This is a genomic window from Novosphingobium sp. ERW19 (assembly GCF_012641315.1).
Lineage (GTDB): Bacteria > Pseudomonadota > Alphaproteobacteria > Sphingomonadales > Sphingomonadaceae > Novosphingobium.
This window is the reverse complement of record NZ_JABAIC010000005.1, coordinates 115,344-346,029: the sequence shown is the minus strand read 5'-3', so window position 1 is coordinate 346,029 and position 230,686 is coordinate 115,344. Positions and strand designations below refer to the sequence as shown.

General features: G+C 64.0%; 203 protein-coding genes and 1 tRNA gene (2 of these 204 only partly in view). 92 read left to right on the top strand and 112 right to left on the bottom strand.

What is annotated here, in order from left to right; genetic code table 11:
* Positions 1-243: the 5' portion of an acyl-CoA dehydrogenase family protein gene (locus HGI46_RS12495; protein WP_168904435.1), read on the bottom strand. The gene continues 1,338 nt to the left of window position 1, outside the view; only the first 243 of its 1,581 coding nucleotides appear in the window; the start codon lies at positions 241-243; the stop codon falls past the left edge of the window.
* A 52-nt stretch (positions 244-295) separates the two neighbouring features.
* Here HGI46_RS12495 and HGI46_RS12490 point away from each other — a divergent pair, with 52 nt between their 5' ends.
* From HGI46_RS12490 to HGI46_RS12480, 3 genes are read left to right on the top strand one after another with little or no spacing between them, the layout of a single operon-like run.
* Positions 296-751, top strand: a complete 456-nt coding sequence (locus HGI46_RS12490) for a MarR family transcriptional regulator (protein ID WP_168904434.1) — start codon at positions 296-298, stop codon at positions 749-751.
* Positions 738-1,808 (top strand): HlyD family secretion protein, encoded by a 1,071-nt coding sequence (locus tag HGI46_RS12485; RefSeq protein WP_168904433.1) that lies wholly within the window; start codon positions 738-740, stop codon positions 1,806-1,808. Before HGI46_RS12490 ends, HGI46_RS12485 begins: the two co-directional genes overlap by 14 nt.
* The gene (locus tag HGI46_RS12480; RefSeq protein ID WP_168904432.1) at positions 1,795-3,315 is read left to right on the top strand and encodes a DHA2 family efflux MFS transporter permease subunit; all 1,521 of its coding nucleotides are present in this window, start codon (positions 1,795-1,797) and stop codon (positions 3,313-3,315) included. Before HGI46_RS12485 ends, HGI46_RS12480 begins: the two co-directional genes overlap by 14 nt.
* 142 nt (positions 3,316-3,457) lie before the next feature.
* Here the strand turns inward: HGI46_RS12480 and folD are convergent, their stop codons facing one another.
* Positions 3,458-4,321 carry a bifunctional methylenetetrahydrofolate dehydrogenase/methenyltetrahydrofolate cyclohydrolase FolD gene (folD, locus tag HGI46_RS12475; protein WP_168904431.1) on the bottom strand — a complete coding sequence of 288 codons (864 nt, stop codon included), beginning with the start codon at positions 4,319-4,321 and terminating at the stop codon, positions 3,458-3,460.
* Between the two features lie 44 nt (positions 4,322-4,365).
* The gene (locus HGI46_RS12470) at positions 4,366-5,856 is read right to left on the bottom strand and encodes a phosphomannomutase (RefSeq protein WP_346766728.1); all 1,491 of its coding nucleotides are present in this window, start codon (positions 5,854-5,856) and stop codon (positions 4,366-4,368) included.
* A gap of 315 nt (positions 5,857-6,171) precedes the next feature.
* On the opposite strand from HGI46_RS12470, the gene HGI46_RS12465 reads away from it, so the two are divergent.
* The 4 genes from HGI46_RS12465 (at position 6,172) to HGI46_RS12450 (ending at position 12,851) form a co-directional block, all read left to right on the top strand.
* Entirely contained in the window at positions 6,172-7,884 is a 1,713-nt protein-coding gene (locus tag HGI46_RS12465) for an ABC transporter ATP-binding protein (RefSeq protein ID WP_168904430.1), read from the top strand.
* A 3-nt stretch (positions 7,885-7,887) separates the two neighbouring features.
* Positions 7,888-9,024 carry an HlyD family efflux transporter periplasmic adaptor subunit gene (locus HGI46_RS12460; RefSeq protein WP_168904429.1) on the top strand — a complete coding sequence of 379 codons (1,137 nt, stop codon included), beginning with the start codon at positions 7,888-7,890 and terminating at the stop codon, positions 9,022-9,024.
* Entirely contained in the window at positions 9,021-10,409 is a 1,389-nt protein-coding gene (locus HGI46_RS12455; RefSeq protein ID WP_168904428.1) for a TolC family protein, read from the top strand. The genes HGI46_RS12460 and HGI46_RS12455 overlap by 4 nt, the downstream gene beginning before the upstream one ends.
* Before the next feature lie 234 nt (positions 10,410-10,643).
* Entirely contained in the window at positions 10,644-12,851 is a 2,208-nt protein-coding gene (locus tag HGI46_RS12450; protein WP_168904427.1) for a TonB-dependent receptor, read from the top strand.
* A gap of 55 nt (positions 12,852-12,906) precedes the next feature.
* On the opposite strand, the gene HGI46_RS12445 is transcribed toward HGI46_RS12450, so the two are convergent.
* Positions 12,907-14,397 (bottom strand): ATP-binding protein, encoded by a 1,491-nt coding sequence (locus HGI46_RS12445; protein WP_168904426.1) that lies wholly within the window; start codon positions 14,395-14,397, stop codon positions 12,907-12,909.
* Between the two features lie 76 nt (positions 14,398-14,473).
* On the opposite strand from HGI46_RS12445, the gene HGI46_RS12440 reads away from it, so the two are divergent.
* The 3 genes from HGI46_RS12440 (at position 14,474) to HGI46_RS12430 (ending at position 19,163) form a co-directional block, all read left to right on the top strand.
* On the top strand, positions 14,474-16,636 hold the full coding sequence (locus HGI46_RS12440) for a sensor histidine kinase (protein WP_346766727.1): 2,163 nt from the start codon (positions 14,474-14,476) through the stop codon (positions 16,634-16,636).
* A complete protein-coding gene (locus tag HGI46_RS12435; protein ID WP_168904425.1) occupies positions 16,636-18,282 on the top strand; it encodes an EAL domain-containing response regulator in 1,647 nt (548 codons plus the stop codon). The genes HGI46_RS12440 and HGI46_RS12435 overlap by 1 nt, the downstream gene beginning before the upstream one ends.
* A 110-nt stretch (positions 18,283-18,392) precedes the next feature.
* The gene (locus HGI46_RS12430; protein WP_168904424.1) at positions 18,393-19,163 is read left to right on the top strand and encodes an SDR family oxidoreductase; all 771 of its coding nucleotides are present in this window, start codon (positions 18,393-18,395) and stop codon (positions 19,161-19,163) included.
* A gap of 144 nt (positions 19,164-19,307) precedes the next feature.
* On the opposite strand, the gene HGI46_RS12425 is transcribed toward HGI46_RS12430, so the two are convergent.
* Both HGI46_RS12425 and HGI46_RS12420 read right to left on the bottom strand, forming a co-directional pair.
* On the bottom strand, positions 19,308-21,563 hold the full coding sequence (locus tag HGI46_RS12425) for a TonB-dependent receptor (protein WP_168904423.1): 2,256 nt from the start codon (positions 21,561-21,563) through the stop codon (positions 19,308-19,310).
* A gap of 218 nt (positions 21,564-21,781) precedes the next feature.
* The gene (locus tag HGI46_RS12420) at positions 21,782-22,438 is read right to left on the bottom strand and encodes a GntR family transcriptional regulator (RefSeq protein WP_240946731.1); all 657 of its coding nucleotides are present in this window, start codon (positions 22,436-22,438) and stop codon (positions 21,782-21,784) included.
* Between the two features lie 124 nt (positions 22,439-22,562).
* Between HGI46_RS12420 and HGI46_RS12415 the strand changes: the two genes are divergently transcribed.
* Complete coding sequence (locus tag HGI46_RS12415) at positions 22,563-24,095, top strand: malonyl-CoA synthase (protein ID WP_240946730.1); 1,533 nt, start codon at positions 22,563-22,565, stop codon at positions 24,093-24,095.
* 27 nt (positions 24,096-24,122) lie between these two features.
* The gene (locus HGI46_RS12410) at positions 24,123-25,355 is read left to right on the top strand and encodes an SLC13 family permease (RefSeq protein WP_168904422.1); all 1,233 of its coding nucleotides are present in this window, start codon (positions 24,123-24,125) and stop codon (positions 25,353-25,355) included.
* A gap of 68 nt (positions 25,356-25,423) precedes the next feature.
* Here the strand turns inward: HGI46_RS12410 and HGI46_RS12405 are convergent, their stop codons facing one another.
* The 7 genes from HGI46_RS12405 to HGI46_RS12380 form a co-directional block, all read right to left on the bottom strand.
* Positions 25,424-26,236 carry a dioxygenase gene (locus tag HGI46_RS12405; RefSeq protein ID WP_240946729.1) on the bottom strand — a complete coding sequence of 271 codons (813 nt, stop codon included), beginning with the start codon at positions 26,234-26,236 and terminating at the stop codon, positions 25,424-25,426.
* 62 nt (positions 26,237-26,298) lie between these two features.
* Positions 26,299-27,384, bottom strand: a complete 1,086-nt coding sequence (locus HGI46_RS12400; RefSeq protein WP_168904421.1) for a DUF1214 domain-containing protein — start codon at positions 27,382-27,384, stop codon at positions 26,299-26,301.
* Between the two features lie 4 nt (positions 27,385-27,388).
* Complete coding sequence (locus HGI46_RS12395; protein ID WP_168904420.1) at positions 27,389-28,141, bottom strand: SDR family NAD(P)-dependent oxidoreductase; 753 nt, start codon at positions 28,139-28,141, stop codon at positions 27,389-27,391.
* The gene (locus HGI46_RS12390; RefSeq protein ID WP_168904419.1) at positions 28,141-30,522 is read right to left on the bottom strand and encodes a TonB-dependent receptor; all 2,382 of its coding nucleotides are present in this window, start codon (positions 30,520-30,522) and stop codon (positions 28,141-28,143) included. The genes HGI46_RS12395 and HGI46_RS12390 overlap by 1 nt, the downstream gene beginning before the upstream one ends.
* Positions 30,523-30,622: 100 nt before the next feature.
* Entirely contained in the window at positions 30,623-30,811 is a 189-nt protein-coding gene (locus HGI46_RS21895; protein WP_206065697.1) for a hypothetical protein, read from the bottom strand.
* A 17-nt stretch (positions 30,812-30,828) separates the two neighbouring features.
* Complete coding sequence (locus tag HGI46_RS12385; RefSeq protein WP_168904418.1) at positions 30,829-33,633, bottom strand: DUF3857 domain-containing protein; 2,805 nt, start codon at positions 33,631-33,633, stop codon at positions 30,829-30,831.
* A 61-nt stretch (positions 33,634-33,694) separates the two neighbouring features.
* A complete protein-coding gene (locus HGI46_RS12380; RefSeq protein ID WP_168904484.1) occupies positions 33,695-34,432 on the bottom strand; it encodes a 3'(2'),5'-bisphosphate nucleotidase CysQ in 738 nt (245 codons plus the stop codon).
* Between the two features lie 107 nt (positions 34,433-34,539).
* Here HGI46_RS12380 and HGI46_RS12375 point away from each other — a divergent pair, with 107 nt between their 5' ends.
* Complete coding sequence (locus HGI46_RS12375) at positions 34,540-35,649, top strand: LuxR family transcriptional regulator (RefSeq protein WP_168904417.1); 1,110 nt, start codon at positions 34,540-34,542, stop codon at positions 35,647-35,649.
* A 14-nt stretch (positions 35,650-35,663) separates the two neighbouring features.
* On the top strand, positions 35,664-36,128 hold the full coding sequence (locus tag HGI46_RS12370; protein ID WP_118075427.1) for a nuclear transport factor 2 family protein: 465 nt from the start codon (positions 35,664-35,666) through the stop codon (positions 36,126-36,128).
* A gap of 2 nt (positions 36,129-36,130) precedes the next feature.
* Here the strand turns inward: HGI46_RS12370 and HGI46_RS12365 are convergent, their stop codons facing one another.
* From HGI46_RS12365 to HGI46_RS12350, 4 genes are read right to left on the bottom strand one after another with little or no spacing between them, the layout of a single operon-like run.
* Positions 36,131-36,808 (bottom strand): SDR family NAD(P)-dependent oxidoreductase, encoded by a 678-nt coding sequence (locus HGI46_RS12365; RefSeq protein ID WP_168904416.1) that lies wholly within the window; start codon positions 36,806-36,808, stop codon positions 36,131-36,133.
* Positions 36,809-36,824: 16 nt separating this feature from the next.
* Positions 36,825-37,601, bottom strand: a complete 777-nt coding sequence (locus tag HGI46_RS12360) for an SDR family oxidoreductase (protein WP_168904415.1) — start codon at positions 37,599-37,601, stop codon at positions 36,825-36,827.
* Positions 37,598-38,167 carry a carboxymuconolactone decarboxylase family protein gene (locus tag HGI46_RS12355; protein ID WP_206065696.1) on the bottom strand — a complete coding sequence of 190 codons (570 nt, stop codon included), beginning with the start codon at positions 38,165-38,167 and terminating at the stop codon, positions 37,598-37,600. The genes HGI46_RS12360 and HGI46_RS12355 overlap by 4 nt, the downstream gene beginning before the upstream one ends.
* Positions 38,168-38,180: 13 nt before the next feature.
* Positions 38,181-38,642: a nuclear transport factor 2 family protein gene (locus HGI46_RS12350; protein WP_118075425.1), complete on the bottom strand. Its 462-nt coding sequence runs from the start codon at positions 38,640-38,642 to the stop codon at positions 38,181-38,183.
* A gap of 412 nt (positions 38,643-39,054) precedes the next feature.
* Between HGI46_RS12350 and HGI46_RS12345 the strand changes: the two genes are divergently transcribed.
* From HGI46_RS12345 to HGI46_RS12305, 9 genes are read left to right on the top strand one after another with little or no spacing between them, the layout of a single operon-like run.
* Positions 39,055-40,266, top strand: coding sequence for an acyl-CoA dehydrogenase family protein (locus HGI46_RS12345; RefSeq protein ID WP_168904414.1), 1,212 nt, complete (start codon positions 39,055-39,057; stop codon positions 40,264-40,266).
* A gap of 12 nt (positions 40,267-40,278) precedes the next feature.
* Positions 40,279-41,109, top strand: coding sequence for an alpha/beta hydrolase (locus HGI46_RS12340; RefSeq protein ID WP_168904413.1), 831 nt, complete (start codon positions 40,279-40,281; stop codon positions 41,107-41,109).
* Entirely contained in the window at positions 41,096-41,890 is a 795-nt protein-coding gene (locus HGI46_RS12335) for a fumarylacetoacetate hydrolase family protein (protein ID WP_118075421.1), read from the top strand. Before HGI46_RS12340 ends, HGI46_RS12335 begins: the two co-directional genes overlap by 14 nt.
* A gap of 10 nt (positions 41,891-41,900) precedes the next feature.
* Positions 41,901-42,842: an acetaldehyde dehydrogenase (acetylating) gene (locus tag HGI46_RS12330; protein WP_168904412.1), complete on the top strand. Its 942-nt coding sequence runs from the start codon at positions 41,901-41,903 to the stop codon at positions 42,840-42,842.
* A 13-nt stretch (positions 42,843-42,855) separates the two neighbouring features.
* Complete coding sequence (gene dmpG / locus HGI46_RS12325; protein WP_168904411.1) at positions 42,856-43,893, top strand: 4-hydroxy-2-oxovalerate aldolase; 1,038 nt, start codon at positions 42,856-42,858, stop codon at positions 43,891-43,893.
* A 58-nt stretch (positions 43,894-43,951) separates the two neighbouring features.
* A complete protein-coding gene (locus HGI46_RS12320) occupies positions 43,952-44,722 on the top strand; it encodes an SDR family oxidoreductase (protein WP_168904410.1) in 771 nt (256 codons plus the stop codon).
* A gap of 14 nt (positions 44,723-44,736) precedes the next feature.
* Complete coding sequence (locus HGI46_RS12315) at positions 44,737-45,267, top strand: SRPBCC domain-containing protein (protein ID WP_168904409.1); 531 nt, start codon at positions 44,737-44,739, stop codon at positions 45,265-45,267.
* Between the two features lie 7 nt (positions 45,268-45,274).
* Positions 45,275-45,808, top strand: coding sequence for a nuclear transport factor 2 family protein (locus HGI46_RS12310; RefSeq protein WP_118075414.1), 534 nt, complete (start codon positions 45,275-45,277; stop codon positions 45,806-45,808).
* A gap of 5 nt (positions 45,809-45,813) precedes the next feature.
* The gene (locus HGI46_RS12305) at positions 45,814-46,287 is read left to right on the top strand and encodes a nuclear transport factor 2 family protein (RefSeq protein ID WP_240946728.1); all 474 of its coding nucleotides are present in this window, start codon (positions 45,814-45,816) and stop codon (positions 46,285-46,287) included.
* A gap of 9 nt (positions 46,288-46,296) precedes the next feature.
* Here HGI46_RS12305 and HGI46_RS12300 read toward each other — a convergent pair whose 3' ends face one another.
* Positions 46,297-47,091 (bottom strand): SDR family oxidoreductase, encoded by a 795-nt coding sequence (locus tag HGI46_RS12300; protein ID WP_168904408.1) that lies wholly within the window; start codon positions 47,089-47,091, stop codon positions 46,297-46,299.
* A gap of 20 nt (positions 47,092-47,111) precedes the next feature.
* Positions 47,112-49,535, bottom strand: coding sequence for a TonB-dependent receptor (locus HGI46_RS12295; protein ID WP_240946727.1), 2,424 nt, complete (start codon positions 49,533-49,535; stop codon positions 47,112-47,114).
* Positions 49,536-50,165: 630 nt separating this feature from the next.
* Here HGI46_RS12295 and HGI46_RS12290 point away from each other — a divergent pair.
* The 3 genes from HGI46_RS12290 (at position 50,166) to HGI46_RS12280 (ending at position 52,829) form a co-directional block, all read left to right on the top strand.
* On the top strand, positions 50,166-51,218 hold the full coding sequence (locus tag HGI46_RS12290; RefSeq protein ID WP_168904406.1) for a hypothetical protein: 1,053 nt from the start codon (positions 50,166-50,168) through the stop codon (positions 51,216-51,218).
* Positions 51,219-51,253: 35 nt separating this feature from the next.
* Positions 51,254-52,105: a hypothetical protein gene (locus HGI46_RS12285; RefSeq protein WP_168904405.1), complete on the top strand. Its 852-nt coding sequence runs from the start codon at positions 51,254-51,256 to the stop codon at positions 52,103-52,105.
* Positions 52,106-52,166: 61 nt separating this feature from the next.
* Positions 52,167-52,829, top strand: a complete 663-nt coding sequence (locus tag HGI46_RS12280; protein ID WP_168904404.1) for a TetR/AcrR family transcriptional regulator — start codon at positions 52,167-52,169, stop codon at positions 52,827-52,829.
* 46 nt (positions 52,830-52,875) lie between these two features.
* On the opposite strand, the gene HGI46_RS12275 is transcribed toward HGI46_RS12280, so the two are convergent.
* Entirely contained in the window at positions 52,876-53,646 is a 771-nt protein-coding gene (locus tag HGI46_RS12275) for an SDR family oxidoreductase (protein ID WP_168904403.1), read from the bottom strand.
* Positions 53,647-53,752: 106 nt separating this feature from the next.
* Here HGI46_RS12275 and HGI46_RS12270 point away from each other — a divergent pair, with 106 nt between their 5' ends.
* On the top strand, positions 53,753-54,292 hold the full coding sequence (locus HGI46_RS12270; RefSeq protein ID WP_346766726.1) for a flavin reductase family protein: 540 nt from the start codon (positions 53,753-53,755) through the stop codon (positions 54,290-54,292).
* A gap of 36 nt (positions 54,293-54,328) precedes the next feature.
* Here HGI46_RS12270 and HGI46_RS12265 read toward each other — a convergent pair whose 3' ends face one another.
* Genes HGI46_RS12265 through HGI46_RS12165 form a run of 21 tightly spaced genes read right to left on the bottom strand, consistent with a single transcriptional unit; the run spans position 54,329 to position 73,008 of the window.
* Positions 54,329-54,688: a nuclear transport factor 2 family protein gene (locus HGI46_RS12265; RefSeq protein WP_168904402.1), complete on the bottom strand. Its 360-nt coding sequence runs from the start codon at positions 54,686-54,688 to the stop codon at positions 54,329-54,331.
* Positions 54,688-55,455 (bottom strand): SDR family NAD(P)-dependent oxidoreductase, encoded by a 768-nt coding sequence (locus HGI46_RS12260; RefSeq protein WP_168904401.1) that lies wholly within the window; start codon positions 55,453-55,455, stop codon positions 54,688-54,690. Before HGI46_RS12260 ends, HGI46_RS12265 begins: the two co-directional genes overlap by 1 nt.
* Before the next feature lie 28 nt (positions 55,456-55,483).
* The gene (locus tag HGI46_RS12255; protein WP_277346321.1) at positions 55,484-57,031 is read right to left on the bottom strand and encodes a FadD3 family acyl-CoA ligase; all 1,548 of its coding nucleotides are present in this window, start codon (positions 57,029-57,031) and stop codon (positions 55,484-55,486) included.
* A 22-nt stretch (positions 57,032-57,053) separates the two neighbouring features.
* Complete coding sequence (locus tag HGI46_RS12250) at positions 57,054-58,256, bottom strand: acetyl-CoA C-acyltransferase (RefSeq protein WP_168904400.1); 1,203 nt, start codon at positions 58,254-58,256, stop codon at positions 57,054-57,056.
* Between the two features lie 12 nt (positions 58,257-58,268).
* Positions 58,269-58,646 (bottom strand): steroid Delta-isomerase, encoded by a 378-nt coding sequence (locus HGI46_RS12245; RefSeq protein WP_168904399.1) that lies wholly within the window; start codon positions 58,644-58,646, stop codon positions 58,269-58,271.
* Between the two features lie 5 nt (positions 58,647-58,651).
* Positions 58,652-59,113 (bottom strand): MaoC family dehydratase, encoded by a 462-nt coding sequence (locus tag HGI46_RS12240; RefSeq protein ID WP_168904479.1) that lies wholly within the window; start codon positions 59,111-59,113, stop codon positions 58,652-58,654.
* Positions 59,113-59,898: an SDR family oxidoreductase gene (locus HGI46_RS12235; protein WP_168904398.1), complete on the bottom strand. Its 786-nt coding sequence runs from the start codon at positions 59,896-59,898 to the stop codon at positions 59,113-59,115. Before HGI46_RS12235 ends, HGI46_RS12240 begins: the two co-directional genes overlap by 1 nt.
* Positions 59,895-61,073, bottom strand: coding sequence for an acyl-CoA dehydrogenase family protein (locus HGI46_RS12230; RefSeq protein WP_168904397.1), 1,179 nt, complete (start codon positions 61,071-61,073; stop codon positions 59,895-59,897). The genes HGI46_RS12235 and HGI46_RS12230 overlap by 4 nt, the downstream gene beginning before the upstream one ends.
* Positions 61,070-62,125 (bottom strand): acyl-CoA dehydrogenase family protein, encoded by a 1,056-nt coding sequence (locus tag HGI46_RS12225; RefSeq protein WP_168904396.1) that lies wholly within the window; start codon positions 62,123-62,125, stop codon positions 61,070-61,072. Before HGI46_RS12225 ends, HGI46_RS12230 begins: the two co-directional genes overlap by 4 nt.
* A gap of 22 nt (positions 62,126-62,147) precedes the next feature.
* The gene (locus HGI46_RS12220; protein WP_168904395.1) at positions 62,148-63,053 is read right to left on the bottom strand and encodes an SDR family oxidoreductase; all 906 of its coding nucleotides are present in this window, start codon (positions 63,051-63,053) and stop codon (positions 62,148-62,150) included.
* Between the two features lie 21 nt (positions 63,054-63,074).
* Positions 63,075-63,515 (bottom strand): nuclear transport factor 2 family protein, encoded by a 441-nt coding sequence (locus tag HGI46_RS12215; protein WP_206065694.1) that lies wholly within the window; start codon positions 63,513-63,515, stop codon positions 63,075-63,077.
* Positions 63,516-63,520: 5 nt separating this feature from the next.
* The gene (locus HGI46_RS12210) at positions 63,521-64,672 is read right to left on the bottom strand and encodes an acetyl-CoA C-acetyltransferase (protein ID WP_168904394.1); all 1,152 of its coding nucleotides are present in this window, start codon (positions 64,670-64,672) and stop codon (positions 63,521-63,523) included.
* Positions 64,665-65,696 carry an acyl-CoA dehydrogenase family protein gene (locus tag HGI46_RS12205; RefSeq protein WP_168904393.1) on the bottom strand — a complete coding sequence of 344 codons (1,032 nt, stop codon included), beginning with the start codon at positions 65,694-65,696 and terminating at the stop codon, positions 64,665-64,667. Before HGI46_RS12205 ends, HGI46_RS12210 begins: the two co-directional genes overlap by 8 nt.
* Before the next feature lie 14 nt (positions 65,697-65,710).
* Positions 65,711-66,856: an acyl-CoA dehydrogenase gene (locus HGI46_RS12200; RefSeq protein ID WP_168904392.1), complete on the bottom strand. Its 1,146-nt coding sequence runs from the start codon at positions 66,854-66,856 to the stop codon at positions 65,711-65,713.
* Positions 66,856-67,611: an enoyl-CoA hydratase family protein gene (locus HGI46_RS12195; protein WP_168904391.1), complete on the bottom strand. Its 756-nt coding sequence runs from the start codon at positions 67,609-67,611 to the stop codon at positions 66,856-66,858. The genes HGI46_RS12200 and HGI46_RS12195 overlap by 1 nt, the downstream gene beginning before the upstream one ends.
* A gap of 11 nt (positions 67,612-67,622) precedes the next feature.
* Positions 67,623-68,717, bottom strand: a complete 1,095-nt coding sequence (locus HGI46_RS12190; RefSeq protein ID WP_168904390.1) for a nitronate monooxygenase — start codon at positions 68,715-68,717, stop codon at positions 67,623-67,625.
* Entirely contained in the window at positions 68,717-69,616 is a 900-nt protein-coding gene (locus HGI46_RS12185) for an enoyl-CoA hydratase (protein ID WP_168904389.1), read from the bottom strand. Before HGI46_RS12185 ends, HGI46_RS12190 begins: the two co-directional genes overlap by 1 nt.
* A 13-nt stretch (positions 69,617-69,629) precedes the next feature.
* On the bottom strand, positions 69,630-70,424 hold the full coding sequence (locus tag HGI46_RS12180; RefSeq protein WP_168904388.1) for a ketoacid CoA transferase: 795 nt from the start codon (positions 70,422-70,424) through the stop codon (positions 69,630-69,632).
* Positions 70,424-71,287: a CoA-transferase gene (locus HGI46_RS12175; protein ID WP_118075386.1), complete on the bottom strand. Its 864-nt coding sequence runs from the start codon at positions 71,285-71,287 to the stop codon at positions 70,424-70,426. The genes HGI46_RS12180 and HGI46_RS12175 overlap by 1 nt, the downstream gene beginning before the upstream one ends.
* A 29-nt stretch (positions 71,288-71,316) precedes the next feature.
* On the bottom strand, positions 71,317-72,240 hold the full coding sequence (locus HGI46_RS12170; RefSeq protein ID WP_168904387.1) for a VOC family protein: 924 nt from the start codon (positions 72,238-72,240) through the stop codon (positions 71,317-71,319).
* Positions 72,241-72,246: 6 nt separating this feature from the next.
* Positions 72,247-73,008 (bottom strand): SDR family oxidoreductase, encoded by a 762-nt coding sequence (locus HGI46_RS12165; protein ID WP_168904386.1) that lies wholly within the window; start codon positions 73,006-73,008, stop codon positions 72,247-72,249.
* 236 nt (positions 73,009-73,244) lie between these two features.
* On the opposite strand from HGI46_RS12165, the gene HGI46_RS12160 reads away from it, so the two are divergent.
* Positions 73,245-74,699 carry an FAD-dependent oxidoreductase gene (locus HGI46_RS12160; protein ID WP_168904385.1) on the top strand — a complete coding sequence of 485 codons (1,455 nt, stop codon included), beginning with the start codon at positions 73,245-73,247 and terminating at the stop codon, positions 74,697-74,699.
* Positions 74,700-74,790: 91 nt separating this feature from the next.
* Entirely contained in the window at positions 74,791-75,753 is a 963-nt protein-coding gene (locus HGI46_RS12155; RefSeq protein ID WP_168904384.1) for an aldo/keto reductase, read from the top strand.
* Position 75,754: 1 nt separating this feature from the next.
* Here the strand turns inward: HGI46_RS12155 and HGI46_RS12150 are convergent, their stop codons facing one another.
* Positions 75,755-76,555: a TIM barrel protein gene (locus HGI46_RS12150; protein ID WP_206065693.1), complete on the bottom strand. Its 801-nt coding sequence runs from the start codon at positions 76,553-76,555 to the stop codon at positions 75,755-75,757.
* 291 nt (positions 76,556-76,846) lie between these two features.
* Between HGI46_RS12150 and HGI46_RS12145 the strand changes: the two genes are divergently transcribed.
* On the top strand, positions 76,847-77,482 hold the full coding sequence (locus HGI46_RS12145) for a hypothetical protein (protein ID WP_240946726.1): 636 nt from the start codon (positions 76,847-76,849) through the stop codon (positions 77,480-77,482).
* Positions 77,483-77,499: 17 nt separating this feature from the next.
* On the opposite strand, the gene HGI46_RS12140 is transcribed toward HGI46_RS12145, so the two are convergent.
* Positions 77,500-78,744, bottom strand: coding sequence for a cytochrome P450 (locus HGI46_RS12140; protein WP_168904382.1), 1,245 nt, complete (start codon positions 78,742-78,744; stop codon positions 77,500-77,502).
* Positions 78,741-78,959, bottom strand: a complete 219-nt coding sequence (locus HGI46_RS12135; RefSeq protein ID WP_118075380.1) for a ferredoxin — start codon at positions 78,957-78,959, stop codon at positions 78,741-78,743. The genes HGI46_RS12140 and HGI46_RS12135 overlap by 4 nt, the downstream gene beginning before the upstream one ends.
* A gap of 188 nt (positions 78,960-79,147) precedes the next feature.
* Between HGI46_RS12135 and HGI46_RS12130 the strand changes: the two genes are divergently transcribed.
* The 4 genes from HGI46_RS12130 (at position 79,148) to HGI46_RS12115 (ending at position 84,037) form a co-directional block, all read left to right on the top strand.
* Positions 79,148-80,743 (top strand): choline dehydrogenase, encoded by a 1,596-nt coding sequence (locus HGI46_RS12130; RefSeq protein ID WP_168904381.1) that lies wholly within the window; start codon positions 79,148-79,150, stop codon positions 80,741-80,743.
* Positions 80,744-80,747: 4 nt separating this feature from the next.
* Positions 80,748-81,836 (top strand): zinc-binding dehydrogenase, encoded by a 1,089-nt coding sequence (locus HGI46_RS12125; protein WP_168904380.1) that lies wholly within the window; start codon positions 80,748-80,750, stop codon positions 81,834-81,836.
* 111 nt (positions 81,837-81,947) lie between these two features.
* On the top strand, positions 81,948-83,120 hold the full coding sequence (locus tag HGI46_RS12120) for a sulfotransferase (RefSeq protein ID WP_168904379.1): 1,173 nt from the start codon (positions 81,948-81,950) through the stop codon (positions 83,118-83,120).
* 59 nt (positions 83,121-83,179) lie between these two features.
* Positions 83,180-84,037 carry an AraC family transcriptional regulator gene (locus HGI46_RS12115; protein ID WP_168904378.1) on the top strand — a complete coding sequence of 286 codons (858 nt, stop codon included), beginning with the start codon at positions 83,180-83,182 and terminating at the stop codon, positions 84,035-84,037.
* 2 nt (positions 84,038-84,039) lie between these two features.
* Here HGI46_RS12115 and HGI46_RS12110 read toward each other — a convergent pair whose 3' ends face one another.
* The 3 genes from HGI46_RS12110 to HGI46_RS12100 are packed head-to-tail and all read right to left on the bottom strand — an operon-like array spanning position 84,040 to position 87,280.
* Positions 84,040-85,125 carry a Rieske 2Fe-2S domain-containing protein gene (locus tag HGI46_RS12110; RefSeq protein ID WP_168904377.1) on the bottom strand — a complete coding sequence of 362 codons (1,086 nt, stop codon included), beginning with the start codon at positions 85,123-85,125 and terminating at the stop codon, positions 84,040-84,042.
* Positions 85,126-85,139: 14 nt separating this feature from the next.
* Positions 85,140-86,336: a flavin-dependent monooxygenase gene (locus HGI46_RS12105; RefSeq protein WP_168904376.1), complete on the bottom strand. Its 1,197-nt coding sequence runs from the start codon at positions 86,334-86,336 to the stop codon at positions 85,140-85,142.
* A 23-nt stretch (positions 86,337-86,359) separates the two neighbouring features.
* Complete coding sequence (locus HGI46_RS12100) at positions 86,360-87,280, bottom strand: VOC family protein (RefSeq protein WP_168904375.1); 921 nt, start codon at positions 87,278-87,280, stop codon at positions 86,360-86,362.
* A gap of 236 nt (positions 87,281-87,516) precedes the next feature.
* On the opposite strand from HGI46_RS12100, the gene HGI46_RS12095 reads away from it, so the two are divergent.
* The 7 genes from HGI46_RS12095 to HGI46_RS12065 are packed head-to-tail and all read left to right on the top strand — an operon-like array spanning position 87,517 to position 95,610.
* Positions 87,517-89,256 carry a D-aminoacylase gene (locus HGI46_RS12095; protein ID WP_168904374.1) on the top strand — a complete coding sequence of 580 codons (1,740 nt, stop codon included), beginning with the start codon at positions 87,517-87,519 and terminating at the stop codon, positions 89,254-89,256.
* A 60-nt stretch (positions 89,257-89,316) separates the two neighbouring features.
* A complete protein-coding gene (locus HGI46_RS12090; protein WP_240946725.1) occupies positions 89,317-90,372 on the top strand; it encodes a zinc-binding dehydrogenase in 1,056 nt (351 codons plus the stop codon).
* 2 nt (positions 90,373-90,374) lie between these two features.
* The gene (locus HGI46_RS12085) at positions 90,375-91,634 is read left to right on the top strand and encodes a sulfotransferase (protein WP_346766725.1); all 1,260 of its coding nucleotides are present in this window, start codon (positions 90,375-90,377) and stop codon (positions 91,632-91,634) included.
* A gap of 1 nt (position 91,635) precedes the next feature.
* A complete protein-coding gene (locus HGI46_RS12080) occupies positions 91,636-92,868 on the top strand; it encodes a DUF1214 domain-containing protein (RefSeq protein ID WP_168904373.1) in 1,233 nt (410 codons plus the stop codon).
* The gene (locus HGI46_RS12075; protein ID WP_240946724.1) at positions 92,868-93,740 is read left to right on the top strand and encodes a sugar phosphate isomerase/epimerase; all 873 of its coding nucleotides are present in this window, start codon (positions 92,868-92,870) and stop codon (positions 93,738-93,740) included. Before HGI46_RS12080 ends, HGI46_RS12075 begins: the two co-directional genes overlap by 1 nt.
* Positions 93,737-94,858 carry a Gfo/Idh/MocA family oxidoreductase gene (locus tag HGI46_RS12070; protein WP_168904372.1) on the top strand — a complete coding sequence of 374 codons (1,122 nt, stop codon included), beginning with the start codon at positions 93,737-93,739 and terminating at the stop codon, positions 94,856-94,858. The genes HGI46_RS12075 and HGI46_RS12070 overlap by 4 nt, the downstream gene beginning before the upstream one ends.
* Entirely contained in the window at positions 94,858-95,610 is a 753-nt protein-coding gene (locus tag HGI46_RS12065; RefSeq protein WP_240946723.1) for an SDR family oxidoreductase, read from the top strand. The genes HGI46_RS12070 and HGI46_RS12065 overlap by 1 nt, the downstream gene beginning before the upstream one ends.
* Here the strand turns inward: HGI46_RS12065 and HGI46_RS22380 are convergent.
* The gene (locus HGI46_RS22380; RefSeq protein WP_168904371.1) at positions 95,592-96,257 is read right to left on the bottom strand and encodes a TetR/AcrR family transcriptional regulator; all 666 of its coding nucleotides are present in this window, start codon (positions 96,255-96,257) and stop codon (positions 95,592-95,594) included. The two genes, HGI46_RS12065 and HGI46_RS22380, sit on opposite strands and share 19 nt — an antisense overlap.
* Before the next feature lie 108 nt (positions 96,258-96,365).
* Between HGI46_RS22380 and HGI46_RS12055 the strand changes: the two genes are divergently transcribed.
* Complete coding sequence (locus HGI46_RS12055) at positions 96,366-97,448, top strand: hypothetical protein (RefSeq protein WP_168904370.1); 1,083 nt, start codon at positions 96,366-96,368, stop codon at positions 97,446-97,448.
* Positions 97,449-97,531: 83 nt separating this feature from the next.
* Here HGI46_RS12055 and HGI46_RS12050 read toward each other — a convergent pair whose 3' ends face one another.
* Together HGI46_RS12050 and HGI46_RS12045 are read right to left on the bottom strand one after the other, a co-directional pair.
* Positions 97,532-97,852 carry a hypothetical protein gene (locus tag HGI46_RS12050; protein ID WP_240344990.1) on the bottom strand — a complete coding sequence of 107 codons (321 nt, stop codon included), beginning with the start codon at positions 97,850-97,852 and terminating at the stop codon, positions 97,532-97,534.
* Positions 97,853-97,927: 75 nt separating this feature from the next.
* On the bottom strand, positions 97,928-98,608 hold the full coding sequence (locus HGI46_RS12045) for a TetR/AcrR family transcriptional regulator (protein ID WP_168904369.1): 681 nt from the start codon (positions 98,606-98,608) through the stop codon (positions 97,928-97,930).
* Positions 98,609-98,767: 159 nt separating this feature from the next.
* Between HGI46_RS12045 and HGI46_RS12040 the strand changes: the two genes are divergently transcribed.
* Both HGI46_RS12040 and HGI46_RS12035 read left to right on the top strand, forming a co-directional pair.
* Positions 98,768-100,987, top strand: a complete 2,220-nt coding sequence (locus HGI46_RS12040) for a glycoside hydrolase family 3 C-terminal domain-containing protein (protein ID WP_168904368.1) — start codon at positions 98,768-98,770, stop codon at positions 100,985-100,987.
* A 31-nt stretch (positions 100,988-101,018) separates the two neighbouring features.
* The gene (locus HGI46_RS12035; protein WP_168904367.1) at positions 101,019-104,132 is read left to right on the top strand and encodes an alpha-L-rhamnosidase; all 3,114 of its coding nucleotides are present in this window, start codon (positions 101,019-101,021) and stop codon (positions 104,130-104,132) included.
* Positions 104,133-104,138: 6 nt separating this feature from the next.
* Here HGI46_RS12035 and HGI46_RS12030 read toward each other — a convergent pair whose 3' ends face one another.
* From HGI46_RS12030 to HGI46_RS12020, 3 genes are all read right to left on the bottom strand, one after another.
* Positions 104,139-105,104, bottom strand: coding sequence for an acyl-CoA dehydrogenase family protein (locus HGI46_RS12030; RefSeq protein ID WP_168904366.1), 966 nt, complete (start codon positions 105,102-105,104; stop codon positions 104,139-104,141).
* 14 nt (positions 105,105-105,118) lie between these two features.
* Positions 105,119-106,264 carry an acyl-CoA dehydrogenase family protein gene (locus HGI46_RS12025; protein WP_168904365.1) on the bottom strand — a complete coding sequence of 382 codons (1,146 nt, stop codon included), beginning with the start codon at positions 106,262-106,264 and terminating at the stop codon, positions 105,119-105,121.
* A gap of 118 nt (positions 106,265-106,382) precedes the next feature.
* Positions 106,383-107,258: a LysR substrate-binding domain-containing protein gene (locus tag HGI46_RS12020; RefSeq protein ID WP_168904364.1), complete on the bottom strand. Its 876-nt coding sequence runs from the start codon at positions 107,256-107,258 to the stop codon at positions 106,383-106,385.
* 100 nt (positions 107,259-107,358) lie between these two features.
* Between HGI46_RS12020 and HGI46_RS12015 the strand changes: the two genes are divergently transcribed.
* The 4 genes from HGI46_RS12015 to HGI46_RS12000 are packed head-to-tail and all read left to right on the top strand — an operon-like array spanning position 107,359 to position 111,756.
* Positions 107,359-108,165, top strand: coding sequence for a crotonase/enoyl-CoA hydratase family protein (locus HGI46_RS12015; protein WP_168904363.1), 807 nt, complete (start codon positions 107,359-107,361; stop codon positions 108,163-108,165).
* A complete protein-coding gene (locus HGI46_RS12010) occupies positions 108,162-109,400 on the top strand; it encodes a CaiB/BaiF CoA-transferase family protein (protein WP_346766724.1) in 1,239 nt (412 codons plus the stop codon). The genes HGI46_RS12015 and HGI46_RS12010 overlap by 4 nt, the downstream gene beginning before the upstream one ends.
* Positions 109,400-110,836, top strand: a complete 1,437-nt coding sequence (locus HGI46_RS12005) for an aldehyde dehydrogenase family protein (RefSeq protein ID WP_168904362.1) — start codon at positions 109,400-109,402, stop codon at positions 110,834-110,836. Before HGI46_RS12010 ends, HGI46_RS12005 begins: the two co-directional genes overlap by 1 nt.
* 20 nt (positions 110,837-110,856) lie before the next feature.
* On the top strand, positions 110,857-111,756 hold the full coding sequence (locus tag HGI46_RS12000; protein WP_168904361.1) for an NAD(P)-dependent oxidoreductase: 900 nt from the start codon (positions 110,857-110,859) through the stop codon (positions 111,754-111,756).
* Positions 111,757-111,763: 7 nt separating this feature from the next.
* On the opposite strand, the gene HGI46_RS11995 is transcribed toward HGI46_RS12000, so the two are convergent.
* Genes HGI46_RS11995 through HGI46_RS11980 form a run of 4 tightly spaced genes read right to left on the bottom strand, consistent with a single transcriptional unit; the run spans position 111,764 to position 114,847 of the window.
* On the bottom strand, positions 111,764-112,729 hold the full coding sequence (locus HGI46_RS11995) for an AEC family transporter (protein ID WP_168904360.1): 966 nt from the start codon (positions 112,727-112,729) through the stop codon (positions 111,764-111,766).
* Between the two features lie 24 nt (positions 112,730-112,753).
* Complete coding sequence (locus HGI46_RS11990) at positions 112,754-113,599, bottom strand: SDR family oxidoreductase (protein WP_240946722.1); 846 nt, start codon at positions 113,597-113,599, stop codon at positions 112,754-112,756.
* On the bottom strand, positions 113,574-114,428 hold the full coding sequence (locus HGI46_RS11985; protein ID WP_346766723.1) for an SDR family NAD(P)-dependent oxidoreductase: 855 nt from the start codon (positions 114,426-114,428) through the stop codon (positions 113,574-113,576). Before HGI46_RS11985 ends, HGI46_RS11990 begins: the two co-directional genes overlap by 26 nt.
* Positions 114,429-114,451: 23 nt before the next feature.
* Complete coding sequence (locus tag HGI46_RS11980; protein WP_118075357.1) at positions 114,452-114,847, bottom strand: VOC family protein; 396 nt, start codon at positions 114,845-114,847, stop codon at positions 114,452-114,454.
* A gap of 176 nt (positions 114,848-115,023) precedes the next feature.
* Between HGI46_RS11980 and HGI46_RS11975 the strand changes: the two genes are divergently transcribed.
* Together HGI46_RS11975 and HGI46_RS11970 are read left to right on the top strand one after the other, a co-directional pair.
* Positions 115,024-116,577 (top strand): AMP-binding protein, encoded by a 1,554-nt coding sequence (locus HGI46_RS11975; protein WP_168904358.1) that lies wholly within the window; start codon positions 115,024-115,026, stop codon positions 116,575-116,577.
* A gap of 27 nt (positions 116,578-116,604) precedes the next feature.
* Positions 116,605-117,600 carry an alpha/beta hydrolase gene (locus HGI46_RS11970; RefSeq protein ID WP_168904357.1) on the top strand — a complete coding sequence of 332 codons (996 nt, stop codon included), beginning with the start codon at positions 116,605-116,607 and terminating at the stop codon, positions 117,598-117,600.
* 28 nt (positions 117,601-117,628) lie between these two features.
* Here the strand turns inward: HGI46_RS11970 and HGI46_RS11965 are convergent, their stop codons facing one another.
* Entirely contained in the window at positions 117,629-118,741 is a 1,113-nt protein-coding gene (locus tag HGI46_RS11965; RefSeq protein ID WP_168904356.1) for a flavin-dependent monooxygenase, read from the bottom strand.
* A gap of 230 nt (positions 118,742-118,971) precedes the next feature.
* Positions 118,972-121,443 (bottom strand): TonB-dependent receptor plug domain-containing protein, encoded by a 2,472-nt coding sequence (locus HGI46_RS11960; RefSeq protein WP_240946721.1) that lies wholly within the window; start codon positions 121,441-121,443, stop codon positions 118,972-118,974.
* 442 nt (positions 121,444-121,885) lie between these two features.
* Between HGI46_RS11960 and HGI46_RS11955 the strand changes: the two genes are divergently transcribed.
* On the top strand, positions 121,886-123,817 hold the full coding sequence (locus tag HGI46_RS11955; protein WP_168904355.1) for an NAD(P)/FAD-dependent oxidoreductase: 1,932 nt from the start codon (positions 121,886-121,888) through the stop codon (positions 123,815-123,817).
* Between the two features lie 48 nt (positions 123,818-123,865).
* Here the strand turns inward: HGI46_RS11955 and HGI46_RS11950 are convergent, their stop codons facing one another.
* On the bottom strand, positions 123,866-125,296 hold the full coding sequence (locus HGI46_RS11950; RefSeq protein ID WP_346766722.1) for an NAD(P)-dependent oxidoreductase: 1,431 nt from the start codon (positions 125,294-125,296) through the stop codon (positions 123,866-123,868).
* Between the two features lie 139 nt (positions 125,297-125,435).
* Between HGI46_RS11950 and HGI46_RS11945 the strand changes: the two genes are divergently transcribed.
* From HGI46_RS11945 to HGI46_RS11915, 7 genes are all read left to right on the top strand, one after another.
* The gene (locus HGI46_RS11945; RefSeq protein WP_168904354.1) at positions 125,436-127,361 is read left to right on the top strand and encodes an NAD(P)/FAD-dependent oxidoreductase; all 1,926 of its coding nucleotides are present in this window, start codon (positions 125,436-125,438) and stop codon (positions 127,359-127,361) included.
* 65 nt (positions 127,362-127,426) lie between these two features.
* Positions 127,427-128,080, top strand: coding sequence for a TetR/AcrR family transcriptional regulator (locus HGI46_RS11940; protein ID WP_118075351.1), 654 nt, complete (start codon positions 127,427-127,429; stop codon positions 128,078-128,080).
* A gap of 110 nt (positions 128,081-128,190) precedes the next feature.
* Positions 128,191-129,099 (top strand): ThuA domain-containing protein, encoded by a 909-nt coding sequence (locus HGI46_RS11935; protein ID WP_346766729.1) that lies wholly within the window; start codon positions 128,191-128,193, stop codon positions 129,097-129,099.
* Positions 129,044-130,429, top strand: a complete 1,386-nt coding sequence (locus tag HGI46_RS11930) for an MFS transporter (protein ID WP_346766721.1) — start codon at positions 129,044-129,046, stop codon at positions 130,427-130,429. The genes HGI46_RS11935 and HGI46_RS11930 overlap by 56 nt, the downstream gene beginning before the upstream one ends.
* A gap of 3 nt (positions 130,430-130,432) precedes the next feature.
* Positions 130,433-131,290: a sugar phosphate isomerase/epimerase family protein gene (locus tag HGI46_RS11925; RefSeq protein WP_168904352.1), complete on the top strand. Its 858-nt coding sequence runs from the start codon at positions 130,433-130,435 to the stop codon at positions 131,288-131,290.
* A 60-nt stretch (positions 131,291-131,350) separates the two neighbouring features.
* Entirely contained in the window at positions 131,351-131,965 is a 615-nt protein-coding gene (locus HGI46_RS11920) for a gluconate 2-dehydrogenase subunit 3 family protein (RefSeq protein WP_118075348.1), read from the top strand.
* A gap of 14 nt (positions 131,966-131,979) precedes the next feature.
* The gene (locus tag HGI46_RS11915) at positions 131,980-133,665 is read left to right on the top strand and encodes a GMC family oxidoreductase (RefSeq protein WP_118075347.1); all 1,686 of its coding nucleotides are present in this window, start codon (positions 131,980-131,982) and stop codon (positions 133,663-133,665) included.
* A 49-nt stretch (positions 133,666-133,714) separates the two neighbouring features.
* On the opposite strand, the gene HGI46_RS11910 is transcribed toward HGI46_RS11915, so the two are convergent.
* Both HGI46_RS11910 and HGI46_RS11905 read right to left on the bottom strand, forming a co-directional pair.
* The gene (locus tag HGI46_RS11910) at positions 133,715-134,494 is read right to left on the bottom strand and encodes a glucose 1-dehydrogenase (RefSeq protein WP_168904351.1); all 780 of its coding nucleotides are present in this window, start codon (positions 134,492-134,494) and stop codon (positions 133,715-133,717) included.
* Between the two features lie 37 nt (positions 134,495-134,531).
* Positions 134,532-135,611, bottom strand: coding sequence for a Rieske 2Fe-2S domain-containing protein (locus tag HGI46_RS11905; RefSeq protein WP_118075968.1), 1,080 nt, complete (start codon positions 135,609-135,611; stop codon positions 134,532-134,534).
* A gap of 324 nt (positions 135,612-135,935) precedes the next feature.
* On the opposite strand from HGI46_RS11905, the gene HGI46_RS11900 reads away from it, so the two are divergent.
* The 9 genes from HGI46_RS11900 (at position 135,936) to estDL136 (ending at position 143,525) form a co-directional block, all read left to right on the top strand.
* Positions 135,936-136,697 (top strand): SDR family oxidoreductase, encoded by a 762-nt coding sequence (locus tag HGI46_RS11900; protein WP_168904350.1) that lies wholly within the window; start codon positions 135,936-135,938, stop codon positions 136,695-136,697.
* 14 nt (positions 136,698-136,711) lie between these two features.
* A complete protein-coding gene (locus HGI46_RS11895) occupies positions 136,712-137,482 on the top strand; it encodes an EthD domain-containing protein (RefSeq protein ID WP_168904349.1) in 771 nt (256 codons plus the stop codon).
* 20 nt (positions 137,483-137,502) lie between these two features.
* Complete coding sequence (locus tag HGI46_RS11890; protein WP_168904348.1) at positions 137,503-138,378, top strand: SDR family NAD(P)-dependent oxidoreductase; 876 nt, start codon at positions 137,503-137,505, stop codon at positions 138,376-138,378.
* Positions 138,379-138,523: 145 nt separating this feature from the next.
* Positions 138,524-139,942: a cytochrome P450 gene (locus tag HGI46_RS11885; protein ID WP_168904347.1), complete on the top strand. Its 1,419-nt coding sequence runs from the start codon at positions 138,524-138,526 to the stop codon at positions 139,940-139,942.
* Between the two features lie 10 nt (positions 139,943-139,952).
* Entirely contained in the window at positions 139,953-140,285 is a 333-nt protein-coding gene (locus HGI46_RS11880; protein WP_168904346.1) for a 2Fe-2S iron-sulfur cluster-binding protein, read from the top strand.
* Positions 140,286-140,402: 117 nt separating this feature from the next.
* On the top strand, positions 140,403-141,275 hold the full coding sequence (locus HGI46_RS11875) for an SDR family oxidoreductase (RefSeq protein ID WP_168904345.1): 873 nt from the start codon (positions 140,403-140,405) through the stop codon (positions 141,273-141,275).
* Entirely contained in the window at positions 141,272-141,691 is a 420-nt protein-coding gene (locus HGI46_RS11870) for a nuclear transport factor 2 family protein (RefSeq protein ID WP_168904344.1), read from the top strand. The genes HGI46_RS11875 and HGI46_RS11870 overlap by 4 nt, the downstream gene beginning before the upstream one ends.
* Complete coding sequence (locus HGI46_RS11865; RefSeq protein WP_168904343.1) at positions 141,688-142,587, top strand: NAD-dependent epimerase/dehydratase family protein; 900 nt, start codon at positions 141,688-141,690, stop codon at positions 142,585-142,587. Before HGI46_RS11870 ends, HGI46_RS11865 begins: the two co-directional genes overlap by 4 nt.
* A 14-nt stretch (positions 142,588-142,601) precedes the next feature.
* The gene (gene estDL136, locus HGI46_RS11860; RefSeq protein WP_168904342.1) at positions 142,602-143,525 is read left to right on the top strand and encodes a chloramphenicol hydrolase; all 924 of its coding nucleotides are present in this window, start codon (positions 142,602-142,604) and stop codon (positions 143,523-143,525) included.
* 67 nt (positions 143,526-143,592) lie between these two features.
* On the opposite strand, the gene HGI46_RS11855 is transcribed toward estDL136, so the two are convergent.
* On the bottom strand, positions 143,593-145,563 hold the full coding sequence (locus HGI46_RS11855; RefSeq protein WP_168904341.1) for an EAL domain-containing protein: 1,971 nt from the start codon (positions 145,561-145,563) through the stop codon (positions 143,593-143,595).
* A 251-nt stretch (positions 145,564-145,814) separates the two neighbouring features.
* On the opposite strand from HGI46_RS11855, the gene HGI46_RS11850 reads away from it, so the two are divergent.
* Positions 145,815-146,243: a hypothetical protein gene (locus tag HGI46_RS11850; RefSeq protein ID WP_168904340.1), complete on the top strand. Its 429-nt coding sequence runs from the start codon at positions 145,815-145,817 to the stop codon at positions 146,241-146,243.
* Positions 146,244-146,300: 57 nt separating this feature from the next.
* Here the strand turns inward: HGI46_RS11850 and HGI46_RS11845 are convergent, their stop codons facing one another.
* The 6 genes from HGI46_RS11845 to HGI46_RS11820 all read right to left on the bottom strand — a co-directional run bounded on the left by HGI46_RS11845 (position 146,301) and on the right by HGI46_RS11820 (position 154,978).
* Positions 146,301-147,044, bottom strand: coding sequence for a DUF3142 domain-containing protein (locus HGI46_RS11845; RefSeq protein WP_346766720.1), 744 nt, complete (start codon positions 147,042-147,044; stop codon positions 146,301-146,303).
* Positions 147,014-149,146: a hypothetical protein gene (locus HGI46_RS11840; protein ID WP_168904339.1), complete on the bottom strand. Its 2,133-nt coding sequence runs from the start codon at positions 149,144-149,146 to the stop codon at positions 147,014-147,016. The genes HGI46_RS11845 and HGI46_RS11840 overlap by 31 nt, the downstream gene beginning before the upstream one ends.
* Before the next feature lie 54 nt (positions 149,147-149,200).
* Complete coding sequence (locus tag HGI46_RS11835; RefSeq protein WP_168904338.1) at positions 149,201-150,856, bottom strand: choline dehydrogenase; 1,656 nt, start codon at positions 150,854-150,856, stop codon at positions 149,201-149,203.
* Between the two features lie 78 nt (positions 150,857-150,934).
* A complete protein-coding gene (locus HGI46_RS11830) occupies positions 150,935-151,693 on the bottom strand; it encodes a glucose 1-dehydrogenase (protein ID WP_168904337.1) in 759 nt (252 codons plus the stop codon).
* Between the two features lie 23 nt (positions 151,694-151,716).
* Complete coding sequence (locus HGI46_RS11825) at positions 151,717-152,220, bottom strand: nuclear transport factor 2 family protein (RefSeq protein WP_168904336.1); 504 nt, start codon at positions 152,218-152,220, stop codon at positions 151,717-151,719.
* Between the two features lie 187 nt (positions 152,221-152,407).
* On the bottom strand, positions 152,408-154,978 hold the full coding sequence (locus tag HGI46_RS11820; RefSeq protein ID WP_240946720.1) for a TonB-dependent receptor: 2,571 nt from the start codon (positions 154,976-154,978) through the stop codon (positions 152,408-152,410).
* Between the two features lie 324 nt (positions 154,979-155,302).
* Between HGI46_RS11820 and HGI46_RS11815 the strand changes: the two genes are divergently transcribed.
* Positions 155,303-156,061 carry an SDR family oxidoreductase gene (locus HGI46_RS11815; RefSeq protein WP_168904335.1) on the top strand — a complete coding sequence of 253 codons (759 nt, stop codon included), beginning with the start codon at positions 155,303-155,305 and terminating at the stop codon, positions 156,059-156,061.
* Positions 156,062-156,066: 5 nt separating this feature from the next.
* Positions 156,067-157,362: an MFS transporter gene (locus HGI46_RS11810; RefSeq protein ID WP_168904334.1), complete on the top strand. Its 1,296-nt coding sequence runs from the start codon at positions 156,067-156,069 to the stop codon at positions 157,360-157,362.
* Here HGI46_RS11810 and HGI46_RS11805 read toward each other — a convergent pair.
* The 6 genes from HGI46_RS11805 to HGI46_RS11780 all read right to left on the bottom strand — a co-directional run bounded on the left by HGI46_RS11805 (position 157,359) and on the right by HGI46_RS11780 (position 161,519).
* Entirely contained in the window at positions 157,359-157,703 is a 345-nt protein-coding gene (locus tag HGI46_RS11805; protein WP_168904333.1) for a type II toxin-antitoxin system RelE/ParE family toxin, read from the bottom strand. The genes HGI46_RS11810 and HGI46_RS11805 overlap by 4 nt on opposite strands.
* Positions 157,696-157,974, bottom strand: a complete 279-nt coding sequence (locus HGI46_RS11800) for a type II toxin-antitoxin system Phd/YefM family antitoxin (protein ID WP_168904332.1) — start codon at positions 157,972-157,974, stop codon at positions 157,696-157,698. Before HGI46_RS11800 ends, HGI46_RS11805 begins: the two co-directional genes overlap by 8 nt.
* Positions 157,975-158,037: 63 nt before the next feature.
* Positions 158,038-158,613, bottom strand: coding sequence for a GTP cyclohydrolase I FolE (gene folE / locus HGI46_RS11795; RefSeq protein WP_118075329.1), 576 nt, complete (start codon positions 158,611-158,613; stop codon positions 158,038-158,040).
* Positions 158,614-158,617: 4 nt separating this feature from the next.
* Positions 158,618-160,096 (bottom strand): NAD(P)/FAD-dependent oxidoreductase, encoded by a 1,479-nt coding sequence (locus tag HGI46_RS11790; RefSeq protein ID WP_168904331.1) that lies wholly within the window; start codon positions 160,094-160,096, stop codon positions 158,618-158,620.
* A gap of 105 nt (positions 160,097-160,201) precedes the next feature.
* The gene (locus tag HGI46_RS11785) at positions 160,202-160,756 is read right to left on the bottom strand and encodes a nuclear transport factor 2 family protein (protein WP_346766719.1); all 555 of its coding nucleotides are present in this window, start codon (positions 160,754-160,756) and stop codon (positions 160,202-160,204) included.
* Positions 160,749-161,519 (bottom strand): SDR family oxidoreductase, encoded by a 771-nt coding sequence (locus tag HGI46_RS11780; RefSeq protein WP_168904330.1) that lies wholly within the window; start codon positions 161,517-161,519, stop codon positions 160,749-160,751. Before HGI46_RS11780 ends, HGI46_RS11785 begins: the two co-directional genes overlap by 8 nt.
* Before the next feature lie 175 nt (positions 161,520-161,694).
* Here HGI46_RS11780 and HGI46_RS11775 point away from each other — a divergent pair, with 175 nt between their 5' ends.
* Entirely contained in the window at positions 161,695-162,603 is a 909-nt protein-coding gene (locus tag HGI46_RS11775; protein ID WP_168904329.1) for an SDR family NAD(P)-dependent oxidoreductase, read from the top strand.
* A gap of 69 nt (positions 162,604-162,672) precedes the next feature.
* Here the strand turns inward: HGI46_RS11775 and HGI46_RS11770 are convergent, their stop codons facing one another.
* Positions 162,673-162,963, bottom strand: coding sequence for a DUF2218 domain-containing protein (locus HGI46_RS11770; protein WP_168904328.1), 291 nt, complete (start codon positions 162,961-162,963; stop codon positions 162,673-162,675).
* A gap of 162 nt (positions 162,964-163,125) precedes the next feature.
* Between HGI46_RS11770 and HGI46_RS11765 the strand changes: the two genes are divergently transcribed.
* Positions 163,126-163,199 (top strand) — tRNA-Gly (locus HGI46_RS11765).
* A 311-nt stretch (positions 163,200-163,510) separates the two neighbouring features.
* Here the strand turns inward: HGI46_RS11765 and HGI46_RS11760 are convergent.
* Positions 163,511-164,890, bottom strand: a complete 1,380-nt coding sequence (locus HGI46_RS11760; RefSeq protein ID WP_168904327.1) for a nicotinate phosphoribosyltransferase — start codon at positions 164,888-164,890, stop codon at positions 163,511-163,513.
* Positions 164,891-164,949: 59 nt separating this feature from the next.
* Positions 164,950-166,014 carry a bifunctional nicotinamide-nucleotide adenylyltransferase/Nudix hydroxylase gene (locus tag HGI46_RS11755; protein WP_168904326.1) on the bottom strand — a complete coding sequence of 355 codons (1,065 nt, stop codon included), beginning with the start codon at positions 166,012-166,014 and terminating at the stop codon, positions 164,950-164,952.
* A gap of 93 nt (positions 166,015-166,107) precedes the next feature.
* On the opposite strand from HGI46_RS11755, the gene HGI46_RS11750 reads away from it, so the two are divergent.
* On the top strand, positions 166,108-166,755 hold the full coding sequence (locus HGI46_RS11750; protein ID WP_168904325.1) for an NUDIX domain-containing protein: 648 nt from the start codon (positions 166,108-166,110) through the stop codon (positions 166,753-166,755).
* Here the strand turns inward: HGI46_RS11750 and HGI46_RS11745 are convergent.
* Complete coding sequence (locus HGI46_RS11745; protein ID WP_240946719.1) at positions 166,746-167,453, bottom strand: TetR/AcrR family transcriptional regulator; 708 nt, start codon at positions 167,451-167,453, stop codon at positions 166,746-166,748. The two genes, HGI46_RS11750 and HGI46_RS11745, sit on opposite strands and share 10 nt — an antisense overlap.
* A gap of 73 nt (positions 167,454-167,526) precedes the next feature.
* Between HGI46_RS11745 and HGI46_RS11740 the strand changes: the two genes are divergently transcribed.
* From HGI46_RS11740 to HGI46_RS11710, 7 genes are all read left to right on the top strand, one after another.
* Positions 167,527-170,976, top strand: coding sequence for an acyl-[ACP]--phospholipid O-acyltransferase (locus HGI46_RS11740; RefSeq protein ID WP_240946718.1), 3,450 nt, complete (start codon positions 167,527-167,529; stop codon positions 170,974-170,976).
* Positions 170,977-171,060: 84 nt separating this feature from the next.
* Positions 171,061-172,053 carry a 3-oxoacyl-[acyl-carrier-protein] synthase III C-terminal domain-containing protein gene (locus HGI46_RS11735; RefSeq protein ID WP_168904324.1) on the top strand — a complete coding sequence of 331 codons (993 nt, stop codon included), beginning with the start codon at positions 171,061-171,063 and terminating at the stop codon, positions 172,051-172,053.
* Complete coding sequence (locus tag HGI46_RS11730; protein WP_168904323.1) at positions 172,050-173,057, top strand: NAD-dependent epimerase/dehydratase family protein; 1,008 nt, start codon at positions 172,050-172,052, stop codon at positions 173,055-173,057. The genes HGI46_RS11735 and HGI46_RS11730 overlap by 4 nt, the downstream gene beginning before the upstream one ends.
* A gap of 53 nt (positions 173,058-173,110) precedes the next feature.
* Positions 173,111-173,905 carry an MBL fold metallo-hydrolase gene (locus HGI46_RS11725; protein WP_206065692.1) on the top strand — a complete coding sequence of 265 codons (795 nt, stop codon included), beginning with the start codon at positions 173,111-173,113 and terminating at the stop codon, positions 173,903-173,905.
* Entirely contained in the window at positions 173,892-175,124 is a 1,233-nt protein-coding gene (locus HGI46_RS11720) for a hypothetical protein (RefSeq protein ID WP_206065691.1), read from the top strand. The genes HGI46_RS11725 and HGI46_RS11720 overlap by 14 nt, the downstream gene beginning before the upstream one ends.
* Entirely contained in the window at positions 175,117-176,280 is a 1,164-nt protein-coding gene (locus HGI46_RS11715; protein WP_168904320.1) for a hypothetical protein, read from the top strand. Before HGI46_RS11720 ends, HGI46_RS11715 begins: the two co-directional genes overlap by 8 nt.
* On the top strand, positions 176,280-177,293 hold the full coding sequence (locus tag HGI46_RS11710; protein WP_168904319.1) for an aromatic ring-hydroxylating dioxygenase subunit alpha: 1,014 nt from the start codon (positions 176,280-176,282) through the stop codon (positions 177,291-177,293). The genes HGI46_RS11715 and HGI46_RS11710 overlap by 1 nt, the downstream gene beginning before the upstream one ends.
* 236 nt (positions 177,294-177,529) lie before the next feature.
* Here HGI46_RS11710 and HGI46_RS11705 read toward each other — a convergent pair whose 3' ends face one another.
* The gene (locus HGI46_RS11705; RefSeq protein ID WP_240946717.1) at positions 177,530-178,315 is read right to left on the bottom strand and encodes a helix-turn-helix domain-containing protein; all 786 of its coding nucleotides are present in this window, start codon (positions 178,313-178,315) and stop codon (positions 177,530-177,532) included.
* 148 nt (positions 178,316-178,463) lie between these two features.
* Here HGI46_RS11705 and HGI46_RS11700 point away from each other — a divergent pair, with 148 nt between their 5' ends.
* The 3 genes from HGI46_RS11700 to HGI46_RS11690 all read left to right on the top strand — a co-directional run bounded on the left by HGI46_RS11700 (position 178,464) and on the right by HGI46_RS11690 (position 183,767).
* The gene (locus HGI46_RS11700) at positions 178,464-180,206 is read left to right on the top strand and encodes a D-aminoacylase (RefSeq protein ID WP_168904318.1); all 1,743 of its coding nucleotides are present in this window, start codon (positions 178,464-178,466) and stop codon (positions 180,204-180,206) included.
* A 108-nt stretch (positions 180,207-180,314) separates the two neighbouring features.
* Positions 180,315-181,193, top strand: coding sequence for a Coq4 family protein (locus HGI46_RS11695; RefSeq protein ID WP_168904317.1), 879 nt, complete (start codon positions 180,315-180,317; stop codon positions 181,191-181,193).
* Positions 181,194-181,331: 138 nt separating this feature from the next.
* Positions 181,332-183,767, top strand: a complete 2,436-nt coding sequence (locus HGI46_RS11690; RefSeq protein ID WP_168904316.1) for a TonB-dependent receptor — start codon at positions 181,332-181,334, stop codon at positions 183,765-183,767.
* 77 nt (positions 183,768-183,844) lie between these two features.
* Here HGI46_RS11690 and HGI46_RS11685 read toward each other — a convergent pair whose 3' ends face one another.
* Genes HGI46_RS11685 through HGI46_RS11675 form a run of 3 tightly spaced genes read right to left on the bottom strand, consistent with a single transcriptional unit; the run spans position 183,845 to position 188,205 of the window.
* Positions 183,845-184,663 (bottom strand): Coq4 family protein, encoded by an 819-nt coding sequence (locus HGI46_RS11685; RefSeq protein WP_168904315.1) that lies wholly within the window; start codon positions 184,661-184,663, stop codon positions 183,845-183,847.
* Between the two features lie 4 nt (positions 184,664-184,667).
* Positions 184,668-186,473 carry an acyclic terpene utilization AtuA family protein gene (locus HGI46_RS11680; RefSeq protein ID WP_168904314.1) on the bottom strand — a complete coding sequence of 602 codons (1,806 nt, stop codon included), beginning with the start codon at positions 186,471-186,473 and terminating at the stop codon, positions 184,668-184,670.
* Positions 186,466-188,205, bottom strand: a complete 1,740-nt coding sequence (locus HGI46_RS11675) for an FAD-dependent oxidoreductase (protein ID WP_240946716.1) — start codon at positions 188,203-188,205, stop codon at positions 186,466-186,468. The genes HGI46_RS11680 and HGI46_RS11675 overlap by 8 nt, the downstream gene beginning before the upstream one ends.
* Before the next feature lie 256 nt (positions 188,206-188,461).
* On the opposite strand from HGI46_RS11675, the gene HGI46_RS11670 reads away from it, so the two are divergent.
* From HGI46_RS11670 to HGI46_RS11630, 9 genes are all read left to right on the top strand, one after another.
* Positions 188,462-190,597, top strand: coding sequence for an FAD-dependent oxidoreductase (locus HGI46_RS11670; protein WP_168904312.1), 2,136 nt, complete (start codon positions 188,462-188,464; stop codon positions 190,595-190,597).
* Positions 190,597-191,124 carry an Lrp/AsnC family transcriptional regulator gene (locus HGI46_RS11665; protein ID WP_168904311.1) on the top strand — a complete coding sequence of 176 codons (528 nt, stop codon included), beginning with the start codon at positions 190,597-190,599 and terminating at the stop codon, positions 191,122-191,124. Before HGI46_RS11670 ends, HGI46_RS11665 begins: the two co-directional genes overlap by 1 nt.
* Complete coding sequence (locus HGI46_RS11660) at positions 191,121-191,750, top strand: nuclear transport factor 2 family protein (RefSeq protein ID WP_168904310.1); 630 nt, start codon at positions 191,121-191,123, stop codon at positions 191,748-191,750. Before HGI46_RS11665 ends, HGI46_RS11660 begins: the two co-directional genes overlap by 4 nt.
* Before the next feature lie 5 nt (positions 191,751-191,755).
* A complete protein-coding gene (locus tag HGI46_RS11655) occupies positions 191,756-192,826 on the top strand; it encodes an alkene reductase (protein WP_168904309.1) in 1,071 nt (356 codons plus the stop codon).
* A gap of 11 nt (positions 192,827-192,837) precedes the next feature.
* Positions 192,838-193,638, top strand: a complete 801-nt coding sequence (locus tag HGI46_RS11650) for an SDR family oxidoreductase (RefSeq protein ID WP_168904308.1) — start codon at positions 192,838-192,840, stop codon at positions 193,636-193,638.
* A gap of 491 nt (positions 193,639-194,129) precedes the next feature.
* Positions 194,130-194,915 (top strand): SDR family NAD(P)-dependent oxidoreductase, encoded by a 786-nt coding sequence (locus tag HGI46_RS11645; RefSeq protein WP_118075305.1) that lies wholly within the window; start codon positions 194,130-194,132, stop codon positions 194,913-194,915.
* A gap of 10 nt (positions 194,916-194,925) precedes the next feature.
* Positions 194,926-196,098, top strand: coding sequence for an acyl-CoA dehydrogenase family protein (locus tag HGI46_RS11640; RefSeq protein ID WP_168904307.1), 1,173 nt, complete (start codon positions 194,926-194,928; stop codon positions 196,096-196,098).
* A 78-nt stretch (positions 196,099-196,176) separates the two neighbouring features.
* The gene (locus HGI46_RS11635; RefSeq protein WP_118075303.1) at positions 196,177-196,668 is read left to right on the top strand and encodes an AsnC family transcriptional regulator; all 492 of its coding nucleotides are present in this window, start codon (positions 196,177-196,179) and stop codon (positions 196,666-196,668) included.
* Positions 196,665-197,189 (top strand): Lrp/AsnC family transcriptional regulator, encoded by a 525-nt coding sequence (locus HGI46_RS11630; protein WP_118075302.1) that lies wholly within the window; start codon positions 196,665-196,667, stop codon positions 197,187-197,189. The genes HGI46_RS11635 and HGI46_RS11630 overlap by 4 nt, the downstream gene beginning before the upstream one ends.
* An 87-nt stretch (positions 197,190-197,276) precedes the next feature.
* On the opposite strand, the gene HGI46_RS11625 is transcribed toward HGI46_RS11630, so the two are convergent.
* From HGI46_RS11625 to HGI46_RS11485, 29 genes are all read right to left on the bottom strand, one after another.
* Entirely contained in the window at positions 197,277-198,782 is a 1,506-nt protein-coding gene (locus tag HGI46_RS11625) for an amidase family protein (RefSeq protein WP_168904306.1), read from the bottom strand.
* The gene (locus HGI46_RS11620) at positions 198,782-199,855 is read right to left on the bottom strand and encodes an aromatic ring-hydroxylating dioxygenase subunit alpha (protein WP_168904305.1); all 1,074 of its coding nucleotides are present in this window, start codon (positions 199,853-199,855) and stop codon (positions 198,782-198,784) included. Before HGI46_RS11620 ends, HGI46_RS11625 begins: the two co-directional genes overlap by 1 nt.
* A gap of 90 nt (positions 199,856-199,945) precedes the next feature.
* Positions 199,946-200,812, bottom strand: coding sequence for an amidohydrolase family protein (locus tag HGI46_RS11615; protein WP_168904304.1), 867 nt, complete (start codon positions 200,810-200,812; stop codon positions 199,946-199,948).
* A 1-nt stretch (position 200,813) separates the two neighbouring features.
* On the bottom strand, positions 200,814-202,520 hold the full coding sequence (locus tag HGI46_RS11610) for a class I adenylate-forming enzyme family protein (RefSeq protein ID WP_168904303.1): 1,707 nt from the start codon (positions 202,518-202,520) through the stop codon (positions 200,814-200,816).
* A gap of 145 nt (positions 202,521-202,665) precedes the next feature.
* A complete protein-coding gene (locus tag HGI46_RS11605; RefSeq protein ID WP_168904302.1) occupies positions 202,666-203,805 on the bottom strand; it encodes a helix-turn-helix transcriptional regulator in 1,140 nt (379 codons plus the stop codon).
* A gap of 39 nt (positions 203,806-203,844) precedes the next feature.
* Positions 203,845-205,008: an LLM class flavin-dependent oxidoreductase gene (locus HGI46_RS11600; protein WP_168904301.1), complete on the bottom strand. Its 1,164-nt coding sequence runs from the start codon at positions 205,006-205,008 to the stop codon at positions 203,845-203,847.
* Positions 205,009-205,110: 102 nt separating this feature from the next.
* A complete protein-coding gene (locus HGI46_RS11595; protein ID WP_168904300.1) occupies positions 205,111-206,490 on the bottom strand; it encodes an efflux transporter outer membrane subunit in 1,380 nt (459 codons plus the stop codon).
* A complete protein-coding gene (locus HGI46_RS11590) occupies positions 206,487-207,599 on the bottom strand; it encodes an HlyD family secretion protein (RefSeq protein ID WP_168904299.1) in 1,113 nt (370 codons plus the stop codon). Before HGI46_RS11590 ends, HGI46_RS11595 begins: the two co-directional genes overlap by 4 nt.
* Complete coding sequence (locus HGI46_RS11585) at positions 207,596-209,296, bottom strand: MFS transporter (RefSeq protein ID WP_168904298.1); 1,701 nt, start codon at positions 209,294-209,296, stop codon at positions 207,596-207,598. The genes HGI46_RS11590 and HGI46_RS11585 overlap by 4 nt, the downstream gene beginning before the upstream one ends.
* 486 nt (positions 209,297-209,782) lie before the next feature.
* Entirely contained in the window at positions 209,783-210,943 is a 1,161-nt protein-coding gene (locus HGI46_RS11580) for a M20 aminoacylase family protein (protein WP_240946715.1), read from the bottom strand.
* Positions 210,936-211,433 (bottom strand): Lrp/AsnC family transcriptional regulator, encoded by a 498-nt coding sequence (locus HGI46_RS11575; RefSeq protein WP_039335969.1) that lies wholly within the window; start codon positions 211,431-211,433, stop codon positions 210,936-210,938. Before HGI46_RS11575 ends, HGI46_RS11580 begins: the two co-directional genes overlap by 8 nt.
* Before the next feature lie 15 nt (positions 211,434-211,448).
* Entirely contained in the window at positions 211,449-212,849 is a 1,401-nt protein-coding gene (locus HGI46_RS11570; protein WP_168904297.1) for an aspartate aminotransferase family protein, read from the bottom strand.
* A 172-nt stretch (positions 212,850-213,021) separates the two neighbouring features.
* Positions 213,022-214,224 carry a heparan-alpha-glucosaminide N-acetyltransferase domain-containing protein gene (locus tag HGI46_RS11565; protein WP_206065690.1) on the bottom strand — a complete coding sequence of 401 codons (1,203 nt, stop codon included), beginning with the start codon at positions 214,222-214,224 and terminating at the stop codon, positions 213,022-213,024.
* 50 nt (positions 214,225-214,274) lie between these two features.
* Positions 214,275-214,880: a hypothetical protein gene (locus HGI46_RS11560; protein WP_168904296.1), complete on the bottom strand. Its 606-nt coding sequence runs from the start codon at positions 214,878-214,880 to the stop codon at positions 214,275-214,277.
* A complete protein-coding gene (locus tag HGI46_RS11555) occupies positions 214,877-215,617 on the bottom strand; it encodes a HupE/UreJ family protein (RefSeq protein ID WP_168904295.1) in 741 nt (246 codons plus the stop codon). Before HGI46_RS11555 ends, HGI46_RS11560 begins: the two co-directional genes overlap by 4 nt.
* A gap of 7 nt (positions 215,618-215,624) precedes the next feature.
* Positions 215,625-216,008, bottom strand: coding sequence for a hypothetical protein (locus tag HGI46_RS11550; protein ID WP_118075293.1), 384 nt, complete (start codon positions 216,006-216,008; stop codon positions 215,625-215,627).
* 23 nt (positions 216,009-216,031) lie between these two features.
* The gene (locus HGI46_RS11545) at positions 216,032-216,784 is read right to left on the bottom strand and encodes a DUF4198 domain-containing protein (RefSeq protein WP_240344978.1); all 753 of its coding nucleotides are present in this window, start codon (positions 216,782-216,784) and stop codon (positions 216,032-216,034) included.
* 160 nt (positions 216,785-216,944) lie between these two features.
* Complete coding sequence (locus HGI46_RS11540; protein ID WP_168904294.1) at positions 216,945-218,024, bottom strand: tartrate dehydrogenase; 1,080 nt, start codon at positions 218,022-218,024, stop codon at positions 216,945-216,947.
* 19 nt (positions 218,025-218,043) lie between these two features.
* On the bottom strand, positions 218,044-219,498 hold the full coding sequence (locus HGI46_RS11535; RefSeq protein WP_168904293.1) for an NAD-dependent succinate-semialdehyde dehydrogenase: 1,455 nt from the start codon (positions 219,496-219,498) through the stop codon (positions 218,044-218,046).
* A 2-nt stretch (positions 219,499-219,500) separates the two neighbouring features.
* Positions 219,501-220,358 (bottom strand): GNAT family N-acetyltransferase, encoded by an 858-nt coding sequence (locus HGI46_RS11530; protein WP_168904292.1) that lies wholly within the window; start codon positions 220,356-220,358, stop codon positions 219,501-219,503.
* A 144-nt stretch (positions 220,359-220,502) separates the two neighbouring features.
* The gene (locus HGI46_RS11525; RefSeq protein ID WP_168904291.1) at positions 220,503-221,828 is read right to left on the bottom strand and encodes an FAD-binding oxidoreductase; all 1,326 of its coding nucleotides are present in this window, start codon (positions 221,826-221,828) and stop codon (positions 220,503-220,505) included.
* 28 nt (positions 221,829-221,856) lie between these two features.
* Entirely contained in the window at positions 221,857-223,317 is a 1,461-nt protein-coding gene (locus HGI46_RS11520; RefSeq protein WP_206065689.1) for an aldehyde dehydrogenase family protein, read from the bottom strand.
* Positions 223,314-224,594: an FAD-binding oxidoreductase gene (locus tag HGI46_RS11515; protein ID WP_168904289.1), complete on the bottom strand. Its 1,281-nt coding sequence runs from the start codon at positions 224,592-224,594 to the stop codon at positions 223,314-223,316. The genes HGI46_RS11520 and HGI46_RS11515 overlap by 4 nt, the downstream gene beginning before the upstream one ends.
* Positions 224,595-224,636: 42 nt before the next feature.
* Positions 224,637-225,812, bottom strand: coding sequence for an alanine racemase (locus tag HGI46_RS11510; RefSeq protein WP_168904288.1), 1,176 nt, complete (start codon positions 225,810-225,812; stop codon positions 224,637-224,639).
* 25 nt (positions 225,813-225,837) lie between these two features.
* Entirely contained in the window at positions 225,838-226,695 is an 858-nt protein-coding gene (locus tag HGI46_RS11505; protein ID WP_206065688.1) for a GNAT family N-acetyltransferase, read from the bottom strand.
* Between the two features lie 171 nt (positions 226,696-226,866).
* Entirely contained in the window at positions 226,867-227,583 is a 717-nt protein-coding gene (locus HGI46_RS11500; protein ID WP_168904287.1) for a cupin domain-containing protein, read from the bottom strand.
* Positions 227,580-228,527, bottom strand: a complete 948-nt coding sequence (locus HGI46_RS11495) for an ornithine cyclodeaminase family protein (RefSeq protein WP_168904286.1) — start codon at positions 228,525-228,527, stop codon at positions 227,580-227,582. Before HGI46_RS11495 ends, HGI46_RS11500 begins: the two co-directional genes overlap by 4 nt.
* Before the next feature lie 14 nt (positions 228,528-228,541).
* The gene (locus tag HGI46_RS11490) at positions 228,542-230,350 is read right to left on the bottom strand and encodes an ABC transporter ATP-binding protein (protein WP_168904285.1); all 1,809 of its coding nucleotides are present in this window, start codon (positions 230,348-230,350) and stop codon (positions 228,542-228,544) included.
* Positions 230,347-230,686: the final stretch of an ABC transporter permease gene (locus HGI46_RS11485; RefSeq protein ID WP_118075283.1), read on the bottom strand. The gene runs 482 nt beyond the window's last position; only the last 340 of its 822 coding nucleotides appear in the window; its start codon lies off the right edge, out of view; its stop codon occupies positions 230,347-230,349. Before HGI46_RS11485 ends, HGI46_RS11490 begins: the two co-directional genes overlap by 4 nt.

Genomic DNA, 230,686 nt, shown 5'->3' with positions numbered 1-230,686 from the left:
GCCGACGAGTTGGCCCAGCGTCTCGGCAAAGGCCAGCCGGGCTACTGTTTCATCGAGCGCGCCACCGGTGCATTCGGCCCAAGCCGCCACCGCCTCAAGCGCGGCAACGCTCGTCGCGATCCAGGCAAAGCCGTGCGCCGCACGCTGGTGCTCGTCGATCCGCGCACCTTCCAGCCGCCCGGCCAGCGCCGCCTGCGCCGCTGCTTGATAGCGCCGCGCCGCACCCAATTCCTCCTCAAACATCCTGTTCTTTTTCCGGATTGTAGAATGTAAGCATTGCTATTATCGCCATGCCATGAAAGTCAACGTGGCCTTCTTGTCATCTGACGTCGGACGCCTGTTCCGCAAGCGCTTTGCCGCCAGTGCCCAGCACTTTGGCGTGACCGGGCCGCAGTGGCGCATGCTGGCTGCGATCCAGCGCGATCCCGGCACCAACCAGGGCGCGCTGGCCGGATGGCTCGAGGTTGAGCCGATCACCGCCGGGCGGATGATCGACCGGCTCGAGAAGCTGGGTCTCGTCGAACGGCGCGACGATCCGGCGGACCGGCGCTGCTGGTGCCTCTACCTCACCGCCAAGGGCGAAGAGCTGATCCGGTCGATGACACCGCTGGCGCAGCAAGCCATTGGCGAGGCGGTTTCCGGCCTGACCGACGACGAACATGCCCAGCTCCTCTCGCTGCTCGAACGCGTGCGCATGAACCTTTCCGATGATACCACACCTGAAGCGAACCTGATCCATGGCCGAGGCTGATCCTTTTCCCCCCCAGAATGCGCCCGCTGCCCAAGCCGCGAAGGAGCACGTTGGCGAGACGCGTTCCAGGCGTACCCGCACGATGCTGATGGTGCTTGGACCGGTTGTCATTGTTGTCGGGGCACTGTGGTACTGGTTCGGCAACCAGGGCACGGTCGAAACCGACAATGCCTATGTCAAGACCGACATCGTCGCTGTTGCGGGCGAAGTCAGCGGCCTGATCACCAAGGTCAACGTGCGCGAGAACCAGCACGTCAAGGCGGGCGACGTGTTGTTCACGATTGACCCCGCCACTTTCGACGCCACGATCCGCCAGGCCGATGCGCAGATCGCCACGGCGCAGGCCAGGGTCACTGCGCTGAACGCCGACGTTGCCGCCAAGGCCGCCGATCTTGCTGCCGCCAACGACGACCTTGCCCTCGCCCAGGCGAACTTCGCGCGCGAGAAGGCGCTGATGGACAAGGGGTTCAACACCCGCGCCCGCATGGATGCGGCGGAGCATGCCGTTGCCGTGGCGCGCGACCGCATCGTCTCGATCCGCGCCGAGGTGGCGCAGGCCCGCTCGGAACTGGCAACCGGCGCGCAAGTGCCCGGCGTCAATCCTGCCATCGCTGCGGCGCAGGCCAATCGCGCCAAGGCGACGCTCGACATGGAGCGCACCGTCGTGCGCGCGCCAGCCGATGGCGTGGTCACGCAGGTCACGCGGCTTCAGGTGGGGCAGATGGTGTTCCCCGGCGTGCCGATGGTCTCGATCGTGCGCGATGGCAGCGCCCGGGTCGATGCAAACTTCAAGGAAACCGATCTCAACCACATGCGGCCCGGCCAGCCCGCCGAGATCGAGATCGACGCCTATCCTGGCCTGAAGCTGAAGGGCCACGTCGAATCCATCGGCGCGGGCACGGGTTCGGAATTCTCCGTGCTTCCGGCGCAGAACGCCACCGGCAATTGGGTCAAGGTGATCCAGCGCGTGCCGGTGCGCATCGCCATCGACAGCAAGTCGGAGCGTCCACTGATCGCCGGTCTAAGTTCCGACGTCACCGTCCATGTCGGCAAGTAGCGCCGAACAACCACCGCTGGTCTCGCGCAACCGGCCGCTGATGCTGGTCGGCGCGATGGCGGCGATGGTCATGTACACGCTGGACACCACGATCGCCAACGTCGCCCTGCCGCACATGACGGCATCGTTGAGCGCGACGCAGGACACGATCACCTGGGTGCTGACGAGCTATGTGCTTGCCTCGGCCGTGGCGCTGCCTCTGGCGGGCTGGCTGGTGGACAAGTTCGGCATCCGCACCATGATGCTCGCCTCGGTGCTGCTGTTCACGGTGGCATCGATGCTGTGCGGCGTTGCCCAGAACCTTGAACAGATGGTGCTGTTCCGCGTGTTGCAGGGACTTGGCGGGGCGTTCCTCTCGCCGCTGGCGCAGACAGTGACTCTCGATTCCAGCACGCCTGCAGAACGGCCCAAGATGATGGGGCTCTATACCCAGGGCGTCATGCTCGGGCCGATCACCGGGCCGATCATCGGCGGATTCCTTACCGACAATTACAACTGGCGCTGGGTGTTCTACGTCAACCTGCCGGTTGGCCTGATCTGTTTCCTGCTGCTGTGGCTCTACCTGCCCAAGACGCCGACCAGGCACCGGCGCGTGGACATTACCGGCTGGGTACTGGTCGCGCTGACGGTGTCGGCGATCCAGCTGATCCTCGACCGGGGCCTGACGCTCGACTGGTTCGCGTCGGCCGAGATCGTCGCTTACGCGGTGGTGGCGCTGGCCGGGGCGTGGCTGGCGATCTTCCACCTTTCCGGCACTGCGCAGCCGCTGTTTCCGGCGGCGCTGTTCCATGATCGCAATTTCACCGTAGGCCTTGCCTTCATGTTCCTGATCGGCCTGGTGATGATGTCGGTCATGGCGCTGCTGCCGGGGCTGCTTCAGCAGATCTACGGCTACACACCGTTGCAATCGGGCATGTTGCTGGCCCCACGCGGCATCGGCATGCTGGCGTCGATCACTCTGTTCGGGCGGTTCATGACCAAGATCGACGCTCGCGCCCTGCTCGCGCTCGGTCTGCTGCTGATGGGCGGCTCGATGTGGCTGATGACCGGCTGGTCGCTGGAGATGCCGCGTGGCCCGATCATCATGGCCGGGCTGCTGCAGGGGCTGGGCCTGTCGTTCACGTTCATGCCGATGAACCTGATCTCCTTTGCCACCTTGCCGCCGCACTTGCGCACCGATGCCTCGAGCCTGGGCAACCTGATGCGCAACCTCGGCTCCTCGATCGGCATTTCCGCCGCCTCGGTGGAACTGGCCCGCAACATTCAGGTCAACCATGCCGAGCTTGGCGCGCATGTCACGCGCACGCTGGTGCCGTTCGATCTCGACCGGATCACTGCCTATGGCGGCACTGGTGAAACGATGCTCCGGGTGATGGATGGCATGGTCAACCAGCAAGCTGCGATGATCGCCTACATCAACGACTTCTATGCGATGGCGATGGCCTGCGTGGTGGCGATCCCCCTGCTGATGCTGGTGAAGCCGGCCAAGCCCGCGCCACCGCGCTGACTCTGCCAGCGCTGGACAAAAAAATGGGGCCGACTTGCGCCAGCCCCTTTTGAAGTTTGGGAGAGGATGCCTGAAAGGCCTTTTCGGTATGCGCATTTTGCCGGATTCCCGCAAATGAGAATAACGCTTCTAAATTTGCGTTTTATGCAACTGTCGCGCGTTTTGCCGCCAGAACCGTATTGCTGAGCAGGCAGGCGATGGTCATTGGCCCCACCCCGCCCGGCACCGGAGTCACCGCCTTGGCGTGATCGAGTTCATGCGTCGCGCAATCGCCGACGATCTTCGTGTTGCCATCATGGTCGACCACGCGGGTGATACCCACGTCAATCACCACGGCGCCCGGCTTCACCCAATAGCCCCGCACCAGATGCGGCGCACCGGCGGCGGCAACGATGATATCGGCCTTGCGCGCGACATCGGGCAGGTGCTTCGTCTCGATGTGGGTGACCGTCACGGTCGCCTCGCGTTCGAGCAGCAGCATCGACACCGGCTTACCGACAATGTTCGACTTGCCGATCACCACCACGTTCAGGCCGCGATAGTCATCGATCACGCTGTCAAGCAGCAGCATGACGCCCAGCGGGGTGCACGGCACGAGGCCGCCGGTTCCGGTCGAAAGACGACCGACGTTGACCGGGTGGAACCCGTCGACGTCCTTGCCCGGATCGATGCGATCAAGCACCAGCGAGGCATCGATGTGCTTGGGCAGCGGCAGCTGGACGAGGATACCGTGGACTTGCGGGTCGGCGTTGAGTTCTTCGATCAGGGACAGCACAACGTCCTGCGCCGTGTCTGCGGGCAGGCGATGTTCTATCGAGCGGATACCGGCCTTGCGGCACTGCGCGATCTTGCGCCCGACATAGACCTCGCTCGCCGGATCATTGCCGACGAGGATTACGGCAAGCCCGGGCGCATCGCCACCTGCGGCAACGATGTCCGCCACGTCCGCGGCGGCGCGTGCCAGCACTTGCGCAGCCAGCGCCTTGCCATCGATAATCTGGGCCATCGCCTGTTCCTCAACCGCTAATATTGTATGTGTTGCATACAATATTAGCGGTGAGACGCTCTGAATGCAACCGCTTCGGGCACGACGTCGGCCAGCACATGAGCCAGTGCCCGTGCATTCAGATCGCGTGCCTTCTCCTCGGTCTCCGCCTCGCTATAGCAGCGCAATTCCGGCGCATTGCCCGAGGGACGGAAGTGGATGATCGCACCATCGGCAAAACTCATGCGATAGCCATCGGTTGTGTCGATGCCGGTGGGGAAGCCGGCGATTTCGCCGAACAGGCGGGCGATGCGGGCAAGCTGCTCGTCCTCCTCGCCGTGGCTGAGGAACGCGATCAGGGCGGCGCTGTGATCCTGCGGAAAATCGGCAACGCGATCCGAGAAGGTGAAGCGCGGCGGCAGTTCGGCCACGACTTCGGCCAAGGGACGGGTCTTTGCGTTCAACACCACCGCGATGATCGGCAGCAGGGCATCGCGCGTCGGCAGTGGCGCAAGATCGTCCACCGCGCTGCCCAGCAGGAAGCCGCCATTGGCTTCATAACCGCAGACCCGCGCTGCAGGGTCTGCCTCAGCCGCGTCCATCATCGCCCGGATCACATAGGGCGACCCGATGCGGGTGCGCACGACCTTGGGCGCGGCCCCGCTCAACTCCAGCACGGTGTTGGAACTGACTGGGGTGACGACCACGTCCGCCGAGACGGCACGCGCGCACAGCAGGCCGACGATGTCGCCGCGCAGCCAGGTGCCATTCCCGTCAGCCACCAGCGGACGATCGGAATCGCCATCGGTCGAGATGATCGCGTCCACCTGGTTCTCCGCCGCCCACATGGCGGCAAGCGCAATGTCCTCCTCGCGGATCGCTTCGGTGTCCACTGGTACGAAGACCGTCTCTCGCCCAAAAGGCAGGGCTTTGGCTCCCAGCGCCTCGACTGCCCGGACCAGCACGTCGCGCCCGACCGCGGTGTGCTGATAGACGCCGACGGTCAGCCCTGACAGCGCATCCGGGCCGAAATGTCGGACGTAACGGGCGATGTATTCGTCCTCTACCGGGGTAACTTCGGGTAGGGCAGCGGGGCTTAACAGGCTGTCGTCATTACCGAAGCGGGCCGGGTCAATCGTCACGCGCTGCCCGACGATGCCCGCCTCGTCGCTCTTCAGCACTTCGCCATGGGGACGATAGAACTTGATGCCGTTGCGGTCTGCCGGGATGTGGCTGCCAGTCACCATGATCGAGGGGATGCCCAGACCCATCGCGTGGAAGGCAAGCGCGGGGGTGGGCGTGAGGCCGCAGAAAACCACTTCCCCGCCACAATCCTGCACGGCGGTGGCGCAGGCAGCGAGGATGCGTGGCGTGCTGGTTCTGAGGTCTCCGGCAAGGGCTACGCGATCCCCGCTCGAAAATTCTCCAATCTGGCGCAGGTACTGCAGAAAGGCGCTGGCATAGGCGTGACAGAGCTTGTCGGTCATGGCCGAAGCGAGACCGCGCACGCCGCTGGTGCCGAAGGGAACCCCGCTCGAGGCCATCAATTCCGACACGGAGACACCCGATTCAGAACCTATTGCGTTCATTTGCAAAGACTTTTCCTTCCAATCGCGAGCCTGCGCCGCCTGGCCGACCCTGCCCATACCGCACAGGCGAAAGCTGGCAAAGCACGTTAGCTCGTTTGGCTTGGAACCGGGGCAAGCACGTTACGTTCCCCCGGGAAAAGCCGATCTGAGCATACTTTATCGTCCATCGTGCCAAGGGCACATCTTGCAGGACAGCAAAAAAAGTTCACACAACATTGGCACAAAGATACCGAACCCTCCCCATTTGTGCTGCAACTGCGAAGAACGGATTCTCTAAAAACGATGGCAGCCGCCCGAACCGACCCGTCCGCTCCTGCGGCGCACCACCCCGTACCCACGATCCGTGACTTCTTCCGCTGGTCGCGGCAGGTTCTCGGGCCGGATGCGTCGTTCGTGCGGCTCGCGCTGCTATTTGGCGTTGCGATTTCGCTATTGTCGCTGGCCACGCCGATCTCGGTGCAGTTGCTGATCAATTCGGTTGCCAATACGGCCCTGCCCGCGCCGCTGCTGACGCTGGCGGCGATCCTGTTCGTGCTGCTGCTGATCTGGGGCGTGCTGAGCGCGTTTCGCGTGCATTTGCTGGCCCGGTTCGAAAGGCGATTCTTCGCCCGGCTCGTGGCGGAAATAACGCTGCGCGCGGTCCATGCGCAGAATCCGTTTTTCGTGGACGCCCGCCGCGGTGACCTGTTCAACCGCTTCTTCGACATGGGCATCGTCCAGAAGACGCTGACCAGCCTGCTGATCGGTGGCTTTACCATCGTTCTGCAAAGCTTTGTCGGGCTAGTGGTGACAAGTTTCTACCACCCGTTCTTCCTGGCCTTCAATTTGGTGCTGGTGCTGCTGGTGGTGATCATCTGGCGCATCTGGGCAAATGCCTCGATCGCCAGCGCGGTGGCCAAGAGCCATGCCAAGCATGCGACGGCGCACTGGCTCGGCACGGTCGGCGGTTCGAACGGTGTCTACAAGTCCAGCCGCCACATGGCCTATGCCATCAACCGTTCGGAAGAGATGACTGCGGGCTATGTGGCGGCGCATCGCCACCACTTCCGCTATACCTTCGGCCAGACGCTGGCGCTGCTGCTGCTCTACGCCCTGGCCAGCGCCGGTCTGCTGGCAATGGGCGGCTGGCTGATCCTGCAGGGCGAGCTTTCCATCGGACAGCTGGTGGCTGCCGAGCTGATCCTGTCCGGCGTGTTCTATGGCGTGGCGCAACTCGGAACCTATCTTGAGGTGTTCTACGAATTGTCCGCCAGCCTCGAAGAGCTGCACCTGTTCTGGGAAGTGCCGCAGGAAGCGGCGCCCAGAGACAACGCCGCCTGCCCACCCGATGGCGCGATCCGCCTGCGGCAGGTCCATCACGGAGATCACGTTCTCGATTTCTCGGTGCCGAGCGGCGCGCAAGTCGGCGTGCTCGCCGCGCCGGGGGTGGAGCGTACGCTCGCCACCTTGCTCAAGCGGCTGGAAGTGCCGCGTTCGGGCATCGTCGCGGTGGGCGGGGCAGACCTTGCCACGCTTGACATGTACCGCCTGCGCTCGGACGTGATCGTGCTCGACCGGCCGACCATCGTCGAAATGTCGGTGCGCGAATATCTCAGCCTTGGTGATCCCTCCCGGCCCGAGGCGCAGATCGATGCGCTCGCGCTTGTCGGTCTGGATCGCCGCGTGGGCTCGCTGCCGGGTGGCCTTGATGCGCTGCTGTCAAGCTCTGGCTATCCGCTCACCGTGGGCGAGACCATGGCGCTGAAGCTTGCTGGCGCGCTGATCGCCCGCCCGCGCGTGCTGATGCTTTCACCGATCTACGACATGCTGCCGCCGGCAAGGCTCGAAGCCGTATTCGCGGCGCTGCGCCCGTATGGTACCACGATCCTGCAGTTCACCAACCGGCCCGAGGGACTGAAGCGCGACTCCTGGCTGTGGATCGGGCCGGACAGCCAGGCCGAGGGCCTTACCGTCGATGACGTGATGCATTTCGCCTATAACGGAAGGGAGGGCTGAAGCATGGCTGCCAAGGCCTCTCCCCGTTCGCACGATCTTACGGGATTCACCACGCTAGCCAGTCTGCGAGTGCCGCGCACCACGCGCACGCTGGGGCGGATGATTGCCATCAGCATACCGCTGCTGCTCGTCCTGCTCTTCGCGGTGAAATGGGTGCAGACCGCGCCCGGACGGGGCGATGTCATCGCGCTAAACCCCGAAGACCGCGTGCAGCAGGTCACCGCACTGGTCCCGGGCCGCGTGGAGCGCTGGTTCGTGGTCGATGGCCAGCAGGTCAGGAAGGGCGATCCGATCGCCCGGATCATCGACAATGACCCCGACCTGCTGATCCGCCTGGCGGCCGAGCGGGAGCAGGTGGTGGCGCAGATCAGCGCGGCCGAGCAGGCCATGGCAACCGCGCGGCTGGACGTTAACCGTTCATCGCAGCTCTATGCCGAGGGGCTGGCGGCGCGGCGCGACTACGAAGCGACGCAGATCAAGGTGGCCGAACTCAACGCCAAGCTGGCCGAGGCCCGCGCCAAGCTCAGCAAGGTGGATATCGCGCTCAACCGGCAGTCGGCGCAGCTGGTGCGGGCACCGCGCGACGGCCGCGTGCTTTCGCTCAATACCGCAGCCGGGGCCACTCTGATCAGCGCCGGCGATCTCCTCGCCACGATCGCACCCGAGCGGCAGCAGCGCGTGGTCGAACTGCTCGTAGATGGACGCGATGCCGCGCTGGTCCGCAAGGGTCAGCCGGTGCGCCTGAACTTCGAAGGCTGGCCGGCCATCCAGTTCAGCGGCTGGCCCTCGGTTGCGCAGGGCATGTTCGATGGCCGGGTGCTGACGATCGACCCTTCGGCCCAGCCCAGTGGCCTGTTCCGCGTGCTCGTGGAGCCAATGCCGGGCAAGCCTGCCTGGCCGAACGACAATTACGTCCGCCTCGGTTCCAAGGTGCGTGGCTGGATCCAGATGGAGACCGTGACGATCGCCTACGAACTGTGGCGCCAGCTTAACGACTTCCCGCTGGAATTCCCGACGCCGGTGGACGCCGGTCCGCGCAAGGGCAATGGTCTCAAGGCCCTTTCTGACAAGGACGCGAAAAAGGCAAAGAGCGGGGCGAAAGCCGGGGAAGGCTACGGCGAGGAAGAGGAAGCGAAGTGATCGCGCGTCTCTTCGTGGCACTCCTCGCGCTGCTCGCCCTTGGGGGAGCGGCGCGAGCGGAGGAGCTGACGCTGCGTGAGGTGCTGCAGTCCTCTGCCACCCATGCGCCGCAGATCCTCGAGGCGATGGCGCGTCAACGGCAGGCCGATGCCCGCCTGCTCAGCGCCGAAGGCCAGTTCGACCTTGTCTTCAACGCCGAGGCCACTGCCCGTCCGCTGGGATATTACAACGGCTCCACCGCCGAGGTCTCCGCCTATCGGCCGCTCCAGAACAACGGCGGTCAGGTCTATGGAGGCTACCGCAAGTCGATTGGCGATTTCGCCTCGTACGAAGGCAAGTCGGTCACCAACGAATTCGGCGAGATCAAGGCCGGCATGTTGTTTTCGCTATTGCGCGACCGGGTGATCGACGAGCGGCGGGGACGGCGCGAACTGGCAGGCTTCGACATCGAACTGGCCGAGCTTGATCGGGATCTGGTGGCCATCGGGGTGCAGCGACGCGCGATCGAAGCCTACCAGCTGTGGGTCGCGGCGGGGCTGCGTGTGAAGATCTACCGCGAGATCTATGATCTGGCGAAGGAACGGCAGGATTCGATCGAGCGGCAGATCCAGCTGGGCGCGCGGCCTGCGATCCTGGGGACCGAAAACCAGCAGAACATCGTGCGCCGCCAAGCGCTGCTCGTGCGTGCTGAGCAGGACCTGCAACTGCAGGCCAATGCCCTGTCGCTGTTCCTGCGCGATGGCCTCGGGCAGCCGGTCGTCCCGTCGTCAGACCGATTGCCGCCGCGCCTTGTCGATGGCGTCATGCCGCGTCTGGTCGACCAGAGCACGGCGATTGCCGCCCGACCCGATCTTCAGGCTCTGCTGACCCGGATAGAACAGACCGGCATACGGGCTCGACTGGCCGAAAACGAGCTGAAGCCCCGGCTGGACGTGCGCGTGGAAGCCTCGAAAGACATCGGTGACGGTTCGCCGATCCGCCGCCCGACAGAGGGCATTCTTGGCCTCCGCTTCTCGGTCCCGCTGGAACAGCGCGCGGCCAAGGGACGTATTGCCGAGGTTGCCGCCGAGCAGGATGCGCTGTCGCTGCGTCTGCGCCTGCTTGAAGACCAGATTGGCGTGGAGATCGCCAACTTGCGGACGCAGGTGACCGGTGCGGAGAAGCTTGCAGGCCTGGCCATCGCCGAGGCCGCGCTCGCCCGCAAGATGGCGGAAGCGGAACGCCGGCGCTTTTCGCTCGGTGCCAGCGACTTCCTCGTCGTCAACTTGCGCGAAGAAGCGCTGGCCGATGCCACGATCCGCGAAATCGACGCGAACTACCGCCATGCCGCTTCACAGGCCGAACTCGTCGCCGCCTTGGCCGACCGGGAGCAACTCGGCCTTTAGGCGGCGTGGACAACCCCTGCGGGGCTGGACCAAAACCGCCATTTCGGCGTCGGCTCGTCGCACAATATTCCCGATATTGCGCTTCCTCGCCTCCTTGAGCGGGCGGTTTTTGCCTCCAGCCGTGGCGCCGTGGAATTTGTCCACGCCGCCTAAGGACAACTGCGGATGGCTTCCCTGCGAAGGTGTAAACCACACCGCGCCTAGTCCGGGGCTCCCCTTCCCCGGAGCCTTCGAATGTCCCTTGTTGCCGCTGGCCTTGCCGCCGTTCTTCCTGCCCCTGCGGCGGAACTGCCAGCACCGTCCGAACCGCAGGACGAAATCGTCGTCACGGCCCAGAAGCGATCGGAGAAGGCGAGCGATGTGCCGATCTCGCTTTCCGTGCTTGGAGGCGAGAACCTTGAAGCTGCGCGCCTGACTCAGGCTGACGATCTCGCCGCGCGCATACCAAATTTGCGCTTCAGCGCCACGGTCGGTGAGAATACCCCGATCTTCGCGCTGCGTGGCGTTTCGATGTCGGACTTCAGCCTGAACCAGGCTGGGCCTGTCGCCGCCTATTACGACGAGGTCTACAAGGGCAACTTCGCCTTCCTCGGCCTTGCACTCTACGATCTATCGCGCGTCGAGGTGCTGCGAGGCCCGCAAGGCACGCTCTATGGCAAGAACACCACCGGTGGCGCGATCAACTACGTTTCGGCCCGTCCGGTATTCGCCAGCGAGGGCTACTTCAAGCTGGGCGCGGGCAATTACAATCGCCTTGAAGCACAGGGCGCGCTGAACATGCCGCTCGGGCCCACTCTCGCCGCGCGCGTTGCCTTCACCGCCGCCCGTGCCGATGGCTGGTTCCGCAACCGTCTGCCCGGTCAGCCGGATCTATCCTCGACGCGCGAATACGGCGTGCGCGGCACGCTGCTGTGGCAACCGTCCGACAGTGCCGAGCTGATCCTGCGGCTTTCGACCAGCCTGCAGCGCCCGCAGAACTACGGCAACTATTCCAAGCCGCGCCCCGATGGTGTCGGCAACGGCGCTTATGAAGCCTATGGCCAGGGCAGCAGCTACTTCCGCGATGGGCTGGGCATTCGCGAACTGGAAGCGAACTTCACCGCCCGCCGCCTTGCCCGCACCTGGTCTGCCGCGCTCACCGGCACATTCAAGCTGTCCGACACGCTGACGCTGATCTCTGTTACCGGCTGGGACAAGGGCAGCCTCTACGTGCCCGAGGACACCGACGGCAGCCCGCTTCAGGTGCTCGAAATCCCCTACACCGATCGCGGCACCCAGTTCGGCCAGGAACTGCGGCTGGCGTGGGAGGGCGATGGCCCGCTCAGCCTGATCGTGGGCGCGCACCATCATCGCGAAGACCTGTTCAATTCGACAGACCTCAACTTCTGGACCGATCTTGACGTCGACGGCAATGGCCGCGTCGATGTGGACGATTGCACCGCTAACACCAGCCTGTTCGCCTGCGTCATCTCCAACCGCTTCGATCAGGACAAGCGGAGTTGGGCGCTGTTCGGCGATGCGCGGCTGAAGCTGGGCGGCGGCACCACCCTGCGCGGGGGCTTGCGCTTCACCCACGACACGGGCCTGCAAGCCGGGCTGACGTCCGAAATCCGCGGCGTCGATGGCGTCCTCGTCGCCACGCCGATTGCCCCGCTTGACCGGCGCTTTTCCGGCAACAACCTTTCGGGCAAGCTCGCGCTCGATCACAAGCGCGATGATGGCACGCTGATCTTCGCCAGCTACAGCCGCGGCTATCGCGCCAGCGGGTTCAACGCGCAGGCCTTTTTCGATCCGTCGGAGGCAGGCGTCGCCAAACCCGAAATTCTCGACGCTCTCGAAGCCGGGGCCAAGACGCGGCTCGGCGGCATGGCCTCGCTCTCGCTCACCGGGTTCTGGTACGATTACCGCAACCAGCAGTTCCTCTCGGTCAACCCGGCCGACGCCACGCAGACGCTGGTCAACCTCGACCGCTCGCGCATCTATGGCGCGGAGCTGGAAATCGACGCGCGGCCGCTCCCCACCCTCTCGCTCAACGCCGGGCTCGGCCTGCTCCATGCACGGGCGACGCGCGGCGTGATCAGCGGCCTCGACGTGCGCGGCCACCACCTGTCCAACGCCCCTGCCCTCACCGCCAACGCCGCGATCGACTGGACCGCATGGGAGGCCGGCAGCGCCCGCCTCACGCTGCGCGCCGATGCTTCTTACGTCTCTTCGCAATACTTCGAGATCGTCAACATCCCGCGACTGCGCCAGGGCGGCTACGCCCTGCTCGGCGCCGGGATGGATTACGTGCGCGGCGACTGGACGGTGTCACTCTGGGGCCGCAACCTCACCGACCAGACCTACTTCACCTCACGCATCGACCTTTCGGGATTCGGCTTCGACTACAACCACGTCGGCACCCCGAGGACTTGGGGCGCGAGCGTGAAGCGGGCGTTCTGATCGTGTTGGGGGACTAGCGCGGGGCCGACAGAAGAAGTGGCGGTGCGGCTACTGCCTAACCTTTGGCCGGCACCGGAAACGCCAGCGTGAACGTCGAGCCCTTGCCCTCGGCCGACTTCACCGAAATTCGTCCGCCGTGGAGTTCCATGTAGAACCGTGCGGCGTGCAGGCCCACACCGCTGCCCTTGAAACGGCGGGCGTTGCTCGAGCGAAAGAAGCGGGTGAAGAGCTTTGACAGCTCGTCGGAGGGAATGCCGATCCCCTCATCGCTGACCGAAATCAGGACCTCACCGTTGCGGGCGAAGCAGCGCACCCGAACCGGCTGTTCTTCGGGCGAATACTTGATCGCGTTGCCGATCAGGTTGTCGAGCACGCGCAGTACCAGAACCTGGTCGAGCATCAGGTCGGGCACATCGTCAAGCTCGGCCACGAACGGGCGGTGCGGATGGACCGAGCGCTGGCCGAGCAGGGCGCGTTCCACCATAGGCCTGACGTTCGCTCGCTCAGGCTGGAAATCGACGCGGCCTTCCTCGATCGAGGCCCAGCCGAGCGTGCGATCCACTGCCTCGGTCATGCGGCGCGCGGTATCGCGGATCGTTTCCGCGCGTTCGGCAATTACGCTGCCGGGCTCCGCGAGACGGGCGATACGGCGCGCCGAACCGTCGATCACGCTGAGCGGCGTGCGGAAATCGTGGCTGGTGACCGAGAGGAACTGGCGCTGCGTCTCGGCAATCGCGCGTTCCCGTGCCAGCGCCTTGTGCAGGCGGCGCTCGGCGCGGTAGGCGCGGGTCACGTCGGCCTGACTGACCATCAGCGACAGGCGTCCGGTCACCGGATCGGTCAGGCGGCGCAGCGTTACCTCATGCATGCGGAAGGACGGGCCGGCCATGCGCAGGGTCGCTTCGACACTGCCGCTTTCGAGCGCCCGCGCGCGCAGGGAAACCGCCTCGTCGGGATGGGCAAACAACGTGGCGAAATTGTCCAGCCCCGGCAGATTGGTGCCCTGCAGCCGGTTGATTAGCGCTTCAGCGGCCGGGTTGTGCATCAGCCACTGCCCGCCTTCGCCCAGCAGCGAGATCATCAGCGGCGATTGCCGCACCGCCTCGATCGCGCGGGTCTCGAACGAGCTGTCGGCTACCTGCATGGGTGCATCGGCGGCGTCGACCAGCAGCCCCAGGCGCCCGTCTTCGAGCGCCACGCCATGGAGGCGGCAGTCGCGCTGGAACGGCTGCCCTTGCGGATAGAAGGTCCAGCGCTCGTTGCGCACCTCGCCTCTTGCCAGCGCAAGGCGCAGGTTCTCCAGCCGCTCCGCCGTTCCCAGCGCTGTAGGGTTCAGATCCCGGGCACGAAGCGCGTCGACAGATTCGGCCCGCCAGAAGCGCAAACCTGCGGGATTGGCCCAGACCATGCGTGCCTTGTCGAAATCGTAGATCCACACTGCACGCTCGACCAGCGCGAGCAGGCACAAGGCCGGACCGTGGCCGGGCGGCAGGCCGGCTGCCTGGCGAGAGGATTGCTCGTCCGCCCTGTGTCTGTGCGCTCGCATATGGGATTCTGCTTAGAGCTGACAATCTAAATTTAGTATTTCCAAGGATATACGGCAGGTCAGCAAGGAACAACGGGTGTTCGCAGGACTCGCACGAAAAGGTGAAGGTAAGCAGACCACGCTGGCCCGCTGGCTCGGCGCGTCCTATCTGCGCACCGCTGTCATACCGCTGTGCCTGATCGAACTGGGCTTCCTGCTTAGCTACTGGGCGACCGGCAATTTCACTTACCAGCAGAACGTCGCCACGGTGACGGCGGTCTCGGAGAAGTACCTGACCGACATTGCTGCGCGTGAATCGGCAAACATCACCGCCACTCTCGGTGGTGTCGAAGGAATGACCCGCCTGCTGGGCGCGGAGGCTGGCGAAGCGCTGGCGACGCCCTACGATCCGCCATCATCCGAAAAGGCACGGTATCACGTCGGCTCGGACGGCGTGTTCCACACTACACGAGGCAAGCCCGACGAAGTGGCCGCCTTCTACAGCGGCTTTCATCGGGTTGGGCCTCAAGAGATCGACAAGGTCTGGCGAACGGTCCGGCTTGATCACACGATGCGCCACATCAAGGCGGCATCGCCGCTGGTGAGGCAGGTCTATCTCAACACCTGGGACAGCTACAACCGCATCTACCCCTACTTCGATGTGCTGACCCAGTATGCGCCGAAGATGAACATCCCCACGTACAACTTCTATTACGAGGCGGATGCCCGGCATAACCCGCAGCGCAAGGTCGTATGGACCGATGCTTATGTCGATCCGGCCGGTTCGGGCTGGATGGTTTCGGCGATTGCGCCGGTATACAGCGAGAAGCGGCTGGAGGGCGTCGTGGGGATCGACATGACGCTCGATACCGTGGTCAGCCGCATCCTCTCGCTCAACCTGCCCTGGCAGGGCTACGCGATGCTGGTGGGGCGAGACGGAACCATCCTCGCCCTCCCCCCGGCTGGCGAAAAGGATCTTGGGCTGACCGAACTCAAGGACCACAAGTACGCCGATGCAATACGGTCCGATACGTTCAAGCCCGACCAGTTCAACATCACCCGCCGACCCGAGCTGAAGGCACTTGCGCAGGCGGTCGGCAGTGGCTCCTCCAGGATAAGCCACGTCATGCTGGGCGACCGGGACATGCTGGCGACCAATGCCCGGGTCGTTGGCCCAGGCTGGACGCTGGTAGTGCTGGCGCCGGCCTCGCAGATCCTCGCCGACGCCAATTCGCTGCATGACCAACTGATCACGGTGGGTGTCATCATGCTGCTGATCCTGCTCGCCTTTTACGTGGTGTTCTTCGCCTTCCTCGTCTGGCGCGCGCGGGCGATGAGCCGGCGCCTGGCCCGGCCCTTGCGCGAAGTGGAGCAACTCATGGACCGGATCGGTGCAGGCGAATACAACCAGACCGCGCCAAAGTTCGGCGTGAGCGAAGTCGACAACCTTTCAGGCCGTTTGGTGGAAATGGGCCAGAAGCTTGGCGAAGCGCATCATCGGATCGTGGCCCAGGAAGCCGAAGTGCGTCGTTCGTATGATACCGAACGCCGCATCACCACCGGCCAGCGCCGCTTCATCAACATCCTCAGCCACGAGTTCCGCACGCCGCTCACCGTGATCGATAGCAGCGGCCAGATTCTGAAACGGCGGGCGACACGCCTTACCGAAGATACCGTCGTCGAACGATCCGACATGATCCGCCGCGCTGTTTCGCGCATACGGGATGTGATGGAAAGTGCGCTGCAACTGGTGCGCATGGAGGAAGGGCAGACAACGTGCCGTCCCGCTGCGGTAGCGCTGGGCAGCATGCTGCGCGAAGCGGTTGCTTCGGCGGGCGGCGAACGCGACATCGAAATCCGGCTCGACGGCGAGGTCGAGCGTGCGCCTTTGTTCATCGACCGCCAGCTGATCCACTCGGCGCTGGTCGCCATCATCGAGAACGCCTGTCGCTTCTCGCCCGTTGAAAACAAGGTCTGGGTTGAGGCGCGAATTCATGAAGGGCGTTGCAGCATTTCTGTCCATGACGAAGGCCCCGGCATCCCTGCGGAAGAACTGCCGCTGGTGCGTGAACGCTTTTATCGCGGATCGAACAGTACGGCCGTCCCGGGCGCCGGGACCGGCCTCTATCTTGCCAACAGCCTGATCGACGCCAACGGCGGGCTGCTCGATATCCAGTCCGTGCCGGGTGAAGGCACGGTGGTTACCGCCAGTCTGCCGCTGGCCACGACCACGACCACCGAATTCTGGGAGGCAGCGTGATGAGCGCATTTTCACCCCGGGACTTCCGCGTTCTCTGTGTCGAGGACGAACCGGAAATCTTGCGCGACATCGCCGAGGAACTGGCCGAGCACGGTTTCCAGATCGACAAGGCCGAGAACGCCGAGGCCGCACTTGCGCGGATGGACGAAGCACTGCCCGACCTGGTGCTTTGCGACGTGCAGATGCCGGGAATGACGGGCATCGAGCTCCTTGAAACCCTGCGGGCGCGCCGCAATGCCCAGTCGCTGGTGCCGTTCGTGTTTCTCACCGCGTTCAACGATCGCACGACGATGATCTCGGGGCGGCGCGCGGGAGCGGATGACTACCTGGTCAAGCCGGTGGACTATGACCTGCTGATCGCCACGGTCGAAAGCCATCTGCAGAATGCCGCCCAGCGCCATGCCGCAGCCCGGGAAGAACCCGACAGGAACGGACGGGCGATGTTCCTCGCGCGCCTTGTCCGCGCCAGACCGGGCGAAGCGGTGGCGGTGGTGAAGATCGACAGCCAGCCCGAATTGGCGAGCAGGTTCGAAGGACGCGGCGAAAGCCGGATCCAGACCCTGATCGACAGGATGGCAAGGCGGGCCGGTCTTGAAGTCCACAAGTTGCACGGCCACGCGTGGGGCGTGATCGGTAGTAGTCTGGCCACCATCGAACAGGCTCTGCAACCGCTGGTCGAACTCAAGGTTCGCGATAGCCAGTCCATGACCTGGGTGCGTGCACGTCTTTCCCTTTCGGCAGTGACGGCAGAGATCGGCAATGCAACGTCCGGGGAGCTTCTCCTGGAACGGCTGTTGGAAGCCGCCAGGCTTCTGCGGCGCGAGGGCGGTGGGAAGCTGCTGCAGCTCGAAGGCGCAGCCATGTCGGACATGCGGCTCGCCAGCTCGATCCGTGCCGAACTGATAACGGCGTTGCAACAGGGCCAGCTACATGTCTGCTATCAACCCAAGGTTTGCGCGGAAAGCGGACGTCCGCTATCTGCCGAGGTGCTGGTCCGCTGGGAAAGCCCGCTGCTTGGACATCTCTCTCCGGCGACGTTCATACCCGTAGTGGAACGCGCCGGTTTGCTCTCGCATCTGACCGACTGGGTCCTGCGCGAAGCAGCCGTTGCGCAACTTGCGCTTGTGAAGAAGAATCTTCCCTCGCGGCTCGCAGTCAACATCGGCGCATCCGAATTCACCCCTGATTTGCCCGCCAGGATCTCACGCATTTTTGCCGATTATGGTGCGAGCGAGCACCTGCTTGAGGTCGAAGTTACCGAAACTTCGGTCATCGCCGATACGCGACAGGCCGATTCCATCGTCAAGGCCCTGCACGCTCGCGGCATCGCCGTTGCTCTGGACGATTTCGGCACGGGCTATTCCTCGCTCGCCCACTTGCAGGCCTGTACCGTGGATACGATCAAGATCGATCGCAGCTTCGTGCAGCGCGTCGCCGAATCCGGTCCTGACCAGAAGATCGTGCTTGGCATTATCGGTCTGGCGAAGATGCTGGGCCTGGAAACGGTAGCCGAAGGTGTCGAGCTGGAGTCACAGCGGCGCTGGTTGACAGAGAACGACTGTAACACGTTGCAGGGTTTTGTAATCTCGAAGCCGCTCCGTTTCGACGAGTATTGTCGTCTGTTGCAGGCATGGCCATCGCGCTGATGCGATGGACGCTGGCTAAAGCCGGTTGATCGGGGAAACCAACGTCGCTCTCAAGCAATTCTCCTGCAAACGCCCGGCACTTTGCCGGCGCGACCTACGCGGAGAATTTCATGGCGGGCCACAGCGCACCAAATCTCGACGATGCGCACACCGAGCAACCGAGGCTCGATGGCAAGCGTGTGGTTGTTACAGGTGGCACAACAGGAATTGGCCGTGCGATCGCGATCCTGCTGGCTGGCGAGGGCGCTTCTGTCTTCGTCTGCGGGCGCGACGAGCAGCACCTTGCCGACGCGCTCAAGCGCATCAACGAGGTTGGTAAAGGTGATGGTGTTGCATTAGATCTCGCCCGTCCCGAGGGAATGCGCCGGTTCTGGAGCGCTGCTGACGCATCGTTGGGCGGTGCGATCGATGTTGCGATCATCAATGCTGCGGTGCCGGCCCAGACACCGATGGAGGTCAACGAAGAGGACCTGCGCTATCAACTGGAAACCGACCTGGTGGCCTATGTGATCGCATCACGCGAAGCGGCGCGACGGATGAGCAAGGGTGGCGATGTCGTGTTGATCGGATCGATGTCGGCAGTGTCACGCGGCAAGGGAAGTTCGGTCTATGTCGCGGCAAAGTCTGGCGTTCAGGGGTTTGCCGCCGCTTTCCGGGAGGAGATGGCTCCCAAGGACATCAAGGTCGGTCTGATCGAGCCCGGGCTGACCGGCGCTGATTTCCAGTATCCCGAGTACTCCGATCAGGAGCAGCGTGATGCAATCAATGCTGAAAAGATGCTCCGGGCCGAAGACATTGCGGTCGCCACGCACTTCATGCTGACGCAGCCCCGCCGCGCAGCCGTTTCGCTGATCCAGGTGGAGCCGCGGTTGGAAAGCTGAAAAGGTTTTGCCACGGATGCTGCAGCGCATGGTTGCAGCATCTGCTTGTGACGTAATCATAACAGGCGAACGGGCGAGGCCAAATGACCCCGCCCGCCCGCTTGCCGACTTGCCCTCATGCCGGTCGGCGAAGGAACTTTCTGGTCAGAACTTCACGCCGGCGCGTACACCATAAATGCGCGGATCGGCGAAAGTGACCGCACCGAACAGGCCGGTAGTAGCGCCAGTAACCACTAGGTTGTTCTCGAGGTTTTCAGCGAATGCAGCGAAGTAGAAGCGGTCTTGCGGCGCGTTGTATGTGACGGACACGTCAGTCTTCGTTGCCGCCGGCTGGTAGAAGTAAGCGAAGTTGGCGAGGTCGGTCACTTCATAGCGGCTGCGGGCCGCTGTCTGCGCGTCGAACACGATGCGCCCTTCGCCCACCGGCAGGACATAGTTCGCCCCGGCAACCCAGCTCCACTTCGGGCTGCGATTCAGCGCACGACCGGCGAAATTCACCGAGCGGCGTACATTCGGCGTGACCGAAGTATCGTTGTAAGCAGGAGCATATTCGTCATAGCGGGCATCGAGCCAGTTCAGTGCCAGCCTGACGGTAAAGCGATCCGAAGGCTGGATCTGGGCATCAAGCTCCACGCCATCAACCTTAGCCTTCGCAGCGTTGGTCGTAACCTGGCACGGCCCACCGCAGATGTCGGACAGCTGCGAAAGCTGCAGGCCTGCGTAGTCATAGTGGAAGATCGTGCCGTTGAGGCGGAATGCCGGGCTGAAGCGGAACTTGAAGCCCGCTTCGTAGGCGGTCAGCGTTTCCGGATCATAGTAGAGCGCATTCGCGGGCAACTGACAGTTCTGCGGATTGGGCTGCCCGGCGGGCGGAGTCTCGCAGCCATCGTTGAAGCCACCGGCCTTGTAACCCGTGGATACGGACGCGAAGATGAGGCCGAGGGACGTGTCGTAATCAACGCCAGCGCGCCAGGTCACGCGGCTGAACGTGCGCTTGGCATCGTTGTTCTGGTTGATCTGGCGGCGAATGAAGTTGCCGATACTGTAGGACGTGCCGATGCGGTCGTAGAAGTCGACGACAGTGTTGCCCACGCGCGACTTGAGATCGTGCGAATAGCGCACGCCGCCGGTGATCTTGAGGTCAGGAGCGATTTCATAGGTGGCTTGCCCGAAGACCGATTTGTTTTCGGCAATGGTCGGGTCCTGCGGGAAGCCGAAGCGCGTGTTGGGGCCGAGCAGGTTGTTCAGGAAGAAGGCGATGCCGGACTTTTCCTTGAAGTAATAGCCGCCGACCTGCGCCTGCAGCGGACCGTCGCCGCCATAGGCAAGGCGCACTTCCTGCGAGGTCTGCCAGTAGGAACCGGCAAAATCCGCCGAGAACGCGCCATTGGCCGCGTTGCTGAATTCGCGGCGTTCCGATTCACGGTAAGAACCGAGGTAGGTGAGTGTGACGTTGCCCATCGTGTAGTTGAGCTCGCCCATCACGCCTTTTTCCTCGTTGTCGCGGAAGGCCTGCTGGGCCTGCGTGCGGCTCAGCGTGCGGGCCACGTCTGGGTCAGCGCCAAGATAGGTTGGGGCGCTGAAATTCTGGCGACCGCCGCTGGTGATGTTGCTGTAGAACTGGGTGGTAGGCACGCCGTTGGTCGGGTTGCCCTTGACCTTGCTGTAATCGCCGACGAGCAGGAGGCTGAGGTCCGGCGTTGGCTTGAACAGGGCTGACAGGCGGACCGACTTGTTATCCTTGAACTTGTTGAGCGTTACGCCGTCGTTCGGCGCGCCATCGATGAGATAGCTGTCACGCTGGTCGATGTTTGCGGCCACGCGAAAGGCAATCGTTTCGCCAGCCGGTATATTGACCACGGCAGTGCCATTGAGGGCGTTGAAATTGCCGTACGAAACGTCGGCGCGTGCGCCAAATTCGAACTTGGGCTGGACCGTCAGAATGTTGACGACGCCAGCTGTCGAGTTGCGGCCATAGAGCGTGCCCTGCGGACCGCGGAGGACTTCGACGCGCTCGATGTCGAAGAACGAGACTTCCTGCGCCTGCGGACGCGCCAGATATACGCCGTTGACCATGAATGCTGCCGAGGGATCGCCCTTCTCGGTGCCGTCGGTGCTGGTCACGCCGCGAATGGTGATCTGCAGGCCGTTGCCGCGCACGATCGACAGGTTGGGCACGCTTTCTTCAAGCTGGGTCGGGTTGGTGATGCCTGAAGCTATGAGGTCGTCACCTCCAACAGCGGTCATTGCGATTGGGGTCTTTGACAGCAGCGATGACGTGCGGTTCGCAGTGACGACGATGTCACCGTCCGCAGGCGCTTCGCTCGCATCCTGAGCGTAAACGGACGTGGCCGCCAAAGACAGTGCCGATGCCAGGCACGCGAATTGCAGTTTTCTCATCGTAATCCTCCCTCTTGAAACCTGCACCCTTATCGACAGCGCTGTCAGCAGAGGTGGTGCCGGACCCGACAGTTCGTCCGAGCGGCTTGGTTCCGGCATCCCTCTCCGCCGCTGCAATGTATGCGCGCGGTCGTTATGCCCTCTGCCTTGCATACTTGATCTGACAGCGCAAGCCAAAATTGTCGGCGTATCGACTGGCCTTTTTGAGGGGTGAGCGGTTAGCCTTGTGCGTCGCGCCCTGTGAACAGGCGAGCGTATCCTTCGAGCGCGTTCGAGGCATTGAACATATGCGCACGCATCAATTTCGAGGCTTCCTCACCATCTCCTCGCATTACGGCCTCGACCAGTTCGCCATGTTCGTGCCGGGACCGGGCGGGTCGCCCACCCTGGCGTAACTGAGCCCGACGAAAGGCCGCCATCCGCTCCCGAAGGAGTTTCGCCTGCTCCACGATGAAGGCGTTGTGCGTCCCCTCGTATATTGCATCGTGGAAGCGCCAGTTTAGCCGATCGTACTCGTCCACGTCGCCATTCTCCACCAGAATGGCGGATTCTTCGTGGATTTTCCGCAGTGCACTCCGTTCAAGCGGGGTCATCCGCCATGCGGCAAGCCGCACGCACAGCGCTTCGATCTCGGCCGAAAGCTCGAACATCTCGAACACCCGCTCCGCCGTCATCGCGGCCACGACAGCGCCGCGCCGCGGCCGCATTTCCACCAGTCCCTCGGCGGCAAGTTGGCGCAGGGCCTCCCGGACCGGCGTGCGCGACGCGCCGAAGCGGTCTCCGAGCTGCTGCTCGTCAAGTTGCGTGCCGGGCGCCAGCATGCCGCTTGTGATCTCGTCCGCAAGTGCGAGGCGGATGCGTTCTGAACGGAGCATTCCGGAGGCGTGTTCGTTCTCGGAAATCATATTGATGCATGCCCGATAGTGTGATTATTGGCTTCTTGCATACACACACTCCGGAAACAACCAGTTCCCGAGTTCTTCTCAAGGACATGTCAACTTGCCGCACGGTGCCCCGCACGACATCCTCAGCCTGTTTCTGGACCATTGCGAATCTCGACCGGACGCCCCCTTCCTGATTGGTCCGGATGGTGCCGAGTTAAGCTACCGCGGCGCCGCATTTCGCGCTGCGCAGATTGCCCACGCATTTCGCGCGCAGGGCGTGAAGCCGGGTGACCGGGTGGCGGTCCAGATCGAGAAATCGCAGATGGCGTTGCTCACCTGGCTGGCCGCGCTGCATGTGGGAGCAGTCTATCTGCCACTCAACACTGCGTATACGATCGGCGAACTGCGCTACTTCCTCGGGGATGCGCGTCCAGCGCTTGTTCTTTGCCGCACTGCAGACGAACCTTCCATGTCCGAACTATGCAGCGAACTGGGCGTGCCTGCGCTGCTGACGCTCGACGCCGAAGGCACCGGCGGAACGTTGGTCGAAGCGGCGGCGGGCGCACCTGAGGTTACCGCGCGTCACATTCCGCGAGCAAACGACCTCGCTGCAATCCTTTATACGTCCGGCACAACCGGGCGCAGCAAGGGGGCAATGCTGAGCCATGCCAACCTTGCCACCAACGCGCTGACTCTGCGCGATTACTGGCGCTTTACCAGCGCTGACAGATTGCTGCATGCCCTGCCAATTTTCCATACGCACGGGCTGTTTGTGGCAACCAATGTCACCATCGCGGCGGGTTCGGCGATCATCTTCCTGCCGCGATTTGATGCTGACGAACTCGTCAGGCTGATGCCGAGGGCAAGCGTGCTTATGGGGGTGCCGACGTTCTTTTCGCGGTTGCTGGGCCATGCCGGTTTCACGCGCGAGCTTGCCAGCCATATGCGCCTGTTCATTTCGGGTTCTGCGCCTCTTTCCGCAGAGGTTCACAAGGACTTCGCTGCGCTTACCGGGCAAGCGATCCTGGAACGCTATGGCATGACCGAAACCAACATGAACACTTCCAACCCCTACGACGGCCAGCGCAAACCGGGGAGCGTCGGGTACCCGTTGCCGGGCGTCAGCTTGCGCATCGCCCAGCCCGAAAGCGGAGGCGCATTGCCGCAGGGCGAAATTGGCGTAATCGAGGTCAAGGGTCCCAACGTCTTTCGCGGCTATTGGCAAATGCCGGAGAAGACGGCCGAGGAATTCCGTAACGATGGCTACTTCATCACCGGCGACCTCGGCTACATCGACCCGGAAGGCTATGTGCACATCGTGGGCCGCGCCAAGGATCTGATCATCGCGGGCGGCTTCAATATCTACCCGGCGGAAGTCGAAGCCGCTCTGGACGAGATCCCCGGAATTGCCGAAAGTGCGGTGATCGGCGTGCCCCATGCCGATATGGGCGAGGCCGTGGTCGCGGTGGTCAAGGCAACCGATCCAGCGCTCGATGCCGATGCGGTGATTGCTGCACTGGCAGATAGGCTGGCCCGCTTCAAGCAGCCACGCGCGGTCGTGTTTGTCGATGAACTGCCACGCAATACCATGGGCAAGGTGCAGAAGGCACTGCTAAGACAGGAACATGCCGCACTCTTCGCCAACTAGCGCGAGCGTGTGGGAGGGGAAGAGACGATGTTGATCCTGTCGATCGCGATTCTGGTCGCGATCTTTGTGGCGGCAGTGTGGTTGCCGGTGAACATGGGGCTGATCGGCTTTGCCGCTGCCTTGGCGCTGGGCGTGTTCGTTGCCGGACTTCCGGTGAAAGAGGTGCTGGCGGGCTTTCCGGCTGACCTGTTCCTGACCCTGCTCGGCATCACTTATCTGTTCGGAATCGCCAGCCGTAATGGCGCGATAGACTGGCTTGTGGCGCGCGCAGCCGGCCTGCTCGGCGGCCATACTGCGCTGTTGCCGCTGCTGGTGTTCCTAGTTGCCGGCGTGCTGACAGCGCTTGGCGCGGTCGGGCCGGCTGCGGTTGCCATTGTCGCTCCGATCGCCATGCGCTTTTCGCGCAGCCACGGCTTTTCACCGCTTATGATGGGCCTGCTCGTGGTCCATGGCGCTCAGGCAGGAAGCTTCTCGCCCATCTCGATCTATGGCGGCATCGCCGCAAAGGTACTCACCGGCAGCGGGATCGAGCCTGACCCGCAGTATCTTTTCATCGCCAGCGCGGCCTTCAACGCCGCAATGGCCCTCATGGTCTGGCTGTTCTATGCCCGGCGCGAGGCGGTGGCAGGCACGAACCATGAGGGCCATGTCGATGTGCCGGCGCTCGATCGTGACGGGGCCTGGACGCTAGTCGGCCTGCTGGCCCTCGCCATCGGCGCACTGCTGTTCAAGGTCGAGATCGGCTTCATGGCGCTCATGGTCATCCTCGCGCTCGCGATGGTTGCGCCGAGCACGCAGCAGGGCGCGCTCAAACAGGTTGACTGGTCCACTATCCTGCTGATTTCGGGAATTGTGATTTACGTGACCCTGCTTGACCGGCTCGGCACGCTCGATGCGATCAGCGTCATGATCGGACAGGTCGGATCAGCCAGCCTTGCCGTTCTCCTGCTGTGCTATCTTGCGGGCGTGGTCTCGGCCTTTGCGTCGTCGACAGCACTGCTGGGGGTCATCATTCCGCTCAGCCTGCCCATTCTGGCGGGCGGGCACATCGCCGTGATGCCCGTTGTTGCAGCTATCTGCATTGCCAACACTATCGTCGACACTTCGCCGTTTTCGACAAATGGCGCGCTGATCGTCGGGAACGCACCCGAAGAGGATCGCCCTGCAGTTCTGCGCAAGCTGTTGGTCTATGCAGCGATCGTCGTCGGCGTCGGACCACTATTGGCGTGGGCCGCCTTCGTCGGGCTGCCGGGGCTTTGAACACTCCGGACTCCTGTCTTACCGCGTTTTCCGAGCCACAAGATGATTCCATCCGGTTCGAAAACGCTCTAGCCAAACCTGAAACTGGTCACGGCAAGGCCACCGAAGAAGTCGTCCTGATGAAACTGGACGCTGCAAGAATCTACCTCGGCCGATCCGGCGATGACCATAAGCGGTAGCAGGTGCTCAGGCCGCGGATGAGCCTGCATGGCTGCAGGCGCATCCATCCACCGCTCCAGCGCTCTTGCTCCCTGATTGCCCTCGAAGCCCACAAGGCTTTCGCGCAACCAGCGATCGAAGGCATGTGACGCCGCTCTCCCCTGCGCTCCGAAAGCGCGCAGGTTGTGATATGACAGACCGGACCCCAGCACGAGCACCCCCTCTTCGCGCAGGGGGGCAAGGATGCGGCCCATCGCGATGTGTTCGGCAGCGTCAAAGCTGGTGAGGACCGAAAGCTGGACAATCGGAATGTCAGCCTCGGGCCGGATAGGCTGCATCATCGAAAAGGTGCCATGGTCAAAGCCCCGCTCGCTGTCCTCGCGACAGTCCATGCCGCCCGCCAGAAGCAGATCCTGCACCCGCGCCGCCAGTTCCGGGCTGCCCGGCGCGGCATAGCGGATGTGGTATGTGTGCTCTGGAAAGCCGTAGTAATCGTAGAGCATCGGCGGTGCGGCGCTGGTCGAGACGTGCGGCACCGCCTCTTCCCAATGTGCCGAGACGACGAGAATTGCCTTGGGCATGGTGCCGAGCGAGGGAATAATGGCCTGAAGCGAAGCCTCAAGCTGATCATAGCCCCGGCGCATAGGGCCATCCATCCACGGCCAAGGTCCACCGCCATGGTTGAGGAAGAAGGTCGGCAGACGTTCAGTCGTTTCGGTCAAGGCTCATTCCCGGGGTGGTCTGGCCGTTCAGATGGGCCTTTCCGTAACGTCCGGCAAGACTGTCAAAGCTTTACCACGCGCATTCTGGGCACGACATTGTGGGCCGCGTTGAACCAGCGCCACAGTCCCGTGCCTGATCTGTGCCCAGCTAGATCGACCCAGTTTCCGAAGCCTGGATCGCGCTCGGCACAAACCACAACCACGCTGCCGTCCGCCTCCAGCTTGGCCATCGAATTGTTGAGCCAGACCTTCTGGTGCACGTGATCGAGCGATTCCATCCACCAGTTGTCGATCTGGACGTTCCACATCCGGCAATCGGGCACGGGAGTTTCGATCACCAGCGCCTCGCCCGGCTGCAGGTCGAAGTAGAAGTGGCCGTACCAGATATTGGGATCGCCGCCCGCCTTCCAGAAGATCTCCTGCGGCGCATCGTAGAACTGGTTGGGATGCGCCTTGAACCATTCCGACCAGTTGGCGAAGGTATTGGCCGTGCCCCGCGCCCATGCGGCAGAGGCCATGAGTTGCTGTTCGATCAATTCGGGCGTGAGCAGCGCGGGCGCTGTCGGACCATCACTGATCCGCTCCACCTTGATGTTGGCAGGGGTCTGCGTCTGCTTGTCGTCAAAGGTCTGGCGCACGATCAGCAAGGTGGTGTCGTCTGCCATCGGCAGCCAGTTGCCCGGCTGCGGATCGCGGCTGACCACGATCTCGAAGGTGCCGTCAGGCCCGAACTCCATCTGCGCGAATTCGATCTCGCCAGTCGAAGCCATCGTCCCGTCGATGGCATAGCGGTTGGCCTTGCTGCCGATCGAGAAGTAGGGGACCGTATTGCGCTTGCCGGTGATGCGGTAGGTACGATCGCCCCGCACCACGCACTGCTGGTAGAGGTTGTCGGGGTTGTCGGCGCCGATCTTGATCTTGTCGTCGCACAACAGGAACAGGCGCGGAAAATCCGGGTCCGCGCTGTCGACCAGCATGTTGAGCGCGGTACGGGCAAGGCGGCTGAGGTAACGCAGGCCTTCTGCCTGATCCAGCGCGTTGGTGGGGCTCGACGGCCGCGCCAAGACCTCCCCCGCCTCAGCCAGTTCATTGCAGAACCTGCGCCAGACATGGTTCAGGTTGCCGACTTCGGCGGAAGTGTCCGTCATGCTTTCATCCTGCCAGTTGTCCACCGTCCACAGTGAAGAGCGATCCGGTGATCTTGCGCGCCTTGTCGCTGGCAAGGAACGCGAACATTTCCGCGATGTCTTCCGGCGCGCACGAGCCATCGAGCAACTTGGGCGCGTTGCGCATCATCAGCGCCCAGTCCACGCCTTCGGGCGGAGGCGTGTTCTCGGTCATTGGCGTGATCACGTGCCCGGGGCAGATCGCATTGATGCGCACACCCGCGGACGCGTATTCGATTGCGAGGCCCTTGGTGATCGCTGCCACCGCGTGCTTTGAGGCCGAATAGGCCGCATTGTAGGGCTGGCCCTGCAGCGCTGCGGTCGACGCGGTGTTTACGATGTTGCCCTTCGACTTGAGCAGATGCGGCATCGCCGCCTGGCAAATCACGAAAACGCTGGTGGCGTTGACGTGCATCAGCAGGTCGAAGTCCTCGGCAGCGAAGGTTTCGGAGCGCCCCCACTTCAGCAGTCCGGCGATGTTGCAGACGATGTCGAGCCCGTCGCGTGCGGCAGTGTCCACCAGCGCGCGGCATGAGACATAGTCTGTAGCGTCATAGGCTTGCACCACCGGCGCAGTGTGGCCAGCGGCGGCAATCATCCCTGCCGTGTCCTCAAGCCCGGCAATGTTGCGGTCACCGATGGTCAGCGATGCACCCTCGGCGGCGAAGCGGATGGCCGTGGCGCGACCTATGCCTGAGGCCGCGCCTGTCACCAGCGCCTTTTTCCCGGCGAAGAGCATCAGAACCTCACTCCCAGCGTCAGGCCGTAAGTGCGCGGATCGGGGAAGTATCCGACTGTGAGGCCGCCGAAACCCGGGCCGAAGTCGATGAAGTTGGAGGGATCGCTTTCCTTGGTCAGGTTCTTGACCCACAGCGCAAGTTCGGCCTTCGCCCCACCCAGCGGCACTTCCGAAACCGCCGCGCGCAGATTGACGATCGTGCGGCCCTTCGAGCGAGTGTTGTTGGCGTTCTGCGCCGAGGCATTCGGCGTCACCAGTGCATAGGGGAAGGTGTAATAGCTGGAGACGTAATTGATATCGCCATTGACGTTCAAACGGCCCCAGTCTCCCTGCGCCACGCGAAGATCGACGCCGGCGGCTGCCGTGGTCTTGGGAGTGTGCGGGAAGGCGCGGTTGTTGGCGACGTTGGTGTCAACGCCGTTCACGGCCTCGATGTAGCTCTTGTACTTGGGATCGAGGAAAGCGAGCGATCCATTGATCGTCAGCACGTCGACCGGGCGGATCACTGTTTCGATCTCGAGGCCACGGATGCGTGCGGCCGCCGCGTTCTTGACGACGGAAGCAGCCGCGCCATTTGCCGTGAACACCGAAAGCTGGATGTCCTTGTGCTCGTCCCAGAAGCCGGCGACGTTGAAGATCACCTTGCCGTCGGCCAGCTTGGTCTTGATGCCGACTTCGTAGCTGTCGACCGTTTCCGGGCGATAGGGATTGCACAGTTCGATCGCGCCGGTGGGGCAGGCTGCGGTCGGCGCGCGGAAATCGTTGGTCTCGCCGTTGAAGCCGCCTGACTTGAACCCTTGTGCGAAGCGAGCGTAAAGGTTGATGTTCTCGTTAGCCTGATAGGCCAGCGTGATTGCCGGATTGAACCTGTTGAAGGTGGCATCAGGGACGCCGCCATAGGGGATGTTTGCCACCACGGTCGGCGCGAAAATGTTGTTCGCTGCGTCGAAGTTCACCCGCAGGAAGCGGCGCACGTCCTTCTTCTCGTGCGTGTAGCGTCCACCCAGGGTCAGCTTGAGGGCATCAGTGATGTCGTAATCGACCTGCGCGAATACGGCGAACGCCTCGGTGTTCGATCCGTAGTCGGACTGGTAGGACGCACCGCCGCCGAAGAAGCTTTGCGGCCCAAGCGTTTCGGCCTTTTCCTTATAATAGAATACGCCTGCCACGTACTTGAACTTGTCACTCAGCGTCTGTCCGGACACCTGCAGTTCCTGGCTCCAGCTGTGGAAGCTGGTATCACGCTGGGTCAGCGCCACCGGCAGGGGCGAACCATCGAGGTCAAGCGAGTCTGCCCACTTGAGGTTGCGATAAGCGGTGATCGACTTGACCGTCGCTCCGCCGAGATCGAGCGCAAGGGTCAGCGCGTGACCGTAAGTGCGCGAACGTTCGTATAGGGGATTGGCATCGAGCGACGCGGTCGATTGGCGGTCGGCCCGGTCATAGAGGTTCAGCGGGAAGAACGCGCCGCCGAAGGCATAGCCTGGTGAGTTGGGATCGAAGATGTCCTCGGGCCGGCCATTGCGGTTGACGCGGACAAGCTGCGCATAGTCCGGGCGCTGGTCGAACTTCGAATAGTCGAACATGTAGTCGGCGGTGAAGTTGCTGCCTTCAGGCTTGAAGCGCAGCTGGACCATGCCGCTCTTGCCGTCGAGATCGTTGGTGCGGCCCGTCCGTGCCGAGCCAGCGGCAACCGCCTGCGGATAAGGGTTGGGCGTCAGCCTGATGAAGCCGTCACGCTTCTGGATCTGGCCCGAAAGCTTGAGCGAGAACGGCCCCATTGCCGGAAGGTCGATGACGGCGCGGCCCTTCCAGTAGTCATAGTTTCCATAGGTCAGCTCGCCCTTGACCCCCAGTTCGCCGCTCGGCGCCTTGGGTACGAGATTGACGGCACCGGCCAGCGCGTTGCGGCCATAAAGCGTGCCCTGCGGACCGCGCAGGATTTCGACGCGCTCCAGGTCGGCAACGTCGAAGATCGAGCCTTGCGCCTTGGCGATGTAAACGCCGCCCAAGTAGAGGCCGACAGCCGGCTCCCAGGTCACGGCCGGGTTGATCGTCACCGACCCGCGGATGGCGATCTGCGAGATCGTCTTGTTCGAAGGCGCGCGTTCGAACTTCACGTTCGGGGCGATCGAGCCGAGGCTGTCGATCGAGGTGATGCCGCGCGTCTCGAGGAACTGGCTGCTCACGGCCGAGATGGCGATCGGCACGTTCTGGATGTTCTCGGCCCGCTTCTGCGCGGTAACGACGATCTCACCGATGCCGGCGTCATTCTGGGCAGCGGAGTCCTGCGCAGATTCTTGCGGCGTGGCCTGCGCGAATGCCGGTGCTGCAACAAAGGCGAGCGAGCTCAATGCCGTAGCGGCGAGCAGTTTCCTCACGATGTCCTCTCCCTCTCCAGGATACTTTCCGATGCGCTTTCGCGCAATCAATTCGGACTTAAGCTACGCATATGTAGCGAGGATGACAACTGAAAACTCATTATATCGGATGAATGCGTCGCATTGCATGGCGAGTGTTGCGCAAAGCGCGCATCTTTGCATTGCCGGGCTTGTCCCCGGTGAACGCGCGACGACGCGCCACGCCGCGCCACGCCGCGCCACGCAGCGGCAGTTCCGTCTTCATCGAGAAAGGCAGGCACGCCAGTGCCGCGTCAGCATTGCGCGGCACTCGCTTGGACTTGTGCGTTACTTCAATCCGTAGCGCGCGTAATCCTGCACCAGACCGGGCGTGACCTTGCGGAAGTAGGCAAGGTCGGCCTTCGCTTCGGGCTTGCCCATGGCATTGCCGATCCACGCCCTGAGATAGAGCGACGCCAGTTGCGACGGCGAGATCTTCAGAGCGGATTCGACGTCGGCCAGCGCGTTCTGCAGATTGCCTTGCGCCACCCAGGCCAGTGCCCGGCTGTCCAGCACGGCAGCAGCATTGGATGCGCGCTCTACCGCCTGATTGCACACCTCGATCGTGCGGTCGGCATCCACCCGGAAGCGCGCCCGATACCAGCACGCTGCATTGAGCAGCGACGTGTCTCCCGGCTTTTCCTCGATCAGCGCGTCGACCTCTTTCAGACCATCGGCACCCTTCCCTGCATAGGCAAGGATGTCTGCACGGGTCAGGACGATGCCGGTATGCTCGTCACCCATGTCGTCGTATTCGGTCAACAGGGCCAAGGCTTCGTCGGTCTTGCCTTCACGTCCAAGCGCCCCTGCAAGCGAGATGGCATTGGACACCGACGGCGCCAGCTTCAATGCCTCGCGGTGATCCGCGATCGCATCGGTCCAACGCCCCATCTGCCGCTTGGTGAAGGCCCGCCTGCCAAAGGTCCAGGCATCGGGCGCCATCGCAATGACCTTGTCCCAATCGGACAGCGCGCCCGCCAGATCGTAAACCGATTCCCGCAAATCGGCGCGGCGCGCCAGTGGGTCGCTTTGTGCATCCCCGGTTTCCCGCGCCAGCGCCTTTTCATAGGCCGCCTCAATCGGCGCAATGCGCGCCTTGAGCGAAGGCTGCTGATAACGCCATGCGCGTGCTGCGGTGGAGGGGGCAACAAGGAAGGGGACCGTGTTGCGCAGGCGCAGTGCCTTTGCCTTTTCGACAGGGATTTCCGCCGCAGGCAGTTCACCACCAAGCGACGCGCGCTCTTCGCTGACGCTGAAGCGCTGGCCTTCGAGCGCGCCCTTGCGGGTAACGGTCGTGCCAGCGAATGTTGCCTCGTAGTCGGCTTTCCCGCCCAACTTGAAGCCCGGCTCGTCAGCCGGAAGCAGAACTTCCATTTCCTCGCGCACCCGTTCGGCGCGGCCAAGGTTCACCGGAATCGCTTTCCAGTTTGCCCGGCTGCGGTCGTAATCGAACGCGGCGCTGGCACTGCCCAGGCCACGCATATCCATGCGCTTGGTGCCGTCACGGTCCTGAAACAGGGAAATGACCATGCCTTCGATCGTTACGGTCGCCGTTCCGGTTTCGCTGTCAAACGCGGTTGTTCCTCCAGTGATGATGCCGCCATCATCGGTCAGATCCTTGAAGATCGAATCCCCGATGGATTTGATCATCTGCTTTTTCTGTTCTTCGCTGGCCTGTCCGAACGCCGCACCAAGGTTGCTGCCCAGCATCCCCGCGAAAGTGGACGTCGCCGAGATCAGTGCCGGCATCTCGACCCCGGCGCGCTGATCGATCGTCAGCTTGACCGAAGCCATCGCAGCTTGGGGCACGCGCGGTTCCATCGCCATGAGCGGCGCGCCTTCCGCCCGGATCGGCAGCGCATGACGGAACGGCGGGACGTCGGCCAGCGTCTGCAGCCGCGTGCCGGTTGCCGTGCCGTCGAGCCAATAGGTCGTCCCGGCGATTTCGGCCCGCACGATGACATGATCGAATGCCGCCGGCATCGGCAGTGAATCCGGCACGGCATCGCCGGTCTGGCTGTTCACGGCGACGACCTCGGCCTTGATGCCCAAGGCTTCCAGCAAGGACAGCAGCAGCAGGGATTTGGCCTTGCAATCGCCGTAGCGCGAAGTCCAGGTCAGCGACGGGGCCTGCGGCACGTAGTTCCCGCCCGCCATGCCGTTCAGCAGGTAGCTCACCTGATCCTGCACCAGCCGCGTGGCCAAGGCAGCGCGGGTCAGCGGGTCAGCGCTCTGCTTCTCGATCTTCGCCACTTCTGCTGCGAGCGGGCTGCCCGCAGCGATCGCGTCCTTCGTGGAATAGAGCGGTGCGAACACCCTCGAGACTTCTTCCCAGCTGCCGAACGTGGTGGCTTCCAGCGTGGGCGCCCGGGAAAAGCGCGATGGCGCGCCTTGCGGCATTTCCTCGCGCTTTGCCAAGGGCAGCGCCACGTTCACAGTGTGCCAGCCGTCCTTGATGCTCTCGGTTGGACTGCCCGCCGAAGGGCCTGCCTGCCATTTCACGGCAAGGCCTTCGGGCCAGGAGACGCTGGTGCGCGCAAAACCAGCCTCCAGCGGCAGGGTCAACAGTCCGCTGTCGATTTGCACTTTCCCCTGCAGCGCCTTGTCGCGCATGGTCTGGCTATAGGCAATGCGCAGCACGTCCCCGACCTGCAGGCCGGGAATGGCTAGGGTCGCGGTCAGCATGCCGTCGATCTGGCGCTGTTCCAGCCCGCGTTCGCGCCGCAACACCTGATAGCGCGCGCCGCCCTTGAGCACGTCAACCACCTTGCCCGCACGCAGGATCTCGACGCGGTGGACCGTCAGATCGCCCTTGTCAGGCATCCAAACGGCAGAACTCGTGCCGCTCTGCGTCAGCGATTCCGGGCTACCCAGCTTGAAGGCCTGGTCGACATAGACCCGCAGCGTTTCGCCCTCGATCCGCTGTTGCACGTCCAGCAGAGCGATCGGGGTGCTTGCTGCGGTGTCAATCCTTGTCGAATCGCGCACGTCGGCCCATTTGGGAGCAGGGCCGTAGAGGACATTGTCTCCAGCAAGTGCCGGAGCAGTAGTGGCAAGAAGACCGACAACGAACAGCGCGAATCTATTGCGCACGCAAACCCCCTGAAATTGAGGGGATTACCTGCCTTCTATTTGTAACGCTGGCAATTGCCGTTCAAGCCGGCTGCACAGCCTTTATGCGCGATAGCACCATTTCGGCATGTTCCTTCCGGCAGATCAGCAGGTCGGGCATGTAGGTGTCGGCCTGGTTGTAAACCAGCGGGCTACCGTCGATGCGGCTGCAATGCAGGCCGTGCGCCAGCGCCACTGCGACCGGCGCACAGCTATCCCATTCAAACTGACCGCCGGAGTGGAGGTAGATGTCGGCATCGCCCAAGATCACGGCCATCGCCTTGGCCCCGGCGCTGCCCATCGGCACAAGTTCGGCCCCGATCGCTTCGGCCACGGCCACTGCTTCATGCGCCGGGCGCGTGCGGCTGACGACCATGCGCAGACGCTCGGGCGCCGGGGGAATCTGGCGCGGTTGATCGGTGCGCAGCACAATGCCGGCGCCGGGCAGTGCCACCGCGCCAATCGTTGCCACACCGTCGATAGCCAGGCCGACATGGACCGCCCAGTCAGTTCGCGCCTCGCCATATTCGCGCGTGCCATCGACCGGGTCGACGATCCAAGTGCGCGAGAACTGCAGCCGGTCGAGATTGTCCTTTTCCTCTTCCGAAAGCAGGCCGTCTTCCGGCCGCTGTTCGCGCAAGGCGTGAACGAGGAACTGGTTGGCCGTGGCGTCACCCGCCTTGCCCAGCTGCTTGAGGCTCAGCATACCGCTTTCGCGCACCGTCAGCAGCAGCTTGCCCGCCACTTCAGCAAGATGGGCGGCAAGTTCCGCATCGGTCATCGCAGGCGCAGCGGTCACGGCATCGGTCATTCGGAGAGGCTCCCTCAGGCTCGGCTTGCAATTCAGACCATCGCCCGTAAACCAAAGCTCCCATATGGGAGGAAACGGTGGCCTTTACGCATACGGATCAGCAGGAGCTTTTCCTGCCGCTTGTCGAAGGTGTGCACCAGACGCCGCCGTGGGGTGCCTTCATGCGCAACCTCGTCGCGCGCACCTATGCCCGCCGCGCGTTTCTCATCATTACCCTGGCTAATGCCATGTTGTCGCAGGAACCCACTGTCATCCACGTTACTGCGCCGCGCGCCGTGCGCGAACCGCAGCTCGACTTCCGCCGCATCAACGCACTAGGCCTGCACCCATATGGTCAACTGCGGCCAGGCCGCGTCTACGCCATCGACGAGATGTTGGATTTCGACAACCCCACGCGCCTTGCCCTGCAGCGCGGCGCGCTGGCGGAAATGGGCATCCGCTATGGCCGCTGGCTCCGCGTGAGCGCGGGCGGCGCGGCCGACGCCTGGCTGCTGCTGGTGCGCGAGCGTGAGGATTTCAGCTCTGCTGCCGTATCGACCCTTGCGGCGATCGGCCCACACCTTGCCGCCTCGCTGCGCACGCTTGCCGGGCTTGCCGAACAGCGCCTGCAGACCGCGATGGCACAAGCCGCCCTCGCCCGGCTTGGCGCGGGTCAGCTCGCTTTCGATGCCGGGGGGCGGGTCATGGCAACCGACCCGCAAGCGGAGCGGATGCTGACTTTCGCCCCTGCCCCCGATCCCCGCGGCGGACGCCGGCTGCAGCTTCTGCCCGCTGCTGCTGGCGCGCTTGAAAAGGCCTGCAGCGCAATCGCCGAAGGTAGCATCGAAGCGACCGCGGTCCTGCTTGACCCGGCGCGTGACCTGCACATGCTCCTGCGCAAATGCGACCTTGTCCTGCCCGAACCGCACGCCCGCCCCGCCGTGATCGGAACGCTGCGTCTGGCCGTGCGTGAAGACGAGCGCGCGGGGACCCGCATCCTGCGCGAATTGCACGGACTTTCGGATCGGGAGGCCGCGCTTGCCGAGAAGCTGAGCCGTGGCGAGACGATCATTGAAGCAGGGCGTGCCCTGCGCCTGACCGACGAGACCGCACGGAACTATTCCAAGCGCATCTATGCCAAGACGGGTACGCGCGGACAGGGTGACCTTGTTCGCGAGGTGCTCGGCGGCCTGACCCCCTTCGCCTGAAAGTGCCGGAACCAATGACGGAAGTTCCTGATCTATCCGCCCGCCTCACCGCTCTTGAAGATCGCGAAGCTGTGCGTGAGCTTATTGCGCGATATGGGCCACTTGCAGATTGTGGCGATGCCCGTGCCCTTGCCGAACTGTGGACCGAGGACGGCGAATATGTCGTCACCGGTTTTGCCACGGCCAGAGGACACTCTGAGATCGCCGCACTGATCGATGGCCCGGTCCACCGTCAGCTCATGGCCGATGGCTGCGCGCACATCCTTGGCCCTGCTGTTGTCACGGTCGCAGGCGATGCCGCCACTGCGCGCTGTCATTCGTTGGTGCTGCGCCACGAAGCGGGCAGCTTTGTTGTCCACCGTGTTTCGGCCAACCGCTGGACTTTCCGGCGCACCCCACAAGGCTGGCGTGCGGTGCGCCGCGAAAACGCCCTGCTCGATGGCGCGGAAGCAGCGCGCGCGCTCCTGCAGGGCGTGTAGGTTCAGCCCCCGCGCGATACCGGAATCAACGCGCCGCTCAGGTTCCGCGCTTCGGGCGATGCAAGGAAGACGATCACCTTGGCGAGAGATGCAGGCTGCACCCACTGCGAGAAGTCGGCATCGGGCATGTCGGCCCGGTTGGCCGGCGTGTCGATGATGCTCGGCAGTACGGCATTGACCGTGCAGTCAGTGCCGGCGAGCTCAGCAGCAAGACTCTCGGTCAGCTTGTGGACGGCTTGCTTGGAGGCGGCATAAGCCCCCATCCCGCTGCCCGCCACCAGCGCGCTGCCCGCACCGATATTGACGATCGCCGCGCCCGGCGTCGCGGTAAGCGTCGGCAGCGCGGCCTTGGTCATGGTCACGCAGGTCGTCGCGTTCATTGCGAACATTTTCGCCCAGGTTTCCGGTCCGCCATCGGCGAGCGTCTGCCACACGAAACCGCCCGCCACATTGACCAGCACGTCAATGCCGCCCAAGGTCGCCTTGACCTGCTCTACCGCTGTCGCTGCAGCTGCGGCATCGGTCAGGTCCACCCCGCCGATGTCGAGCCCGCCGGGGTTTGCATCGGCCGCCGCAGTCGTGAAATCGATCCGCGCCACCTTGTCGCCATTATCGCGGAACGCCTGCGCCACCGCGCGCCCCAGCACGCCGAAACCCCCTGTAACGATTACCGAACGCATCGTGTCAAAAACTCCTTCAGGGCCGTTGCGAATGGCGTATGCCACCGTCGACCACTATCTCAGTCGCCGTAATGTAGCTTGCTTCATCAGACAGGAGGAAGCGGATCGTCGTTGCGATTTCTTCCGGCTTGCCGAACCTGCCGAGGAATATGCGCGGTCCGTAAAGCTGCGCCATCCCATCCCTCATCTCGCCAAGGATCGGCGTGTCGATCATGCCGGGGCTGAGCGCGTTGATGCGGATGCCATCGTGCGCAAGCTCGTCCGCCATGGATCGCACCAGCGATATGACCGCACCCTTGGCCGCCGTGTAGATCGGGATCATCCCGTTGCCAAACCATGCGTTGATCGAGGATATCGCCACCACCGCACCACCCGGATGCGCCTTCAGGTCATCGCGGAAGGCCTGCACCAGTTCGATCACCGCGCGCACGTGGAGGGCCATTCCAGCGTCGAAGTTTTCGGGTGTGACTCCGCCGATCCCGGTTTGCAACGCCGTGCCTGCCCCGTGGACGATACCGCCAATGCTGCCAAGCGTAGCACGCGTCTCGGCTGCGGCAGGGGCAACTGCCTGTGGATTGCGCAAGTCCACCGCCTGCCCCACAGCCGAAACGCCATATCGCGCGGCGATGTCGGCCGCCGCAGCTTTTGCGCCATCGGCATTGATGTCCCATAGCGCCACCGGTCGTCCCACTTCGGCCAGCGCATGGGCCGCGGCCAGGCCGATGCCCGATGCCCCACCGGTAATCACCACGCCCGTCCCTGGTGCGCCCAGCCGCTCGTCACTCACGCTCATGCCGATTCCTTGCTTGATGGATTTTTAGCGAGACACACCGTGTCAAACCCCAGAACATGCGCCACGCGGCCAAGGCCGACCCAAGCCGCCACGCAATGCGCCAGATCGACGATCTCGCCATCGCTGAAGACCTCGTGCATCCCGGTCCAGAAATCCTCGTCAGCGGCCAGCCCTTGCGGATCCGTGCCGAAGCGTTCGGCAAAGGCCATGGCGAGCCGTTCCCGCACGGAAAACAGCCCGGATTCCCGCCAGTTCTCGACCGCCGCATAGAATGCCTCGTCAGGCGCCGGGCCATTTGCCGTTACCAGTCGCTCGGGTGTCTCGCCGCCCACCGAAAACGTGCGCTCGGCATCGCGGGCTGCGCGGAAGTCCTGGCAGATCATGCAGCCGTTGATCTGCGCCGTGCGCATTCGCGCCGCCTCGAATTCGCGCATCGAAAGGCGTGTCTCGCGATAGACCGCAGAGGAAAATCCGGCAGCCGCAGCCATGATTTCGCGCGCATGGGTTCGCGCAGCAAAGCCATAGGGATCGCCAGCCTCCTCAGTGGGCACGGAAATGCGCAACATCGGCAGACACTCCTCAGTTATCAGGAATTTCGGGCACGGCGGCCATCGGCGGCACGTTGTGCGACCAGCCCATGTCCTCGTGGCGTTCGGCAATTCGCCAGCCATCGGGCGTGCGGACAAGCCTGTCACGATACCACAAGCCGATGAAGAAGACCTGCTCCTCGCCAGCAGTGTTGCGATGAACCATCGGATTGAACAGGATTGTGCGCGCTCTGGCTTCGTCGCCGTCAAGGTCAAGCTTGGTCGTTGCCACCATGTGCTGGAACATCGGGAAACGCTCGAGCGCCACCGGCAACCACGCCTTGATCTGCGCAAGGGTCCCCGCGGCGCCCCCGGTTTCGGAATAGTCGATGCGCGCATCAGGCGTGAATACGCCGTCAAGCGCGTCCCAATCGCGTTCGTCGATCGCGAAGCAATAGCGCGCGAAGAGATCCTGGATTTCAAGCCTGTCCGAGATTTCCTGAAGCGACATCATAGCGCTTTCCTCTCTGCCCCATGCCAGGCTGCGAATCATGCGCAACAGCCCTATTATTGACCTTTACCGTCACACTTATCGCAGAACTTGTCCAAATTTTTTACGCAAGTTGGCTTGAAGTCATGAGGATAGCAGTTGCCGCTGCTCTGGCTGGTGTGGCAAGAATCATCAGGATAGTCGCCTGCGACGAAACTGACACACCGGAGCATACCCCCGCAGATCGCAGCCGTGCACCGGCAGCAGGTGAACGCCGCTAGTCCTTCACGTGCAACGAGCCGCAATTTTATCAAGATCAAAAGCCGATATGCTTTTTGATTGACGATTTGCGTATCTGTTGCGATATCTTTTTACGAATGCATTGCCACGTCAAGCATTGCGTGAGTCGAAAGTCGTACCGGAGGAGAGGCCGCTCATGGCCAGCGCAGCTGCAATTTCGCTCGAAAGCTCGATCCCGTCGGGCGAAGAGCTCGTCGCCCGGGCAAGGGCCATGATCCCCGCCTTGCGCCAACGCGCGGCTGAATGCGTCGCCGGGCGCGACGTTCCGGCAAAATCCATTGCCGAATTCCACGAAGCCGGTTTCTTCCGCATCCTTCAGCCCAAGCGCTGGGGCGGCTACGAAATGCACCCTAACGTGTTCTACGACGTGCAGAGGGCGCTTGCCGAAGGCTGCATGTCCACCGGCTGGATGTACGGCGTGGTCGGCTGCCATCCTTACGAAATCGCGCTGTTCCACGAAGAGGCGCAGGCCGAAGTCTGGGGCGAGGATAGCTCGACGCTGGTCTCGTCGTCCTACCAGCCCGTCGGCAAGGTCACCCCGGTCGAGGGTGGCTATCGCCTGTCGGGCCGCTGGGGCTTCTCCACCGGATCGGTCCACTGCCAGTGGGTCGTACTGGGCGCGATGGTCCCGCCGCGCGAGGCAGGCGGCGCGCCGGACATGCGCGCATTCCTGCTGCCGCGTGCGGACTATACCATCGATACTGACACCTGGCATGTCTTCGGCCTCCAGGGCACCGGCAGCCATGACGTGATCGTCGACGACGTGTTCGTGCCCGAACACCGCACGCACCGCTCGATCGACGGCTTCCTCTGCGCCAATCCGGGGCAAGAGACCAACCCCGGCCCGCTCTACACCCTGCCCTGGGCGCAGGTGTTCATGCGCTCGGTCTCGACCGCGGCCTTCGGCGGCGCGCGCGCGGCAATCAACGCCGCTGTCGAGATCTCGCAGAGCCGCGTCTCGACCAATACCGGCAAGGCATCAAAGGACGATCCCTTCATGAACGCGGCCATCGCCCGCGCCCACGCCGAGGTCACCGAGATGGAGCAGACCCTGCGCCTCACCTTCGAGGACCTCATGGCCCATGCCGAGCGCGGCGAGTCCATCCCGATGGAGAAGCGCACGTTCTACGCCTACAACTCGGCCAGCGTGGTGCGCCGCATGGCAGATCTGGTCGATGACATGGTCAAGCTGCTCGGCGGCCGGGCGATCTACATGTCCAGCCCGATCCTGCAGCCATGGCTCGATCTCCACGCAGGCCGCGCCCACGTCGCCAACGATCCGGCCAACCGCACTGCCGATCTCGTCGGCGGCATGCTCGGCCGCGAACCTTCCTTCACCTTCCTTTGAGCGAGCGCGCCCATGGCTGATCTCAAGACCGCCAGCCACAGCGTTACCGGTGGCTACGATATCGTCATCGCCGAAGCGGGCGATCCTTCCGCGCCTGCGGTCGTCTTCCTGCACGGCAGCGGCCCCGGCGCATCGGGCGCATCCAACTTCCGCCAGAACATCGATGCCTTTGTCGATGCTGGCTATCGTGTGATCCTGCCCGACCTGATCGGCTACGGCGGCTCGTCGAAGCCGGAAGGACTCGACTACACGCTGCAGCTGTTCACCGACACGGTCTACGAGGCACTCGTCGCGCATGGCGTGACCAGCGCGAGCCTCGTTGGCAATTCGCTCGGTGGCGGCATTGCCCTGTTGATGACGCTCGACCACCCCGGCTTTACCCGCAACCTCGTGCTGATGGCGCCGGGATGCGTGGCCGAGCGCGAGGCCTACTTCGTCATGCCCGGCATCACCAAGATGGTCTCCAGCTTCGGCGGTCCGGACTTCGACCTGGCCGAACAGAAGCGCCTCGTCTCGAACCTCGTCCACCCTGATTTTGCGCCGAACATTCCCGACGCATTGGTGGAAGAGCGTTTCGCCGTCGCCCGCACCCAGCCCAAGGACGTGCTCGTGCGGATGCGCACGCCCGACCTTTCGCCACGCCTGCCCGAGATCACCCAGCCGGTCTTCGTGCTGTGGGGCCTCAACGACGAGTTCTGCCCGGAAGCGCACTCGCGCCTGTTCCTCGATCACTGCCCCGATGTCCGCGCCATTATCTTCGGGCGTACCGGCCATTGGGTGCAGGTCGAACGCGCCGCCGAATTCAACGCCTATGCCATCGAGTTCCTCAATGCCCGTCGATAAGATCCAGCACTATGGCGCAGCGCTTTACGACGCACTGCGCGCCCGCAAGACCATCGCCCCGCTTATCGAGCAGGACCCCTCGCTGACGATCGATGACGCCTATGCAATCAACCTCGATTTCCTGTCGCGCCGCGTCGCCGATGGCGAGAAGGTCGTCGGCAAGAAGATCGGCGTGACCAGCAAAGCCGTGCAGGACATGCTCGGCGTGCACCAGCCAGACTTCGGTTTCTTGACCGACTGGATGCATGTCGAAGGCGATATCGACGTCGACGCCAAGGCGCTCATCGCCCCGCGCGCCGAGGCCGAGATCGCGTTCATCCTCAAGAGCAGCCTCAACGGCCCCGGCATCACCGCCGCCGACGTTCTCGCCGCGACCGAGAGCATCGCACCCTGCTTCGAGATCGTCGACAGCCGCATCGACGACTGGAAGATCAAGATCGTCGACACCGTCTCCGACAACGCCTCCTGCGGCGTCTACGTGATCGGCAAGGAACGTCTCGATCCCGCAGGGTTTGACCTGCCGAACCTCCACGTCGCCGTCACCAAGAACGGCGCGCCCCTGTCCGAAGGCTATGGCCATGCCGTGCAGGGCGATCCGGCGCAGGCGGTGGCCTGGCTCGCCAACACCCTCGGCGCCTATGGCGTGACGCTCGATGCGGGCGACGTGATCCTGTCAGGTTCGCTCGTCCCGCTCGCGCCCGCCGTGAAGGGCGACCGCTTCGAAATGACGCTCAGCAACGATGCAGGGCCGCTCGGCACCTGCGTCGCCAACTTCGTTTGAGGAACACTCCATGGCACGCGTGAAGGCCGCGATCATCGGCTCGGGCAATATCGGCACCGACCTGATGATGAAGATGATCAAGTACCCGCAGAACATGGAGCTGGCCATCGTCGTCGGCATCGACGAGAAGTCGGAGGGCCTCGCCATGGCACGCGAGCACGGGATTGCGACGACGCATGAAGGCCTCGAAGGCCTGCGCAAGCATCCGCTCTACAAGGACATCGGCATCGCCTTCGATGCGACCAGCGCCTACGCCCACAAGGTCCACGACGAGGCCCTGCGCGCCGACGGCATTCAGGTTGTCGACCTTACCCCCGCCGCAATCGGTCCGTTCACCGTGCCGCCGGTCAACATGGGCCAGCACCTCGATCAGCCCAACGTCAACATGGTGACCTGCGGCGGTCAGGCAACGATCCCGATGGTCGCCGCCGTTGCCCGCGTGTCTGAAAAGCTCCACTATGCCGAGATCGTCGCCTCGGTCTCCTCGCGCTCGGCCGGCCCCGGCACCCGCGCCAACATCGACGAGTTCACCCGCACCACCGCCCGCGCCATCGAGCAGGTCGGCGGCGCGACCAAGGGCAAGGCGATCATCATCCTCAACCCCGCCGAGCCGCCGATGATCATGCGCGATACCGTGTTCACCCTGTCCGAGGGCGGTGACGAGGATGCTATCCGCCGTTCGGTGGCAGACATGGTAGCCGAAGTGCAGAAGTACGTCCCCGGCTACCGCCTCAAGCAGGAAGTCCAGTTCGAGCGTTTCGGTGACAACAACAGGCTGAAGATCCCCGGCCAGGGCGATTTCACCGGCATCAAGTCGATGATTATGCTCGAAGTCGAAGGCGCGGGCGACTATCTGCCCAGCTATTCCGGCAACCTCGACATCATGACCGCCGCCGCCAAGGCCACCGGTGAACTGCTCGCCGCGCGCCGCATGGCCGCTGCTGCTGCCTGAAGGAGACCGGACGATGACTGCAACCTTCAACGTCGAACGCGGCGACAAGCTCTACATCCAGGACGTGACCCTGCGTGACGGCATGCACGCCGTGCGCCACATGTACGGCATCGACCACGTCCGCGCGATTGCCGCGGCCATCGAGAAGTCAGGCGTCGACGCCATCGAGGTCGCCCATGGCGACGGCCTTTCTGGCGCCAGCTTCAACTACGGCTTCGGCGCGCACACCGACTGGGAATGGCTCGAAGCCGTAGCCGACGTGCTCGACAAGTGCGTGCTGACCACGCTGATCCTGCCCGGCGTCGGCACAGTCGAGGAACTCCGCCGCGCCTACGATATCGGCGTCCGCTCGGTCCGTGTCGCCACGCACTGCACCGAGGCTGACGTTTCGAAGCAGCACATCGGCATTGCCCGCGATCTCGGCATGGACGTCTCGGGCTTCCTGATGATGAGCCACATGATCGAGCCCGATGCCCTGGCCAGCCAAGCCCTGCTCATGGAAAGCTACGGCGCGCAGTGCGTCTACGTCACGGACAGCGGCGGCGCGCTCGACATGGATGGCGTGCGCGCGCGCTTCGAAGCCTATGACCGCGTGCTGAAGCCCGAAACCCAGCGCGGCATGCACGCGCACCACAACCTCGGCCTTGGCGTCGCCAACTCAATCGTTGCCGCACAGTGCGGCGCGGTGCGCATCGACGCTTCGCTTACCGGCATGGGCGCAGGCGCGGGTAATGCCCCGCTCGAAGTGTTCATCGCCGCCATCGACCGCAAGGGCTGGAACCACGGGTGCGACGTGATGATGCTGATGGACGCCGCCGAAGATCTCGTGCGCCCGCTGCAGGACCGCCCGGTCCGCGTCGACCGCGAGACGTTGGCATTGGGCTATGCCGGGGTCTACTCCAGCTTCCTGCGCCATGCCGAGAAGGCCGCCGAGACCTATGGCCTCGATACCCGCGCGATCCTCGTCGAACTCGGCCGCCGCAAGATGGTCGGCGGACAGGAAGACATGATCGTCGACGTCGCGCTCGACATGCTCAAAGCGCAAGCCTGACTTTAAGCAAGCAAACGGCGAGAGGGCCATTAGCCCCCGCCCTACCGGGAGAAGTGCCATGATCCTCAAGGACAAGGTCGTCATCATCACCGGCGCCGGCCCCGGCATGGGCCAGGCCGCGTGCCGGGGTGCGGCAAAGGAAGGCGCCAAGGTCGTAGTCACGGCGCGCTCGAAGCAGGCGATCGAGGAAGTGGCGCACGAGATCGTGGCGGCGGGTGGTGAGGCCATCGCCGTCCCGCTCGACGTCACGCAGATGGATCAATGCCAGGCCGCCGCCAAGGCTGCGCTCGACCAGTGGGGCCGCATCGACGGTCTGGTCAATTCGGCCTACTATCACCCTGATTGGGGCCCGCTGATCGAGCATGACATCGACCAGGTGCTGCAAGCGTTCGATGTCGGCGCGGCAGGCGCGCTGCGCATGGCCATGGCCGTCTTTCCCACGATGAAGGCGCAAGGCGCTGGCTCCATAGTCAACATCTCCACCCTCTGCACCCGCAAGCCTATGCCGGGCGAAGGAGGCTATGGCATGGCCAAGAGCGCGCTCAATCACATGACCCGCCACCTCGCGGTCGAGTTCGGCGGCACCGGCGTGCGCGTGAACACCGCGCTGATGGGCTGGATGATGGGCGCTCCATTGGAAGGCTTCATCCAGGGTCTCGGCGAAGGGGCCGAAGCCTTCCGCAAGCAGCGCGCCAGCGAGATCCCGGTGGGCCACATTCCGCCCGACGCCGATTGCGCCAAAGCGGTCTACTTCCTGCTCTCGGACTATGCTTCGGAAGTGACCGGCGCGATGCTCGACGTAAACGGCGGCGATTGGGTCGCGGCATAAGGGAGGGCACTGAGATGCTGCTCGACTGGATGAAGAGCCACCCCACCCTTGCCGACGATCCGGTCTCGGGCTTCGATCCCGATGCCGTGACCGTCAGCGAGACGGTAGAGATCGCCGCCCCGGCCCGCTTGGTCTGGGCCGTGCTCACCGACATGCCGCGTTACGCCGAATGGAACCCCTTCTGCGTGCGCGCGGTCTCCACGCTCGAGATGGGCGCAGCGGTCGACATGACGCTGATCAACTATGCGGTGCCCGGCACGCTCGTGCCCAACTGCGAATACATCTGCGCGTTCGAGCCCGAGCGCATGATCTCGTGGGAAATGGTCCACTCGGACTTCTGGCCCTACCCCGCCCGCCGCGATCAGGTGATCGAACCGACCGGCGATGCTTCATGCCGCTATTTCTCGACGGACGCGTTCTTGGGGAACAACGGCATCCACGTCTTCCGCTTTGCCGGACCATGGGTAAAGCGCGCCTTCGACGACAGCGCCCGCGCTCTCAAGGCCCGCGCCGAATTGCTCTACGCGCAAGAACAGAAAGCCTGATCCCGCAATGCCCTACACGCTCCAGCAGCTCTCCGACATGGAAGAGATCAAGGTGCTCAAGCACCGCTACTTCCGCGCCATCGACACCGGCGATTTCGCCGCCCTGCCGGCGCTGTTCACGGCAGACGTCGCCTGCACCTACAACGGCGGCACCTACAAGGTCTCGCTCAAGGGGCGCGAGGCGATGGTCGAGTTCCTGTCCAACTCGTTCCATTCGGGCGCGCTGGCCATGCACATCGGCATCATGCCCGAGATCAGCGTGACTGGCGACAACAGCGCCACCGGCCTGTGGTACCTGCAGGACGTGTTCATCGATCTCGAGAAAGACGCCCACACCTTCGGCACCGCGATCTATACCGACGCCTATCGCCGCGAAGGCGGGGTGTGGAAGATTGAATCCACTTACTACGACCGCGTGATCGAAGTCTTGCGCAAGTTCAGCGAGATGAAAGGCAACCCCAGCGTCCAGCGCCTCGCCACCACCGGGCGCAAACCGCACGAGCGCACCGACATAAGCCACCTGATCCACTGGGACGAATAACCGGTTTGCGCAAAGAACCTGCCACCCTCCACGAGACCATCGCCGAGCTTCAAGCCGAGCGCGCGATCCGTGAAGGCCTCGCGCGCTTCGCTCGCGTGCTGGACACAAAGCAATGGCACGCCCTGGCAGACGTTTTCGCCGCCGACCTCACCTTCGACTACGGCCTCGGCGAACACTCCGGGATAGCGGCGCTTGAAGCCAACATGCGCCGCTTCCTCGATGTCTGCGGGCCAAGCCAGCACCTGATCGGCAGCATCACGGTCGACGTTGCGCCCGGCAGCTTGACCGCCACCAGCCGCGCCTATGTCCAGGCCCGCCACCAGCGCCCTGGTGACACGGGCGGTCCGGTGTTCGACACGAACGGCGAATACATCGACCGATGGACCTTCCGTCCCGAAGGTTGGCGGATCACCCGCCGCGATGCCCTGTGGCAGACCAACAGCGGAGACGCCGCAATCATCTGGAGTGGCGCCAACTGAGGCGACGCTTCAGTCGTCCCCGAAATCCGGCGCCCACGGCACGCCGTTGATATGGCCACCACCGTCGGCAAACAGGGTGTTGCCGGTCAGGTACCGCGCGTCCTCGCTGGCGAGGAATAGCGCGACGCCGCCAATGTCCGCCTCGGGATCGCCCATGCGGCCCATCGGGTTTGCGGCTGCAGTCGCCTTCGCCACGTCGGGTGCCATTTCCGCGAAACGACGATAGGCGGCCGAGACCGCTGCCGGGCAGATCACGTTGACGCAGATGCCATAGGGCGCCCATTCCCGCGCGGCTGTGCGTGAATAGGCCCGCACCGCCTCCTTGGCGACGTTGTAGTCTGCGCTGCCCATGTGGGCGTTGACGCCGTTCAGCGAGGCCATGTTGATCACCCGGCCCCAGCCCCGCGCCTTCATGTGCGGCAGCGCCCGCTCCATCGCCCACTTCGTGGCGTAGAGGCACATCTTCAGCGCATCATCGAAGCGCTCGTCGGTCTTGCGCTCGATCCGCACCGGACCCTCGCCGCGATAGGCGTTGTTGACGAGGATATCGACGGCTCCGAACCGCTCGGCGCATAGGTCCACCGCCGCGAACACATCGTTGCGACAGGACACATCGCACTTGATGAACACCGCCTGCGCCCCGCCTGCGCATAGCTGGTCTACCACCGCTGGCCCGCGCTCGGCGTCGTAGTCCGCCACGACGACGCCCGCCCCTTCCCTGGCGAAGCGGCGGGCAATTCCCTCACCGATGCCATCGGCACCGCCGGTGATGACGGCGGCGCGCCCAGATAGTCTTCCCGTCACGCCGCCATCTCCTTCACTCGTCAGTTGCCGAAGCTGTAGCGCAAGCGCAGGCCGAACATGCGCGGCTCGCCATAGATCACGCTCTGCGCGCCGATCGTCTGGAAGATGCCGGTGTTCGAGATGATGTAGTTCTTCTTGGTGATGTTGGTGGCGAACAGGCTCAGGTCTACAGGCGCGCCCATCACGCCCTTCCAGTCGATCGTGGCGTTGAGCAGGCCATAGCTCGGCAGCAGCACGCCCGGTTCGTTGATCGTCCCATCCGGGAAGCGCTCGGTCGAAAACGGCGCGGTCGGCTGCTTGTCGGTCCAGTTGTAGCTGAGGAACAGGCTGAAATTGCCGACATCTTCCGAAACCGGCAGCGAGAAGCGGCCATAGACCGACAGGATGTTAGGCGAGAGGTACTGCAGTGGACGGCAGGTCATGTCCGCCCCGGCAAAGACCTTGGGCGAAGTGATCGACTGCGCGGTACAATCCCACACGCCCGAGCTCGAATCGAACTTGAAGGATTTGTACTTGGCGCTGAGGTGGCTGTAGTTGCCGCCCAGTTCGATGTTCTGCGTCGGCTGGATCATCGCCTCGACTTCGACGCCCTTGATCTCGGCCGAAGCGTTGTTCAGCGTGATCGCGCCATTGCCGCCGGTCGCCCGGTTGAAGTCACCGGCCGCGCGCTGGATGTTCTTGTAGTCCAGCCAGAAGCCGTTGACATTGAAGCGCCCGCGCATGCCGCCAGCGTTGAAGTCGGTCTTGAAGCCCGCTTCGTAGTCAGTCACGGTCTCCGGCCCGAAGGTGCGGGTGTTCTCGAACACGGCATAGCTGTTGAAGCCGCCCGCCTTGTAGCCGCGCGTGACCTTGCCATAGACCATGATGTTGTCGTTCGGGCGATAATCGAGCCCAATCGTCCAGTTGGGCGAGGAACTTTTCAGCTTTGCGCCGAACAGGCAGGTATTGAGCGGATCGGCGATGGGCTGCGTCGGGTTCGGATTCGACTTCCACGAGCAGGCCGTGACGAACTTCGCCCCGCCCGGCAGCGGCACGTAGCTGAACGATGTCGTGGAGCCCTCCACGGTGTCCCAGGTATAGCGATAGCCTGCCGTCAGCCGCAGGCGGTCAAGCGCGGGCGAGAACGCGCCGAAATCCAGCGAGCCTTGCGCATAGAGCGCCTTGGATTCGTTGGTCACGCGAATCTGGCTCTGGCCGATCGGGCAACCGGCTATCGTCTGCAAGCCGCAGACGTTGATCGAATAGGATTCCATCGTCCCGCGCGGGCTCTGCTTGTAGTAGAAGCCGCCCACGGTGTAGGTCAGCTTGTCGTTAAGGCCGGTGCCTTGCAGTTGCAGTTCCTCGGTCACCTGCTTGTACCAGTCGCGCGGCGCAGTGCGGCTTTCGACCGTGGTGCCGGTGTCATAGACTGGGGCGATGGTGCCGTCCTGATCGTTGGCGTAATAGGACTTCAGCTCGGCATAGCTGAAAATGTTGCGCAGCTTCAGTGTGCTCGAAAGTTCGATGTCGGTTGTGTTGTTGATGCCCCACGATTCCAGCTTGGCAAAACTGTCGAGCCCGTGCGCCGTCTGGCGGATGCCGCGTGCATTCTGCTGGTTGAGCAGGTTGGTATAGAAGCTGCAGTTGGCAGGGCCGGTACCAGCACCACAAAAATTGAACGTCGGCGCAATCGCGCCCAGCGGCAGGGACACGCCCGGAGCGACCGGGATCGGCCGCGTTGCCAGACCGACGAAGTAGTTGGTGTTGAAGTTCTTGGCGATCGAACCGGTGCCATTGCTGTGCGACTTGCCGTAGTAGCCCAGCGTGTAGTTGGTGACGCCCTCGACCGGTTCGATCCACAGCCCGACGCGGCCCATGCGCCAGTGCTGGTCGTCGCGATCCTTGTTCCAGTTCACGTCCCGCGTGAAACCGTCACGATCGCGTGATGCACCGACAAGGCGCAGGCGGACCTTGTCCGAGATCGGCAGGTTCAGCACGGCTTCGGTTTCGACCATGCTGTAGTTGCCGAAGCCTGCCTGGACATAGCCTTCCAGCTTGTCGGTCGGCTTGGCCGGGGTCAGCAGTATGGCGCCGCCGGTGGTATTGCGGCCGAACAGCGTGCCCTGTGCGCCGGCCAGCACCTGCACGTTCTGCAGATCGACGAAGCTGCCCGGCCCGCCCTGTCCGGAAAGCGTAATGGCAGATACCAGCGGCACTTCGTTCATGTAGACGACGACGGCAGGTGAACCCTGGAAAGACGCGCTCTGGCCACGGATCGATGGCGACATCACGTCACGCGAAGCCTGGCCGTTCGGCCCCACCACCAGCGAGGGGACCGAAGCCTGCAGGTCCTGCAGCTGTGTCAAGCCGCGTTCGCGGATGCTCTCGGCACTGATTGCGGTGATCGAGATCGGCACGTCTTGCGCGCGCTCTTCGCGGCGGTTGGCCGTAACGATGATCTCCATGTTGTTGGGAGCAACACCATCGGTAGCCTGCTCATCTGCAGCATTATCTGCAGCATTCGCGATTTGCGGCAAGGCAGCGCAGCAAAGTGATGCACCCGCCAGCAGTGCGGTTGTGAAGCGACGACCTACATCGGAACGCATGCGGCTTTTTTCAGACATTGTCCTCTCCCTCCAAGACCAAACCTGCAAGGCGTCCGGCAGAACGCCACGCATAGCTGGAATGAGAGAAGTGCTGCACGCACCCCAAGTGCGCACGCCTGCCTCTTGCAAAGGCGGCTGCAGGCCCCTCATCCCAGATTCTCTTTTGTTTGCTGAAGAAGCGTACCAACTACGCAAAATAACTGCAAGAGCGTAAATCATACGAATGTTGCGTAGCATTGTCGGCAGATAATTGACCGCCGCTACTCTACGCGATAGGTATATGCCTCATCGATCGGTTTCACCTCATACGGTGCGCGCAAGAATCGATGTTCAATTGAAAACAAAGCCAAGAAGCAGCCAGATCCGCCTACCCTGTCGGCCAGCAGTGCCCCGGAAATCGTGTTGACCGACCTAGATGCCATCCGTCCGTCCACACACACTTTAAACGATCGTCCCTGGCGTTCGCTCGCTCATATTGGAGAGATGCCCATGTCAACCGACAGCGTTTTCAGGCCTGTCGCCGCGCCGCGTGTCATCGAAAATGCCTATTCTCCAGACCAGCATGCGCGAATGCTGGAGATCGTGCGCAGCAATGGGCCATGGTCATTGATTCTTGCGCAGCATTTCAAATCGCCCGAGGAAGTCGTCGCCACGACGTCTGGTGCGGTCCCGGAAGGTTTCAAGCCGACCTGGGACATGTTCCTGTCACCGGTGTTCCGCGGCTATTTCGGCACCGCAGCAACCGCATTTTATCCCGAGATCGAGGACTGTTTCTTCAACAGCCACTTCCTTGCCCTCGTGCGGGATTACTGGGGCGCGCGATACGCGACGCCAGAAAACATGCTGTTCAACATTCAGGGGCCATGCTCGGGCGGCGACAACCCGCATGTCGATGCCACGCGCTTCCGCGGCGCGTCGATGCACAACACGCCGATCTGGCTGATGAACACCATGGTCAAGTCAAACCTGTTCGAACGCTGGCGCGCCAAGAAGGCACAGGTCATCGCCTGGTACTACAGCGGCAGGACCGGTGGCGGCTTCACATATTGGCCCGAAGGACCGCAGCAACCGCCGCAGCAGATCCATGCGCCGATGTGGGGCCGCGCCGTCGTGGTCGAAAACGAGAAGATGTATCACACTGCGCAGTCCAACGGTCCCGCCGCCCTGCGGCGTCCTGAAGGGCTCGCGATCAACTCCCTCATGTCGGCTGATCCCGAAGACCCCACCGGCTGGCAGATCACAACAGATGGCAAGGTGATACAGAAGATCCCCGAGGACGAATTCCGCTTCCTCGTTCACTGGGGCGCCGACATCTACATGGACATGGCCGAAATGAAGCGCGCGCTCGACCATACCGACGACCTTAGCCACGAGATGATCTTCGACATCATCATCTCGGACCTGCGCAAGCGTGGCGAAGCGTTCCGGATGCCCACCGATCCGCTGACCGATCCCTCCTTCATCGGCCTGCTCACCCGGATCTATGATCCCGGCCAGCCCACGATCTTCCCGCCCGAGCCCGAGGAACACTTCGCCGCCTGATCGCTCCGCAACAGATAAGCATCGGACCAGAACCAATGCCAGACATGCCCTATCTCGCCCGCGGCATCATGCCGGTCGAAACGCCATCGAGCGTGCTCGTGTCGTCGTCTAAGTATCTCAACAACCCGCGCTTGCGCGATTGGCTGGCAATGATCCTGCTGCGCCGCAACGGGCCGGACCTGCCGCCCCCTGCCGAAATGTATGAATTCCTGCCGATCCTCGAGGAACTGCGCGATCACGATGCCATAGAGGAGATGTTCACGGCAGAGCGGCAGATCAATCCCGAGCTCGATGCCTGGCTCTCCGAGGGTTTCTACTCGACATACGCGATTGAGGACTTCGCACAGTATGCACCAGGCTCGCTTGGCGGGATATTCTATCAGTGGATCACCGAAGGAAACTACGAGATCCAGATTACCCCGTGGCGCGAACCGAAAAGCCAGCTGGAGTTCTACAACCTCCGCTCCGGCCAAACGCACGATTTTGAACACATCCTGTGCGGCGGCGGGTTCAATTTCATGGGTGAGCTCGTCCCCTACTGGTACCGCCTGACCAACGTGTTCAAGCACATCCGCAATCCGGAGCTGGCGGCCGAGCTGAGCCTGATCCAGATCTTCGGATCGTTGCGCTACACCGTGCGGACGATGCTGCATTATCCGCAAGTATGGAACACCTGCACCGATGCGATCCAACGCGGCATGGTAGTCGGCAAGGCCAGCGACGCATTATTCATGAAGAAGCTCGAGCCGTGCTTCCATCTGCCGCTGGCGGAGGCGCGCGAAGTCCTCGGCGTGCGCGGCGCGGTCGATGTCGATACCGACCTCGAAGGCGCTTTCTGGGCAGAACGTGTCCCAGCCTCGGCGCTGGTGAAGCCCGACCTGCATTAGCCCGGTCCACGGTTGGTTCTGCGCGATTGACTCACTGCACCGCCCAAGTAAGTGAGCAATCATGACGAAGACCCGAATTCCGGCCGTGCAGCGCCGAGGCCAGATCGTTGCTGCCGCGCGGCGGGTCTTCTCGCAGCATGGCTACGACGGGGCCAAGACGCTGCAGATCGCGCGCGAGGCCAAGGTCTCCGAAGCGCTGGTGTTCCGCCATTTCCCCAGCAAGCTCGCTCTCTACCGCGCGGTTCTGCGTCAGGTGTTCCTTGAGCAGGACGAGCGCTGGCGCGAACAGGGCGTAAACGGCGAAGGGCCGATGGGACTTGCCGCCGCGATCCACACCTTCATCACGGCTTGCGCCACCGATGCGGAAGAGCCTGCGCGCGACGACACGCACCGCATGATGCTGGCGAGCCTTGCCGGAGATGGCTCTTACGCCAGCCTGATCTACCGTCGTTCGCAAAGGCGCAACGCCGCCACCATGGAAGCTGCCTATGCCTCTGCGCGGGCCGAGGGTGGCCTCGTTGGCGAAGCGCTCGACGTGCCAGCCTCAGCCATGTTCATCGAGCACGTCGGCACCATGCTGGCGGCGATAGGGGGCTTGCCCAAGGCTGCGCGACCATACGGCATCGAGGGTGACGAGCTTGTCCGGCAGGCAACATGGTTCTGCCTGCGCGGGATCGGCATGCCCGATGCAGTGATCGAAAGCTATTTCGACAGCATCGCCTGATCGCGATTGGGCAGTCCAGGCAGGACCTGCAGCCCCATCCGAAGGCTCAGGTCAGCATGGCGCCACCGTTCACATGGATCACCTGCCCGTTGATCCACCGGCCGTCTTCGGACAGCAGCAGGGCGACCATCGCCGCAACGTCCTCCACCTGCCCCAGGCGCGTGCTGCGGGTTGCAGCGATGCAATGGTCGATCCAGTCCGGGGGAACGGCCCCGCCCGCAATCATTTCGGGCGTCATCACGAAGCCGGGAGCGACGCAGTTGGCGGTAAGCCCCTGCTTCCCCCACTTGCTTGCGACATGGCGCATCAGCGCATTTAGGCCGGCCTTCGACGCTGCATAGGAGGGGCGCTCCGGCTCCCCCGCCCCCGACGCATCCGAACTCGTATAGACAATGGCGCCGCGCCCGCTTTCCAGCAAATGCGGCAAGGCGGCGCGGGTGGCGAGCAGGTGCCCGCGCAGGTTTACCGCCATGGTCCGGTCGAACGTTTCCAGTTCAAGCGCCAGCGCATCCGAGTCCGAAAAGATCGTCTTGAGGTCTGCAGCGTTGATGTGCGCTCCATCCAGTCGCCCGAGCCGGGCGATTGCTTCGGCAAAGCATGCCTGCACCGCAGCCTGGTCGGTTATGTCCACCTCGATGGCGTGGGCTTCGTGTCCGGCGTCGACCATGCGGTCTGCCACGGCCTGCGCTGCAGCAAAGTTCAGGTCGGCCACGCAAACTCGCGCGCCTTCGGCGCAGAGGCGTTGCACCGTGGCTGCGCCAATACCGGTACCGGCGCCAACAACGATAATCGCGCGATCCTGGATCCTGCCCTGCATTGCTCACCTTCCTTTTGGCTTTGCGTAGACATCTTGCTATGCAACAGCGCAAATAACAATGCGGAAGCAGAATAACCTCTGATTCCGCGCAGAAAGGGGATTATCTGTGACAGATGCTGTCGCGGCCGCACCGCACGACACCTCACCGCTCGATGCAAGATTGAAGAGCGTCCTGCGGATCATGCCCGCGCCCGTCGGCATCGTCACCAGCTTCGATACGGACAGCGGTGAGCCGGTCGGCCTCGCCATGTCCGCGCTCATGCCCGTCTGTCTTGACCCGCCATCCATGGCCATCTGCGTCAACCGTTCCGGCAGCGCACACGCGGCGATGATGCGTGCTGGCCGCTTCTGCATCAACCTGCTGCACAGCCGGCAGGATGGTCACATGGCACCCTTTGCCGATCCCGCCGCCCGCGCGGCACGCTTTACGCAGGACGACTGGCGGCAACATGTCCATGCCGTGCACCACGGCGTGTGGTACATCGAAGGCGCCCCCGCTGCGATTTTCTGCACGATCCGCGAACATATCAGCTACGGCACGCATGATCTTCTGCTCGGCGAAGTCGACGATCTGATCACGACTGCGAGCGAAGAGATCGTCGGCTGGGCCAACGGTGCACTCTACCGCCCGGCCCCGCTGGGCTGAAGCCACCCATCACGCGGGCTGGATGTCGTCCGGCCCTCAGAATGCCCGCAGGCTTATGATCCTGCCTTCTTCGTCGAAACGGCAGGCATCGGCCGAGCGGATGCGCAGGCGCTGGCCGCCCGGCGGCGTGAACTCCACGTCGAAGATCAACAGCGCCTCGTTGGCGTGGGATCCGCGATGGGGTGCCACCGGCGTGATCCGGGTCTGGTAGGCAACGGTATCGGCGAACCACGCGGCGATCGCTGGCCCGCTGCGGGGTTCCGACCCTATCGGATCCTCGATTACCGCATCGGGCGCGAACAGCGCCATCACCCCGGCCACATCGCCAGCATTGATCCGGTCGACGTAGGCCTGCAGTGCGGCCTTCATCCTCGCCTGTGCGGCATCCGCGCCCATCAGGGGCCTACGGGCAGCGTCACTGGTGCAAAGGTCGAAAGCAGTCCTGCGTCAAGCACTTGTGCCTGCCCGGTGATGAAGCCCGAGGCCGGACTGCACAACCACAGCGCCACTTCGGCAACATGCTGCGCGCGTCCCATGCCGCGCAAGGGCACGCGCGGAAGCTCCTGGCCACCGACGATCGCAACATCGGGCGCGCCGATCAGCGGCGTCTCGACACCGCCGGGACACAGCGCGTTGATCCGCGCGCCACGCGCCGCAAATGCATCGATGCAGGACTTCACCAGCCCGACCACGCCGTGCTTGGCCGCGCTGTAAGCCGGGTTCGCCGGATGGCCGACGACGCCTGCCGCCGAGGCCGTGACCACCACCGCGCCGCCCTGCTCGATCACCGGTTGCACCGCCTTGATGCCGTTGAACGCGCCTTTTAGATTTACCGAGACCAGCTTGTCGAACAGCGCTTCGTCAACCGTGTCGAGGCCTTCGGCAGCACCGTAGAGTCCGGCGTTGAGGAAGGCGAAATCCAGCCGGCCGGCCTCGGCCAGGACCTGCGCCACCATCGCAACGTTGCTGGCATGGTCGGCCACGTCGACCTTTACCGCGCTTGCGCTCTCACCGATCTCAGCCACGACTGCCTGCGCCGCCGCAAGATTGAGATCCGCGCAGAATACTCGCGCGCCCTCTTGCGCAAAGCGGATTGCTGCGGCGCGGCCGATGCCCGATCCCGCTCCGGTGACAATTGCAACCTTGCCGACAAATCGCTGCATTGCTCTCTCCGTTATCTCTGCGCCCTGATCAGCGCAGTTCCGTCTTCAGCACCTTTCCGGCAGCATTCCTCGGCAGGTCATCAACGATCACGAAACTGCGGGGCACCTTGTAGTTGGCCATTTCCTGCCGCGCCCAAGCGGCAATTTCCGCTTCCGAAGGTGCCTCGCACCCGGTTCGCGGCAGGATGAACGCCTTGCCCTGCTCGCCCATGCGCTCATCGGGCACTCCGATCACCGCGGCCTGCGCAATGGCGGGATGCTTGGCAAGTATGGCTTCGATCTCGGCGGGATAGACATTGAACCCGCCTGAAATGAACATGTCCTTCTTGCGGTCGGTAATCTTGAGGTAGCCGCGGTCATCGATCGTGCCGATATCGCCGGTATGAAGCCAGCCATCGCTGTCGATCGCGTCAGCCGTGGCTGCCGGATCGTCTAGATACCCGCGCATGACACCATAGCCACGCACCCACAGCTCGCCCGCTTTCCCGGTGTCCACATCCTGCCCGTCGTCACCAACGCACCGCACCTCAAGTCCGGGCAGCGGAACACCGCAGGTGTTGGAAACCGTCAGCGCATCGTCGCCCTGTCGCGTCATCGAAATGCAGCCGCACTCGGTCATGCCATAGCCGTTGACGATGTTGGACATGCCCAGTTCGCTGCGCATCCTCTCGACCAGTACCGGCGGCACGGGTGCAGCCCCGGTCACGGCGACCCGGAGTGACGAGAAATCGCGCGGCCGGTCGCCCGCCAGTTCCTGCAGCAGCGACTGGTAGATCGTTGGTGGACCCGGAATGAAGGTAATCCGGTTCTGCTCGATCTGGCGGACCATTTCAGCGACATCGAAAGTCGCCATCGGCACGATCGTTGCGCCTCGAACAAGGCAGGCCGACCAACCTGCCTTATAGCCGAACGTATGGAAAAACGGGTTTACGATCAGGTAGCGATCGCCGGGGCGGAGATCGACCCGTACCGCCCAGTCGCCAAAGATCTGTGTCGCCTGGCAGTGAGCGGTCAAGGCTCCTTTCGGCCTGCCAGTTGTGCCCGAGGTAAAGATAATGTCGCAGATGTCGTCCGGGGAAACCGCGGCAAATGCATCGTCAACCGCTGGATCATCCGCCCCCTTGCCACGCGCCACAAAGGCGTCGAAATCCCGGTCGATGTGAACCGTTTCGACCAGATCGGGCAGGTCCTCGCCTGCGATCAGTGCGGCATAGTCCTGACCCAGAAAACCGGCCGGGGCAAACAGCAGTTTCACCCGTGCGCGGCGAAGGATATCGGCGGCCTCCCCGCCCTTGAAGCGCGTGTTCATTGGCACGATTGTCGCGCCAACGGCCTGTGCGCCCAACGCCGCGAGAATCCATTCGCGCGTGTTCGGCGCCCAGATGCCCACACGGTCGCCATGGGCGATGCCACTCGCCAGCATGGCCGAGGCCGAACGGCGGGCATCGGCCCACAATTCGGCGAAGGTCCATTGCCGCGCGCCGACGATCAGCGCAGGCACATCAGGCCACTGCTCGGCTGCCGCCTTCGCTGCGCCGGGGATCGAGCCGGGCCAGTTGCCCATTGCCTCGGTCATGGGATTGGGCCTCTCAACCAGCTCAAGCCACTTCGAACAGGCCGGCAGCGCCCATGCCGCCCGCCACGCACATCGACACGACGACGTACTTCACGCCGCGGCGCTTGCCCTCGATCAGAGCGTGGCCGACAAGGCGCGACCCGGTCATCCCGAAGGGGTGGCCGATAGCAATGCCGCCGCCGTTGACGTTGAGCTTGTCGGGATCGATCCCGAGCTTCTGCTGGCAATAGACGGCCTGCGACGCAAAGGCCTCGTTGATCTCAAACAGGCCGATGTCCTCGATCTTCAAGCCCGCCCGGTCGAGCAGCTTGGGGATCGCGAAGACCGGGCCGATACCCATTTCCTCGGCCCCGCAGCCCGCCACCTGAAAGCCGCGATAGATGCCCAGCACCGGGCGGCCTTCAGCCTTGGCGGTGTCGAGGTCCATCAGCACTTGCGCTGATGCACCGTCGGAAAGCTGGCTGGCGTTGCCTGCGGTAATATGCTTGCCCTCGGCAATCACCTGACCGTTCTTGAACACCGGCTTGAGGCCCGCCAGCGCCTCATAGGTCGTGCCCGCGCGCACGCCTTCATCCTTGGCGAGGGTGACTTCTTCCTTGCTGGTCTCGTTGCCTTCCTTGTCGAAAAGCGCCTTGGTGACGGTGATCGGCACGATCTCGTCATCGAACTTGCCAGCTTCCTGCGCCGCCGAAGCGCGCTGCTGCGATAGTGCGGCAAAGCGGTCCTGCTCCTCGCGCGTCACGCCATAACGCTCGGCCACGATCTCGGCGGTTTCGATCATCACCATGTAGGCGTGCGGATCCGCTGCCTTGATGAATTCGGAACGGTTGCGGAAGGCCGGGGCGTGCTTGTTGATGGTCAGCGAGATGCTTTCCATGCCGCCCGCTACGGCAACGTCGATCTCGTTGCACATGATCCCGCGCGCCGCGAGCGCGATGGCGTTCAGGCCGGAAGAACACTTGCGGTCGAGCGTGAAGCCGCCAGTCGTGTCGGGCAGGACCGAACCGTGCACGGTCAGCCGTCCGAGATTGTAGCTCTGCGTGTTCCAGTGGTTGCCGACGCCGAGGTAGACATCGTCCACCCGCGCCGGATCAACTCCTGCGCGCGCGATGGCGGCGTTGACAACGTGGCTGGAGAGCACCGGAGCTTCGGTGTCGTTGAAGGCCCCGCGATAGGCCTTGCCCACGCCAGTACGGGCGGTCGAAACGATGGCGGCTTCACGCATGTCTATATCCTCTCAGCCGAAGCCGTGCATGTTGGAAGGCCCGAAATAGGCCCGCATCTCAACGACCTTGCCGTCGTCGTTGAACTTGAAGGTGTCGATCACCTCGACCCGTTGATCCTTGCCCTCCCAGTGGAGGTGGACCGTGAACGCGAACGCCGCATAAGGGCCGCACAGACGCACCGCGCCATCGAGCGCGAGCTTGGCACCGGTCTGCATCGAGGCGGTGTAGAATTCGAGAATCGCCGCCTGGCCTACCTTGGGTTCAGTCCCCACCGGGTCTTCGACCGTGGCGTCTTCCGCAAACAGCGCAGCAACCCGTTCGGGCGCACCGGCATCGAATGCGGCGACATACTCGTGGACGGCAGCTTCCATCACCTTAGGATCAGGCATCGCATTCACTCCGGAAAATAGCGGCTGATGGTATCGAGCACGCAGGCGGGCTTGTCCTGTCCCTCGATCTCGACGGTGACGCGCACGACCGACTGGATGGCGCCCTTCACTTCCTCGACCGAAACCACTTCGCCCACCCCGCGAATGCGGCTGCCGACCTTGACCGGCGAAAGGAAGCGCAGGCGATCAGCGCCGACGTTCACCGCATGGGCAAAGCCGCGCACTTCGATCAGTTGGGGTAGGAAGTAGTTGACCAGGCTCATCGTCAGGTAGCCATGGACGATGGTGCCGCCGAACGGCCCCGCCTTGGCGCGCTCGACGTCGACATGGATCCACTGGTGATCGCCAGTCACATCGGCAAAGCCGTTGACGCGTTCCTGATCGATCAGCAGCCACTCGGTCGGCGGCAACAGCGTGCCTTCCTTGCCGAGCAGATCGGCGGGCTTTTCGAACACCACCGCCACGATCAGGCCCTCTGGCTGGAGACCGGGACGATTTCGCCGGTCATGTATGAGGACAGGTCCGAGGCGAGGAACAGCATGACATTGGCCACTTCCCACACTTCGGCGGGGCGACCGTAGGCCTCGGTCTTGACCAGTTCGGCAAGACGCTCCTCGGTGGTCACCTTGGCGAGGAACGGGTGCATGGCAAGGCTCGGCGCGACGGCATTGATGCGCACGCCGTGGTCCGCAGCTTCCAGCGCGGAACAGCGGGTGAAGGCCATGACGCCGGCCTTGGCCGCGGCATAATGCGCCTGGCCCTTCTGTGCCCGCCAGCCCAGCACCGAAGCGTTGTTGACCATCACGCCGGACTTGTTTGCATACATCGAAGGCAGAAACGCCCGCGTCATGCGAAACAGGCTTGTCAGCGTCACATCAAGCACGCGGCTCCACTGCTCGTCGGTCATGTCGACGACATCGACCTCGCCGCCAAGGCCGGCGTTGTTGATCAGCACGTCGACCTTGCCGAGCTTTTCCAGCGCCGCATCGCGCAAGTCCTGCACTTGCGCCTCGCTGGTCACGTCGCAGACCTGCGTGAACGGACGCTCGCAACCGACTTCTGCCGCGATGCGATCCGCTGCCTCGCCCAGACGCCGTTCGTGGAAGTCGCTGATCAGCAGACGCGCACCCTCTTCGGCGGCGCGCTTGGCCACGGCAAAGCCGATGCCGGTGCCGGCGGCGGCGGTGACCACGACCGTCTTGCCCTTCAGCATGCCCAGCGGGGTCGGATAGGGAGGAACGGGAACGCTCATGCTTCGCCTCTCGGTTCGCGCGGGAGTCCCAGACCGCGCTCGGCGATCAGGTTGCGCTGGATCTGGTTGGTGCCGCCGTAGATCGTGTCGGAACGGCTGAAGAGAAACAGGTTGGGCAGGGTCGGCCAGGAGTAGTGGTCACCGAGGGCGACTTCCGCCGCCTGTCCGAGCACCTCCATGCCCAGCTCGCCAAGGTTGCGCCGCCAGGTTGCCCACTGGATCTTGTAGGTCAGCGCCGCGCCGTCGATGGCGGCAAGATCGGTGCCCGAAAGCATCCGCAGCGCACCATAGCGCATCAAACGCAAGCCAGTTTCCGCCCGCGCGATCTTCTGGCGCAGTACCGGATCGGCAGCCTTGCCGTTGGCCTTGGCCGCATCGATCACCGCATCGAGTTCGTTGCGGAACTGCATTTGCTGGCCGAGCGTGGAAACCCCGCGCTCGAACGCCAGCAACGCCATGGCCACCTTCCAGCCCTCGCCTGCCGCGCCGAGCATGGCATCGGCGGCACAGCGCGCGTCGGTGAAGAAGGTCTCGTTGAACTCGGCCTCGCCATTGATCTGGCGGATCGGGCGGACCTCGATGCCGGGCTGGTCCATGTCCATCAGCAGGAACGACAGGCCCTTCGGTCCGGCCGAACCTTCCTCGCTGCGCGCGACGACGAAGATCATGTCCGAATAATGGGCAAGGCTCGTCCAGACCTTCTGGCCATTGACCACCCACTGCCCATCTTCCAGACGCGCCTTGGTCTTGACGTTGGCAAGGTCGGACCCGGCATTCGGCTCGGAATAGCCCTGGCACCAGATCTGCCGCCCCGCCGCGATTTCTGGCAGATAGCGCGCCTTCTGCTCCTCGGACCCGAAAGCGAGGATCGTCGGCCCGGCCAGCTCCACGCCGATGTGGTTGATGCGGTTGGGAGCGCCCGCCCGCGCGTATTCCTCGGCGAAGATCACCTGCTGGGCGATGGTCGCATCACGCCCACCCCATTCGCGCGGCCACCCAATGCAGCTCCAGCCCGCCTCGCCCAGCCGCTGCTCCCACTCCTTGCGGCGCGGGATCGCGTCACACAGGTTGGGGATGCCGCGGATGTCGGCGAATGCCCCGGTCATTTCCGCCTGCAGCCACTCCGCGAACTCGGCGCGGAAGGCCTCGTCGGCGGGGGAGAATCCGAGCTTCATGCAGCCGCCCCGAGAACCGCCGAGGCAACCTGCTCGCGGTGCCACTGGCCATCGCCAAGCAGCGTCTGGATCGAGCGCGCGCGCTTGAAGAACAGGTGCGCGTCATGCTCCCACGTAAAGCCGATGCCACCGTGCAGCTGGATCATGTTGCCTGCGCACATGAAGTAGGTGTCGGCACAGAACGCCTTGGCCGAATGGAGCGCCACCTGCGCCTCGTCCGACCCCTCGTCCACCGCGCAGGCCGCCCAATAGACCGCCGAGCGCGCCTGCTCGATCTCGATCATCATGTCGGCAAGCCGGTGCTTGTAGGCCTGGAACGAACCGATCTGCCGACCGAACTGCACGCGCTCCTTGGAATAGGCCACGGTCCGATCCAGCGTCGCCTGCGCTCCGCCCAGCGCCTCGGCGGCAAGGCAGATCCACCCGGCGGCAAGAGCGCCGGCAATCGCCGCGTCGCCATCGGCCAGCTGTTCGCCCTGCGCGCCATCGAGCGTCGCGGTGGCGAAGGGCCGGGTCTGGTCCATCGTCACGTGCGCCTGGACACTCACGCCCGCGCCCTTGAGGTCGACGATCCAAGCCTCACTGCCAGAATGGACCAGCAGGAGGTCAGCCGAAGCGCCGTGCGGCAGGAACGGGAAAGTGCCGGAAATCCGGCCATCGGCAACGCTCAACTTGGGCGCCCAAGCCACCGTCGCGATCAGTTCGCCCGCAGCGAGCCGCGGCAGCCACTCCGCCTTCTGCGCCTCCGAACCACCACGCGCGATGGCCTGGCCAATCATCACATGTCCTAGCAGCGGCAGCGCCGCCACTTGCGCCCCTGCAGCTTCGGCGACCAGCGCCATTTCGACCATGCCGAGGCCTGCCCCGCCATGCTCTTCGGGCAGGCCGATCCCAGCGAGGCCCAACTCGTTCGCGAACGAGGACCACAACTCGCGGTCAATCCCGTCAGCCGCCATGGCCAGCCTCGTGCGCTCGCTCGTCGCGTTCTCGGCAAAGAACCCGCGCACGGTCTCGGCGATCATCGCCTGTTCGTCGGTGAAGGCAAATTCCATCGTCTCTACTCCGTCTGGGCCTTCAGGCCGTGCCCCATACCTTGCGCGGCGGCAGGCGCGCTTCGATCAGCTTGTCGACCACTTCGCCCACCTGCGCAGGCTCCCAGCGCGCCTGTTGATCGACGAACGGCCCTTCGCGCCAACCGTCCTCCAGCATGATCTTGCCCCCTTCGAGTTCGAAGACACACCCGGTAACGTGGGCGCTGTGCGCGCTGCCGAGCCAAACGACGGTCGGCGCGACATTGGCCGGGTCCATCACGTCGAACCCTTCTTCCACCGCCTTCATCTTCTCGGCAAAGGCGCCTTCGGTCATGCGGGTACGGGCCGAAGGGGCCAGCGCATTGGCGGTGATGCCATAGCGGCCAAGCTCTGCCGCCTGGACCAGCGTCAGCGAGGCAATGCCGCCCTTGGCGGTCGAATAGGCGGCCTGGGCGATCGAGCCCTGCAGGCCTGCGCCGCTCGAGGTGTTGATGATCCGCGCATCGGGATCGCGCCCGTCCTTCTGCTTGGCCCGCCAGTAGTTCACGGCGTGGCGCGCAATGCAGAAATGGCCGCGCAAGTGGACATGCATCGTCGCATCCCATTCCTCGACCGTGGCCGAGACGAACATGCGATCACGCACGATGCCGGCGTTGTTGACGACCACGTGCAGGTCACCGAACGCCTCGATCGCGGCATCGACGATGCGCTTGGCCGCGTCCCAGTCGGTGATGTCCTCGTAGTTGGCGATGGCCTTGCCGCCCGCCGCCTTGATCTCGGCGACCACGGCGTCAGCCGCGCTGGTATCGCGCCCTTCACCGCCGAGCGAGGTGCCGATGTCGTTGACCACGACGTTTGCGCCTTCCGCGCCGAAGGCCAGCGCATAGGCGCGGCCAAGCCCTCCGGCGGCTCCGGTGATGATGACAGTGCGATTTTCGCAGATGCCCACTTGTATCTCCTGTGAAGTTCCTCATCCGACCGGCAGCAGCAGGTGCTGCGAAAGGTCGCCGATGTAATCGAGCATGGAATAGTCGCGCGTAGCGAAGCGCCAGATGCCTTCCACGCGCTCAAACGTGTCGTGATAGCGGCCCGAAGCGATGGCCTGGAGCGGCAGCTCCGGCGTCTGCTGGAACACTGTGTAGACCGACCGGCAGCTCGCCCTTCCCACCGCCTCGTCGATCTCGACAATCGGGTTGGTGATGACGTGGCGCGTGCGCGGCGTGCCGCAGGGGTGGATGCGCACGAACGCCCGCCACTGTTCGAGCATGGGAGCCGCGCCCTCGATCACCTTGCCACCGCCGAGGGTGACCCGCGCATGTTCGAACATCGCGGCGACCTCCTCCAGCTTCCCTGCATCCATCAGTTCCGCGTAGCGGTAGAGCAGGTTGGTGATGGCGGTTGCGGACCCCATGATGATCAGAGCCGCTCGATGATCGTGACGTTGGCCTGCCCGCCGCCTTCGCACATCGTCTGCAGGCCATAACGGCCGCCGGTGCGCTCCAGCGAATTGAGCAGCGTCGTCATCAGCTTGGCACCGGTCGATCCGATCGGATGGCCCAGCGCAATCGCGCCGCCCTGAACGTTCACCTTCTCATGCGGGATATCGAGTTCCTTCATCCACGCCATCGGCACGGAGGCGAAGGCCTCGTTGCATTCGAACAGGTCTATGTCGGAAAGCTTCATGCCGGATTTCTGCATGGCATAGCGCGTGGCATTGATCGGCCCGGTCAGCATCCACACCGGATTGTCGGCGCGGACCGACATGTGGTGGATGCGCGCGCGCGGCTTGAGGTTGTGCTCCTTGAGTGCTCGCTCGCTCACGATCAGCAGCGCGGCTGCACAGTCGGAGTTCTGGCTTGCGTTGCCTGCCGTGATCCGCCCGCCCTCGCGCACGGGATTGAGCGAGGCGAGGCCTTCGAGCGTCGTACCCGGACGGATCGTCTCGTCGCGGTCCAGCCCTTCGAGTGGCACGATCTCGTTCCCGAACCAGCCCTGCTCGGTTGCGTGCTGGGCGCGGCGGTGGCTTTCATAGGCGAAAGCGTCCATTTCCTCGCGGGTGATGGCCCACTTCTCGGCAATCATCTCGGCCGAGCGGATCTGGTTCACTTCTTCGTCGCCATAGCGCGCGTCCCAGCCCTTGGCGCCAAGGAACGGGCTTTCGAAGCCATAGGCCGCGCCAGCAGTCATCGCCGTCATGATCGGAATGCGGTTCATCGCCTGGCTGCCACCGGCAACGACAATGTCCTGCGTCCCGCTCATCACGCCCTGCGCGGCAAAGTGCACCGCCTGCTGGGCGCTGCCGCATTGGCGGTCGATGGTCACGCCCGGCACATCCTCGGCAAGACCGGCGACGAGCCAAGCGGTGCGGCCGATGTCGCCCGCCTGCCCGCCGATGGTCTCGGTGCAGCCCCACACCACGTCCTCGACCAGCGCCGGGTCGAAATCGTGCCGCGCCATCAGTTCGCGGATGGGATGCGCGGCAAGGTCGGCCGGGTGGAGGTGGGCAAGACTGCCCTTCTTGCGCCCGACAGGCGCGCGCACGGCGTTGACGATATAGGCTTCAGGCATGTTCTGTCTCGCGGGCAAAGGTCTGGTCGGCGCCAAGCGGCTGGGTGAAGATGCGCGTGGCAACGCGGCTGCGATGGAACGCGGGCGTGCCCCATGCCGCCTTCAGCGCCAGCGCACGCTTGAGGAACAGGTGGACGTCCACTTCCCACGAGTAGCCCATCGCACCGTGCACCTGGATCGATGCCCGTGCGGCCTTTTCTGCCGCTTCCAGCGCCACGATCTTGGCCTCGGACACGCGCGCCCGCGAATGAACGTCGCCATGGCCGATCTCGGCGGCAGCGGCGAGCACCACGGGCCGGGCGAACTCGATCGCAGTCTGCGCGCTGGCAAGGTGATGTTTCACCGCCTGATAGGAACCGATCGGCTTGCCGAACTGCATGCGGTCCTTGGCATAGGTGACGGCGAGGTCGACCGCCCGCTGCGCCAGCCCCAGCCCTTGCGCCGCCGCGAACAGCGATGCGCGGTCGAGCGCCAGCGTCCAGTCGGCAGGGCCAAGGTCTTCGGCCTTGCTTGCGTCCCACTCGATGCCGAACAGGCGGCGGAACGGGTCGATGGTTTCGGCAGGCGTCAGCGTCACCTGATCCGGAGTGACGAGATAAGCCCGCCCATCCTTCTCGATCAGGATAGCCGCCGCAACGTCGGCATTGGCGACGACTGGATTGATCGTTGGCGCCACCGCGACGATCGCCGCCGGATCGGCCAGCACCGGATGTTCGGACGCAAGGCTTGCCAGCAGCGGCGCACCAACGCCGGCGCTTTCGGCAAGCGGCTCGGGCAGTGCGACATAGCCTGCCTCGATGGCAATCAGCGCGAGGTCCAGCTCGGTCAGCCCCATGCCGCCTGCCGCTTCGGGCAGGAGCAGCAGGGTAAAGCCGTTCTCGACGATCTGCGCCCAGCGCGCGGCATCGAAGGCCACGCCCTGTTCCATCATCTTGTGCCAATGATCCGGCGTGCAGGTATTGCCCAGCAGCGTCCGCGCCGTGTCGGCAAACATCAGCTGTTCGTCGTTGAGGGTGAAGTCCATGTGCCTGTCCCTCCTCAGCGCGGCAGGCCGAGCATGCGCTCGGCAATGATGTTGCGCTGGATCTCGTTGGACCCGGCATAGATCGGCCCGGCCAGCGAGAAGATGTAATCGTCCAGCCACTCGTGCTCGCCTGTGGGCGGCAGCAGTTCCGCCTCGGCCCCGAGGATCGCCAGCGCAGTCTCGTGCAGGTGGATGTCCATCTCCGACCAGAAGATCTTGTTGGTCGAAGCCTCTGGCCCGATCTTCGCGCCCGCCATCAGCCGCGATGCGGTCTGGTAGATGTTGAGCGCATAGGCCTCGGCATTCATGTGCGCCCGCACCACATCCGCCTCGAGCGCGGGATCGCAACTCTCCTTGCGACTCTGCCACAGCGCAACAAGAGCCGCGGCGGCTTCCTGAAACCGCGCCGGGCTGCGCAGCATCAACCCGCGCTCGAACCCGGCGGTCGCCATGCAGATGTGCCAGCCCTGCCCCTCCTCGCCCAGCCGGTTGAACGCAGGCACGCGCACGTTGTCGAGGAAGATCTCGGCAAAGCCGACATGCCCGTTGATCTTGCGGATCGGATTGCGGGTCACGCCTTCCTGATCGAGCCGGAAAAAGATCAGGCTCATCCCCTTGTGGCGCTCGCTGCCCGGCTCGCGGAACAGGCCGAAGGCCCAGTCGGCAAAGGCTGCGCGGCTTGACCAGATCTTGTGGCCGTTGAGCACGTATTCATCGTCCTCACGGACGGCTGTGGCGCGCACACCGGCGAGGTCGGACCCCGCTTGTGGTTCGGACCATGCCTGCGCCCAGATTTCCTCGCCGCTCGCCATCGGCGGCAGGAAGCGCTGCTTCTGCTCGTGCGTGCCGAACTCCATCAGGGTTGGGCCGAGCAGGAAGATGCCGTTCTGGTTGACGCGGCCCGGAGCCCCGGCGCGGTAATACTCTTCCTCGAAGATCAGCCACTGGATCAGGTCGAGCCCGCGCCCGCCGTATTCCTTGGGCCAAGTCACCATGCCCCAGTCGCCGCTCTTGAGCGTCGCTTCCCACTGGCGGTGGGCCTCGAAGCCCTCGCGCGTCGCGTCATAATGCTCGAGCGGCGCCGTGGGCACGTGCGCTTCCAGCCACGCGCGGACTTCGGCGCGGAAAGCCTGCTGTTCGGGAGTGTACGTCAAGTCCATCAGAACTTCGCCGCCTTGCCGGTTTCAACAAAGGCATCGCGCGCGCGCTGGCTGTCCTCGTGCATGTACATTTCCAGCGTGAAGCCCTGCTCCCAGCGATACCCGCGATCCACGTCGCGCGCCTCGAGGCCGTTGAGCGCTTCCTTGGCGATGACCAGCGCCTTGCGGCTCTTCGAAGCGATCACGCCGCAGAAAGCGTGCGCCTCGGCCACCAGATCGGCGCGCGGAACCACCTTCTCCACCGCTCCGAGGCGGTAGGCTTCCTGCGCCGGGATGTTGCCACCGGTGAAGAACGCCGCGCGCACCTTGTGCAGCGGCAGCATGCGCGACATGTGGCTCGCCCCGCCCATCGCGCCGCGATCGACCTCGGGCAGCGAGAAGAAGGCATCGTCCGCCGCGATGATCACGTCGCTCGCCCCGCAAATGCCGATGCCACCGCCGATCACGAACCTGTGCGCGGCAACCACCACCGGGATTTCCGCCTCGTGGATCGCCTTGAAGGTCAGGAAATTGCCGCGATTGAGCACTGTGATGCGTTCCGGGTGGGCCTGCATCTCCTTGATGTCGACGCCGCCGCAGAACCCGCGCGAATCCTCGGCCGCGCGGATCAGCACGACATTGGCTTCCGGGTCCGCCGCCGCCTGCTTGACGATCGCGGGCAGCGACATCCAGGTCTCGCTGTCGAACGCGTTGACCGGCGGCACGTCGAACACGATCTCGGCGATGCGGTCCTTGACGGTAAGCGTGATCGGCATTGTTCTTCCCCTCAGGCCGCGCTGGCCGCAGCGGCGTTTGCACCGGGCACGCCAAGCGCAACCAGGCGCTGCTCGGCTTCGGCCATGATGCGTGTCACAAGTTCCTGGCAGGTCGGTATCTCGGATATGCGCCCGCCGACGACGCCGGTCGCCATCACGCCGTTCTCGATGTCGCCATCGACCACGGCCTTCTGGATCAGCATCGGCATCGTCGCAGCCATCATCGCCTGCTTCAGCGGCACGTCACCATGACCGGTCATGCCCTTGGCGGCCTTGATGAAGTGCAGCCACGAAGCCCCGGTCTGGCGCTTCATTGCCGCGCCGGCCTCGAACGCGCGCAACCACATGGCCAATGAGCCGGACTTCTCGATGCGGTCCATCATCCGCGTGCGCACCATGCGCTGCGGAATGCCGTCGAGCTTGGTCGTCACGATGATCTGGTCGGTCCCGGCCTTGAGGTAGGCCGCCTTGGCGCTGTTGGGCACCGGGCTCTCCTGCGTCAGCAGGAAGCGCGTGCCCATGGCAATGCCTACCGCGCCATAGGCCAGTGCTGCCACGAGCCCGCGCCCATCGGCAAAGCCGCCGCTGGCGATGACCGGCACCTTCACCGTATCGAGCACTTGCGGCAGCAGGATCGTCGTCGGCACCGAACCGGTGTGGCCACCGCCCTCGCCGCCCTGGACGCTGATCATGTCGACGCCCAGTTCTTCCATCTTCTTCGCGTGCTTCACCGCGCCCACGGTCGGGATGCACAGGATGCCGGCGTCCTTGAACCGACCGATCATCCTGGCATTGGGCCCGCGCCCGAAGCTGACCGCGCGCACCTGCTCGGCATTGGCAAGGATCAGCTCGACGATCTGCTCCGCCCCAGGCTGAAACGAATGGAAGTTCACCCCGAACGGCTTGTCGGTGCCCTTCCGCACGGCAAGGATCTTGCTCCGGCATTCATCGGGCGTCATCACCGCCGCGCCAAGGAAGCCGAAGGCCCCTGCATTGCAGCTGCCGATGACAAGGCTCGGCTCTGCCACCCAGCCCATCGCGGTCTGTATGATCGGAGCCTTGCAACCAAGGCGCTCGGTCAGGACGGTGTGAAGCGCGCTTGCCATCAGCCTTCGCCCGCGTCCTTTTTATTCGCGGCAGCGGCGGAAGTCCCGCTCACGCCCGCAATCGAATTGCCGGTGACGATATCGTTCTGCGCGTGGGCGAAGTGGTGCATGTGATAGACCGCGTCCATCGCCGCACGCTTGCCGCGCAGTTCCTCGACGTGGTTGACCGATTGCTTGGTCAGCCAGTTGCCAAGACGGCCCTGCTTGGCGAGCTTGTTCGCCCACGCCGCAGTCGATTCGCGAAGCTGTTCGCGCGGCACCACCTTGTTGACCATGCCGAAGCTGTAGGCGCGCGCCGCCGGCATGCGCTCGCCCAGCAACAGGAATTCCTTGGCCACGCGCGGCGGCAGTTCATAGGCATGGGCGAAGTATTCGACGCCGGGAATGCCCATCAGCGGATTGACCGGGTCCTGGAAGAACGCATCTTCCGAAGCGACGATCAGGTCGCACACCCATGCCAGCATCAGCCCGCCCGCCACGCAGGCGCCCTGCACCATGGCAATGGTCGGCTTGGAGATGTCGCGCCAGCGGCGGCACATGCCCAGATACTGCTCCTGCTCGCGGGTATAGAGCAGTTCGGCACCCGGCTTGTTGGTGTGCGGCGGGAACATCAGCCGCTTGTCGAACTCGTGGTGCAGGTCGCGCCCCGGCGTGCCGATGTCGTGGCCTGCCGAGAAGTGCTTGCCCTCGCCCGCCAGCACGATGGCGCGGACGTTGTCGTCCTGCACCGCGCGGTTGAAGGCATCGTCGAGCGCATAGGTCATCTGCCCGTTCTGGGCATTGTTGAACTGCGGCCGGTTCATCGTGATCCAGGCCACGCTATCGATCACTTCGTAACGGACGGGCTCTTCCGTCTCGTAGACGATGTCGACTTGCTTCGGCTCGACGAGGTCGGTCATGGTGTCATCTCCCTCAGGCAGCGGCGCGAATGGCGGGCGGGTTGTCCTTGAGCACCGAGGCGCGGACGTTGTGCGGATCGAGGCTGGCAATCACCGCCAGTTCCTCGGCCGTCGGCAGACGCGTCGTTTCGACGTTATCGGCCTGGCACAGCTCGAACCCGGTTGCCGCCTGCACTTCCTCGAAGGTCACGCCCGGATGGAGCGAGATCACGCGGATCGCGTTGTCCGGGCCGCCGAAGTCCATCACGCACAGGTTGGTGACGATCCGGCGCAGGTTCACGCCCGAAAAGTTGCCACCCGCCACGCGCTTGGCCGGGTTGTACCCCACGCCCGAGATCATATCGACCTGAGGCACGAACACTCGCGGCCCATGCGCCGGGAAGAAGAACGAATTGGGGTGGTAGATCGTGTTGCCAGGAAAGCCGCGCACACCCAGCATCTGGGTCTTGGGCTTGTCGTAGGTCCCGCCCATGTAGGACAGGTTGATCTGGCCGAAACGGTCAAGCTGCGTCGGCGTGACCATGGCATGACGCCGGCCCGACCACACCGCGCTGTCGAAGAAGCGCGAGAACGGCAGGTAGCCCGCCGGCTTGCGGTCGTCGTACTTGCGCGGGCCCAGCGGCACCGGCTGTTCGACCAGATAGGCCTCGCCATCGGTCATCATCAATTCGGGCGTATGGGTCAGCTTGGCGAGGCCCGCTGCCACGCGCGGCACAGGGCCGACGCCGGTCGCCACGATTTCGCCATTGCCCCGGAACGCTTCCGAACAGGCGACGATGCACAGGTCTACAAGAGTGATGTCGCTCATCAGAAAATCGGCAGCGAGAGAGCCGCTACCGCCTCCTTTCCGCCAATGGATTCAAGATATTCGGCTTCCGAAGCGCCGACGAAGCGGCCTGCCACCGCCGACCAGTCGCCCGGATCGCGGGCGGCATCGGCGTAGGCTTTGAACGCCTTCATGTCCCAGCCATAGTGCGGGGGCATCGAGCTTGGATGCGCGCCGCAGGGCATTTCGACCACGCCCGAAACGAAGCAGCGCTCGAACAGGTTGTCCTGCGCGCCTTCGGGGTAATGGTCCTCCATGCGGTCGACCAGTTCCTCGCAAGAGACGTAGGTCTTTGCCGCCGCCTTGGCGAACCACTCGTCGTAATAGACGTCGGCGCCGAACACCTGCACGTTGCCGCGCCAGTCGCTACGGTTCACATGGATCAGCGCTGCATCAAGCTTGAGCGCGGGCATCGCGATCAGCGTCTCGCCATCATCATAGGGCGACTGCACGGTCTTGAGCCCGCCCAGTTCGGCCAGATCGGTGCCCAGGCCGACCCGCGTCGGCAGGAACGGCAGGCCGAATGCGGCGGCCTTGAGGCCCCACTGGAACATGCCTTCGTCCAGCTCCAGCACCTGCAGCGCGCCGCTCTCGCGGGCTTTGCGGAACCACGGCTCGAGCGGAATGGCATCGAGGCTCACGAAGGCGAAGACCAGCTTCCTGACCTTCCCCGCCGCGCAGAGCATGCCGACATCGGCGCCGCCATAGGCGACCACGGTGAGGTCCTTGAGGTCGGAGCGCATGATCTCGCGCACCAGCGCCATCGGCTTGCGCCGCGGGCCCCAGCCGCCGATGCCGATGGTCATGCCATCGGAAAGCTGCGCGACGATCTCCGCCGCAGTCATTCTCTTGTCCAGTATTCTGCCAGCGGGGCTCACGCCTGTTCTCCTGCCTGTTCTTCAAGCGCCTTCTGCCATGCCCAGACATGGCCCCATTCGCTGGGGATCAGGTGCGCGGTAGGTGTCCAATTCGTCGGGTCGATCACCAGCGGATCGGCTCCGATCTCGATGTCGAAGCCAGAGGGCGTCTGCATGTAGAAGCCGAAGGTCTGGTCATTGACGTGCCGTCCGATCGAGGCGCTTTCGGGCACCTTGTTGAGGCGCATCCGGTCATGGCACTTACCCACGTCGCTCTGCGTCTTCATCTCCAGCATCAGGTGGATGCAGGCCGAAGGCGGCACCGGCATTTCGGCAATGGCGACCGAGTGGTGGCGACCGTTGTCGGCATGCATGAAGGCAAAACCCATGCCCGGATCGTTTGGATCGTCCGAAAAGTGGAAGCGCGGGATGTCGGTATCGTGGAAGCCGATGGCCTTGTAGAAGGCATGGGCCTCGTCGAAGTTGGGCGTGGCGAACACGGCATGGCCCATGCCCATGTCCCCGGTAACGAAGCCGCTGACGCCAGCTGGCGAAACGAACGCCACGTCGTCGCGGACATCGCCGTGGAAGAACTCGAGGCCGTTGCCCGAAGGATCGCTCGTCGCAAAGAACGCCGCCACGCCGCGCGCCTTTGCTGCATCCGCATCGCCATCGACAATCTCGCGCCCCAGCCCGGCAATCGTCTCGCGCAGCGCGGCCAACTCCGCCGCATCGCCGACCTCGTAGGCTGCTGCAACAAGCCGGTCGCTCTCGCCACGTTCAACCCAGAAGCGGAACGGGCGGTCGTCGATCCGGTAGGCCGCCACGCCATCGCGCGGAGAATCCGCCCGCATCGTGCCGACCACCTGAGTCATGAAGTGGTCCCAGGCCTCCGCCCTGGCGGTTTCGATCCTGACATAGCCTAAAGCCTTAATGCCCATGGCCGTTTATCCTTTCACGAGGTCGAGGAAGTAGGGCCGCTCACCCCCGCCATCGACATTGATGCGTGCGCCGCTCACCCACGAGGCGAGGCTGGAGCTCAGCCACAGCACGGCACCGGCGATGTCTTTGCCGGTGCCCATGCGCTGCAGCGGCAGTGACTTGGCGACAGCGGCCTGCGCCGCCTCGTCGCCATAAGTTTCCTCTGAAGTCTCGGTCTGCATAAGGCCGACGATGATCGCGTTCACGCGCACCCCGTCAGGGCCCCATTCCTGCGCAAGGCTCTGCGTCAGGCTCAGCAACCCGGCCTTGGCCGCGCCATAGGCCGCCGTCATGGGGGAGGGCCGTATGCCCGATACGCTGGCGATGTTGACGATGCTGCCAGCCCCGGCCTTCGCCATGTGGGCATAGGCATATTGCGACATGTACATCGCCGAATGCAGGTTCAGCTTCACGATGGAGTCGAAGAAGCGCGGGCTCGCCGTGGCGGGGGCTTGCGGTGAACCACCGGCGTTATTGACGAGGATGTCCAGCCGCCCATGGCGTTCCACCACGCCATCGACCAGTGCCTGCGCCTGTTCGGGATCGCGGATGTCAGCCGCCCGGAACGTCAGGCCTTCGGGCAGATCGTCAGGCTCGGTTCGGCCGCACACTGTCACCGCAGCCCCGGCGCGCAGCAGGGCTTGCGCAATCTGCCGCCCCAGCCCGCGTGTGCCCCCGGTGACGATCGCCACCTGGCCGCCCAAGTCAATGTGATCAGTGCCCTGCACCGCGGCTGCTCTCCCATCCCATGCCGCAGGTGCCGAAAGTTGCACCGCAGCAGATTCGAAATCGCCAATATCCAAAGGCGATTGCCTTTTCAATTGACGATTTGCGTATCCAATGCAATCGTAAATTACGAATGCGGCCCAGATTGATGCGAATAACGTCAAGCGGGCGTTCAAATGACAGCCACAGGCAGCGGACACTCCAGATCCGCGCACGGGCATGGGAGCGGAAGGCCGGAATGACAGGATATTCGCAGTATCGACCTTTGCCGATTACGCAGGTCGAAAAGTGGGATTTCGAGACTGACGTCGCCGTGATCGGCTTCGGCGCAACCGGGGCTTGCGCCGCGATCGAGGCCCGCGTTGCGGGTGCAGAGGTCCTGCTGTTCGAACGCAGTTCCGGCAGCGGCGGTGCCTCGGCGCTCTCCGGTGGCGAGATTTACGTCGGCGGCGGTACCGATGCACAGAAGGCCGCAGGGTTCGACGATACGGTCGAAGACTTCACCGCCTACCTCAAGCTTGCAGGCGGCCCCTGCGTCGATGAGGCCAAGTGCGAGATCTATGGCCGCGAGGCGCTGGCCCATTACCAGTGGCTCAAGGATCAGGGCGTGCCCTATCGTGGCAACTACCTGCCCGGCAAGGTGATCGAACCGACCGACGATTCCACCCTGATCTGGTCGGGCAGCGAAGCCGCCGCGCCCTTCTACAAGAGCGCCAAGCCCGCGCCGCGGGGCCACGTCATCCAGCACATGGGATGGGGCGGCGGGCGTCCGCTGGTCGACATCCTCGAGACACGCGCCCGCGATCTCGGCACCGAGATCCACGTCGATGCCCGCGCCGTCGCGCTAATCGTCGACGACACCCGCGTGGCGGGCGCGGTCGTGCGCATCGACAACAAGGATCGCTTCGTCCGCGCCCACAAGGGCGTCGTCCTTGCCACCGGCGGCTTCGTCTTCAACGAGGCAATGCGCCGCAAATACTGCCCCGAGAGCTTCCGCGTGAACAGCCCGATCGGCGACAAGGACGATGGCATCGGCATCGAACTCGGCGTCTCGGTCGGGGGCGATGCGATTCACATGGATCAGTTCTTCACCACCTGCCCGTGGACGATCCCGGCCGAACAGGCCCACGGCGTCTTCGTCAACGTCGCCGGGCAGCGCTTCATCAATGAAGACTGCTACCACGGCCGCGTCAGCCGCTGCGCGGTCGACCAGCCGGGCGGCAAGGTCTACCTGCTGCTTGACTCTGCGCACTTCACCCAACCGCTCGACCTTGCCGGCATCACCATTGCCGGCACCGGCGAAACCTGGGAGGAAGTCGAAGCCGAACTCGAAATGCCCGCAGGCACGCTGTCGGCAACCATGCACTTCTACAACGAACATGCCCGGGCCGGGGCCGATCCCCTGTTCGACAAGCAGCCCCCGATCCTCAAAGCGCTCGACCAGTCGCCTTTCGTTGCGCTCGAATGCAATTTCCAGACGAGCTATTTCAGCTTCTTCACACTGGGCGGCCTCAAGACTTCGGCCGACGGCGAAGTGCTGGGCCGCTCCGGCACCCAGATTCCGGGCCTTTACGCGGCAGGCCGCTGCACTTCGGGCTTGCCGGCTTGGGGCCATGGCTATTCCTCAGGCCTAAGCCTTGCCGACTGCACGTTCTTCGGGCGCCAAGCCGGGCGCCGCGCCGCAAGAGGCTAGGTAGGCAAGCGCTTCGGGAAACTTCGCCCAAGCGCTTCCCTTCCGCGCAGATTGCTATAAGTCAGCACTTACATTTCCAAGGAAGCGTACAATGCTCAAAAAGGTCACCCTCAACAACACCGACCTCACCGTCAGCCGCCTGTGCTATGGCACGAACATGCTCGGGTGGATGCTCGACCAAGGTAAATCGAATGCGATCCTCGATGCATTCGCAGGCCTTGGCGGCAACTTCATCGACACCGCACGCTCCTACGGCGACTGGATGCCGGACGCGCCCATCGGCGCGAGCGAGCGTGCGGTCGGCGCATGGCTCAAGACACAGAAGCGCCAGGATTTCGTCATCGCCACCAAGGGCGGCTTCTTCGACATGCGCGTGGGCGACTACCGCAACCGCGTGACGCCGGAAGACATTGCGGCCGATCTGATGCAGAGCCTCGACCACCTCGGCGTCGACACGATCGACCTCTATTTCCTGCACATGGACAACCCGGAAAGCCCCGTCGAACCGATCATCGATGCGCTGATCGCCCATCGCGAGGCAGGCCGCATCCGCCACTTCGCAGCCTCCAACTGGGCCGCTGACCGCATCACCGCTGCCAACGCCTATGCCGCCTCCATCGGCAAGGAAGGTTTCGTTGCCTCGGAGACGTTCTGGGGCCTCGCCGTGCCCGATGCCGTCGCAGCCGCGCAGCAAGGCTACCAGCATTACTACGAAGGCGAATACGAAGGCCTTCACGCCGCCGGCCTGCCGATCATTGCCTATGCCGCGCAATCGGGCGGGTACTTCACCAAGCTCGCTTCCGGCTCGGTCAGCGAGCAGCTCGCCGCGCGCTATGCCAACCCCGCAAACGAGCGCCGCCTCGCCGTAGTGCAGTCGCTCGCGGCCAGGCACGGCGTCTCGATCAACGAGATCGCGTTGTCCTACTTGCTGAGCCAGCCCAACCAGACGGTCGCCATCTTCGGCGGCTCGTCGCCAGAGCAGATTGCAGACAGCGCCAAGGCCGATGCCCTGACCCTGTCGGCAGAGGAGCTGACCGCTCTGCGCGAAGCCTGACTTACGCCATCGCCGCGCGCGCGCTGTCCACGGCGCGTCGCGCGCGCATTGCAGTAGTCTCGGTGCCAACGGCATGATTGCGCGGGATCTCGACGCTCACCGGGCACTCTTCCGGCAGCGCCCGCAAAAACCCCGCCACGTCAAAGTCCCCTTCGCCGCAGAGCATGCGCTCCGACGAAGCCTCTAACTCGGCATCGTCGAGCGCTGTTGCCGGTCCATCTGCAACCTGCCCGTAAAGCACATATTCCCGCGGAGCATTTCGCAGTTCGGCCAGCGATCCACCTGACCGCATCAGATGCAGCAGGTCAGCATTGACGCCGACCCTGCCCGGCCTCCCGATCTGCGTGACCAGTTCCAGCGCCGCCGCCAGCGAGCCGACCTGGCTCGGTGGGTAGAACTCCACCGCGACGTTCAGACCGAAACTGCCAGCCAGATCGCAGAACTCTCCGAATTTTGCCAGGCGTCGCGCGGGCTCGCGGTCATATAGAAGGGCATTGATCAGCCCGGCCCCCAGTTCAGCCGCGCATTCCATCGCCGGGATGAAGCCGGCGATCTCAGTCCTGCCGGCCAGCGTGAACGGATAGGCCAGATCAAGCGCGACGCCGAGATCGTCCATCACGCTGCGTAGTTCTGCACGAGCGGCGCGACCGGCATAGAGGTCAAACTTGGGCATCAATGGCAGAACGTCCATCGGTTCCATGAACAGGCACATGCCATCGCAGCCCGCGGCGCGCGCAGCCTGCGCAAGTTGGACCGGCGTCGTATCGATGACCGTGATATGGTCGAGCGCAAGATGCATCATGCCTAACGCTTAGCTTCGATCGCACAAGCTTGCCACTACTCTGTCATGCGCAAACGTAATTCATACACTCACGTGACTGGCATCATGCGGAGCCTTGCGCGTAAAACCATGCGCATTTCAGTGTTAGTGGATACTCACAAAGGTTGCGGTCTGGCTGGACCCTTGATAGGATCTGGCCAAACACACTGCCTCGTCAGGCAAGACGGCGCAGCTTCGACGAGAGGATAGGCCGAAATGGCAACCACTGCACCCGAATCTGCCACAGCCGTTATCTCCGATGGCGCCCTGTCGATGGGCCACCTCGCCCTGCATTACGGCACCCCGGAAGACGGCCCGCTCGCCGCGCGCCTGCTACAGATCGCAGGGCTGAAGGAAACGCAGGTTCTCCCGCTTCCCGGCGGCAACTTCTACCGCTTCGTCGTCTCGGGGAATCACTTCGCGCGCGGCGATGGCATCGTCTATCTTTCTTGTCTTCCTGAGCCCCAGCAGCAGCTGATCGCCGCCATCCACGCCGCCCTTCGCGTCGGCACCGATAACGAACACGATGCGGTAAAAGCTTACCGCGCGATGATGGCACAGGATTTCGAGGCGAGCTTCCACTTCGGCTTTCTCGTGGAATCACTTGAAGAACTGGAGAACATGGTTCTGACCCTGCAGGATCTGAACGCGAACGATCCTTCCTTCAAGGGCCGCCTGAACATCGGCATGAACCGCGCCCGCCGTGGCGACGATGCCGTCGACGCTCGTCTGGATGCGTCACCGGTCTTCGGCAAGGCCACGCGCTACGCCTATGGCGCGGCCGGGGTACAGGTCTTCGTCGAGACCGATCTGATGTGCGCAGGCCAGCTCGGCGAAAACATGTACCTCGAATTCGACTACGTTTTCCCCGACAAGCAGAGCCACATCCTGTCGGTGGTAGAACTCTGATCCTGCCAGCCGAGAGGTCAGGCGGCGGCAGGTTCCGCCGCCACCTCCCATTGCAGCCGCAGTGCGGTAAAGCCCATCACCGACCCGCCAAAGACAGAACCCGCAGGCTGTTCGTTCGCCAGCGAAAATTCCGGAATCCGCCGCAGCCACTGCTGCAGCGAAACCATCACCTCGCGCTTGGCCAGCACCGATCCGATGCAGCGGTGCGGCCCAACGCCGAACGTCAGGTGCACGTTCACTTCGCGGTCGAGGTCGATCACTTGCGGCGCCTTGAACACGCGCGGATCGCGGTTGGCCACGGTGTTGGGCAGGACCACGCGGTCATTGCGGCGAAACTGCAACCCACGATATTCGCAATCGTGCGTCACGCGGCGAAACAGGTTCGAAACCGCGTTGATCCGCATCAGCTCCTCGATTCCGCGCAGGAAACCATCGGGATCGTCCAGCCGGTCGCGGAAGTGTTTCTGCGCTGCCGGCGTCGTGGCCAGATAGCGCCAGATATAGGCCATGGTGTTGGTCACTGTATCCAGTCCGGCCACGAACAGAAGGAACCCGCAGTTGAGGATATCCTCCCAGCTGTGCTGCGCGCCGTTCTCGTCCCGCGCCATCACGATCTGCGTGGCGATGTCGTTGCCCGGATTTCGCTCCTTCTCGCGGAACAGTTGGTCAAGCACGGCATAGATCTCACCAATGTTCAGCGCCCGCGCGGCCGGATCGGTGCTGCGGAAGAACGTGTTGGCGAGTGCCAGAAATTCGTCCAGCCGCTCTTCGGGCAGACCAAACAGGTAGAGGAAAGTTCCGGTCGGATAACGCTCGGCAAAGTCCGAGATGAAGTCGCAAGCGCCCCGCTCGGCAAAGCCGTCGATCAGCACCGCTGCGCGCCGCTCCAGCTCGTCGATCATCCCCCGCACTGCCGTCGGCGTGAACATCGGGGCGAGCAGGCGGCGGAACACGTTGTGCGCCGGCGGGTCGACACCCTGCGGCTGAACTACCGGGAACGGCTCGATCGGCGGAACGGGGGTCTGGTAGGTCGAAAAGATCGAGTGGTCGCGATAGGCCTCAACGATATCCTCGTAGCGCAGGAACACCCAATGCCCGCCGTTGTGCGGGGTGTAGAAAATGTCCGGCACGCCGCGCCGAACCAGATCGTGCCAGATCTCCGCAGGGTCGGAAACGCCCTCGGGAATGTGGAACATGTCGAAGTCGACCATGCGCGCGGTCGGCACGTGATCGGGCGGCGAAGGCTGGAACAGCAGGGTCATGCTGCACCTTCCGCAGCAGCGGACTTCGCAACACGCAGCGCGCCTTCGGGGCAATTGCGCACGGCAAGGCGCGCCTTGTCCTCCAACGCGGCAGGCACTGTCTCCACCAAGATTACCACCTTGCCCTCCACGGCATCGGTTGCGAAAACCTCGGGGCACAGATCCTCGCAGCGAGCGTGGCCCTGGCAGAGTGAATGGTTGGCTATGACTCGCATCGAGCGGTCTCCTCTCCCCTTCTGGCTAGACTGCAAGAGCACGCAGACCCAAGCCCTGCGAGCAAACCGAGGGCGACAGAACGCACCCTTCACGCCATCAACGTCATCACCCCAGACGGTCCATGTTGCGGCCATGCTGCACCAGCGGCACGATGCAACACGACAATTTCACTGGTGATCGTGAGAATATGGACAGGCTTGATTTCGACTTCGTGATCGTTGGTGGCGGCGTCGCGGGATGCATCCTTGCCAACCGTCTTTCCGCAGATCCACAGTGCCGTGTCGCCCTCATGGAAGCGGGGGGCAAGGACAGCAGTCCTCTGATTGCTGCGCCTGGAGGATTGCTTCCGATCATGATGTCAGGCGCCCACGCCTGGCGCTACATGTCGGCACCGCAAGCCCATCTCGATGGCCGCGTGCTCTACCTGCCGCGGGGTAAGGTGCTGGGCGGCGGCTCCTCCATCAACGGCATGGCTTACGATCGCGGCTTCCACTCGGACTATGATCGCTGGGCGCAGGCCGGCAATCGCGGCTGGTCATTTGCCGATGTGCTGCCCTATTTCCGCAAGCTTGAAAGCTTCGGCCCGGTGCAGGACGAATGGCACGGGATCGACGGCCCGATCCAGGTCACCCGCGCAAGGCAGGACCATCCTTTCGCCCAGGCTTTCCTCAAGGCGGGAGCGCAAGCCGGCTACCAGCTCACCAATGATCTCAACGGCGAAACACGTGACGGTTTCGGCGCGGTCGACCTCACCGTCGGCAAGGGCCGCCGCTCCAGTGCTTCGTCGGCCTACCTGCGGCCGGTGAGAAGGCGGTCAAACCTGACTGTCCTCACCAATGCCCAAACCCGCCGTGTGGTCTTCGACGGCACCCGCGCCACCGGCGTGGTATTCCGCCGCGACGGCAAAGACATGCTTGCCACCGCCACGCGCGAAGTCATCCTCTCGGCGGGCGCGATCAACACGCCGCAATTGCTGATGCTGTCCGGTATCGGCCCCGCCGCGCACCTTGCCGAACACGGCATCGCGCTGGTCCGCGATCTTCCCGGCGTCGGCCAGGGCCTGCAGGACCACCTCGCCGCGCATGTGAAATATCGCTCAACCAAACCGTGGTCGATGCTGCGCTTCGTCAATCCGTTGCGCGGCGCGCTGGCGATGGCGCAGTACCTCGCCTTGCGCACCGGCCCGCTGGCCGATCCCGGCATGTCGGTCGCCTGCATGGTCCGTTCCGATCCAGCGCTTGCCGAGCCCGACATCAAGATGTTGCTCGTTTCCGCCCTGTTCGGCCAGAATGGGCGCAAGATGGTGCCGATGCACGGGTTCTACGCCCATATCAATGTGGCGCGCCCCGAATCGCGAGGGAGCGTCATGCTCGCCAGTGCCGATCCCGATGCCCCGCCGGTGATCGATCAGAACTATAACGCCACTGAGAACGACCGCCGCGTCATGCGCGAAGGCGTGCGCATCGCCCGCCGCGTGTTCGCCCAGAGCGCGTTCGACGAGATGCGGGGTGAGGAACTCGCCCCCGGCGCGCAAATCCAGTCAGACGAGGAAATCGACACCTATATCCGCGCCCATGCCGAGGCCGATTACCATTCGGCCAGCACCGCGCGCATGGGCTCCGATCCGATGGCGGTGGTGGACGATGCCTTGCGCGTCCACGGCATACAGTCGCTGCGCGTGGTCGATGCCTCGATCATGCCGCACCTGCCCGGCGGCAACACAGCAATTCCGGTGGCGATGATTGCCGAAATGGCTGCCGACCTGATCCTTCAGAAGGTCTGATCCCATGAAAACCAGAGCAATGGTCTGCCACGCTCCCGGTGCCCCGCTGGTCGAAGAGCTGCTCGATCTCTCGCCGCCCGGCCCCGGTGACGTGCTGATCGAGATCATGGCCAGCGGGCTGTGCCACACCGACCTCAGCCAGATCGAAGGCAAGGCCGCGCCCTACCCCTTCCCGGTCGTCGTCGGACATGAAGGCGCAGGGATCGTCCGTGAAGTCGGCGCCGAGGTCACCTCGGTCAAGGTTGGCGACCATGTCATCCCGGTCGGCATCGGCGAATGCGGCACATGCGGCAACTGCCGGTCGGGCAAGACCAACCTGTGCGAAGCCTTCCTCGGCGACATCGCCCTCCAGCCCAGCCCATTCTCGCTAAATGGGATGCCGGTCTCGGCCTACTCGGGCGTGGGCAGCCTCGCACAGTTCATCGTCACGGCTGAGCGCAACGTTGCGGTAATCCGCCAGGATGTGCCCTTCCACCTCGCTTGCACCGCCGGCTGCTGCGTAGCCACAGGCGTCGGCGCGGTGATCAACACCGCGCACGTCGAAAGCGGCGCGACCGTCGCCGTCTTCGGCCTCGGCGGCATCGGTCTCAACGTCGTGCAGGGCGCGCGCCTTGCCGGAGCCTCGCGGATCATCGGCGTCGACATCAACCCCTTGCGCCACGAACAGGGCCAGCGCTTCGGCCTGACCGACTTTATCGACGCGCGCGAGAGCGATCCCGTCGCCGCCATCCAGGCGCTGACCGGAGGCGGCGTCGACTACGCCTTCGAATGCGCCGGCAACGTCAAGCTGATGGGTCAGGCGTTCGAATCGACTCGCATCGGCTGGGGCTGCACCGTCGTCCTCGGCGTGCCGCCCGATGGCCAGGCGATGGAGTTGATCCCCTTCCAGCTGCAGCTCGGGCGGCGGGTGCAAGGTTCGTTCATGGGCAACATCAAGGGGCGCAGCCAGCTGCCCGGACTGCTCGATCATTTTGCCGCCGGTCGCCTCAACCTGGCCGATCTCGTCACCCACCGCCTGCCGATGCGCGAGGTCAACGAGGGCTTTGATCTGATGCGGCGCGGGGAGTCGTTGCGAGCGGTGGTCGCATTCTGATTTGCGTTTGCATTATCAGGGCCATGATGACAAAAGATCAAGAATTGCGAAGCTAATGGCGCAATTTATTACGCATGACACAAATTAGTCCCTGTGAGAGGTCAGATCGACATGGCAACTGCCGCCACCCGCTCCGCCCCGGTGTTCGACCGCGAAACCCTGCTTGCTGCCGCGCGCGAACGTACTGGACTGTCGGACTTCGGCGACACCTGGTTCTTCGAACCGATGGACCACTACATCGCCGCCGCCAATGCCGAGGGCAAGCTGACCGAGGCAGGGTTTGCCGGGCAGACCGAATCGATCCTCAAGGGCCTCGCCAGCCGGTTGCGGATGGTCGAGGACATCAAGCGCCACCCCGAAATCCTTGACGAGGAGGTCGAAGTCGCCGCGATCATCCTCGGCCTGCCGCGCACCGGCAGCACGATCTTCCACCGCCTGCTGGCCAGCGCGCCGGGCATGACCGCGATCCGCTGGTACGAGGCGCAGAACTACGCTCCGCTCCCTGGCGACGAACCCGGCAATCCCAAGGCTCGCCGTGCCTATGCCGAGGCGATGATCGAGGGCTGGCTCAGCCTCTCGCCCGAACTCGCCTCGATCCACCCGCTCGATCCCGATGCGCCGGACGAGGAGATCATCATCCTCGGCCAGCTGTTCATCACCACCATGGTCGAGGCGATGACCTTCATCCCTTCGTTCGCCAAGTGGCTCAACGGCTATGACCAGGCCAAGGGCTACGAGGATCTCAAGACGATCCTCAAGTACCTGCAGTGGCAGGACCCGACGCGGCGCGGCAAGAAATGGATTCTGAAAAGCCCGCAGAACCTGCCCTATACCGAGGTGATCGCCAATGCCTTTCCCAAGGCGGTGCTGGTGATGACCCACCGCGATCCGCTGGAAGTCGTGCCCAGCTACGTCAGCATGGAGGCCGCGCTCTACAAGCTGAACTCGGTCCATTCCGACGAGGCGGTGGGCGCATTCTGGTTTCCCCGCCTTGCCGAATGGATGCACCGTTTCGAGGAGGCCCGCGCCCGCATTGGCGAGGACCGCTTCATCGACATCGACTACCGCGAGGTGGCCAGGGAGCCGCTAAAGCAGGCGCAGCGCGTCCTGGCCCACATCGGCGTGCCGCTCGACGACAAGATCGAGGCGGCGCTGACCGAGTTCATGGCCGGTAACAAGCGCGAACAGCGCCCGATGCACGATTACTCGCTCGAACGCTTCGGCCTGAACGAGGCCGACGTGCGCGAGGCCTTCGCATCGTACAGAGCGCGCTACATCAGCTGACGTGGTGTTCCCGAAATGTTTCGCCGGGGAAACATCCAACACGTGAAAGCCTGATCAGCATGACTGACGATACGCCGAAGGTCCTCGCGCAGGTTGAGACTCCGCTGGGCCAGGCGGAGATCGTGGAGTGGCGCTGGCCGGGCATGCTCGATTTCACACGGCGCGAAGAGGCGCTGATGGTCGAGATGTCGATCCCGCCGACTTCAGCCGACGCATCGGCGTGCCTGCCCGAACTGGACGACGAGCGCCACTGCTTCATGGGCACGCTATTCGTGCGCTGGCCCGGCGTGCTCGTGACCGGGCGGGCCGAGGCGGGGCTCATACGTGTGGTGCGCTGCGTGTTCACAGCGGAGGAAACTCAGCGTTTCAAATCACTTCGATCTGATCCAGACCTTGCCTTTCTGCAAGGCATGCTCGCTTTGTCGAGCGAGACCATGCGCAGCCTGTTCGGGCTGTTAAAGCGCGAACTCGAACAGACGGAACCCTCGCTGCGGGCAGTGTCGTCCCTCGTTGATCTGATCGCGATCGAAACCGAGCGCGTCATCCTGCGGGACAGCGCACCCTCGGTCTCGGGCCGCCTTGCTCCGTGGCAATTCCGCCGCATCCGCCAGCGTCTGTCTGCGCGGGGACCGGTGCCGTCTCTGGCAGAGCTTGCCAGGCTCTGCGGCATCAGCCCGCGCCATCTGCAGCGGCAGTTTCACGCCCTTACCGGACGGACCGTCGCAGACTATATCGAGACTACTCGAATGGAACAGGCGAAGGATTTGCTTGGTGGTAGCGGCCAGCCGGTCAAGGCGGTGGCCGAGGCCTGTGGCTTTGCCCACCCCAACAGCTTCCGCCGGGCATTCCAGCGTTCCACCGGGATGACACCGCGGGCTTGGCGACAAGCTTCAGGCCAACGGCATACTTTTTCCTGAAATCAAGCCACTTGCATCACCTCGCCCTTGCCACGAAGCGTCACGTGCGAACCGTTGACCCGCGCTTGAAATTCGGCGGCCCGAGCACGTGGGTGGAAGAACTGACGGTACCAGATGCGGCCCTTGTGGAACGGGCCATCATCGGGGATCTGCAACACGCTGATCGCCGGTTCCTTGTGCTGCCATAGTTCGAAGTCCTGGGCGAAGGCGGCGAGCCCGGATTCGTGGTAGGCACGGGCGATGGCGGCTTCCTCGCAGGTTGGCTGGTGGTTGTCGGCGGTCTTGGCCATGACCGCGAACCACACAAGCACCTCGCCATCCTTGACCGGCGTGTTGCAGATCATCATCAGCGAGGGGTGCTTGCCCTCCATGCGGCACAGCAGGATGCCGGGGCCGGTGTACCAGGTGTCGGTCTCGAGCAGCGCTTCGCTGTCGACCAGCGTGCGGTGGCCCGAACCGAAGCGTTGGCGCATGATCGGACCGTCATAGACATTCTCGAAATAGACCGTGCCGGTGCTGCCGTGGACCGGCGCGAAGTGCGCAATGTCTGACATGTTGTCGAGGATTTCCTGCGGGTGGATAGGCAGGGTGCCCAAGTGATCGGGTGTCCAGCGCACCCAGCCCTCGCCCGTGCGATCCCACTCTGACAGCGCAGGCAGATCGAAGTCCGGCGCGCCGCCTTCCATGTCGTGCCACATGAAGATGCAGCCGGCGCGCTCCTCCACGGTGTACGATTTGAGGCATGCGGACTTGGGGATGCCGTGCGTGGAATAGGGGATGTCGTCGCACTGCCCCTTGGAGTTGTAGCGCCAGCCGTGCGCCGGGCAGCGGATCGAATCGCCCTCCACCTGCATCCCGTCGCGCACGATGTACGACGTGGTGTTCTTCGCGATGTGCACCCGCATGTGCGGGCAGAAGGCGTCGAGCAGGATCGGCCGGCCGCTGCCTTTGCCGCGATAGAGCACCATTTCCTTGCCGAAGAAATGCACCGCTTGAGGGGTGGACGAAACGTCCGCTGCAACGGCGATCATGAACCAGCCGCGCGGAAAGGCATTGGGGCCAAGCCCGTAGTCTGCCGTGGTTGCCATGGGATCGGTCCTTCTCAGATGAAGCTGTCGGCGTTGGGGGCGCCGAGCAGGACGTTGCCGAAATTGCGGCCGACCTTGGCCGGGTTGTTGGCGACATGGGTGCGGCCGGCATGGATATCGCAGAAGATCCGGGCGATAGGTCTTCCGCGGAAGATCCCTTCCGCGCCCGAGGCATGGAAGATGCGGCTGATGAGGTCAGCGCAGCGGCCCGAGACCTGCGCCGACTGGTAACGGAAGGTCAGCCGCGTCTCGACTTCGGCTGCCTGCCCGGTGCGGGCGCAGGCGTTGAGGTGGTCGAAGTTGCGGTTCAGCGTCGCTTTCATCTCGTCGATTGCGGCGGCGGTCTCGGCGATCAGCTCCTGCGTTGCCGGGTCCTGTGCCGCGCTGGAAGCATCGTTGTGCGAAACGCGCTTGGCCCCTGCGTCGCGATAGATATCCAGCGCGCCCTGCAGCGCGCCGATCGAGGACGAGGAAACGGCGCGGACGAAGACTTGGCCGAATGGCAGCTTGAACAGCGGCGCATCGTTGACCTTGAGGCCGGGGCTGGTCACCGCGAAGCCGTCCTTGGAGCGGTGGACGCGGTAGGCAGGCACGTAGACGTCCTTCACCGTCACGTCATGGCTGCCAGTCGCGCCGAGGCCGATGGTGTCCCACACCGGCAGCACGGTGAAATCCTTGCGCGGGATCAGGAAGGTGACGAAATCGGGCTTGCCGGTTTCGGGATCGATCAGCTGGCCACCGAGGAAAGCCCATTCGCAGTGGTCGACACCGCTGGAAAAGCCCCAGTGTCCGGTCACACGGTAGCCGCCTTCGACCGGAGTCGCCTTGCCCTTGGGCATGTAGGAGGAGGAGATCAGCGTGGCCGGGTCGGAACCCCAGACGTCCTCTTGCGCGCGGGCATCGAACAGGGCGAGTTGCCAGTTGTGCACCGCGACGACGCCGAGCACCCAGGCCGAGGACATGCAGCCTGCGGCCACTTTCATCTGCACCGCATAGAAGGTCTGCGGGTCCATCTCGTAGCCGCCATAGCGGCGCGGCTGGAGGATCTTGAAGAAGCCGGCATCCTGAAAATCGCGTATCGTCTCGGTGGGCAGGCGGCAAAGGCGGTCAGCCTCTTCGGCGCGGGTGCGCAAGGCCGGGATCATCGCCTCGGCGCGGGCGACAAGCTCGGCTTCGGTCGGCATGGTCAACGCTGGTTGAGCAAGGGTCATTGTCCGTCTCCTCGTTCTGCATTTCAGGCAGCTGCAGCCAGCTGGGCCTTTTCATCGACACCGAAGCCCACGCTGAAATCGTGGCCCCACAGACTCACCTCAGTGAATTCGAACTCGCTGTGCGTGTCCCAATCGAGCTGCAGGCCGCCAAACCCGTATTCGAGCGCGAAGCCGCCCGGCGTGGCGACATAGAAGCTGGTCATGCGGTCGTTGGTGTGTTTGCCCAGTGTCGCCATCAACCGCGCGCCGGAGCTGAGCATGCGATCGTAGGCGCGGCCTACTTCGTCGAGATCGGGAACTTCGACCATCATGTGCACGCAGCCCGCTGGTACTTCGGCTTCGAACAGGGCCAGACTGTGGTGGCGGGCATTGGCGCAGTGCATGAAGTCTATGCGCATGGCAGGCCCATCGGGGCCGAGGGGACGGTGGACCATGAAATCGGACACCCCGAAGCCAAGCACGTCGATCAGGAAATCGCGGGTTGCATCGATCTGGGGCGCAGGCAGCACTACGTGGCCGAAGCCGAGATCGCCGGTCACGAAGCCGCGCACCGCCTGCGGGGAAACGAAGCGGGAGAAATCGGAGATTGCCCCGCAGCAAATTTCATGGCGATTGCCTGCAGGATCGCGGAACCACGCCATCTCGGCGACGTGCCGCAGAGCGCGTTCTGCAGGCGTGGATGCGGTTACCGCGATGCCCTTGGCGGCGAGTTCCGTAAGCGCGGCATCGAACTGGCGGCGCGTGCGCAATTCCCAACCGCTGGCAAAGTAGCAGTCAGCCTGCCCTTTCTCGACAAAGATCCGCCCGGCCCGTTCGTCCATGCGCAGAGCGAGGCCGCCGGGCAAATCATGCGCGGAAAAGCCAGCGAATTCCTCGCCGAAACGCGACCACGCGGGCAAGCTTGTCGCTTTGACGACGCTGTAGGCAAGGCCCGCGATATCCATTTCCTGCTCTCCTCGTCCCGCTGCTGCTGATTGGAGCAGAGTGGCAGGAAGCGAGAGGACGGAAATTGATGATTATCAAATATGCGTAATAGTTATCACATTCCGATACGCATGAACGGCAATAAATGGCTTTCTTTGGCGATATGGCAATGCTTATTGCCATTGGAAATGACGCATATGACTTGCAAGATACCCGATCGGTCGATACCCTTGCCTCAAAACATGGGAGACGAAGGATGATCACGCAGGCTGATCTGCTGATTCGTGGCGGGTTGATCGTCGATGGGTCAGGCAGCAAGACCTTCGTCGGCGACGTTGCCGTGCGCGGCGACGAGATCATCCACGTTGGTGGTGCGTTCTCCGGCAGCGCCAGGGAAACCATCGATGCCACCGGCTACATCGTCACCCCCGGTTTCGTCGACATCCATACCCATTATGACGGGCAGGCGATCTGGTCCGATACGCTGTCGCCGAGTTCAGCGCATGGCGTGACCACGGCGGTCCTGGGCAATTGCGGCGTCGGCTTTGCGCCGTGTCGCCAATCCGATCACGAAGCGCTGATCCGCCTGATGGAGGGCGTCGAGGACATTCCCGACGTGGTCATGGCCGAGGGCCTGCCGTGGGACTGGGAGACCTTCCCCGAATACCTCGACGCGCTCGCCCGCCGGCCGCGCGATATCGACGTCGCCTGCCTCCTGCCACACAGCCCCTTGCGCGTGTGGGTCATGGGCGAACGGGCCATCGCGCGCGAAGCTGCAACGGAAGACGACCTTGCCCGGATGCGCGTCATCGCACGCGAGGCGATGGACGCCGGGGCCATCGGCTTTGCCACGTCACGGCTCAATATCCACCGCACCAAGGCGGGCGACCTGATCCCGACCTTCGGCGCCGATACGCACGAACTCATCGCGATCACCGAGGCCCTGGCCGATGCCGGCACCGGCGTGTTCCAGGCCGTGCTCGATGCCCCGTTCGAAACGTGGGAGAGCGAAATGGGACGGCTCATTGCCGTCACCCGCGCCTCGGGTCGCCCGTCGACTTTCACGCTGGGCCTCGTCAACCACGGCCGCCCAAATTGGGAGGATGCCCTCCATCTGGTTGATCAGGCGCGCGCCGAAGGGCTCGAGATCTGGCCGCAGGTCCTGCCGCGTCCGATCGGCATGGTTTCGGGCTGGGCGCTGTCGACCCATCCGTTCTGCCTGTGCCCTTCGTACCAGCCGCTCGCCAACCTGGCGCTCGACCAGCAGCTTGAACGCCTGCGTGATCCGGCATTCCGGGCGCAGCTGATCGGTGAGATGCCGCAGGAGGGCCACCCGCTGGCCATGCTCACCCGCATCTGGGACTGGATGTTCCCGTTCGGCGATCCCCCGCAGTACGAACCTGCGACCGAGAACAGCATCGGTGCCCTGGCCCGCACGCAAGGGCGCACGCCCGAGGAAGTTGCCTATGACGTGCTGATGGAGCGCGACGGCACCGGCATGATCCTCAATACGCTGGGCAACTTCCACGAAGGCAGGCTCGATGCCCTGCTCGGCCTGATGCGGCGCGAGGATACCGTGACCGGTCTTGGCGATGGCGGTGCGCACTATTCGGCGATCTGCGATGCCAGCTACCCGACCTTCATGCTGACTTGGTGGGTGCGCGATCGCGACGGCGAACGCATGAGCCTGGCCGAGGCAGTGAAGATGCTGTCGTCGCGCCCGGCTCGCGTCGTCGGCCTCGAAGACCGCGGCCTGCTGCGTACCGGCTACAAGGCCGATCTCAACGTGATCGACATCGACCGACTGACGCTTCACGCACCGGTGGTGCGCCACGATCTGCCGGGCGGCGGGCGCAGGCTTGACCAGACGGCGAGCGGATACCGCGCCACCGTCGTCAGCGGACAAGTCATCCGTCGCGATGACCAGCCAACCGCACTGCGGCCGGGCCAGGTGGTCCGCGGCATGCAGAAGGCGCGTGTGGCCGAAATGCTCTGAGCGCGCTTGGCACGATGCCAGACCGGTGACGCAAGCCGGCAGGAGGGAGAGGAACGGCCAATGAACGCGCCAGCAGGATCACCCGAAACGATGCTTGCCGCCCGGGTACACGGGCCGCGCGATGTGCGGCTCGACGAGATCACGGTTCCTGCCCCCGGGCTTGGCGAGGCACTGGTCAGGATCGGCGCCTGCGGCATCTGCGGCAGCGATCTTGGCTATATCGCGCAGGGCGGGCTGGGCGGGGTGGAGCCGCTGAAAGCACCGCTGCCGATCGGCCACGAATCTGCGGGCACCGTCGTGGCTGTTGGCGATGGAGTGCGCGGTGTTTCCCCGGGAATGCGCGTCGCGATCAACCCTGACCGCGCCTATATCGGCGGCGGCGGGCCCGACGGCGCGATGGCGCCGTTCCTGCGCGTCCAAGGCGCCGAGATCGGCGAGACGCTGTTTGCGCTGCCTGACGGATTGTCGTTTGCCCACGCCTCGCTGGCCGAGCCGCTGTCGGTCGGCCTGCATGGCTTGCGCGTCGCCAATGCCTGCGCGTCGGACAGGATCGCGATCCTTGGAGCCGGTCCCATCGGCTTGTGCACGCTGGTCATGGCGCAGCATCTGGGCGCGCGGGACATCGCCATTTTCGACCGCGTGCCCGAGCGGCTGGAGCGGGCTCGCGCCTTGGGCGCCGGGCTGGCCATCAACGTTGCCGAGAAAAGCCTGCCCGATGCGCTGGGGCGCTTCCATGGCGCAGGCGAACGCTTTGGCGCGCCGTTTGTCGGCACCGATGTCTTCGTCGATTGTGCAGGTTCGGCAGCAGCGCTGGCCGAGGTGGTTTCGGTCGCCAAGTACCGGGCACGGATCTGCGTGATCGCCCTGCACCACAAGCCGCTCGCGCTCGACCTGTGGCGCGTCATGGCCAACGAGCTTTCGCTGAGCGGCTCGATCGCCGATTCCCGCGCGGCCGAGTTCGGCGAGACGATTGCCATGCTGGCCGAAGGCGGACGCGATCTGTCTGCGCTGGTCAGCCACGCCTACGACTTTTCCCATTTTCAGGAGGCGCTGGAGATGGCCGCTGATCCGGCCCGCGCGGCCAAGGTCGTCCTCACTTTCGGCGAAGGACTGTGACCGTGGCCGCTCCCCTGATCCACATCGACGACATGGCCGATCCGGTGGTGACGCCCGAGCTTGCCGCGTGGCGCGCGGGCCCGCCCGACTTCCCATGTCCGATGAGCGCCGATGAGGTGCTGGCCCGCGCCTGCGCCGCAACCGGGCTTGAGGATTTCGGCGAGGACACCGGCTTTCGCCAGCGGCTCGGGGTGATCCTCGATGCGCTTTATGCCGACGCCGGCCTTACCCGCGGCGGGCAGGTGTTCGTACTCGGCCAGGCCGTGCGGGCCATGGCCAACCGGCTGCGGATCGAGGATCTGGTCAAGCGTCATCCCGAGATCCTCGACATGCCGGTGGAGCGCCCGATCTTCATTGCCGGCCTGCCGCGTTCGGGCACAACGCATCTGGTCAATTGGCTGTCGCGCGATGACCGGCTCAATTCGTTGACGCTGTGGGAATCGGAGGAGCCGGTACCGGCCGCACCGCTTACCCCCGGCGAAGAAGACCCGCGCATTGCCCGCTCGGCCGCGTATTGGGGGGCGTTCGGCGCGCTGGTGCCGCACATGGCCGCAATGCACGAGATGGCGCCGCACGACATCCACGAAGACAACGAACTGCTGTTCATGGACATGAACTGCTACAACTGGGAATTCTCCGCCCGCCTGCCCGGCTGGACCGACCACTACCTCGCACACGACCGCACCGTGTCCTACGCCTACGAGAAGAAGGTGCTGCAGGTTCTCGCCTGGCAAAGGGGCGAACGCGGCAAGCGGCGCTGGCTCCTCAAATCGCCACAGCACATGGAAAACCTTGCCGCGATCAAGGCGGTGTTTCCCGATGCGACAATGGTGGTGACCCACCGTGACCCGGTTGATGTGCTGCGCTCGCTGACCACCATGCTCGGCTATTCGGACCGCACCCGCAGGAGCCGCATCGACCCGCCTGCGCTGGCCGCACTCTGGGCCGGCCGGATCGAGAAGCTGCTGCTAGAGTGCGTGGCCCAGCGTGACGCCTTCGGCCCGGACCAGTCGTTCGACGTGCTGTTCCACCAGTATATGGCCGATCAGGAAGGCACCGCCCGGCGCATCTACCGCCTCGCCGGGCTGGACCTCTCGCCCGAGACCGAGGCCCGGCTGCTGGGCTATCTCGCCGAGAACCCCCGCCATGCCCACGGTAAGGTCGTCTACGATCTGGAGGGGGTGTTCGCCATGGACACGGCTGCGCTGCGCGAGCGCTTTTCCTTTTACTATCAGCGCTTTGCAGTAAAGCAGGAGAACTGACATGGACCCCGCCGAAACCGCGCGACAGCGCCTGATCTCCGGCCGGGCCTGGGACGACTTCTGCGATACGCTCAAGGTCGCCGGTCGCCATATCGAAAGCTTCGCCAGCCCGCTATCCGATCTCGACCGCGCCGAATGGTACCGCTTCATGAGCCGGCTGGCGCGTTCCAGCATGGAGCGCCTGATCGAGAATGCCGAGCCGACCCGCCCCCGCCTGCGCGACATGGTGTGGCGGCAATCGATCAACGTGCAGACCGTCGATCAGGACCACCTGATGTGCCAGTTCGACGAAGCGCGCGACTACGTGATCACCGGCACGCGCGGAACGATCCCCTACTTCGTGATGGCGCTGTGCACCTGCCCCGCGCCGGATTTGCCGGGCGCGCAGGATTGGGCGGCGCAGGGCGTCGCCGGTCTCGAACGGTTCGATCCGTCCAACCTCAAGACCACCGGCTTCCTCCATTCGCGCCAGATCCGGTTCGAGGACGACGGCTCTTTCGAGGTCGTGCTTTCGCAGAACGATCCGGGGGAGGGTCGCAACTGGCTGCGTCTAGCGCCCGAAACCAACTGCATCCTGATCCGCCTCGTGTGGTCGGACCGCAGCAGCGAGCGCGCGCCGGTAATGACTATATCGCGCACCGACAATGCCCCGCCCGAGCCGGTCAACCCTGCGCTGATTGCCGACAATCTCGCGTGGACCGCGCAGGCGGTGCTTGGCTACGCCGAGCTGGTGCGCAACTGGTGGGAGGGCACGCAGGGCAATTTCTCGGACAGGCTCAACCGCCTCGATTACAGCCGCGCGCAGTACCTTTCCAATGGCGGCGTGCCCGACAGGCACGTGGCGTTCGGCGGGTGGGAGAAGGGGCTGGACGAAGCGCTCGTCCTCGAATTCACGCCGCCGCCGTGCGAGTACTGGAACTTCCAGTTGTGCAACGTGTGGCAGGAGAATCTCGACACCTTCGAGGACGGCAACGGCTGGATCAGCAACTATCGCCACAAGGCCGAAGCCGATGGCCGCGTGCGCGTGGTGATCGCAGAACGTGACCTTGGCATCGGTGGCAACTGGATCGACAGCTATGGCCACGAACGCGGCATCTGGGGCCTGCGCTTCGTCCTGACCGAGACGACCGCGCCGGTCGCGCTGTGGCGCCTGCCGCTGGCGGTGCTGGAGGCCAAGGGACTGGGCGCGCTCGATCCGCAGGCCGCGATTGCCACCGGACAGTTCGTGGACTGATGGCGATGACGCGCGCGCTGACAACCGCAGACCTCGTGCTGTCCTCGCCACCGGTCTCGCGCTTTCCCTTGCTCGAACGGCTGGGTCCCTTTGCTGCGGCAGGATTTCACGGCATTTCGATCCAGCCGGGTGATGTCTGGGCGCTCGAAGCGCAAGGCATGAGCGCGGCTGAAATCGCTGGCCGGATTGCGGATGCAGGGCTGGTCATCACAGAAATGGACTGCACCGCTTGCTGGATGGAGCACCAGACGCGGACGGAACAGGCGGGGGGCCTGACCGCGTTCCTGCGCCAGCTGACGCCTGAGCCGATCATTGCCACGGCGGCGCGGGTGGGGGCGCAGTCGGTCTCGGCCATCGATCTGTCGGTCGAGCCCGCTTCGCTGGATGAGGCGGCCGAAGGTTTCGCCCGGTTATGCACGATGGCGGCAGACCACGGCCTGAAGGCGCAGATCGAGTTTCTCCCCGTCGGCGGCATCCGTTCGCTGGGCGAGGCCCTGCGCGTGGTCGAGGCGGCGGGCTGTGGCAACGGCGGGATCACGCTTGACGCGTGGCATTTCTTCCGCAGCGGATCGACGCTTGAGGAACTGGCCGAGGTTCTTGGCGAGCGCATCCACGCGGTGCAGTTGTGCGATGCCCCGGCACATGCCTCGGCCGACCTCTGGTCTGAACTGATGACAGCGCGGCTCCTGCCCGGCGAGGGCGAGCTCGACGTCATCGGCCTGGTCTGCACGCTCGATGCCATCGGCTGCACCGCGCCAGCCGGAGTCGAAGTGTTCAACACTCGGCAGGACACGATGCCCTTGGCCGAGATCGCCCGCGATTGGGCGCGATCGACCCATTCCCTTCTGGCCACAGCGAGGACTCCAGCATGAGCGAGACACCCCTCGGCGCCGTGGTGGTCGGCACCGGCTTTGGCCTGTTCACCCATGTCCGCGCCCTGCGCGATGCTGGGTTCGCAGTGCGCGCCATCGTCGGCCGCGATCTCGAGAAGACCCGCACCCGCGCCGCGCCGCTTGGCATTCCGCTGGCCGCCAACGATTTGGCGCAAGTGCTCGCGGACGATCCGGCCATCCGCCTCGTCACCGTCGCTACGCCGCCGCATGCGCATTACGCTCCGGTCATGCAGGCCATCGCGGCAGGACGCGCGGTAATGTGCGAGAAGCCCTTCGCCCGCGATCTGGCGCAGGCGCGCGAGATGCTGACAGCGGCAGAGGCGGCAGGCGTCGTCCACACGCTCGGCGCGGAGTTCCGCTTCGATTCCGCGCAAGCGCTGCTGACCCGCATGGTGCAATCGGGTGCCATCGGTGAGCCGCTGATGTTCCATCGTATCTACCAGCAGCCCGGTGGTGACCCTAACGAGCCGCTTGCCGACTGGTGGCTCGACGCGGGACAGGGCGGCGGCTTCCTTGGCGCGTTCGGCACGCACATGATCGATCAGGCGCGGGTCACCGTGGGCGAGATCGTGGCGGTGAGCACGGTGCTGCGCAAGCTTTCCCCCGGAAGGCCGACGCAGACTTCGGACGATTACTATACGCTGCAGTTCCGTACCGCGTCAGGCTGCATGGGGCTGCTTGAAGCGGCGCTGTGTTTTCCGGGACCGTTCGTGATGTCGACCAAGGTTGCGGGCAGCAAGGGCGCGGCTTGGATCCAGTCAGGCGCGGCGTTCGGCGATCCCGAGCAGGTCTGGGTGCAGGACGCAGCAGGGGCGCGCATGATCGAGATGCCGCCGGAACTTGCCAACCCAGCGCCTGCGCCTTTCCCGATCAGCGACCTCGTCCAGACCGAGATGGACCGCTGGCACAGCCAGGGCTTCGACGTCGCGCCCTATGCGAAACTATTCGCACAGATCGGCGCGAAGATCGCCGGCGCCGAGCCGCCGTTGCCGGACCGGGCCGGCGATTTCCGCGATGCCGCGGCCAATCAGGCGATCCTCGATGCTGCGCGGCTATCTCACGCCGAACGGCGTTGGGTTGATGTGGAGGCGGTGTGATGATGGGGCCGAAGCACGATTTCTCCGGCGCGCATGTGCTGGTGACCGGCGGCACCAGCGGGATCGGTGCGGCCGCCTCTGCACTGTTCCGCGATGCCGGGGCGCAAGTGACGATCACCGGCACGCGCGGCAGCGCCAGCGAGTATGAGGCGGACCTTTCCGGCTATCGCTATCTCTCGCTCGATATCGAGAACAAGGCGCAGATCGATGCCGTTGCAGCGGCCCTCCCCCGCCTCGACGTGCTGGTGAACAACGCCGGGATCGCCCTGCCCTCGCTCGGTCTTGATGAGTGGGAGCCCGACGTTTTCGACCGCGCGGTGGCCATGCTGCTCAACGGTGCGTTTCGCATGGCGCGGCGGACGGTGGACCTGCTGGCGCAAAGTGCGATCCCGGGCGGCGGATCGGTCATCGGCATCGCATCGATGAGCAGCTTCTTCGGCATTCCGATCGTGCCGGGATACGGCGCTGCCAAGACCGGGCTAATCGGCCTGACCCGGACCATGGCCGCGCACTGGGGCCCGCGCGGCGTGCGCGCCAATGCGGTGGCGGCAGGGTTGACTCGTAGCGGCATGACGGCCGGCACTTTTGCGCAGGAAGCATGGACCGCGCCGACGCTCTCCCGCACCCCGCTTGGCCGGTTGGGCGAGCCGGACGACATTGCGCAGGCCATCGCCTTTCTTGCCAGTCCGGCTGCCAGCTGGATTACCGGACAGACGCTGGCGGTGGACGGGGGTTATACCGTTTCTGGCTGATCCGGCCGCTGTTGGCTGGTTCCCGAAAGGCTGCCCACGAAGCCGCGCAGCAGGCCCTTCTGGATCGCCATGGCGGGAGCGTCGGTGGCCTTCATGCCTGACAGGCTTTCGATCAGCGGTGATGCCCAGAAGAAGCCGAACAGCATGTTGAAGATCGCCACAATCTGCACCGCCAGACTGTCGTCCGATGACGGCAGGCCCGCCTTCTCATTCATTCTCCGGCCATAGCTGACCATCCGCGCCAGCCAGTCCAGTCCGATGGTATCGGGTTCGCTGTCCGACGAGATTGCCGCGCGGATCAGCAGCCGGGCGATATTGGGATGTTGCGCCAGAAGGTCGGTCATGCCGTCTGTCAGGTCGGCGAAGTCGGCTTCGGGGCGCGCCAGCACTTCGTCCATGAGATCGGTCATCGGCTTGAGGGCGCGCTCGTAGACCTGGCGGTAGAGATCGTCCTTGCCGGCGAAGTGCTTGTAAAGGGCGGGCTGCTGGAGGCCGACCTTGGCGGCAATGTCGCGCAGTGAGGTGGCGCCATGGCCGTTCTGGGCGAACAGCTCTTCGGCCGCGTCAAGAATGCGGTTTGTGGTGCGCCGGCCCTTGGTCATCACGCTGCCTTCCGCGCGCGCCTGCAGATCAGATGTTCCGTCCATCGCCTGTCCATAGCGAAGTTCGCGCGAAGTTGCTTGCCAAAAAAGTTATCACCTTATAACTTCCTGCAAGAAAGCCGTGAAGGCGCGAATCCCAGACAGGAGACAGCGATGCTCGATGAAGCCCGCAGGAAGTATCTTTCTGACATACTCAAGCCCGCCTCGCCCCCGCGCGAGATCAGCAACCCGTTCACGGAGGAGCAGAAGCGCCTGATGCTCGACGTTGTGCACGATGAGGGGCCGTGGAAGCTGATCATCGCACAACACTTTCCCACGGTGGAATCGCTGATCGCGACGTTTGCCGGCGGCTTTCCCGAAGGCTTCACTCCCACGCTCGACATGTTCCTGACGCCGACGTTCCGGGGCTATCTCGCGAACTATTCTACCCCGCTTTACCCCGAACTGCACGACGTGTTCTACAACGAGGCGTTCCTGAACCAGGCTAAGTCATACTGGGGAGCACAGTATGCCAAGCCGCAGATGATGCTGTTCAACGTCAACGGGCCTTGCGGCAACACCGACCCCGGCCACCTCGATTCCCCGAGCTTCCGTGGCGTGAGGCACGAAAATTCACCCACCTGGCTGTGTTCGATCATGGGCCGGTCGGGCCTGTTTCAGGACTACCTGATCAAGATGGCGCAGGTCATCACTTGGTTCAGCCACGATCCTTCCAGCGGCTTTACTTACTGGCCGAACGGCCCGCTGAACAAGCCGGCGCGCGTGCAATCGCCGATCTACAACCGCGCCGTCGTCGTGCAGAACGAGATGCTTGTGCATCGCGGCGAGGCGAACGGCCCGGTCGAGCGCCGTCGTCCTGAAGGCCTCGGCTTCGACAGCGTGTTCACCGGCGACGCCGCCGACCGCGATGGCTGGCTGGTCAAGACTGGCGATCGGGTGATCGAACGCTATCACACCGATGACCTGCGCTTCCTCGTTCACTGGTCGGCCGAAGTGTTCAGCGATTATGCCGAGCTCAAGAAGAATATGGACGGCAGCGACAACCTGACCCACGAACAGGCAATCGACATGCTGATCAAGGACGTCCGTTCGCGCGGGATCGAGATCGAGACGCCGAGCGATCCGCTGAACGATCCGGTGTTCATCGCCACGCTGAATGCAGCCTACGACTACGGCGGTCCTGCGGAGTACCCCGCAGAAGCGCCGGTCGATGCACCTTATGGCATGGCCGCCTGAAGCTGCTCAGGAAAACACAGGAAAGGGCCGCGATCAGGGTGATCGCGGCCCTTCTTTCTATCCTGCGAATGTCAGCGAGAAGTTTACTTCAGCTTGGCAAGATCGGCATCGATCTGCGCGAGGCGCGCGTCGGTCACATCGTCGGGTGCATAGGTCTGGATGGCCTTCAGCGTCATCGAGCGGGCCATTTCGATCTGCTCGTTGCTGGTCATGCCGGGGATGTACTTGTCGATGATCGCCTTGGCGGCAGGGTCATCCAGCAAGGTGCCGATATCAGTTTCGGCGGTGGTGTACTTGGGTTTGGCCGCAGGAGCGGTGGCTTCCGGCTTGGCCGGTTCTGCAGCGATGGCCGAGACGGGGAGCGCGGCAGCGGCCAACGCGACGATAAGGGCAGTGCGGATCATGGGCATCCTTTCAGATTACGACACTTGAATCGTTTGCCCGAGTATTAATGCACACATGTGTTCGAATATCAAGGCTTACCAGGCGCTGGTGCCCCACAGGATTACATCGACGGCCCGTTGTGCAAAGCCTTGGAGGTCTTCGTCATTCTCATGCGCCGTGCCGCGCTGCATCTGCGCTCCGCTGATCGCGGCGACCAGCAATCGGGCGACTGCATGGGCATCGCGCAAATTGCGCCGGTCCCGCGCGGCCGCTTCCTCGATATCCCGGGCGATCAGGCCGACGATGTAATCGTTTCCTCGGCGCTGCATGACTTCAGAGAGCTCGGGAAAGCGTTCCTGCACCGATAACAGCAGACGCTGGAGGGCAAGAACATCCGGCCTGCCCAACCACGTGGCAATGATCGTGGCGTGGTGGCGCAGGCGCTGTTCGATATTGTCGGTAAGCGCCGCATCCTGCAGCGAGGCTTCGGCCGACCAGTCAGCAATCGACTGCTCGATCACCGCCTTGAACAGCGCCTCCTTCGAGGGGTAGCGGGCATAGAGCGTGCCTTTCGAGACCCGTGCGGTCTCGGCCACCTGCTTCATGCCGACAGCATCAAAGCCATCGGCAAGGAACATCGTGCGCGCGGTGTTGACAATGGAGCGGTCAATCGAGTTGGCCTGGTCCGCCGTCGGCCTGCCGCGCACCGGCTGGTGCGGCTGGGGCGCAGCCTTCCTGGCCGGGGAAGTGCGAGTTTTCTGGGGGCTGGCGTCCATCGCGCTGTCTTGTTCCACAGGGGGAGAATGCGCGCAAGTCACCTCGCATAATCGAACTCATGTGATCTATTACTTGACTTGAAGGCTGGTTTGGTGAAGCTTGCCGGTCTGAAATCACGCAGCTGACCAAGCTGCGCCGGATCATCCGAGGACCCTGGAATGAAGCCTGCCGCGCGCGTTATCTATTCTGCCGCGACGATCGCGCTCGGTTGCGCCGAAGCCAAGGCGGAACCGGAGCGGGCACAGCGGGATGCTGCCGAGGTTCGCGCGGAACGGACCTTGGCGCAGATGACGCAGGAGGAGAAGATCCAGCTCCTGCATGGCACGATGCCCCTGTTCATTCCCGCAGCCAAGCGCGCGCCCGGCATGCCGGTTGGTGCAGGCGTCATCGCCGGGATAGAGCGCCTTGGTATCCCGCCCCAGTATGCAACCGATGCCAGCCTCGGCGTTTCCAATATCATGGACATGCGCAAGGGCGACGTTGCCACTGCCCTGCCCTCGGGCCTGTCACTGGCGTCGAGCTGGAACCCGGCCTTGGTCCGGGAGGGCGGACGGATGATCGGTTCGGAAGCCGTTGCCAAAGGCTTCAACGTGATGCTGGCAGGCGGCGTCAACCTCGTGCGGGACCCGCGTGCCGGGCGCAATTTCGAGTACCTCGGCGAAGACCCGCTGCTCGGCGGGGTCCTCGTCGGCGCGCAGATCGCGGGTGTCCAGTCGAACGGCATCATCGCCACGATCAAGCACTTCGCGCTCAACGACCAGGAGATCGGCCGATCCTCGGCCTCGGTCGAGATGGATGAGGCGGCAATGCGCGAGAGCGACCTGCTGGCCTTCCAGATCGGCATCGAACGCGGCAATCCCGGCTCGGTCATGTGCTCGTACAACAAGGTGGGCGGGACATATGCCTGCGAGAACCGCTTCCTGCTGACCGATGTGCTGCGCCGTGACTGGGGGTTCAAGGGCTATGTCATGTCCGACTGGGGCGCGGTTCATTCTACCGAAGCCCTGCTGGCCGGGCTGGACCAGCAATCGGGCGAAATGCTTGATCGCAAGCGCTGGTTCTCGACCGAACTCAAGCCGAAGCTGGTCGATGGCAGCATCCCGATGTCAGCGGTCGACACGGCAGCAAAGCGCGTCCTCTGGGCGATCTATGCCAATGGCGTGGACAGGACCGAGATCACGCCAAAGACCATCGACTATTCCCGCAATGGCGAAGTGGCACTGCAGGCGGCGCGCGAGGGTACGGTGCTGCTGCGCAATGAAGGCGGTCTGCTGCCGCTGGCCGGTTCGGTGCGATCGATCGTGGTGATCGGCGGCAAGGCCGATCTTGGCGTCCTGTCCGGCGGCGGGTCGAGCCAGGTCGTGCCCGTGGGCGGCTTTCGCGCCGTGGAAAAGATCGAAAGCGGACCGGCCGCCACATTTGCCCGCCGCGCCTGGGGCGGAACGCCGCCGCTCGATGCGCTCCGCCAAACTTTCGGCAATGCACAGGTGACGTTCGTTGATGGCAATGATCCGACAGCAGCGGCAGCTGCGGCGAAGGCAGCAGACGTGGCCGTGGTCTTCGCCACGAAGTTCGCGACCGAGGCTGAGGATCAGCCCGACCTTTCGCTCGACGGGCAGCAGGATGCGCTGATCGCTGCGGTGGCCAGCGCCAATCCGCGCACGGTGGTGGTGCTGGAGACAGGCAATGCGGTGGCGATGCCATGGCTGGCCAAAGTGCCGGCAGTGCTCGCCGCGTGGTATCCCGGCCAGCGCGGCGGCGATGCGATTGCCGAGATCCTTTCAGGCAAGACCAACCCATCGGGTCGCCTGCCGGTGACCTTTCCGGCGGGCGTAGACCAGCTGCCCAATCCGGTCCTGCCCGGATCGGACCTGCCGCCGCCATCGAAGGACGACAAGGCCAGCTATGGGCTGCAGACGAACAGCCCGCCGTTCTCGATCACCTATCCCGAAGGTTCAGACGCTGGTTATCGCTGGTTCGACCGCAAGGGCGAGAAGCCGCTGTTCGCGTTCGGCCATGGCCTGTCCTACACCTCGTTCCGCTATTCGGCGCTCAAGGCCAAGGGCGGGCGCACCGTGAGCGCCAGCTTTACCGTCACCAACACGGGCACGCGCAAGGGGGCCGATGTGCCGCAGGTCTATGTGACGCTGCCCGGCAAGGCGCGGCGCCTGATCGGGTGGGACAAGCCGCTGCTGATGCCGGGGGAAAGCCGGATCGTGACGATCGAGGCCGACCCGCGCCTGCTCGCCAGCTTCGATGCGGCCCGGCAGCGCTGGGTGGTGACGTCGGGCAAGGTGAGAATCGAGGTGGCACGCTCAGCCGGTGAGCCGGTGCTGGCCGCCCGGGTTTCGCTGGCGGCGCAGACGATCAAGCCTTGATGGCAACAATAACGATTGCGGGAGAGAGTCGATGAAGGTCAATCGGCGTGAAGCCATTGTAGTGGGCATCGTCGGCACAAGCGCGGCGGCGGTCCCGCTGCGCGCATTGGCCGCAGCGCAGAAAGACAGCGTCGAATCCTTGCGCGTGTGCGGTCTCGAAAACCCGCTGGCGTTGGGCGATGCAACGCCGCGCTTTTCGTGGAAGCTGGGCGATACGGAGCGTGCCGGACAGGTAGCCTGTCGCGTCAGCGTTGCCCGCAGTCCCGAAGACCTCGCCGCTGGCCGGGACCTGGTCTGGGACAGCGGGCGCGTTGCAGGCACTTCGGCGGTCGACATCGCCTATGGCGGACCGGCCCTACCCTCGCGCAGCCGCGTGTGGTGGCAGGTCGAAAGCTGGACCAAGGGCAGCCGCACGCCGCTGCGCAGCAAGCCGGCGATGTGGGAAACCGGCCTTGCGCCGGCCGACTGGCAGGCCGAATGGATCGCCAGCGAAACGCTTGTCGCCAAGGCTGACCGCGAGGCCGGGCTGCACTGGATTTCGGGGCCGGACCGGCAGAACGTCGGCCAGCCCCGCGCCTTCCGCTGGACATTTGACCATCCCGGCGGTGCAGCCGAGTTCTGCGGCACGCTGCACGAGCTGACCGGCGTGTGGATCAACGGCGAGCCCGCGCCGACCCCGCGCGATGGCCCGGCGCGCCATACCGAGATGGCCGTCTGGCCCATCATACTGAAGAAGGGCCGCAACGTCATTGCCATCGAAGGGCGGCGCGTCGGCAGTTTCGGCCAGCCACCTTGCGTGGCTGCTGCGCTTTTGCGCCATGGCGATGGGCTGAAAGAGCGCATGACTTCGGCCAGCGTCGGTTGGAAAACCCTGGTGGCAGCGCCCGCCGGGTGGCAGCTGCCTGATTTTGACGACACCGCATGGCATTCCGCCGAGCGCGCCAAGGGCAGCCTGCCCATCGGAGAGCCGTGGCCGCTGACGCCAGCCAGCCGCCTGCGTCGTGGTTTCAGCATAGACAAGCCGATCCAGGCCGCGCGGCTTCACGCCACGGCGCTGGGCATCTACCAACCGTGGATCAACGGCGCGCCGCTGGCCGACCGCAAGCTTGCGCCCGAGTTCACCGACCCTTCGAAGCGCGTGCTTTACCAGACCTACGACGTGACCGCCCTGCTCAAGCCCGGCGCCAACGTGCTGGGCATGGTCGTCGGCGATGGCTGGTACGGTTCGCGTTTCAGCACCTCGGCGCGCTTTGCCTTCGGCCCTGCGCCGTGCCGCCTGCTGTGCCAGCTCGAGATCGAGCATGACGACGGTTCGCGTACAGTGATCGGCAGCGGCAAGGGCTGGGAGATTGCGGACTCTGCCCTGCTGGAGCATTCGCTCTACGATGGCGAGATCCATGATGCGCGGGCCGAACAGTCCGGCTGGGCAAGCGTTGGCGGCACGGCGGCGGGCTGGCGTCCGGCCAGCGTGATCGCCGCCCCGGCCATCCCGGTCGAACCGCAGCGCTGCCCGCCGATCCGCGTGCGACAGACCCTTCAGCCGAAGTCGGTGACGCGTCTGGGCGCCGGGCATTACGTGCTCGATTATGGCCAGAACTTTGCCGGCTTCCCCCGCCTCACCGTCACGGCACCCGCAGGTGCGCGGATCGAGATGCGCTTTGCCGAGATGCTCAAGGCCGATGGCACCGTCGATCAGGCCAACCTGCGCACCGCCAAGGCGCGGGACATCTACATCGCCGCCGGACGCGGGCGCCAGGTCTATGAGCCGCGCTTTACCTATCACGGCTATCGCTATGTCGAGATCACCGGCGTGCCGGACGATGCGGGCGCATGGAGCCTCGAAGGACTGGTGGCGCATCAGGATCTCGCCGAGACGGCGGAGCTGCGGGTCGGCGATCCGGTGATCGAGAAGTTCTGGCGCAATTCGGTATGGAGCCAGCGGGCGAACTTCTACGGGCTGCCCACCGATTGCCCGCAGCGCGACGAGCGGCTGGGCTGGATGGGCGATGCGGCGGTGTTCTGGCCTGCCGCGGCGTGGAACATGGACGTGACCGCCTTCACCGCCCGCGTGATGGAGGACGCCCGCGTATCGCAAAGCGCGAAGGGTGCCTTCCCCGATTGCATCCCGCCCTTCGTGCCGACGATGAAGCTGTCATCGCCGGGGTGGGCCGATGCCGGCGTGATCCTGCCGCATACCTCATGGATGCAGAACGGCGATACCGGGGTGATCCGCGCCAACTGGCAGGCGATGGAAGCCTACATGGCGTGGATCGAGGCGGCCAATCCCGACCATGTCTGGCGCAAGCAGCGCGGCGCGGATTATGCCGACTGGCTTTCGGTCGATGCGCCGACCACCAATCCCGGCGCGGCGACAACGCCCAAGGACCTGCTTTCTACAGCCTATTGGGCGCAGGATGCCACGATGATGGCTGCGATGGCCTCGGCAATCGGCAACATTGAGGCTGCCGCCAGGTATCGCAGCCTGTTCGACGCGATCCGCACCGCGTTCAACGCCGCCTTCGTCGTTGATGGAAAGGTTGGCAACGGCAGCCAGACCGGCAACGTCGTGGCAATCCGCTTCGGCCTGCTCTCGCCCGAAACCATGCGCGCAGCAGGTGTGGCGCTGGCGGCGGACATTGCGCGGCGCGGCAATCACCTCTCCACCGGCTTCCTCGGCACGCCGCACATCCTCGATGCGCTGGTCATGTCCGGGCAGGAGCCAGCGGCGATCACCCTGCTCACCCAGCGCAGCTACCCGTCATGGGGCTACATGGTCGAGCAGGGCGCGACGAGCATGTGGGAGCGCTGGAACAGCGACCAGGGCGATGTCGGCATGAACAGCCGCAACCACTATGCCTTCGGCGCCATCGGCGATTTCCTGTTCCGCCGCATCGCCGGGATCGCGCCTGCCACGCCGGGCTTCGGACGGGTACGCATTGCGCCGATCATGAGCCCCGTGCTCGGCAGCGGCGGTGCGACCTATCAGAGCGTGCGCGGCACGATCCGCACGGACTGGACGGCCAGGGACGGCGCATTCCGGCTCGACGTGGAACTGCCTGCCGGGGTGGAGGGCGAGGTCATCCTGCCGGGCGGACGCAAGGCGCGCGCAGTGGCAGGACCGAACCGCTACTCCGGCAAGCTCTGACCCGGATCAGGCAAACACGGTCTCGCGGATCCAGTCGACCGTGGGCTGAGGCGAGGCCAGCCGTGCGGTGCCCAGCACCTGCGACCAGTAGCCTTCCGAGCCGTCGGCCAGGCGCCATTGGTGGAGGCGGCGGGTCAGGAGTTGCAGGTCGTATTCCTCGCTTATGCCGATCGCGCCATGGACCGCATGAGCAGAGGCAGCGATGCGTGGGGCGGCAGCGGAGGTGGTGATCTTGGCCGTCGCGGCGGTGGCGAGGGACACTGCAATCCCCTGCGAAGCGCCAAGCTGCGCGGCGATGCGGCAGGCGATCATGTCCTCGGCCATCAGCGCCAGCATCTGCTGCAACGACTGCTGGCGGCCGATCGGCTTGCCGAACTGCACGCGCTCCGACGCATAGGCAGTGGTCACGTCGCACAGGCGCGCGGCGGCCCCCGCGATCAGCGCAGCGCGCTGGACGGCAGCGATGGCGCGCAGGCCGGAAGCGGGACGCGGCAGGCGGACGCCATCGGGCTTGCTGGAAATGCGCGCGGCCAGCGCGTTCGTCACGCCGGTCGGCGCGGGCGAGAGCTGCGCCATGTCGCACAGGACAAGCTCATCGCCGCAATCGACCAGCGCGGCTTGAGCGACAAGTCCGCAGGGAACGGGCTGCGCAAGAGAGGTGACCAGCACGACGGGTCCCTCGGGCGCGGTAACGCCGGCCTGCGCCAGAAGGGCGCGCGCCACCATCGTCTCGGCCACCGGCAGCGGCACGGCGCGAGCGCCCAGCGCCTCGATCAGCGGCTCGATGTCAGCGAGGCTCAGGCCTGCGCCGCCATGCTCCTCGGCCACGAGTGCATCGAGGAAGCCGGACTCGGCAATCTCGCTCCACAGCGCGTCGGGGGAACCGCCGTGCTCGATGGCGCGCACAGTCGCCGGGGTCGCTGCCGTATCCAGCATACGGACGAAGGGTTCGAGCAGTTCGTTCATGTCCATGGTGTCCTCTCCCCTCACCGTAGGCCCATGCCGCGCGCGATGATTCCGCGCAGGATCTCGCGCGTGCCGCCGCGCAGGCTGAAGCTGGGCGCGATGTGCGTGACATAGAGCAGCGTGCGATACAGCTCCTCGCTCACCGCCTCGTCGGGGTGCGCGGCAAGATCGTCGCCGATCACCACTGGGAGTTCCTGTTCGAAGCCGGTGCCTCGATCCTTGACGATGCTCGCCTCGACCACCGGGCTTTCCCCTGCCGCCAGTCGCGCGGTGCAGGCGATAGACATGGCGCGCAGCGTGGCGAGTTCGGCGGTAAGACGGCCGACCAGCGCCGCGCAATCGCTGCGACTCACGGACTGCAGGTGCCGGATCCACGCATCGAGCAGCACGGCGCTGGAATAGATCCGCTCCGGCCCCGAGCGTTCGAACGCCAGTTCGGCGACGACCTGCTTCCAGCCCTCGCCCTCTGCGCCGACCAGCGCATCCTCACCCAGTTCCACGTTCTCGAAGAACACCTCGGCGAAGTGCGCATCACCTGTCAGGTCGACGATGGGCCGCACGGTCACGCCGGGTGCCTTGAGGTCGATGATCAGCTGCGACAGGCCTGCTTGCCGGTCAGCCGAGGTGCCGGAAGTGCGGATCAGCGCGATCATGTAGTCCGAATACATCGCGTTGGTGGTCCAGATCTTCTGGCCATTGACCACCCAGCCCTTCTCGGTGCGATCCGCGCGTGTGCGCACGCTGGCAAGGTCCGATCCCGAACCCGGCTCGCTCATGCCGATGCAGAACAGCTGCTCGCCGCGGCAGATTGCCGGGATGTGCTTCTGGCGCTGCGCCTCGGTGCCGAAGTTCAGGAGCAGCGGCGCGCTCTGGCGGTCGGCGATCCAGTGTGCGGCCACCGGGGCACCGGCCGTCAGCAGTTCCTCCACCACCACGAAGCGGGCGAAGGGTCCCTTGCCGTGTCCGCCGTATGCCTTGGGTAGCGTCAGGCCGAGAAAGCCGGCCTCGCCAAGCGCGCGGCTGAATTCGGCGCTGAAGCCCTGCCATGAGCGCGCGCGGCGATCGAGCGGGATTGTGGCGATGTGGCGCTCGATAAAGGCGCGGACGGCGGGGCGCAGCGCCTCGTCCTCGGGCGGAAGTTGGGCAAGCGTCAGTGTATCGAACACGAAAGGGCAGCTCCTGTCCCGGGCGGCGCGCTTCGTCGCCACGTCTCGGTGCTATGGATGCGCCCACACGCCTTCTGCTTCAAATATTTAATTTTCCGATTTTGATATTAATTACCTATCAGTGCGGGCCGGTAGCGAGCGCCGCCTGGACGAAGTTACGCGCCAACACCGATGCATCCTGCGCCCGCGCGATGCCCATGGCGATGGGCACCCGCTCGGCCAGAGTCACGATGCGCACACCGGCCCCAGCGAAGCGGGCGCTGCGGGCGGGCACCAGCGCGACCCCTAGCCCTGCTTCGACAAGGCTGAGGATGGTCTGCACCTGCACCGCTTCCTGCGCGACCCGGGGGGCAAACCCGGCGCGATGACAGGCGAGGCGGATCGTGGCGTGGAGCACGCTGACCGGGCTGTAGATGATGAACGCCCGGTCGGCGAGCGCGCCCAGGTCGAGCGTCTTGCGCCGCGCCAGCACGTCGCTGGCAGGCAGCACGGCCACGAGTTCGTCTTCCTCGATCACGTCGATGGCGACGGGTGCCGAATCCATCACCGGCAGGCGCACCAGCCCGATATCCAGCCTTCGCGCGGCAATCGCGCGCACGATCTCGACGCTGTTCAGCTCTTCCAGCGCCAGCTCGACCTCGGGATAGGCCTTGCGGAAGGGCGGGACGATGCGTGGCAGCAGATCACCGATGGCCGAGCCGATGAAGCCAACCGACAGCCGCCCGCGCAGACCCGCCGCGCCTTGCCGCACGGCCTCGCGCACTTTGTCGGCCGCCGCCAGCGCCTCCCGCGCTGGAGCAATCGCGGCAAGGCCGGCGGTCGTCAGCCGCACGCCGCGGGGATCGCGCTCGAACAGGGTAACGCCCAACTCGTCCTCCAGCTTGCGAATGGCCACCGTCAGCGGCGGTTGCGAGATGTGCAGGCGCTCTGCCGCACGATGAAAGTTCAGCGTTTCGGCAAGAGCGTTGAAATAGCGCAGCTGGCGCAGGTCCACGATACATACTCACTATCAGAGCCAGAAAATTCAATATTAGCCCGAAAGGGCATGGTGGCCTAGATGTTTCGCACAACACAGAACCGACGGAGAGCGCGCGATGTCCGATACCCCCTTCCTCCTGATCGAACGCGATGGTCCGGTGGTCATTGCCACGCTGAACCGCCCGGACACGCGCAACGCCATTTCCGAAACCGCGCACAGCGAGGAAATCGCGCAGTTCTGCGCCGACGTGACGCGCGATCCCTCGGTGCGCGCGGTCGTGCTGACCGGCGCGGGCAAGGCGTTCTGCGCCGGCGGCAACGTCAAGCACATGGCAGAGAAGACCGGCATGTTCGGCGGCTCGCCCTTCTCGATCCGCAACCAGTATCGCACCGGCATCCAGCTTATTCCGACGGCGCTCTATGATCTCGAAGTGCCGGTCGTGGCGGCGGTCAATGGCCCGGCCATCGGCGCGGGTCTCGATCTTGCCTGCATGACCGACATCCGCATCGCATCCGACAAGGCACTGTTTGCCGAAAGCTTCGTCAAGCTTGGCATCGTGCCCGGCGATGGCGGGGCGTGGCTGCTGCCGCGCGTAATCGGCATGGCCCGCGCCAGCCTGATGACGTTGACGGGCGATACCATCGATGCCGCCAAGGCGCTTGAGTACGGCTTGGTGAGCGAAGTCGTCGCGCCTGAGCATGTCCTGCCGCGCGCTCTGGAAGTCGCCTATGCCATCGCCGCCAATCCCGGCCACGCCACGCGCATGGCAAAGCGGCTGCTGCGCGAGGGGCAGGACATGAAGCTGGCCCCGCTGCTCGAACTCTCGGCCGCCTATCAGGCACTCGCCCACCACACCCATGACCATCACGAGGCGGTCAGTGCCTTCCTCGAAAAGCGTACGCCGGAGTTGAAGGGCGAGTGAGCGAGCCTCAGGCTACCGGCCCGCTTGCCGGCATTACCGTCCTTGATCTTTCCCGCGTGCTGGCGGGCCCGTGGTGCTCCCAGGTCCTGGGCGATCTTGGCGCTGACGTGATCAAGGTGGAGCAACCGGGCCAGGGCGACGACACGCGCAAATGGGGCCCGCCGTTCCTTGACGATGGAAGCCGCGACGCCGCCTATTACCTCTGCGCCAACCGCAACAAGCGTTCGGTCGCGATCAATATTGCCGATCCCGCGGGCGCCGACCTGATCCGACAGTTCGCCGCACAGGCCGACGTAGTGATCGAGAACTTTCGCGTCGGCGGCCTTGCCAAGTACGGGCTCGATTATGACTCGCTGCGCGCGATCAAGCCGGACCTGATCTACCTTTCGATCACAGGCTTCGGCCAGACCGGCCCCTTGCGCAACAATGGCGGTTACGACTTCCTTGTGCAGGGGATGAGCGGATTGATGAGCGTGACCGGCCTGCCCGATGGCGAGCCGGGCGGCGGGCCGATGAAGGTCGGCATCCCGATCAGCGACCTGACGACAGGCCTTTATGCTGCGATTTCGGTGCTGGCAGCGTTGAACCACCGCCATGCCACCGGCGAGGGGCAGCGCATCGACCTTGCCCTGCTCGATACCCAGGTGGCGTTGCTCGCCAATCAGGCATCGAATTGGATGAACGGCGGCATGCTGCCACGCCGCTTGGGCAACCAGCATCCGAATACCGTGCCTTATCAGGATTTTGCCTGCTCTGACGGAAGCATCCTTGTGGCGCTGGGCAACGACCGTCAGTTTCGTGCCTTCACTGCGCTGATTGGCCTGCCCGAGCTGGCTGACGACGAGCGCTTTGCCATCAGCGCGGGTCGCAGCGTCAATCGTGATGCCCTGTTTGCGCTGATGCGTCCGGCGATTGCGAAGTGGACGTCGGCAGACCTTATCGCGGCGATGGAGGCGGCCAAGCTGCCCGGGGGCAAGGTCAACGAAATCCCCGAAATCCTTGACCATCCGCAGATCGCCGCGCGTGGGCTCGTACGTGGAATGGCGCGGTCAGATGGGACGCCGGTCAAGGTGCTGGGCTTTCCGGCGCAGCTTTCCGCTTCGCCCGCGACATATCGTCATGCCCCACCCCGCTCTGGCGAGGATACCGCCGCCGTGCTGGGCGAAAGACTGGGCCTCGACCGGACTGAAATCGATCGCCTGGTGGCTGCGGGCGTGATTGCGGAGACATTGTAATGAAGGGCGCGAACTACATCGACGGACGCTGGCTGGATGGCGCAGTGCCGTTCACCACGCAGAACCCTTCCGACCTGGACGAGACGGTTGGCTGCTATACCAAAGTTGGCGAGGCCGAAGTGCGCGAGGCCATGGCGGCTGCGCGCAGAGCGCAACCGGCGTGGGCCGCTTTCAACATGCAGGCGCGCGTCGACATCCTCTACAGGATTGCCGAGCTGTTGAAGGCCCGAGCGCCCGAGATCGGCAAGCTGCTCAGCCGCGAAGAAGGCAAGACCTTGCCCGAAGGCATTGGCGAGGCCTTGCGCGCCGCACAGTGTTTCCAGGCTGCAGCGGGCGACGTGATCCGCGCGCAGGGCGAATGGTACAATTCCATGCGCGACGGTTTCAACGTGCTGGTCACGCGCGAGCCGCTGGGCGTGATCGCTGCGATCACGCCGTGGAATTTCCCCATCGCCCTGCCTTCATGGAAAATCGCAGGCGCGCTCGCCTATGGCAATTCGGTAGTCCTGAAGCCCAGCAGCTTCGTGCCGGGATGCGCGGTGATGCTCGCGCAGATCATCGAGGAAGCGGGCGTTCCGGCGGGCGTGTTCAATCTGGTCATGGGCGACGGCCGCGCCACCGGCAACGTGATGATCGACGAGGCCGACGGCCTGACCTTCACCGGCGGCACCGCCACGGGCCGTGCCGTGCTGACCCGCGCGGCCGAGACGATGACCAAGTGCCAGTTGGAACTTGGCGGCAAGAACGCGCTGGTCGTGCTTGATGATGCCGACCTGGATCTGGCGGTGGAGATCGCCAGCAACGGCGCGTGGATCCAGACCGGTCAGCGCTGCACTGGCACTGAGCGCCTGATCGTCACGCGCGGCATCCACGATGCCTTTGTCGAGCGCATGGCCAAGGTTGCGGGTAGCTATCGCGTCGGTCACGCGCTCGATCCCGAGACCCAGATCGGTCCGGTCGCCAACGTGCAGCAGTTCAACGAGAACCTGCAGTTCGTGGTCGATGCCCAAGGTGAAGGCGCGGAACTGGCAGCGGGTGGCGAGGCCGTGGAAGGACGCACGCGCGGCCTATTCATGGCGCCGACGCTGCTGACCGGCACCAAGGCGGAATGGCGCTGCAACCAGCATGAATCGTTCGGCCCTATTGCCTCGGTTATCAAGGTAGAGGACCTCGACGAGGCGATCCACGCTGCCAATGCCTGCGAATACAAGCTGTCGTCCGGCATCGCCACGACCAGCCTGAAAAGCGCCGAGCGCTTCCGCAAGGCGTCGCAGGCCGGCATGGTCATGGTCAACGCGCCGACGGCCGGGCTTGAATACCACGTGCCGCTCGGCGGACGTTCACCCTCGGGCTACGGCGCGCGCGAGACTGGATCGACTGCCGCAGAATTCTTTACCGAGAGCAAGACCAGCTACATCAATCACGGCGCGATCTGAACGCCGAGGGAGAGCATATCATGACGACTGTCGCCTATATCGGCCTTGGCGCGATGGGCTTGCCGTTGGCCAAGCATCTCGTGCGCAAGGGCTTTGACGTCACTGCCTATGACATCGACCCGGCTCGTGCCGACGAGATCGTGGAACTGGGCGGGCGCAAGGCTACTTCAGTGGCCGAAGCCGCGCGCGATGTCGAGGTGGTGATCACCTGCCTGCCAGCAACGCCCCATGTCGAGGCCGTCGTGCTCGGCCCCGATGGCGCGCTGGCGCAGATGAAGCCGGGCACCTTGCTGCTCGACATGTCGACGATCGATGCCAACGGCACCGACCGCGTCGCCAAGGCTTGTGCCGAGAAGAGCGTGGCCTTCGTCGACAGTCCTATCGGTCGCCTGGTGCTTCATGCCGAGCGCGGGGAGTCGCTGTTCATAGTCGGCGCCAGCGACGAGGACTTCGTCCGCGTCGAGCCTCTGCTGAATGCCATGGGCAAGGACATCATGCGCTGCGGCGGCCAGGGCATGGGCAGCCGGATGAAGCTGGTGAACAACTTCCTGCTGCTGACCATTGCCGAAGTCAGCGCCGAGGCCGTGGCGCTCGGCACCCGCCTCGGCCTTGATATCGATACGATCCTGAAGGTTACCGGGAGCACGACGGCGCAGAACGGCCAGTTGCACACGCTGATGGTCAACAAGGTGCTTAAGGGCGATACTACGCCCGGCTTCACCATCGATCTCGCCTTCAAGGACATGACCCTGGCCATGACTGCTGCGGCGGAATACCGCATGGGCCTGCCGGTAGGCGCGGCAGCACATGCGGTCTATGGCGGGGCGCGTGCCGTGCCCGAATTTGCGAAGAAGGATTACTCGGCCCTGCTCGAATGGGCCTGCCGTAATGCTGCGGTAGAAACGCCGCGCACCGACTGATGGCTGATCATGGCAGGGGTGCAGGGCCAAGGTCCACCATGCCTGCCATCGCCAGCGCAGCAACGATGACCGGGATCGTCAGCGCCGAAAGGCCGACGGTCCAGACGATGATCGCAGCGCCAATCCGGCGCGCCGCGCGGTCCTCGGCAACGATGAACACCGAGGATGCCGCAGGAACGCCCGCCATGATCAGCGCCGTGGCAGTCCACATGCGGTCCATCGGCGGTAGGATGGCAAGAAGACAAAGCGCAACGAGTGGGCTAAGGACCAGCTTCCCAGCCACCCCGCGCCAAACCCCGGCGCCCGCGCCACACTCTATCGGCTTTGTCAGAAACATCCCGATCGCTACCAGCGCGCAAGGGGCGGTTGCTGCAGCGAGCGAGGACAGCAGCACCTGCAGTGGCCCCGGCATCGTCCACCCCGACATTGCGACCACGACGCCTGCGACACATGACAAGATTAACGGATTGCCGCCCACCGCAAGGCACACTGTGCGAATGCTCTCGGCACGGCTATGGTCGCGCGGCGTCACAAGCTCCTGCAGAAGGATGTACGGCGCGAAGACCAACGCGGTATTCAGTGCCATGACCACTGCCGATGGTCCGAGCGTTGCCTTGCCGAGGATGGCGAGGCAGATTGGCAGCCCGACGAAGCCGCTATTGCCATAGGCTGCTCCAAGCGCAATGATGTTTGCCTCGGCCTGCGGCTTCTTGAAAAAGCGCTCGATACTCAGCTGCACCGCAAAGGTCGTCCATGCGCCCGTCACGACGACAGTGGCCATGACCGGTTCGGTCAATTGTTCGATCGTCAAGCCAGCGATTGCCAGAAATGTTAGCGCAGGCAGGGGCACGAGCGCGACGAAACGGCTCAGCACCGCCTCGGCCCCCTCGCCCAGAAGCTTGAACCGTCCCAGCCCGATGCCGAGCGCGATCAGTCCGAACACCGGAAACAGGGCACCGATAATGGCAAGCACTTCAGGTTCAGTATCTCAAAGGAATCAATATCTCAGGCCGATCGCGCCATCGTGATATATCGAAGCACCGGTAACGAAGCGGGCATCATCGCTGGCGAGATAAACGAAAGCATGCGCGGTGTCTTCAGGCTCGCTTGCCACGCCCAGCGGGTTCATTGCGGCGAGGGCTGCTTCGGCCGCCTCGGTCGTTTCCCACATGCCTTGAGCCACGTAGTCTTCCAACCCTTCGCGCAGGATCGGGGTCATCGTTACGCCCGGATGGATCGAATTTACACGGATTTTCTGAGCGCCGTATTCGAGCGCCGCACAGATCGTGAGCATGCGCCCAGCCGCTTTGGAGACATGATATCCGATGTTGGTAGCGTTGGGCATGTATGAGGCCATCGACAGGTTGTTGATGATGGAGCCACCGCCGCCGAACCGTTCAACTGCGCTTGTCAGGTAAGGCACGCAGGCCTTGATCCCGAGGAACAGGGCATCGTGGTTCACCGCCATGACTTTGCGCAGGTCATCCAGCGAAGTCTGCGCGATGCCCCCGTGGATCGAGATGCCGGCGTTGTTCACCAGCACGTCAATCTGGCCGAAGTCTGAAACCGTTGCCTCAGTCACCCGCGCCCAGTCGGCCTCGCTGGTCACGTCCTGCTCCAGCAGCACGAAGCTGCCGGAAGCCCCATCGGCGCGGACAAGCGCTTCGATTTCTGCCGCCTGTTCCCGGCGGAAATCGGTGCCGACCACCGCTTTTGCACCTTCGCGCAGGAATGCACGCGCAACGGCCACGCCAATGTTGCCGATGCGACCTGCGCCGGTAACGATAGCGACCTTGCCCTCCAGACGGCCCATCGCCTCAGTCGACCGCAATCTGGCGAGCAAGGTCTGGCATGATCGGTGGGATCTGTTCCTGCAAGAACTTCACGCGGCCGCCGATGATCTGCTCGCTCATTTCGGGCTGGCTGTGTACCCAGAACCTGTTCTCGGCCATCTGTTCGAGGAACAGGCGGCAACCCTCGTCAAGGTCCATGCCATAATCGCGCATCATCTCGAACATCGCGCGGCGGTGGGCGGCGGCATTGTCGGGCTCGCCGGCTCCGGCCTCGGCGTTGAAGATGTTGGTGCGCAACATGCCCGGCACGATCGCCGAGACATGGATTGGCAGGTTCTTCAGTTCCATCTCAAGATAAAGACATTCGCTGAATGCCTGCACTGCGTGCTTGGTAACGGTATATGCAGTTTGTCCCGGCATCTGGCCGAACGCGCCGACCGAGGAGAGGTTTCCGATCCAGGCTTCCTTGCCGCTGGCGATGATGCGCGGCACAAAGGCGCGCACGCCGTGGATCACGCCATGGACGTTGATGTTGAGCGTGGCTTCCCACCGCGCAGCCGGAACTTCCCAAGTATAGCCGACTGTTTCGATCCCGGCATTGTTGATCAGCAGGCGCACTTCGCCATGCCGATCAAACACGAGTTCGGCCAAGCGGTCGAGTTCTTCCGGGATCGAGACATCGACCTTCTCGGCCTCGGCCTTGCCTCCGGCGGCTTCAATCGCCGCAACGGTGTCTGCCGCTGCCGCCTCGTTGATGTCTGTCACCACCACGATCATGCCGAGCGCGCCTGCTCGACGGGCAAGACCTGCGCCGATGCCCGAACCCGCTCCGGTTACGACGGCAACGCCGCCTGCGAATACGTCCTTGTCGAGTGCCACCTGGTTTTGCTCCTGCTTCGCAATCAGTGGGCCAGCATCTGCACGTTTTCGCACAGCGCGCCTTCGGGATCGGTAGAGAAGACCACACGCACGCCGTGATCGGTTTCCTCGCGGATCGGGCCGATCAGCTTGCCGCCGTTGGCGGTGATCTTGGCAACCAGTGCGTCGAGGTCCTCTACGACGAAGCCGAGGATCACCTGCTGGTCACGCGGGGCATTGCGCCCGGTGAAGTTGAACATGACCAGCGAGCCCTTGGTCCAGTCGCCACCGGGGGCGAGGATCACTTCGCGGAAAGGTTCGCCATCGCTGCTGCCAGCCACACGCTGGACAATGCCGTAGCCGTAGACCGATGCGTAGTAGGCGGCCATCGCCTCTTCATCGCGGCAGATCAGCTTGGTGAAACCGGACAGTGCAGTCATCTTGTTGATCTTCCTTCCATCGTGCCGGAGTTATGCCCGGCGCTGAGTGCTTGTCTTAGGCCACATTTCGCAAGGAAAGTGAATCAGCACTCACTATCATTGATTATCGTAGCGTCTTCGCGCATATGCTACGCAATGACAAGCCGAAAGGCGCTTGAGGAGAGATTGGCCGAGGCATGAAAGGCGTGGGCGATGCAGATCTTCGTCACGAGGTCCATCACGGCCGCGTCGTGCGGTGCTTCGCTGATCGTCCGCGCAGCCTTGCTGAATGCCTTGCCGCAGCCGTGGCCTGCACGCCCGATGCCGAAGCCGTGGTCGACGGGCAGCGACGCCTGAGTTATGCTGGCCTGAATGAGGCGGTCCATACCCTTGCAGCAGCCCTCGCCTCACAAGATCTAGCCCGCGGGGATCGCGTGGCGATCCTGCTCGCCAATCGGCTCGAATATCAGGTAATCGTCCTCGCTTGCGCCCTCGGTGGATGGATCGCAGTTCCTCTTAATATACGCCACACCCCCTCTGAAATTGCCCAAGCGCTCATTGCTTGCGGCGCTGCGGCGCTGTTTCACGAAGCTGACGCACCGCTTCCCGACCTCCCGGCCGCAGTGAAGCTCCGCTTTGCCGTGGCCGACGACATCGCCCTTCCTTCTGCCCCGCCACGCGCATTCGCTCCCGTGGACGAGGACGATCCTGCCGTCATTCTCTTCACCTCCGGCACGACCGGCAGACCAAAAGGTGCGGTGTTGACGCACTGCAATCTCGTTCATTCGGTCCTGCACTACCGGCATCATTACTCTTTGCGCGAAGGTGAGCGTTGCTTGCTGGCCGTCCCGGCAAGCCACGTCACCGGCCTCGTCGCGCTGCTTGGTGTCAGCGTGGCTATGGCCGGTTGCCTGATCATCATGCGCGAATTCAAGGCCGCAAGGTTCCTTGAAGTCGCCGTGCGTGAAGGCATGACCTACACGCTGATCGTCCCGGCAATGATCGCGCTGCTGCTGATGGACCCGCACTTTGATGGTCGGGCCTTGCACAAGTGGCGGATTTGCGGGTTCGGCGGAGCGCCCATGCCCGTTTCTACGATTGCCCAGCTTAATGCCGCTTTGCCTGGCCTTGCCCTGCACAACACTTACGGAGCGACCGAGACAACCTCGCCCGCGGTGATCATGCCCGCGACCGAGGCCGCTGGGCGCTCGGATCAACTCGGCCGGCCCGTCGCCTGTTGCGACCTGTTGGTCATGGACGCGCAAGGCCACGAACTGCCGCCGGGCGAACAGGGCGAGATCTGGATGGCAGGCCCAATGGTCAGTCCAGGCTACTGGAATGATCCAGATGCAACCGCTGCCGAGTTCGTCCACGGCTTCTGGAAATCCGGAGATGTCGGCTCACGCGATGCGCAAGGCTACGTCGCGTTGCACGACCGGCTCAAGGACATGATCAATCGCGGCGGGTTCAAGGTCTGGTCGGTCGAGGTGGAGAACGCGCTCTGCTCTCATCCCGCCGTCATTGAGGCTGCCGTTGTTGGCAAGCCTTGCCCTTTACTGGGGGAACGTGTCGTCGGCTTTGTCAATCTGCGCCAGACGGTGACGGCGGACGAACTTCGCCAGCACCTCGCTCCACTGCTGTCTGACTACAAGGTGCCCGATGAACTCCACGTCGCAGCTGCACCTCTCCCACGCAACGCCAACGGCAAGCTGCTGAAGCGCGACCTACGCGAACGGCTCGCTGCTAGCTGATCGAACACACATAAAGGAACAAGCCGAATGCGTAGCTACAAGGTCGAAAACGGGGTCGTGGATCTGGGCCGGATCAAGCTCGACGTACCTGACACGATCAGCGAGGAGGCCAAGGCCTATCTGCGCTTCGATCCCAATCAGGAGATGCCCGAGGACGCGCCCCCGGTGCCGATGTGGCTGATGCGCGAACCGCTGGCGCCGATGTTCGAATGGCTGAACCAGCAGGCGCTTGAAGCCTATCCCTGCGCCATAGAAGAAACCGCGATCGACGGCGTGCGGTGCCACCGCATCACGCCCGAGGGCGGCGCGCGCCATGCGGACAAGCTGCTTATCAACCTGCACGGTGGTGGTTTCGTCATGGGTTCTGGCTCACTGGTGGAAGCCATCCCGATTGCCGCCGAAACCGGGTGCGAGGTAATCGCTGTCGATTACCGCCTTGCCCCGGAGCACCCCTTCCCCGCAGCAGTCGACGACATTCTCGCCGTATATCGCGATGCCCTGAAGACCCACGCCGCCGAGGACGTGGTCCTGTTCGGCACTTCTGCCGGTGGCTTCCTTACGGCCATGGCGATCATGCGCTTCAAGAAGGAGGGTTTGCCCCTTCCTGCCGCGTGCGGCGTGTTCACGGCGGGCGGAGATGTGACGCAGCTGGGCGATACCTTCAACTACCTGACGCTTTCCGGCTTCTACGGCCACCTCGGCGCCAAGCTCGACAATCCGCAGTGCGAACGCGGGGTATTCGTTGGAGATGCGGACCGCAACGATCCGTTGCTCGCTCCGATCAAGGGCGACCTGTCGGACTTTCCGCCGACGCTGCTTGTCACCGGCACGCGCGATGCGGTGCTGAGTTCTGCGGCGATGTTCCACCGCGCCCTTCGCAAGGCTGGACGCGATGCCGACCTTCACGTGTTCGAAGCTATGCCCCATGGCTTCTGGTTCAGCGTGGCCCTGCCGGAATCGCGCGAGGCGATCGACCTCATGGCCCGCTTCTTCGAACGCCACCTCGGAATCGGCGCAGCGTAATCGGCGCTGCGCCTGCGGGAACCGCGACTTACAGGAAGAAGTCGCGGTTCTCTGCGCCCATCAGCACGCTGGCATAGTTGCGCGCGAAGCCGACCGGGTTGTTGGCAACGTGCGCGCGCGACATGCGCACGTCGTGCCACAGGTCCTGAAAATCGCTGCCGAGATAGACCGAGCGGCCACCAGCGACATCCATCAGCAGGTCCATCGCCTCGATGCAGCGATCGGCCACGAGGCTGGCCTGATAGCGATAGCGGACGCGGTCCTCGATGCTCGGCTTCCAGCTGGCCTTCTCCATCGCCTCGAAGTTGCTGACCATGATCGCCAGGCATTCCTCGGCGAGGTTCGATGCACGCGCGATGCGTTCCAGCACGTCCGGGTCCGTTGCCGACTTGGTCATGTCGGTGGAGTTGAGGCCGACGCGGTCCCTGAACAGCGCGATGGCGTGGCGCACCGCACCAATCGCGCTCGTATTGACCACGCGGATGAAGACCTGCGCCCACGGAAGGTCATAGACGCCGCTGCCTTGGTGGTGGACACCATGGAAGCCGTCCATCTGCTTGTGGGTACGGCGATCGGGCACGAACACCGGCGTGTCGATCACGATATCGTTCGATCCGGTGCCCTGAAGGCCCATGGTGTGCCAGGTGTCGTCGATGCGGTAATCGCCTGCAGGCACGAGGAATGTGCGATGGCCTTCCTCGGCCACCATCCCGCCCAGCAGTACCCAGTTGCAGTGGAGGCATCCGCTCGACCAGCCCCAGCGCCCGGAGAGAAGGAAGCCTCCCTCGGTGCGCTCTACCTTCGCGCCCACGGGATTGTAGGAACTCGAAATCATCGCATCTGGGCCATCGGCAAAGACCTCGGCCTGCGTTTCGGCGTCCATCATCGCGATCTGATAGTTGTGAACCGCAACAATCCCCAGCGCCCAGGCCGTGCTCATGTCCCGCTCGGCAATGGCGATCTGGTCGAGGAAGAAGTCCTGCGGGGTTCCTGCAAGCCCGCCGTGGCTGGCCGGAGTAAAGTGCCGGAAGAAGCCATCCGCGCGCAGCGCTTCCACCACCTTGTCCGAAATGCGCCGCGCCTTGCGCCCTTCTGCGGCATGAGCCGCAACAAGATCGAGCGTGCCTGCTGAGATCGACATTCAATGCCCCTTGAAATTCTTTGTTTTGCGCAACCCCATGCGTAACGCAACGATTCTTATGATACGCATTTGACGGCTTGCAAAGAGTTTAGGCGAAACTTTGCCGCAAAATCACTGCTAAAACCGATCATTTGCCCCAAAGTGCATCGCACAAGCATTGCACGCACCGACACGAAGCAGGGGCCACCTTGCGAGCAGCCCCTGCAAATTTCGCCAAGTAGGATAAGGAATTACCAGTTGAACTTCAGCGTAGCGCCGAATTCACGCGGATTGGTCATGTTGACCTGACGGTAGCCGGAATTGAACGTGCCGGCGATAAGTGAGTCGACTGTTCCGAGACCAAGGCCGCGCACGGTGATGCGACGTTGATCGAGCAAATTGCGGGCAAATACATCGAGTTCCCACTTGCCATCGTTTGTGCGCACGCCGACGAACATGTTCAGTAGTTCTCGTGACTGGTACGTAAACTGGGCTCGCTCCGAGTCAAAGCCCGGCCGGTAAGTAAACAGCGCGCGCACGAACGGTGTGAAGCTGTCCATTGGCAGCCGCAATTCGGTGTTGGCAGTCAGGCTGAAGTCGGGAACCTCGGCAAGACGCCCCTTGGCGATGCAATAGCTGACATTGCCATTGCCCGTGACCTTGGGTGTGCCGTTTTGATTGGGCACCCCGGTCCCGGCAAAGTCGGTGCAAGGCACACGGGCGTTGTCGAAGCGCGCCTTGGTGTAGGCGGCCGAAACACCAAGATCCCAATTGTCGGATACGCGGCCGTCGAACGAGGCCTCAACGCCCTTGATCGTGGCATCAGCGTTATAGTTGAAGTCGAAAAATCCGGTCTGCGGCTGGTTGGCAGGCGCGTTATAATAGATCCCGGAGAAGCGTGACAGGAAGTTGTCGATCTTCTGGTAGTAGCCCGAAATCGCATAGTTTACCCGGCGATCGAATATGGTGCCCTTGATGCCCGCTTCGAATGAATCGCTCTTTTCCGGGTTGGTGCGGATGAGGTCATTCGAGAGGCCATTCGGCAGAGCAACGCCCGTGCTGCCCGCCCGGAAAGAATGGCCGTAGGCAGCAAACACATTGAGGTCAGGCATGATCGCGTAGGAAATGTTTACGCCACCGGTGATCGGCTTGTTGGTGTTGCGCTGCAGGTTGACGGGAATAATCTCGCGCGGACCATCCTGAACGGCGCCAGTCAGGGTAAGCTGCGTCGTCTGTACGTTTTTGAGGATGGAGTAACGCACGCCGCCCTCAATCGAGAGCGGTCCTGAGCGATAGCGCAGGTTGGCATTGAAAGACCACGTCTGGCTGTACACAGGTACGTTTACGCGGGTTGCGATGCCAAGCGTGTTTGGCAGCGGGAACGGCGTAAAGCCTGGAACATTCGGCAGGCCGATCGCTGCGAATGGCAGGTTGACCAGCGCATTCGGGTTGACCGCATACCAGAACTGCGAAGCGTCCTGGTTTACGACAGTCGTCCCGGTCTGCTTGGTATAGAACGCGCCCAGACCCCAGCCCAGACCCTCGGTGTTGTTCGCGCTGAGGCGAAGTTCACCGGTCACCACCTTGTACGGCACATCAACGTTCGAATACTGGACAAAGCCCGGCAGGGCATTGGTGACGTCCAGATCGCGCTCGGTCTTGATGTTGCTCGACTGGTAGGCCCCCACAAACGACGCAGTGGCCGCGCCGAGATCATATTCGAGGTTGAGGTTGACCAGATGCGACTTGTTGACGCTGCGGAAGCGGCCGTCCTGCACCGAGGCGTAGTCATCAGTAGTAAGCGCCGGCCCTGAACGGATTGCCGTGTCTGGAATGAATACGCCCGCGAGAGGGGCCGGAACGTCGCCAACTCCTGGAACCGGGATGTTGAAGTACTGGCTATATGGGGCGTTTCCGGAACCGATGACCTGCTGGAACTGACGGTTGTCGGCTTCGAGATACTGGTACGTCAGGTAGCCCGTAAAACTGTCGGTCGGCTTCCAGCCCAATGTGATTCGTCCGCTCTCGGTGCGGCTCTGTGAGCGCTGGCCAGTCTGAATGTTGGTCACGTTGTTGAGTCGATTGCCATCGACCAGTGCGGCGACTCGAATGGCAAACTTTTCCGAGAAGGGCAGCGACGCACCCATCTGCGCGTTATAGCCGTCGCGTGTGGTGCCGGTTAGCTCGGCGTAGCCCTCCGGCTTGGTGAAGTTTGGGCGGCGTGTGGCGATGGTAATTGCACCAGCCGGGGCAGAAAGACCACGCAGCAGGCCCTGTGGCCCGCGCAGTACTTCGATCTGCTTGATATCGTAGATCGCAGTGTAGACGGTCTGGGCGTCACTAGGAATTTCGTTGTAATAGACTTGGACGGCTGGCCCAGTCCCCTGATCGGGATCGAAAGTGATGCCCCGCAAAGTGGTCGTATTGTTGCGGCCTGTCGTGTTGGTCAGTTCAAGGCCGGGGGCGAGTTGTGCCACATCCTTGACGTCGAAGATCTTGAACTTTTCGAGTTGCTCGCCTGTTGCGACGTTTACCGTCATCGCCACATCCTGCAGCTTCTGCGACTGGCGGGTGGCGGTAACGATGATCTCGTTGCTCAGGCCTTCCTCTGCCGCCTGCGGTGGGGCTTCTGCAGGTTCTGAGGCCATCGCAGCAGCTGGCACGGTCATCGCGGGCATGCTTGCTCCAAGCAGCAGCACGAACTTAAGGTTGTCAAACTTCATATTTCCTCCCCTCAACGGCCGAAGCAGCAAGTTCGACTCGCCACAGTTCGTGCCCGGTGTTGCGCCGATTGCTCGGCTCGATTTCGGCGCGGATCGCGTGAAGCGGCTTCGATGGAGGGAGCGCGCAAAGCGGGATTTTGCCGGCAATGGTGCCGTGCCCGCATCTGCAAACAGAACCGCTCTCCCTCGGTCGCCGCGATACGAACACGCCGAAGTTAGTTTTAACTAACAAGTTGAAAGGGGTGCGTCAAATCAGATTCGCTCAAAAGCAATCTTCTGCGGTACAAGTATCAAAAAAGCTTCGGATTTGCGTAGCGATGTGGCCTTTTCGCAACGCATACCTCATCCGCAGTCAGCGCTGATCTCGCTCTCTCGATGATGCCGCTTGACTGCCGGCGGTTATCAAGTAAGTGTTCACTCACATCAAGATCCGGAGAGTCATATGTCTGATGCGAATTCAGCCACGCCAGCTTCGTTGCCGATCAAAGATCATGTCGGCCTGCGGCTGGCACTGCGCGATGCCAATTTGCCCACGCTCCTTATGGTCTATGTGACGTTCACTCAGGACCGCGTTTATCTCGATCGCTTCGCGCCTTATCTGGCGGCAGCATACGCCGCCGATGCGCCGAGCAACGTGCCCGACACGATGGCACAGGACCTGCGCGACCGGCTGTTCGCGCTGCTAACGCATGAGCTGCCGCCGCTGGTTCGCCCTCTCGATCCGGAATTCCTACGCCACATGATGAGCGTCAGCGTTGGCGAAAACGTCGATCCGGGCCTGATCCCCGTTTTGTACGACCAAATGGGCTTCGAACCGCCTGTCCCACGCAAGTGTATTCCCGGTCGTCCCACGCCTCCGTCGGATTTCGACGTGATCGTGATTGGTGGCGGGATGAGCGGGATCGCAGCGGGCATCAAGCTTTCAGAAGCCAACTATTCTTACACGATTATCGAAAAGAACGCCGAACTGGGCGGAACCTGGTGGGAAAATCGCTACCCCGGCGTCGGTGTGGATACACCCAGCCATTTCTACAGCTATTCCTTTGAACTCAACCCCGAATGGAGCCACTACCACCCCAAAGGTCAGGAAATTCAGGATTATCTGGTTGGCGTGGCGGATCGCCATGGAGTGCGCAGCAACGTTCTGTTCGAAACACGCGTAACTGGCGCCATCTGGGACGATGTGAGCGCCAAGTGGATCGTCAAGCTGCGGCACAAGGACGGCACGACGAGCGAACGGGCCGCTAGCGCCGTGCTCCTCGCCCATGGCGTGCTCAACCGCTGGTCCATGCCGAAGATTCCCGGCCTCGAAACATTCGCCGGTCCGAAAATGCACACTGCGGGATGGGACACATCGGTGGATCTGAAGGGCAAGCGCGTTGCCGTGATCGGTACCGGCGCCAGTGCGGCGCAGCTTGCGCCTGCCATTGCCGACGAAGTCTCTCATCTGACGATCTTCCAGCGCTCGAAGCACTGGGTGCTGAACAATCCAGACATCAATGTGAACGTCAACGACAATGTCCGTTTCGCTCTACGTGAGATTCCGCACTACAAGGAATGGTTCCGCTTCCGCGTCTATTGGTTTTCGGGCGACGGACTCTATGGCAATGTCAAGGTGGAGCCCGATTGGCCTAACCAGGACGTCTCGATCAGCGCGCAGAACGATGCCGTGCGAAACTACGCCTTGCAGTACATTCAAACCAAGCTGGCAAGCCGGCCCGATCTGATCGAGAAGATTGTCCCTGACTACCCCATATTCGGCAAGCGCATCGTGCTTGATGCCGACGGGGGATGGCTCGATACGCTGGTAAAGCCCAATGTCACGCTGGAGACGCGCGGGATCGATCACATCGAAAAGGATGCGGTTGTCCTCAAGGACGGTACCCGCGTCGAGGTTGACGTGCTTGCACTGGCCACCGGGTTCGAGATTACCAAGGTCGCAGGCGATCTCGAAATCGTTGGCAAGGGCGGATGTCGCATTCAGGAGGACTGGGGTGAGGATGACCCCTACAGTTATCTCGGCGTGATGGCGCCGGGCTATCCCAATTTCTTCTTCGTGCTAGGCCCCAACAGCGCGCCCAATCATGCTGCAGGCGTCAACATGGTGATCGAGGCGCAGATTAACTGGATGGTCGAAACGCTCGACATGATGGTCGCCGAAGAGGCTCGCAAGGTGGAGCCGACGATCACAGCCTATGATGCCTGGAACGCGAAAGTTGCCGCACAGATGAGTCAGATGATCTGGGCCCACCCCAAGGCCAAGAGCTATTACCTCAACTCTGCGGGTCGCAACATCATCTCCTGCCCGTTCCGCCTCGCCGACTACTGGAAATGGACCCGTCATCCTGCGCGCGAAGACCTCACCCTGTCTTGATCCGCGCAAACCTTGGACGCGGCGGTCAATGCGACCGCCGCGTCTCTTTCAATCCATGTCGGGCCAAACTTGCGCAAAGAAAGGATTTGCGGTTTTGTTCTCGTCGTAACTGGTCTGATGGACCATGCAGGTCGGGCACCAGTGCCCACCCTTGAGATATAGCCGAGGCGTCATCGTGAAATCGTGGCCGAGCGCGCAACGGAACGCGGCCGGCTGATCCGGCTCGCAGGAATCCCCCTGGAACGAACCGCCACGGAATTGCGCAGCACCCTTGAGGTCTGTGGCCGTCCAGTCCCCTTCCGGCATGTCGGTGTTGTATCCATGATCGAGGAGCGAAACCTCTCGCGAAGGCTCGCGGAACTGGAAATCCGCCCAGTGGCGCGGCAGCTTCTCCCACGCCTCGCGCGATCCGAAGTAGGCTTCGATATGTTCGCGGTCGTCATTGGCGATCCAGTTGAGCGTGCCGCCCGGCCCTTTCGCCAATTTCTCCATCCGGCTGCGTCCCGCGCCCGGAAACCACCGCGCGATCAGGCGCACCGGCGCCGGCATGCTCGCCACCATGCCGCGCGCCCAATCCTCGAGCGTCTCCGAACGGAACGGCACCGCCTCCTCCAGCCTGTCGGAATCGGCATACCACTGGCCATGGAAGTTCCGCGTGGCGGACCAATGCGGGCGGAAGCTGGCGAAGGCATCCTTCTGCCCCAGCGCGCCTGCGGTAATGCGGGCGAACTCATGATTTGTGACGCGCAGCTTCTCGCCGCCGCCGATGTTGTAGAACCGTTTCCAGAAAGTTTCGGGCACGGCATCCTCGCAGGCGTTCGCTGCCAGCCGCGCCGAATCCCCGACCGTGACCCATTCGAACACGCCGTTGAACGGATTGTGGAAGATGATCGGGTCGAAGATCTTCCAGATTCCCGGATGCGCGATGCCGGTCTGGCGCAGCGAAACCCAGCGCTTCAAGCCGCTCTGCGCGACGATGGCTTCGGCCTGGGTCTTGCTCACTGCGTACTGGTCGAACCGGCTGATCTTGATCGGATCGCCGGTGCGGCCCCAGTGCACCGGCGCATTGCGGTGCCCGGTCTGCGCGACCGTTCCGATATAGACCAGCGCCGTTGTCTCAGCCTGTCCGGCCGCCTTGATCGCTTCAACGATGTTGCGCGCGCCGCCGACGTTCACCTGCATCGTCAGTTCGGGAAAGCGGTCGGCAAAGGGCGACACCATGCCGCCGATGTGCAGCACCTGATCCACACCCTCGATGCCTCGACGCATGTCCTGCGCGCTTGTCAGATCGCCGATTAGCCATTCGACGGCAGGGTGCTTGGCGAATCGTTTCACCACCGGGTGGCCCTGCTCCTCCGGCCGCACCAGAGCGCGGACCCTGAACCGGTCGGCCCTGGCCGCCAGTTCCGCCAGCGTCGCGCTGCCCATGTTGCCGGTCGCGCCGGTCAGGAAGATGGTTTTCTTGGTGCAAATCGCCACTTCACGCCGCTCCGGCCGCTATAATCGCCCCCTACTGTTCAATTATTTTCACGCTCCGGTCAACCACTGCCGCACAAACCATCTTCCCGATGTCCGGCGAACAATGTAAGTGCCCACTTATCACAACGGGAGACATTGCATGGCCGCGATTCTGGAAGAGCGAACCAATTTCACGACTCTGGCCAATGACCCCGAGCTTGCCCGCGCGCTTGACGAAGCCAATGTGCCGACGTTGCTCGCCGCCTATGTTCACCTTTCGCACGATGTGGACATGCTGGAGCGGTTCGCACCGCATATCCGTCCCGCGTTCTCCTATCCGCCAACCGAAATCCCTGACGACCTCGCCGACGCCCTGCGCCTCAAGCTGCGCCACCTGCTGACCACCGGCGAAGGCCTCGCCAGCAACGAGCCGTCAGATGAACTCGTGCAGCGCATCATGTCGGTCACCGTGGGCGAATCGGTCGACACCGAATTCGTCGAACTGGTGAACGACCAGTGTGGCTTCCGTCCATGGATCGACCGCAGCAAGCTGGCCGACCGCCTTGCCCCCAAGGCCGGGTTCAAGGTTCTGGTCATCGGCGCGGGCATGACCGGCATGGCCGCCGCCACCAAGCTGCGCGAGGCGGGCTACGACTTCGTCGTGATCGAGAAGAACCCCGAAGTCGGCGGCACTTGGTACGAAAACCGCTACCCCGGCGTCGGTGTGGATACGCCCAGCCACTTCTACAGCTTCAGCTGGGAAATCTGGCCCGATTGGCAGCACTATCACCCGCATGGCGCCGACATGCAGCGCTACATGACCGGGGTTGCCGATAAGTACGACCTGCGCCGAGACATCCGCTTCAACACCACGGTCGAGAAGCTGGTCTGGGCCGAGAAGTCCTGCACATGGAATGTCACTGTCCGCAACGCTGATGGCACCAGCGATAACCTCGTTGTCAATGCCGTCATCAACGGCCATGGGCCGGTCAATCGCCTCAAGATGCCGGACATCGCCGGGCTGTCCGACTTCGCAGGACCAGTTGTCCACACCGCCGCCTATCCCGCTGACCTCGATCTCAAGGGCAAGCGCGTTGCCGTGATCGGCACTGGGGCGAGCTCGGCCCAGCTCTGCGGCGCCATCGCGCCGGAGGTTGCCGAACTCACCGTCTACCAGCGCACCAAGCACTGGGTGCTCTACAATCCGGAAATCGCCCACGAGGTGAGCGAGGGCATGAAGTGGGCCTTGGCAAACATCCCCACCTTCAAGGAATGGTTCCGCTTCCGCGTTTACTGGGCCGCGGCCGACGGCCTCTTCTCGAACGTGCTCAAGGACCCGGAGTGGGAGGGCAACATGCTCGCCGTTTCCGAAGGCAACGAGATGACGCGCCAGTACGCGCTCGGCTACATGCAGCAGCGCTTCGCCGACCGGCCTGACCTGATCGAGAAGCTGACGCCCGATTTCCCGATTTTCTCGAAGCGCATCATTCTTGACAATGGCTGGTTCGATGCGCTTGCCCGGCCCAACGTCCACCTCGAAACACAGGGTATCGCCCGCATCCTGCCGAATGGCATCGAAGCCAAGGACGGCTCTGTCTTCGAATGCGACGTGATCATATGCGCTACCGGCTTCAACGTCGCGCAGATGGTCGGAAACCTGGTGATAAAGGGCGAAGGCGGGCGTGAACTGGGCGAAGAATGGGGTGCGGAAGATCCACGCAGCTACCTCGGTATGTGCGTGCCGGGCTACCCCAACTACTTCCACACCGTCGGCCCCAACAGCGCGCCCAACCACGCCGCCGGCCAGAACCTGATCTCCGAAGCGCAGGTCAACTGGATCATCGAGGCGCTGGACCGGATCAACGAAGCCGGCGCCCGCGCGTTCGAAGTGGAAAAGAACGCCTTCGATGCCTGGAACCGCAAGGTGGACGAGCGTATGCCCCAGATGATCTGGACCCACCCCCGTGCCAACTCGTACTACAACAACTCGAAAGGCCGCGTCTTCCTGTCGTGGCCGTGGCGTCTGGTGGACTTCTTTAATGCCACCCGCCGCCCGGAACCCGGCAGCTACCGCTTGATCCCGTAATCGCAAGAGGCCGGCTCTGCGCAATGGCCTTGCGCGGAACCGGCGTTTCGCCCTAGTCGGTAGGCGTGACCAAACGCACCCGCCTCCCCGCGAAAGACCGCAAGGCGCTCATTCTCGCCAACGCCCGCGCCATCTTCGCGCAGAGCGGCTATGAAGCGGCGCGCACGCAGGAAATCGCCAAGCGGTCGGGCGTCTCCGAGGCGCTGATGTACCGGCACTTCCCCTCAAAGGAAGCGCTCTACCGTGCCGTCCTGCGCGAGGTGATCCGCGAACAGGACGCAAGCTACGAAACCCTGACACTGCAAGAGCTTAACGGACGCGCCATCGTCCGCAACCTCAAGGCCTATTTTACCATCGTGGTCGGATCGAGCGAGCCGAGCTTCAAGGAAGGCTTCCGCCTCCTGCTCGCCAGCCTCGTCGGCGATACGAACTTTGCGACGCTCGTCTACCGTCGCGCCCAGCGACTGATGAACCACCGCATTACCGCCGCGTTGCAGAACGCGCGCGATGCTGGAGAAGTCATCGGCCGGGAAATTTCGCCGGCCAACACTTCACTGTTCACCGAACACGTCGGCACGGTGCTCAACGTGCTGGCCACCAATGTCGAACGTTCGCCCTACCATGGCAACGAGGCAGAGCTGATCCGCGACGCCGTGTGGTTCTGCTGCCGCGGAGTCGGCTTCACCGACGAGGCGATCGAACGCCACTTGCGCGACTGAAGCGCATGCTATTGCGTCCGCCGCTGCTGCGGGCTACCAACTCGATTGACAGCGCTATCTAAATCAGGTCCAACAGGATCGAAAGCGCGGGGAGAGTGGTTTTGCGTAAGGTGCTGAAGGTGCTTGGCCTGTTGCTGCTGGCCGCCTCCGTGGTGTTTGCGGTCATCGCGTGGCGCAACTGGGACCTGATCCAGCGCGTGTTCCTGGGCGGTGTCAAAGTTTATGAGACGGTTCCGCCGCAGATCCCCGCCAATATCCCGCGTCCCGCCGTGCTGGTCTTTTCAAAGACCAACGCGTTCCGCCACGAAGAAGCGATCCCTGCTGCTGCCAAGATGTTCGATACGCTGGCCAGGCAGAACGGGTGGGGCCTCTACCAGACGGAGAACGGTGCGGCCTTCAGCCCTGAAATCCTGTCCCGCTTCGATACCGTGGTGTTCTCCAACGTCACCGGAGACGTTTTCACACCCGAACAGCGCGCTGCGTTCAAGGCCTATCTCGAGAATGGCGGCGGCTATGTCGGCATCCACGGCGCGGGCGACAATTCGCACAAGGCCTGGGACTGGTACGTCAAATCGGTGATCGGCACGAACTTTATCGGCCACCCCATGGACCCTCAGTTCCAGAGCGCCGCGGTCAACATCGAAACCCATGAACATCCTTCGACCGCGTCACTGCCTGACAGGTTCGCTCATGTCGATGAATGGTATTCCTTCGACAAGTCGCCACGCGGCATTCCGGGGCTGACCGTTCTCGCCACGATCGACGAGAGCAGCTACAAGCCGGGGTCGTTCATGGGCACAGAGCTTGCCATGGGCAAGGACCATCCGGTGGCGTGGTGGCGATGCGTGGGCCAAGGGCGCGTGTTCTACGCCGCCGCCGGGCACACCGCCCAGACTTACGATGATCCCAAATACCGCCAGTTCCTCACTGGCGCGGTACAATGGGCGATGAAGCGCGCTGGCAATGGCTGTGGCAGCGATGCCGGCAACGCCACCGGGTCGGCGCAAGCAGCCGAGTGAAACAAAGCAACTTACGGAACGGGCGGGGAATACTTTGATGGCAATCACATCCCAGAACAGGAAATCGATCTTCTGGATCTGCGTCCTTGCACTGTTCTGTGCGGCACTGGCCAACGCCGTGCGCGCAGGCGCGGCCGGAGCAATGAAAGCCGCCCTGCTCGATCCGATCGATCCGCAGCATTCGGGCGAACTGATCGGCGTCGTGCTCGGCAACTCTTTCCTTGGCTTCGCCATCAGTCTGCTGGTCATCTCGCCACTTCTCGACCGGTTGGGCGCCAAGAAGGTGATCCTGTTCGCCTCGGCCTGCTTTATCCTCGGCCCCCTGCTCGTCCTGCTGGCTGGAAACGCTCCGCCCGCCTCGATCATGCTCGTGCTCAACCTCGCCATGGTGCTGTGGGGTTGCGGCTGGGGAGCGACCGAAGCTTCGATCAATCCCGTTGTCGCCTCGCTCTTTCCTGACCAGAAGACCGGCAAGCTCAACGAACTGCACGCCTGGTGGCCGGCAGGGCTGATCCTTGGCGGCCTGCTTTCGGTCCTGTTCTTCAAGTCGCTCGACCTGCCATGGCAGGCGCTGGTGGGGCTGTGCCTAGTGCCCGGAGTGGTCCTGGCCATCTGGGCGTCCCGCCATCAATTCCCGCAGACCGAAAGCGCGGTGGCGGGTGTCTCCTTCGGCGAGATGATGACCGAGCCGTTCAAGCGGCCGAGCTTCTGGGTCTTCTTCGCGATCATGTTCCTGACCGCGTCGAGCGAACTGGCACCGGGCGCCTGGGTCGATGTGACGTTGACCAATACCGTCGGCATGCCGGGCATCCTTGTGCTGGTTTATGTCTCTGCAATCATGTTCGTAATGCGCCATTTCGCCGGTGCGCTTGAACACCGCTTCTCCGACATGGGCCTGCTGCTGATGTGCACCGTGCCTGCGGCCTTGGGACTCTACCTGCTGTCGGTGGCCAATTCGCCGGTCACTGCGGTATTGGCGGCAACGGTCTGGGCGTTCGGCGTATGCTTCATGTGGCCGACCATGCTGGCGGCAGTATCGCGGCGCTATCCGCGCTCTGGCCCATGGGGCATCGGCCTCGTCGGCTTTGCCGGTGCGCTGGCGATCTACTTCGTTCTGCCCGAACTCGGCGCGATCTACGACAGGGCCAAGCTCGCAAAGGCCGGCGGCGAAGAAGCCTTCGCTGCGCTTCAGCCCGGCAGTGATGCCCTGCAGCAGGTGCTTGCCTACGCGGCCGAGCAGAGCTTCCAGACCATTGCGGTCATTCCGGTGGTGCTGTTCTTCATCTTCCTTGCTGTGCGCCTGGTCGAGCGAAGAAGCGGAAAGGCCTGATCTGTGAAAGTCGGCATCAACCTGATGCTGTGGACGGGGCATGTCACGCCAGCTGACGCGCCCCTGCTGCAGACACTGAAGGATACCGGCTTTGATGGCGTGGAAATCCCGCTGTTCGATGTCTCGAACAGCACGCATTACGCCGAACTAGGCCGCATCCTTGCCGACATCGGGCTGAAGCGCACCACCACGGCGATCATTCCGGATGAGGCGCACAACCCGCTTTCACCCGATCCCGCAGTGCGCGCCCGTGCGATCCAGCATCTTGAGCGTGTGATGGATTGCGCGGCAGCGCTGGCCGCGCAGGTTCTGGCCGGACCATTGTTCCAGCCGCTCGGGCTGTTCAGCGGGGCCGGGCCGACCGAGGCCGAGCTTGAGCGTTGCGCCGAGGTGCACCGAGCAGTGGCCGAACGCGCCCGCGCGGCAAACCTGCCTTGCGCGCTCGAACCCCTCAACCGCTTCGAATGCTACCTGCTCAACACCTGCGAGCAGACCAGCGCCTATCTCGACCGCCTGGATGAACCGGGCTTCGGCATCCTTTACGATACGTTCCATGCCCATATCGAAGAGAAGGACCCGGTCGCGGCGCTGCGCACGGCACTGGCGCGTGGCCATGTCGCCCATGTCCACATCAGCGAGAACGATCGCGGCACGCCGGGGCGCGGACATGCCAGGATTGCCGAGAGCATCGCGGTGCTCAAGCAGACGGGCTACGATGGCTGGCTGACGATCGAGGCCTTCGGCAAGGGCTTGCCTGAACTCGCCGCCGCCACCCGCGTCTGGCGCGATTTCTTCAGCAGCCCCGAAGAGGTCTACACCGAAGGGCACCGCTATATCCGCGAATGCTGGGATCAGGCCTGATGTCCACACCTGTCATTTCCGACCGGCGCCAAGAAGCAAGCCAGAACACGGAGACTGCCGATGATTGACCTCCCCCAAACCGATCGCCGTGGCATGATGGCCGGCTTCGCTGCCCTGCTCGGCGTGGCGGCGCTTCCGGTCGAGGCACTTGCGGCACCTGCCGGCAAGACAGCGCCCTTCCTCCCTGCCCCTCGCTTTGCGCTGCTTTCCAGCGTGGCCGACACGATGCTGCCCGTAACCGACACCCCGGGCGCACTTGCGGCGCAGGTCCCTGCCCGGCTTGATGCGATGCTGAAGAACTGGGCCGCGCCTGCCACCCGCGCCGAAATCCTCGCAGCGCTCGACCGCATCGATTCCGCTGCCAAAGCAGCCAAGGGCCGCAGCTTCGCCGCGCTTTCGGCAAAGGAGCGCGAAGCCGTGCTGCGTGCCCACGATGCCGCTGCCCTCAAGCCGACAGCCCCGCTCGACGCCAACAAGGCGGCATTTCTCCAGACCGGTACCGTGCCAACCGACGCCGGTTACAAGCGGCTCAAGGAACTGGTCATCGGCCTCTACTACTACAGCCCGACCGGCAGCGAGAATGAGCTGGTCTACGATCACGTGCCCGGCCCCTACCAGGCATCGGTCAAGCTTACCCCGAAATCCCGGCCCTACCTCGGCCTTGGTCCGTTCTGAGCGGAGATTGATTCATGTTTGACGCCATCGTTATCGGCTCGGGTATCAGCGGGGGCATTTCCGCCAAGGAACTGACCGAACGCGGCCTGAAGGTCCTCGTGCTTGAGCGCGGCCGCAAGGTCGAGCACGTCACCGACTACAACGACACCCAGATGCCTTGGGAGCTGCCCAACAACAACGAAGTGCCCGAAGAAGAACTGGCACGCGACTATCCGGTGCAGAGCCAGTGCTATGCCATGAATGCCGCGACCAAGCAGTTCTGGGTCAAGGATAGCGATCATCCCTACACCACCCCGGAAGACCGCCCGTTCAGCTGGATTCGCGGCTATCACCTCGGCGGTCGCTCGATCATGTGGGGGCGGCAAGCCTATCGCCTTTCGCCGATGGACTTCGAGGCCAATGCCAAGGACGGTCACGGCGTAGACTGGCCGATCCGCTATGACGACCTTGCGCCGTGGTACAGCCATGTCGAAAAGTTCATCGGCGTGGCAGGATCGAAGGAAGGCCTGCCGCAACTGCCCGATGGTGAATTCCTGCCGCCATGGGAAATGAACGACGCCGAAAAGCTGTTCAAGGCATCGGTTGAGGCAAAGTTCTCGGGCCGCAAGGTGATCATCGGGCGCAATGCCAACCTCTCGGTCGCCCAGCCGCACCACGAGGAATTGGGCCGCACCAGCTGCCAGAACCGTTCGATCTGCGAACGCGGCTGCAGCTTCGGGGCGAACCACACCAGCCTGTCCTCATCCTTCCCCGCGGCTGAACGCACCGGCAACCTGACCATCGTCACCGATGCGATCGTGCACAGCCTGGTGCAGGACCCGGCCAGTGGCAAGATCACGGCCGTGCGGGTGATCGATGCCAAGACCATGGAAGGGCGGACCTACGAGGCCAAGCTGTTCTTCCTCAACGCATCGACCATCGGATCGGCGCAGATCCTGCTCAATTCGGCAAACGAGGCCAACCCGCGCGGGCTGTGCAACAAGTCCGATCAGGTCGGGCGCAACATCATGGACCACATGTATGCGCTGGCGACGGCCGGCCTGATGCCGCACTACCCGGCCGACAGCTACTATCATGGCCGCCGTCCCACCGGCATCTACATCCCGCGCTATCGCAACGTGACCGAGGAAGGCGAGGGCTTCGTGCGCGGCTACGGCTATCAGGGTGCAGTTACCCGGCAGGGCGGAAAGCCCGATGCTACCGTGGGAATCGGCCAGGACATCAAGGAGCGCAACCGCAAGTTCGGCCCGTGGATGGCGTTCATCTCGGGTTTTGGCGAGATGCTACCCCATCCTGAAAACCGGATGACGCTGCACCAGTCGCGCAAGGACAAGTGGGGCATTCCGCTGCTCCACATCGACGTCCAGCTGCGCGAGAACGAGAAGAAGATGGCCAAGCAGATCCAGGCCGACGCGCGCACCATGATCGAGGCGGCAGGCGGCACGGTCGTATACCAGCGCACCGAACCCGGTCCGCCGGGTCTGGGCATTCACGAGATGGGCAGCGCCCGCATGGGCCGCGATCCGTTGACTTCGGTGTTCAACGGCCTGAACCAGGCGCACGAGGCGCCGAACCTGTTCTGCACCGATGGCGCGGTGATGACCTCGTCGGGCTGCCAGAACCCGTCGCTCACCTACATGGCGATGTCAGCCCGCGCCGCGCACAATGCGGTGCAGATGCTGAAGGAAGGCAAGATCTGATGTGGACGGGCTGCCTGCAAAGGCAGCCCGTCAGCCGCAAGGGCTGGTGCTACATTCCCGGTGAACCGGGGAAGCCCATGTAATAGCTGCCCACGGTCATCCCGCCGTCAACGACGATCTCGGCGCCATGGATATAAGACGCCTCGTCGCTGGCGAGGAAAGCGCTCGCCGATGCCACTTCTTCCGGCCCGCCGATGCGCTGCAGCGGCACGTTGGCATAGCCCTTGTCCACTTCCTCACGCGCCGCGCCGGAGTGGTTGGACATCACCGTATCCACCCCGCCGGGGTGGACCGAATTCACCCGTACGCCCTTGTGGCCCAGCTCCATCGCCGCCACCTTGGTCAGGCCCCGGACGCCCCACTTGGACGAGGCATAGGCGACGAGGCTGTTCGCGCCCTTCATCCCGTCCACTGACGAGATATTGACGATCGAGCCGCGCCCGCGCGCGATCATGCCCGGCGCCACCGCCTTGATGCCCAGGAACTCGCCGACGAGGTTGACGCCCAGGACCTTCTCGTAATCAGCCTTGGAGGTCTCGAGCAGGCTCTTGAACATCAGGATGCCGGCATTGTTGACCAGCGCATCGACCGGCCCCAGCGTCGCTTCGACGTCGCTGACAACCGCGGCCCAATTGGCCTCGTCGGTCACGTCGAGATGGAAGAACCGCGCCGCATCGCCCAGCTCGGCGGCAAGCGCTTCGCCCGCCTCGTCCAGCACGTCGGCAATCGCCACTTTCGCGCCCTCGGCCACGAACAGCCGGCTCGTCGCCGCACCCATGCCCCGCGCGCCCCCGGTGACGAGCGCCACCTTGCCTGCAAGCTTTCCCATGATCTCTCCCTTGGCTCCTGCCTGAAGCCCTGTGTTCTCAGGCCACCTTCTGCCCCGGCCGCTTGTCGAGCGTGACGTGCAGACCGTTGACCCGGCCCTGGATCTCGGGCGCCTTGTCGCGCGGGTTGTAGAACTGTCGGTACCACAGGCGAACCTTGGCGTAGGGGCCGTCCTTGGGGATCGCCAGCGGGTTGATGCAGGCGCGCTTGTTGGCCCAGATCTCAACGTCCTGCGCAAAGGCGAGGCGGCTGCCTTCCTGATAGGCCAGCGCCATCTCGCGGTCTTCGGCTGTCGTCTCGCGGCTGCCGTCGTGGACCTTGACCATCAGCGCATGCCACGAACGCGAAACGCCATCCTCGATCGGCGTGTTGGCAATCATGATGAAGCTGTCGAACGTGCCGGCCATTTCCGACTGGAGGAAGCCCGGCCCTTCGTACCAGGTGTCCAGCACCAGCGCGTCCTCGGGGTTCGCCGTCAGCGTGCGGTGGCCGGCGCTGTAGTACTGGTGCAAGTGTGGGCCCATGAACTCGTTGGCGAAATACTGCCAGTCGGTCGCGCCGTGGATCGGCACGAAGTGACCGAAGTCGGCCATGTTGTCGACGATCTCGATGCCGTGGCTGTTGAGGTCGCCCATGTAGTCGATCTTCCATTCGACCCAGCCCGGCTCGCCATAATGGCCGCCGAAGTTGGCAAGTTCCACGTCAGGCTCCAGCCCTTCGGGATCGTGCCACATCCAGATGATCCCGGCGCGCTCGAGCACCGGATAAGTGCCGAGCTTCGCCGCCTTGGGGATGAAGTCCGAATAGGGAATGTGGTTGCACGCGCCATCGGTGCCGAAGCGCCAGCCGTGGAACGGGCAGCGGATCGACTCACCTTCGACATGCTCTCCATCGCGGACGATGTAGGACGTGCTGTTCTTCGCCAGATGCGCGCCCATGTGCGGGCAATAGGCATCGACCACGTAAGGCTTACCGCTCTCGCCCCGGTAGATCACCAGATCCTTCCCGAAATAGCGGATCGGCGCCGGGGTGCGCGTGGCATCGGCGGCAGTTCCGATCATGAACCAGCCGCGCGGAAAATCGAATTCACCCAGGCCATACTCTTTCGAGGTCGCCATCTGCATCACTCCTTTTGATCACCGCGCCGTTCTGCCTTGTTCGGGACAGCGCTTTCGTGATCCTGAAAACCGAATCGCGAGCGATTTGCGGACCGATCGCGATCATCTCCCACGCCCTCAGCATGGCACGCCAAGGCGCATTGGGCAAGCCCAAGCCGACCTCGCTTTGCGTCACACTATTGGCAATGTATTACGCAAACAAAGCAACATAACGCAATTAAACTATAAGGTGCGTTCAGATTTTGGTTTGCAGTTTGCATGAGGCCGTGGCAACAACCCGGTCTGCGAGAGGCCGCAAGACGCTTCGCGCCACTGGAGAGAAGCATGACCGATCTTGACCGCAAAGTCGTCCTCATAACCGGAGCCGGGCAGGGCATCGGACAGGGCGTTGCGCTGGCAATGGCCGGCGCCGGGGCCTCTGTCGTCGTAACCGGGCGCACGCTGGCCAAGGTCGAGGCAACGGCGCGGATGGTCGAGGAACGTGGCGGCCAGGCGCTTGCCGTCGCGTGCGACGTGAAGTCCGCCGCCGACCTTGCCGCGACGGTTGAGCGCACCGTCGCCAGCTTCGGCGGGCTCGATATTCTCGTCAACAATGCCCAGGAAGTGCCGCTCGGCAAGCTCGAGGACGTGACGGACGAGGCGTTCCTGGCGGGGTTCGAAAGCGGCCCGCTGGCCACGCACCGCCTGATGAGGCTCGCCCGCCCGCACCTCGCCGCGCGCGGCGGCGGCACGATCTTCAACTTCTGCTCGTCGGCGGGCATCCGCTGGGACATGACCGGCTATGGCTGCTACGCCGCAGTCAAGCAGGCGATCCGTTCGCTCACCCGCGCCGCCGCCGCCGAATGGGGCGGCGAAAACATCCGCGTGCTGACCATCGCGCCGCACGCGGAATCGCCCGGCCTCAAGTGGTGGATCGAGAACAATCCCGAAGAAGCGCAGGCCTTCTTCCGCACGATCCCGCTGGGCCGCGTCGGCAGTCTTGAAGGCGATATCGGCCGCGCGCTGGTCGCGCTCGCCGGGCAGGACCTTGCCTACCTCACCGGCGCGACGATCCCACTAGACGGCGGACAGGCAAACTTCGACTGAGGAGGGACCGCCCCATGGAAAAGGTCATCGCCGCCCTCTGGGCGCCGCGGCACCAATCGCGCGAGGACTTCGGCGCCGCACTGCTCGGCACCCTGCCCCAAGCGCTCGTCGCTGCGGGAGCGAGCCGGGTTCGGCTCAACCTGCGCGATGCCACCGTCGCACCGGGCGAAGCGCTGGTCCAGCAGTGGCAGGCGCCGCAGCAGGCCGCCGTCGTCCAGTTCTGGATGCCCTCGGCAAACGCCCGCTTCCGGGGCGATGTCGATGCAGCGCTCGCCGCGCGTTCGGCATGGTTTGCAGCGTGGCTGGTCTGTGAATCCGAGATCATCCCGAACACCGCGCATCCGTGTTCTACAAATGTTTCCCCGGGGAAACGAAGCGAAGCGAAGTTCAGCGAAGCTAAACACGAAAGCACCCGGCGCACATGGGGCTGGAGCCAGGCCAGCTTCATCACCTTCCGCTCCGACATCACCCGCGGGGAGGCCGTCGCCCACTGGCATTCGCACCACACGCGCGTGGCGATCGAGACGCAATCGAACTTCGAATACGTCCAGAACCTGATCGTCCGCCCCCTCACCGAAGGCGCGCCGGCCTACAGCGCATTCGTCGAGGAATGCTTCCCGCTGGAAGCGCTCGAACGGCCGGAAGTGTTCTTCGATGCCGTGGGCAATCCGGCGAAGTTCAAGGCCAATCTCGATGCGATGATGGACAGCTGCCACGCCTTTCTGGACTTCAGCCGCAACGATATCATCCCCACCAGCCAGTTCGATTTCGCCCATCTGGGCTGAGCATTCGCGAGGAATCCACCATGTCCGAACAACCGAAAATCGCACTGGTCACTGGCGCCAGCCGGGGCGCAGGCGCCGGCATCGCGCGCGGCTTTGGCGAGATGGGCTATACCGTCTACGTCACCGGCCGCACCGTCACGCCCGGCGATGCCAAGGGCTGGGACGGCACCGTGCTGCCGGGCACCGTCTCCGAAACCGCGCAGAAGATCACCGAGAACGGCGGCAAGGGTATCCCGGTCGTGTGCGATCATGCCGACGATGCCAGCGTTGCCCGCGTGTTCGAACAGATCATGGACGAGCAGGGCCACCTCGATGTGCTGGTCAACAATGCCGCCTACATGCACCATCAGCTGATCGACAAGGCGCCGTTCTGGGAAAAGGAGCTGGATGCGCAGAAGATCCTCGATGTCGGCCTGCGCAGTGCTTACGTGGCCAGCTGGCACGCGGCGAAGATCATGGTGCCGCAGAAGTCGGGCCTGATCGCGATGACCTCGTCGTTCGGCGCGACCTGCTACATGCACGGCCCCGCCTACGGCGCGCAGAAGGCCGGGCTCGACAAGCTGGCGCATGACATGGAGCACGATTTCCGGGGCACCGGGGTGATCGCGGTCTCGCTCTGGCTCGGCCCGCAGTTGACCGAGCGCGCGCTGATCGCGGCCAAGACCAACCCGGAGCAGTACGAGGGCTTCCTGTCGATGGCCGAGAACCCCGAATTCTCCGCCCATGTCCTCGCCGCCATCGACAGCGCGCCCAATCGCAACGAGCTTTCCGGCCAGACGCTGATCGTGGCCGAGATCGCGAAGGAACTGGGCGTGACCGACCGTGGCCACGACCGCCCCTCGCACCGCGAGATGCTCGGCAGTCCGCGCCCGAAGAATCCGGCGGCGGTTTATTGATCAAAGGCCGATGGGAGGTTCGTCCGATGATCCTGCAAAGATCATCGGGCGATACGTTTCCATGCGCGGGACTTGCACCGCCCCCCGCGCACCATACCCTTCGCCCGTTGGAGCCGGAGCAACCGGCCGTGCGGGGAGATGATCGATGGCGAGTGCAGCACCGGGTGCAGACGGCCTTCCCTTGCTCGATGGCGGCGTGCCGCTGCTCGGGCATCTGGCGCAGTTCTTCCGTGATCCCGTTTCGGTCCTGAAACGCGGCTACCGTTCCAAGGGGCGGATGTTCGCGATGAACTTCATGGGCCAGCGCATGAACGTGATGCTGGGGCCGGAACACAACCGCTTCTTCTTCGAGGAGACCGACAAGCTGCTCTCGATCCGGGAGTCGATGCCGTTCTTCCTCAAGATGTTCTCGCCCGAATTCTACTCCTTCGCCGAGATGGACGAGTACCTCCGCCAGCGCGCCATCATCATGCCCCGGTTCAAGGCGGCGTCGATGAAACAGTACGTGCCGGTGATGGTCGAGGAATCGCTCAATCTGGTTGAGCAGCTGGGCAACGTAGGCGAATTCGACCTGATCCCGACGCTGGGGCCGGTGGTGATGGACATTGCCGCGCACAGCTTCATGGGGCGCGAGTTCCACGAGAAGCTGGGGCACGAATTCTTCGAGCTGTTCCGCGACTTTTCGGGCGGCATGGAGTTCGTCCTGCCGCTGTGGCTGCCGACGCCCAAGATGGTGAAAAGCCAGCGCGCCAAGAAGAAGCTGCACGCGATCCTGCAGTCGTGGATCGACAAGCGCCGTGCGAGCCCGCTCGATCCGCCCGACTTCTTCCAGACGATGATCGAGACGAAGTATCCCGATGGCCGCGCCGTGCCCGACGAGATCATCCGCCACCTGATCCTGCTGCTGGTCTGGGCGGGGCATGAAACCACCGCCGGGCAAGTCAGCTGGGCGCTGGCCGACCTGCTGCAGAATCCCGGCTATGCCAAGGTCCTGCGCGACGAGACGGCGGGGCTGCTGGGTGGCGGCAACGGCGGCAACCTCACTTGGGAACACGCCATCGCGATGGAGAAGATGGACCTCGCCCTGCGTGAGACCGAACGGCTCCACCCCGTCGCCTACATGCTTTCGCGCAAGGCCAATGCCGATATCGAACGTGAGGGCTATCGCATCCGCAAGGGCGAGTTCGTGCTGCTTGCGCCGTCGGTCAGCCACCGGATGGAAGAGACGTTCCGCAATGCCAATGCCTATGATCCGGAGCGCTTCAACCCGCAAAACCCTGAAGCACAGATCGAGAGCAATTCGCTGATCGGCTTTGGCGGCGGGGTGCATCGCTGCGCGGGCGTGAACTTCGCGCGCATGGAAATGAAGGTGCTGGTGGCGATCCTGCTGCAGAACTTCGACATGGAGCTTATGGACGAGGTGAAGCCCATCGCCGGCGCCTCGACCTACTGGCCCGCCCAGCCCTGTCGCGTGCGGTACAAGCGGCGCCAGCTGGACGGCGCGGGCGCGAGTGCCGACGTGGCGGCGCTGGCGAAGGCGGCCGGTTGCCCGGCGCATGCATAAGGCGCACTGAATGGCCAAGGTGACTTTCGTCCAGCCGGACGGCTCGGCGCGGACTTGCGTGAACTTCGAGGGCATGACCCTCATGCAGCTCGCTGTCGGCAACCTTGTCGACGGGATCGACGCGCTGTGCGGCGGCATGATGCAGTGCGCCACTTGCCACTGCTACATCGACCCGGACTGGCTTGACCGCACCGGCCCGGCCCGGCCGGAAGAGCGCGAGATGCTCGAGGCGATCGAGGGTGTCGAGATCCGCCCCAACAGCCGCCTGTCCTGCCAGGTCCAGCTTGGCGAGGAGCTGGACGGGCTGGTAGTGCACATTCCGGCGGACCAACCGGGAATCTAGCAAAAACAAGACCCTCTTCCTACGCATCCGGTTGACACTTCAAGAAAGTGAAAACACTATGCGTAGCAATTGAAGCGATAATCACCGAATCATCGGTGTGGAGAGGGAAGTGACCGTATGACTGCGGCAGACAATGCGTTGCTCGCTTCGCAGGCTCTGGATTTCACCGGAAAGACCGTGCTGGTCACTGGGGGCGGCGTGGGCATCGGGCGCGCCATTGCCGAAGCCTTTGCCGGAGCCGGCGCGCAAGTGGTGATCGCCGAGATCGACCCCGCCAATGCCGATGCCGCCGAGGCCGCCATGCCCTCTGCCCGCGTGATCCGCTGCGACGTGCGCCAGCGCGGGGTCGGCGCGATGCTGGCCGAGCGGATCGCTGCCGAAACCGGCAGGCTGGACGTGCTGGTCAACAATGTCGGCCATTTCGTCCACGCGCGACCCTTTGCCATGCTGGCGGACGAGGAAGCCGAGGAGATCCTCGACGTCAACCTTGGCCAGCTGCTGCGCATGACCAAGGCCATGGTTCCCCTGCTGCGCAAGGGCGCGCCGGGGTCCTCGATCATCAACGTCACCTCGATCGAGGCGCATCGTGGCATCCCCTATTGCTCCGTCTATGCTGCCGCGAAGTGGGCGGTGACCGGCTTTAGCAAGAGCCTTGCGCTGGAATTTGGCCCCGAGGGCATCCGCGTCAACACCATCGCGCCCGAAACCACCGATACCCCGCAAGTGGCGCTCGACTACATGATCCCGCCCGAGAACCGCACGCACGAGGAGCGGTGGATTCCGCTGGGCCGCTTTGGCCAACCCAGCGACTGCGCGGGCGCGGCGCTCTACCTCGCCAGCCCGCTGGCGGCGTGGGTGACGGGCAGCACGATCAACATCGATGGCGGCGCGCTGGCGGCGGCAGGGTGGTATCGCACGCCGCAGGGCGAATGGACCAACGTGCCGCTGATTTCCGGCAATGGCCTCGTGATTCCGGGCACCGTGGCATGAGCGACCTCGCCGCGCTTCGGCGCACCGCCGAACGCTATGCCGTGGGCGCAGATCGCCGCGACAAGGCGCTGTGGCGCGAGGTGCTTGCCGAGGATGTCGAGATTTCAGGTCCGGGCTTCAGCATCGCGGGGTTGGAGGCGAACCTCGGCTCGATCGACCACCTCGCCCACGCCTTCACCATGACGCGCCACGTGGTCCATGACATGGACGTGATCGTGGAGGGTGACAGCGCCCATGGCGAGACCCGCTCCACCGCAGAGCATCGCATTGCCGCGCCCGAGGGCGACAAGCTGCTGGTCTGGGCGATCCGCTACCAGGACCAGTGGAGGCGCGAGAACGACTGCTGGAAGTTCACCCGCCGCACCCTGATCGTCGATTGGGAAGAGCTGCGGCCGATCAAGGGAATTGCGACATGAAGGTACTGGTCATCGGCGGCACGGGTGCGCTTGGCGGCCATGCCGCGCTGCATCTGGCGGCACAGGGGCATGACGTGACGATCACCGGGCGCTCTGCCGCGCCGACAGGTACGCCGCTCACCGAACTCGGCTTCCTCAAGGGCGATTACGTGGCGGGCGATTTCACCGCCGAGAAGCTGAAGGGCTTCGACTGGATGGTGTTCGCGGCGGGCAACGATCCGCGCCACGTGCCGCAGGGTGAAGACTTCGGCGCCTGGCTGAGACGCGCCAACCACGAAGCCCTGCCCGCCGTGTTCGCCGCCGCCCGTGAAGCCGGGGTCAAGCGCGCGGTGCAGCTCGGCAGCTTCTACCCGCAGGCCGCGCCGGAACTGATCGCGGGCAATGTCTATATCCAGTCGCGCCTTGCGGCATGCCAGCTTGCCCGCAACGAGGCGAGCCACGATTTCGACGTGGTCAGCGTTAACGCGCCGTTCATGGTCGGCGCGGTGCCGGGCCTGCCCAGCGCGATCTTCGAACCCTATGTCGCCTGGGCCAAGGGGCTGATCCCGATCCCGTTCTTCGCGCCGACGGGGGGCACCAACTTCATGTCGTTCCGATCATTGTCCGAAGCGATCGAAGGCGCCCTGCTGCGGGGCGAGCCGGGCAAGGCCTATCTGGTGGGCGATGAAAACCTGACCTTCCGCGAATACTTCCAGCTGTTCTTCGATGCAGTTGGCAGTGACGTAAAGCTGGAGGAGCGCGACGAGGAACTGCCGCTTCTGCCCGACATCGCCATCCCGCAAGGGCGCGGCAACACGATCAGTTATGAACCCGACGCTGGCGAAACCGCGCTGCTCGGCTATCGTCGCGGCGACGTGGCGGCGGCGGTTGCCGAAATCGCCGCCCAGTACGGCTAAGGGAGAGACAAAGGATGACGCTCAATCCGCAGGTCGAGGCGCTGCTCGGCTTCTTCGCGCAGATGCCGCCGATCGACTACGAGACGATCACGCCCGAGGCCCTGCGCGAGGCGAACCGGCCGATGCAGATGGGCCCGCCACCCGCCGTTGCCGAGGTGCGCGACCTGACGCTGGACCTGCCCGGCCGCACCATCGCCGCGCGGCTCTACAAGCCCGAGGGCGCGGGCGAGAACGTCCCGCTGGTGCTGTTCTACCATGGCGGCGGCTGGGTGATCGGCTCGATCGAGACGCACGATGCCTCGGCGCGCGCCTTGGCCGTGGCGAGCGGCGCGGCGGTGCTGTCGGTCGACTACCGTCTCGCCCCGGAAACGCCCTTCCCCGGCCCGCTCGACGATTGCCACGACGCCCTGCTCTGGGCTGTGGACCATGCCGCAGACCTCGGCATCGACAAGGGCCGCCTCGCGGTGGCCGGTGACAGCGCGGGCGGCAACCTCGCCGCCGCCGTCGCTATACGCGCGCGCGATGCGGGCGGGCCAAAGCTGGCGCACCAGCTGCTGATCTACCCTGTCACCGACACCAACTTCGAGAACGGCTCCTACACCGAGAATGCCGAGGGATACTTCCTCACCACGCGCATGATGCAGTGGTTCTGGATGCACTACGTCGGCGATCATGGCGATCCCCACCCCGAGGCTGCTGTGCTGCGCCATGACAATCTCGCGGGGTTGCCGCCTGCCACGGTGCTGGTCGCGCAGTATGATCCCTTGCGCGATGAAGGGCTGGACTATGCCGAGGCGCTGAAGAAGGCAGGCGTTCCGGTCGAGACCGAACTCGCTCCCGGCATGATCCACGGCTTCTTCTCGATGTTCGAAGCTGTGCCCGATGCCATGCCCTATATCGAACGGGCCGGCGCACGGCTGAAGGCGGCCCTGGCCTAGACCCCGGGCACGGACGCAAGGTCGTGGGCCCCGGCCTGCGCCGGGGCGACGCTCCATTTCCCGGGGATCAACCGACGAAGCGCGCCGATGCCTTGAGCACGGTACGCTCCGAGCGCTCCCACGCGGCGATGAAATCGGGCAGGGGCATCGGCTTGCCGAACAGGTAGCCCTGCAGCTTGTGGCATCCGGCCTGCCGCAGCAGCTGCGCCTGCTCCTCGGTTTCCACGCCTTCGGCGATCACCCGCATGTCCAGCCCACAGGCGAGCATGATCGCCCCGGTCACAAGCATCGCGCCCTTGCTCCCCGGTGCGAGGCCCTCAAGCAGCGACTTGTCGATCTTGATGTGGCTGAAGCCATAGCTGCGCAGGTAGTGGATGCTGGTGAAGCCGGTGCCGAAATCGTCGAGCGCGATCGACATGCCGCGCTGCTTGAACGTCTCCACCGCGCGCACCACGCGTTCGGGGTTTGAAAGCAAATAGCCTTCGGTAATCTCGAACTGCAGCCGCTCGGGGGGAAAGCGGGTCTGCTCCAGCACGTGGGCGACCTGCCGTTCGAAATGCGAATCCCGGAACTGCGCCGGGCTGACATTGACGCTGAGCCGCAAGTTCTCCAGCGGCCCGATGTCGCGGCAGGCGCGTTCCAGCACGAACATCCCGAGCGGGTGGATCTGGCCGGTGGCCTCGGCAGTCTCGATGAAATCGTCGGGCGGCAGCGGGCCTTCGGGGCGTCGGGGCCAGCGCAGCAGCGCTTCGACCGCAACGATCCGTCCTGTCTGGGCATCCACCTCGGGCTGGTAATAGACCTCGAACTCATCGCGGGCGAGGCCGCGACCGATCTGCGTTTCGACGGCCAGGCGATGTTTTCGGCCTTCATCGAACGCGGCATCATAGACGGCGACCTGGTTCTTGCCCGCCGTCTTGGCGTGGTACATCGCGGTGTCGGCGCGGCGCAGCAGTTCGCGCGGCGTGCCAGCCACATCCGTATTGGCAGCTACGCCGATGCTGGCACCCACCTGCAGCACGTGGCGTTCCACCAGTACCGGTAGCGAGATTTCCTCAAGGATCGTTGCGGCCAGGCGTTCCGCCTCAGCCTGCGCCTTGGGCATTTCCAGCAGCACCGCGAACTCGTCGCCGCCAACACGGGCCAGGCGGGCATGAGCGGGGCAATGCTGGCCAAGGCGCAGGCAGATGCTGCGGATCAGGGCATCGCCGGCCTGGTGGCCGTGCTCGTCGTTCACTTCCTTGAACCCATCGAGATCGATGAAGATCACCGCAAGGCTATCCGGCAGGGGATTGAGCCGCGCTTCCAGTCGATCAAGCCGCGTCAGAAGTTCGCGCCGGTTGGGCAGACCGCTGAGCGGATCGCTGAAGGCGATGCGCCGGTTTTCCTCGGAAAGCTTCTCGGTTTCGAGCTGGCGCGCGCGCAGGATGCTCTGCGACCGGATCAGTTCGGAAAACGAGATGTTGTAGCTGTGCGTGACAACAATCATGCCGATGCACACCAGCGTCAGCACGATAGACTGGCCGAGCAGCTGGCCGCCGTCGATCCACGAGAAGTAGAACACGAACGACAGCGTGCTGACCAGCGCGACGCGCATTGCGGCGGCGCGCAGAGTCATCAGGCAGAACACGCAGCTTACTTCGGTCAGGCCGAGGAAGAAGGTCAGGTTGCTGCGCGCATAGGCATCACCATCGGGATAGACCCAGATGCACCACGCTTCAAATGCCATGGTCATGATAATGGCAAGCCAGCAGGTGCGGCGCAGGCAGGCGGCGATATAGGCGTCGGAGTGCGTGCCGACAGAGCGCTGCTGCCACCACCAGATCCCGCGCCAGACGGCGACCGCACAGATGAACAGCGGGGTCAGGATGGTCTTGAAGGAATTGCCCGGATCAAAGAACGAAAACCCGATGGCAAGCGCGTTGCAGACCAGAATCGCATAGAGCAGCGGCATCTGGCTGGAGAACGAGCGGAACTGCGCCCGGGTCAGCTCCGGGTCGTCGGTTTCCAGCTTCAGGATGTTCGCAAAGGCCTGCATCCGGCGCGTTTTCCGCCCTAAGTCCTTGAATCTTGGTTAAGATGCGGATTTTAGGCAGAAAGCTTGAAGATGCGGGGTTAGCGGGGGCTGCGTAGGATTGCTTAGGCCGCACGGGATGCTGCAAATCCCTGTCTCTTTTGAGTGACACGCTGGCCGGGGAGGATCGGGAGCTATGGGGCGTTCCCAGTTAAAAACCGCCGTTCCGGAAACGACGCCATTGCGGACGTCTGGATTCAGGCTAACATTGCTTGATGAGCGACAGATCCGACCGACTTTTCAGCCGCGCTGAAGCAATTTTGGCCGGCAAGTCAAATGGCTTTGGAATGCCGATTTTGCAAATGCTTGCTCACAAGCGATACGGTCCTGCAATGCTTAGCCTTGCGGCTCGCAAGACGGATACGGGAAAGAGAGCAGACCTTGGGCGCTTCAGCGACGCGACCAGTCCAGCCGGTTTGATGTATCGCGCTTTCCAACAGGGCGAAGTCAACGCTGCCCAAAATCTCGCTCTCACACTCTTCTATGCAGGTGACCTTCCTGGATACCGTAAATGGCTGCGACGTGCTGCAAGGGGCGGCGACAAGGATGCTGCTAAAGAATTGAGCAGGTTCGAGGTGCGGAAACCTTACCCTCTTGCGCGGCGTATTAAGCGGATTCGCCCATTCCGGCGCGATGGCAGCTGACCACGCCAAACCAGCCATTCAGCCCGAACTGCGCCGCGTCCGAAACCAGACCTTCCCCTACCGCCGCTCTCGCGCCAGCAGGAACACCGCGTAGCCGCGGAACTGAGGGTGGGTCTCAAGTCCCGGTGGGGCTTGCCATTCGCCGCCTTCGACCAGCGCCACCCGGAAGGGAATTGGGAAATTTCCCAGTTTCGCGAACCAGGCTTCGTAGCCGGGGATGGTGGTGCGGGCCTGGTAAGTCTGGATCACCACTTCGTCGACCGTTCCGGCCAATTGGGCGAGCGCGTGGGGATCGCCATTGGCGCTCCAGTCCATCAGGCCGGTGATCGAGAGGCGCACGTCATCGGGCAGGCGCGCGCGCAGGTCCTTGAGGAACGCGGCGTAGCCTGACAGGCCCTTGGTCGCGGCATCGAAATCGACCTGCAGGCCCTCGACCGTGTTGCCCGCCGCGCGCCACTGCGCAAGATCGGCGAGGATTGCGGCGCGGGTGGCGTCGGTCCAGTCCAGCCGTTCGCTGCGCACCACCAGCCACAGCGTTCTCCCGGGAAGGCGCGGCGTGCCCATGCGCAAGGCATGGAGGCGGGCCGGGCCATCGCGCCGCACTTCGCCATCGAGCAGGTAAACGGTGGGCGCCTTGACCTCAGGCGCAGGATGGACGCCGGGCCAGACGAACACCGCCTCGGCCGTATCGGCGCGCACGCGCGGGACCTCAGGCTGACGCTCACAGGCGGCGAGCAGCAGCGAGGCCAGCAAAGTCAGCGCCCGCCGCTTCACCAGTAGAAGCGCAGTGCCTTGGCCCACTGGCTTTGCGGGTAGCGCTTCTTGAGCTCGTCGTACCAGCCCTTGCGCACCGCCAGCGGCACTTGTGCGGCTTCAAGTTCCGCCGTGGTCCGGGCAGGCCCCGCGCAGCCATTGTAGCCCGACGGCGCATAGCACCGCACCGCGCGGTAGAGCGCATAAGCGCGCAAGTCTGGCGCTGCCGCCTTGTCGGCGATGATCGCGGAGTAGATTGCGTCGCGATAGCTCGTCTTGCCGGGGAACAGGTCTGGCGCATTTCCGAGAACATTCGCGCCCTCGCCCGCCGTGTGCAAGGCAAAGCCATCAAAGCCGTTGAGCCGCCAGAAGTCACCGAGGCACAGGCGCGCGCGCTGGTCAGCCGGATTGCGGGCGAGTGTGGCAGCGGTCTGCGCGATGGCGGGACAGGCGAAGCCGTCCGACCATTGGCCCTTGGTGAACAGGCCCACTGGCACGCTCTGCTGGCTGGCAAAGCCCCACAACCCGCCATCGATCTTGGCATCGCCCGGAACCAGCGCCACGTCACGCGCGAAATCGCCGAATGCGCCGCGCGTCAGGTCCTTGTGGAGCAGCGAGAACCGCGCAACATCGCGCTCATGCCCGGATCGGGAGGCATCCCCCGCACTGGCGCGCAGGATCGCCGGACTGGCGATGGTCTGCAGCAGCACCTCGCGGATCGATTGCTCCTGCACCGGCGATCCGGGGGCGAAGACCTGATCGACCCGGCCATCCCTCTGCCAGCGCAGGGCAAGGCCAAGCTCGGCGAGCGGGCGCTGGTGGAAAGGGCTGGCCGCGCCGATCAGTTCGCGCCAGAACCCCGCCTCGTTGGGATCGCGCAAGGCAGAGAGCGCCTGCCCACGCACGATCTGGCGGCTGAAGGCCAGCGGCGTCATCCCCTTGGCCCGCGCCGCATCGGGCAGGATCGAGAGGATCGGCTTTACATTCTCGCCGGCGTAGGAAATCCGCGTTGCTTCCAGCAATCCGTAGACATCGGGGTAGGTCGCCAGCTGCGGCTTGTGCGCAGCAAGCTCTGCGGCAGACAGCCCCACAGTTGGCCCATCGTAGACCGGGCGCATCTTCTTCATGTCGGCCAGCGCCAGCAGCAGGGGCGCCTTGCCCTGCTTTGCCACGACCGCCGCCGCATCCTCGCGTTCAAGCAGCTTGCGGTCGATCTCCTCGACAAGATAGGCCGCCTCGACGCTGGAAGCCGGTGTTGCCTTGAGCAGCGCCTCATAGGTGGCAACCAGCGTATCAGTATCGCCGCCCATCCACGCAACACGCCGCTTCAGGCCTTGCGCGGAGTCTGCATAGCGGCCCTTGGGATAAGCAGCCAGATAGGCATCGATCGCCTTGGCCGCAGAAGTCAGCGCCGCGCGGTCAACTTTCTCCGGCCCGGCAAAATCGCCCCATTCGTCCAGCGAAGTTGCTGTGGCCCGGCGCAGACCGATGCGGATCGGCATGTAGCGCGCCGTCTCGGCAATCCACGGATTGCCCGACCTTGCCAGCGCGGCAAAGCCCGCTTCCGCTGCCGCATAGTCTGCCTTGTGGAAGGCATCGGCGGCTTTCAGGTAAGAGAGGAAGGCGCGGCCCTGCTGGCTGGAAATGCCCGCGTCGTTCCATTCGCCGTCATGGCAGCCCGCTATTGCGCGCAGCGTGGTCAGCGTGGCGCGTTCCGCCGCGGGCACGCCCTTGTCTGCCGCCAGCGCGTCTAGGAAATCGGCGATGCCACCTTGGGCCTCGGTGCACTTGCTCTCGTCGTACTCAGGCTCGGCCACCTCCGGCTCTGGCCACAGCGAAGCGCGCAGGCCTTCCCACGACAGGAACACCTTGCCGAACTGCGGATCGTTCACGTCGACCTTGGCCTCCGCCGGCAGGGCCGCGCCCGGCTGAATGCTGTGCATCAGCATGACCATGTTGATGCGCGTATCGTTGCCGGGGCTGATCAGCGCGCGCCCGGCGCAGTCATACTCCAATGCGCCCAGTTGCCAGCCAGGATAGCACGACGAATCCGCGCAGGCCCACAGCGCCGTGCCAACGCCAAGGCTTCCCAGCGCCACGGCGCCGGCGGTGGAAAGGACGGGATGCTTGGCAAACAGGCGCTTGATCATGCGAGGCAAGGTGGCCCAGCCGCTAACCGCTGCGCAATGGTCTTCATCACATTGTCACACGAACTCGGCCACTTTCGTCTCGGCCGGAGCGAGCGGTGGCCGCCCCCGGATCACGTCGGCGATCTTCTCGGCGATCATGATCGTCGGCGCATTGGTGTTGCCACCGATCAGCGTCGGCATGACCGAGGCATCGATCACCCGCAGGCCGTCGAGGCCGATGACCTTGCAGTCCTTGTCGACCACGGCCATCGGGTCTTCGCGCGTGCCCATCTTCGCGGTGCCGACGGGGTGGTAGATCGTCTCGCCCTTCGCCCGCACCCAGGCGTCGATGTCCGCATCCGACTGCACATGCGCGCCCGGCCAGATCTCTTCGCCGCGATAGGGAGTTAGCGCCTGCTGCCCTGCCACGTCGCGGGCGATGCGGATGCCTTCGCACACCACGCGGCGGTCTTCCTCGGCGGCAAGGAAGTTCGCCAGGATCGCAGGATCGGCGTAAGGATCGGCGCTGCTGAGCGAGACCTGCCCCCGGCTTTCCGGGCGCAACTGGCAGACGTGGATGGTAAAGCCATCGCGCTTGGCCTGGACCTTGGCATGTTCCTGCATGATCGCGATGACGAAGTGGATCTGCAGGTCGGGCCGGTCGAGATCGGGGCGCGACTTGAGGAAAGCGCCGGCCTCCAGCCCGTTCTGCCGCCCGGTGCCCTTGCCGCTCAGCAGATACTGCAGCCCGACCTTCAACTGCCGCAAGCCCTTGATCTCGTTGTAGAGGGAGATCGGCTGCGTGCAGGCCCAGTTGAGCGTGACGTCGAGGTGATCCTGCAGGTTCGCGCCCACGCCCTTCAGCGCATGGACCGGCGCAACGCCCTTCGCCTTCAGCGCCTCGGGATCGCCGATGCCGGACAGCTGGAGAATCTGCGGGCTCTGGAACGCGCCAGCGCAGAGCAGCACTTCGCGCCCTGCCAGCACGCTTTGCACCGGTTTTCCCTGACCAAGCGAATATTCCACGCCTACGGCGCGCCCGTTCTCCACCACGATGCGGTGGACCCGCGCGCCGGTGACGACCGAAAGGTTGCTGCGCGTGCCCGCAATCGGCGCGAGGTAGCCGCGCGCCGCGCTCCAGCGCTGGCCGTCGTGGATGGTCAACTGGTAGCGGCCGAAGCCTTCCTGATCCGCCCCGTTGAAATCGGGCGTAACCTTGTGACCCGCCTGACGCCCGGCCTCGATGATCCCGCGATAGAGCGGATGGTCCGAATTCTCGCCCCAGCTGACCTTCAGCGGCCCGCCTGCACCGTGGAAGGCATCGGCCCCGTCGCAGTTATCCTCGGCCTTCCGGAAATAGGGGAGAACGTCGGCCCAGGACCAGCCCTCCAGCCCCATCTGCCGCCACTGGTCATAATCGCGGGCGTGGCCGCGGATATAGACCATGCCGTTGATGGCCGAGGAACCGCCGAGGCCCTTACCACGGGGATGCCACATGCGGCGGTTGTCCATGTGCGGCTCCGGCTCCGACCAGAAGCCCCAGTTGTGCTTGCTCTTCTGCTTGATCAGCGTGCCCACGCCGGCCGGCATCCGCACCAGCACCGACGTGTTCGCGCCGCCTGCCTCAAGCAGCAGCACCCGCACCTGCGGATCTTCGGAAAGGCGGGCGGCGAGCACCGAGCCCGCGCTGCCCGCGCCGATCACGATAAAGTCGAAAGCGCCTTCGGCCATCATCCACCTGTCCCGATTCCGCATTCATTGCGGTTACTGAGACCGGGGGTAATTAATCGTACGGTTAAACGCAAGTGATCAGAAAGCGGTAGCTCCCCCGTCGACCACCATCGCATGGCCGGTGACGAAGCTTGCCGCGGGAGAGCACAGCCACACCACCGCCTCGGCGATTTCGCTCGCTTGTCCCATGCGGCCCATGGGCGTCATCCCGTCGATCAGCGCCTTCATTTCCGGGTTCTGCACCAACGGCGCGGTCATCGGCGTTTCGATCACGCCGGGACAAACGGCGTTGACGCGAATGCCGGCCTTGGCCCAGCGCAGCGCGCCGTGGCGGGCAAGGCCGACCACGCCGTGCTTGGCGGCGGTGTAGGCTGGCTGTCCGCCATTGCCGACAAGGCCATTGATCGACGCGGTGTTGACGATCGCCCCGCCGCCGCGCTCAAGCATCACCGCCGCTTCCTCGCGCATGCAGCGCATCACGCCGGAAAGGTTGATCGCGATATCGCGCTCCCAGATCGCGTCGTCGTACTGGTCGTCGGTAATGCGGTTGATCCCGGCATTGTTGAACGCACAGTCGAGCCCGCCGAACGTTGCGACCGTGGCCGCGACCATCGCCTTGACTTCGCCCGCGTTGCTCACGTCGCAGCGCACGAACGCGGCCTTGCCGCCTGCGGCCTCGATCAAAGCTACTGTCTCGGCACCGCCTGCCTCGTTCACGTCGCTGACCATGACGCTCGCGCCGGAACGCGCGAATGCTTCTGCCGCCGCACGGCCGATGCCGCCGCCCGCGCCCGTGACGAGTGCCACCTTGCCATCAAGGCCGTAATTGATTGCCATGTCTGGATTTCCCTTTCGAAGGTTCAGGCTGCCGGCGGCTCGGCCAGCGCGATCACCGTCACGCTGCCGTCCTCAGCCACCTGTTCGGTCAGCATCGAGGTCACGCGGCTGACCGTCTCGACGATCCACCAGCGCCCGTCGCGCTTTTCGTAAACGTCGTCGTATTCCACCGCGAGGCGGACGACCTGACGCGGCCCGGTCAGGATCGTGCGGAAGTTGAGCGACCACTGCCCCCTCGCCCGCGTGTCGCTTTCCAGGTCGATCTGCCAGTTGGTGGCGTGGTGGATGTCATAGACGCCCCCGTTGCAAGCCATCTGCTGATAGATGGCGACGAAGGCATCACGATCGTCAAACTCGGGGAAGTTCTCATAGGCGATGCAGATCTTGCCTGGCGCAAAGCAATCGCGCACGTCTTCAACCTGCTTGAGATCGCAGGCCCGCAGGTAGCGCGCCTTCAGCGCCCGGATCGCTTCTTTGTCCTCAAGCGCGCCCAGCCGGCGGGCAAGGTCTTCAAGGCTGGTCGTCATCGCGGCTCTCCCGGGCACAACTTGCATGATTCGGTTTGGGGAAAGGTATAGAGATACGCATTCCTTTGTGAAAGATGCGTTTTGACTATCTGAACGCGTAATAACGGAAAAGCCCCGCCCCTGCGTTTGCAGAAGCGGGGCTACCCAAGGATGGTGCCAGAGGCGGCAGGCCCATCCTCCCCAAAGATCAGAACCTCACGCCCACCGTCACACCATAGGTGCGCGGATCGGCGTAGTAGCCGCCGCCATAGCCGAGCTGGCCGAAGTCGATCGCGCGGACTAGGTTGTGCTCGTCGGTCAGGTTCTTGACCCAGAAGCGCACCGCCGCCTCGCTCCCGGCCAGCGGAATGCGATCGATCGCGACTTGTGCGTCGACAATGTTGCGGTTGTCGCCCTTCAGCACCTCGTTGAACGGCGAGGACAGCACATTCGAGAAGCTGTACTTGCCGTCCTCGTAGGCATAGCTGACGCGGCCGGTCAGGCGCATGCCGTTGTCCGAAAGCGGGAACTGCGCGTTCATTGCGACATTTGCGGTGAACGGCGAGGTGTAGCCCGGCGTGGCATACGCCGCGATGTTGACCAGCGGCTGACCTGCAGCGACCGGAAGCCCGGCGAGGAACTCCTTGTACTTGATGTCGACGTAACCGGCGTTCGCCTCGAAGGTGAAGTTGTCGGTCAGCACGGCCATCAGCTCGGCCTCGATGCCGGTGTAGGTGACCTTGCCGGCGTTCGTCACCTTGGTGGCGAAGGTCCCCGGAGCCAGGTTGGTGATCGGCACAGCGATCGCCAGATCCTTGTACTCGTTGTAGTACCCGGCGAGGTTGAAGCGGACCTTGCGGTCGAACAGTTCCGACTTCAGGCCCACTTCGTAGCTGGTCACGTTCTCCGGCTTGAACGAGGGCAGCACGCCCGCCACTGCCGGGTCCTGCGCGTTGAAGCCGCCCGAACGATAACCGGTGGCGATCCGGGCATAGACGTTGATCTGGTCCGACAGGTCATAACCCAGCATCAGGTTCCAGGTGAACTTGCTGTAGCTGGCGCGGCCCTGCTCGGGCGTGGCAAGCGGGGCGGTGCCGTTCTGGCGGCGCACCATCGACTTGGTATCCCAGGTGTAGCGACCGCCCGCCGTCAGCCGCAGCCCGCTGTCCTTGCCGCCGGGGTAGAACGTCGCCTGCCCATAGACCGCAGTGCTCTCGGCCGTCGCGGTGTAATCGAGCACCGACAGCGTCTGCACCAGACGGTAGCGCGCCGGGTTGGCGGCGACGAACGAAGGGCCGAGCGGGCCGAAGTTGCCGAGGAAGATCGAGTTGGTATCAAGCACGAAGCCGCTGTTCTGCGGGTTGTACTCCGAACCCTTTTCCCAGAAATAGAAGCCGCCGAGCACCCAGTCGAGGCTGTCGCTCTCGTTGCCGATTTCCACTTCCTGGCTGAACTGCTTGTGGCGGCGCTTGTTGTTGGTGTCGAACAGGTTCTGCTGCACGGTCGGCACCGGCGATGCCGCAATGAACGGACGGAAGTTTGCCGGGATCGACGGAATGAACTGGAGCAGGCTTGCCGGCATGCCGTTGAACAGCGACGCCTGCGTGAAGCGCGGCGCGGTGAAGGCCCCTATGCCGTCAAGGTCGGTGACGCTGTCGTTGTTCCAGAAGCGGTAGCCGGTGGTCGACTTCAGGTGGAATACGCCGAAGTCGTTCTGGACCTGCACGTTGTGGCCCCAGGCCTTGTCGGTCGAACGGCTGTTGATGTCATTGCACACCGTACGGCGCCAGTCACGCGTGGGGGTGGCAAGCGCGGCACAGCGCGGATCAAGGAAGTTCACGGTGTTGAGGAACGGCGCGACCGGGGCCTGCTGCGTCACCACAACCGGCACGCCGCCTACCACTTCGGGCGGGCGCACGGCTCCGCTGGCGGCATTGGTCAGCTGGAAATTGATCGGCGAAGCATCGATTTTGCTCCAGTCGAAGATGTACTGGATTGACCCCGTGCCACCGATATCGGCCTTGGCCGCGACGCGGAAGGAATCGCCCTTGCGCGCGCCGGGATCGCGCGCATCGTCGGGCTCGTTGAGGTTGTCGACTGTGCCGTTACGCTGGCGGTGGCTGTAGGTGAAGCTGGTCGAGATGCCGGCGATCTCGCCCGGATCGAGCGTGATCTTGCCGTTGAAGGCGTTGTAGTTGCCGTAACCGGCCTCGGCGTTCAGCTTGAAAGTCTTGGACGGCGCGCGCGAGATGAAGGCGATGCCGCCGCCCGTGGTGTTGCGGCCGAACAGCGTGCCCTGGGGCCCACGCAGCACTTCGACGCGCGCCACGTCGATCACGTCAAGCGCGCTGCCGCCCGAGCGGGCGATGAACACGCCATCGACGTAAAGGCCATTCGCGGTGTCGAGGCCGAAGGTCTCGGTCGCGGGGGTGGGAATGCCACGGATGGAGATGACAGCGGCGTTGGCGTTGGTGGTGCCCTGAACGATGGTCACGTTGGGAGCAAGGCCCGAAAGGTCCTTGGCGTCGCGGATGCCCAGCTTCTCGACCTTGTCGGCGCTGATCGCGCTGATCGCCAGCGGCACGTCCTGCAGGTTCTGCTCGACCTTCTGCGCGGTGACGACGATCTGCTCGAGCTGGCCCTGCCCGTCGACTGCCTGATCGCCAGCGGTCTGCGCCTGTTCCTCGGCTGCGTAGGCAGCGGAACCCAGAGTCATCGTCGCGAGGCTGGCGCCGAGCATGAGCCGCACAGACAGCCGCGCGCAAGTGGTGACCTTCATTCTTACTCCCCTCGAAACCGTTGTTGGCGCGGAAAATAGCTAATGCGTAGAATTTAGCAAGTCGAAATACGCAATCATGCCATATGGCTTAGAATTGCGCCACTTGTAAGAGATATGAGGCCGGTCATTCGCGCAAAAACGCAGTACGCCGATGCGCCACAAGGAAGCCTTGTCAGCGGCAGCCGCGAATCGAAAAACTGGTCCTATGCGGAGTTGAAAGCCGGAAATATCCCACGTTGCACGATTATATTTCCGGTGATATGCAGGTTTGCATAATTCTCGCGGCAATATGATCCGCAAATCGGCAATACGGGAGATTCTGGAATGAAGGGCCTCAAGGGCAAGGTCGGCATCGTTGCCGGCGGCGGGCGCGGCATTGGCGCGGCAACCGCACGGCGCCTCGCCGAGGAAGGCGCCCACGTCGTCGTCGGTGACCTCATGGGCGACTGGGCCCGCGAAGTGGCGGAAAGCATCCGTTCCACGGGCGGCACCGCCACCGGCATCGAGCTTGACGGCACGAAGGCGGATTCACAAGCCGCTATCGTCGCCTGCGCGGTCGAGACCTACGGTGGGCTCGACTTTTACCATTCTAACCTCGCCGGCGGCACCGGGGGCGACAACGACATCCTCGATTGCCCGGAGGAGGTGCTCGACCTCAGCTTCGCCATCAACACCAAGAGCCACTTCCTCGCCACGCAGGCCGCGCTTCCGAAGATGCTCGAACGCGGCGGCGGCGCAATGATCTACACCTCCTCGGGTGCGGCATCGGGCGGCGCTCCATGGCAGGTCGCCTATCCGATGACCAAGAACGCAATCCACGCGCTCGCCCGCCACGTTGCCGCAAAGTTCGGCAAGAAGGGCGTGCGCGCCAACGTGATCTGCCCCGGCCTCGTCCTCACCGAAGCGGTCAAGCAGCACCTGACCGACGAGTATGTCGAGCGTGGCCTTGCCGCCGTGCCGCACCTCCGCCTCGGCCAGCCCGAAGACATCGCCGCCGCCGTGACCTTCCTCGCCTCCGATGACGGCGCTTGGGTCAACGGTCAGGTCTGGCATGTCAACGGCGGCGCGCAGATGCGGGATTGAGCCGCATGGCCGCGACCATGCCGGCAGGCGCCGCCGCCACCCTGTCCACCAGCGGCAAGCCGCTGACCAACCGCTGGCTGGCGCTCACGCTGCTGGTCATGGTCGCGGTGCTCAACTATGCCGACCGCTTCCTGATCCCCGGCCTTGCCCAGCCAATCAAGGCGCACTTCGGCATAAGTGACACGGTGATGGGTGCGCTGATGGGCCCGGCCTTTGCGCTGCTCTACAGCGTCTTCACCCTGCCCATCGCCCGCGCCGCCGACCGCCGCTCGCGCGTGATGATCATTGCGCTCGGTTGCGGTTTCTGGAGCTTCTTCACCCTCCTGTCGGGCCTTGCCACCAGCGCCGAAATGCTGGCTCTGGCCCGCGTCGGCGTCGGCATCGGCGAGGCCGCCTACCAGGCCCCTGCCGCCGCCCTGATCGCGGCCTACTTTCCGGCCAACGAACGCGGGCGCGCCTTTGCCCTGCTCGGCACGGCAATCTATGTCGGCCAGATGGCCGGCCTTGCTGGTGGGCCTGCCATTGCCGCCGCCTCGTCCTGGCAGACCGCCTTCCACGCCCTGGGCATCGTCGGCATCGTCATCGCTATCGCCACATGGCTGCTGGTGCGCGAACCGGCGCGCGACCGCGTTGACGCCGCCACCCCCGCGCTCCCCCTCAAGGACACGATGCGCCTGCTGATCGGCACGCCGTCAGTCATGCTGCTGGCCACGGTGATGGCGCTGGGTTCGCTTTCGGGCGTGACCTTCGGCATGTGGGGGCCTGCCCTGTTCGAGCGCGCCTATGGCCTGTCGACGCAAGCCGCCGGTGCCACGTTCGCGCTGTCGTTCGGGCTGCCCGGCCTTCTGGGCGTGCTCGGCTTTGGCTTCCTCTCGGACAAGCTCGGCAAGGGCGATGCCACCGTCCAGCTCCGCCTTACCGCGCTTGCATTGGGCGGTGCAACGACGACCATCCTGCTTGTCACCTGGAGCGACAGCCTGACCATTGCCCGGTTGCTCGCGGTGCCCTCGGGCCTACTCGGTGGCGGTTGGTCGGTCGGCGTGCTCGCTGGCCTGCAATACATCCTGCCCAACGCCCACCGCGCCACCGGCACCGCGCTGGTCCTGCTGATCTCGAGCATGTTCGCCAACGTCCTCGGTCCGGTCCTTGCCGGCCAACTGTCCGACTGGATCGCCGGAGCCGGCCCGCACGGGTTGCGCATCGGCCTCTCGGTAGCCATCCCCACGGGCTACATCGGCGTCTGGGCCGCCCTGCGCGCCATGCGCTCGCTGGAGCGGGACAAGGCGGCGCTGGCGGGTTAGCGCCGCAGTGCAAGCAGGCGGCGCTGCAACAGGGTCGAGAAGTCGCGCCGCCCGTCTGCGACGATGGCAACCGTCACAATGTCACCCTCAAGGTGGTAAACCACGCGATAGGGGGCATGAAGCACCTGTCGCCAGCGCTTGTCGCCCAGATCGACCAACTCGGGCACTTGCGGCCCGCGCTCCGGATAGTCCGCCAAGCCGTCGACCGTCGCAAGAATCTCCGCGATCAACGCGCGTGCGCCGTCCCACCCTTCGGGCCCTCGCTGCGCCAGACGCTGCTCGAAAATCTGCCTGAGATCGACCCGCGCCTGTTCGGTATAGCGGATCTTCACCTCAGGCATCAGTTGGCCGCTCACCCGTGATGAGGTCAAGCATCCCTTCGGCGGGATGGACGCGGCCCGCCTCCATGTCCTCCTTCGCCAGCGCCAGCAGCTTCAGCAGCGCCAGCGTCTCCTGCATCCGGTAGTAGCTTGCCGCATCCTGCAGCACGGCCTTGGCCTCGCCGTTCTGGGTTATCACCAGCGGCTCGGCACCCTCGTTCAGTTCGCGCAGCACCTCCGCGGCGTTGGCCTTCAGGTAGCTGATCGGCTTGATGCGGCTTTCCAGGCCCATGACACGGCTCCATCCATATTCGGACCGAATGTAGTCCGAATATGGATGGCCAGCAAGCCGCTCTCAATATCCCATCAGGCTCAGCACTTCCTTGCGGCTGCGGTTGTCCTCGAGGAAGGTGCCCATCATCCGGCTCGTCACCATGCCCACGCCAGGGGTGCGCACGCCGCGGCCGGTCATGCAGCCGTGCTGCGCCTCGATCACCACCGCCACGCCGTGCGGACGCAGGTTGTCCCAGATGCACTGCGCCACTTGCGCGGTCAGCCGCTCCTGGATCTGCAGCCGCCGCGCATAGGCGTGAAGCACACGGGCGAGCTTCGATATGCCCACCACCTTGTCACGCGGCAGGTAGGCGATGGCTGCCTTGCCGATGATCGGGGCCATGTGGTGTTCGCAGTGGCTCTGGAACGGGATGTCCTTCAGCAGCACGATATCGTTGTAGCCACCCACTTCCTCGAACTGACGCGCAAGGTGCGCCGCCGGGTCTTCGGCATAGCCCTGGCAATATTCGCGCCACGCCCGCGCCACGCGCTTTGGCGTATCGAGCAAGCCTTCGCGGGCGGGGTCATCCCCCGCCCAGCGGATCAGCGTGGCAATCGCCTGCTCTACCTCGGCAGGTACCTGCGGTTTCTTTCCCATCGCCTCAGGCCGCGAACGCGAACTCTTCGGCCACCGGCTTGGCCATGGCATTGGCGAAGTCGTGGTAGCCCCACGGCCAGGTGGCGGGAATGCCGGTCTTGTCGAGATACCAGCTGGTGCAGCCCGATCCGAAGATCGTCTTCTTCGCCGCCGCGATGCGCCGCGCCTCATAGGCTTCGTATGCCGCTGTCAGCGGCTCCACCGTGCGCGCCTCGCCGCTGCGGACGGGCTCGAGCAGCTGTTCGATGTACTCCCACTGCCGCTCGGCAATGTCGATCAGCGGGAAGTTGCCGACCGGCGCCCCCGGACCGTTGAGCATGAAGAAATTGGGGAAATCGGGCATCGCGATGGCGTAGTGCGCGGTCGGCCGCGTCGCCCAGAATTCGTCGAGCGAACGCCCCTCACGGCCTGTCACTACCGCCGGGCGAATGAAGCTGTCGGCGCGGAAGCCGGTCGCCAGCACCAGCACGTCAAGCTCATGCAGCGTACCGTCCTTCATCAGCACGCCTTCCGGTACGATCCGCTCGATCGCACCCACTTCCACCGAAACGCCGGGGCTCTGCACGCACTCGTAGTATTCCCACGAGTAGATCAGGCGCTTGCACGCGGCGTGGTAATCGGGCCGCAGCTTCTCGCGCAAGATCGGGTCGCGCACGCTCTGCTCCAGGTTCTGGCGGCAGTATCCCTCGATCTCCTGCATCTGCGGGCTGGTGAAGTCGGTCACGCCCTCGGTAAAGCGATAGACCGCCTCCCAGTACTGCGGATCGTTGCGGATCGCCTCGATCAGCGAAGGATCGGCGGCAAAGGCGGCGCGCTGTTCGGCGGTGTATTCGAACTGCACCACCGGCATGATCCATTGCGGCGAGCGCTGGAAGTGCACCAGCTTTGCAGCGCGGCTGCTCAGCGCGTTGACGATCTGGATTCCGGTCGATCCGCAACCGATCACGCCGACGCGCGCCCCGTCGAGCACGGCGCTGTCATCCCAGCGCGCGGAATGGAACGCCTTGCCGGCAAACGTCTCCAGCCCCGGCAGGTCGGGCATCTTCGGGTGATGCAGCACACCAGTGGCCACGATCACCACGTCCGCCTCGTAGGTCGAACCATCGACGATGCCGAGCGTCCACACTTTCGTTGCATCGTCGAAAGTGCACGACGTCACCTCGCTGTTGAACCGGATATGCGGCATCACGCCGAAGCGCTCGGCCACGCCCTTGAAGTAGGCGTGGATCTCGGGCCCGGTGGCGTAGTAGGCGCTCCAGTCCGGGTTCAGGGCAAAGCTGTAGCTGTAGGCGTGCGACGGGGTGTCGCAGGTCAGGCCCGGATAGCGGTTGTCGCGCCAGGTCCCGCCCAGTTCCGCGCCCTTCTCGAACACTGCGAAATCGGCATCGCCGCGCTGCAGCAGCTTGATCGCCGCCATCACGCCGGACATCCCGGCACCAATCACCGCATAGCGCAGCCGCGCCTTCCCACCCGTCTCGCTCATTCTCTTCCCATTCTCGTGAGTGCTTGTTTCGTGCCCGCCAGATCGCCCAGCCCTGCGCCGGCGTCATCACCCAAACGTATTATGCGTATCGGAAGCCGCCATTGATTACGCATCCGTTCGCGCAAACAGCGTAAGCCGTGCATGGACCGGATCGTCCGCCCCGGCCCGCCCGGTGCCCACGCCGTCACTGCCGAAATCATCGCCCTGCGCGGCAGGCAAGTCCTCGGCATGGTCGAGGATGAACGAGCGCCGGGCAAACCGCCACACCCCACTGCGCTGCTCGTAATGGTCGGCATAGCGTCCCCACGCCACGAACTGCCGCTCGCCGTCCAGCGTCAAGTGCCAGGCGCGCGCGGTGATCTCCCCCTGGGCGCGGGTGCCATCCACCGCGAACAGCGCCGACAGCGCGGTGTGCATCGTCGCCTTCCAGTTCGCCATCATGCCCGGCAGCCACGCGATATAGCCATCGACCGGCCCACAATAATACGGCGTGTGATCGTCCACCGCGTCGTCATGGTAGAGCGTGCGCAGGAGTTCCCAGTCGCGCCGGTCGATGCAGTGGCCATAAGCGGTGACGAGATGGCGCAGCGCCTCACGCGTTGCCATCTCGTCCACTCCGATCGGACGCGGCGCCAGCGCCCGCGCGCCAGCCTCAGACACCGAAGCCGCCGCCGACCGAGATCGTCTGCCCGGTCACGTAGTTGCCCCGCGATGATGCGAAATAGACCGCGGCCTGTCCGATGTCCTGCGGCGTGCCCCAGCGCTTCAGCGGCAGCATCGCCTTTACCGCCGCTTCCCATTCCGGGGTAAAGGTGCCCGCCTCCTGCCCGATCTTGAACTGCCCGGCATCGATCACGCCAACCAGGATGGAGTTGGCGCGAATCTCGTGAAAGCCCTCCTCCTTGGCAATGCCCTTGATCAGCGCCTCGTTACAGGCCTTGGGCGCCACCGACAGGCCATCGAGCTTGGGCCACCAATCGTGCCCGGCCGAGCCGAGATGGACGAAGCTGCCGCCACCGCTTGCCCGCATGTGCGGCAGCGCGGCGTGGACGGCGTTGTTGAAACCGAACGCCTCGATCTCCATCGACGTGCGGAACATTTCCTCGGTCCAGTCGGCAATCGCCACCTGCGGCACCACCGGCCCTGCTCCCCACACCACCGTATGCACCCGGCCATGCTGCTCGACCGCATCCGCCAGCGCTGCCTGCACCTGCCCGCGGTCGCGCACGTCGGCGCGGTGGATCGTCGCCTTCCGCCCGAGGGCGGCGATCTCGTCTGCCACCGCGCGGGCCACGTCCTCTTTCGAGCGATAGACCACCGCTACATCGCTGCCCTCGCGCGCGAATTCCAGCGCCACGCCGCGGCCGATGCCGCCGCTGCCGCCGAACACGATCGTCGCTCCGGCCGGAAAAATCTCGCCCATACTCTCTCCCGTTTTCACTTCGCGCTGCACACGCATTATTCCGTTACGCATTTTGTGCATGGTATCGCGGCTGCGGTCAATCATGCGCATTGCAAGCGCATTGCCGGTGGCGCTTGCCCTTGCCGCGCGGTTTTTGTAAGTAACACTAACAATATCATGCAGAGGAGCCGCACAGGTGCAAGACTTCAACGATCAGATCGCGTTCATCACCGGCGGCGCTTCGGGCGCGGGGCTGGGGCAGGCGCAGGTCTTCGGCCGCGCAGGGGCGAAGGTCGTCATCGCCGATATCCGCGCCGAAGCGGTGGAACAGGCCGTCGCCGCCCTCACCGCCGAGGGCATTGCCGCCCACGGCCTGGTGCTCGACATCATGGACCGCGCTGCCTATGCCCGCGCCGCTGACGAGGTCGAAGCCGTGTTCGGCGCCGCGCCCACGCTCCTGTTCAACACCGCCGGCGTCAACAGCTTCGGCCCGGTCGAGAATACTTCTTACGACGATTTCGACTGGATCATCGGCGTCAATCTGGGCGGTGTGATCAACGGCATGGTCACCTTCGTGCCGCGCATGATCAAGAGCGGCAGGCCCGGCCACATCGTCACCACCTCGTCCTTGGGCGGCCTGATGGGCAGCGCTCTTGCCGCGCCGTACTCGGCGGCAAAGGCTGCAGTGATCAACCTGATGGAAAGCTACCGTCAGGGCCTCGAAAAGCACGGCATCGGCGTATCGGTGCTGTGCCCGGCCAACATCAAGTCCAACATCGCCGAAGCCAGCCGCCTGCGCCCCGCCCAATTCGGCCAGAGCGGCTACGTCGAGAACGAGGACTCGATCGCCTCGCTCCACTCGATCCACCAGCACGGCATGGACCCGGTCGAACTTGCCGAACACGTCAAGCGCGCGATCGAGGCCAACCAGCTCTACGTGATCCCCTATCCCGAAGCCAAGGACGGTCTGCGCGCCCACTTCGACCAGATCGTGGAATCCGTTCTCCCCCTTGAAGCCGACCCCGAAGGCGCCCGGCTACGCACCGAAGCCCTGCAGAACTGGGCCGCCGACCGCGCCCGGGTGTTCATGGAAAGGCAGGAGTGACCGGGCAGCTCGAACCTCGAGGCCCCGTTTCCTTGAAAGGAAGCGCGGGGCTGTTCGCGCTTTGAGGCATCAGTCCATCGGCTGCCAGTCGAACGTCAATTCGCCTTCACGGTGGGCGAACCGATTCAAGTGATCGGCGACCACCTGCTGCATCCGCGAGAGATCGCCTTCCCCCGTGATCGTGCAGGTTACCTCGAGGGCCGCATCATCGGCCTTCAAGTCTACTGGCCCGAACGGCAGAGCCACGCGCCCCTGGGTAGGATCGAAAGAGACTTCGAACTTGTGGCCCCAATGCTTGCAGAGTTGCTGCAAGTAGCGGCTGGCGTTTGCGGTTGGGACGGTGGCGCGGCTGGAGGGCATGATGACTCGCTTTTCAAGACTGTTTTCAGTGCATCTAAGATATATCTTTATAGTGCGGTGTCAACCGCCGGTGTGAATTGATGCATGATCCGAGGTTGACGAGATCGCCAAGTCCGTGGCAAGCGCGCCTGCACCACCGGCCAATCAGGCCTGCTGGCCCGAGCGGGTATAGCTTAGTGGTAAAGCTCCAGCCTTCCAAGCTGGCTATGCGGGTTCGATTCCCGCTACCCGCTCCATTTTACATTGCACCCACATGCGCCGACGTCAGCGAAAATCCTGAACTACAGGAGGATGTTCGCGCCTGCTGGCCACTGGCGTTCGCGGCTATCCAGCCGCAGCGAGGTAAATTGAGGTTTTTGGGGCGTATGCTCCGTCAAGTCTATCCGGTTGAGGGCAAAGCCAAAGTTTGCGCTGCTGTCGAACGACTGCTGGATCCGGCAAAAACGCATCATCGCGTATCAGCAGCGGCCTTACGTCCAACGCTTGCAGATAGCATTCAACAGCCCATTCTGAATGGAGCGACAGGTCCTGCCGCTCCATTACTCCTTCAAACCGCCCTCACCCGCAGTTCGTCAAAGCTGTGGCGCACCAGCAAAGTCCCATTCCGCCAGACCGGGCGGAGCAGGTTGGCGGCGTCAGCCACTTGCTCCATCCGCCGCGCCACCATGCGGCCTGTTTCGAGCACCACAGCCTGTCGTCCCGCCTTGCTTGCCTTGCCTGGGTCGGTGGCTGGCGCCTTGGCCACATCATGCCAAACACCGGCGGCATCAAGCATAGCGTTGGCCTTCATCGCAAAGCGCAAGGTGTCGCGGTTGACCTGCTGGAGCAGGCCACCACCCATGCCGAAGGCGATGTTGTCGATGGCGAAGCCTTCCTCGATCAGCCGATCGATCAGACGGGCAATCGTGGCAGGCGTCATGCCATCGCCCTGGATCACGCGGACGTGGGGATCGAGCACGCGATAGCCCTTGGCGTTGACCGTGCCGCCGAAGGCCTCCCACAAGGTCTTGACTGCCCGCACCGGGGTTTCCACCGGGTCGCCACTGTCGGGCCGGACGACGAGCGTGCCCTTGCGCGCCAGCACCTTGTCGCGCAGGCTCCCGCCCCAGATTCCAGTCAGCGCCGCATCGAGGTCGTAGCTGTCCGAGACCACGGCGACGACCTTGCCTTCACCCTCGAAGGCGTCGAGCATGTTGGCATAGGCCGCTTCCTCGCGCTCGCGCCCCCAGCTGGTCATCGTGCTGTGCTCGGCCGCCGGGATCGAGAAGCCGGCCATGTCCGCGCCGTAGTAGCGACGGGCGGCGATCAGCCCTTCCATGGTGTCGGTGCCCATGAAGTTGACAAGGTGGGCCATCCCGCCAAGGCCTGCACTCTCGCCGCTGCTGGTGCCGCGGGCGCCGAAGTCGTGCAGCTTGAATGGAAGCTGGCCGTCCACATCCTCGCTGGTCTTCTCGAGGCCCGCGCGGATGATCAGCCGGCACTGGCGGCTGAGCGTGGCGACTGTGGTCGGATACCAGATGGCGCGGAGCAGCGCGGTCTCGATGAAGGTCGCGAGCCATGGCAGGCGTGGGTCCGTCGTCTCGACCTGCACCATGGGCACGCCGGTCGGCACGATCATGCCTTCAGGCAGTGCGCGGATCTCGATTGGCAGGTAGCCGCCATGTTCGTCGAGCACGATCTGCCAGCCCTTGCGATTGAAGGGCACGCCATGCGCGGTGCAGACTGCCTCGGCCTCGTCGATGTCAGCCTGGGTGATCGGCCGCCCGAGATAGTCCATGAGGTAGGGCTGCAGGCCCATGAACAGCACTTCGTCGGCAAAGTCGTTGGGCCGCGCCTCGATATAGGCGCTGATCGCGCGGGTCTCGGGCGGGTACTGCAGGAAGTGGCTGTGCTTGTAGCTGTCGGTTGCCAGGATCAGGTTGGTCATGATGTGAACTCCTCACATTATCGCCGGGTGCAGGACTCCCCTGCGCGGCGCTTCCGTCTTCAAAGGTCGGCCATTTCCTCGATGATGGCCCAGTGGTCCTCGAACAGCATTTCAGGCGACAGATCGCCAAAGCGGTACCACTGCGCGTGCGCCGCATCGTCACCACCCTTCACGCTGAACAGCTTGCGACGTTCGGGCAGGCGGAACAGGAAGGCGTGGGTGATGATACGACCACGCAAGGAACGGTTTGGCGCATCGAACACCCGCGTGCGCGCGTCCTCGATGAAGCTGGCGAGCATCGCCGGCGGGATCTGGCCCTTGCCGTCGCTTATCGCGGTCTCCTCGCGCAGCTCGCGGATGGCGGCGTCGCGAATGTGCTCGGACGGATTGACGAAACCGCCCGGGAGCGCAAGCAGGCCCTTGCCCGGTGCCCGTCCCCGTTCGACCAGCAGGATGTGGCCCGACTGGACGACGACCGCATCAGCGGTAACGAAGGGCCCCTTCCCCCACTGCGCAGGATAAGCCGCCAGAAACTCGGCTTCCTCAAGCAGCGCCTTGAACGTCTCTTCCAGCATGAACTCGCCCAGGAAATCTGCGACGCCTGCAGAGAGGATGCTGGCGGGCACTTCAGGGATGCGCTGGAAATAGCGCTGGCGCACATCGCTCGACGAGAAAGTGCCGTACTGGCTCTCCACCTGAAGGTTCTCCCACTCCGGGAACAGTTTGAGGTAGTAGGACGAGGCGTCCTTGCCATAACCCGCCAGAGCCACGCGGAAGTCGCTGAGCCCATGGTTCTGGAAGCCGTGGCCATTGCCATGCTCGAGCACCAGGGCGCGGACCTTGCGCTGCACTTGCGTGACCCAGGCCGTATCGGAATAGAGGTGATCGTCGATCGGCGCGATGATCAGGCGGCCTTGCGCTACCTCATGCCGGAAGGCGGAGCGCAACATTGCCTCACGTTCGGCGTAGGTAAAGGGATTGCGCGGATCTCGTGCGACATTGGCCGATCCCACCAGCACGATCAGCCGCTCGACCTGCTCAAGCGTGCGCGCGATGACGTGTTCGTGGCCGATGTGCAGTGGCTGGAAGCGTCCAATGAAGACGCCGAAATCAAACTTACTCATATCCGAGGCTCCCCCAGATGATCGTAGCGAGGCGGACTCCCCGACTCGCTGCAACCTTATGCGCATTGGACTTATATCCAGTCAAGATATAAGATGGACGTCATGAGCCATCCACCCTTCGCCGTCACTGTTGACCTTGTGCTGATGACCGTCGCCGACGGTATTCTGTCGGTCCTGCTGCAGCGGCGCGTCGAGGAACCATTTGCCGACCAGCTTGCATTGCCGGGCGGGTTCGTTGGCATCGAGGAGGCGCTGGACGATGCCGCAAGGCGCGTGCTGGTGGGCAAGGCAGGCGTTGCCGCGCAGGACAGCGCATGGTTGGAGCAACTCTACACCTTCGGCGATCCGCAGCGCGACCCACGGATGCGCACAGTCAGCATTGCCTACTTCGCTCTGTTACCACATGCGGTTCTGGAACGAGCCGTTACATCGAAAGCCGATCTCGCGCTACGCCCGGTCACAGAACCTTGCGAGCCGCTCGCATTCGACCACGCCGCCATCATCGCCGCAGCGCACGAGCGGCTCCGCGGCAAACTCGACTACACGCCCATCGCCTTCGCGCTGCTGCCTGACCTCTTCACTCTGCGCGACCTCCAGGCCGTCCATGAGGCCATAATCGGCACCACCTTCAACAAGCCCGCCTTCCGCCGCCGCATGCTCGACACGGGATGGATCGAAGCGACTGGCGAACGTGAAACCGAGACGCCATTCCGCCCAGCAGAGTTGTATCGTCAGCGTTGATTGCGTTGCCCGGGTGTCATCGCCGACACAGCCTCCTGCACGCGATCCCATGCCGCTTCCGCAGGAGCTTTCTCGCCCAGCATGGCGAAAGTGCCATTCATCGCAAAGACGCAATGGCCGTGGACCGAGGCCAGCAGCGACCTGGTGAGCGCTTCGGCATCGCCCTTCCGCGACGGAGCCAGGGCAGCGTGCACCTCGGCTACCACGATGTCAAAAATGGCGCGCACTTCGTCCTGATAGCGTTCGGGCGGCGCTGCATCCTCAGGCAGGCGGAAGTCGTAGATGGCGGCCCAGGCGTGGCGGTGCGCGGTGGCGAACTCGAAATAGGCGGCGATGGCCGCTCGCAGCCTGTCCTGCTCCACTTTTTCAAGCCTTCGGACCAGATGATCGCGCCAAAGGGCAAGAGTGCGGCCGTTTATAGCCAGGATGAACGCATCATAGCTTCCGAACACGTTGTAGATCGTACCGATGGAGTATCCGATCCGCTTGGCAACTTCGCGCGCTGAAAAATGAGCGAAGCCAACCTCGTCCATGTGCCGATGGCCTGCTCCTACAGCAATTTCGCGCAATTCCTCGCGGCTGTGATCCGATCTGCGTCCCATGCCCTCGAAACTAGCCACGAAAATGAACACTGTCCAATAATTTAATTGAACACCGTATATTTTTGCGATAGCACTGCGAATCAGATGGGGGGCCAAGGGAAAATGCGCCTCTTAACCTCGCCGGAACCCACGCTCCGGTATGGCAGCATCGAACACGCGAAAGGTGCCTATGTCGTCTCACGATTTCAGCTTGCTGACGAAGCGCCGCTTCGGCCCAATCTTCACGGTCCAGTTCCTTGGCGCGTTCAACGACAATCTCCTGAAGTTCGCGATGCTGTTCCTGGCGAACTTCGGCATCTTCGCGACAGATCCTGCGAATGCAAAGTTGCTGGCAGCTGTGGCAACGGGCCTGTTCATCCTGCCCTATTTCCTGTTCTCGGCGCTTGCCGGGCAGCTCGCCGATGCAGTGGACAAGGCGCGGCTGATCCGCTGGATCAAGGGCGCCGAGGTCGCCATCATGGCCGCGGCGCTGGCCGGATTCTGGTTCCTGTCGATCCCGCTGCTGCTCACCAGCCTGTTCCTGATGGGCCTGCATTCCACCCTGTTCGGCCCGGTCAAGTATTCGATCCTGCCGCAGCACCTGCATGCGGGCGAAGTCATGGGTGGCACCGGGCTGATCGAGGGTGGCACCTTCCTCGCCATCCTCGGTGGGCAGTTGCTGGCAGGCGTAGTCCCGCCATGGGAAGCAGGCCTTGCCGCCTTCGGAATCGCAATCCTCGGTTTCGGTATGAGCCTCGCCGTGCCCGCCGCCCCGCCGAGCGGTTCACTTCACACGATTGATCGGAATCTGTGGCGCGGCACGAAAGCCATTCTGGCCACGGCGCGGGAAGGTCGCGGCGTCTGGCTTTCGATCCTTGGCATCTCTTGGTTCTTCGCTGCTGGTGCAGTTCTGGTCAGTGAATTCGCCCCTCTCGTCTCGGGCACGCTCGCCGCGCGGCAGGACGTCGCCACGCTGTTCCTGGTGGTCTTTTCGATCGCGATCGCTGTCGGCTCGCTGATCGTCAACCGCTTGCTGAAGGGTGAGGTTTCGGCGCGCTGGGTGCCGCTTTCCGCCCTGATCCTCGCCTTTGGACTGATTGACCTATGGATCGCGACCAGCGGCTTTGAAGTCCGTACGGCAGGCGCCTCCACCGCGCAGTTCCTCGCCACCCCCGGCGCCTGGCACATCCTGATTGACCTTGCCGTGATCGCAGCTTCGGGCGGCATGTTCATCGTGCCGCTCTATGCAATCCTTCAGGTCGCCAGCCCGGAAGACAAACGCTCACAGATCATCGCCGCCAACAATGTCGTCAACGCCGGCCTCACCGTGTTGGCGGTGCTGGCGATAACGGGTCTGCTCGCTGCTGGCGTCGATGTCCCCGGCCTTATCGGTGCGCTGGGCTTTGCCACGCTGTTCGTCGCTCTGGCTTCGGTCTGGCTCCTGCCTGAAACGCTGTTCAAGGATGTGATCCGCCTGACCTTGCGCGTGCTCTATCGCGTTGAGGTTTCGGGCATGGAGCACATGCCAAAGCCGGGCGAGCGGGCCGTGGTCGTCGTCAACCACGTCAGTTTTCTTGACGGCGTGCTGCTCGGCGCATTCCTGCCTGGCAAACCGACGTTCGCGGTCAACACCCAGATCGCACGTTCGATCTGGATCAAGCCCTTCCTCAAGCTGTTCCGCGCCTTCCCGGTCGATCCCACCAACCCGATGGCTGCCAAGGCCATGGTCAAGGCGGTCAAGGAGGGGCGCACCCTCGTCATCTTCCCCGAAGGCCGCATCACCCGCACCGGTGCGCTGATGAAGGTATTCGACGGCCCCGGCATGGTAGCCGACAAGGCCGACGCCCCGATCATTCCGGTGCGCCTCGATGGCCCACAGTACACGCGCTTTTCCCGCATGCAGGGCAAGGTCCGCCTGCGCTGGTTGCCCAAGATCACGCTCACCGTCCTGCCCCCGCGCCGCTTTGCGATCGAAGGCGAAATGACCGCGCGCCAGCGCCGCGCCGTGGCCGGTCGTCGCCTCTATGACGAGATGAGCGCGATGATGTTCGCGACGTCCGACACCGACCGCACCCTGTTCTCCGCCCTGTGCGAGGCGCGGGCAATCCACGGCGGTAAGGCGCTGGTCGTGGAAGACGTGAAGCGCGAACCGCTGAGCTACGACAAGCTCTTTGCCGCCACCACCGTGCTGGGCAAGCGCCTCGCCCAAGGTACCGCACCGGGCGAGGCCGTCGGCCTGCTGATGCCCAACGTGAATGGCGTGGTCGCCGCCTTCTTCGCACTGCAATCAATCGGCCGCGTGCCCGCCATGCTCAACTTTACAGTGGGTGTCGCCAACATGCGCTCGGCCTGCATGACCGCTGCGATCCGCACCGTGGTCACTGCCCGCGCCTTCGTGGATCAGGCAAAGCTCCACGATGTCATCGCCGCTCTGGAAGCTGACGGTCTGCGCATCATCTGGCTGGAAGACGTCGGCGCAACAATCGGCGCATTCGAAAAGCTGCGCGCGCTGCTGGGCGCGGGGCGCGCCGAAAAGCGCCACCTGAAGCACCGCATTGCCGCTGAAGCCCCTGCCGTGATCCTGTTCACCAGCGGCTCGGAAGGCGTGCCCAAGGGCGTCGTCCTGACCCACCGAAACCTGCTGTCGAACTGCGCCCAGCTCGCCGCGCGGATCGATTTCAACGCCAGCGACATCGTGCTCAATGCTCTGCCGGTGTTCCATTCCTTCGGCCTTACCGGCGGTACGTTGCTGCCTTTGCTCAGCGGTATCCGGGTGGTGCTCTACCCCAGCCCCCTGCATTACCGCATCGTCCCGGCGCTCGCCTATGACGCAAATGCCACGATCATGTTCGGCACCGACACCTTCCTGTCGGGCTATGCCCGCATGGCCCACGGTTACGACTTCTATTCGCTGCGCTACATTTTTGCCGGTGCGGAAAAAGTGCGGGACGAAACGCGCAAGACTTATGCCGAGAAGTTCGGCCTGCGCATTTTCGAAGGCTATGGCGCCACCGAGGCCGCCCCGGTCATCGCGGTCAACACGCCGATGCATTTCATGGCTGGCAGCGTCGGCCGCGCCTTGCCTGCGGTCGAGACGAGGCTCGAAGCGGTGCCCGGCATTGCCGAAGGCGGCCGCCTCTTCATTCGCGGGCCAAACGTCATGGCGGGGTATTACCTTGCCTCGGCTCCGGGCAAGCTGCAGCCGCCACACGAAGGCTGGCATGATACCGGTGATATCGTGACCATCGATGAAGCCGGTTTCATCACGATCCGTGGCCGGGCAAAGCGCTTTGCCAAGATCGGCGGCGAGATGGTCTCTCTCCCGGCGGTCGAAGGCTACGCCGCAAAGTGCTGGCCGAGCTTCGACCATGCCATCGTCACACGGCCGGATCCCAAGAAGGGCGAACAGCTTGTCCTCTTCACCACTGCGCCGGGAGCAGAGCACAAGGCCCTGCAGGCGTGGGGCCGTGCCAACGGCGTCACCGAACTGATGATTCCGCGCGATATTCGCGTGGTCGATGCGCTCCCCGTGCTCGGCACCGGAAAGCTCGATTACGTCACGATGGGGGAAATGGCGTTGCAGCCAGATGCACCCAACAGCGAGCCTGATGCCGAACTCGAAGCAGCCGAACAGGCCTGACAAAGCCAAACTGAACGGTGTATAATTTTAATTAGACATCGTTCAGTTTTTGAAGCATGTTCCCGGCATAGGGGATGCATGACGATGATCAGCCGATTCGCCATAGCTGGATGGGGCAGCTACCGCCCGCGGGAGGTGGTTGCGTCGTTGGATCTCGATCTCCGGCATGGCCAACATCCGGGCTGGACGGAACGCGAATTCGGCATTGTCGCACGCCATGTCGCCGCGGCCGACGAAACGACCTCTATGATGGCCGCATCGGCCGCGCGCATGGCGCTTGATCGCGCTGGTTGGGATGGTCCGCCCGATGTGATCATCGGCGGATGCGGCGTGATGGAGCAGCCCATTCCGTCGACTTCGGCGATGGTGCAGGATCGGCTCGGCCTCGGCCGATCGGGCGTACCGTGCTTTGACGTGAACCAGACCTGCCTGTCTTTCGTGACCGCACTTGATGTTGCAGGGATGGGCATCGCCACCGGGCGCTGGCGCCGGGCGCTGGTCTTCGCCAGTGACATTGCATCTGCAGGGCTCGACCCCGCAGATGCCAAGACACGTTCGATCTTCGGTGATGGCGCCGCAGCCCTGGCCATCGAGGCTTGTGACGAACCCGACCGCGGCATCTGCTCTGCTGCCAGCGTGACACAGGGCGCGCATCATCGACTCGCGCAGTTGCGCGCCGGCGGCACCCGGCTGCGGGTGAGTGAGGGGTATGATGCGCTGACCGCCGGATCGCACTTCGAGATGGATGCTTTCGGCATTTTCAAGGCCGCAGCAAAGGCCCTGCCGGGGGTCATCAACCGCGCACTGGCTGACGCTGGTCTCGCCCAGGAAGACATTGCCTGCGTCGTCTGCCATCAGGCGAGCGCACCCGGGGTGGCCCATGTCAAACGCCTGTTTGCCCCGCGCTGCGACCGCGTGATCGATCTTTTCGCGACGACCGGCAATCAGATTGCTGCATCAATCCCGACCGTGCTGGCCCATGCGCTCGAGACTGGCGCCGCGCGGCAGAGTGACGCCGTGCTGCTGCTCGGCACCGCAGCCGGGATCAGCGCCACCGCCATGGTTCTCCGGCTTTGAGCAGGCGTCGCATCCTCGTCACCGGAGCAACTGGCGGACTCGGCCTCGCCATTGTGAGGGAAGCATTGGCGAGAGGTCACCAAATCATGGCGACGGGCCGATCGCATCAGGCGGGCGCCAGGCTTCGTGCGATGGGGGCTGAATTCGTCGCTATGGACCTCGTCACACAGTACGCTTGTCTTCCAACGCTGATCGACGGTTGCGACAGCGTCATCCACGCTGCCGCCCTTTCAGCCAGTTGGGGCAACCGGCGGGACTTCGTCGCCGCCAACATCACCGCGACGCGCAGATTGCTCGAGGTCGCCGGCGCCGCGGGCGTGCAACGCTTTGTCTTCGTTTCCTCGCCCTCTATCTTCGCGGCATTTCGCAACCGCCTCTCCATCGGCGAGGCCAATGCACCCACGCACCCGCTCAATGCCTATGCCCTGACCAAGCTTGCGGCCGAACGTCTGGTCCTGGCCGCACGCGACGACGCGATGGCCTGCTGTGCCATCCGTCCGCGCGCCCTCGTCGGCGAAGGGGATCGGGTGGTTCTGCCACGCCTTGTCGAACTTGCGCAAAGGGCGCGCATGCCCCTGCCCGGTGGCGGCAGGGCGCTTGTCGAAATGACCGATCTCAGGGACGCGGCCTGGGCAATATGCGAGGCAGAACATCGCGCTTCGGCACTGCGTGGCCGGGCGATCAACATCTCGGGCGGCCAACCCCTTTCCGTGCGCGACATAGCGATGGGGCTTGCGACAAGCCTCGGCACGTCCCCCAAACTGGTCACGGTGCCGATCGGTCTTGCCCGGCTTTTGGCGATTGCTCTGGAAGCCTTTGCCCGGCTTGCAGGCGCCACCAAGGAGCCTGTACTGACCCGCTACACCCTGGCCACTCTGGGCTGGTCGCAGACATTCGATCAGGAACCTGCGCAGCGCCTGCTTGGCTACCGCCCCCGGCACAATGCCTTCGAAAGCCTGCTGGCGGAGGCGCGCAAGCTCGCTGTCAATCGAGGTGAGCCATGATCCGCGTCGGCTTCAGGTGGCTTGAGCGCGGATCGTGTCGCCACCCCGAGGGCATGACCATCGCCGGCGGCAGCCTCTGCGCTGTCGAATTTCCGGCAATGGTGGGCGTGATCGAGCATCCGGCGCTTGGGCTATTCCTGTTCGATACCGGTTATGACCCTGCCTTCATCGCAGCGACGCGGCCCTTCCCGGAGCGCTTCTACCGTTGGACAACGCCGGTTTCGATCGGCGAGGCGGAGCGTTGGCAGGTCTGGCTGCAGCACCACCGCATCGACGGGGCAGCGATTGCCGGGACCATTGTCTCGCATTTCCACGGCGATCATGTCGCGGGCTTGCACCATCTCGCGCACTTGCCGGTCTACTGCGCCCGGGCCGGCCTCGATGCCCTTCGCGGGAAAGGACGGATTGCGCGCGTCCGAAACGGCCTGTTGGCCGAACTAGTGCCGGACAATGTCGATGCAATGGCCCGCTACTTTGAAGATGCCCGTCCGGTTACCCTGCCAAGTGCCTTCGCACCCTTTGCGCAGGGGCACGACATTCTCGGCGATGGCAGCCTTCTGGCGGTTGAACTGCCCGGGCATTGCGCCGGACATTGGGGTCTGGCCTTCGAGACACGGCAGGGGCAGCCGGTATTGCTCGCTGCCGATGCGGTCTGGTCCGGACGGTCCATCGCAGAACGACGAGCGCCACCGCGCCTGACCACCGCACTGCTCGGCAATACGCGCCGCTATCGCGAAACGCTGGACCTGCTGTGCAGCGCGGCGCATCGCAATCCTGAACTGGCCATCCTGCCATCGCATTGCGCCAGCACCGCCCGCGCCTTTCGCGGTGATGATGATGCGGCTTGAACGCATTGCCGCCTCATGGCTGCGCACGCGCCGCGCGATGTCGCTCACCCCGCAAGACCTTGCAAAACACAGGCGGCGGCTGTGGGTGGACCTTCAGCCAGCACTGGCGAGAACTCCGGCGCTTGCGCCCTTCGCGGGTGCGCCGCTCGAAGCTTTTCCAGTAACGCCGGTACATTCAATGCGTCAGGATTACGGCGCGTGGAACAGCCTCTCGCTCAGCGACGAGGCCCTTCGCCGCCTGGCCGATGCTGCAGAAATGGAGCCGCAAACCGCAGGCCTCAGCGCAGGTTGGTCAACCGGCAGCAGCGGCGCCACGCGGGGACTGTTCGTGGCGACGGCTGCCGAACGTGCGGACTACATCGGCCAGAGTCTTGCGCGCCTCCTGCCGTTCTCCGCCCTGCTGCGCTCGCAGCGCCTTGCCCTGCACTTGCGGGCCAGCAATGCGCTGTACAGCGATGCGGCCCGCAGAAGACTGCGCTTCGCACACTTCCCGATAGAGCTTGCGGTCTGCGATAGCGCCAAGGCCCTGCAAGACTATGCCCCGACAATCCTGATCGCTCCGCCATCGCGGTTGATCGGGCTGGCCTGCCTAGGCGCCACACTTCCAACCTTGCGCCATCTGTTTTTCGGCAGCGAGCCGATGAGCAGTGGCGAGCGCGATCTGGTTACCGCGCATTTCGGCATCAGGCCAAGGTCGATCTTGCAGGCGACAGAGGGCTTTCTGGGAGCCGAGTGTGCCGCAGGCCGTCTGCACCTTAACGATCACTCGCTTGAGATTGAAGCGGAACCCGTCGCGGGGACTCGCGGCTTCCGTCCGATCATCACCGATCTCAGGCGCCACAGCCAGCCGATCGTCCGCATTGCAGGCGACGATTATTTCGAGTGGGGTGAGCAGAACTGCCCATGCGGATTTGCCGGGCGCGTGATCAGGCCGGTCGAGGGACGGGTTCAGGACATATGGCGCTTCGGAGGCAACTGCATCACCCCGCCTCAGGTCATCGCCGCGGTCGAGAGCGTATTGACGCCGCAGCAACAGTGGCAAGCTTCGGCAGACCGACACGGGATATGCCTGGCAGTCGGATCGCTTTGTCCGCCAGACCGTGCTTTGCAGGCTCCCACCAAGCTTGAGCACCTCGTCGGCCGGAAACCGGTAGTGCGCCACGACTTGCCCGACTGGCACGGACCAAAGCGCCGCAAGGTGGTGTGGCGCGATGGCTAGGGCAGTACTTATAACCGGGGCAAGGGCCGCCGCCGCACTGGATCTCGCCCGCGCGTTCGTGGCCGAAGGGTGGGACGTTCATCTGGCCGATTGCGTAACTTCGCGCATGGCCCGCTGGTCACGCCTGCCGGTGCTACACCATCGCTACCCTTCGCCCCGCTCCAGTGCAGCGGAATTTCGCGCAAGAATCGCTGAACTAGTCGAACGTCACAGCATCGCGCTCGTCGTGCCCACGTGCGAAGAGGTGTTTCACCTCGCCGCGCCGGCGATGCGCGATGCGCTTTCGGGCAGGCTCCTTGCCCCTGATCTGGTGACCTTACGCCAATTGCATGACAAGCTGGCCTTTGCCACCTCCTGCGGCACTTGGGGCCTCAAAGCCCCCGAAAGTCACGCGATCGAAAGCGTCGAAGAGCTGGCGGCATTCCTGGCCAGCAGCCGCGACTGGGTGTTCAAGCCCCGCTTCAGCCGCTTCGGAGATCGCACGCTGATCAGCCCGAGCGCGGCAGAACTGGCGTCATCCCCGCAGATCGCCACGGGCGGCTGGATGGCGCAACGTCGGATCGCGGGTGATGAGGTGTGCTTTCATGCTGTCGCCTGTCATGGGGTGTTAACCGGGTTTGCCGCATACCGCTCCCACTGGCGGCTTGGCGGCGGCGCATCTTATGCCTTCGAGGCGGTGGGCAGAGGCCGTTCAGAACATCTACGCGATATTGCAGCAGCAATCGCCCAAAAAGCCGGCATGCATGGGCAGTTCGCCTGCGACGTCCTGTTCGACATCGCCGGAGAGCCATGGCTCCTTGAATGCAATCCCCGAGCCACCAGCGGAATTCACATCCTGATCGCGCAAGACGCAGCTTCGGGCGCTCTGTCCGGCGAGGTGCAACCCCCACCCATCGACGACAGTCGGCCAATATTCCTAGGACCAGCGATGTGGGTGCTGGGACTGCCCTTGGCCATCAGGACCGGGCGATTGCGCGAATGGTGCGTCACGATCACGAAAGGTCGCGATGCCATCTCCCGCAGGGGAGATCGCGCTCCGGCGCTGGGAGCACTGGTCGATGCGGCGGCGTTTGCATTCAAGGGTCTGGCCATGGGCATATCGACCAATGCCGCGACCACTTGCGATATCGAATGGAATGGGGAGGATCTGGCCTGATGGCCTTTCCCGACGCAGTAACCGATGATTGGCACATGGTTGCCCTTGCGAAAGATATTCGCGGCAGCACCGTGCGCAAGGTCATGCTGTGCAATACGCCGATCGCACTGTTTCGAAGCGCCTCGGGGATCGCCGCACTGATCGATCGCTGCCCGCACCGCAATTACCCGCTATCCGAAGGGCGGGTCGAGAACGGAACCCTGTCCTGTCCCTACCATGGTTGGCGGTTCGCAGCCGATGGCCGCTGTGTCGAAGTGCCGGGCTGTCCTTCTGCAGCATTGCCGCAAGCGAAACTGGCCGCGCAGCCCATGCGCGTGGTCGAACGGGCTGGTGCCGTCTTCGTCAACTTGAGTGATGCCGCGCCTGACGAGCCGAACCTGCCGCCCGACTTTGACAACCCCGAACTCGATCACTTCTGGTGGCAGCAGGGCACATGGCAGGGCCGCGCCTTCGATGCCATCGAGAACGTCATGGATCCGTTCCACACCGGCCACCTGCATCACGGCTTCATCCGGCGTCGGGATCGCCGCCTTCCGGTGAGGCTCGTCGTCACCAGCCATGGTGACGGCATCGAAATGGCGATCGAACAGGACGCGCCCGACCTGGGCCTGATGTCCCGCTTTCTGGAACGCGACCGGCAGCGCAGCATCTCTCGCTATTATCCACCAACCATCGTGCAAGCGCGCTGGGAAGGACACACCGGATTGACGCTGTGCGTGACGGCGATCTTCACACCGGCAACCGATGGCAGCTTCACGCCTTTCGCGCGCTTTTCCACGCGGAGAGGCTTTGCTCCGGGCTGGCTGAAACAGGCTGCGATCCGACTGTTCCTTGCGCCCGTGGTCGCACAGGACCGCAAGGCGCTGGCACGTCAGCATGCGACCATGGCGCTGTTCGGCAATCCCCGCTTTGTCGAAGGGCCCGGCGATATTCTCGGCAACAGGTTGCAACGGCTGTGGTCAGGTCAGCACGTACCGCCCGGTGCGGACGAAGGTGTGACGGCAGAACTCTGAGTTCTTATGGGATTTCGACTGTGCCGCGATTGCGGAAATCACGGTCGGCGCCTTTCAAAACACGAAGCAGTCGCACGCTGGGACAATCACTCCCTATCTGTCGGCGCGCGCCAGATATCCCATTTGGAGTGTTTCCCCGGGGAAACATTCCAAGATGGCGACTCCGGCCATCGCTGAACTGGCCCACAGTGGTTCAGAATTAGACATAGGCGCTGAGCGGTCTCTCAAACCGGCCCTTATGCGCCGCCCGATCCAAGCGCATCGGTCCATGCGGTGATGCCGTCCACGCGCAACGGCTCCATGTCTAGCGGCCGCATGACGCTTAGCATGCCGTACCAGCCGCAGCCTGCCTCACCGGCATGGACCTCGCGGTCGCGTTCGGCGAGGATCTGAACTTCCACGTGATGCCGCTCGATAAGTTCGGCCAGTTGCGCGGCACCGGCAGGTGATAGCTTGACGGTCTCGGCGCTGTAGACGGTTTCAGGCTGCGAATAATCAAGTTCAAAGAACGTGCGCTTCATGTGAACCTCGAACAAGGCGCGCAAAGGTTGCTTGCGAAAGACCAGGGCGCGGTCGACAAGCGGGCGCACCCGTCCGCTGCGCAAGCGGTCGATCAGAGCAAGACGTTCAAGCCGGTCGAGAGCGGCATCCATCGCTGCAGCCGGGACATTGAAGTCTGCAGCCACTTCCTCTGCCGACACGCCGCCCAGCAAGGCCATGAACAGGAACGAGAGGAAGATGTTGGTCGACAGCGCCTTCTCCTGCGCCAGCGTCAGCTCGTGCGCGAGATCGCCGGGGCACTCCTCTGCCTCCCTTGCGAGGTCGCCCAGCACCAGCCCGCACAGCTGGGCCATGCGCTCCAGCCGGTCAATGGTGAGTCCCTTGCCCGCCAGCCAACGCTTCACGGTGGCCTCGCCAACACCCAGCTCCCGCGAAAGTCGTAAAACAGTCCATCCATCTTTGCGCAAATGACGGCGCAGCGCGGAAATCATCGCCAATGCGGTAGGCTCGTATCGCGTCATGATCCGAATTAGATAACAGGATGATCCGTTTGGCAAGAGCCCGTCTTCGCACATTCGCCCCCATGCATATGCTGCTCCCAACGAACAAGATTCTGCGGACGATGCTGCGCAACATGCAGCAATCCAACGGACCCAACGGGAGAATGAAATGACCGACATCCTCATCAAGAATGGTACCGTCGTGGACGGAACCGGCGCCCCGGCTTTCAAGGCGGATGTCCGCGTGAAGGACGGCGTGATTGCCGAGGTGGGCGAAGGCCTCGCCCCGGCTGGAGAGCGCGTGTTCGACGCCACCAACTGCCACGTTACCCCCGGCTTCATCGAGAGCCACACCCACTATGACGGCACAATGTGGTGGCAGCCCGATCTCGATCCGCTGCCGGGCTATGGCGCGACGACGATGATCCTGGGCAACTGCGGCTTCTCCGCCGCGCCGCTGCACAAGTACATGCCCGCCCAGCGCGAAATGATCGGCATCTTCTCGTTCTTCGAAGACATCCCCGAAGGCCCGTTCATGCAGAACCTGCCGTGGGACTGGAACAAGTGGAGCGAGTACCGCGCGTCAGTCGAACGCAACGTCAAATCGCCGCTCAATTACGCCGCTTATGTCGGCCACATCGCCATCCGTTTGGCGGCGATGGGCGTCGAGGCCTGGGAGCGCGAGGCAACCCCGGAAGAGATCGCCAAGATGGCCGAACTGCTCGACGATGCTCTGGCTGCAGGCGCGCTCGGCATGTCGGACAACATGCATGACCACGACGGCCAGAACCGCCCTGTCCCCACGCTGATGGCCAACGACGCCGAGTTCGAAGCCCTGTTCGACGTGATGGAGCGCTACCCCGGCTGCTGCTACCAGGTCATCGTCGACACCTTTATGCGCATGACCGGTCCGGCCAACCTCGAACGGCTCGCCAAGTTGCTCGGTGGTCGCAACATCAAGTGCCAGATCGCCGGGGCCATCCCCACGCTGGAATTCCAGAAGGGCATCCTGCCCGCGATGCAGGAGTCGGTGCGCAAGATGCGTGAAGCCGGGGTCGATGTGTGGCCGGGCTATGCCCACGTCTCGCCGACTTCGACGCTCAGCCTTGTAAAGTCGCTAATCTTCGCGCAGTCGAACGATTACGTCTGGCACGAAGTCGTGCTCGAGGACGACCACCACAAGAAGGCGCAGCTCCTTGCCGATCCGGCATGGCGCGCCCGTGCCCGTGAAAGCTGGGACACGCAGGCGTGGGATCACTCGCCGCTGAAGAACCCGCAGGAATTGTTCCTGCTTGACAGCGAGAACGGCACCGGTCCGCTCAACATCACGCTCAAGGAGTATGCCGACAGCCTGGGCCTCCACCGGTCCGATGCGATGGCTGACTGGATCCTCAAGAACGGCACTCGCTCCACCGTCCACATGGCCCCCTTCCCCAAGGACGAGGACCTGACACTGGAGCTTATGAACGACCCCAGGACCGTCGGCAACATCTCGGACGCAGGCGCACACCTGCAGATGCTGTGCGGAGGCGGCGAGAACGCGCTGCTGCTCACCCAGTACGTCCGTGAACAGAAGAAGCTGACGCTGGAGCAGGCGGTCCACATCATGACCGGCAAGCTTGCGGGCCACTTCAACCTGCATGATCGCGGCGTGATCGCTGTCGGCAAGCGCGCTGACCTTGCCGTGTTCAACATGGACGAAATCCAGCGCCGCGAGATGATCAAGGCGCACGACGTACCCGATGGCCGTGGCGGCACCACCTGGCGCTTCACCCGCGCCGCGATGCCGACCCGCCTCACCCTCGTGAACGGCGTTCCGACCTTCGAGAACGGCGCGTTCACCGGCGCGATGCCGGGCGAATTCCTCTCGCCCGCCAACGACGACGCCGTGCTGGCCGAGGCTGCGGAATGATACCCCTAGCGAGGGTTGATTCCCCAAGATGAACCCTCGCAACCGGGGGCGTCCACTCCCTCCCGGACGCCCCCTAACCTTTTGCAAATATCAGGAAAGGATGCCGACATGAGCGAAGCAAAGATCGGCGATGCCGACAGGGCCTACTTCAATGGCCGGATCCAGAAGATCGAGACGCAGAGCTCGGTCCTAGTCAGCTCTTCCAAATACCTGAACCATTCGGGCCTGCGCGCGCTGATCGCGCAGGAGATGCTGCGGCGGAACGGGCCTGACCTGCCCAACACCGCCTACATCCCGGAAGTGGCTCAGATCCTCCACGATCTCGAGGACATGCCCCGGATCATCGAACTGTTCGAAATGGAGAAGGCACGCCTGCCGCTGTTCAAGCGCTGGCTCGACCGCAAGAGCCTTTCCAACTTTACTCTTGCCGAGACCAAGGACTGTGCCCCCGGAACGCTGGGCGCGGCGATCCATGATTTCATGGCGAACTCGGGCTACCAGCTCGACCTGTTCTTCCAGGAAATCCAGGTGGTGAATGATTTCACCTACTACCTGCGCCAGACCGCGCTTTCGCACGATATCGAGCACATGATCACCGGCTTCGGCCCCAACCATGGCGGCGAGATCGCGCTGCTATCAGCCAACATGCACGCCAAGTCGCTCTATTTCCATCCCGAGCTCAGCAACTTCTTCAGCCGCATCGCCTATTACCTCAAGGCGAAGACGACGATGAAGGACGCCCTGTTCTATCCCGAAGCGATGGTCGTAAATCTCGAGGCGGAGTTCATCGGCGCGCAGCAAGGCCGCAACTGGAAATACCCGCTGATGCTGGTCGACTGGCGCGAATATGCCGACGTGCAGATCGAGGACATCCGGCGCGAACTGAACATCACGCCGGTTATAGACAGCCGCTGGGACGACACCAACCGCCTCTGCAACGAGGACGACCCCAACTATGGCTTGCCGATGATGGAAGCCGCCGAATGAGGACAGACGCCATCACGAAAGGACCACCGATCTGAAGGCTCAGGGGCGGCGAGCGCATTGCGCCTCGCCGCCCCTTGCGCATCGGCGCCACACGCCGGGCGAAATCAAAAGAATGACAACAACGGAGGGAGAGAAACGATGAATGCACGGCATATCCGCAGCAGGTACCTGCTCGGCTCGATCCTCGCGGCGGGCACACTGACGCTTGCCCCCATCGCCCAAGCCGCCGAAGGCGCAGCCGAAGAGCCACAGGCCTCAGGCGAATCCACCGGCCAGTCCGCTTCAGTCCAGGAAATCATCGTTACCGCCCAGCGCCGCGAGGAAAGCCTGCAGAAGGTCCCCGTGGCCGTTACGGCAATCGGCACCGAACAGCTCGAAGCCCTGCGCGTGACTAGCGTGCGCAACCTCGCAGGCCTCGCGCCCAGCCTCCAGTTCAATGCGCAAGGGCAGCAGTCCAACCCCACGATCATCATTCGCGGCGTCGCCTCGGGCACCTCGTCCAACTCGGTGGACCCCAAGGTCGGCATGTATGTCGATGGCGTCTACATCGGTCGTGCGGTCGGCTCACTGCTCGACTTTTCCGACATCCAGCGCGTCGAAGTGCTGCGCGGGCCGCAGGGCACACTATTCGGCCGCAATGCCACATCGGGCGCGATCAGCATCACGACCGCTGCGCCCAAGGGGGAATGGGGCGTCCGCGCCACCGGTTCCTATGGCAATTACGATGCGTTTCGGGGCAAGATCTCTCTCGATCTGCCGCAGATCGGCCCGTTCTCGATCCGCCTGTCCTATCTGCATGACCAGATCGACGGCGACGTGACCAACACCATGGCGGGCAAGGGCCTCAACATCGCCCTGCGCGCACCCGAATTTGGCACGCAGCGCTTCGTGAGAAAGCTTGGGCACCGCAACGTCGATGGCGGACAGGTTGCCATCCGCGGCGAGTTCGGCGCGCTGACCGCCGACTACCGCTTCGATTATACCGACACCCGCGCCTCGGGCCGCGCGATGCAAAGCCTCGGCGTCATTCCCGATGCCTCGGGCCAGTTGCTCGGGCCGATCGTCGCGCTGCAGCCGTTCTTCGGTGGCACCACCAACGAAGGGCTGAACGGGCCGCTTTCCTCGGTCGCCGCTGCGACCAGCGAGGAGCACATCGTCACGCAGGGCCACAGTCTGACCCTGTCGCTCGAGGCCAGCGACAACTTCACCGTCAAGTCGATCAGCGCCTATCGCAAGTTCCGGCAGGACCCGGTGATCTTCGACCTTGGTTCGGCAGGTGGCATGCGCTTCACCTTCCAGCAACTGGGCGCGTTTCTCACGCCGGGACTTACCCCGCAGCAGATCCAGGCGATCCTGTTCAACCCGGCCAATGCGCCCGGCCCGAATGACTACTTCTTCCCGCTGCTTTCGGCCCGCGCCACCAATCAGGAGCAGTTCAGCCAGGAACTGCAGTTCCAGCTGTCGGGCGACAACTACCAGCTTACCGCCGGCCTGTTCTACTTCAACGAACGCTCGCCCGGTACCGAAGTGCTCGGCATCCTCTCGCCCACGCCTTCGGCGACGATCGTGCCAAGCCCGCTTGATGCCATCTTCGGCAGCGGGTTGACCCGCACGGTCGGCGTGAACGATTCCATGGCGGGCTATGCCCAGCTTACCTGGAAACTATCCGACCAGTTCGAGCTGACCGGCGGCTTGCGCGGCACCATCGACGACCGCGAGTTGCAGATCTCGGCCATTTCCGGGGCGCAGGGTGGTTCGCTCGGCGTCGGCACCTACAAGCAGACCTACAAGAAGCTGACCTATACCGGCATCGCCACCTGGCGGCCCAACGAGCAGACCATGATCTTCGCCAAGATCGCCACGGGTTACGTTTCGGGCGGCATTCTTTCGGGCATTCCCTATCGGCCCGAGAACATGACCAGCTATGAAGTTGGCGCCAAGACCCAGTTCCTCGACAACAAGGTCCGCCTCAACATCGCCGGATACTACAACAATTACAACGACCTGCAGACCCAGAACTTCATCAACGGGCGCCAGTTCTTCGACAACGCTGGCAAGGCCCAGATCAAGGGCTTCGAGGCCGAGCTCGATGTCGTGCCCGTGGCGGGGCTGACCCTTTCGGGCAGCGTGTCCTACACCGATTTCGATTATGATACTTTCATCCTCAACGGACAGGACGTTGCCGCCTTCGCCCGGCCCACCTACTTCTCGAACTGGACCGGACGGGCAGCGGCAAGCTGGAACTCGGCGGACTTCACGGCCAATGGCGGGCACATAACTGCCCTGATCGAAGGTCGCTACCGCAGCACTTACTTCCTCACCTCCACACCCTTGCGCAATCTGGCCGGGCAGGAAGTGCTGGAAGACCGCAACAAGCAGCCCGCGTTCTGGCTGGTGAACGGACGCCTCGGTGTGGCCGATGTGCCGCTGGGCGGGTCGCGCGTTTCGCTCTCGGTGTTCGGCGACAACATCTTCAACAAGCGCTTCATCAGCTTCGGCGCGCCGGTGCTGCTATTCACCGGCACATACGAGCGCGGCCGCACTTATGGCGTGGAGCTTGGTGTCAACTTCTGATCCGTGGACCTTTGATCAAAGTGCAACAGGGAGAGGGGCCGGGGCGAAAGCTCCGGCCCCTTGGTTGTTCCAAGCCGTCAGTTGTATTCCGGCCAGAGCAGCGATGCCTCGCGGCTATCGAGGTCTACTGCCCCTACGATGCCCAGTGCCTCGCGTGCCTCGGCGATCGAGAGGTGAAATACGTCCTCATACTTCGCCATCCAATAAGGTCCGGATTGCTCGCCCACATCCAGGCCGCAGCGCACGGCCTTGAGCGCGGTCGGGAATGCCGCCTGATAGTGCAGCCCGGTGCGCGAGACGAGCCTGAGCGCGCCGAGCAATTGCCCGGCGTTTATCAGGCCGACCAGTTCCGGATCAAGGAAGCGCGGAAGGTTGGATAGCCGGGCGAAATAAGGCACCAGCTCGCCGATGATGTCGAACCCGCCGCCGCAGACGATGTGTTCCAGATCATGCGTCTGCCCGCTGCGCAGCGAGAAGTATTCGAACTGGTTGCGGGGCACGAAGCGCGGCACGATGTCGATCTCGAAGCCGTTGTCGCGCAAGTAGCGGCCGAAGGTGTGGCCGAGTGAGCCCACAGGGTGTTCAAGCAGTTCATCGACGGTGAAGTTCGACGAGAAGCCTTCGGTAAACCATGCGTCCAGCTCGGGCCAGCGCTTGCGCTCCGCCGTGAACAGTTCTTCGATGCGCGGGACGTCGAACACTTCGGCAAGAATGCCATAGAGCTTGTGTGCATCGAGCGTGGTGGGGGAATCCTTGCCGCTCTTGCGCAGGTACGCCGTTGCGAGCCAATCCCGCAGGCGCGGCTCGTTCAGGTAGGGCGAATTGCTGACCAGCATGGTGCTGTCGGTCGCCACCGGCTTCGCACCGCGCGCAAGGTAGGGCAGGTCATCGGCCATCGGTCTATCCTTTGTCGAATAGCGAGCGCGGCAGCTGGACCGGCATCTCCAGCAGGTGCTGAGCCATGCTCTTTGCGGCCGCATCGAAGCGCGGCGAGAGGTTGATTCCTCCGCCCTGCGCATCGTGGGCCAGAAAGTTGATCCCATGGACGCCCGGCACCTCGAAAGCCTCCATCCGGGCATTGGCAGGATCGTCGAACAAGTGGCGATACCAGTTGGTCACTGAATCGACGGTAAGGCTCGCCCGGATCCATGGCAGGTATTCCGCCCGCCGCGCGATCACGGCCACGTTGAACAGCTGCCCCTTGTCGCCACTGCGCGCCCAGGCCAGCCGGATCAGCGGAAGTTCGACGAAGTCGCCCTCTGCCACAGGCACTTGCCCCTCGATCTGCGGCAGCACCGCCGGATCGAAGCCCGGCGCCACCGGATCGGCAAAGTCCAGCGCCGCGCCATCGAGCGTCACCGCTTGCGTCACCCGCGCCCGGTCGATCAGGCCGAAGAACATGCCCGTCAGCGGAAAGGCCCTCGGCGCAGCGATGATCGGCGCGATGGACGTGCCCACGGCCATGTTCATGATCGCCGTGGTCTGCTCGCGCCCGAACAACATGCACGCCGCCGGGTTGGCATGATCGACCACGATCTTGAGCAGCACTTCGCGCGGCGCCAAGGTCTGCGCACGCGGCCCCCACGCGGTCTCGGTGCCGATCACCTCGACATGAGTCTGCCGCCACGGCCCCCAACCGCGCTCTTCCTGCATTGCCGAAACGCGTTCGAGCAAGGCTTCCGCCGTCCGCCGCGCCTTGGACACTGCATCGATCCCGCTGACCGGAATCAGCGCAACCGAGCGCCAGCCATCGTCGTAAGTCCCGCACAGCTTGAGCGTTTGCGGCGGCGGATATCCCCTCGCCCCGCGCACCAGCACCCGGTCCGGGCCGACCTGCTTCAGCGTGATCCCGGTGAAATCGCACACCACATCGGGCACAATGTAGGCGCGCGGATCGCCGACCTCGTACAGCAGCTGCTCGGCAATCGTGCCCACCGAAACCAGACCGCCGGTGCCAGCGGGCTTGGTCATCACCACGCTGCCATCGGCATGGCATTCGCCCACCGGGAAACCGATGTTGGCCCAGCCTTCAACGTCCTGCCAGTCGGTAAAAGTGCCGCCCGTCGCCTGCGCCCCGCATTCGAGCAAGTGCCCCGCTACGGTCCCCGCCGCCAGCAAGTCAAGGTCGTCAGGCCCCCAGCCGAATTCGTGGATCAGCGGCCCGAGGATCAGCGCGGAATCGACCACGCGCCCGGTGATCACCACGTCCGCCCCGGCATCAAGCGCGCGGGCAATGCCGAACGCACCGATATAGGCGTGCATGCCAATGTCGCCTTCGGGCAGGGCTGCGCCGCTATACATGTCGCGCAAGCCCTCGGCGCGAAGCTCTGGTACGAGATGCTCGACATCGTCGCCGGTCACTGTCGCCACGCGAAGCTCCAGCCCCTGCTCGCGCCCGCGCTGGCGGATCAATTCGGCCAGACCTTCCGGATTCATGCCCCCGGCATTGGCGGTGACGTGGATGCCCCGCGCCTTCAGTTCCTTGAGGTACGGCCCGATGTGGATGTCGACGAAGTCCGGCAGGAAGCCTGAGCGCGGATCGGCCTGCTTCATCCGCCGGAAGATGCCCATCGCCCCTTCGCCGAGGTAGTCAAAGGCGAGGTAGTTCAGCCCCTCAACCTTTAGCAGTCCCGGCACCGCGATCGCGCTGTCGTTCAGCGCCCCGCTTGCCCCGCCGATGCGGACAATCTTTCCCGAGTCAGTCATTGGCCCCGGTAAGGTCACGCGCGGCGACATAACCGAAGGTCATCGCCGGCCCGATGGTCACGCCCGCGCCCGGATAGCTTTCACCCATCGCCGAGGCGGCATTGTTGCCCACGGCATAGAGTCCGGCGATCGGCTGCCCGGCATCGTCGACCACTTGCGCCTTGGCATTGGTGCGCAGGCCGCCGTTTGTGCCAATATCCCCCGGATAGATCGGCATGGCGTAGAACGGCCCCTCGGTCAGCGGGCGCAGGCAGGGGTTGGGCTGGTGGCGATAGTCGCCATACATCTTGTCGTAGGCCGCCTCGCCGCGATGGAATTCGGGGTCCTCGCCCTTGGCCGCGCCAGCGTTAAAGCGCGTTACCTGAAGCTCCAGAGCCGCGGGATCGACGCCCATGGCCTTGGCCAGTTCGCCGATGGTGCGCCCCTTCTTGAGGATCGACTTGACCGCGCCAGATTGCAGCCAGTCGGGCACCAGCGGCAGCAACGGTCCCATCGGGAACTGGTGGCGGTACTTGTGGTCGAATACCATCCAGCTGGGGCTGGCGTCGCCGAATTCGCGCTGCCGCCGCGCCATCTGCTGGCCGACGATGTGGTATGACGCCGCCTCGTTGAGATAGCGCTGGCCCTTCTGGTTGACCATGATGCACCCCGGCAGCGCGCGCTCGATGGTGCAGAGTCGCCCGCGATCTTCGCCCGGCACATGGAACACCGGCGCGGCCCATGCCGAATGCATGTTCATCGTGCCCGCGCCCACGGCCTCGCCCGCCCGGATCGCATCGCCGGTGTTGCTGGTCACCCCTCCCGAGGCCCAGGCCTTGTTGTAGAGCGGCGCGTTCGCATCGCGCATCTGCTGGTTCTTGTCGAACCCGCCCGCCGCCAGCACCACACCCTTGCGCGCGCGGATGGCAAAAGGCTTGCCGTCCTTCTCCACCACGATGCCGACAACCTTGCCGTTCTCGGTGAGCAATTCGCGCATCGGCGTCTTCAGCCACACCGGCACGCCCGCTTCGTTGAGCGCGACGCGCAAGCCCCCGGTCAGCGCATTGCCCAGCGTCAGCCGCCGGTCCTTGCGCGAGGTGAAGCGCAGCGGCCAGTCGAGCCAGTACTTGGCCATGTTCTTCGCAAGGCCGGTAAGCCAGCCCGGCCCGCGATAGAGCAGCTGGTAGGTCTCGGCGAAAGTCCAGTTGAGGTAGCCGAACAGGCTCGCGGCCGGCGATGGCAGCCGCTGCGTCTTGAGGTCCTCACCCAGCAGCGTGCCGTCGAACATCTCGGGCAAGTGCGTGCGGTAGCCGGTCACCGAGCCACCCGGATTCTCCGCATGGTAATCGGGGTAGGGTTGCGAGGTGTAGGTGACGCCGGTGTTCGCAGTCACCCAGCGCAGCATCGGCGCGGCGTTCTCGACATAGGCGCGGATGTTCTCGTCGGGCACGTTGTCGGCCGAAAGCGCGCGGACGTACTTGAAGGCATCGTCGAGATTGTCCTCGAAGCCCAAGGCCTTGGCCTGATCGCTGCCGGGAATCCAGATGCCGCCGCCCGAAGTCGCGCTGGTTCCGCCCCAGAGCTTGTCCTTCTCGACCACCAGCACTTCGGCGCGGTTCTTTGCCGCCACCAGCGCAGCCAGCATCCCGCCCGCGCCCGATCCGACGATGACCACGTCGACTTCGCTCTGCCAATCCATGCCCATCTCGATCCTGTCCCGGATTCCTTGGCGGAAGCCCTTGCTATCAGGCAACGCAGATGCCGCTAGGGCGCGTGCATTGTCAACACCATGCGTAACCTGTGGCGGAACTTTCTACGAATCCGCCAGATAATCCGCACCAAACAGGCATTACTCGGTGGCTCCCGTCATCGTGATTGCGCAACGCCCTTGTTTTTCACGTCTCGCACCTTGATTATCGTAACCGTATGATCCATGGATTACGCAATAATCGACAATTTGGCTGCGTGATCGCTCGACGCGCTGATGCCAACGGACGAGGAAGTGCCACGTGTCATCCAACCTCTACCCCCACCTGCTTTCGCCCGGCCGCATTGGCACGATGGAGACGAAGAACCGCATTGCCGTCACCGCCATGGGCGTAAGCCTTTCGGAAGACGACGGCACTGTTGGCGAACAGCTGATCGCCTATCATGAAGAGCAGGCGCGCGGCGGGGCGGGCCTGATCATCTGCGGCGTGGCCGGCGTGGCATGGCCGGTCGGCGCCGTGGCCATGCAGCAGACCGCTATTTCGGACGATCGCTTCATCCCCGGCCTCAAGGCGCTGACCGACCGGGTCCATGCCCAAGGCGCGAAGATCGCCACGCAGCTCCACCACGGCGGCTTCGTTGCCGGCTACAGCTTCAACCGCTGGGGCCACAAGTTGTGGGGCCCGGCCGTGCCGCCCGCGCCCAAGGGCAGCTTCATCGACTACTTCCTGATGGAGGAACTCCAGGCGCTGGCCGGTATGAAGATGCCCGAGCTCAAGGTGCTCGAACAGGCCGACATCGACCTTGCCGTGCAGCAATTTGCCCAAGGCGCGCGCCGCGCCAAGGAAGCCGGTTTTGACGGGATCGAGATCCACGGCGGGCATGGCTACCTCCTGTCCTCGTTCACCTCGCCCTACACCAATACCCGTACCGACCAGTACGGCGGCAGCGTGGAGAACCGCCTGCGCCTCACGCTGGAGGTCATCGCCGCGATCCGTGCCGAAGTCGGCCGCGACTTTCCGCTATGGATCAAGCTCGATTCGCAGGAAGTGGGCAAGCCCGGCGGCATCACGCTGGAAATGGCCAAGGAAAATGCCCGGCTGGTCGAAGCCGCTGGCGTCGATGCCATCACCATTACCTCGTATCATGATACCTCGGTCGGCAAGCTGCATTCGCAGTCCAACATCCCGCATCTCGAAAACTGGAACCTTCCCGCCACGGCCGAAATCCGCAAGGCCGTTTCGATTCCGGTGATCGGCTCGGGTCGTATCGAGGTCGACAGTGCCGAAAACGCCATCGCCAAGGGCGAGACCGACTTCGTCGCGATGGGCCGCAAGCTCCTCGCCGACCCCCACCTGCCGCGCAAGCTGACCGCAGGCGAGACCGAAAAGGTGCGCCCTTGCGTCTATTGCTACACTTGCGTCTCGGCGATCTACATGGGCCAGCCCACGCGCTGCGCGGTCAATGCCAATCTTGCCCATGAGTTTGAAGGCGAAGCGCCTGCCACCAGCGACAATGGCCGCCACGTCGCGGTTATCGGCGGCGGACCGGGCGGTATGGAGTCGGCCCGCCGCCTTTCAGCACTGGGTCACAAGGTCACGCTGATCGAAAAGTCGGACCGCCTGGGCGGCACCTTGCGCTTTGCCAGCCTTGCCTATGAACCGAACGAGCGCCTGCTGGAATGGCTGCGCCGCGAAGTAAAGGAGGCCGGTATCGACGTCCGCCTGTCGACTGTCGCAACCCCCGAACTGCTGCGCGAGCTCGGCGTGCAGAGCGTGATCGTCGCCACCGGCGCGATACGCGGCATGCCTTCGATCCCCGGCAACGATCAGGACCACGTCTACTCGGGCGACGACATGCGCCGCATGATGCTGGGTGAAAGCTCCGACGATCTGAAGCGCAAGACCGGCCTGTTAACTCGCCTTGCCACCAAGGTCGGCGCGGCCACCGGCGCGACTGCCAACCTCGCACTGGTGCGCAAGGCCACCCATGCCTGGATGCCGCTGGCCGATACCGTCACGATCATCGGCGGCGAACTGGTCGGCCTCGAACTCGCCGAATTCCTGAGCGAGCGCGGCCGCACCGTAAACGTGATCGAGGAAGCGCCGCGCATGGGCAAAGGCCTCACCCTAGTGCGCCGCATGCGCCTGATGGCCGAACTCGCCGAACACGGCGTCGGTCTGCACGCCGGTGCCACCGGAATCGAGATCGGCAAGGACAGCGTGACCTTCACTGACGCTGCAGGCCAGCCACAAACTGTTCCCGCCGGCAACGTTGTCGTCGCAAAGGGGGCGTATGGGGATCTGACACTGGCGGATGCGCTGCGCGCTGCCGGGTTCGAAGTCCATGCCATCGGCGATGCCACCGGCGTCGGCTACATCGAAGGCGCGATGCACGGCGCGCGCGCAGCGGTGCGCGCGATTTGCGAAGCGGCCTGATGGCACGTCCTCCCGCCCGCAGCGCGAGCAGCCTTGCCGCCCGCGTGTTCAGCTTTGACGCGACAGATCAGGCGATCATCCGCGAGTTGCGCAGCAATGGCCGCGCCAACAACCAGCAGATCGCCGAGCGCCTGGGCCTTACCGCAACGACTGTTTCCACTCGCATCCGCCGGATGGAGGACGCCAACCAATTGCGTGTCGTAGCCGTGTCGGACTTCTCGGCCCACGGCTTCAACGTCCTGCTTCGCATCTCGGTGGAGGTGGACGGCCGCCCCGCTTCCGACGTCGCCGCCGAACTCGGTGCCCTGCCCGAAGTCTTCGCCGCGCACATGGTCACCGGCCGCTACGACATCGACATGCTCGTTGCCCTGCGCGATTTCGACAGCCTGTCCGATTTCCTGCTCGACAAGCTCTCCACCGTGCGCGGCATCCGCACGCTGACCCCGGCGATCGTGGTCGACATCATCAAGTACAAGTTTGACGAGGCCCCGATCGAGGGGCGCACAACAGGACGCGCCAGCGCATGACAGACGCTTCTCTCCTCGCCCGCATCGACCGGCTGGAATCGCTCGATGCGATCCGCCAGCTGCCTGCCAAGTATTCGCTCGCCCTCGACATGCGCGATGGCGATGCCTGGGTGAACCTGTTCCCCGAGGACGTCCGCGTCGGTGGTGGCAAATCCGGCCGCAAGGCCCTGCGCGACTGGTTCGATGAGACCCACTCGATGCAATTCGACGGCACCAGCCATCACATCGGCGGCCACATCATCGACTTCGACGATCCCGACCACGCGCAGGGCGTCGTCTATTCCAAGAACGAGCACGAGTGCGGACCGGAATGGGTCATCATGCAGATGATGTATTTCGACCAGTACGAACGCATCGATGGCCGCTGGTACTTCCGCCGCCGCCTGCCGCTCTATTGGTACGCTAGCGACCTAAACCAGCCGCCCATCGGTGATCGCAAGATGCGCTGGCCGGGCGTACCGCCCTATCACGGCAGCTTCCACGACCTGTTCCCCAGCTGGAAGACCTACTGGGCGCGCAGCGGCCAGCCGCACGATGGTCCGGTCGAACCCGCCGCCCCGCTCGAGAAGTTCATCGAGACGATGCGCCGCGGCGCGCCGTTGCCCAAGCCTCGCGTGCGGAGCTGAGCGTAATGACCGACGTCTTCTCGCCAGTACGGATCGGGGATCTGTCCTTGCGCAACCGCGTGGTCATGGCGCCGATGACGCGTGACCGCGCCGGACCGCATGACGAGCCTACCGACCTCATGGTCGAATACTACCGCCAGCGCGCCTCTGCTGGCCTGATCGTGACGGAAGGCACCCAGCCTTCTCCGCATGGCAAGGGCTACTGGCGCACGCCGGGCATTCATTCGCCCGAGCAGGTCGCAGGCTGGCGCAAGGTGGCCGATGCGGTACATGCCGAGGGCGGCCTGGTCGCGATGCAGTTGATGCACGTTGGCCGCGCCGCCGTGCGCGCCAACAAGGACGCAGACGCCGAAACCGTCGCCCCCAGCGCAATCCCCTGCCCCGATCCGATCCCCGGCCCCGATGGCGTCCCCGTTGCCACCGAGATACCCCGCGCCTTGGCAGCGCACGAAATTCCCGGTGTTATCGCCGAATACGTAGCCGCTGCCCGCAATGCCCGCGCCGCCGGCATCGACGCGGTCGAACTGCACTGCGCCTCGGGGTACCTGCCGATGCAGTTCCTCTCGTCAAATTCCAACCAACGGAGCGACGCCTACGGAGGCAGCGCCGAGAACCGCGTCCGCTTCGTGGTGGAAACGCTGTCGGCACTCGCTGCCGCTATTGGCCCCGGTCGCGTCGGTTTCCGCATTTGCCCCGGCGTCAACTTCAACGGCATGGCCGATGCCAATCCCGGCGAGACTTACGCCACGCTCCTGAAAGCCGTGGACGCAATGGGGCTGGCGTACTGCCACCTCATCCACATCCCCAACGCCGGGTTCGACAGCCTCGAACTCGTCCGCGCCAACTGGTCCGGCCCGGTGATCGAGAACTGCGGCCTGACGCTGGAAAAGGCCAACGCGGTGATCGGCGAAGGCAAGGCCGAGGCCGTCTCGTTCGGCTACGCCTGGATCGCCAACCCGGATCTGGTGGAGCGCTTCCGCACTGGCGCCCCGCTGGCCAAGGGTGACCGTGCCACTTTCTACACGGGCCACGGCGATGACGCCCGCGGCTATACCGACTACCCACGCGCGGACTGAGCGAGGACACCATGAACAGACTGGAAGGAAGGCGCGCGGTCGTTACCGGCGGAGCGCAAGGCATCGGCGCGGCCATTGCCCGCCGCCTGGCAGAAGAAGGCGCAACAGTCGCCGTACTGGACCTTACGGCACAGAAGGCTGGCGAAGTGCTGCCTGCACCGCATATCGGCATGGCGTGCGACGTCTCCGACACTGCCTCGGTCGATGCTGCCTTCGCTCAAGTCGCCCAGGCGCTGGGCGGAATCGACATCCTCGTCAACAACGCTGGCATCGGCAGCGCACCGGGCGATGGCATGGCCGAATTCTATGCCGGGCAAGCCGCCCGCGCGGACGGCGATGACAGCGCCTTTGCCGACCAGACCATCCACTGCGCTGACGAAGGCTGGAGCCGCGTCCTCTCGGTCACGCTCGACGGCGTTTTCCGCTGCAGCCGTGCCGCAGTGCGCATCATGGCGTCGCAAGGCGCTGGCGGTTCGATTATCAACATCGGCTCAACCGCTGCGCTCGCCGGTAATGGCCCGGTGCCCTACGTCACCGCCAAGGCCGCCGTCCTTGGTATGACCCGCGCAATGGCTCGCGAACTCGCCCCGCGAGGCATCCGCGTGAACGCGGTCAACCCCGGCGCAACCGAGACCCCGATCTACGCGCCGCTGCCCGAAGAGGTGAAGGCCGCGGTGGCCGCGGACAGCGTGATGAAGCGCCTCGCGCGCCCGGAGGAAGTCGCCGGCGCCGTAGCCTATCTCGCAAGCGAGGACGCCAGCTTTGCCACCGGCAGCACGATCAATGTCAATGGTGGCGCATGGTTCAGCTGAGCGAGAACAGCCGCGTCATTGATCAATCGCGATTATACAGTGCAGATCTTTCGGCCCTATGCGCGGCGTTCTCGATAATTATGGCTGGCAGGATCAAGATACAGGCCATGACATTGATCACGACGGCTAGTTCTAACGCGATTAACAACCGCTTATCGGCGGCGGTATAGCCAGTCGACGTAACCACCTCGGCGCTTCGGGTCTTCCGCTTCAGGACCATCAGTCACCTTTAAGATTTGAGGCACCAAGGCGACATTTTACGCACGAAGCTGTTGGTTTCCAAGGAATAATCTAGCGAATAGGGTGCGTGGCCGATTGCGGCACCTCCTGTGCTAGGTAAAGGTATGCCAAAATACCGCAAAGGCTTGGTAGCGACAGCGCGCAATGCACATATTCGAATTTCATAGAAGTATTTTTTACGCATTAGATTGACACGAACACAGTGTCAGGTGCATTTGCGTTGAGATCATGGAATCGGGAGAAGCAAACCAATGGCTCATGACATGACCGGCAAGGTTGCCGTGGTCACCGGCGGAAGCGACGGCATAGGGCTTGCCACCGCAAAGCTTCTCGCGTTGCGCGGTGCGACCGTGGTGATCTGCGCACGCCGAGAGGACAAGCTTGAAGCGGCCCGTGCCGAGATCGCCGCAGTTGGCAAAGTCGAAGCTGTCAGGCTCGACGTTTCCGACGATGCCGCCTTCACGGCGCTGATCGAGGATGTGGCCGCGCGCCATGGCCGGCTCGACATGCTCGTCAACAACGCCATGTCGGTTCACTACGCCCCGATTTCAAAGTTGACGCTGGAACATTGGCGCAAGGACTTTGCAGTCAATGCCGATGCTGTGTTTGTCGGCACCAAGGCCGCGATGGCGGTCATGGCCAAGCAAGAGCTGGAAGGCCGCCAACGCGGATCCATCGTCAACATCGCATCCACCTGCGGGATCAAGGCGCTGGCCAACATGGCAAGCTATTCGGCCTCGAAGGCCGCGCTGGTCCACTTCACCGCCGCTGCGGCAATGGAAGGCGCCCCTCTCGGCATCCGCATCAACGCCATTGTGCCGGGACAGGTACAGACCGCCGCGACCCAGGACTACGAAAGCCGCGCTCCCGAATTTGCCGCCGCCACCACCCGCGCCATTCCGATGCAGCGCGGTGGCGAGCCAGATGAACTGGCCGAAGCGATCGTCTTCATGCTGTCGAGTGCGGCCAGCTACATCACCGGCACCGCGCTGCCCGTCGATGGTGGCAAGGCTGCCCAGCTGTACATGCCGGGCTGAGGGGCGCCCCATGAAGCTTGGATTTTCCGCCGCCGACGAAAACTTCCGCGCCGAATGTGCCGACTGGCTGCAGAGCCAGATGGCGGGCGAGTTCCGCGACATCAAGGGCATCACCCAGCTTACCGCCATGCCAGAACGGCGGCGCGAGTGGGAGCAGCAGCTGGGCGAACACCGCTGGGGCTGCATCGGTTGGCCGACGCAATGGGGCGGGCGTGATGCTTCGCTGGCGCAGCAGGTGATCTTTGCCGAGGAATATGCCCGTGCCGGCGTCCCCGGCCGTATCAATCACATCGGCGTTGAGCTTGCTGGCCCCACCATTCTCACCTTCGGAACAGATGAGCAGAAGCGCCGCTTCCTGCCGGACATCGCCGCCGGCAAGACGATCTTCTGCCAAGGCTTCTCCGAACCCAATGCCGGGTCGGACCTTGGCAGCGTGCGCACCAAGGGCAGACTGGAGGGCGGCGAGTGGATCGTTGACGGACAGAAGATCTGGACCAGCCTTGCCCATATCTCCGACTGGATCTTCGTCGTCACCCGCACGCAAGAAGGATCGCAGGGGCCAAAGGGCCTGACCTTCCTGATGATGCCGCTGGACCAGCCCGGCATCGAGGTTCGCCCGATCCGTCAGATCAACGGCGATGCCGAATTCAACGAGACTTTCTTCACCGAAGCGCGCTGCCCGGCCGACAGTCTGATCGGCGCACCCGGCGATGGCTGGAAGATCGCGATGGGCCTTCTTGCCTTCGAACGCGGCGTCTCCACGCTTGGGCAGCAGATGGGCTTCCGCAACGAACTGGACGAGATCATCGCGGCAGCCAAAGCCACGGGCAAGGACTGCGATCCCGTCATCCGACAGCGTATCGCGAGTGCCGAAATCGGCTTGCGCCTGATGCGCTACGGCGCGTTGCGAATGCTTTCGAACAGCGATCATTCCAGCATCGACGGCGCGGCGCTGACCTACAAGATTCAATGGGCCTCTTGGCGACGCCGTCTTGGTGAACTGGCGATGGACGTGCTGGGGCAGGCGGGCGAGGTTGCCGCAGGCGACGCTTACGAATGGGACGTCCTGCCCAACCTGTTCTTGTTCAGCCGTGCCGACACGATCTATGGCGGCACCAACCAGATCCAGCGCAACCTGATCGCCGAGCGCGGGCTGGGCCTGCCACGGGAACCGCGCGGCTGATCGCTACGCCCCTCCCGCTCGCCCTTGCCCCGTTGCGTAGCGCACTCTAGGCTGCCTTACGCAAACCGGGGGAACACCTTGTCTGAAGAAAAGCCGACACGCCGCACCAAGGGTGCAACGCTCGATGAGATCGACCTGCGCATCATCGAAGTGCTGCAACGCGATGGCCGCGCGCAATCGACCGTGATCGGCGAGGAACTGGGCCTGACCGGCAATCTCGTCGCCAATCGCATCCGCGCGATGGATGCCGCCGGCCTGATGCGGGTCGTTGCCCTCGCTGATTTCCGCGTCCACGGTTATCGCCTGCTCGCCCGCATCCGCTTGCAGGTCAGCGGGCGGGCACCGCTCGATGTCGCGCAGGAACTGGCGCTGCGAGAACACGTCCTTTCCGTGCACATCACTTCGGGCCGCTATCCGGTGAGCTGCCTCTACGCTTTCCATGCCGCGCGCGAGATGATCGAGGCGGCACGCGATGTCTCCGCCGGCATCGCGGGCGTCGAGGATGTCGACGTCGAACTGCTCAACACCGTCTACCGCTACAACACAGCCGTAGGGCCGCTCGCGGCATGATCGACTCTTTCCCCCAGACCGACGATCTCGACCGCCAGATCGCCGAAGCTCTGGCCGAAGACGCGCGCCTTTCTTTCCGGAAGATCGCTGTGGACTTGGGGGTCACGGAAGGCACTGTGCGCGGCCGGGTCAAGCGGCTGCAGAGCGCAGGACTGCTCAAGCTCGTCCCCATCGTCGATATCGCGCGAGGGCTGGATGCTACCAATGCCGGGCAGCACATGATGTTCGTCACGGTCAAGTGCGCCAGCGGCAAGCTCGATGCCGTGCGCGAAGGCCTGCTCGCCCTGCCCCAGGTCCGCGCACTCTATGACGCCAACGCCGCGCTGCGCCTGATCGCCATCTGCGTCCTGCCCAGCCTCGATGATGCCGCCGCCGTCACCAATCAGGTTCTCGCCTTGGACGGCATCCGCGAGGCCGAAACCGAGCTTGTCCTGCAGACCGTGAAGTACAACGCCGCCATCGGCCCGATTGCAACGGTGGAAGATCTGCGCGGGGTGGATCGCGGAACAGCGCCGGGGTGACGGGGTGCGCGTGAAGGGATCACCTCCCTGCGGTCATCCCGGCGTAGGCCGGGATCCATTTGCTGTCGCCGGATATAAAGCGACGAGCTAGACCTTCGGCCGACGCGCGCCCCACGGTGCAGCCTTCTCAACTTGCCCGGCCAGCCTAAACAGGAGGCCCTCCTCGCCGTAGCGGCCGGTGACCATTATCCCGATGGGTAACCCGTCCTTGGACATGGCGAGGGGAAGCGACATCGAGGGCTGCCCGGTGCCGTTGTAGATGCCGGTGAACGCGGTGAAGGTGCCGACTTCGCGGCCCCACTCCATCATCGAGCGCCCGGTATCGAGGCCGATGTGGCCCAGCGGCAGCGGCGGCGCGGAAAGGGTGGGCGAGAGGATCACGTCATAGCGTTCCATGAACTGCGCGATGGTGACGGCGGCAGCCTGGTAGGCGTTGTTGCCGCGCGCGAAGTCCATACCGGTGTAGCTCTTGCCCATGGCCACGAAATCAAGCGTGGTCCGCTCGAGCACGTCGGGGCCGAGTTCAATGCCCAGAGCCTTGGCGCGGTCGATGCAATCGGCGGCGACCGAGGAGGCCATCAGCGCGAAGCTGCTGGCGCCGATTGCGGCCATGTCGATCCTGGGCGCTGCTTCCTCGACATGGTGGCCGAGACTTTCGAGCAGTTTCGCGGTGGCGCGGGTGGCTTCGACAACCTCGGGATCGACCGGCGCACCCGAATAGGGGCTGATCATCAGCGCGACGCGCAGCTTGCCGGGATCGCGCCCGACTTCCTGCAGGAATGGCCGCTCCGGCGTCGGCGCGCTGTAGCGCGAACCCGCTTCCACTCCGTGCGTCGCATCAAGGATCGCGGCGGAATCGCGCACGGTGCGGCTGACCGCGTGGTGGACCGACATGCCGGCCCAGCCTTCGGTGCGAGCAGGGCCCATCGGCACGCGCCCGCGCGAGGGCTTTAGGCCGAACAGGCCGCAGGCAGAGGCGGGAATGCGGATCGAGCCGCCGCCGTCGGTGGCGTGAGCCGCAGGGATCACGCCTGCCGAAACCGCCGCCGCCGCGCCGCCGGACGAGCCGCCCGCGATACGCTCCCGGTTCCACGGATTGCGCGTCGGGCCCTTGAGCACGCTTTCGGTCGTGCCGGTGAGGCCGAATTCGGGGGTGGTGGTCTTGCCGAAGATCACGAACCCGGCGCGCTCGATGCGGCGCACCAGTTCCGAGGTCACTCTGGCGCGCTGGCCCTTGTAGAGGCGACTGCCGTTTTCGGTGACTTCGCCGGCGATGTAGGTGTTGAGGTCTTTCAGCAGCCACGGCACGCCGCTGAACGGACCTTGCGGCAGGCCCGCGGCGATGGCCTTGCGGGCGTAGTCATAGTGCTTCTGCGCCATGAAGTTGAAACGCGGGTTCAAGGCCTCGGCCCGGCCGATGGCTGCTTCGAGCAGTTCGGTGGCCGAGACCTTGCGCTTCCTGACCAGATCGGCAAGCCCGAGGCTGTCGTGGGTATCGAGTACGTCGCTCATCGCTTGTGCATGTCCCGGCAGGCTGGCGGTCGCAGCAAGCGCGATCCCGCCGGCAAGGGCTTCCCGTCTGGTGGCTTTCATCACTTCACGTAGTACCGCGAATAGTACTTGCGGAACTGCGCGATGGGGCCGTCGCCCTCGCAGATCAGGGCGTTGGGTTCGAACTTCTGGCGATCCCAGATGACCTTGTCCTGATCGAACTGCTTGCAGATGTCGCGGATGATCGCCTTGGCAACGCCGGCCCGCTCGCCCTCGGCCTGGGCCTTGGGCTGGGTGAAGCAGAAGCGGACGTGGACGTGATCGAGCTCGACCGGGGTGATGCAGGCGACGAGCAGCGTTTCGGAAATGCCGGTGAAGCGCGTCCAGCTTTGCCCTGGACCCATCGTGTCATAGCTGATCTGGCCGTCGACCTCGCCCCATGGCGTGCCCATCTTGGCCTTGACGTCGGCCCCGCGGCCCCATTCGCCCCAGCGCAGATCGCCTAGAGGCACGTTGGCGGTGCCGTGGATGTACTTGAAATGGGCAACGTCGACGCCGTTCTCGGCCATGTTCTGGATCGAGCCGTAGACGTTCCATTCGTAGATGTCGTAGTCGGTCCACTCCGGGTCGGTCGCCTCGGGCAGGTGTTGCACCTCGAACAGCGGAGCGGCGTCCTCGGGGTGATACCACACCCAGATCCAGCGGTTGGCCTCGGTGACATGCCAGGTGCGCGTGCACTTGCGCTTGACCTGCGGCGGGATCGACTTCGAGTAGGGGATCTCCTTGACGGTCCCTTCCTCGCCATCATAGCGCCAAGCGTGAAACGGGCATTCGAGCAGGTTGCCATGAACCTTGCCGCCGTGGCCCATGTGTGCGCCGAGGTGCTTGCAGTAAGCGTCGAGCACGCGGACCTTGCCGTCCTCGCCGCGCCACATCGCCAGATCCTGCGAGAAGTAGCGCAGCGGCTTGACCTCGCCCACGGCAAGGTTCGCCGAAAGGTCGATCGGATACCAGCCAAGCGGGAAGCCGATGTCGAGGTTGCGTTCCTGCACCGAGGCGCGGCCAGGGACCGGCGCGGTGCGCCAGTCGGTCAGGTCCTGCCCTTTGAGCTTTTCGAGAATCTGCCAGACCGCGACGGGAGCGGTGCGGGCATCTGTTGCCACTTGATCGCTCATGTTTTCACTCCTGAATCGCCGTGGCGGGGGTTGTCTCCGCGACGGCCCTTTCCTGCGGTAGGAGCAGACTTCCCGGCTCCCTGGGATGGCTTAGAGTCCGAACACCTTGACCGCGTTCTCGCGCAGGAACTTCGGCCATACCTCGTCCTTGAAAGGGACGCTTTGCATGTCGGACATGATGCGATCGAGGCTGAGGCCCATCGGGAAGTACCCGGCGTAGATCACCTTGTCGGAGCCGCGGGTGTTGGCGTAGTCGATGATTGCCTTGGGGTAATGCTTGGGCGCGAAGGCGCTGGTCGAATAGTAGAGGTTCGGCCACTTGAGCATAAGCTTGACCGCCAGTGCTTCCCACGGCTCGGCACCGTGGCGCATCACCACCTTCAGTTCGGGGAAGAACCAGCAGACCTCGTCGAGATGCTCGACCTTCTGCGTCTCCATCGGGATGCGCGGGCCGGGGATGCCGACGTTGAGGAGGATCGGCAGGCCGAGTTCCTCGCACGCGGAATAGATCGGCCACATGTACTTGTGGTTGATCGCCACCTGCGGGAGCGTGCCCGAGGGGAAGACCGAGACGGCGGAGAGGCCGACTTCGGCGTGGATGCGCTTGATCCGGCGGACTTCCTCGGTGCCGTTGTTGGGATTGACCGGCAGGTCGAAGAAGAAGCGATCAGGATAAAGCTCCTTGGCGCGGTATGAGGTGTCGTTCTCGTTCCAGCCGACGAGGGCCTTCTCGACGTTGTGCTTGTCCATCTGCGCAACGGTCCAGGCGAGGTAATCGTCCTGCTTGCCCGACTGCGGGATGTCCTTGAACATGTACTGCGCGGGCATGGCGAACTGGCCCAGCGTCTGCTTGTCCTTGATCAGCGGACGGAACGGCGCGAACCATTCGGCGCGGTCCTCGGCATCGGGAATGCCGAGCATGCAGTCGATGATGCCGATGTTGTTTGGCATGGCCATGTCATTGTTCTCCGGAAAGGGCGGGCCACAACTTGCGCAGGGCGATCTTGTCGACCTTGCCCAGCGCGTTTCGCGGCAATGTGGTGGTGGTGACGGCGACACGGGTCGGCGCCTTGTAGCGGGCGAGGCGGCTGGCGACCCATTCGATCACGCCGGCTTCGTCGATGTCGGGGGCGATGACGACCGCGACGAGGCGCTCGCCAAGGCGTTCGTCGGGCAGGCCGAAGGCGGCGCATTCGGTGAGGCCGGGGATCGTGCCGAGCACGCGCTCGACCTCGGCGCAGTAGATGTTCTCGCCGCCCGAAATGACCATGTCCTTCTTGCGGTCGACGATGAAGACATAGCCGTCCTCGTCGACCATCCCGACATCGCCGGTGCGCAGCCAGCCATCGGCGGTGAGCACGGCAGCGGTCTCCTCCGGGCGGTTCCAGTAGCCGGACATGACCTGCGCCCCGCGCACGACGATCTCGCCAGTTTCACCGTGAGGCAGAATCGTGCCATCAGCGCCTTCGATGCGCACGTCGACCATCGACAGCACGCGTCCAGCAGCGGCGGGGCGGGCCATGAATTCGGGGCCGACGGCTTGCGCGATGGCGCCCGAGCATTCGGTCATGCCATAGCCGGTGCCGATCTGGGCGTGCGGGCACAGCGCGTGGACTTCCTCGACAAGGTTGACCGGCAGCGCCTGTCCGCCGCAACCGATGTTGCGCAAGCTTGCGAGGCTGGTCCCCTCGATCCGGGCGCGGTGGAGGATGTCCCACAGCATGGTGGGTACCGCGCTGAACATGCTGATCTGCTCGGCGGCGATCAGACGGGCGGCTTCCTCGGCGTCCCAGCGGCGCATGATCACGACCTTGCCGCCGCCGAGGAACGGCGAGAGGAAGCCTGAGCCGAGGCCGGAGACGTGGAACAGCGGATAGACCAGCAGCGACGCCTGCTGCGGCATCTGCGCGATCAGCGCCTCGGGCGTGGTGCCCATCTGCGCGGCCATGTTGCCGAGCACGACCATGCCCGACATCTGCGTGGACATCAGCCCGGTGATCACATTGCGATGCGACAGCACCGCGCCTTTGACGCGGCCGGTGGTGCCCGACGTGAACAGGATGGCGCAAGGGTCGGTGGGCTTGGCCACGCCGGGATCGGGCATCGGTTCCGCGATGCGGCGGGCGAGTTCCTCGGCGTCGAACGGCTTGGTCAGGTCCAGCACGCGGCCCTTGAAGCCGGATTCGCGGATCGCAGCGGCGCGCTCGCTGTCGGCCAGCACGACGGCGGGATCGACGTCCTCGAGCATGCCGAGCACCTCGGGGCCGGAGCCGCGGCTGTTGACCAGCACGGCAACGCCGCCGGCCTTCATAACGGCGAGGAAGGCGACCAGCCATTCGGCACGATTACGCATGGCGATGGCGACGCGATCCCCGCGCGCGATGTGCAGGATCGGCACCAACTGGTCACGCCAGGCGAAGACCTGATCGTAGGACATGCGGCGCTCGACACCGGCGCTGTCGAAATCGATGACGCAGGTGCGGTCCCCGTAGCGGCGGGCGGATTCGATCAGCAGGTTGAGATCGGGCGGCGCGGCGACGAACTGGCGCAGGCCTTCACGCTCGCCGATCTCGAACGGGGAGCCGGCGCCGGTCACGCGGGCCAGCACGGCATCCGGAGAGACGACCTCCTGCGGGCGAGTGCTATCGCGCAACATGTCGGACATCGCTCTCCCAAACCTCGTATCGCCTTGTCTAGCTCCTATGTATCGCGCATTTTGCGTATTTCAAGCGTCTTTTATTTGCGCATATGTCTTTCAGGCCAACCTATAACAGCCGTCCCGCGCAAACTGGCGGAATTGCGCGAGTCGCCTATCCGCCGATCGATGCCAGCAGCGCCACCAGTTGCGCCTGGCGGTGCACCCCGGTCTTGGCAAAGACCGATCGCAGCTGCACTTTCGCCGTATTGTGGGCGATGCCCAGCCGCTGCGCCGCTTCGACCAGGCTTAGCCCCTCGCCCAGCACTGCCGCCAGCCGCGCCTCGGCCATGGTCAGGCCCAGCAGGTCGCGCAGCGCCTGCGGATCGCCGCTTTTCTCAGCCTCCGCCAGCCGATGGGGGCGGGCAAGGAACAGTGCCAGCGCCCCGGCCCCGCCGTGGATCGCGTTCACTTCCACCGGCCGCGCCGTCACCACCAGATCGCCGCGGCCCGGCCGCTCGATGCGGAAGCGGGTTAGCCCGCGCTCGCCGCCTTGCGCCAGCAGCGCGCCCACCAGCTTGTGCTGCGCCACATCGGCAAGGGCCAGCTCCTCGCCCCTCCGGTGCAGGCCTTCGTCCTCGGCCAGCAGCGCCTCGGCCAGGGCATTGCTGCTGACGATGCGCCGGTTGCGATCCAGCACCAGCAGCGCAAGGCCCAGCCCTTGCGCGGTGGCATGGAACATGCCGTGCTCGGCCCCGGCAAACTGCAGCTTCTCGAACAGCGAGACCGCGATACGCAAGTGCTGCGCCAGCGCCTGCAGCCGCGCCCGCTCCTCCCGCGTGAAATCGGGCAGTGAATTGTGCCGGCTGACGCGGAAGCGCGCTTCATAGCGCCCTTCGTCGGGCCGTCCTCCCCTGCCCCCGGACGAATGACTGCCGCCAAAGTGCAGATCGATCCCCAGCACCTGATCGAAGCCGCTGCTCGCCATGGCCTGGCGATAGGTGGCAAAGGCGCTTTCGGGCAGCTGCGCCATGAACTCGGCATAGGATGTCACCACCCCGTCGCTCAGGCCCTGGAACGGGTCTTCGGCAAACAGCGTCTCGGTATAGGCGGCATCGAATGCCGCATCCGATCCCGGCGTCAGGAACGTCGCGGGCTGGCGCTTGCCGGGCGCGGTGATGATCAGCGTGGCAAAGCTCGCCTCCATCCACCGCGCCAGCGCTTCCAGAAACCCGCGCCACGGCTCGGCCTCTCCCACCCCGGCATAGAGCCGGGCCAGAAGATCCGAAAACCCGTCATCGATCGCGCCACCCATGCGCGCAACATAGGCGGCGCGCGCGCGGACTGACAGGGCTTATTCCGCTGCTTCCAGCTCTCCCGTTTCTGCCGCTTCCCGTGCGCGGAAGTGCGGAATGACCTTTTCGCCGATGTTGCGGATCGTCTCCATGATCACGTCGTGCGGGATGCCGCCCATCTGGAAGATGAACAGGATCTCGTCGGCGCCTGCATCCTTCAGCCGCTGGACATAGCGGATGCAATCGTCCGGCGTGCCGTAGGCGTCCTGCGCCACAGTATAGTTCGAAAGGTGCTCGTCACCCACCGGGATCGCCTCTTCCGACAGGTAGGCGATGGTCGCCTGCTTGCCCTGCTCCAGCACCTTGGCATGATCCTCGGCGTCGAGGTCCTCGTCCACCGTCGGCTTGGCCCCGCCCTGATACCAGTAGGCGATGCTCTCGGCAAAGAAGCGCTGGCCGCGCAGGCCGATCTTGCGGGCCTTCTCGCGGTCGTCCAGCACGGTCGCGGCGCAGAGCGCGGCAAGGTGCTCGGTCGGGCGGAAGCCGACCTGATCCTCGGCCTTGCGGGTGCGGAAGGCCTCGCGATAGATCGCGTTCTTCTTGGCAATCTCCTCCGGCCCCGAAAAGCCCAGCACCAGCGCGCCGATGCCCCGGCTGCCCGCCGCCACCAGCGTATTCTCGCGCGTGCAGGCCATGTACATCGGCGGATGCGGATCCTGCCACGGCGAAGGATGGATCGGACGCTTGGGAATCTTGATGTAGGTGCCGTCGTGCTCAATCTCGTCCTGCACCATGATCTTGGGGATCAGGTACATCGATTCATCGATCATCGGCTGCAGCTCGTTGAGGTCATAGCCGAAGGTCCCCGCTTCCTGCTGCGTGCCGCCCTTGCCCACGCCGAAGTGCAGGCGTCCCTTCGAAAGGATATCCAGCGTCGCAATGCGCTCGGCCACCTTGACCGGGTGGTTCATTGCCGGCGGCAGGCAGACCACGCCATGGCCGATATGGATGCGGCTCGTCGCCCCGGCGATGAACGCCAGAACCGTCTCAGGCGCAGACATGTGCGCGTATTGCGTCAGCGCGGTATGCTCGACACACCAGATGCAGTCAAAGCCCATCACTTCGGCATACTTGGCCTGCTCGACGATCTGGAGGAACACCGCGCGCTCGTTCTCGCGGCTGGCATCCACCATCTGCGCTTCATAGATGATCGAGAATTTCATGAGGCTCTCTCCGGGCACCGCCTTGTAATCAGGCGTTTTGACGTTCCGGAATCGAAGCTAACCCACCTGCCACCCGCGCGCATAACCCGATCGGGTTAGGCGTTACTGCGCCCCTTGCATATCTGCCGCAGACCAGCCTCCGCCCAGCGCCTGATAGAGGCTGACCCGCGCATTGAGGGCATCGGCCCGCGCCTGGATCAGCGCCAATTCGGCGCTCAGCAGTCCGCGCTGCGTGTCGAGCTGTTCGAGCAGCGGCGAATAGCCCTCGCGATAGCGGTTGCTTGAAAGCCGGTAAGCCTCGGCCAGGGCATCGCGCTGCGCGGTCTGGATCAGGACCTGCCTATCGAGCCCATCGACCGAAGCCAGCGCATCGTTCACCTCGCGAAACGCCGTGAGCGCCGCCTTGCGATAGCCGAACGCCGCCGCATCGCGCTGTGCGCCTGCCACTTCGGCCCCGGCACGCAGCCGCCCGCCTTCGAACAACGGCGCCAGAATGCTCCCGCCGATCGACCACAGCCCCACCGGATTGGCGAGCAGGTTGGAGATCGCTACCCCCGCCGAAGCCGAGAGCCGCAGCGACGGCAGGAAGCGCTTGCGCGCCGCCGCCAGATTGCTGTCGCTCGCCGCCAGCTGGTACTCGGCCTGCGCCACATCCGGCCGCCTGCGCAACAGCTCTGACGGCAGCGCCTCAGGCACCGGCGGCTTCGTCAACGCCGCAAGGCCATTCGCCCGCTCGACCGGTCCCGGCACGCGCCCTGCCAGCACGCTCAGAGCATTCTCCGCCTTGGCCCGCGCCTGCTCCAGCGCCGGCACCAGCACCAGCGCCGCCTGATAATCGACCTCGGCCTGCTGCAGCTCCAGCTTGGGCGAGTAGCCCACGTCCACCCGCCGCCGGATCAGATCGCGCGAACCTTTTCGCGTTTCCGCCGTGCGCTTGGCCAACGCCAGCCGGTCATCCAGCGCCAGCAGCGTGACATAGGCACTGGCCGTGGCCGAGGCGACCGACAGGCGCGCCGCATCGCGCGCCGCCGCGCTCGCCAGCCAGCCGGACCGCGCCGCGCTGACCTGATCGGAAAGCCGCCCGAACAGATCGACTTCCCACGCCGCCTGCAACTGCGGCTGCGCGGCGCGCTGCACCACGGGCGTGCCGAACGGGCTGATCGTGCGGGAATCCGTCGCCCCCAACGCCGCGTCCAGCGAGGGCAGCATCGCCGAGCGCGCCAGATCCTGCTGCGCCCGCGCCTCGCGCACGCGGGCGGCGGCGATCTGGATGTCGGCATTGCGCGCCAGCGCCTCTTCCACCAGCGCCGCCAGCTGCGGATCGCCGAAGCTGCGCCACCAGTCTGCGGTGACGGGGACGCCGGGTCCGAGGTCCACGCGAAAAGCTCCCGGCGCTTCCACTGGCGCCACTTGCGCGGTCTTCACCTGCGGCCCGGCACAGCCCGCCAGCAGCACCAGCCCGACAAGACCAAGCCGCCTCACTGCCCGGTATCCACGCGCGCTTCCACCGACATGCCCGGCCGCAACCGCCTGGCCAGCGCCTGCCCCGGATCGACCCTGATCCGCACCGCAATCCGCTGCGCCACCTTCACGAAGTTGCCGGTAGCATTGTCGGCCTTCAGCACCGCGAATTCGGAGCCCGCCGCAGGCGCGATATTCTCGACATGGCCGGTCAGTTCCTCGCCCGCCAGCGCATCGACGGTAAAGCGCGCCACCTGTCCCACTGCCATGCGCGCGGTCTGCGCTTCCTTGAAGTTGGCGATCACCCACACCTCGTCGGGCACGAGGAACAGCAACTGCGTCCCCGCCGTCACGAACGCACCCAGCCGCACGCCCACTTCGGACAGCTGCCCGTCCTCGGGCGCGCGGATCACGGTGTTTTCAAGGTCTACTTCGGCCGCATGCAACTGCGCCCGCGCCGCCTCGACCGAGGCCGCCAGCCCGCCGCGCCCGACGATCACGCTCTTCACGTCCTGCTCGCCCACTCCGCGCGCGGCTTCTGCCTGCCGCACGCTCGCCTCAGCCGCCAGCAGCGCGGCGCGGGTCTGGTCACGCTCGCGTTCGGAGATCGAGCCATCGCCGACCAGCGCCGAGGCCCGCGCCATGTCGGCCCGCGCCTTGGCCAGATTGGCCTGCGCACTGGCAATCGCGGCATCCTGCCCACCCAGCGCCGCCTTGCGCGATCGCTCGCTCTGCTGCGAGTTGGCAAGCGCCGCCTCTTGCGCCGCAAGGTTGGCCTTGGCCTGTTCGACCTTGGCCTTGTACTGACGCTGGTCGATCACCGCGATCGCCTGCCCCTTCTTCACCCGCGCGAAGTCCTTGACGAGGACTTGCGTGACATAGCCGCTGACCTGCGGGCTGATCACCGTCGTCTTGCCCCGGACATAGGCGTTGTCGGTCGATTGCGAGAGGCCCGCGAACGGCGGCAGGTGCCAAGCATAGAGCACTGCGATCACCGCACCCAGCACCGCAAGCGCAATCAGCGCCAGCCGCCCCTTGTTGGGGCGCGGCGGCTTCCAGCCATCGGCCGGCGCGGCATTGGGCGCTGCGCCCGGTGTGGTGCCGGATGCAGGGGCGGCATCATCGCTCATTCGGGAGTCCTCTGGGGCGTGGTGGAAGGTTGCGCAGCCGCCGCAGCGGCCTGCATCTGGAGTTTCTGCAGCGTCACCAGCGGCGATTCCTCGCCCCGGCGCTGCATCCGCCAGCGTTCGAAATAGGACCATATCGCCGCCAGCACGGCAAGCACGCCAACGAGCAGGAACACGTCGTTGAACGCCAGGATATTGGCCTCGCGCGTGGCCTGCTGCGAAAGGATTCCGGCGCCTTGCGCATTGCGTAGCACCGGATCGCCCACCGTCCGGGCGATCAGTCGCCCACCGGCGGCAATGCGCGCGGCAACCTGCGGATCGGTCAGCACGATCTCCTGCACGATCGTTGCCGAGTGCATCTTCTCGCGCACTACCTGGAACGTGCCGAGCAGCGACGCGCCAAGCAGCCCGCCCAGGGACTGGCTCATCGTGAACAGCACGGTAAAGCTGACGAAATTGCGCGGGCCCGCCAGCAGCGTGCGGGCAAGGCCGACGATCATCGCCTGGCTGAGGAACAGGATCGAGGCGAAGGCGATAAGTGCCTGGCTGAAATAGAAGTTCTCGGGCCGTGTCAGGTTGGTCGTGCCCATGTCCATGAACGCGGCAATCGCGATCAGCACCAGCGATATCGAGAAGGGCCGCGCCGGCTTTTCAGGATTGACCGTCAGCAGCGCCACCACCAGCCCGGCCAGCGACGCGGCAATGATCACCAGATTGAGGCCGACCATCTGCTCGTTGGTCATCCCCACCACCGTCAGCAGGCCGACAGAACCAAACGCCTGTTCCGACAGCAGCACGCGCACCGCCGCGGCAATGCCGATCAGGCGCACCATCTCGCGCGTGCCCAGCCAGCGCGTGTTGATCAGCGGATTGCGGCGAAAGTGCTCGATCACGAAGGCGGTGACGACCAGCACCAGCCCGCCGATCAGCGCCCAGCCCAGCCACGGACGGCTCGTCCACCACTCGATCCGCCCCTGCGTCAGCACCGCGATCAGCAGCGACATGCCCGGCACGAGCAGGAGGATGCTCAGGGCATCGCCCTTCTCGAAGGCCTTGCTGCGCTCACTCGGCGGCAGCGGCAGGGCAAGGATCGCGGCAAGGCTGGCCAGCCCTAGCCCCAGCTCGAACCAGTAGAGCATGTGCCAGTCGCCCGAGACCAGCAGCGAGGGCGAGACCACCCGTGCCAGCGGCGTGGCGATCTGCGGCACCGAAATGCCGATCATCAGGCCCGCCAGCCGCTTGGCCGCGGGCATCGCCTGCATCAGGTAAAGGATCGTCAGCGTCGAGAGCGCGCTTCCCGCAAGCCCTCCCGCCGCGCGCACCGAGATGGCCGACCAGAAGCCGTGGACGAAGAGGTGAAACACCGTCGCCACGACATAGACGCCCAGCATCCAGCGGATGAACGGCTGCAGCCCGAACTGCTGGCGGTATTTCACCAGCACCAGATTGGCCACGGTATTGGTCATCAGATAGGCGCCGGTCAGCCAGCTCGCCTCGTCCGGCCCCAGCCCCAGCGTCCCTTGCGCAAAGGTCAGGTTCACCGCGATCAGCGCATTGCCAAGTCCGCCGGCCAGCCCGATCAGCACCCCGATCGCGCCATATGCGGCGCGCCGACGCGCGGGATGATCGGGATTGGCAGGAGAGCCCGGAAGCGTCGGCCTTTCATGCGGCTTGAATTCGTAGGCTGCAACTTCAGCCATCACGCTTCCCTGTGCCAGGATTGAAAAGCAGGATCACCCCGGGGGCGCGGCAAAACGGCCCATCGCAAGACGAAATGCGCCTGCGCCGAAAAACCCGAAACGGTCAGGAAAGTTCCATCGAAGCAGCAGAATACTGATCCGATTTATGATTTTCGTGCGATTTCAATTGGAAACAGGCGTGGCCTGGTAGAGGGTAGGGGACGTGATGGTGACCGCCCCTTGACCTGCTGACCTTGGCGGTAATGTGGATGCAGAAATTGCAATTGCGAAGCAGCCTTTCGCATTTGCGAAAGGGCAAGCGCTACCGCATATGGACAGTGCCTTTCAGGCATCCTCTCCCAAACTTTTCAAGGCTGGCCTTCGGGCCGGCCTTTCTTTTGTCCCGCGTCCTTGGCGAGACCGCGAAAGTGAGCCGCGGCAAGGAAGCGCATGAAGAAATTGCACGGATCAAGGCACCGGGCCGTGGATCGCCTGCGGTTTCGAACGCTATCTCAACCAGTGCCGTGCCAATGCAACATGCAATCTCACGCCCGTTTCAAGGACATTGTCGTTGAAATCGTATTGTGGATTATGAAGCGGAGCAGCGTGATCGTGAGTTGCCTGCCCCAGCCAGATATAGGCTCCGGGGCGCTGCTGCAGCATGAAGGAGAAGTCTTCCGAGGTGGGCGCGGGTTCCGGCGCAAGTTCCGCCGTTCCCACGGTCGCAGCCACTTCAAGCACGTCGGCAGCAGCCTCGGCATCGTTGATGGTGGCTGGATAGTAGCGGTCGTAATCGAGCGCGCATTCAACCTCGAACGACGTCGCAATGCCTTCCAGCATCGCCCGCATGCGTTCCTCTATGCGATCCTGCACCGCCGGGTCGAACGTGCGGACCGTACCGCCCACCATGACTTCTGCGGGGATGACATTGTGCGCATGTCCCCCGTGAATTTCCGTGATCGAGAGGACAGCAGACGCATAGGGCGGCACGGCGCGGCTGATGATGGTGTTGAGTTGCTGGACAAGGCTGGCTGCGGCAAGAATCGCGTCGGGGCTGTCCTGCGGAATGGCGGCGTGTCCGCCCTTGCCGGTCAACTTGATCCGAAACTTGTCCGCCGCGCCCATGATTGCGCCGGGCCGCGTGCTGATCGTCCCGGCAGGCAGGCCGGGCCAGTTATGCAAGGCATAGACCCGATCACAAGGGAATCGCTCGAACAGACCTTCCGCGATCATCACACGCGCTCCACCCAGCCCTTCCTCGGCAGGCTGGAAGATCAGATGGAGCGTTCCGGCAAAATCGGGATCGGCGGCGAGCACCCGGGCGGCACCCAGCAGCATGGCAACGTGACCATCATGGCCGCAACCATGGAACGATCCAGGCGTCTTGCTGGCCCATGGGAGATTGGTCATTTCCTGGATCGGTAGCGCATCCATGTCTGCCCGCAGGCCAAGGGTGCGCGGTCCTTCGCGCCGGCCTTTGAGGACCCCTACCAGACCGGTCGTGCCGATGCCTTCATGCACCTCAATTCCAAGGGAGCGCAATTCATCGGCGATGCGCTGGGCCGTGCGCCGCTCGCAGAACCCGAGTTCGGGATGGGCGTGGATGTCCCGCCGCAACGCGACGAGATCGGCGAGGAGATCCGCTTGCATGTGGGCCGGATCAGCCATGCGTCTGCCCAAACAGGTTCTGGATCGGAAGCCGATGCTTGATGAAGGGTGACTTGATCACGATGTAGCTGAAGTACTTCTCGATGCCATAATCGCTCTCGAGCATGCCTTCCATGATCGACTGATAGTGCGAAACGCCGCGCGCCACGAACTTTAGCAGATAGTCATAGCCACCTGAAACGAGGTGGCATTCGACGATCTCATCGAGCTTGGCAATCCGGCTTTCGAAGCGGCTGAAATCGCCCTGGCGATGTTCGCTGAGGGTGACTTCGGTAAAGACAGTCAGGTATTCGCCCAGCTTGCTGAAATTCACGTGCGCGCCGTAGCCGGTGATGTATCCGGCCTTTTCCAGGCGCTTGACCCGCGTCAGGCAGGGGCTGGGCGAAAGGCCTACCGCATCGGCCAGTTCCACGTTGGTGATCCGGCCCTCCTGCTGGAGCTTGGCAAGGATCTTGAGGTCTATCCTGTCGAGCTTGGGTCCGGGCAGCATGGTTTATCCCCCCTGTCAGGCGTCTTGCAGCGCGACGACCGCGCGGATGTCGGGCTGCTCGAGCAGTTGATCAAGCGACCGCTCAACCCGATCGAAGATCATGTCCATTTCCTCGATCGTGCAGCATAGTGCCGGTGCGAAGCCTAGAACCGCGTTGGCGAAACACCGCACGATCACCCCATTGCCATAAGTCAGCTTCGACAGCCTTCCGCCAATGTCGAGCGATGGATCGAAAATGGCCTTCGTCGCCTTGTCCGGTGTCAGTTCGATCGCACCCAACATTCCGCGATAGCGAACGTCGCCGACCAGCCGATGCGACCTGATCCGTTCCATGTGTTCTGCAAAGCGCTGACCCGTTACGCGGCCATTTTCCAGCAGACCGCCTTCCCGGTACAAACGCAGGACCTCAAGCCCCACCGCCGCGGCGACGGGATGGCCAGAGTAAGTCTGGCCATGACCGATCGGCAGCGCGGCGGGCGCTGCGTCGGCAATGGTCTGATAGACATGATCGGCCATGAACATCGCGCCCATGGGCACGTATCCGGCTGTCAAACCCTTTGCCGTGGTCATGAAATCAGGAGAAACGCCCTCATCGAGGCAGGCGAACAGCGGTCCGGTGCGCCCGAAGCCGGTGATAACCTCGTCCACCAGCATCAGGATGCCGAGCCGGGTGCACGCCTCGCGCAGGGCCTTGAGCCAGCCTCGCGGCGGCACGATCACCCCGCCCGAACCCTGGATCGGTTCGCAGCAGAATGCCGCGACGTTATCTGCCCCGAGCTCTGCCACCTTTGCCTCAAGCGCGGCCACCGTGGAAGCGATCACGGCCGCATCATCGTCCCCCTCGGGATGGCGATATTGATATGGGGAGGCGATATGGTGCTGCCACGGGCGCGGCAGATCGAAATTGCGGTGGAAGTTCCCCAGCGCCGTAAGTCCCGCGCCGAGGCTGCTCGAGCCGTGATACCCCCACTCCAGCGCGATGAAATGCTTCTTGTCGGGCTTCCCGGCGGCATTCCAGTAATGGACGATGTAACGGATTGCGCTGTCCACCGCGTCAGAACCGCCCTGCGTGAAGAACACGTGGTCAAGGCCATCGGGCGCGGCCGCGGTCAATTCTCCCGCCAGGCGGATCGCCGGCTCGCTGGCGAAATGGAAATAGCCCGTGGCATACGGCAGCCGGCGCATCTGTTCCGCCGCGACTTCGACGATCGACTCCTGACCATAGCCGACATTGACGCACCACAGCCCGGCAAAGGCATCGAGCAACCGGTTGCCGTCCCTATCGGTCAGCCACATGCCCTTGCCCGATTCCAGCACGATGGCGCCGTGCTGCTCGTGTCCTCTGAATGAGGTGACCGAATGGATCAGGTGATCGCGGTCGATATCGATGAGGGAACGGTTGGTTGGGTTTGTCATCGCGGTTCTTCCATTCCGTAGCATTGCCTGCAGGCTATGTCAGCGATCCGAGCGCGTATCGCCGAATGCGCCAGAAAATGATTGTCGGTGTCCTTTTGGCGTTGAGGCGCGCGGCATATTCTGCCGCGCGCCTCCTTTGCCTGATCCCGTCAGGCCCAGCATCACGCCAAGCTCAGAAGTACTTGAGCCAGGTTATGTCGCGACGGCGGCGCTTCAGCCGGGCGTACCATACGGTCGGCAGATAGAGCGGCACGATCATCGCCACGAACCACACCAGCACCCAGTTGTAGTTGTCGAACATGTAGGCCGTGCCGTTGTTCGGCCCCCAGATCGCCAGGGCGCTGTGATAGAGAATGCGCAGGACGGTCAGGTGCAGGAGGTAGAAGAACATCGGCGCGCCGCCGAAGATCGCCAGCTTCGCCACGAGGCCGGAGTCATTGATCTTCTCGAACAACACGAGCAGCAGCGCCCCGCCTCCAAGAGTCGGCAGCAGGAACAGCAGCGAGGGCGGGTACTTCGTCATCGAAATGAAGCTGATGACCGTACGGACTGCATCCCCTTCGACCACGAACCACGGCTTGTCGCCGTAGACGTTGAGAAGGCGCAACAGAACGAACGCGGCAATCATGCCAAAGCCCAGCACCAGCAAGCGCTTCTGCCGAACTGCGGGCGCGACTTCACCGGTGAACCAGGGCCCGATGCCGAAGCCCAGCAGGATCACGCCGAGCCATGCCAATATCGGATAGGTCGTCTTTGCCACGAAGCCGAGCGGCAGGTCGAAGGCGTCACGCTGGTGCAGCAGCGCCCAGACGGGGAACAGTGCATCGTCCTTGGTCAGCACGATGGGATCGAGCAGATTGTGGAAGCAAACGATGGCCAGGCCCAGCGCGATGATCGCCGGCCGTGGCAGGCGCATGAACGCAGCCAGCGCGATCATGCATATGCCGATTGCCCAGATCACCTGCAGCCAGAAGGTTGGCTGCGGCACGATCCCCCAATAGAGCGGCGAGAGATAGACCAGCTCGATCACGATCAGCAGGAAGCCCCGCTTGAGCAAGTATTCCGTGGTTTCCTCAACCGTATGGTTTACGCTGAAAAGGTAGACGCCCAGCCCGGTTAGGGCGACGAAGATCGGCGCGCAGAAGCTTACCGCGAACCGGGCAAAGCCGATGGCAGGGATGATGGTCAGTGCGTTGATCGGGTCGGTCACCGGATAGTTGACGAACCAGGTCTCGCGCAGGTGGTCCAGCAACATCAGCACCATCACGAAGCCGCGCAGGGCATCGATGTTGGCTAGGCGGACGTGGGCCGTGGCCTTCGCCCCTCCCGCTGCGAGATTTATGCCTCCGGGAGGCAATGTCATACTGCTGGCCATGGTCCCTGCCCTCTTTCCCTTTCGAATATCGCGTCTTGCCCCTGGTTTCATCAACCCTGCGGCAGGAACAGATCCTTGTAGAAGCCGGTGGTCTTTACCGAGACCGTAACCGGCGTGTCACCCTTGTTGCGGAAGTACCAGCCGTGCGTGCCATCGAACGGCGCGGTGAAGCTGCCTTTGCCGCCGGTCATCTGCTTCTCTTCCCAATAGCTGGTGAATTCGCCCTCGGCAGCATCCACCTTCTCGCCATGCATATCCGCCTTCACCGGTCCGCCCTTGGACGACCATTCGAAGACATAGCTCTGCCCGGCGTTCATGTGCGCCTTCACTTCCTGTCCGCTGTGCGGTGCCAAGGTGAGCGTCATCTCATCGCTGCGCATGTCGCCTTCGCGGATGATCGCGGCCTTTGTCGGCGTCACCGGTAAGGCGACCGGATCTTCGGCCGGAGCCGCCGTATTCTGCTCGCTGCCTGCCGCCATGCCCACAATTCCCGTCAGACGGCCAGCGCCGGTCGGGTCGATGCCGTATTCCGCCGGCATCACGAACAGCACCACAATGGCAGCGGCGGCCAGCAAGGCCCCGCCGGTCGCCTTGGCGAGAGTGGAAGGCGGAACCTGAATGGAATTCACCGTAGTTGCCGCGTCGGTCTGCATCATGCCGCCCCCGCCTGTGCTTGAGTGAAATAGCCGGTAAGCTGATAGCCGACGAGCACGAAGCCAGCACACATAAGCGCGGCATTGGCGGCAATCGCACTGCGGCGGAAGCTGCCGGTAGAGCGCCACAGGTTCATCACGATCAGGATCGCCGCCAGTGCCGTGAACTGGCCCAGCTCCACGCCGACGTTGAAGCTGATCAGGTTGGGTACAAGCCCGTCTGAGGACAGGGTGAGGTCCTGCAGCTTCGTCGCAAGGCCGAAGCCGTGGAAGAAGCCGAAGATCAGCACTGCGGCCTTGGGATTGGGTGCCCAGCCGAACATCGTCCTGAACCCGTCCAGGTTGTCCAGCGCCTTGTAGACGACGGAAAGCCCGATGATAGCATCGACGATGTAGGGGTTGGCACGAATGTCGAACAGGACGCCCAGCAGCAGTGTGGTGCTGTGCCCGATGGCAAACAGGGTCACATAAGTGCCGACGTCCTTCATCCGGTAGAGGAAGAAGATCACGCCCACCAGGAACAGCAGGTGATCATATCCCGTGACCATGTGCTTGGCACCAAGGTACATGTATGGGCCAATGGCCATGCCCGAGGCACCTTCGATAAAGGCGCGGTCGTCCTCACCCACCCCGTGGGCATGAGCAGCGGACTTGAGGGCAATGATGATGAAAATGACGATGGCCCACCCTGCCCATCGCAGCAGTCCTTGCGGAACCGGGATGGCGGTGTGGCGGGCCATCAGTGCCTCACTTTACCGTGAAGGAAGCGAGGGTCTTGGCCCCGCTACCCTTGGCCGTCAGGGCGACCACCACCTTGGCGCCAGCCGGGATCTTGAGCCCCGGTGCCGACATGCGGTTGCCCGCCTGCGCCGCCAGTGGCGTTTCCGCCTTGGCCCCGGCAGCCGTGACAATCAGCTTGCCGGAAAAGCCCGAGGCAGCCAGCGGCTCATCCTCTTCGGTGATGTAGACATCAACGCCCTTGGGGGCGCGCACCAGTTCGACGACAGTCTCGCCGGTCATCGTCACCAATCCGCCGTGCAGCGGCTTCATTGAGCCGTGGGCGCCAGCAGGCACCGCGAAGGCGATCAGCGAAAGCCCTGCCAAGGCCGCAGTAACTGTCTTGATGTTCATTGCAAATCTCCCCGAAGCCATGGTTATTCCGGCAGGTGCGGCAGTACGAACGTCAGCGAGGAGCGATACTCCATCTGCCGGTACTTCGCCGGATTATCCGACGGGCCGACCAGAATGCCGACAATCACATTCAGCCCCTGATTGCGCACCGGCACCGTGACATAGCCCTGAGCGTCGGTCATGGATGGCTTTTGATCGGGGTCATTCACGTAATCGTGCATGATTGCCACGTTGGCAGCAGGCTTGCCCTCGAACATCGCGCGAAGCCGGATTGGCTGCCCCATCGCCTGGGGAATAGCATTGTCTGCCGGGATCAGTTGCAGCTTGTGTCCCGGGATCAGCGGGATGGGCTTTGCCGGCAACTGGTTGATGTGGACCGCATACTTGTAGTTATGCTCGCTCACCGTGGCGTCCCTGACCTCGTCGAGGCCCTTGTTGTGCCAGGTTCCGGCGGCGTCCTTCGACCAGATGCCATAGTCCATCACCGCAGCAACCACCGCCATCGGCTCATCACTGTCAACCACCGGAATTGCACCTGCAGCGCGCAGCGTCGCCGTCACCGGCAGGCCATCGGCATCGTAGCCGGTAACCGACGTGACGAGCGGCATGCGCTTCACCGCGTCAAGATCGTCCGAGCCTACGCCATAGACCATGGCAAGCTGCTTGGCGCGCTGCGCAAACCAGATCGCATGGGCACTGGCCGTTGAAGAAGCCAGCGCCGCCCCGACCGTCGTCACGGCAATCACCGCTGAAATATATGGAGAAATCCTGCGCACGATGGGCCTCCGGACTGAATGGCCGGGCGTTTCCGGCATGACCAGCTTATGATTCGCTGTCGGCATTTTCCCCTGAAAGGTCATGTCTGCCGACATGATGGCCTGTGGTTCTGCGCGATTGCGGCAGAACTTATCGCCTGCCCCCCCAACCGCCGCGGCGCTATTGCAGCGCCTCGGCGATGGCCTTGCCGCATTCGGCAGTGCCGGCAGCACCCTTGAGATCGCGGGTGCGGGCCGTCGGCGTGGACAGCACTTGCTCCACCGCCCGCATTATGGCGGCTGCGGCATCCGCTTCGCCCAGATGCTCCAGCATCATTGCGGCTGACCAGATCTGGCCGACCGGATTGGCGATACCTTGTCCCGCAATGTCGGGCGCAGAGCCGTGAACCGGCTCGAACAGCGAAGGGTGCTTGCCCTCGGGATTGATATTGGCCGAAGGCGCAACCCCGATCGTGCCCGTGCAGGCCGGCCCAAGGTCAGAGAGGATGTCGCCAAACAGGTTTGAGCCCACCACTACGTCAAAGCGATCCGGATTGAGCACGAACTGCGCAGTCAGGATGTCGATGTGGTACTTGTCATGGGTAACGTCGGGGTATTCCGCTGCGACCGCCGCCACGCGCTGGTCCCAGTACGGCATGGTGATGGCAATGCCGTTGGACTTGGTCGCGCTGGTCAGGTGCTTGCGCTCACGCGTCTGCGCCAGATCGAAGGCATAGCGCAGCACGCGATCCACGCCGACGCGGGTCATCACCGTGTCCTGGATCACCAGCTCGCGCTCGGTGCCGGGGAACATGATCCCGCCCACGGAAGAATACTCGCCCTCGGTATTCTCACGGACCACCCAGAAGTCGATGTCACCGGGTTCCCGGCCTGCCAGCGGACAGGGTACGCCCGGCATCAAGCGCACCGGCCTGAGGTTAACATACTGGTCATACTCACGGCGGAACTGGATGATCGAACCCCACAACGAAATGTGATCGGGCACGGTATCGGGCCAGCCAACCGCACCGAAGAAGATCGCGTCGGGCCGGCCGATCTCTTCCTTCCAGTTGTCGGGCATCATCTTGCCGTGGCGGGCATAATAGTTGCACGAGGAAAACTCGTGCCACTTCTGCTCCAGCTCGAAGCCATAGAGCGACGCGGCCTTTTCCAGCACGCGCATGCCCTCGGGCATCACCTCGTTGCCGATGCCGTCACCGGGGATCACCGCTATCGTGTGCTTGCGGGTATTTGTGGTCATCACCTTGCCCCCTACTGGTTCAGATCTTCAGGCCACCGATGTGGAAGGCCTTTGTTTCCAGATATTCCTCGATGCCGAGCGTGCCGCCCTCACGGCCAAGGCCGGATTGCTTGACCCCGCCGAAGGGGGCCACATCCATGGCAATCGATCCGGTGTTGAGTGCGATCATGCCCGCCTCGAGCGCCTCCGCCACGCGGAACGCGCGGTCGAGGCCGGACGTGTAGAAATAGCTCGCCAAGCCATATTCGGTATCGTTGGCGAGCGTGATGGCCTCATCTTCGGTTTCAAAGCGGAACAGCGGCGCGACCGGACCGAAGGTTTCCTCCCTTGCAAGCCGCATCCCGGCATTCGCTTCGCCGATGATCACCGGGCGGGCAAAATTGCCGCCTTGGGCGCCCTTGCCGGAGAAGAGCACCTTTCCACCCTTGTCCAGCGCATCCTCTATATGCGCGGAGACCTTTTCGGTCGCCGCGCGGTTGATCAGCGGACCTGTCGTCGTGGCGGCGTCCATGCCGTTACCCACATTAAGCGCCTCAACCGCCGCGCCCAAGCGTGCGGAAAACTCATCATAAATCGGCGCATGAACCAGGATACGGTTGGCGCAGACACAGGTCTGACCCGCGTTGCGGAACTTGCTGGCCATCGTCGCCTTGACCGCCAGATCGAGATCGGCATCGTCGAACACGATCAGCGGGGCATTCCCGCCCAGCTCAAGGCTGAGCCGCTTGATGGTGTCCGCGCTCTGCCGCATCAACAGCGATCCGATGCGTGTCGATCCCGTGAACGAAAGCTTGCGCACCACGGGGCTGGCCGTGATCGCCTCGCCGATGGCCTGCGGCATGCCGGTCAGGAGGTTGATCGTGCCCTTGGGGAAGCCAGCGCGCAGTGCCAGTTCGATCAGGGCCAGCGCGGTGAACGGCGTCATTTCCGATGGCTTGATCACCACCGGGCATCCTGCGGCCAACGCCGGGGCGCATTTGCGCGTGATCATCGCTGCGGGGAAATTCCACGGCGTGATCGCAGCGGAAACGCCCACTGGCTCGGTCAGCACGATGATCCGCCGATCCCGCTCGGGCGAAGCGATGTTGCGCCCGCCGACCCGGCGGCCTTCCTCGGCGAACCACTTGATGAATGTAGCAGCATAGCGAATTTCGCCCTGCGCTTCAGCCAAGGGCTTGCCCTGCTCGGCGGTCATGATCCGGGCAAGATCATCGAGATTTGCGAGGACCAACGCGTGCCACGCCTCGAGCAGCGCGGCGCGTTCTCCTGCCGTGCGCTTGCGCCAGTCGGCCCAGGATGCCTGCGCGGCCTCGATTGCGGCATTCGCTTCGGCTGTGCCACAGTCGGGCACGGTGCCGATCACTTCGCCCGTGGCAGGGTTAGTTACCTCAAGCGCGGGAAGTCCCGCAGAAATCCAGGCACCATCGACGAGAGCAGCCTGCCGCAGCAGGGTGGGGTCATTCAAGTTCAGCATGTTCAACCTAGCGCCTGTGCAGCGAGAGCAAAAATGGCAACGTCATCTCCGGGTACCGGCGCTGGGCCCAGCGCCATACGCTTGACGTGCCCCACTTCGGGCAAGCCGACCTCCTCGAGCCAGAGCCCCAGACCGGCCGCCTCCGGCACGTCGATCCGGCAGAAGCTGCCAGCCTGCATACCCAGCCAGTGTGCGATCAAGGCCTTTGCCCCGGTTGTGTCGGGCGCGACCACCGGCCCGATCAGCCAACCGCGTCCGAACCGCCGGATTACGGCAAAACCGGTCTGCACGTGCTCTCGGCACAAGACCACCGCACTGCCATCGGCCAGCAGCGCATCGAGCACCGCCTTTCGGTCCATGCCCGTTGCCGATGAATAGAGCGCATCGAGTACGCCTGCATCGGCCGCGCCCATAGGTCGGACGCGCTCACCCGGGCGCAGTTCGACCAAGGGCTGGATCGGGGCGACACCTTGATGCTGGTGGACCTGCCCAAGTGGAGCGAACCCCAGCCTGGAATAAAGCGGCAGCCCTTCGTCAGTTGCGTTGAGGATCACCGTCACATCTTCCAGCCGCTGCAGCATGGCTTCCGCCAACCGGCGCCCAAGCCCGCGTCCCTGCTGCGCCACGGCGACAATGACCACGCCCAGCATCGCGTAGGACTTTCCGAACCGCCAGGACATGATCGAACCGCAAGTCTTGCCGTCAACCTCAGCGACCAGCCCACTGCCGATGGCCAGCAGCTTCTCCAGGTCTTCCTCACGGTGTGGCCACTGCTGTTCGAAGCACAAGTCTGCCACCGCTGGAATATCGTCGGCTGTCATGTCCCGCAGAACAATCTGCGTCACGTCCTGAACTGTCATCCGATACTCCCGCGAAAGTCTCGATCTTGCGCCGCGAGCGTCGCCGATCCTGCCGCACTTCTAACTTCGAGGGCTCAAAAGAAGCTGCCGGTTTGTCCGGGTATTCGGAAGATTATTGCGAAAACCCGGTATGCCGCTTCGCAACTAGAACTCGGAAACATCGATCTGCGCACCAGCATCAAACCGCGACAAACGGTAGGGACGGGGGTCAACGATCGGATCATGTCCGGATGCAATGTCGGCCACCAGATGGCCGGCGCCCGGGCCGATGCCGAAGCCATGCCCGCTGAAACCTGCGGCGAGGATGAAGCCCGGAATGCTCGGGATTTCACCGATCACCGGAACGCCATCGGGCGTGCTGTCGACAAAGCCGGCCCATTGCCCGACGATTGGAGCCCGCGCCACCTCGGGGATCAGCCGAGAAACACGCTCAATCGTCAGGCGCATGGTCTTTGGATCCGGCTTCGGATCAAGGATGCGCCGCGCTTCCATCGGCGTAGGCCGGTCCAAAGCCCAGCGCGAAAGCGTCTCGTGGCCTGCCTGCAAGCCTTGCAGGCCGCCAGGCGAAACCTTCTTCCAGCGCTGCTTGAACATCGGCAGGAACTGCTTCTGGAACCGCATGAACTGCATCGTCGGGTCGACCTTGGCCCGCCCGCTATAAGCCAGGGCGTGGGCGCCATCCCCGCGCCGCGTGATCGACATCGAATTGCCGTAGAACGCATCGGGCAAGGTCATGTGCCCCGTGCCGATGGCGAGGATCGACTGGCGGACTGTCGCCTGCGGGAAGCGTATGCCGAGTTGGTGCATGAACGAGGATGCCCAGGCACCACCGGCGTGGATCACCAGCTTGGTGGCGATGGTGCCGCGCTCGGTGACCACGCCGCTCACGGCTCCGCCGGTCGTCTCGATCCCGCGCGCAGCACAGGCCTGATGCACCGTGCCGCCAAGTGCCATGATTGCCCGCGCCACAGCGGGGACGGCCAAGCCCGGATCGGCAATCCCGTCCATCTGCGAATGCACACCGCCCTTCCAGACCTGCTTGGTAAAGCTGCCCTTCTCGGTCGCCTCCTGGCTGTTCAACATGCGCGTCTTCACGCCGATCGAGCGGGCATACTCACCCCACTTGGCCCAAGTCTCAATTTCAGCTTCGTCATTGCTGACGTAGAACAGGCCGCAGCGGCGAAAGCCTGTTTCCTCGCCGCTCTCGACCCCGAACTGCTCCCACAGATCGAGCGCCTTGGTCGCCAGCGGCAGTTCGCGCTCGTCGCGGTTCTGTTGACGGCACCAGCCCCAGTTGCGGCTTGACTGCTCGCCACCGACAACGCCCTTTTCGATGAGCGCGACCTTCAGCCCGCGCTTGGCAAGAAAATAGGCTGTGAAACTTCCGACGATGCCCGCGCCAATCACGACGACGTCGGCCTGGCCGGGCAGTTCCGGGGTGGATTCGATGAACCTCAAGGGCGCGGGCATGTCTTACTTCTCCGGTGAACTTGCGAAGTCATGCGAAACCGAGGACGGCCTTGACCTCGAGATATTCCTCGAAACCGAAAAGGCCGTACTCGCGACCGTTGCCGGACCGCTTGTAGCCGCCGAACGGGGCGTGACGGTCCCACGCCGGGGCATTGATGTGAACCTGCCCGGTGCGGATGCGCAAAGCCACACTGCGGGCTTGATCCAGGTCGGCACCGTGAACGTGGCCGCCGAGGCCGTAATCGGTGTCATTGGCAATCGCCACGGCATCGTCGACGTCATCGTAGGGAATGATGACCAACACCGGCCCGAAGATTTCCTCCTGCGCTATGCGCATCGCGCTGGATACATCGGAGAAGATCGTCGGCTGCACGAACAGTCCGTGGTCAAGCCCATCGGGAGAGCCCGGACCTCCGCAGACCAGTCTGGCCCCTTCATCGATGCCCACCGCGATCATCGTCTGCACGCGCCGATGCTGCGCAGCATTGGCAATCGGCCCTAGCGTCGTGGCATCCTCTGTCGGGTCACCGACAACGATGGTTTCCGCAGTCCGCCGCGCGATTGCCTCCACTTCTGCAAGAGCCGCACGCGGAACGATCATCCGTGTCGGCGCGCTGCACGATTGGCCGACATTGCGGAACGCGGCCATCACGCCCAGCGGCACGACGCGCTCGAAATCGGCATCGGGCAGCAGCACGTTCGGAGACTTTCCGCCCAGTTCCTGCGTCACCCTCTTCACAGTCGGCGCTGCGCCCTGCGCCACCAATACGCCCGCACGGTTCGATCCCGTGATCGAGATCATGTCGATGTCAGGATGCGCAGCCATGCCCGCCCCCACTTCGCTGCCTGTGCCGTTCAGCAGATTGAACACGCCTGCGGGCGCGCCCGCATCATGCACGATCTGCGCAAACATGATGGCGCTCAACGGCGAAAGCTCGCTGGGTTTGAGCACGACAGTACATCCGGCTGCCAGCGCGGGGGCGACCTTTGCGGTAATCTGGTAAAGCGGCCAGTTCCAGGGCGTGATCAGCGCCGCCACGCCGATCGGCTCGCGCACGATCGCGGTCGTGCCGCGCATCGTCAGGAACTCGTAATCGCGCAGCACCTCGATTGCCGCCTGCACATGACCCATCGCGAACGGCACGTGCGATGCCCGGGCAAAGCTGATTGCAGTGCCCATTTCCATCACCAGCACTTGTGCCAGAGCTTCGGCCCGTTCGGCCATCAGCGCGTGGATGCGCTCCAGCAAAGCCAGTCGGTCCTCCGCCGTGCTTTGCGAAAAGGCTGCAAAAGCACCCCGCGCAGCCGCCACGGCCCGGTCGAGATCCGCCGCCGTGCCCGCCGCGACCTGCGCGATGCAAGTACCGTTGGCGGGGTTGATCACCGGCAGCAGTTCGCCACCGGGAAGATCGATCCATTCGCCGCCGATGTAGGCCTTGCCTGTCAACGGCAGCACCGCCTGCAGTGCCTCCTGCGCTGGATCGCTCATCCCACCATGTCCTTGTAACGGTAATAGGCGCCGACGAACGGCAGGAACCATGGCGTCCCGAAATAGCCCGGGATCGCCGGCCAGTCGAAGTCGCGCCAAGGGTTCGCCTCGGCCTTGCCATCCAGCACCTCGGCCATGATCTTGCCCATGTAGGTGGCCATGTGCGTGCCGTGGCCGCTGTAGCCCATCGAGTAGAACACACCTTCGCGCTCCCCGGCGCGGGGTAGGCGGTCGCTGGTCATATCGACCATCCCGCCCCAGCAGTAATCTATCCGCGCACTCGCCAGTTCGGGGAAGAAGTTGATCATGGAGCGGCGCAGGATCGCTCCGCTCTTGGCGTCCGCCGCCGGATCGCTGCGGCTCGAAAAGCGTGCACGCCCGCCAAACAGGATGCGGTTGTCCGGAGTGGTACGAAAGTAGCTGACGAAGTTGCGCGTATCGACGGTGTTGCGCCGGCGCGGCGTCAGCCGATCGAGCAGGTCGACCGGCAATGGCTCGGTCGCGATCAGATAGGCCCCGACCGGCACAAGACGCCGGCGGAACCAGCTCAGCGGCCCGACGCGAGACGTACCCGTGGCCAGGAGCACCTGATTGGCAACCAGGCTGCCGTGCGGCGTCGTGAGCTCGTGGCGCGAGCCGGAAACGCGTCGCATCTTGATCAAGGGATTGTGCTCGAAGATCGTGCCCCCGCGCCGCGCCACCGCTTCGGCAAGGCCCTGCCCATAATCGCCCATGTGCATGTTGGCGCTTTTGCCGTAAAGCATCCCTCCGTAAAAGATGTCCGAACCGATCTCCGAGGGCAGGTCTTCGGGCATCACCAGGCTTGTCTCGGGATCGACATTGCGCGCCAGCAGGTCCTGCGAGCGCTTGATCTTCTCGAAGTGCTCGGGCTTTGCCGCCAGCTTCAGCTTGCCGACGCGGCCGAAGTGGCACGCGATGCCCTCTTCGGTCACGATCTGCTCCACCAGATCGACCCCGGCATCGAAGGCACGGTAAAGCATGTTCGCACGTTCGAGCCCGAACTTCTCGACCATGCCGCCATAGTCCTGGGCAAAGCCGTTGTTGCACATGCCGCCGTTGCGGCCGGAAGCCGCGCCGGCAACGCGGTCCGCTTCAAGGACGACGACTTTCGCACCCTTCTTCGCCAGCGCCAGCGCTGCGGAAAGTCCTGTGAAACCTGCGCCAATCACGGCAACATCGGCCGTGCCACTTGGGCCACCGGGCGAGCCCGAGGCAAATGGGCTTGCGCTATCCAGCCAGTACGAAGCCATCTTCATTTCGTTTCTCCGCCCTCGCGGGCACTGGAAAACAAGGCGCTGTCACCAACCCCGCATGCGCGGCCAGTTGCCGATGATGTCGCGGCCATTTCCGTCGACCACGCTGTAGCCTTCGTGTTGTGCGCAGGTGGCACAAGCGTGATTGGGCAACACTCGCACGCGCGAACCAATTGGCAGATCCGGCAATACGCCGCTGCTGCCCGGGCGTACCTTGATGATACCATGCTCCTGGCTGGCGTCCTCCACGATCACGTCGGCAAACGGATTGCCGTCGATGTCGCAGACGAGGCCATAGCCCTGGTCCACAGGATGGCGCTGCGTCCCGCGATCGCGCGAGAGCGCCATCCAGCCGCCATCGGTGAGGATCCAGCCCTTCTCCGGGCGATGGCCGATCACCGTCAGCAGCACCGATGCGGCAATGTCGTCGACTGCGCACACGCCAATCCCGTGCATGACCAGATCGAAGAAGCTGAACACGCCCGCGCGCACTTCGGTGACACCGGTCAGATCCTGCGCAAAATGCGCGGTCGGCGTCGAACCCACGCTGACCACAGACGCTGCGTGTCCAGCAGCGCGAAGTGCCTCTGCCGCCGCAACCGCAGCGGCGCGTTCGCCCTCTGCCGCTTCCGGCAGGCCGGCACCGCCCCGCGCATTGTAGGATTCCCCGGCGTGCGTCAGAACGCCCGCAAGCTCTAGCCCGCCATCTCGCAGCACATCTGCTATGGCAACAAGAGCCGGATCATCGGGCAGGACGCCGCCGCGATGGCCATCGCAATCGATCTCGATCAGCACGGCTGGCATGGGGCCGCCATCGGACGCCGCCTCGGCCAGAGCGTGAGCCTGCTCCAGCGTGTCGATCAGCACCGAAAGGCGCACGCCTCTCGCCACCAGCTTGCGCGCCCGCTCGATCCGATTGAAGCTCAGGCCCACCGCATAGGTGATGTCAGTGAAGCCACCGTCAGCGAAGTATTCGGCTTCTGCCAAAGTCGAAACCGTGATCGGGCCGGTTCCTTCAGGAAACAGCCTGCGCGCGACATCCACGGACTTGCTCGTCTTCACGTGCGGGCGGAACCCAGTACCCAACTTGGCCAGATGCGCGCGCAGCCGGGCAATGTTGCGATCCACCTTGCTCACGTCGAGGACAAGTGCCGGCGTGGCCACCGTGTCCAGCGAAGCCGGGGTTGCCGATACGGCATCGAGAACTGCAGTTTCCGTCATCATTATCCCGCCTGTAAGAATAGCATCAGCCCAGCGACTGGTTAGAAAGCGCCACCAGCATGGCGCCCGGCGCAGAAACCGGCGCTGCGCCAAGCGCCATGATCGGGGCCCGGTCAACCTGAGGCAGTCCGATTTCTTCCAGCCACGGCGCAAGGCCGCTCGTTTCCGTAACGTCGATCCGCACGAACACGCCTTCATAGGCCGATGCGAGCACTGCAACGATGGCCTTGGCATCCTGCGCGCTTGCCGCGACGACGGGCCCGATCACCACGCCGCGCCCCCAGCGCCTGACACAGCCATAACCCGAGATGCCGCCATCTCGTTCAACCACCACCGCGTCAGCCACGCCAAGCAGCGCGTCGAGCAACACCCGCCGGTCCATGCCCGAAGCCGCGGCGTCAACCGCATCGATGGCAGACCGGTCACCCGGCGTTGCCGCCCGCACCGGCACCGAGGTGTCGATTGCCGGAACATGGTCCAGCACCGCCTGATGCTGGGTGATGAAGCCGCAACGCGCGAACCCCAGCTTGGTGTAGAGCGGCTCGCCGTCCTTGGTGGTGATAAGGGTCATCCGGCGGCCTGCGGCATCGGCCAGCAGCGCCGCCATCAGCTTACCGCCGATCCCCTGCCGTTGCGCATCGGGCGAGACGATGATCATGCCGATCGTGGCAAAATCCTCGCCATAGGGCCACCACAACGCGGTCCCGAGCAGCTTGCCCTCCGCTTCCACGGCGAAGCCACGACCCAGTTCGAAAGCAAATTGCCAGTCTTCCAGGCGATATGGCCACTTTAACGCGAGCGACAGGCCTTGCGCCTGATCGAGGTGGTCCACCCGCATCGCGATCACGCCGTTGCTTTCGCTCCCGACCATGGCCCCCGACATTCCCAGAATACTCCTTCGCGCGACCTCAGGCAAAATCAGGCTACGGCGCCGTACCCAAGGTTAAAGCGGATTCGCGCTGGCAAAATGTTCCGAAAGCCGGAAATCTTCACGGCGGTCATGCGCAAGATACCATCAGGGGCGGAATATTATGCCGCCCCTGATGGACCGAGGTCAGCCGAGCGGGCGCTGCGTTGCGAAGACCTTCTTCACGTATTCCTCGCTCAGCCAGGCACAGCCATCGCCGCGCACGAACATGCACACGTCACCCTTGCGGAACGATACGCTGCCATTCCCATCCGTGAACGTAACCGCCCCTTCCATCAGCAGCATCAACTCGACCTGACGGTAGGGGATCTGCTTGCGATGATAGGGCGTGGAATCCCACGTTCCAGCGCAGAATTCGGCATTGGCAGAAACATAGTCGGAGAAACCCCGGCAGGTCGGAACTTCACCCAGCAGGTTTTCGTTCGCTGGCGGGCTTGAAGGATTGAGCGGCGCGCTCTTGTCGATCATCACCGGCGTGGTCCGGTTGCCTGCGCGATCCGTCGGCGCCGAATAGACTACTGCCAGCAGATCGTCCGATGCTTTCCAGCCAAAGCTGCAACCGAACGGCAGCGCGCAGCATTCGTCGGGGCCCAACGCCAATGTGGCATCCTCCGCCGCAATCTCCAGCCTGCCGGTCAGCACAAGCACGAACTCGTCAGTCGGAAGCGCAGTAACCTGCCCCTCCCCTCGCGGCGAAAAGGCAGAAACAACCGCCTTGTCGTCGGCAAAGGCTGGTGCGGCTCGGCCATCCAGCCAGTCTGCCGATGGTTTCGCTATGGGTGCATAGGCGCGAATGTCCACCACCGCGCCAACTGCGGTCTGCCCGGCTTCCAAGGTTGTCATGCGTTCTCTCTTTCCGATTCTGTAATCCGAAGGGACTTGGCAGCAATCAGGCTGCGGGCAATCGTCAGGTCCTGAAGGGCAATGCCCGAACTGTCGAACACCGTGATCTGGTCAGGCGACATACGTCCCTCGGCCCGGCCCAGCAGTACATCGCCCAGCGCCGTGATCCGGCTGCGATCGCCCGTAAAGTGCTGCAGATCGCCCATCACAACGGCTTGCGCCGGATAATCGCAGAACAGCGCCGCGCGGTCGAACAACGCTGGCGGCAGTTCCTGCTTGCCCGCCGCGTCCGAACCCATGCTGGCAACATGCGTGCCGGGACGGACCCATTCGGCTGCGAACAGCGGCGCACGCGCTGGCGTTGCCGTCACGATGATGTCGGCCCGCTCGCACGCGTCCTTCGCCTCGGCCAATTCAGCGTTCAGCCCTTCGGCCTTCAGCGCCTCGACGAACTCCCGCCCCTTGGCCTCATCCCGCGCCACAACCAGCACTTGGCAGATCGGCCGGATGCGCGAGATGGCAAGGCATTCGAATAGCGCCTGGTTGCCTGCGCCGAATACCGTCAGCACTGAAGCGTCTGACCGCGCCAGCACATCAGCGGCAACCGCATCGGCCGCAGCCGTGCGATAGGCGTTCACCTTGCCTGCCTCGATCACCCACTCGACCCGACCGACACGCTGATCGAACAGCAGGATCACGGAGTTATGCCGGGGCAACCCGATCTCTGGATTGCCCGGCCAGAATGAGCCGACCTTCAGCCCGGCAAAGCTGCCGGTGGAAGCCGACTTTATGGAGAAGCGGTTGGTCGGCTCTGTGCCATGCGCCAGCACGGCAGGAAACAGCACCGCATCTTCGACTACGGCACAAAGCGCCTCGCGCGCGGCGGCAAACGCCATCTCATGCGTCACCAGTGCGGCGGACTCTTCTTCGGATATGAACTTCAAGGCAATTTCCAGTTTCATTGAATTTCGCAGCCCGCCAGCTCAGCCTCTGTCCGATGGCAAAGCAGCAGATTGCCAGCAGTCATGGACCGCAGCGGCGGCGGGATCGTATCGCAGCGTCCCGCGATCGCCGCCGGGCAGCGCGGCAGAAAGCGGCACAGCCCGGCATCGTCCACCGGCAGGCCGACCTGCGACTTGCCCTTCTGCGCCAACCCGGAAAGCCAGTCCGTGCGCAATTCCGGCACAGAGGAGATCAGCAGGTTGGTATAGGGATGATAGGGCGGAGCGTCGTAAGTACGGCTCAGGCCTGCTTCCACGCGCGTGCCCTTGTAAAGCACGACGATCTCGTCACACAGCGCCTTCACCGTGGCGATATCGTGGCTGATGAACAGATAGGCCACGCCAAGATCTCGGCGCAATTCGGCCAGAAGTTCCAGGATTGCCTCGCGCACCACGGTATCAAGCGCCGAGGTCACCTCGTCGCACAGGATCACGTCAGGATTGGCGGCCAGTGCCCGGGCCAGGTTCACGCGCTGCTTCTGCCCACCCGAAAGCTCGTCGCAACGCCGGTCTGCAACGCCGACCGGCAGCTTGATCAGATCGAGCAGTTCGGCCACGCGTGCCTTGGCCGCAGGGCCGCTCATGCCATGGTAGAAGCGCAGCACCCGCCCGAGAATTTCGCCCACGCTATGCGCCGGGTTCAGTGCCACGTCGGCATTCTGGAACACGATCTGGATGCGACGCAGTTCCTCGCGGCTGCGAGCGCTCAACGATGCGGCCAGCGGATGCCCGTCCAGCAGCACCGTCCCGGCGGTCGGGGCGAGCAAGCCTGCCACAACACGCGCCACAGTCGATTTGCCCGAGCCCGATTCCCCGATCACCCCCACAGCGCCACCACGCGGGACCGCCAGGCTGACATCGCTCAGCACCGGATGAGCGGGCCGTCCGTTCCTGTCAATCGGGCCATAGCCTGCATGGATGCCCTCAATCGAAAGCAGCGGCGCGCCTTCTGCCGGAGTGGGCGCCGCTGCCTTCACGACCGGCTTGGCTGCGGCCAGCAGGGTGCGAGTATAATCGTCAGCGGGTGTCTCCAGCACCGCACGCACGGTGTTCTGCTCGCGCACCTTGCCGCGATTGAGCACGAGAACGCGGTCCGCCATCTGGGCAACGACCGCCAGATCGTGCGAAACGTAGACACCGGTCGCGCCCTGCTCTCGCACAACGTCGCGGAAAGCCTGCAGGACTTCCACCTGCGTTGTCACGTCCAGCGCCGTGGTCGGCTCGTCGAAGATGACCAGATCCGGCTTCGTGATCAGCGCCATCGCCGCCATCAGGCGCTGCAACTGCCCGCCGGAAAGCTCGTGGGGATAACGGCTGCCGATGGTCTGCGGATTCGGCAGCGCCAGCGATCCGAACAGTTCGACCGCATATTTTCGCGCATCGGCATCCGAAGCCGTGCCATGGATCAGCGCAGGCTCGATCACCTGCTCGATCACCCGGCGCGAAGGATTGAACGCCGACGCCGCGCTCTGGGCGACATAGGTTATGCGGTGTCCGCGCTGCGCGGCCAGGCTATTGGCGGCGGCGCCATCCAGCGTCGCCGTGCCAACGGAAATGTCGCCCGAGATCTTCGCCCCGCCTCGGGCATAGCCCATCAGCGACAGTGCAATCGTCGTCTTGCCCGAACCGGATTCCCCGATCAGCGCCAGCACCTCGCCACGCCGGATGGCAAACGAGACGTCATCGACGATGCGCAAAGGTGAGCCGTCAGCCGCACGGACAGTCACGCACAGGCCGCGCACGTTCACATGGGGCTGCATCGTCATTCGGCCTTCCCCTGCGTGGCGGCATCGATCAGCAGGTTCACGCCAACGGTCAGGCTGGCAATCGCAACAGCCGGGGCGACGATTGCCAGCGCGCCTTCAGCAAGCCCGGAGGTATTCTCGCGCACCAGCGATCCCAGATCGGCATCGGGCGGCTGCAGCCCGAGGCCAAGGAAGCTGAGGCCAGACAGCAGCAGCACGATGAACACGAAGCGCAGGCCGATATCGGCAAACAGCGGCTTGATCATGTTGGGCAGCACTTCCACCAGCGCCAGGTGCAACCGCCCCTCGCCCCGAGCACGCGCCACCTCGACATAATCGAGCTTGGCCAGCCCTACC

What these genes read in the sequence shown, in the direction of transcription:
- HGI46_RS11525 (WP_168904291.1), bottom strand. Translation starts at nt 221,828, where the DNA reads ATGCCCGCGCCCTTGAGGTTCATCGAATCCACCCCGGAACTGCCCGGC.
- HGI46_RS12345 (WP_168904414.1), top strand. Translation starts at nt 39,055, where the DNA reads ATGGCCAGCGCAGCTGCAATTTCGCTCGAAAGCTCGATCCCGTCGGGC.
- HGI46_RS12035 (WP_168904367.1), top strand. Translation starts at nt 101,019, where the DNA reads ATGAAGGTCAATCGGCGTGAAGCCATTGTAGTGGGCATCGTCGGCACA.
- HGI46_RS12445 (WP_168904426.1), bottom strand. Translation starts at nt 14,397, where the DNA reads ATGCGAGCGCACAGACACAGGGCGGACGAGCAATCCTCTCGCCAGGCA.
- HGI46_RS11710 (WP_168904319.1), top strand. Translation starts at nt 176,280, where the DNA reads ATGGCCTTTCCCGACGCAGTAACCGATGATTGGCACATGGTTGCCCTT.
- HGI46_RS11645 (WP_118075305.1), top strand. Translation starts at nt 194,130, where the DNA reads ATGGCTCATGACATGACCGGCAAGGTTGCCGTGGTCACCGGCGGAAGC.
- HGI46_RS11695 (WP_168904317.1), top strand. Translation starts at nt 180,315, where the DNA reads ATGAGCGAAGCAAAGATCGGCGATGCCGACAGGGCCTACTTCAATGGC.
- HGI46_RS11930 (WP_346766721.1), top strand. Translation starts at nt 129,044, where the DNA reads ATGGCTGTGGCAGCGATGCCGGCAACGCCACCGGGTCGGCGCAAGCAG.
- HGI46_RS12435 (WP_168904425.1), top strand. Translation starts at nt 16,636, where the DNA reads ATGAGCGCATTTTCACCCCGGGACTTCCGCGTTCTCTGTGTCGAGGAC.
- HGI46_RS12225 (WP_168904396.1), bottom strand. Translation starts at nt 62,125, where the DNA reads ATGGAATTTGCCTTCACCGACGAACAGGCGATGATCGCCGAGACCGTG.
- HGI46_RS11735 (WP_168904324.1), top strand. Translation starts at nt 171,061, where the DNA reads ATGATCAGCCGATTCGCCATAGCTGGATGGGGCAGCTACCGCCCGCGG.
- HGI46_RS12185 (WP_168904389.1), bottom strand. Translation starts at nt 69,616, where the DNA reads ATGACCGACCTCGTCGAGCCGAAGCAAGTCGACATCGTCTACGAGACG.
- HGI46_RS12135 (WP_118075380.1), bottom strand. Translation starts at nt 78,959, where the DNA reads ATGCGAGTCATAGCCAACCATTCACTCTGCCAGGGCCACGCTCGCTGC.
- HGI46_RS11740 (WP_240946718.1), top strand. Translation starts at nt 167,527, where the DNA reads ATGTCGTCTCACGATTTCAGCTTGCTGACGAAGCGCCGCTTCGGCCCA.
- HGI46_RS11640 (WP_168904307.1), top strand. Translation starts at nt 194,926, where the DNA reads ATGAAGCTTGGATTTTCCGCCGCCGACGAAAACTTCCGCGCCGAATGT.
- HGI46_RS11750 (WP_168904325.1), top strand. Translation starts at nt 166,108, where the DNA reads ATGGACGTCATGAGCCATCCACCCTTCGCCGTCACTGTTGACCTTGTG.
- HGI46_RS11800 (WP_168904332.1), bottom strand. Translation starts at nt 157,974, where the DNA reads ATGGGCCTGGAAAGCCGCATCAAGCCGATCAGCTACCTGAAGGCCAAC.
- HGI46_RS12170 (WP_168904387.1), bottom strand. Translation starts at nt 72,240, where the DNA reads ATGGGCATTAAGGCTTTAGGCTATGTCAGGATCGAAACCGCCAGGGCG.
- HGI46_RS11535 (WP_168904293.1), bottom strand. Translation starts at nt 219,498, where the DNA reads ATGCTGAACTTGAATGACCCCACCCTGCTGCGGCAGGCTGCTCTCGTC.
- HGI46_RS11590 (WP_168904299.1), bottom strand. Translation starts at nt 207,599, where the DNA reads ATGAGCGATGATGCCGCCCCTGCATCCGGCACCACACCGGGCGCAGCG.
- HGI46_RS12450 (WP_168904427.1), top strand. Translation starts at nt 10,644, where the DNA reads ATGTCCCTTGTTGCCGCTGGCCTTGCCGCCGTTCTTCCTGCCCCTGCG.
- HGI46_RS11620 (WP_168904305.1), bottom strand. Translation starts at nt 199,855, where the DNA reads ATGAGCGATCAAGTGGCAACAGATGCCCGCACCGCTCCCGTCGCGGTC.
- HGI46_RS11965 (WP_168904356.1), bottom strand. Translation starts at nt 118,741, where the DNA reads ATGTCGATCTCAGCAGGCACGCTCGATCTTGTTGCGGCTCATGCCGCA.
- HGI46_RS12040 (WP_168904368.1), top strand. Translation starts at nt 98,768, where the DNA reads ATGAAGCCTGCCGCGCGCGTTATCTATTCTGCCGCGACGATCGCGCTC.
- HGI46_RS11955 (WP_168904355.1), top strand. Translation starts at nt 121,886, where the DNA reads ATGTCTGATGCGAATTCAGCCACGCCAGCTTCGTTGCCGATCAAAGAT.
- HGI46_RS12140 (WP_168904382.1), bottom strand. Translation starts at nt 78,744, where the DNA reads ATGACCCTGCTGTTCCAGCCTTCGCCGCCCGATCACGTGCCGACCGCG.
- HGI46_RS12280 (WP_168904404.1), top strand. Translation starts at nt 52,167, where the DNA reads ATGACGAAGACCCGAATTCCGGCCGTGCAGCGCCGAGGCCAGATCGTT.
- HGI46_RS11665 (WP_168904311.1), top strand. Translation starts at nt 190,597, where the DNA reads ATGGCACGTCCTCCCGCCCGCAGCGCGAGCAGCCTTGCCGCCCGCGTG.
- HGI46_RS11890 (WP_168904348.1), top strand. Translation starts at nt 137,503, where the DNA reads ATGTCCGAACAACCGAAAATCGCACTGGTCACTGGCGCCAGCCGGGGC.
- HGI46_RS12000 (WP_168904361.1), top strand. Translation starts at nt 110,857, where the DNA reads ATGACGACTGTCGCCTATATCGGCCTTGGCGCGATGGGCTTGCCGTTG.
- HGI46_RS12425 (WP_168904423.1), bottom strand. Translation starts at nt 21,563, where the DNA reads ATGAGAAAACTGCAATTCGCGTGCCTGGCATCGGCACTGTCTTTGGCG.
- HGI46_RS12145 (WP_240946726.1), top strand. Translation starts at nt 76,847, where the DNA reads ATGGGCCACCTCGCCCTGCATTACGGCACCCCGGAAGACGGCCCGCTC.
- HGI46_RS11815 (WP_168904335.1), top strand. Translation starts at nt 155,303, where the DNA reads ATGAAGGGCCTCAAGGGCAAGGTCGGCATCGTTGCCGGCGGCGGGCGC.
- HGI46_RS11565 (WP_206065690.1), bottom strand. Translation starts at nt 214,224, where the DNA reads ATGGCCAGCAGTATGACATTGCCTCCCGGAGGCATAAATCTCGCAGCG.
- HGI46_RS12065 (WP_240946723.1), top strand. Translation starts at nt 94,858, where the DNA reads ATGATGGGGCCGAAGCACGATTTCTCCGGCGCGCATGTGCTGGTGACC.
- HGI46_RS12080 (WP_168904373.1), top strand. Translation starts at nt 91,636, where the DNA reads ATGGACCCCGCCGAAACCGCGCGACAGCGCCTGATCTCCGGCCGGGCC.
- HGI46_RS11650 (WP_168904308.1), top strand. Translation starts at nt 192,838, where the DNA reads ATGAACAGACTGGAAGGAAGGCGCGCGGTCGTTACCGGCGGAGCGCAA.
- HGI46_RS12195 (WP_168904391.1), bottom strand. Translation starts at nt 67,611, where the DNA reads ATGCCGATCACGCTTACCGTCAAGGACCGCATCGCCGAGATCGTGTTC.
- HGI46_RS12105 (WP_168904376.1), bottom strand. Translation starts at nt 86,336, where the DNA reads ATGACCCTTGCTCAACCAGCGTTGACCATGCCGACCGAAGCCGAGCTT.
- HGI46_RS12295 (WP_240946727.1), bottom strand. Translation starts at nt 49,535, where the DNA reads ATGGAGATCATCGTTACGGCCAACCGCCGCGAAGAGCGCGCGCAAGAC.
- HGI46_RS11865 (WP_168904343.1), top strand. Translation starts at nt 141,688, where the DNA reads ATGAAGGTACTGGTCATCGGCGGCACGGGTGCGCTTGGCGGCCATGCC.
- HGI46_RS11945 (WP_168904354.1), top strand. Translation starts at nt 125,436, where the DNA reads ATGGCCGCGATTCTGGAAGAGCGAACCAATTTCACGACTCTGGCCAAT.
- HGI46_RS12175 (WP_118075386.1), bottom strand. Translation starts at nt 71,287, where the DNA reads ATGACTGCGGCGGAGATCGTCGCGCAGCTTTCCGATGGCATGACCATC.
- HGI46_RS11715 (WP_168904320.1), top strand. Translation starts at nt 175,117, where the DNA reads ATGGCTAGGGCAGTACTTATAACCGGGGCAAGGGCCGCCGCCGCACTG.
- HGI46_RS11855 (WP_168904341.1), bottom strand. Translation starts at nt 145,563, where the DNA reads ATGCAGGCCTTTGCGAACATCCTGAAGCTGGAAACCGACGACCCGGAG.
- HGI46_RS12420 (WP_240946731.1), bottom strand. Translation starts at nt 22,438, where the DNA reads ATGCTCCGTTCAGAACGCATCCGCCTCGCACTTGCGGACGAGATCACA.
- HGI46_RS11980 (WP_118075357.1), bottom strand. Translation starts at nt 114,847, where the DNA reads ATGACTGCACTGTCCGGTTTCACCAAGCTGATCTGCCGCGATGAAGAG.
- HGI46_RS11510 (WP_168904288.1), bottom strand. Translation starts at nt 225,812, where the DNA reads ATGACGGAAACTGCAGTTCTCGATGCCGTATCGGCAACCCCGGCTTCG.
- HGI46_RS12160 (WP_168904385.1), top strand. Translation starts at nt 73,245, where the DNA reads ATGACAGGATATTCGCAGTATCGACCTTTGCCGATTACGCAGGTCGAA.
- HGI46_RS11720 (WP_206065691.1), top strand. Translation starts at nt 173,892, where the DNA reads ATGATGCGGCTTGAACGCATTGCCGCCTCATGGCTGCGCACGCGCCGC.
- HGI46_RS12430 (WP_168904424.1), top strand. Translation starts at nt 18,393, where the DNA reads ATGGCGGGCCACAGCGCACCAAATCTCGACGATGCGCACACCGAGCAA.
- HGI46_RS12125 (WP_168904380.1), top strand. Translation starts at nt 80,748, where the DNA reads ATGAAAACCAGAGCAATGGTCTGCCACGCTCCCGGTGCCCCGCTGGTC.
- HGI46_RS11605 (WP_168904302.1), bottom strand. Translation starts at nt 203,805, where the DNA reads ATGGGTGGCGCGATCGATGACGGGTTTTCGGATCTTCTGGCCCGGCTC.
- HGI46_RS12380 (WP_168904484.1), bottom strand. Translation starts at nt 34,432, where the DNA reads ATGACCGATGCGGAACTTGCCGCCCATCTTGCTGAAGTGGCGGGCAAG.
- HGI46_RS11520 (WP_206065689.1), bottom strand. Translation starts at nt 223,317, where the DNA reads ATGAGCGATCCAGCGCAGGAGGCACTGCAGGCGGTGCTGCCGTTGACA.
- HGI46_RS11600 (WP_168904301.1), bottom strand. Translation starts at nt 205,008, where the DNA reads ATGAAATTCTCGATCATCTATGAAGCGCAGATGGTGGATGCCAGCCGC.
- HGI46_RS11610 (WP_168904303.1), bottom strand. Translation starts at nt 202,520, where the DNA reads ATGTCCGACATGTTGCGCGATAGCACTCGCCCGCAGGAGGTCGTCTCT.
- HGI46_RS11790 (WP_168904331.1), bottom strand. Translation starts at nt 160,096, where the DNA reads ATGAGCGAGACGGGTGGGAAGGCGCGGCTGCGCTATGCGGTGATTGGT.
- HGI46_RS11820 (WP_240946720.1), bottom strand. Translation starts at nt 154,978, where the DNA reads ATGAAGGTCACCACTTGCGCGCGGCTGTCTGTGCGGCTCATGCTCGGC.
- HGI46_RS12355 (WP_206065696.1), bottom strand. Translation starts at nt 38,167, where the DNA reads ATGTTGCGCATTTCCGTGCCCACTGAGGAGGCTGGCGATCCCTATGGC.
- HGI46_RS12410 (WP_168904422.1), top strand. Translation starts at nt 24,123, where the DNA reads ATGTTGATCCTGTCGATCGCGATTCTGGTCGCGATCTTTGTGGCGGCA.
- HGI46_RS11840 (WP_168904339.1), bottom strand. Translation starts at nt 149,146, where the DNA reads ATGATCAAGCGCCTGTTTGCCAAGCATCCCGTCCTTTCCACCGCCGGC.
- folE (WP_118075329.1), bottom strand. Translation starts at nt 158,613, where the DNA reads ATGGGAAAGAAACCGCAGGTACCTGCCGAGGTAGAGCAGGCGATTGCC.
- HGI46_RS11755 (WP_168904326.1), bottom strand. Translation starts at nt 166,014, where the DNA reads ATGAGTAAGTTTGATTTCGGCGTCTTCATTGGACGCTTCCAGCCACTG.
- HGI46_RS11895 (WP_168904349.1), top strand. Translation starts at nt 136,712, where the DNA reads ATGGAAAAGGTCATCGCCGCCCTCTGGGCGCCGCGGCACCAATCGCGC.
- HGI46_RS11725 (WP_206065692.1), top strand. Translation starts at nt 173,111, where the DNA reads ATGACCATCGCCGGCGGCAGCCTCTGCGCTGTCGAATTTCCGGCAATG.
- HGI46_RS12255 (WP_277346321.1), bottom strand. Translation starts at nt 57,031, where the DNA reads ATGACCGAGGCAATGGGCAACTGGCCCGGCTCGATCCCCGGCGCAGCG.
- HGI46_RS12200 (WP_168904392.1), bottom strand. Translation starts at nt 66,856, where the DNA reads ATGGACTTGACGTACACTCCCGAACAGCAGGCTTTCCGCGCCGAAGTC.
- HGI46_RS11490 (WP_168904285.1), bottom strand. Translation starts at nt 230,350, where the DNA reads ATGACGATGCAGCCCCATGTGAACGTGCGCGGCCTGTGCGTGACTGTC.
- HGI46_RS12230 (WP_168904397.1), bottom strand. Translation starts at nt 61,073, where the DNA reads ATGAAGCTCGGATTCTCCCCCGCCGACGAGGCCTTCCGCGCCGAGTTC.
- HGI46_RS11660 (WP_168904310.1), top strand. Translation starts at nt 191,121, where the DNA reads ATGACAGACGCTTCTCTCCTCGCCCGCATCGACCGGCTGGAATCGCTC.
- HGI46_RS11875 (WP_168904345.1), top strand. Translation starts at nt 140,403, where the DNA reads ATGACTGCGGCAGACAATGCGTTGCTCGCTTCGCAGGCTCTGGATTTC.
- HGI46_RS12490 (WP_168904434.1), top strand. Translation starts at nt 296, where the DNA reads ATGAAAGTCAACGTGGCCTTCTTGTCATCTGACGTCGGACGCCTGTTC.
- HGI46_RS12265 (WP_168904402.1), bottom strand. Translation starts at nt 54,688, where the DNA reads ATGGGCGCGGATGCCGCACAGGCGAGGATGAAGGCCGCACTGCAGGCC.
- HGI46_RS11970 (WP_168904357.1), top strand. Translation starts at nt 116,605, where the DNA reads ATGCGTAGCTACAAGGTCGAAAACGGGGTCGTGGATCTGGGCCGGATC.
- HGI46_RS11910 (WP_168904351.1), bottom strand. Translation starts at nt 134,494, where the DNA reads ATGGGAAAGCTTGCAGGCAAGGTGGCGCTCGTCACCGGGGGCGCGCGG.
- HGI46_RS11835 (WP_168904338.1), bottom strand. Translation starts at nt 150,856, where the DNA reads ATGGCCGAAGGCGCTTTCGACTTTATCGTGATCGGCGCGGGCAGCGCG.
- HGI46_RS11885 (WP_168904347.1), top strand. Translation starts at nt 138,524, where the DNA reads ATGGCGAGTGCAGCACCGGGTGCAGACGGCCTTCCCTTGCTCGATGGC.
- HGI46_RS12110 (WP_168904377.1), bottom strand. Translation starts at nt 85,125, where the DNA reads ATGGCAACCACGGCAGACTACGGGCTTGGCCCCAATGCCTTTCCGCGC.
- HGI46_RS11615 (WP_168904304.1), bottom strand. Translation starts at nt 200,812, where the DNA reads ATGGCCATGCCAAACAACATCGGCATCATCGACTGCATGCTCGGCATT.
- HGI46_RS11575 (WP_039335969.1), bottom strand. Translation starts at nt 211,433, where the DNA reads ATGCTGCCCGGACCCAAGCTCGACAGGATAGACCTCAAGATCCTTGCC.
- HGI46_RS12350 (WP_118075425.1), bottom strand. Translation starts at nt 38,642, where the DNA reads ATGATGTCGCTTCAGGAAATCTCGGACAGGCTTGAAATCCAGGATCTC.
- HGI46_RS12100 (WP_168904375.1), bottom strand. Translation starts at nt 87,280, where the DNA reads ATGGATATCGCGGGCCTTGCCTACAGCGTCGTCAAAGCGACAAGCTTG.
- HGI46_RS12360 (WP_168904415.1), bottom strand. Translation starts at nt 37,601, where the DNA reads ATGAGCGTGAGTGACGAGCGGCTGGGCGCACCAGGGACGGGCGTGGTG.
- HGI46_RS11580 (WP_240946715.1), bottom strand. Translation starts at nt 210,943, where the DNA reads ATGGCTGATCCGGCCCACATGCAAGCGGATCTCCTCGCCGATCTCGTC.
- HGI46_RS12285 (WP_168904405.1), top strand. Translation starts at nt 51,254, where the DNA reads ATGCCAGACATGCCCTATCTCGCCCGCGGCATCATGCCGGTCGAAACG.
- HGI46_RS12330 (WP_168904412.1), top strand. Translation starts at nt 41,901, where the DNA reads ATGGCACGCGTGAAGGCCGCGATCATCGGCTCGGGCAATATCGGCACC.
- HGI46_RS12310 (WP_118075414.1), top strand. Translation starts at nt 45,275, where the DNA reads ATGCCCTACACGCTCCAGCAGCTCTCCGACATGGAAGAGATCAAGGTG.
- HGI46_RS11625 (WP_168904306.1), bottom strand. Translation starts at nt 198,782, where the DNA reads ATGAAAGCCACCAGACGGGAAGCCCTTGCCGGCGGGATCGCGCTTGCT.
- HGI46_RS12460 (WP_168904429.1), top strand. Translation starts at nt 7,888, where the DNA reads ATGGCTGCCAAGGCCTCTCCCCGTTCGCACGATCTTACGGGATTCACC.
- HGI46_RS11585 (WP_168904298.1), bottom strand. Translation starts at nt 209,296, where the DNA reads ATGGCTGAAGTTGCAGCCTACGAATTCAAGCCGCATGAAAGGCCGACG.
- HGI46_RS11560 (WP_168904296.1), bottom strand. Translation starts at nt 214,880, where the DNA reads ATGATGCAGACCGACGCGGCAACTACGGTGAATTCCATTCAGGTTCCG.
- HGI46_RS12180 (WP_168904388.1), bottom strand. Translation starts at nt 70,424, where the DNA reads ATGAGCGACATCACTCTTGTAGACCTGTGCATCGTCGCCTGTTCGGAA.
- HGI46_RS11770 (WP_168904328.1), bottom strand. Translation starts at nt 162,963, where the DNA reads ATGCCCTCCAGCCGCGCCACCGTCCCAACCGCAAACGCCAGCCGCTAC.
- HGI46_RS12235 (WP_168904398.1), bottom strand. Translation starts at nt 59,898, where the DNA reads ATGAGCGTTCCCGTTCCTCCCTATCCGACCCCGCTGGGCATGCTGAAG.
- HGI46_RS12245 (WP_168904399.1), bottom strand. Translation starts at nt 58,646, where the DNA reads ATGCCTGATCCTAAGGTGATGGAAGCTGCCGTCCACGAGTATGTCGCC.
- HGI46_RS11555 (WP_168904295.1), bottom strand. Translation starts at nt 215,617, where the DNA reads ATGGCCCGCCACACCGCCATCCCGGTTCCGCAAGGACTGCTGCGATGG.
- HGI46_RS12155 (WP_168904384.1), top strand. Translation starts at nt 74,791, where the DNA reads ATGCTCAAAAAGGTCACCCTCAACAACACCGACCTCACCGTCAGCCGC.
- HGI46_RS11760 (WP_168904327.1), bottom strand. Translation starts at nt 164,890, where the DNA reads ATGACCAACCTGATCCTGGCAACCGACAGCTACAAGCACAGCCACTTC.
- HGI46_RS12480 (WP_168904432.1), top strand. Translation starts at nt 1,795, where the DNA reads ATGTCGGCAAGTAGCGCCGAACAACCACCGCTGGTCTCGCGCAACCGG.
- HGI46_RS12150 (WP_206065693.1), bottom strand. Translation starts at nt 76,555, where the DNA reads ATGATGCATCTTGCGCTCGACCATATCACGGTCATCGATACGACGCCG.
- HGI46_RS11915 (WP_118075347.1), top strand. Translation starts at nt 131,980, where the DNA reads ATGTTTGACGCCATCGTTATCGGCTCGGGTATCAGCGGGGGCATTTCC.
- HGI46_RS12370 (WP_118075427.1), top strand. Translation starts at nt 35,664, where the DNA reads ATGACGGAAGTTCCTGATCTATCCGCCCGCCTCACCGCTCTTGAAGAT.
- HGI46_RS12045 (WP_168904369.1), bottom strand. Translation starts at nt 98,608, where the DNA reads ATGGACGCCAGCCCCCAGAAAACTCGCACTTCCCCGGCCAGGAAGGCT.
- HGI46_RS12055 (WP_168904370.1), top strand. Translation starts at nt 96,366, where the DNA reads ATGCTCGATGAAGCCCGCAGGAAGTATCTTTCTGACATACTCAAGCCC.
- folD (WP_168904431.1), bottom strand. Translation starts at nt 4,321, where the DNA reads ATGGCCCAGATTATCGATGGCAAGGCGCTGGCTGCGCAAGTGCTGGCA.
- HGI46_RS12250 (WP_168904400.1), bottom strand. Translation starts at nt 58,256, where the DNA reads ATGCGTGAAGCCGCCATCGTTTCGACCGCCCGTACTGGCGTGGGCAAG.
- HGI46_RS12400 (WP_168904421.1), bottom strand. Translation starts at nt 27,384, where the DNA reads ATGACGGACACTTCCGCCGAAGTCGGCAACCTGAACCATGTCTGGCGC.
- HGI46_RS12190 (WP_168904390.1), bottom strand. Translation starts at nt 68,717, where the DNA reads ATGGCAAGCGCGCTTCACACCGTCCTGACCGAGCGCCTTGGTTGCAAG.
- HGI46_RS11515 (WP_168904289.1), bottom strand. Translation starts at nt 224,594, where the DNA reads ATGAAGATGGCTTCGTACTGGCTGGATAGCGCAAGCCCATTTGCCTCG.
- HGI46_RS12215 (WP_206065694.1), bottom strand. Translation starts at nt 63,515, where the DNA reads ATGGGGTCCGCAACCGCCATCACCAACCTGCTCTACCGCTACGCGGAA.
- HGI46_RS11830 (WP_168904337.1), bottom strand. Translation starts at nt 151,693, where the DNA reads ATGGCAATCAATTACGGCCTTGATGGCAAGGTGGCACTCGTCACGGGC.
- HGI46_RS11680 (WP_168904314.1), bottom strand. Translation starts at nt 186,473, where the DNA reads ATGACTGACTCGGGAAAGATTGTCCGCATCGGCGGGGCAAGCGGGGCG.
- HGI46_RS12320 (WP_168904410.1), top strand. Translation starts at nt 43,952, where the DNA reads ATGATCCTCAAGGACAAGGTCGTCATCATCACCGGCGCCGGCCCCGGC.
- HGI46_RS12260 (WP_168904401.1), bottom strand. Translation starts at nt 55,455, where the DNA reads ATGCAGCGATTTGTCGGCAAGGTTGCAATTGTCACCGGAGCGGGATCG.
- HGI46_RS11825 (WP_168904336.1), bottom strand. Translation starts at nt 152,220, where the DNA reads ATGACGACCAGCCTTGAAGACCTTGCCCGCCGGCTGGGCGCGCTTGAG.
- HGI46_RS12335 (WP_118075421.1), top strand. Translation starts at nt 41,096, where the DNA reads ATGCCCGTCGATAAGATCCAGCACTATGGCGCAGCGCTTTACGACGCA.
- HGI46_RS11960 (WP_240946721.1), bottom strand. Translation starts at nt 121,443, where the DNA reads ATGAAGTTTGACAACCTTAAGTTCGTGCTGCTGCTTGGAGCAAGCATG.
- HGI46_RS11685 (WP_168904315.1), bottom strand. Translation starts at nt 184,663, where the DNA reads ATGGCCGATGACCTGCCCTACCTTGCGCGCGGTGCGAAGCCGGTGGCG.
- HGI46_RS11905 (WP_118075968.1), bottom strand. Translation starts at nt 135,611, where the DNA reads ATGGCGACCTCGAAAGAGTATGGCCTGGGTGAATTCGATTTTCCGCGC.
- HGI46_RS12290 (WP_168904406.1), top strand. Translation starts at nt 50,166, where the DNA reads ATGTCAACCGACAGCGTTTTCAGGCCTGTCGCCGCGCCGCGTGTCATC.
- HGI46_RS11655 (WP_168904309.1), top strand. Translation starts at nt 191,756, where the DNA reads ATGACCGACGTCTTCTCGCCAGTACGGATCGGGGATCTGTCCTTGCGC.
- HGI46_RS22380 (WP_168904371.1), bottom strand. Translation starts at nt 96,257, where the DNA reads ATGGACGGAACATCTGATCTGCAGGCGCGCGCGGAAGGCAGCGTGATG.
- estDL136 (WP_168904342.1), top strand. Translation starts at nt 142,602, where the DNA reads ATGACGCTCAATCCGCAGGTCGAGGCGCTGCTCGGCTTCTTCGCGCAG.
- HGI46_RS12015 (WP_168904363.1), top strand. Translation starts at nt 107,359, where the DNA reads ATGTCCGATACCCCCTTCCTCCTGATCGAACGCGATGGTCCGGTGGTC.
- HGI46_RS12315 (WP_168904409.1), top strand. Translation starts at nt 44,737, where the DNA reads ATGCTGCTCGACTGGATGAAGAGCCACCCCACCCTTGCCGACGATCCG.
- HGI46_RS11810 (WP_168904334.1), top strand. Translation starts at nt 156,067, where the DNA reads ATGGCCGCGACCATGCCGGCAGGCGCCGCCGCCACCCTGTCCACCAGC.
- HGI46_RS11920 (WP_118075348.1), top strand. Translation starts at nt 131,351, where the DNA reads ATGATTGACCTCCCCCAAACCGATCGCCGTGGCATGATGGCCGGCTTC.
- HGI46_RS11975 (WP_168904358.1), top strand. Translation starts at nt 115,024, where the DNA reads ATGAAAGGCGTGGGCGATGCAGATCTTCGTCACGAGGTCCATCACGGC.
- HGI46_RS12210 (WP_168904394.1), bottom strand. Translation starts at nt 64,672, where the DNA reads ATGCCTGAAGCCTATATCGTCAACGCCGTGCGCGCGCCTGTCGGGCGC.
- HGI46_RS11690 (WP_168904316.1), top strand. Translation starts at nt 181,332, where the DNA reads ATGAATGCACGGCATATCCGCAGCAGGTACCTGCTCGGCTCGATCCTC.
- HGI46_RS11500 (WP_168904287.1), bottom strand. Translation starts at nt 227,583, where the DNA reads ATGACAACCTTGGAAGCCGGGCAGACCGCAGTTGGCGCGGTGGTGGAC.
- HGI46_RS12275 (WP_168904403.1), bottom strand. Translation starts at nt 53,646, where the DNA reads ATGCAGGGCAGGATCCAGGATCGCGCGATTATCGTTGTTGGCGCCGGT.
- HGI46_RS12485 (WP_168904433.1), top strand. Translation starts at nt 738, where the DNA reads ATGGCCGAGGCTGATCCTTTTCCCCCCCAGAATGCGCCCGCTGCCCAA.
- HGI46_RS11530 (WP_168904292.1), bottom strand. Translation starts at nt 220,358, where the DNA reads ATGACAGTTCAGGACGTGACGCAGATTGTTCTGCGGGACATGACAGCC.
- HGI46_RS11880 (WP_168904346.1), top strand. Translation starts at nt 139,953, where the DNA reads ATGGCCAAGGTGACTTTCGTCCAGCCGGACGGCTCGGCGCGGACTTGC.
- HGI46_RS12070 (WP_168904372.1), top strand. Translation starts at nt 93,737, where the DNA reads ATGAGCGAGACACCCCTCGGCGCCGTGGTGGTCGGCACCGGCTTTGGC.
- HGI46_RS11540 (WP_168904294.1), bottom strand. Translation starts at nt 218,024, where the DNA reads ATGACCACAAATACCCGCAAGCACACGATAGCGGTGATCCCCGGTGAC.
- HGI46_RS11505 (WP_206065688.1), bottom strand. Translation starts at nt 226,695, where the DNA reads ATGTCGGGGGCCATGGTCGGGAGCGAAAGCAACGGCGTGATCGCGATG.
- HGI46_RS12030 (WP_168904366.1), bottom strand. Translation starts at nt 105,104, where the DNA reads ATGGACATGAACGAACTGCTCGAACCCTTCGTCCGTATGCTGGATACG.
- HGI46_RS11900 (WP_168904350.1), top strand. Translation starts at nt 135,936, where the DNA reads ATGACCGATCTTGACCGCAAAGTCGTCCTCATAACCGGAGCCGGGCAG.
- HGI46_RS12050 (WP_240344990.1), bottom strand. Translation starts at nt 97,852, where the DNA reads ATGATCCGCACTGCCCTTATCGTCGCGTTGGCCGCTGCCGCGCTCCCC.
- HGI46_RS11850 (WP_168904340.1), top strand. Translation starts at nt 145,815, where the DNA reads ATGAGCGACAGATCCGACCGACTTTTCAGCCGCGCTGAAGCAATTTTG.
- HGI46_RS12365 (WP_168904416.1), bottom strand. Translation starts at nt 36,808, where the DNA reads ATGCGTTCGGTAATCGTTACAGGGGGTTTCGGCGTGCTGGGGCGCGCG.
- HGI46_RS11870 (WP_168904344.1), top strand. Translation starts at nt 141,272, where the DNA reads ATGAGCGACCTCGCCGCGCTTCGGCGCACCGCCGAACGCTATGCCGTG.
- HGI46_RS12090 (WP_240946725.1), top strand. Translation starts at nt 89,317, where the DNA reads ATGAACGCGCCAGCAGGATCACCCGAAACGATGCTTGCCGCCCGGGTA.
- HGI46_RS12115 (WP_168904378.1), top strand. Translation starts at nt 83,180, where the DNA reads ATGACTGACGATACGCCGAAGGTCCTCGCGCAGGTTGAGACTCCGCTG.
- HGI46_RS12075 (WP_240946724.1), top strand. Translation starts at nt 92,868, where the DNA reads ATGGCGATGACGCGCGCGCTGACAACCGCAGACCTCGTGCTGTCCTCG.
- HGI46_RS11570 (WP_168904297.1), bottom strand. Translation starts at nt 212,849, where the DNA reads ATGACAAACCCAACCAACCGTTCCCTCATCGATATCGACCGCGATCAC.
- HGI46_RS12005 (WP_168904362.1), top strand. Translation starts at nt 109,400, where the DNA reads ATGAAGGGCGCGAACTACATCGACGGACGCTGGCTGGATGGCGCAGTG.
- HGI46_RS11630 (WP_118075302.1), top strand. Translation starts at nt 196,665, where the DNA reads ATGATCGACTCTTTCCCCCAGACCGACGATCTCGACCGCCAGATCGCC.
- HGI46_RS11780 (WP_168904330.1), bottom strand. Translation starts at nt 161,519, where the DNA reads ATGGGCGAGATTTTTCCGGCCGGAGCGACGATCGTGTTCGGCGGCAGC.
- HGI46_RS11805 (WP_168904333.1), bottom strand. Translation starts at nt 157,703, where the DNA reads ATGCCTGAGGTGAAGATCCGCTATACCGAACAGGCGCGGGTCGATCTC.
- HGI46_RS12465 (WP_168904430.1), top strand. Translation starts at nt 6,172, where the DNA reads ATGGCAGCCGCCCGAACCGACCCGTCCGCTCCTGCGGCGCACCACCCC.
- HGI46_RS12120 (WP_168904379.1), top strand. Translation starts at nt 81,948, where the DNA reads ATGGCAACTGCCGCCACCCGCTCCGCCCCGGTGTTCGACCGCGAAACC.
- dmpG (WP_168904411.1), top strand. Translation starts at nt 42,856, where the DNA reads ATGACTGCAACCTTCAACGTCGAACGCGGCGACAAGCTCTACATCCAG.
- HGI46_RS11550 (WP_118075293.1), bottom strand. Translation starts at nt 216,008, where the DNA reads ATGAACATCAAGACAGTTACTGCGGCCTTGGCAGGGCTTTCGCTGATC.
- HGI46_RS12205 (WP_168904393.1), bottom strand. Translation starts at nt 65,696, where the DNA reads ATGGACTTCACCCTCAACGACGAACAGCTGATGTTTGCCGACACGGCG.
- HGI46_RS12340 (WP_168904413.1), top strand. Translation starts at nt 40,279, where the DNA reads ATGGCTGATCTCAAGACCGCCAGCCACAGCGTTACCGGTGGCTACGAT.
- HGI46_RS12095 (WP_168904374.1), top strand. Translation starts at nt 87,517, where the DNA reads ATGATCACGCAGGCTGATCTGCTGATTCGTGGCGGGTTGATCGTCGAT.
- HGI46_RS12395 (WP_168904420.1), bottom strand. Translation starts at nt 28,141, where the DNA reads ATGCTCTTCGCCGGGAAAAAGGCGCTGGTGACAGGCGCGGCCTCAGGC.
- HGI46_RS11700 (WP_168904318.1), top strand. Translation starts at nt 178,464, where the DNA reads ATGACCGACATCCTCATCAAGAATGGTACCGTCGTGGACGGAACCGGC.
- HGI46_RS12130 (WP_168904381.1), top strand. Translation starts at nt 79,148, where the DNA reads ATGGACAGGCTTGATTTCGACTTCGTGATCGTTGGTGGCGGCGTCGCG.
- HGI46_RS11705 (WP_240946717.1), bottom strand. Translation starts at nt 178,315, where the DNA reads ATGACGCGATACGAGCCTACCGCATTGGCGATGATTTCCGCGCTGCGC.